Annotated in this window: 197 protein-coding genes and 3 pseudogenes (1 of these 200 cut by a window edge); 104 read left to right on the top strand and 96 right to left on the bottom strand. The window is 60.8% G+C overall.

All coding sequences use genetic code 11. The features are described 5' to 3' along the window. Positions 1–495: 495 nt before the first annotated feature. Positions 496–1,464: a LysR family transcriptional regulator gene (locus tag ACM530_RS04830; protein ID WP_122719937.1), complete on the bottom strand. Its 969-nt coding sequence runs from the start codon at positions 1,462–1,464 to the stop codon at positions 496–498. 182 nt (positions 1,465–1,646) lie between these two features. Between ACM530_RS04830 and ACM530_RS04825 the strand changes: the two genes are divergently transcribed. From ACM530_RS04825 to ACM530_RS04810, 4 genes are read left to right on the top strand one after another with little or no spacing between them, the layout of a single operon-like run. Further along, positions 1,647–3,158: an efflux transporter outer membrane subunit gene (locus ACM530_RS04825; RefSeq protein WP_416364365.1), complete on the top strand. Its 1,512-nt coding sequence runs from the start codon at positions 1,647–1,649 to the stop codon at positions 3,156–3,158. 10 nt (positions 3,159–3,168) lie between these two features. After that, a complete protein-coding gene (locus ACM530_RS04820; RefSeq protein ID WP_416364364.1) occupies positions 3,169–5,346 on the top strand; it encodes an FUSC family protein in 2,178 nt (725 codons plus the stop codon). Further along, a complete protein-coding gene (locus ACM530_RS04815) occupies positions 5,336–5,536 on the top strand; it encodes a DUF1656 domain-containing protein (protein ID WP_119738415.1) in 201 nt (66 codons plus the stop codon). The genes ACM530_RS04820 and ACM530_RS04815 overlap by 11 nt, the downstream gene beginning before the upstream one ends. 9 nt (positions 5,537–5,545) lie before the next feature. Beyond that, a complete protein-coding gene (locus ACM530_RS04810; RefSeq protein WP_145161251.1) occupies positions 5,546–6,406 on the top strand; it encodes an HlyD family secretion protein in 861 nt (286 codons plus the stop codon). Between the two features lie 118 nt (positions 6,407–6,524). Here the strand turns inward: ACM530_RS04810 and ACM530_RS04805 are convergent, their stop codons facing one another. Next, positions 6,525–6,926 (bottom strand): DUF4440 domain-containing protein, encoded by a 402-nt coding sequence (locus ACM530_RS04805; protein ID WP_145161253.1) that lies wholly within the window; start codon positions 6,924–6,926, stop codon positions 6,525–6,527. Continuing rightward, positions 6,919–8,106, bottom strand: a complete 1,188-nt coding sequence (locus ACM530_RS04800; protein WP_416364363.1) for an MFS transporter — start codon at positions 8,104–8,106, stop codon at positions 6,919–6,921. The genes ACM530_RS04805 and ACM530_RS04800 overlap by 8 nt, the downstream gene beginning before the upstream one ends. Before the next feature lie 111 nt (positions 8,107–8,217). Here ACM530_RS04800 and ACM530_RS04795 point away from each other — a divergent pair, with 111 nt between their 5' ends. After that, positions 8,218–9,075: a LysR family transcriptional regulator gene (locus ACM530_RS04795; protein WP_416364362.1), complete on the top strand. Its 858-nt coding sequence runs from the start codon at positions 8,218–8,220 to the stop codon at positions 9,073–9,075. Here ACM530_RS04795 and ACM530_RS04790 read toward each other — a convergent pair. The 15 genes from ACM530_RS04790 to yaaA form a co-directional block, all read right to left on the bottom strand. Then, positions 9,072–9,884 (bottom strand): SDR family oxidoreductase, encoded by an 813-nt coding sequence (locus ACM530_RS04790; RefSeq protein ID WP_145161259.1) that lies wholly within the window; start codon positions 9,882–9,884, stop codon positions 9,072–9,074. The genes ACM530_RS04795 and ACM530_RS04790 overlap by 4 nt on opposite strands. A 14-nt stretch (positions 9,885–9,898) precedes the next feature. Further along, positions 9,899–10,363, bottom strand: coding sequence for a multidrug transporter (locus ACM530_RS04785; RefSeq protein ID WP_106579538.1), 465 nt, complete (start codon positions 10,361–10,363; stop codon positions 9,899–9,901). A 577-nt stretch (positions 10,364–10,940) separates the two neighbouring features. Then, on the bottom strand, positions 10,941–12,392 hold the full coding sequence (locus ACM530_RS04780) for a mannose-1-phosphate guanylyltransferase/mannose-6-phosphate isomerase (protein ID WP_119738428.1): 1,452 nt from the start codon (positions 12,390–12,392) through the stop codon (positions 10,941–10,943). A 207-nt stretch (positions 12,393–12,599) separates the two neighbouring features. Then, complete coding sequence (locus ACM530_RS04775) at positions 12,600–13,256, bottom strand: alginate O-acetyltransferase AlgF (protein ID WP_053254501.1); 657 nt, start codon at positions 13,254–13,256, stop codon at positions 12,600–12,602. Between the two features lie 16 nt (positions 13,257–13,272). Next, the gene (locus tag ACM530_RS04770) at positions 13,273–14,457 is read right to left on the bottom strand and encodes an alginate O-acetyltransferase (protein WP_262206499.1); all 1,185 of its coding nucleotides are present in this window, start codon (positions 14,455–14,457) and stop codon (positions 13,273–13,275) included. 12 nt (positions 14,458–14,469) lie between these two features. Beyond that, entirely contained in the window at positions 14,470–16,002 is a 1,533-nt protein-coding gene (locus ACM530_RS04765) for an MBOAT family O-acyltransferase (protein ID WP_262206501.1), read from the bottom strand. Between the two features lie 154 nt (positions 16,003–16,156). After that, on the bottom strand, positions 16,157–17,266 hold the full coding sequence (locus tag ACM530_RS04760) for a mannuronate-specific alginate lyase (RefSeq protein ID WP_416364361.1): 1,110 nt from the start codon (positions 17,264–17,266) through the stop codon (positions 16,157–16,159). A gap of 24 nt (positions 17,267–17,290) precedes the next feature. Continuing rightward, a complete protein-coding gene (locus tag ACM530_RS04755) occupies positions 17,291–18,736 on the bottom strand; it encodes an alginate O-acetyltransferase (protein WP_262206506.1) in 1,446 nt (481 codons plus the stop codon). A gap of 11 nt (positions 18,737–18,747) precedes the next feature. Continuing rightward, a complete protein-coding gene (gene algG / locus ACM530_RS04750) occupies positions 18,748–20,322 on the bottom strand; it encodes a mannuronan 5-epimerase AlgG (RefSeq protein ID WP_242194603.1) in 1,575 nt (524 codons plus the stop codon). Continuing rightward, entirely contained in the window at positions 20,322–21,809 is a 1,488-nt protein-coding gene (locus ACM530_RS04745; protein ID WP_145161268.1) for an alginate export family protein, read from the bottom strand. The genes algG and ACM530_RS04745 overlap by 1 nt, the downstream gene beginning before the upstream one ends. Further along, positions 21,806–23,245 carry an alginate biosynthesis TPR repeat lipoprotein AlgK gene (gene algK / locus ACM530_RS04740; protein ID WP_369300953.1) on the bottom strand — a complete coding sequence of 480 codons (1,440 nt, stop codon included), beginning with the start codon at positions 23,243–23,245 and terminating at the stop codon, positions 21,806–21,808. The genes ACM530_RS04745 and algK overlap by 4 nt, the downstream gene beginning before the upstream one ends. A gap of 92 nt (positions 23,246–23,337) precedes the next feature. After that, positions 23,338–24,504 (bottom strand): alginate biosynthesis protein Alg44, encoded by a 1,167-nt coding sequence (locus ACM530_RS04735; protein WP_145161270.1) that lies wholly within the window; start codon positions 24,502–24,504, stop codon positions 23,338–23,340. Positions 24,505–24,540: 36 nt separating this feature from the next. Then, positions 24,541–26,022, bottom strand: coding sequence for a mannuronan synthase (gene alg8, locus ACM530_RS04730; protein WP_178119688.1), 1,482 nt, complete (start codon positions 26,020–26,022; stop codon positions 24,541–24,543). An 83-nt stretch (positions 26,023–26,105) separates the two neighbouring features. Next, entirely contained in the window at positions 26,106–27,422 is a 1,317-nt protein-coding gene (locus tag ACM530_RS04725; protein WP_106579580.1) for a nucleotide sugar dehydrogenase, read from the bottom strand. 901 nt (positions 27,423–28,323) lie between these two features. Beyond that, positions 28,324–29,103: a peroxide stress protein YaaA gene (gene yaaA, locus ACM530_RS04720; protein WP_145161274.1), complete on the bottom strand. Its 780-nt coding sequence runs from the start codon at positions 29,101–29,103 to the stop codon at positions 28,324–28,326. A 474-nt stretch (positions 29,104–29,577) separates the two neighbouring features. On the opposite strand from yaaA, the gene ACM530_RS04715 reads away from it, so the two are divergent. The 6 genes from ACM530_RS04715 (at position 29,578) to moaE (ending at position 37,773) form a co-directional block, all read left to right on the top strand. Next, positions 29,578–30,702 (top strand): polysaccharide deacetylase family protein, encoded by a 1,125-nt coding sequence (locus tag ACM530_RS04715; protein WP_416364360.1) that lies wholly within the window; start codon positions 29,578–29,580, stop codon positions 30,700–30,702. A gap of 348 nt (positions 30,703–31,050) precedes the next feature. Then, positions 31,051–32,445 carry a PhoH family protein gene (locus ACM530_RS04710; protein WP_053254513.1) on the top strand — a complete coding sequence of 465 codons (1,395 nt, stop codon included), beginning with the start codon at positions 31,051–31,053 and terminating at the stop codon, positions 32,443–32,445. Between the two features lie 315 nt (positions 32,446–32,760). Then, positions 32,761–36,492 carry an autotransporter domain-containing protein gene (locus ACM530_RS04705; RefSeq protein ID WP_416364359.1) on the top strand — a complete coding sequence of 1,244 codons (3,732 nt, stop codon included), beginning with the start codon at positions 32,761–32,763 and terminating at the stop codon, positions 36,490–36,492. Between the two features lie 116 nt (positions 36,493–36,608). Continuing rightward, the gene (gene moaC, locus ACM530_RS04700; protein WP_056858942.1) at positions 36,609–37,082 is read left to right on the top strand and encodes a cyclic pyranopterin monophosphate synthase MoaC; all 474 of its coding nucleotides are present in this window, start codon (positions 36,609–36,611) and stop codon (positions 37,080–37,082) included. After that, entirely contained in the window at positions 37,079–37,321 is a 243-nt protein-coding gene (moaD, locus tag ACM530_RS04695) for a molybdopterin converting factor subunit 1 (RefSeq protein ID WP_416364358.1), read from the top strand. Before moaC ends, moaD begins: the two co-directional genes overlap by 4 nt. Positions 37,322–37,323: 2 nt before the next feature. After that, positions 37,324–37,773 (top strand): molybdopterin synthase catalytic subunit MoaE, encoded by a 450-nt coding sequence (gene moaE, locus ACM530_RS04690; RefSeq protein WP_416364357.1) that lies wholly within the window; start codon positions 37,324–37,326, stop codon positions 37,771–37,773. A 153-nt stretch (positions 37,774–37,926) separates the two neighbouring features. Here moaE and rhlB read toward each other — a convergent pair whose 3' ends face one another. Continuing rightward, positions 37,927–39,396 carry an ATP-dependent RNA helicase RhlB gene (gene rhlB, locus ACM530_RS04685; protein WP_416364356.1) on the bottom strand — a complete coding sequence of 490 codons (1,470 nt, stop codon included), beginning with the start codon at positions 39,394–39,396 and terminating at the stop codon, positions 37,927–37,929. 96 nt (positions 39,397–39,492) lie between these two features. Then, positions 39,493–40,149, bottom strand: a complete 657-nt coding sequence (locus ACM530_RS04680) for an alpha/beta hydrolase (RefSeq protein WP_416364355.1) — start codon at positions 40,147–40,149, stop codon at positions 39,493–39,495. Between the two features lie 347 nt (positions 40,150–40,496). On the opposite strand from ACM530_RS04680, the gene ACM530_RS04675 reads away from it, so the two are divergent. From ACM530_RS04675 to ACM530_RS04660, 4 genes are all read left to right on the top strand, one after another. Next, complete coding sequence (locus tag ACM530_RS04675; RefSeq protein ID WP_106579519.1) at positions 40,497–41,528, top strand: amino acid ABC transporter substrate-binding protein; 1,032 nt, start codon at positions 40,497–40,499, stop codon at positions 41,526–41,528. Between the two features lie 72 nt (positions 41,529–41,600). After that, positions 41,601–42,782 carry an amino acid ABC transporter permease gene (locus tag ACM530_RS04670; protein WP_145161289.1) on the top strand — a complete coding sequence of 394 codons (1,182 nt, stop codon included), beginning with the start codon at positions 41,601–41,603 and terminating at the stop codon, positions 42,780–42,782. Positions 42,783–42,792: 10 nt separating this feature from the next. Beyond that, positions 42,793–43,890, top strand: coding sequence for an amino acid ABC transporter permease (locus tag ACM530_RS04665; RefSeq protein WP_145161290.1), 1,098 nt, complete (start codon positions 42,793–42,795; stop codon positions 43,888–43,890). A gap of 11 nt (positions 43,891–43,901) precedes the next feature. Then, complete coding sequence (locus ACM530_RS04660; RefSeq protein WP_003171943.1) at positions 43,902–44,666, top strand: amino acid ABC transporter ATP-binding protein; 765 nt, start codon at positions 43,902–43,904, stop codon at positions 44,664–44,666. Between the two features lie 52 nt (positions 44,667–44,718). Here the strand turns inward: ACM530_RS04660 and ACM530_RS04655 are convergent, their stop codons facing one another. Together ACM530_RS04655 and ACM530_RS04650 are read right to left on the bottom strand one after the other, a co-directional pair. Next, complete coding sequence (locus ACM530_RS04655) at positions 44,719–45,207, bottom strand: type II toxin-antitoxin system MqsA family antitoxin (RefSeq protein WP_416364354.1); 489 nt, start codon at positions 45,205–45,207, stop codon at positions 44,719–44,721. After that, complete coding sequence (locus ACM530_RS04650) at positions 45,204–45,515, bottom strand: type II toxin-antitoxin system MqsR family toxin (protein ID WP_145161294.1); 312 nt, start codon at positions 45,513–45,515, stop codon at positions 45,204–45,206. The genes ACM530_RS04655 and ACM530_RS04650 overlap by 4 nt, the downstream gene beginning before the upstream one ends. Before the next feature lie 159 nt (positions 45,516–45,674). Between ACM530_RS04650 and ACM530_RS04645 the strand changes: the two genes are divergently transcribed. Both ACM530_RS04645 and ACM530_RS04640 read left to right on the top strand, forming a co-directional pair. Beyond that, positions 45,675–46,334 (top strand): FadR/GntR family transcriptional regulator, encoded by a 660-nt coding sequence (locus tag ACM530_RS04645; RefSeq protein WP_145161296.1) that lies wholly within the window; start codon positions 45,675–45,677, stop codon positions 46,332–46,334. Further along, complete coding sequence (locus tag ACM530_RS04640; protein WP_416364353.1) at positions 46,324–47,589, top strand: CynX/NimT family MFS transporter; 1,266 nt, start codon at positions 46,324–46,326, stop codon at positions 47,587–47,589. Before ACM530_RS04645 ends, ACM530_RS04640 begins: the two co-directional genes overlap by 11 nt. Positions 47,590–47,672: 83 nt before the next feature. On the opposite strand, the gene ACM530_RS04635 is transcribed toward ACM530_RS04640, so the two are convergent. The 8 genes from ACM530_RS04635 to ACM530_RS04600 form a co-directional block, all read right to left on the bottom strand. Continuing rightward, the gene (locus tag ACM530_RS04635; RefSeq protein ID WP_416364352.1) at positions 47,673–48,293 is read right to left on the bottom strand and encodes a DUF1120 domain-containing protein; all 621 of its coding nucleotides are present in this window, start codon (positions 48,291–48,293) and stop codon (positions 47,673–47,675) included. A gap of 34 nt (positions 48,294–48,327) precedes the next feature. Next, positions 48,328–48,972: a DUF1120 domain-containing protein gene (locus tag ACM530_RS04630; protein ID WP_416364351.1), complete on the bottom strand. Its 645-nt coding sequence runs from the start codon at positions 48,970–48,972 to the stop codon at positions 48,328–48,330. Positions 48,973–48,989: 17 nt separating this feature from the next. Continuing rightward, the gene (locus ACM530_RS04625) at positions 48,990–50,111 is read right to left on the bottom strand and encodes a DUF1120 domain-containing protein (RefSeq protein WP_416364350.1); all 1,122 of its coding nucleotides are present in this window, start codon (positions 50,109–50,111) and stop codon (positions 48,990–48,992) included. Positions 50,112–50,119: 8 nt separating this feature from the next. After that, positions 50,120–52,567: a fimbria/pilus outer membrane usher protein gene (locus ACM530_RS04620; RefSeq protein ID WP_416364349.1), complete on the bottom strand. Its 2,448-nt coding sequence runs from the start codon at positions 52,565–52,567 to the stop codon at positions 50,120–50,122. A gap of 126 nt (positions 52,568–52,693) precedes the next feature. Next, entirely contained in the window at positions 52,694–53,392 is a 699-nt protein-coding gene (locus ACM530_RS04615) for a fimbria/pilus chaperone family protein (protein ID WP_372241471.1), read from the bottom strand. Positions 53,393–53,420: 28 nt separating this feature from the next. Continuing rightward, positions 53,421–54,047, bottom strand: coding sequence for a DUF1120 domain-containing protein (locus ACM530_RS04610; protein ID WP_416364348.1), 627 nt, complete (start codon positions 54,045–54,047; stop codon positions 53,421–53,423). Positions 54,048–54,187: 140 nt separating this feature from the next. Then, complete coding sequence (locus tag ACM530_RS04605; RefSeq protein WP_369300933.1) at positions 54,188–54,811, bottom strand: DUF1120 domain-containing protein; 624 nt, start codon at positions 54,809–54,811, stop codon at positions 54,188–54,190. Positions 54,812–54,884: 73 nt separating this feature from the next. Beyond that, positions 54,885–55,514, bottom strand: a complete 630-nt coding sequence (locus ACM530_RS04600) for a DUF1120 domain-containing protein (RefSeq protein ID WP_145161312.1) — start codon at positions 55,512–55,514, stop codon at positions 54,885–54,887. 399 nt (positions 55,515–55,913) lie between these two features. Between ACM530_RS04600 and ACM530_RS04595 the strand changes: the two genes are divergently transcribed. From ACM530_RS04595 to dacB, 7 genes are all read left to right on the top strand, one after another. Next, entirely contained in the window at positions 55,914–56,744 is an 831-nt protein-coding gene (locus ACM530_RS04595; protein WP_262210610.1) for a response regulator, read from the top strand. A gap of 205 nt (positions 56,745–56,949) precedes the next feature. Continuing rightward, positions 56,950–57,585: a response regulator transcription factor gene (locus tag ACM530_RS04590; protein ID WP_145161315.1), complete on the top strand. Its 636-nt coding sequence runs from the start codon at positions 56,950–56,952 to the stop codon at positions 57,583–57,585. A 91-nt stretch (positions 57,586–57,676) separates the two neighbouring features. Beyond that, entirely contained in the window at positions 57,677–58,147 is a 471-nt protein-coding gene (locus tag ACM530_RS04585) for a nuclear transport factor 2 family protein (protein ID WP_416364347.1), read from the top strand. 36 nt (positions 58,148–58,183) lie between these two features. After that, positions 58,184–58,459, top strand: coding sequence for a GIY-YIG nuclease family protein (locus tag ACM530_RS04580; RefSeq protein WP_025855645.1), 276 nt, complete (start codon positions 58,184–58,186; stop codon positions 58,457–58,459). 76 nt (positions 58,460–58,535) lie between these two features. Beyond that, positions 58,536–59,471: a glutathione S-transferase family protein gene (locus ACM530_RS04575; RefSeq protein ID WP_145161319.1), complete on the top strand. Its 936-nt coding sequence runs from the start codon at positions 58,536–58,538 to the stop codon at positions 59,469–59,471. Between the two features lie 109 nt (positions 59,472–59,580). Next, positions 59,581–62,001 (top strand): TonB-dependent siderophore receptor, encoded by a 2,421-nt coding sequence (locus ACM530_RS04570; protein WP_262210605.1) that lies wholly within the window; start codon positions 59,581–59,583, stop codon positions 61,999–62,001. Positions 62,002–62,100: 99 nt separating this feature from the next. Next, positions 62,101–63,552 (top strand): D-alanyl-D-alanine carboxypeptidase/D-alanyl-D-alanine-endopeptidase, encoded by a 1,452-nt coding sequence (dacB, locus tag ACM530_RS04565; RefSeq protein WP_262210604.1) that lies wholly within the window; start codon positions 62,101–62,103, stop codon positions 63,550–63,552. A 1-nt stretch (position 63,553) separates the two neighbouring features. Here dacB and ACM530_RS04560 read toward each other — a convergent pair whose 3' ends face one another. Further along, on the bottom strand, positions 63,554–64,333 hold the full coding sequence (locus ACM530_RS04560) for an IclR family transcriptional regulator (protein WP_416364346.1): 780 nt from the start codon (positions 64,331–64,333) through the stop codon (positions 63,554–63,556). A gap of 121 nt (positions 64,334–64,454) precedes the next feature. Here ACM530_RS04560 and hmgA point away from each other — a divergent pair, with 121 nt between their 5' ends. The 4 genes from hmgA to ACM530_RS04540 all read left to right on the top strand — a co-directional run bounded on the left by hmgA (position 64,455) and on the right by ACM530_RS04540 (position 69,192). Further along, the gene (hmgA, locus tag ACM530_RS04555; RefSeq protein WP_416364345.1) at positions 64,455–65,738 is read left to right on the top strand and encodes a homogentisate 1,2-dioxygenase; all 1,284 of its coding nucleotides are present in this window, start codon (positions 64,455–64,457) and stop codon (positions 65,736–65,738) included. A 3-nt stretch (positions 65,739–65,741) separates the two neighbouring features. After that, complete coding sequence (gene fahA, locus ACM530_RS04550) at positions 65,742–67,028, top strand: fumarylacetoacetase (protein WP_416364344.1); 1,287 nt, start codon at positions 65,742–65,744, stop codon at positions 67,026–67,028. 12 nt (positions 67,029–67,040) lie between these two features. Next, entirely contained in the window at positions 67,041–67,685 is a 645-nt protein-coding gene (maiA, locus tag ACM530_RS04545) for a maleylacetoacetate isomerase (protein ID WP_145161330.1), read from the top strand. A gap of 136 nt (positions 67,686–67,821) precedes the next feature. Beyond that, on the top strand, positions 67,822–69,192 hold the full coding sequence (locus tag ACM530_RS04540) for an MFS transporter (protein ID WP_416364343.1): 1,371 nt from the start codon (positions 67,822–67,824) through the stop codon (positions 69,190–69,192). A 220-nt stretch (positions 69,193–69,412) separates the two neighbouring features. On the opposite strand, the gene ACM530_RS04535 is transcribed toward ACM530_RS04540, so the two are convergent. Next, positions 69,413–70,216, bottom strand: coding sequence for a SirB1 family protein (locus ACM530_RS04535; protein WP_262210595.1), 804 nt, complete (start codon positions 70,214–70,216; stop codon positions 69,413–69,415). Between the two features lie 187 nt (positions 70,217–70,403). On the opposite strand from ACM530_RS04535, the gene ACM530_RS04530 reads away from it, so the two are divergent. Further along, on the top strand, positions 70,404–71,423 hold the full coding sequence (locus ACM530_RS04530; protein ID WP_145161336.1) for a Glu/Leu/Phe/Val dehydrogenase family protein: 1,020 nt from the start codon (positions 70,404–70,406) through the stop codon (positions 71,421–71,423). Positions 71,424–71,477: 54 nt separating this feature from the next. Here ACM530_RS04530 and ACM530_RS04525 read toward each other — a convergent pair whose 3' ends face one another. After that, positions 71,478–71,738, bottom strand: a complete 261-nt coding sequence (locus ACM530_RS04525) for a YebG family protein (protein WP_016974596.1) — start codon at positions 71,736–71,738, stop codon at positions 71,478–71,480. A 302-nt stretch (positions 71,739–72,040) separates the two neighbouring features. Between ACM530_RS04525 and ACM530_RS04520 the strand changes: the two are divergent. Both ACM530_RS04520 and ACM530_RS04515 read left to right on the top strand, forming a co-directional pair. Continuing rightward, a pseudogene (locus tag ACM530_RS04520) lies at positions 72,041–72,283 on the top strand (phosphate-starvation-inducible PsiE family protein); the annotation flags it as partial. 144 nt (positions 72,284–72,427) lie between these two features. Beyond that, on the top strand, positions 72,428–72,880 hold the full coding sequence (locus ACM530_RS04515) for a phosphate-starvation-inducible protein PsiE (protein ID WP_262210593.1): 453 nt from the start codon (positions 72,428–72,430) through the stop codon (positions 72,878–72,880). 187 nt (positions 72,881–73,067) lie between these two features. Here the strand turns inward: ACM530_RS04515 and ACM530_RS04510 are convergent, their stop codons facing one another. From ACM530_RS04510 to ACM530_RS04500, 3 genes are all read right to left on the bottom strand, one after another. Beyond that, complete coding sequence (locus ACM530_RS04510) at positions 73,068–73,970, bottom strand: hypothetical protein (protein WP_416364342.1); 903 nt, start codon at positions 73,968–73,970, stop codon at positions 73,068–73,070. Positions 73,971–73,990: 20 nt separating this feature from the next. Next, a protein-coding gene (locus ACM530_RS04505) for an IS3 family transposase (protein WP_104502081.1) occupies positions 73,991–75,141 on the bottom strand; the annotation gives its coding sequence in 2 pieces (ribosomal slippage) (positions 73,991–74,907 and positions 74,907–75,141; 1,152 coding nt in all). A gap of 40 nt (positions 75,142–75,181) precedes the next feature. Next, positions 75,182–75,703, bottom strand: a complete 522-nt coding sequence (locus tag ACM530_RS04500; protein ID WP_416364341.1) for an AAA family ATPase — start codon at positions 75,701–75,703, stop codon at positions 75,182–75,184. Between the two features lie 121 nt (positions 75,704–75,824). Between ACM530_RS04500 and ACM530_RS04495 the strand changes: the two are divergent. After that, a pseudogene (locus ACM530_RS04495) lies at positions 75,825–76,076 on the top strand (phosphate-starvation-inducible PsiE family protein); the annotation flags it as partial. Here ACM530_RS04495 and ACM530_RS04490 read toward each other — a convergent pair. From ACM530_RS04490 to ACM530_RS04480, 3 genes are all read right to left on the bottom strand, one after another. Continuing rightward, positions 76,073–76,387 (bottom strand): DUF3509 domain-containing protein, encoded by a 315-nt coding sequence (locus ACM530_RS04490; protein ID WP_416364340.1) that lies wholly within the window; start codon positions 76,385–76,387, stop codon positions 76,073–76,075. The pseudogene ACM530_RS04495 and the gene ACM530_RS04490 overlap by 4 nt on opposite strands. Positions 76,388–76,687: 300 nt before the next feature. Continuing rightward, positions 76,688–77,974, bottom strand: a complete 1,287-nt coding sequence (locus tag ACM530_RS04485; RefSeq protein WP_145161340.1) for a serine/threonine transporter — start codon at positions 77,972–77,974, stop codon at positions 76,688–76,690. Positions 77,975–78,036: 62 nt separating this feature from the next. After that, a complete protein-coding gene (locus tag ACM530_RS04480; RefSeq protein ID WP_416364339.1) occupies positions 78,037–79,413 on the bottom strand; it encodes an L-serine ammonia-lyase in 1,377 nt (458 codons plus the stop codon). Between the two features lie 137 nt (positions 79,414–79,550). Here ACM530_RS04480 and ACM530_RS04475 point away from each other — a divergent pair, with 137 nt between their 5' ends. Beyond that, the gene (locus ACM530_RS04475) at positions 79,551–80,498 is read left to right on the top strand and encodes a LysR substrate-binding domain-containing protein (RefSeq protein WP_145161345.1); all 948 of its coding nucleotides are present in this window, start codon (positions 79,551–79,553) and stop codon (positions 80,496–80,498) included. A 213-nt stretch (positions 80,499–80,711) separates the two neighbouring features. After that, positions 80,712–81,122 carry an HPF/RaiA family ribosome-associated protein gene (locus ACM530_RS04470; protein ID WP_106579487.1) on the top strand — a complete coding sequence of 137 codons (411 nt, stop codon included), beginning with the start codon at positions 80,712–80,714 and terminating at the stop codon, positions 81,120–81,122. A 58-nt stretch (positions 81,123–81,180) separates the two neighbouring features. On the opposite strand, the gene ACM530_RS04465 is transcribed toward ACM530_RS04470, so the two are convergent. Then, positions 81,181–82,692, bottom strand: a complete 1,512-nt coding sequence (locus ACM530_RS04465; RefSeq protein WP_416364338.1) for an MFS transporter — start codon at positions 82,690–82,692, stop codon at positions 81,181–81,183. Positions 82,693–82,798: 106 nt separating this feature from the next. On the opposite strand from ACM530_RS04465, the gene ACM530_RS04460 reads away from it, so the two are divergent. Then, positions 82,799–83,671, top strand: coding sequence for a LysR family transcriptional regulator (locus ACM530_RS04460; RefSeq protein ID WP_416364337.1), 873 nt, complete (start codon positions 82,799–82,801; stop codon positions 83,669–83,671). A gap of 389 nt (positions 83,672–84,060) precedes the next feature. Here ACM530_RS04460 and fecA read toward each other — a convergent pair whose 3' ends face one another. The 3 genes from fecA to ACM530_RS04445 form a co-directional block, all read right to left on the bottom strand. After that, positions 84,061–86,397 carry a TonB-dependent Fe(3+) dicitrate receptor FecA gene (gene fecA / locus ACM530_RS04455; protein WP_416364336.1) on the bottom strand — a complete coding sequence of 779 codons (2,337 nt, stop codon included), beginning with the start codon at positions 86,395–86,397 and terminating at the stop codon, positions 84,061–84,063. Positions 86,398–86,487: 90 nt separating this feature from the next. After that, the gene (locus ACM530_RS04450; protein ID WP_404487025.1) at positions 86,488–87,429 is read right to left on the bottom strand and encodes a FecR domain-containing protein; all 942 of its coding nucleotides are present in this window, start codon (positions 87,427–87,429) and stop codon (positions 86,488–86,490) included. Next, on the bottom strand, positions 87,426–87,914 hold the full coding sequence (locus ACM530_RS04445; protein WP_145161355.1) for a sigma-70 family RNA polymerase sigma factor: 489 nt from the start codon (positions 87,912–87,914) through the stop codon (positions 87,426–87,428). Before ACM530_RS04445 ends, ACM530_RS04450 begins: the two co-directional genes overlap by 4 nt. Before the next feature lie 170 nt (positions 87,915–88,084). Between ACM530_RS04445 and ACM530_RS04440 the strand changes: the two genes are divergently transcribed. From ACM530_RS04440 to ACM530_RS04415, 6 genes are all read left to right on the top strand, one after another. Then, the gene (locus tag ACM530_RS04440; protein WP_145161357.1) at positions 88,085–88,387 is read left to right on the top strand and encodes a DUF3649 domain-containing protein; all 303 of its coding nucleotides are present in this window, start codon (positions 88,085–88,087) and stop codon (positions 88,385–88,387) included. Further along, on the top strand, positions 88,384–89,958 hold the full coding sequence (locus ACM530_RS04435) for a PepSY-associated TM helix domain-containing protein (RefSeq protein WP_416364335.1): 1,575 nt from the start codon (positions 88,384–88,386) through the stop codon (positions 89,956–89,958). Before ACM530_RS04440 ends, ACM530_RS04435 begins: the two co-directional genes overlap by 4 nt. Further along, entirely contained in the window at positions 89,959–90,285 is a 327-nt protein-coding gene (locus tag ACM530_RS04430) for a DUF3325 domain-containing protein (protein ID WP_416364334.1), read from the top strand. A gap of 7 nt (positions 90,286–90,292) precedes the next feature. Continuing rightward, positions 90,293–90,871, top strand: a complete 579-nt coding sequence (locus ACM530_RS04425) for an RNA polymerase sigma factor (RefSeq protein WP_145161363.1) — start codon at positions 90,293–90,295, stop codon at positions 90,869–90,871. Beyond that, positions 90,868–91,845, top strand: a complete 978-nt coding sequence (locus ACM530_RS04420; RefSeq protein ID WP_242194524.1) for a FecR family protein — start codon at positions 90,868–90,870, stop codon at positions 91,843–91,845. Before ACM530_RS04425 ends, ACM530_RS04420 begins: the two co-directional genes overlap by 4 nt. Before the next feature lie 285 nt (positions 91,846–92,130). After that, positions 92,131–94,371, top strand: a complete 2,241-nt coding sequence (locus tag ACM530_RS04415; protein ID WP_416364333.1) for a TonB-dependent receptor — start codon at positions 92,131–92,133, stop codon at positions 94,369–94,371. A 139-nt stretch (positions 94,372–94,510) separates the two neighbouring features. Here ACM530_RS04415 and ACM530_RS04410 read toward each other — a convergent pair whose 3' ends face one another. Together ACM530_RS04410 and yejK are read right to left on the bottom strand one after the other, a co-directional pair. Continuing rightward, on the bottom strand, positions 94,511–94,861 hold the full coding sequence (locus ACM530_RS04410) for a glutaredoxin family protein (RefSeq protein WP_416364332.1): 351 nt from the start codon (positions 94,859–94,861) through the stop codon (positions 94,511–94,513). Further along, complete coding sequence (yejK, locus tag ACM530_RS04405; RefSeq protein WP_106579474.1) at positions 94,861–95,865, bottom strand: nucleoid-associated protein YejK; 1,005 nt, start codon at positions 95,863–95,865, stop codon at positions 94,861–94,863. The genes ACM530_RS04410 and yejK overlap by 1 nt, the downstream gene beginning before the upstream one ends. Positions 95,866–96,259: 394 nt before the next feature. Here yejK and ACM530_RS04400 point away from each other — a divergent pair, with 394 nt between their 5' ends. After that, positions 96,260–96,541, top strand: a complete 282-nt coding sequence (locus ACM530_RS04400) for an HU family DNA-binding protein (RefSeq protein WP_003188840.1) — start codon at positions 96,260–96,262, stop codon at positions 96,539–96,541. Between the two features lie 116 nt (positions 96,542–96,657). Here ACM530_RS04400 and rlmF read toward each other — a convergent pair whose 3' ends face one another. The 5 genes from rlmF to ACM530_RS04375 all read right to left on the bottom strand — a co-directional run bounded on the left by rlmF (position 96,658) and on the right by ACM530_RS04375 (position 103,337). Then, positions 96,658–97,677, bottom strand: a complete 1,020-nt coding sequence (gene rlmF, locus ACM530_RS04395) for a 23S rRNA (adenine(1618)-N(6))-methyltransferase RlmF (RefSeq protein WP_416364331.1) — start codon at positions 97,675–97,677, stop codon at positions 96,658–96,660. 236 nt (positions 97,678–97,913) lie between these two features. After that, positions 97,914–100,760 carry a valine--tRNA ligase gene (locus ACM530_RS04390; RefSeq protein ID WP_416364330.1) on the bottom strand — a complete coding sequence of 949 codons (2,847 nt, stop codon included), beginning with the start codon at positions 100,758–100,760 and terminating at the stop codon, positions 97,914–97,916. A 212-nt stretch (positions 100,761–100,972) separates the two neighbouring features. Further along, entirely contained in the window at positions 100,973–101,359 is a 387-nt protein-coding gene (locus ACM530_RS04385) for a DNA polymerase III subunit chi (RefSeq protein WP_145161375.1), read from the bottom strand. 7 nt (positions 101,360–101,366) lie between these two features. After that, positions 101,367–101,795, bottom strand: a complete 429-nt coding sequence (locus ACM530_RS04380) for a DNA polymerase III subunit chi (protein WP_242194515.1) — start codon at positions 101,793–101,795, stop codon at positions 101,367–101,369. 51 nt (positions 101,796–101,846) lie between these two features. Further along, complete coding sequence (locus ACM530_RS04375) at positions 101,847–103,337, bottom strand: leucyl aminopeptidase (RefSeq protein ID WP_416364329.1); 1,491 nt, start codon at positions 103,335–103,337, stop codon at positions 101,847–101,849. Between the two features lie 282 nt (positions 103,338–103,619). Between ACM530_RS04375 and lptF the strand changes: the two genes are divergently transcribed. The 10 genes from lptF (at position 103,620) to tadA (ending at position 114,148) form a co-directional block, all read left to right on the top strand. Continuing rightward, complete coding sequence (gene lptF, locus ACM530_RS04370) at positions 103,620–104,738, top strand: LPS export ABC transporter permease LptF (RefSeq protein ID WP_145161384.1); 1,119 nt, start codon at positions 103,620–103,622, stop codon at positions 104,736–104,738. After that, a complete protein-coding gene (gene lptG / locus ACM530_RS04365; protein ID WP_106579467.1) occupies positions 104,731–105,810 on the top strand; it encodes an LPS export ABC transporter permease LptG in 1,080 nt (359 codons plus the stop codon). Before lptF ends, lptG begins: the two co-directional genes overlap by 8 nt. 151 nt (positions 105,811–105,961) lie before the next feature. Further along, the gene (gene lepA, locus ACM530_RS04360) at positions 105,962–107,761 is read left to right on the top strand and encodes a translation elongation factor 4 (RefSeq protein ID WP_003210439.1); all 1,800 of its coding nucleotides are present in this window, start codon (positions 105,962–105,964) and stop codon (positions 107,759–107,761) included. Positions 107,762–107,766: 5 nt separating this feature from the next. After that, complete coding sequence (lepB, locus tag ACM530_RS04355) at positions 107,767–108,621, top strand: signal peptidase I (protein ID WP_106579465.1); 855 nt, start codon at positions 107,767–107,769, stop codon at positions 108,619–108,621. 152 nt (positions 108,622–108,773) lie between these two features. Beyond that, positions 108,774–109,463: a ribonuclease III gene (gene rnc, locus ACM530_RS04350; RefSeq protein ID WP_094951369.1), complete on the top strand. Its 690-nt coding sequence runs from the start codon at positions 108,774–108,776 to the stop codon at positions 109,461–109,463. Continuing rightward, a complete protein-coding gene (gene era, locus ACM530_RS04345; RefSeq protein ID WP_003234112.1) occupies positions 109,456–110,358 on the top strand; it encodes a GTPase Era in 903 nt (300 codons plus the stop codon). Before rnc ends, era begins: the two co-directional genes overlap by 8 nt. Positions 110,359–110,521: 163 nt before the next feature. Beyond that, positions 110,522–111,205, top strand: a complete 684-nt coding sequence (gene recO, locus ACM530_RS04340) for a DNA repair protein RecO (RefSeq protein ID WP_416364328.1) — start codon at positions 110,522–110,524, stop codon at positions 111,203–111,205. 51 nt (positions 111,206–111,256) lie between these two features. Continuing rightward, positions 111,257–112,003 carry a pyridoxine 5'-phosphate synthase gene (gene pdxJ / locus ACM530_RS04335; RefSeq protein WP_242194509.1) on the top strand — a complete coding sequence of 249 codons (747 nt, stop codon included), beginning with the start codon at positions 111,257–111,259 and terminating at the stop codon, positions 112,001–112,003. Between the two features lie 271 nt (positions 112,004–112,274). Continuing rightward, a complete protein-coding gene (locus ACM530_RS04330) occupies positions 112,275–113,651 on the top strand; it encodes a multicopper oxidase family protein (RefSeq protein WP_145161395.1) in 1,377 nt (458 codons plus the stop codon). Then, on the top strand, positions 113,651–114,148 hold the full coding sequence (tadA, locus tag ACM530_RS04325; protein ID WP_416364327.1) for a tRNA adenosine(34) deaminase TadA: 498 nt from the start codon (positions 113,651–113,653) through the stop codon (positions 114,146–114,148). Before ACM530_RS04330 ends, tadA begins: the two co-directional genes overlap by 1 nt. 139 nt (positions 114,149–114,287) lie before the next feature. Here tadA and cmoB read toward each other — a convergent pair whose 3' ends face one another. The 6 genes from cmoB to ACM530_RS04295 all read right to left on the bottom strand — a co-directional run bounded on the left by cmoB (position 114,288) and on the right by ACM530_RS04295 (position 120,902). After that, positions 114,288–115,244 carry a tRNA 5-methoxyuridine(34)/uridine 5-oxyacetic acid(34) synthase CmoB gene (cmoB, locus tag ACM530_RS04320; RefSeq protein WP_416364326.1) on the bottom strand — a complete coding sequence of 319 codons (957 nt, stop codon included), beginning with the start codon at positions 115,242–115,244 and terminating at the stop codon, positions 114,288–114,290. After that, positions 115,241–115,984 (bottom strand): carboxy-S-adenosyl-L-methionine synthase CmoA, encoded by a 744-nt coding sequence (gene cmoA, locus ACM530_RS04315; protein ID WP_242194499.1) that lies wholly within the window; start codon positions 115,982–115,984, stop codon positions 115,241–115,243. Before cmoA ends, cmoB begins: the two co-directional genes overlap by 4 nt. A gap of 36 nt (positions 115,985–116,020) precedes the next feature. Next, on the bottom strand, positions 116,021–116,677 hold the full coding sequence (locus ACM530_RS04310; protein ID WP_416364325.1) for a lysoplasmalogenase: 657 nt from the start codon (positions 116,675–116,677) through the stop codon (positions 116,021–116,023). 1 nt (position 116,678) lies between these two features. After that, positions 116,679–117,068: a protease inhibitor I42 family protein gene (locus ACM530_RS04305; protein WP_106579457.1), complete on the bottom strand. Its 390-nt coding sequence runs from the start codon at positions 117,066–117,068 to the stop codon at positions 116,679–116,681. Between the two features lie 204 nt (positions 117,069–117,272). Continuing rightward, complete coding sequence (gene lon / locus ACM530_RS04300; RefSeq protein ID WP_145161411.1) at positions 117,273–119,696, bottom strand: endopeptidase La; 2,424 nt, start codon at positions 119,694–119,696, stop codon at positions 117,273–117,275. Between the two features lie 216 nt (positions 119,697–119,912). Next, positions 119,913–120,902, bottom strand: coding sequence for a GntR family transcriptional regulator (locus ACM530_RS04295; RefSeq protein ID WP_145161414.1), 990 nt, complete (start codon positions 120,900–120,902; stop codon positions 119,913–119,915). Positions 120,903–121,250: 348 nt separating this feature from the next. Between ACM530_RS04295 and ACM530_RS04290 the strand changes: the two genes are divergently transcribed. The 9 genes from ACM530_RS04290 to ACM530_RS04250 all read left to right on the top strand — a co-directional run bounded on the left by ACM530_RS04290 (position 121,251) and on the right by ACM530_RS04250 (position 131,457). Then, positions 121,251–122,582: an amidase gene (locus ACM530_RS04290; protein ID WP_416364324.1), complete on the top strand. Its 1,332-nt coding sequence runs from the start codon at positions 121,251–121,253 to the stop codon at positions 122,580–122,582. 11 nt (positions 122,583–122,593) lie between these two features. Beyond that, positions 122,594–123,472 carry a polysaccharide deacetylase family protein gene (locus ACM530_RS04285; RefSeq protein ID WP_053254585.1) on the top strand — a complete coding sequence of 293 codons (879 nt, stop codon included), beginning with the start codon at positions 122,594–122,596 and terminating at the stop codon, positions 123,470–123,472. A 30-nt stretch (positions 123,473–123,502) separates the two neighbouring features. Continuing rightward, positions 123,503–124,843 (top strand): MFS transporter, encoded by a 1,341-nt coding sequence (locus ACM530_RS04280; RefSeq protein WP_145161421.1) that lies wholly within the window; start codon positions 123,503–123,505, stop codon positions 124,841–124,843. A 10-nt stretch (positions 124,844–124,853) separates the two neighbouring features. Further along, the gene (locus ACM530_RS04275; protein WP_416364323.1) at positions 124,854–125,615 is read left to right on the top strand and encodes an SDR family NAD(P)-dependent oxidoreductase; all 762 of its coding nucleotides are present in this window, start codon (positions 124,854–124,856) and stop codon (positions 125,613–125,615) included. A 50-nt stretch (positions 125,616–125,665) separates the two neighbouring features. Beyond that, entirely contained in the window at positions 125,666–126,415 is a 750-nt protein-coding gene (locus tag ACM530_RS04270) for an SDR family NAD(P)-dependent oxidoreductase (protein WP_242194485.1), read from the top strand. Positions 126,416–126,428: 13 nt separating this feature from the next. Beyond that, entirely contained in the window at positions 126,429–126,725 is a 297-nt protein-coding gene (locus ACM530_RS04265; protein ID WP_145161429.1) for a hypothetical protein, read from the top strand. Further along, the gene (locus ACM530_RS04260; RefSeq protein WP_416364322.1) at positions 126,722–127,696 is read left to right on the top strand and encodes a CobW family GTP-binding protein; all 975 of its coding nucleotides are present in this window, start codon (positions 126,722–126,724) and stop codon (positions 127,694–127,696) included. The genes ACM530_RS04265 and ACM530_RS04260 overlap by 4 nt, the downstream gene beginning before the upstream one ends. Further along, the gene (locus ACM530_RS04255) at positions 127,693–128,865 is read left to right on the top strand and encodes an ABC transporter substrate-binding protein (protein WP_416364321.1); all 1,173 of its coding nucleotides are present in this window, start codon (positions 127,693–127,695) and stop codon (positions 128,863–128,865) included. The genes ACM530_RS04260 and ACM530_RS04255 overlap by 4 nt, the downstream gene beginning before the upstream one ends. Positions 128,866–129,120: 255 nt before the next feature. Beyond that, positions 129,121–131,457, top strand: coding sequence for a putative bifunctional diguanylate cyclase/phosphodiesterase (locus ACM530_RS04250; RefSeq protein WP_416365074.1), 2,337 nt, complete (start codon positions 129,121–129,123; stop codon positions 131,455–131,457). A 190-nt stretch (positions 131,458–131,647) separates the two neighbouring features. Here ACM530_RS04250 and ACM530_RS04245 read toward each other — a convergent pair whose 3' ends face one another. Together ACM530_RS04245 and ACM530_RS04240 are read right to left on the bottom strand one after the other, a co-directional pair. Further along, a complete protein-coding gene (locus ACM530_RS04245) occupies positions 131,648–134,065 on the bottom strand; it encodes a glucose/quinate/shikimate family membrane-bound PQQ-dependent dehydrogenase (protein WP_416364320.1) in 2,418 nt (805 codons plus the stop codon). Between the two features lie 561 nt (positions 134,066–134,626). Then, on the bottom strand, positions 134,627–136,645 hold the full coding sequence (locus ACM530_RS04240) for a TonB-dependent receptor (RefSeq protein ID WP_416364319.1): 2,019 nt from the start codon (positions 136,643–136,645) through the stop codon (positions 134,627–134,629). 213 nt (positions 136,646–136,858) lie between these two features. Here ACM530_RS04240 and ACM530_RS04235 point away from each other — a divergent pair, with 213 nt between their 5' ends. Continuing rightward, on the top strand, positions 136,859–137,092 hold the full coding sequence (locus ACM530_RS04235; RefSeq protein ID WP_048720273.1) for a VF530 family DNA-binding protein: 234 nt from the start codon (positions 136,859–136,861) through the stop codon (positions 137,090–137,092). A 4-nt stretch (positions 137,093–137,096) separates the two neighbouring features. Then, the gene (locus ACM530_RS04230; protein ID WP_145161446.1) at positions 137,097–137,723 is read left to right on the top strand and encodes a Pr6Pr family membrane protein; all 627 of its coding nucleotides are present in this window, start codon (positions 137,097–137,099) and stop codon (positions 137,721–137,723) included. A gap of 46 nt (positions 137,724–137,769) precedes the next feature. Here the strand turns inward: ACM530_RS04230 and ACM530_RS04225 are convergent, their stop codons facing one another. Together ACM530_RS04225 and ACM530_RS04220 are read right to left on the bottom strand one after the other, a co-directional pair. After that, a complete protein-coding gene (locus ACM530_RS04225; protein WP_416364318.1) occupies positions 137,770–138,537 on the bottom strand; it encodes a siderophore-interacting protein in 768 nt (255 codons plus the stop codon). Beyond that, a complete protein-coding gene (locus ACM530_RS04220) occupies positions 138,534–139,106 on the bottom strand; it encodes a PadR family transcriptional regulator (protein WP_145161452.1) in 573 nt (190 codons plus the stop codon). The genes ACM530_RS04225 and ACM530_RS04220 overlap by 4 nt, the downstream gene beginning before the upstream one ends. A gap of 478 nt (positions 139,107–139,584) precedes the next feature. Here ACM530_RS04220 and ACM530_RS04215 point away from each other — a divergent pair, with 478 nt between their 5' ends. The 5 genes from ACM530_RS04215 to ACM530_RS04195 all read left to right on the top strand — a co-directional run bounded on the left by ACM530_RS04215 (position 139,585) and on the right by ACM530_RS04195 (position 145,308). Beyond that, a complete protein-coding gene (locus tag ACM530_RS04215; RefSeq protein ID WP_106579440.1) occupies positions 139,585–140,076 on the top strand; it encodes a CS1 type fimbrial major subunit in 492 nt (163 codons plus the stop codon). Between the two features lie 120 nt (positions 140,077–140,196). Next, the gene (locus ACM530_RS04210) at positions 140,197–142,716 is read left to right on the top strand and encodes a TcfC E-set like domain-containing protein (protein WP_416364317.1); all 2,520 of its coding nucleotides are present in this window, start codon (positions 140,197–140,199) and stop codon (positions 142,714–142,716) included. Between the two features lie 31 nt (positions 142,717–142,747). Continuing rightward, positions 142,748–143,992, top strand: a complete 1,245-nt coding sequence (locus ACM530_RS04205) for a hypothetical protein (RefSeq protein ID WP_145161458.1) — start codon at positions 142,748–142,750, stop codon at positions 143,990–143,992. Between the two features lie 69 nt (positions 143,993–144,061). Then, positions 144,062–144,820: a molecular chaperone gene (locus ACM530_RS04200; RefSeq protein ID WP_416364316.1), complete on the top strand. Its 759-nt coding sequence runs from the start codon at positions 144,062–144,064 to the stop codon at positions 144,818–144,820. Between the two features lie 5 nt (positions 144,821–144,825). Beyond that, positions 144,826–145,308: a CS1 type fimbrial major subunit gene (locus ACM530_RS04195; RefSeq protein ID WP_416364315.1), complete on the top strand. Its 483-nt coding sequence runs from the start codon at positions 144,826–144,828 to the stop codon at positions 145,306–145,308. A 138-nt stretch (positions 145,309–145,446) separates the two neighbouring features. On the opposite strand, the gene ACM530_RS04190 is transcribed toward ACM530_RS04195, so the two are convergent. The 3 genes and pseudogenes from ACM530_RS04190 to ACM530_RS04180 form a co-directional block, all read right to left on the bottom strand. Then, entirely contained in the window at positions 145,447–150,462 is a 5,016-nt protein-coding gene (locus tag ACM530_RS04190; RefSeq protein WP_416364314.1) for a dermonecrotic toxin domain-containing protein, read from the bottom strand. Between the two features lie 150 nt (positions 150,463–150,612). Continuing rightward, positions 150,613–153,701, bottom strand: a pseudogene (locus ACM530_RS04185) (transglycosylase domain-containing protein). 89 nt (positions 153,702–153,790) lie between these two features. Further along, positions 153,791–159,124: a hypothetical protein gene (locus ACM530_RS04180; RefSeq protein WP_416364313.1), complete on the bottom strand. Its 5,334-nt coding sequence runs from the start codon at positions 159,122–159,124 to the stop codon at positions 153,791–153,793. 454 nt (positions 159,125–159,578) lie between these two features. Between ACM530_RS04180 and ACM530_RS04175 the strand changes: the two genes are divergently transcribed. Next, positions 159,579–160,991 carry an amino acid permease gene (locus ACM530_RS04175; protein ID WP_145161475.1) on the top strand — a complete coding sequence of 471 codons (1,413 nt, stop codon included), beginning with the start codon at positions 159,579–159,581 and terminating at the stop codon, positions 160,989–160,991. 47 nt (positions 160,992–161,038) lie between these two features. On the opposite strand, the gene ACM530_RS04170 is transcribed toward ACM530_RS04175, so the two are convergent. From ACM530_RS04170 to ACM530_RS04150, 5 genes are all read right to left on the bottom strand, one after another. Next, on the bottom strand, positions 161,039–162,163 hold the full coding sequence (locus ACM530_RS04170; RefSeq protein ID WP_416364312.1) for an OpgC family protein: 1,125 nt from the start codon (positions 162,161–162,163) through the stop codon (positions 161,039–161,041). Between the two features lie 132 nt (positions 162,164–162,295). Then, a complete protein-coding gene (locus tag ACM530_RS04165) occupies positions 162,296–162,592 on the bottom strand; it encodes a cupin domain-containing protein (RefSeq protein WP_242194452.1) in 297 nt (98 codons plus the stop codon). 58 nt (positions 162,593–162,650) lie between these two features. Then, positions 162,651–162,935, bottom strand: coding sequence for a putative quinol monooxygenase (locus ACM530_RS04160; RefSeq protein WP_145161484.1), 285 nt, complete (start codon positions 162,933–162,935; stop codon positions 162,651–162,653). An 11-nt stretch (positions 162,936–162,946) separates the two neighbouring features. After that, the gene (locus ACM530_RS04155; protein ID WP_262210537.1) at positions 162,947–164,566 is read right to left on the bottom strand and encodes an FMN-binding glutamate synthase family protein; all 1,620 of its coding nucleotides are present in this window, start codon (positions 164,564–164,566) and stop codon (positions 162,947–162,949) included. 27 nt (positions 164,567–164,593) lie between these two features. After that, positions 164,594–165,358, bottom strand: a complete 765-nt coding sequence (locus ACM530_RS04150; protein WP_145161489.1) for a helix-turn-helix transcriptional regulator — start codon at positions 165,356–165,358, stop codon at positions 164,594–164,596. A gap of 93 nt (positions 165,359–165,451) precedes the next feature. On the opposite strand from ACM530_RS04150, the gene ACM530_RS04145 reads away from it, so the two are divergent. The 6 genes from ACM530_RS04145 (at position 165,452) to ACM530_RS04120 (ending at position 170,706) form a co-directional block, all read left to right on the top strand. Next, positions 165,452–166,273 (top strand): carbon-nitrogen hydrolase family protein, encoded by an 822-nt coding sequence (locus tag ACM530_RS04145; protein WP_416364311.1) that lies wholly within the window; start codon positions 165,452–165,454, stop codon positions 166,271–166,273. A gap of 254 nt (positions 166,274–166,527) precedes the next feature. Continuing rightward, complete coding sequence (locus ACM530_RS04140; protein ID WP_416364310.1) at positions 166,528–167,853, top strand: APC family permease; 1,326 nt, start codon at positions 166,528–166,530, stop codon at positions 167,851–167,853. Positions 167,854–167,954: 101 nt separating this feature from the next. Then, complete coding sequence (locus ACM530_RS04135; RefSeq protein WP_145161497.1) at positions 167,955–168,227, top strand: type B 50S ribosomal protein L31; 273 nt, start codon at positions 167,955–167,957, stop codon at positions 168,225–168,227. Between the two features lie 168 nt (positions 168,228–168,395). Then, entirely contained in the window at positions 168,396–169,742 is a 1,347-nt protein-coding gene (locus ACM530_RS04130) for an HD domain-containing phosphohydrolase (protein ID WP_145161500.1), read from the top strand. 47 nt (positions 169,743–169,789) lie between these two features. After that, positions 169,790–170,203: an NUDIX hydrolase gene (locus tag ACM530_RS04125; protein WP_242194438.1), complete on the top strand. Its 414-nt coding sequence runs from the start codon at positions 169,790–169,792 to the stop codon at positions 170,201–170,203. Beyond that, positions 170,200–170,706, top strand: a complete 507-nt coding sequence (locus tag ACM530_RS04120; RefSeq protein WP_416364309.1) for a GNAT family N-acetyltransferase — start codon at positions 170,200–170,202, stop codon at positions 170,704–170,706. The genes ACM530_RS04125 and ACM530_RS04120 overlap by 4 nt, the downstream gene beginning before the upstream one ends. A 113-nt stretch (positions 170,707–170,819) precedes the next feature. Here the strand turns inward: ACM530_RS04120 and metR are convergent, their stop codons facing one another. Continuing rightward, positions 170,820–171,737 carry a transcriptional regulator MetR gene (gene metR / locus ACM530_RS04115; protein ID WP_057012200.1) on the bottom strand — a complete coding sequence of 306 codons (918 nt, stop codon included), beginning with the start codon at positions 171,735–171,737 and terminating at the stop codon, positions 170,820–170,822. A gap of 182 nt (positions 171,738–171,919) precedes the next feature. Here metR and ACM530_RS04110 point away from each other — a divergent pair, with 182 nt between their 5' ends. Beyond that, positions 171,920–172,939: an alpha/beta fold hydrolase gene (locus tag ACM530_RS04110; RefSeq protein WP_145161506.1), complete on the top strand. Its 1,020-nt coding sequence runs from the start codon at positions 171,920–171,922 to the stop codon at positions 172,937–172,939. A 55-nt stretch (positions 172,940–172,994) separates the two neighbouring features. Then, entirely contained in the window at positions 172,995–173,648 is a 654-nt protein-coding gene (locus ACM530_RS04105) for a DsbA family oxidoreductase (RefSeq protein WP_106579421.1), read from the top strand. Between the two features lie 246 nt (positions 173,649–173,894). On the opposite strand, the gene ACM530_RS04100 is transcribed toward ACM530_RS04105, so the two are convergent. Next, positions 173,895–174,665 carry a MipA/OmpV family protein gene (locus ACM530_RS04100; protein WP_262210526.1) on the bottom strand — a complete coding sequence of 257 codons (771 nt, stop codon included), beginning with the start codon at positions 174,663–174,665 and terminating at the stop codon, positions 173,895–173,897. A 241-nt stretch (positions 174,666–174,906) separates the two neighbouring features. Here ACM530_RS04100 and ACM530_RS04095 point away from each other — a divergent pair, with 241 nt between their 5' ends. The 6 genes from ACM530_RS04095 to ACM530_RS04070 are packed head-to-tail and all read left to right on the top strand — an operon-like array spanning position 174,907 to position 182,160. Continuing rightward, the gene (locus ACM530_RS04095; protein ID WP_416364308.1) at positions 174,907–175,605 is read left to right on the top strand and encodes an MtnX-like HAD-IB family phosphatase; all 699 of its coding nucleotides are present in this window, start codon (positions 174,907–174,909) and stop codon (positions 175,603–175,605) included. Continuing rightward, positions 175,598–176,992 (top strand): aspartate aminotransferase family protein, encoded by a 1,395-nt coding sequence (locus ACM530_RS04090; RefSeq protein WP_106579418.1) that lies wholly within the window; start codon positions 175,598–175,600, stop codon positions 176,990–176,992. The genes ACM530_RS04095 and ACM530_RS04090 overlap by 8 nt, the downstream gene beginning before the upstream one ends. After that, positions 176,989–177,855, top strand: a complete 867-nt coding sequence (locus ACM530_RS04085; RefSeq protein WP_145161515.1) for an alpha/beta hydrolase — start codon at positions 176,989–176,991, stop codon at positions 177,853–177,855. The genes ACM530_RS04090 and ACM530_RS04085 overlap by 4 nt, the downstream gene beginning before the upstream one ends. Before the next feature lie 15 nt (positions 177,856–177,870). Continuing rightward, positions 177,871–178,995 carry a GNAT family N-acetyltransferase gene (locus tag ACM530_RS04080; RefSeq protein ID WP_416364307.1) on the top strand — a complete coding sequence of 375 codons (1,125 nt, stop codon included), beginning with the start codon at positions 177,871–177,873 and terminating at the stop codon, positions 178,993–178,995. Beyond that, a complete protein-coding gene (locus ACM530_RS04075; protein WP_145161518.1) occupies positions 178,995–180,773 on the top strand; it encodes a sensor histidine kinase in 1,779 nt (592 codons plus the stop codon). Before ACM530_RS04080 ends, ACM530_RS04075 begins: the two co-directional genes overlap by 1 nt. Further along, complete coding sequence (locus ACM530_RS04070; RefSeq protein ID WP_145161521.1) at positions 180,763–182,160, top strand: sigma-54-dependent transcriptional regulator; 1,398 nt, start codon at positions 180,763–180,765, stop codon at positions 182,158–182,160. Before ACM530_RS04075 ends, ACM530_RS04070 begins: the two co-directional genes overlap by 11 nt. Before the next feature lie 132 nt (positions 182,161–182,292). On the opposite strand, the gene ACM530_RS04065 is transcribed toward ACM530_RS04070, so the two are convergent. The 8 genes from ACM530_RS04065 to ACM530_RS04030 form a co-directional block, all read right to left on the bottom strand. Then, positions 182,293–182,622 (bottom strand): GlpM family protein, encoded by a 330-nt coding sequence (locus tag ACM530_RS04065; protein WP_416365073.1) that lies wholly within the window; start codon positions 182,620–182,622, stop codon positions 182,293–182,295. An 8-nt stretch (positions 182,623–182,630) separates the two neighbouring features. Then, entirely contained in the window at positions 182,631–183,980 is a 1,350-nt protein-coding gene (locus ACM530_RS04060; RefSeq protein ID WP_145161527.1) for a sigma-54-dependent transcriptional regulator, read from the bottom strand. Further along, positions 183,977–185,878 (bottom strand): sensor histidine kinase, encoded by a 1,902-nt coding sequence (locus tag ACM530_RS04055; protein ID WP_262210520.1) that lies wholly within the window; start codon positions 185,876–185,878, stop codon positions 183,977–183,979. The genes ACM530_RS04060 and ACM530_RS04055 overlap by 4 nt, the downstream gene beginning before the upstream one ends. Before the next feature lie 175 nt (positions 185,879–186,053). Further along, positions 186,054–186,788: an amino acid ABC transporter ATP-binding protein gene (locus ACM530_RS04050; RefSeq protein WP_012722475.1), complete on the bottom strand. Its 735-nt coding sequence runs from the start codon at positions 186,786–186,788 to the stop codon at positions 186,054–186,056. Further along, positions 186,785–187,456, bottom strand: coding sequence for an amino acid ABC transporter permease (locus ACM530_RS04045; protein WP_106579410.1), 672 nt, complete (start codon positions 187,454–187,456; stop codon positions 186,785–186,787). The genes ACM530_RS04050 and ACM530_RS04045 overlap by 4 nt, the downstream gene beginning before the upstream one ends. Then, a complete protein-coding gene (locus ACM530_RS04040; protein WP_003208731.1) occupies positions 187,456–188,202 on the bottom strand; it encodes an amino acid ABC transporter permease in 747 nt (248 codons plus the stop codon). The genes ACM530_RS04045 and ACM530_RS04040 overlap by 1 nt, the downstream gene beginning before the upstream one ends. A gap of 194 nt (positions 188,203–188,396) precedes the next feature. Beyond that, on the bottom strand, positions 188,397–189,323 hold the full coding sequence (locus ACM530_RS04035) for a glutamate/aspartate ABC transporter substrate-binding protein (protein WP_145161533.1): 927 nt from the start codon (positions 189,321–189,323) through the stop codon (positions 188,397–188,399). An 862-nt stretch (positions 189,324–190,185) separates the two neighbouring features. Beyond that, on the bottom strand, positions 190,186–192,507 hold the full coding sequence (locus ACM530_RS04030; protein ID WP_416364306.1) for a TonB-dependent receptor: 2,322 nt from the start codon (positions 192,505–192,507) through the stop codon (positions 190,186–190,188). Between the two features lie 121 nt (positions 192,508–192,628). Here ACM530_RS04030 and ACM530_RS04025 point away from each other — a divergent pair, with 121 nt between their 5' ends. Further along, positions 192,629–193,354: a tetratricopeptide repeat protein gene (locus tag ACM530_RS04025; protein ID WP_416364305.1), complete on the top strand. Its 726-nt coding sequence runs from the start codon at positions 192,629–192,631 to the stop codon at positions 193,352–193,354. Positions 193,355–193,402: 48 nt separating this feature from the next. Here ACM530_RS04025 and glpD read toward each other — a convergent pair whose 3' ends face one another. The 4 genes from glpD to ACM530_RS04005 form a co-directional block, all read right to left on the bottom strand. Further along, a complete protein-coding gene (glpD, locus tag ACM530_RS04020; protein ID WP_242194419.1) occupies positions 193,403–194,941 on the bottom strand; it encodes a glycerol-3-phosphate dehydrogenase in 1,539 nt (512 codons plus the stop codon). Between the two features lie 245 nt (positions 194,942–195,186). Next, positions 195,187–195,942: a DeoR/GlpR family transcriptional regulator gene (locus ACM530_RS04015; RefSeq protein ID WP_010212755.1), complete on the bottom strand. Its 756-nt coding sequence runs from the start codon at positions 195,940–195,942 to the stop codon at positions 195,187–195,189. A gap of 95 nt (positions 195,943–196,037) precedes the next feature. Then, positions 196,038–197,543 (bottom strand): glycerol kinase GlpK, encoded by a 1,506-nt coding sequence (glpK, locus tag ACM530_RS04010; protein WP_145161552.1) that lies wholly within the window; start codon positions 197,541–197,543, stop codon positions 196,038–196,040. Between the two features lie 80 nt (positions 197,544–197,623). Further along, entirely contained in the window at positions 197,624–198,478 is an 855-nt protein-coding gene (locus tag ACM530_RS04005; RefSeq protein WP_416364304.1) for an MIP/aquaporin family protein, read from the bottom strand. A gap of 327 nt (positions 198,479–198,805) precedes the next feature. On the opposite strand from ACM530_RS04005, the gene ybaK reads away from it, so the two are divergent. Further along, entirely contained in the window at positions 198,806–199,276 is a 471-nt protein-coding gene (gene ybaK, locus ACM530_RS04000; protein ID WP_416364303.1) for a Cys-tRNA(Pro) deacylase, read from the top strand. 147 nt (positions 199,277–199,423) lie between these two features. On the opposite strand, the gene ACM530_RS03995 is transcribed toward ybaK, so the two are convergent. Next, complete coding sequence (locus ACM530_RS03995) at positions 199,424–200,533, bottom strand: ABC transporter ATP-binding protein (protein WP_416364302.1); 1,110 nt, start codon at positions 200,531–200,533, stop codon at positions 199,424–199,426. Beyond that, entirely contained in the window at positions 200,530–201,450 is a 921-nt protein-coding gene (argF, locus tag ACM530_RS03990; protein WP_416364301.1) for an ornithine carbamoyltransferase, read from the bottom strand. Before argF ends, ACM530_RS03995 begins: the two co-directional genes overlap by 4 nt. A 423-nt stretch (positions 201,451–201,873) precedes the next feature. On the opposite strand from argF, the gene ACM530_RS03985 reads away from it, so the two are divergent. Further along, on the top strand, positions 201,874–203,982 hold the full coding sequence (locus ACM530_RS03985; RefSeq protein ID WP_416364300.1) for a molybdopterin oxidoreductase family protein: 2,109 nt from the start codon (positions 201,874–201,876) through the stop codon (positions 203,980–203,982). 86 nt (positions 203,983–204,068) lie between these two features. After that, positions 204,069–204,407 carry a Grx4 family monothiol glutaredoxin gene (grxD, locus tag ACM530_RS03980; protein WP_106577269.1) on the top strand — a complete coding sequence of 113 codons (339 nt, stop codon included), beginning with the start codon at positions 204,069–204,071 and terminating at the stop codon, positions 204,405–204,407. Between the two features lie 102 nt (positions 204,408–204,509). Here grxD and bfr read toward each other — a convergent pair whose 3' ends face one another. Together bfr and ACM530_RS03970 are read right to left on the bottom strand one after the other, a co-directional pair. After that, complete coding sequence (gene bfr / locus ACM530_RS03975; RefSeq protein WP_106577268.1) at positions 204,510–204,980, bottom strand: bacterioferritin; 471 nt, start codon at positions 204,978–204,980, stop codon at positions 204,510–204,512. Between the two features lie 200 nt (positions 204,981–205,180). Beyond that, a complete protein-coding gene (locus ACM530_RS03970) occupies positions 205,181–205,399 on the bottom strand; it encodes a bacterioferritin-associated ferredoxin (protein WP_078047118.1) in 219 nt (72 codons plus the stop codon). A gap of 242 nt (positions 205,400–205,641) precedes the next feature. On the opposite strand from ACM530_RS03970, the gene ACM530_RS03965 reads away from it, so the two are divergent. Then, on the top strand, positions 205,642–206,244 hold the full coding sequence (locus ACM530_RS03965; RefSeq protein ID WP_057724790.1) for a peroxiredoxin: 603 nt from the start codon (positions 205,642–205,644) through the stop codon (positions 206,242–206,244). 341 nt (positions 206,245–206,585) lie between these two features. Here ACM530_RS03965 and rnt read toward each other — a convergent pair whose 3' ends face one another. Beyond that, positions 206,586–207,257, bottom strand: a complete 672-nt coding sequence (gene rnt, locus ACM530_RS03960; RefSeq protein ID WP_017137041.1) for a ribonuclease T — start codon at positions 207,255–207,257, stop codon at positions 206,586–206,588. After that, positions 207,254–208,300, bottom strand: coding sequence for a dihydroorotase (gene pyrC, locus ACM530_RS03955; RefSeq protein ID WP_242194408.1), 1,047 nt, complete (start codon positions 208,298–208,300; stop codon positions 207,254–207,256). Before pyrC ends, rnt begins: the two co-directional genes overlap by 4 nt. Before the next feature lie 156 nt (positions 208,301–208,456). Between pyrC and ACM530_RS03950 the strand changes: the two genes are divergently transcribed. From ACM530_RS03950 to ACM530_RS03935, 4 genes are all read left to right on the top strand, one after another. Next, complete coding sequence (locus tag ACM530_RS03950) at positions 208,457–209,365, top strand: flagellar protein MotY (protein WP_242194407.1); 909 nt, start codon at positions 208,457–208,459, stop codon at positions 209,363–209,365. 129 nt (positions 209,366–209,494) lie between these two features. Then, positions 209,495–210,712, top strand: a complete 1,218-nt coding sequence (locus tag ACM530_RS03945; RefSeq protein WP_017738284.1) for an argininosuccinate synthase — start codon at positions 209,495–209,497, stop codon at positions 210,710–210,712. Positions 210,713–210,998: 286 nt separating this feature from the next. Further along, positions 210,999–211,352, top strand: a complete 354-nt coding sequence (locus tag ACM530_RS03940) for a hypothetical protein (protein ID WP_369300864.1) — start codon at positions 210,999–211,001, stop codon at positions 211,350–211,352. After that, positions 211,345–211,977: a response regulator transcription factor gene (locus ACM530_RS03935; protein WP_106577265.1), complete on the top strand. Its 633-nt coding sequence runs from the start codon at positions 211,345–211,347 to the stop codon at positions 211,975–211,977. The genes ACM530_RS03940 and ACM530_RS03935 overlap by 8 nt, the downstream gene beginning before the upstream one ends. Positions 211,978–212,046: 69 nt before the next feature. Here ACM530_RS03935 and ACM530_RS03930 read toward each other — a convergent pair whose 3' ends face one another. The 4 genes from ACM530_RS03930 to metG form a co-directional block, all read right to left on the bottom strand. Next, positions 212,047–212,229: a PA3496 family putative envelope integrity protein gene (locus ACM530_RS03930; RefSeq protein WP_145161575.1), complete on the bottom strand. Its 183-nt coding sequence runs from the start codon at positions 212,227–212,229 to the stop codon at positions 212,047–212,049. A 107-nt stretch (positions 212,230–212,336) separates the two neighbouring features. After that, the gene (nth, locus tag ACM530_RS03925) at positions 212,337–212,975 is read right to left on the bottom strand and encodes an endonuclease III (RefSeq protein WP_106577263.1); all 639 of its coding nucleotides are present in this window, start codon (positions 212,973–212,975) and stop codon (positions 212,337–212,339) included. Between the two features lie 98 nt (positions 212,976–213,073). Continuing rightward, positions 213,074–214,237, bottom strand: coding sequence for an electron transport complex subunit RsxB (gene rsxB / locus ACM530_RS03920; protein WP_416364299.1), 1,164 nt, complete (start codon positions 214,235–214,237; stop codon positions 213,074–213,076). 234 nt (positions 214,238–214,471) lie between these two features. After that, positions 214,472–216,523, bottom strand: a complete 2,052-nt coding sequence (gene metG, locus ACM530_RS03915) for a methionine--tRNA ligase (RefSeq protein ID WP_145161581.1) — start codon at positions 216,521–216,523, stop codon at positions 214,472–214,474. Positions 216,524–216,695: 172 nt separating this feature from the next. On the opposite strand from metG, the gene apbC reads away from it, so the two are divergent. Beyond that, complete coding sequence (gene apbC, locus ACM530_RS03910; protein ID WP_416364298.1) at positions 216,696–217,790, top strand: iron-sulfur cluster carrier protein ApbC; 1,095 nt, start codon at positions 216,696–216,698, stop codon at positions 217,788–217,790. Positions 217,791–218,288: 498 nt separating this feature from the next. Here the strand turns inward: apbC and fdxA are convergent, their stop codons facing one another. The 4 genes from fdxA to ACM530_RS03890 all read right to left on the bottom strand — a co-directional run bounded on the left by fdxA (position 218,289) and on the right by ACM530_RS03890 (position 224,242). Beyond that, entirely contained in the window at positions 218,289–218,612 is a 324-nt protein-coding gene (gene fdxA, locus ACM530_RS03905; RefSeq protein WP_003208688.1) for a ferredoxin FdxA, read from the bottom strand. A 142-nt stretch (positions 218,613–218,754) separates the two neighbouring features. Beyond that, positions 218,755–221,346 carry a DNA mismatch repair protein MutS gene (mutS, locus tag ACM530_RS03900; protein WP_242194395.1) on the bottom strand — a complete coding sequence of 864 codons (2,592 nt, stop codon included), beginning with the start codon at positions 221,344–221,346 and terminating at the stop codon, positions 218,755–218,757. Between the two features lie 320 nt (positions 221,347–221,666). Then, on the bottom strand, positions 221,667–221,948 hold the full coding sequence (locus tag ACM530_RS03895; protein ID WP_416364297.1) for a DUF3077 domain-containing protein: 282 nt from the start codon (positions 221,946–221,948) through the stop codon (positions 221,667–221,669). Positions 221,949–222,619: 671 nt separating this feature from the next. Then, positions 222,620–224,242 (bottom strand): methyl-accepting chemotaxis protein, encoded by a 1,623-nt coding sequence (locus ACM530_RS03890; protein WP_416364296.1) that lies wholly within the window; start codon positions 224,240–224,242, stop codon positions 222,620–222,622. Between the two features lie 369 nt (positions 224,243–224,611). On the opposite strand from ACM530_RS03890, the gene ACM530_RS03885 reads away from it, so the two are divergent. The 11 genes from ACM530_RS03885 to ACM530_RS03835 form a co-directional block, all read left to right on the top strand. Then, positions 224,612–225,355 (top strand): LexA family transcriptional regulator, encoded by a 744-nt coding sequence (locus ACM530_RS03885; RefSeq protein WP_262210630.1) that lies wholly within the window; start codon positions 224,612–224,614, stop codon positions 225,353–225,355. Beyond that, the gene (locus tag ACM530_RS03880) at positions 225,334–225,660 is read left to right on the top strand and encodes a hypothetical protein (RefSeq protein WP_416365144.1); all 327 of its coding nucleotides are present in this window, start codon (positions 225,334–225,336) and stop codon (positions 225,658–225,660) included. Before ACM530_RS03885 ends, ACM530_RS03880 begins: the two co-directional genes overlap by 22 nt. Positions 225,661–225,954: 294 nt before the next feature. After that, a complete protein-coding gene (locus ACM530_RS03875) occupies positions 225,955–226,299 on the top strand; it encodes a phage holin family protein (protein ID WP_416364295.1) in 345 nt (114 codons plus the stop codon). Positions 226,300–226,394: 95 nt separating this feature from the next. Next, positions 226,395–226,580: a Com family DNA-binding transcriptional regulator gene (locus tag ACM530_RS03870; protein ID WP_416364294.1), complete on the top strand. Its 186-nt coding sequence runs from the start codon at positions 226,395–226,397 to the stop codon at positions 226,578–226,580. Positions 226,581–226,585: 5 nt separating this feature from the next. Further along, positions 226,586–227,101: a hypothetical protein gene (locus tag ACM530_RS03865; RefSeq protein WP_416364293.1), complete on the top strand. Its 516-nt coding sequence runs from the start codon at positions 226,586–226,588 to the stop codon at positions 227,099–227,101. Positions 227,102–227,255: 154 nt separating this feature from the next. Beyond that, positions 227,256–227,771, top strand: a complete 516-nt coding sequence (locus ACM530_RS03860) for a hypothetical protein (RefSeq protein WP_416364292.1) — start codon at positions 227,256–227,258, stop codon at positions 227,769–227,771. Positions 227,772–227,774: 3 nt separating this feature from the next. Next, positions 227,775–228,386, top strand: coding sequence for a phage baseplate assembly protein V (locus ACM530_RS03855; protein WP_106577250.1), 612 nt, complete (start codon positions 227,775–227,777; stop codon positions 228,384–228,386). Positions 228,387–228,395: 9 nt separating this feature from the next. Beyond that, positions 228,396–228,728 (top strand): phage baseplate protein, encoded by a 333-nt coding sequence (locus tag ACM530_RS03850; RefSeq protein ID WP_416364291.1) that lies wholly within the window; start codon positions 228,396–228,398, stop codon positions 228,726–228,728. Continuing rightward, positions 228,725–229,720: a baseplate J/gp47 family protein gene (locus ACM530_RS03845; RefSeq protein ID WP_416364290.1), complete on the top strand. Its 996-nt coding sequence runs from the start codon at positions 228,725–228,727 to the stop codon at positions 229,718–229,720. Before ACM530_RS03850 ends, ACM530_RS03845 begins: the two co-directional genes overlap by 4 nt. Next, entirely contained in the window at positions 229,717–230,445 is a 729-nt protein-coding gene (locus ACM530_RS03840) for a phage tail protein I (RefSeq protein ID WP_369300852.1), read from the top strand. The genes ACM530_RS03845 and ACM530_RS03840 overlap by 4 nt, the downstream gene beginning before the upstream one ends. Continuing rightward, positions 230,442–230,686: the beginning of a hypothetical protein gene (locus ACM530_RS03835; protein WP_369300851.1), read on the top strand. It continues 295 nt past the right edge of the window; 245 of the gene's 540 nt are visible here — the first part of the coding sequence; its start codon is at positions 230,442–230,444; its stop codon lies off the right edge, out of view. The genes ACM530_RS03840 and ACM530_RS03835 overlap by 4 nt, the downstream gene beginning before the upstream one ends.

Genomic DNA, 230,686 nt, shown 5'->3' with positions numbered 1-230,686 from the left:
GAGCTGGCTTGCCTGCGATGCAGGCACCTCGGTCTGTCAGTGAAACCCAGTAGATTCCATCGCAGGCAAGCCAGCTCCCACATTTGATTGAGTTCAGGTTCCAGAATCAGGTCGGCTGTCAGGCCGCCTCGGTTTTGCTTCTACCACTCAGGTCGGCTACTAGGCCGCCGTGCTGTAGATTTTGATCTTGATCTTAGGCGCCCCGTTAAACCACGCTGGCCGAACGCAGGCTTGAATCCGTGGGTAACCCGGCAGGACGCCGGGTTAGCCGTGTTGGGCCATGGATGGCCCGTCACGGCGGCCCACGGATTCAAGCCGGAGTGAGGGCACACCGAGCCTAAGCGAGGTGCCGAGTGGTGGGGCAAGAGCCTTTTGGTTACTTTTGGGCTCTTTTCAAAAGTGACCCGCTGTAAGAGCGGAACCCATACCCGCCATCACCCAAATAACGGATATGCCCCCAAAGCCCAAAGCCCAAAGCCCAACCCCAAAGCCCAGTCAGTTAGCCAACCGCGCCCCGCTAAGGCTCCCACTCAACTCATACGCCACCAATTCCGCCTGATGCGCCGCCAGAATCTCGGGCAACGACCCGCGCAGATATTCAACCCACGTCTTGATCTTCGCATCCAGGTACTGGCGCGACGGGTAGATGGCATACAAGTTCAGCTCTTGCGAACGGTAGTTAGGCATCACCCGCACCAGCGTGCCGTTACGCAACCCCTCGATAGCCGCATACACCGGCAACAGACCCACGCCCATGCCACTGGTGATCGCCGTTTTCATCGCATCCGCCGAATTGACCAGAAACGGCGACGTATTGATCGCCACACTTTCCTGGCCTTCAGGCCCGTTGAAGGTCCACTTATCCAGCTGGATCACCGGGCTCACCAACCGCAGGCACGCATGGTTGAGCAAATCCTGCGGCCGTTGCGCGCAGCCCTTGGTCTTGACGTAATCCGGCGACGCACACGCGATGCTGTAGGTAATGCCCAGCCGCTGGGACACAAACCCCGAGTCCGGCAATTCACTGGCCAGCACGATCGACACGTCGTAGCCCTCATCGAGCAAATCCGGCACGCGGTTGGCCAGGGTCAGGTCGAAGGTCACGTCGGGATGCGTACGGCGGTAGCGGGCAATGGCGTCAATCACGAAATGCTGGCCGATCCCGGTCATGGTGTGCACTTTCAACTGCCCGGCAGGCCGCGCGTGCGCGTCGCTGGCTTCGGCTTCGGCTTCTTCCACGTAGGCGAGGATCTGCTCGCAACGCAGCAAATAGCGTTTACCGGCTTCGGTCAGTGCGATGCGGCGGGTGGTGCGGTTGAGCAAGCGGGTTTGCAGATGGGCTTCCAGGTTGGAGACCGCGCGCGAGACGTTGGCCGTGGTGGTGTCCAGTTGCACGGCGGCGGCGGTGAAGCTGCCAGCTTCGGCCACGCAACTGAAAGCGCGCATGTTTTGCAAAGTGTCCATGGAGTGTTCTCAGGGGAGATAGCAAATTGTGACAGAAAGTTACGCCGTCCAGTGATCCCTACCAACGGATTATCGCTTGAACGGTAACAAAGATTCACAGGAATGCCAGCTTATCGTTCCCCATGGCGCCCCCTAGAATTGCGCCACCTCTTGCGCAACACCACCTCAGGAATACGCTTGCCGTGCCGCGTCGCATCATCAGAGAGCTGAAGACTCTCAGTGTTTGGGCCTTATCGTTAGCAATCAGCAGCTGCATCGGAACCGGAGGAATCGCCCCCCAAGGCCAGGCCCTCAACGCCAATAACCTGGCCACCGACGAAGCCATCCAGAGCGCCGCCCACGACGCCCACTGGCCCACCACGCAATGGTGGCAAGCCTATGGCGATCCGCAACTCAATCATTGGGTGCAACTTGCCACGCAAAACAGCCCGAGCCTGGCCATGGCCGCCGCGCGGGTGCGTGAGGCGCGGGCCATGGCCGGCATCGTCGAGTCGGCCGAGTCGTTGCAGATCAACAGTGACACCACCCTCAAACGCCACAACTGGCCGAAGGATCAGTTCTACGGCCCCGGCGAGTTGAGCGGAACAACCACCTGGGACAGCAATTCGTCCCTGGGCCTGAGCTATGCCCTCGACCTGTGGGGCCGCGAAAGCAACGCCAGCGAACGCGCTGTCGACCTGGCGCATATGAGCGCCGCCGAAGCGCGCCAGGCCCAGCTCGAATTGCAGAACAACGTGGTGCGCGCCTACATCCAGTTGTCCTTGCAGTACGCCAACCGCGACATCGTCGCCGCCACCCTGGCCCAGCAGCAGCAGATTCTCGACCTGGCCAATAAACGCCTGAACGCCGGGATCGGCACGCACTTCGACGTCAGCCAGGCCGAAACGCCGTTGCCGGAGACCCATCGCCAGCTCGACGCGCTCGACGAGGACATCGCCCTGAGCCGCAACCAACTGGCTGCTTTGGCGGGCAAAGGTCCGGGCGAGGGTGCACAACTGCAACGCCCGAGTTTATCCCTCGCCGCGCCGCTGAAATTGCCGTCGAGCCTGCCGGCGCAATTGCTTGGCCAGCGCCCGGACGTGGTCGCCGTTCGGTGGCAGGTCGCCGCGCAAGCCCGTGGCATCGACGTCGCGCACGCCGGCTTCTACCCCAACGTCGACCTGGTCGGCAGCTTCGGCTACATGGCCACCGGCGGCGGCCTGCTGGAGTTTCTGGCGGGCAAGAAATTCAACTACAACGTCGGCCCGGCGATCACCTTGCCGATCTTCGACGGCGGTCGTTTGCGTGGGCAACTGGGCGAAGCCAGCGCCGGTTATGACCTGGCCGTGGCCAAGTACAACCAGACGCTGGTCAACGCGCTCAAGGGCATCAGCGACCAGTTGATCCGCCGCGAATCGATGGACAAGCAGGCGTCCTTCGCCGCGCAGTCCGTGGCCTCTGCGCAGAAAACCTACGACATCGCGATGATCGCCTACCAGCGCGGCCTCACCGATTACCTCAACGTGCTGAACGCCCAGACCTTGCTGTTCCACCAGCAGCAAATCGAACAACAGGTGCAAGCCGCACGCCTGAGTGCCCACGCCGAACTGGTCACCGCCCTGGGCGGCGGGCTCGGCGCCGGCAACGATGTGCCGCCAGACACCAAGACCCTTCCGAGCAAGACCCCGGCGGCGCTTGCCGTGTTTGATCACTGAGTAGGATTTGATGACACCCTTGCCTGCACCGCTGCGCTGGTTGCACTCCCTGGAGTGGCGCCGTGGTTTTTTCGACTGGGCACGCAGCGATGGCGTGACCTGGGTCTATATCTTCAAGGTGCTGATCGCCGCGTTCCTCACGTTGTGGCTGGCGATGCGCCTGGAACTGCCGCAACCGCGCACCGCGATGATCACCGTGTTTATCGTGATGCAACCGCAGAGCGGCCAGGTCTTCGCCAAGAGTTTTTACCGCTTCCTGGGCACCCTGACGGGGTCGGCGGTGATGGTCTTGTTGATCGCCTTGTTTGCGCAGAACACCGAATTGTTCCTCGGCGCGTTGGCTATCTGGGTGGGTATTTGCACGGCCGGTGCGACGCGTAATCGCAACTTTCGCGCCTATGGGTTTGTGCTGGCGGGCTACACCGCGGCGATGGTGGGTTTGCCCGCGCTGGCCCACCCGGACGGGGCCTTTATGGCGGCGGTGTGGCGGGTGCTGGAAATCTCTTTGGGGATACTGTGCTCGACGTTGGTCAGCGCCGCGATCCTGCCACAAACCAGCAGCGCCGCGATGCGCAACGCCTTGTACCAGCGCTTTGGCGTGTTCGCGCTGTTTGTCACCGACGGCCTGCGTGGGCGCAGCCAGCGTGAAGGGTTCGAGGCCAGCAATGTGCGCTTTATCGCCGAGGCCGTGGGCCTGGAAGGGCTGCGCAGCGTCACCGTATTTGAAGACCCGCACATGCGGCGGCGCAATGGCCGGTTGAGTCGCCTCAACAGCGAATTCATGAGCATCACCACGCGCTTCAACGCCTTGCACCAGTTGCTTGAGCGGCTGCGCACGGATGCAGCCGATCACGTCGCTGCGGCAATCAAGCCGGGCCTGCAAGACCTGGCCGAAGTCCTTGACGGTTTCTCCGGCCGTGCGCTCACCAGCCCCGATGCGGCGCGTCTGGTCAATCAATTGAGCGCCTACAAGGATGGACTGCCCGCCAAGGTGCGCAGCCTGCGTGCGAACTTTCAGCAAGGCAATCCGAGTGAAGCCGAGCAGCTGGATTTTCATACTGCCTACGAGCTGCTTTACCGCTTTGTCGATGACCTGCACAACTACGCGCAGACCCACGCATCACTGGCCGATCACAGCCATGAGCGCGAGCAGTGGAGCGAAGCCTACACGCCGAAAACCAACTGGCTGGCCTGCGCCGCTTCGGGGATTCGCGCGTCCTTTATCCTGATCGTGCTGGGCAGTTACTGGGTAGCCACCGCCTGGCCCAGCGGCGCGACCATGACCCTGATCGCCGCCGCCACCGTCGGCCTGTCCGCCGCCACGCCCAACCCGAAACGCATGGCCTTCCAGATGGCTTGCGGCACCCTGATCGGCGCGTTGGTGGGCTTTGTCGAAATGTTCTTTGTGTTCCCGTGGATCGACGGCTTCCCGCTGCTGTGCGTGATGCTTGCGCCGGTGATTATCTTCGGCTCGTTCCTCGCCTCCCGCCCGCGATACGCCGGCGTCGGCGTGGGCTTGCTGATCTTTTTCAGCACCGGCTCGGTGCCGGACAACCTGACGGTCTACAACCCTTACAGCTTTATCAATGACTACATCGCCATGGTCATTGGCATGCTGGTGTGCGCGGCGGCTGGCGCGATTATCCTGCCGCCGAACAGCCGCTGGTTGTGGCGCCGTCTGGAGCAGGACCTGCGCGAGCAGGTGGTGTACGCGATCAGCGGCAAGCTCAAGGGCCTGGCGTCGAGTTTTGAAAGCCGCACCCGCGACCTGCTGCACCAGGCCTACGGCCTCGCCGTCGGCCAGCCGCACGTGCAACGCGACTTGCTGCGCTGGATGTTTGTGGTGCTGGAAGTCGGCCACGCGATCATCGAGTTGCGCAAGGAGCAGGCGATATTGCCGGTGCACCCGGCGTATGCCGAGTCGCAACCCTGGCGCCAGGCGATCCGCGTGATGGGCCGCTCGCTGGTGCGGCTGTTCCTGCAACCGAGTGCCAGCAACCTGGAGCGCGGGTTGATTGCCGTCGACCATGCGATCAGCCGCGTGCAGGCCACCGATGAACCCTTCGCCCCGCACTTCGACACCTCGGCGTTGCGCCGGGTGAAAAGCTACCTGCACTTTATCCGCACGTCGTTGCTGGACCCGCAATCGCCCCTGGCTGCCCTCAAAGGATCCCCGAATGCCTCGTGAAATCGCATTCCACGGCGTCTACATGCCGACCATGACCCTGATGTTTTTTATCGCCGCAGGGCTGGCCTGGGCCTTGGACCGCTTCCTGGCCGGGTTCGACCTGTACCGTTTTTTCTGGCACCCGGCGTTGCTGCGCCTGAGCCTGTTCGTTTGCTTGTTCGGCGCCCTGGCGCTGACCGTCTACCGTTGAGATGCCCCGATGAAAAAGTTTTTCAGCCTGCTCGCGACCTTGCTGGTACTGGCTTTGGCGATCTGGATTGGCCGCACGCTGTGGGTGCACTACATGGAAACGCCGTGGACCCGCGACGGTCGCGTGCGCGCCGACATCATCAACGTGGCGGCCGACGTCACCGGCGAAGTGGTAGACGTACCGGTGCGTGACAACCAGTTGGTGAAAAAGGGCGACCTGCTGATGCAGATCGACCCCGAGCACTACCGCATCGCGGTCAAGCAGGCGCAATCGCTGGTGGCCTCGCGCAAGGCCACCTGGGAGATGCGCAAGGTCAACGCCCACCGCCGCGCCGACCTCGACGCCCTGGTGATCTCCAAGGAAAACCGCGACGACGCGAGCAACATCGCCGACTCGGCCCTGGCCGATTACCAACACGCGCTGGCGCAGTTGGAAGCGGCTGAGCTGAATTTGAAACGCACTCAAGTGGTGGCGGCGGTGGACGGCTACGTCACCAACCTTAATGTGCACCGGGGCGACTACGCGCGCATCGGCGAGGCGAAGATGGCGGTGGTCGATATGAATTCGTTCTGGGTGTATGGCTTCTTTGAAGAAACCAAGCTGCCCCACGTCAAAGTCGGTGACGAGGCCGATATGCAATTGATGAGTGGCGAGACGCTCAAGGGCCATGTGGAAAGCATCTCGCGCGGCATCTACGACCGTGACAACCCCGAGAGCCGCGAACTGATCGCCGATGTGAACCCGACCTTCAATTGGGTGCGCCTGGCCCAGCGCGTGCCGGTGCGCATTCACATTGATGAAGTGCCCGAAGGCGTGCTGTTGGCGGCGGGCATCACTTGCACCGTCATCGTCAACCCAACACAACACTAACTGTGGCAACTGGCTTGTGTGGGAGCTGGCTTGCCTGCGATGGCGGACAGTCAGTTGAAGTATGTATGGCTGACCCACCGCTATCGCAGGCAAGCCAGCGCCCACAGTTTGGACGGTGTTAAGCCTTGATAAAGGTTTCGTGCAAATGGCGCCACAGCAACGCCCCGCTGGCCTGCTTCTCGAACACCACGGTGGCGCGTCGATCAGTCTGTGTGCCGCTGTCATCAACCTGATGTTCGCGGTAAGTCACCGTGGCGCCGCGTGCATGGCGGTCGATCCCGGTCATCTCGCTCAAGGTGATTTTCAAGCCCGGGCGCATACCGCCAAGGCGCGTGAACAGTGCTTTCACCCCGGCCGCATTTACCCGCGTACCGGTGGCGGGTGCGACCATGCTGAACTCGGGTGAGAAGCGCGCCAGCAAGGTTTCCAGCGTGCCTTCAGGCGCAACGCCGGCAAACCATTGCTCGATCTCGACGTGGGTCTGGATCACTTCCTCAAAAAAATCGCTGTAATCAATCATGGCTGGGCTCGTTGGCTGGGTGAAGCAGTGTCCGTACTCTGGAAGCGTCCAGGCGCAGCACTGCAAAAAGGGGGAGCAGTGTCAGGGCTGCCGCTATCGTGAAGGTTATGGCGAAGGAATCCAAGGCCGACAACAGCGCACTGAGTGCCGCCGCGCCGAGGCAAAAGCTCACTTGCCGATTGATATTCCACAGCGCGCTGGCATGGCCCATGCGTTGAGCGGGTATATCGAGAAACGCCAGCGTCTGCGCGGTGCTGCTGCACAAGCTGCCCCCCAGGCCCATTAAGGCATAGGCCGCAATCACCCAAGCGGGTTGGTTGAGCAACAGGATGCCGCTGCATTGCAACGCCATGCCCGCCAGCAGCAAGGGTTTGGGGCCGCAGCGGTTAAACAGTTTTTTGCTCAGGAAAATCGCCAGCGCGGAGGCCAGTGCCCACGGCAGCATCAGCGCGCCGGTCTGCGTGGCGTCATAGCCGAGGCCGCGCAGGTAGAGGATGGCGATCAGGCTGGTGCCGATAAAGACGCCAGGGATGAACAGATAGACCAACATCGCCACGCGCAGCATCGGGCTACGGATCTGCGTGAAGATGCTGCCCACGTCCAGGGCCGGGCGCACCGTGGCGGGCGCGTCAGGTTTTATCCACAGCAGTGCCAGCAGCAACGTGATCAACGCCAGCGGCAGGTTGACATAGAAGATCCAGCGCCACGACAGGCTGTCGACGATCAACCCACCCAGGGCCGGCGACAGCGCCGGCACCAGCAGCGCCACCGACATCACCCGCGCCGTCAACTGACTGCGTTCTGCCGCTGGAAAATACCGGTAGGCCAGGGCCTGGCCCACGGGAATCAGCAGTCCGCCGCCCAAGCCTTGCAGCGCCCGCCAGCCAATCAGGGTTTCGATAGAACTCGCCTGGCCGACCATCAGCGAGGCCCCCGCGAATAACAGCAGGCTCGCCGCGATCAGCGTTCGCTCGCCCATCAGTGCCGCCAGCCACACGCTCAGGGGAATGATCACGGTCAGCCCAAGCATGTAGGCATTGCTGATCCAGGCCAATTGTGTGACCGAGGCGTGCAGCTCGCGAGCGATGTCCGGGTAGGCGACCGTGGCGACAAACATGTTCACCAGGTCCAGGGCAAAGCCGAATAAAAAGATCCAGGCGACTTTCGAGCGGTAGGTCATGGACGCGATCCTGCGAATGAAGCGCGCAGGGTAGGCCGCCAGCAGGGTTTGGGCTACGCCGGTTTGCCTGTTAGTTTGTCAAAAATATTTTGACAAAGGAGGGCGTGGCCGATGGTCAGCCTGGACCGATTCGACACCTTCAAGGCTGTGGTAGAAGCCGGTTCGCTTACCGCTGCGGCCGATTTGCTGGGCCAGACCCGCGCCGTGGTCAGCTTCAACCTCAAGCGCCTGGAAGCAGAGCTGGGCGTGACCCTGCTGACCCGCAATACCCGCCAACTGGCGCTGACCGATGCCGGCGAGCGTTTTTATCTGCGCTGCACACGCATGCTTGAAGAAGCGCGCCTGGCGGTGGAAGAGGCGCGCTCCGAACATGCCCAGCTCAAAGGCACGTTGCGCATCACCACCACAGTCGAATACGCGCTGGCGGTGGTTGCCCCTGCAATCGAGGCCTTTCGGCGCTTGCACCCGGACCTGAACATTCACTTATCCACCTCCTCGACCCACGCCGATTTGATCTCCGAACGCTTTGATGTGGCGATTCGACTGGGACGTCTGCTCGACTCCAATCACCGTGCGGTGCAGTTGTCGACCTTTGAGGTGTTTGCAGTGGCAGCGCCCGAGTTTGCCGAGGTTCAAACCCTGGATGCGTTGGAGCAGGTGCCCAAGCTGGGCCATGGCCGTTTGACGGAACTGAGCCTGACCGACCCGGCCGGTGGTGAGCATCAATACCGTGCCGGCCCGACTGCGCTGGTGGCCGACAGTGCGGCCGTGCTTCAGGCGTTTGCCGTGCGCGGCCTCGGCGTGGCGGTGCTGCCGCAATGGTTGGTGCAGGATGACCTGGCGGCGGGGCGCTTGGTGCGCTTGTTGGCGGACCATCGTTTTGCGCCACAGGGGATCTATGCGATGTACCCGGGCACGCGGCATTTGCCGCTCAAGGTGCGGGCGTTTATTGATTTCATGAAAGGCTAGAGCGAGCCCGACAGGCCGAAGCGCTTCTTCAAGACTTTTTCCAACAGGGCCTTGGGTACCAAGGCCGCCATCAGTGGCAGCGCCCGGCAGCCATTGCCCGCGCGCAGCAGCCGTGGCGGCGTTGGCTGTTGCACGGCCTTTAATACCTGCGCCGCGAATTGCTCGGCTGAGGTCGGGTTGTTCTGCGAGGCCTGGGAGCGCGCACGAATGCCTTCGCGCAACGGCCACCATGGTGACTTTTCGTTGATCAACAGCTCGGCCTGGGCGCCGGCGTTTTTCGCAAAATGCGTGTCGATAGCGCCCGGCTGCACTTCCATCACGCGCACACCAAATGGCGCCAGCTCCATGCGCAGTGCGTCGCTCAACGCGTGCACCGCCGCCTTCGAGGCGCAGTAGGCGCCGGCAAACGGTGTCACCAATACGCCGGAGACGCTGCCGATGTTCACCACCAGGCCTTTGGCTCGACGCAGGGCAGGAAACAGCGCCTGGGTCACGCCGACGATGGAAAACACATTGGTTTCGAACTGGCGTTGCATGGCCTCGGTGCCGCCGTCGAGCAGCGGGCCCATGGCGCCGTAGCCGGCATTGTTGATCAGCACGTCCAGCCCGCCGATCTGTTCGGCGAGCGCCTTGAGCGCCATGGCGTCGTTGACGTCCAGTTGCACGGCCTTGAAACCGGCGGCAGCCAGGGCGCTCACATCATCAGGCTGGCGGGCGCTGGCCCACACTTCATGGCCTGCGGTTTTGAAGGCATCGGCCAGGGCGCGGCCGATGCCGCTGGAGCAGCCGGTGATCAGTACAGTGGGCATGAATCAATCCTTTGTCAGTCCGAGAAACTGCCTTGCAGGTGCTCGGCGCGAAATTCCAGGGTTTGCGGGCGGTAGCCGGGGCGCAGCGGTGGTGTGGGGAGGCAGTCGTCCCAGGTGGCGCCGGCCTGCAACTCGCCGGGGCCGCGATAGCGTGGAGCGGCGTAGACATTGTCGGCCAGGTTGACGGAGTCGCCCGGTGCATAGGCTGCAACGCGCCAGCGCAGTTCGGTCAGCGGTACGTCGTTGCCGTTGCTCAGGACCAGTTTCAGCGGTCGGTCTGGCGGGCATTCCTGCGGCGCATAGCTGATGCGCAGTTCCAGGCGCGACAGTTGCGAGGCTTCGCGGCTGTCCAGCCACACCACCCAAATCGCCACACAGCCCAGGCCGACAGCGGCCGCGAGCGACACCGGCAACGCCTTGGCCGGGTAGCGCAGCAGCAGGATCAGCCAGGTGATGATCAGGAGAACGCCGAAGAACATGGAGACCACCTCGAATAGGGAACGAGCATCCTAACTTAAGCGTAGGTGGGATTGGCGAGCTTGAGATAAGTGTTGATTGGGCCGCCGCCATCGCAGGCAAGCCAGCTCCCACCTTCGACGGCATTCACAAGTCAAAAGGTGGGAGGGGGCTTGCCCCCGATGACTGACTTACTGAGCAGAAGAATCCGCCTGCAACCCTTCGGTGCAAGCCTCTCGACCAGGACCAAACTGGTCTCGGCCCATCGCAGGCAAGCCAGCTCCCACCTTTGACTGCATTCACAAATCAAAAGGTGGGAGGGGCTTGCCCCCGATGACTGACTTACTGAGCAGAAGAATCCGCCTGCAACCCTTCGATGCAAGCCTCTCGACCAAGACCAAACCGGTCTCGGCCCATCGCAGGCAAGCCAGCTCCCACAGTTGACCGGGTACATCCGTTGGAATGCGGTCAACTGTGGGAGCTGGCTTGCCTGCGAAGAGGCCTTCAGCAACACCCAAAACCCCACAAAAAAGCCCCCACCCAACCCACTGCGGATAGGGGACGCAATGGGCTGGGTGAGGGCTTCTTTCTACGACTGTATTACTGCGCGATAGTTTTCACCGACACGCCACGTTCAACCGGCGTGGAGCGTCCGTAGATATCTTCGAAGCGCTCGATATCGTCTTCGCCCAGGTAGCTGCCCGATTGCACTTCGATGATTTCCAACGGGATCTTGCCCGGGTTGCGCAGGCGGTGCACCGAGGCGATCGGGATGTAGGTGGACTGGTTCTCGCAGAGCAGGAACACGTTCTCGTCACAGGTGACTTCGGCCGTGCCGCTGACCACGATCCAGTGTTCGGCGCGGTGGTGGTGCATTTGCAGGGACAGGCACGCGCCCGGCTTGACCGAGATGTGCTTGACCTGGAAGCGACCGCCCATGTCCACCGAGTCGTAAGAGCCCCACGGACGATAGACTTCGCAGTGGTTCTGGGTTTCGCTGCGGCCCTGGTCGTTGAGGGTGCTGACCATCTGCTTGACGCCCTGGACCTTGTCCTTGTGGGCAATCATCATCGCGTCCTTGGTTTCTACCACCACGATGTTGTCCAGGCCAATCACCGACACCAGCTTGCCGTTGCCGTGAATCATGCAATTACGGCTGTCCTGGATCACCACGTCGCCTTTGCTGACGTTACCGTGGATGTCTTTGTCGTTGACCGCCCACAGCGAGGCCCAGCAACCCACGTCGCTCCAGCCGGCACTCAGCGGTACCACGCAGGCACGCTGGGTTTTTTCCATCACGGCGTAGTCGATGGAATTGTCCGGGCAGCAGGCGAAGGTGGCTTCGTCGAAGGTCACGGTGTCGGCGGTCTGCTCGCTGCGTTCCAGGGTCAACAGGCAGGTGTCGTAGATGTCCGGATCGTGTTTTTTCAGCTCTTCGAGGAAGCGGCTGGCGCGGAACAGGAACATGCCGCTGTTCCAGAAGTAACCGCCGCTTTTGACGAACTCGACCGCGCGTTTTTCATTGGGTTTTTCGACGAACTGTTCAACGCGGCTTACGCCTTCGGGCAGCAGTGAATCGTTGGTGGACTTGATGTAGCCATAACCGGTTTCCGGACGGGTGGCCGGTACGCCGAACAGCACCATCTCGCCACGCTCGGCCGCCACGGTGGCCAGGGCCAGGGCGCGTTGCAGGGCTTTCTGGTCGTCGATCACGTGGTCGGCCGGCAGCACCAGCATCAGCTCGTCGCGGCCTTCATTGACCAGCATCATCGCCGTCAGGGCCACGGCCGGCGCAGTGTTGCGACCGAACGGCTCCATCAGGATGCGCTGGCATTCGAGCTTACGCGTGCTCAGTTGCTCGTTGACGATAAAACGGTGGTCCTTGTTGCAGACCACGATCGGTGAGTCCATGCCTTCGAACACCAGACGCTCCAGGGTTTGCTGGAACAGCGTGTGCTCGCCGGTCAGGGCCAGGAATTGTTTCGGGAACTGTTTACGGGAAAGCGGCCAAAGACGTGAGCCGCTACCACCGGAAAGGATTACTGGGATCATGTGTTTCTCCTTGAATCAATTTGGGTCAGAGCTACGAAGGTTTGTCGTTTCACTCTTGTTTTTATCTCGGTCTGAACTGACACCTTGGCCTTGTGGGAGCTGGCTTGACTGCGATGCAGACGACTCGGTGTTTCAGTTACACCGCAGTGATGCCATCGCGGGCAAGCCCGGCTCCCACAGGGGGCATGGGTCAGTTCAAGAATCTAATCAGCGGGTCGATACCGGGCGTTTTACCCAGACTGGCGAAATGCTCGAACCGGAACCGGTCACATACAGCACCGCCGCTTCACCGCGCTCCAGGGCCACTGGTTTCACGTCGCCGACCTTTTTGTCGCCGTCATACAGGGCCAGGCTCACCTTCACCGGGTTGATTTCACGCTCGCCACGGCCTTTGGCGGCCACCGACTTGACCACGTCGGTCTTGCCGTCGGCGGTTTTCAGGGTCAGGGCCTTGTCGCTGAGGTTCTGCACGCGCACCAGGGATTTCTGCTTGTTCTTGAACGGCGGTTCTTCGATCAGCTGGGGCTGGCCGCTGCCGCTGTTGACCAGGGTGTAGTAGTGGTCGGCGGCGAGTTTGACCGGCACGGTCTGGCTGCCGACCTTGGCGCTGTAGTCGCCGCCCGGCATGAAGCTGAAGTCACTGCTGGCCAGTGGCGCAACGTCGCTCAGGTTGGTGGCGCCGACGGTGGCGCTGACTTCCTGGTTGCTGGCGTTGTACACACGTACAAAGCTTGAGCCTTTCGGCGCAGTTGGGCCGTAAAGGGCGGCGTCGCCCCCGGCGAAGGCGGACATCGATACGAAGCTCAAGCCGGCAGCAATGGCCAGGGTCTTGGCGAGACGACGCGGAGTAGTAGTGAAAGTCATGTGAGTTACCTCTCTTTCAGTTTTGCGCCCGGTCGGGCGTCTCGGATTTTTGGGTTTTAGCTGGGGTGTTCAGTGCCATGTTCTGTTGGCGCGAACCGGCTTGTTTAAGCTGCGCAACCCACTGCGGGTCGGCATCACCGATTTCGTTGTTGACGGGCAGATAACGTTCAGGGAACTCCCAGATCAGCACCTGTGGCGGGCTGTTCTTGAAGTCGTCGCTTTTGAGGTAGCTGAGCATCGGCAGAATCGGGCCGTGGCCGTCTTCGGAGTAGTTGATGACGTCGCTGTGCAAGGCTTGCTTGAGGGCGCCGACGAAGTTCCAGTTGGGGTTGGCGCTGTAGCTGGTGCCGACCAGTGCCACTGGGGTTTCGCTGTCGCTGAACAGGCCATCGTCGCCTTTGTTTTCAGCCAGGTGCGTGACGCGTTTTTGCAGCGGCTCTTTGGGCGGCATCAGGTTTTCGAACAGCGGGTCCAGCGGCAGGAACAGACGCAGGTCGCCTTTGTGCGGCTCGGTTTTTTCCGCTTCGGTGACAAAGCGCTGCGGTTCACCACTGAGCGGGGCCTTTTCGCTGATCACCTTGGCCAGTTGCTTGGCGGCAATTTCGGCGCCGTCCGGGGTCCAGTGGGTGTCGGTGCGCAGGAACACTTGCGTGCCGCCCAGCTTGGCCTGTTGCAGCGGGCCTAGCAGGTCGGGCGCGATGATCTTGTCGGCGGCGACACGGGCGTGGAAGTCCTGATACAGGTTGGCGTGGATGCTCGCCGGTTTCACTTCGCCCAGGTGTTCCGGGTACAGGCGCACCTTGGCCGGCACAATCGCCATGACCAATTGAATGCCCTGAGCCTTGAGCTTCTGGCGCACGCCTTCGACCAGCGCGTAGTTGCCCTCAAGGTTCTGGTCTTCGTTGACGATGGGGTTGAACTCCTCGTCGCTGTACAACCAGTGATCACGGCCCAGCACTACGCCAGGGCGGCCTTCGTTGAACAGCTTGTAGTCCAGCGCGGCCCACAGGTTGGTGCCGATGCGCTTGATCGGAAACTGGTCGTCGTAGTGCGTCTCGACGGCCTTGGTCCAGCGACCGTTGAGCACGGTCGCGTCGGCGTTGGTGCTGAAGCCGAAGAAGCTGCGCATCGACCAGGCGCCCAGGGCCAGCAGCACCAGCAGGAACAGCGCGATATAGAGGACGCGGAATGAACGGGTCATGGTCGGCTCCCCTCAGAATTGGAAGTAAAGGAACGGCGAGAAACTCTGCGCCGACAGTTTCAGAATCGACGCCACGAACAGCAGCAGTACAGCGCCGCGCATGGCGTAGCGTGGCCAGTCAGCGGTCCAGTAGGCCGGCTGCACGGCGGCGTCCTGGCCGACGGTGAAACCTGGCTGGTGGATGCTGCCTGGGTTGTCGCCCGGCACGGCCTTGATCAGGCTCGGGTCGGCCGGCTTGGCTTTCTCGGCAGGGCGGTTGGTGTAGAAATCGCGCAGGCCGAAGAACGCCAACGTTGCGTACGCCACCACCAGGGTTGCCACTTGCAGGCCGGTGAGGCTGGCGCGGTTGAGTTCCGACAGCGACCATTCGCCAAAGCTGAACATTGCGCCGTACATACGGCCGGCGACGTGCAGGTTCTCTGAGCGGAAGATCACCCAGCCCATCACCACCAGCAGGAAGGTGAAGGCCCAGCGCACCACGTTGAAGCTGCGCGGCGCGGTGTTGAGGCCGATGGCTTTTTCAATCGCCAGCCACATGCCGTGCCAGGCACCCCACACGATGTAGGTGATGTTCGCGCCGTGCCACAGGCCACCGAGCAGCATGGTCAGGAACAGGTTGCGGTAGGTGATCAGCGTGCCTTTACGGTTGCCGCCCAGGGTGATGTACAGGTAGTCACGCAGCCAGGTGGACAGGCTGATGTGCCAGCGACGCCAGAACTCGGTGATCGACTGGCTGATGTACGGCTGCTTGAAGTTTTCCATGAAGCGAAAACCCATCATCAAGCCCAGGCCGATGGCCATGTCGCTGTAGCCGGAGAAGTCGAAGTACAGCTGCGCGGTGTACGCCAGCGCACCCAGCCAGGCGTCGCCCGTGGTGGGGTTTTGCAGGGCGAAGCAATGGTCGGCGACCACCGCGAGGGTGTCGGCGATAAAGACCTTCTTGATAAAGCCCTGCATGAACCGCGTGCAGCCCTCGGAGAACTTGTCGAGGGTGTGCGTGCGGTTGTTGAACTGGTCGGCCAGGTCGCGAAAGCGCAACACCGGGCCGGCAATCAGGTGCGGGAAGATCGCCACGAACGCCGCAAAGTCGATGAGGTTGCGGGTGGCCGGGGTGTCGCCGCGGTACACGTCGATGATGTAGCTGATGGACTCGAAGATGTAGAACGAGATGCCGATCGGCAACAACACGTGGGTAAGGATGAACGGCTCCAGACCCACCGACTTCATCATCACGTTGATGCTGTCGACACCGAAGTTGGCGTACTTGAAGTAGCCGAGGATGCACAGGTCGACCGCCACGCCCAACAGCAGCCAGCGCTGGGCCGGCTTGGTGCGCACGCCTGCTGCACCGACCTTGAGGCCGATCCAGTAATTCCACAGCGTTACAGCGGCAAACAGCGCCAGGAAGTCCACTCGCCACCAGGCGTAGAACACGTAGCTGGCAATCAGCAGCAGCAGGTTGCGATAGCGTTGCCCGCTCAAGTAGTACAAGCCGAGAAAGATCGGCAAGAACAGAAACAGGAACACATTGGACGAGAAAACCATCCCGATCTCTCCATGTTTAACAGACAGTCAAGGGCCAGAGCCCCCCCAAACCCCCCCACGATTTCGGGGGGAGGCCGTACAACATTCCTACTGATGAAACCGGCTCAAACTGTGGGAGGGGGCTTGCCCCTCCCACCTTTCCAACCGCGTTGCGTCAGATTCCTTTGTTGCCCTTTTCATGCGTCGGGTCGTAGACCTTGGTCAGGTCACCGCCGAGCCGGAAGGTCTTGAACGGCTGCAAGCCATGCTTGCGTTCGAGCACATCCGGGGCGCAGGTGTAGAGGGTGCAGAAGGGTTCAAGCCAGGCAAATTTCATGTCTTCCTTGAGGTCCTTCATGTCCTGCTCTTTGCCGTTCTTCTTCTCGAAGATCTCCGGGTCTTTGACCCCGGCCAGCACTTTGTCGCCCAGGCGTTTGAGCGCGCCGTTGTTTTCCTGGCGCAGATCCACGCCGTTGACCAGGGCAAAGCTGGCGATCATCGACAGCGGCGGCAACGCGTAGTTGTGGTACGACAGAGCCCGCTGCTGACGCTTCAATTCGTTGGGCAAAAAGCCCTGGTCATCGACCTGGTTGGCGCCGACTTTGTATTCCTTCACGGCCCAATCAAACAGGTCGCGGCGGTTGGTGGCGACGGAGGTTGCCATCACCGACCAGGCGGCCCAGTAGGAGTGGTTGTTAGTTTTTTCCAGCGGCAGGTTGTCCCAATCGCTCACCACCTGATCGGCCAGCTTGTTGAACCAGGCTTCGATCACCTGCGACTCCTGCTGGTGGTTGGCCAACGGGTGGGAGTCGGAGAACTTCAGGCGCACATAGGCCGAGGCCATGCTGCCCAGCGCCCATTTGCGCATGGACTTGCCGGTGTGGTTGAAGTCCTTGGACATCAACGCATCTGCCTTGGCCCAGCTGGTCAGCCAGTTGAGCGTGCATTCGAGCTGCTGCGGACGACCGTCGCGCATGAACTGCATCACGCGCTTGCTGGTGTCTTTTTCCAGCTTGGTGATGTCGGCCGTGCTGTCGCGAAAGGCTTTTTCGGATTGCACATTCAGGGTGGAACGGGCTTTGTCCGAACCTTCGTACTTGCTGCGAAATTGCAGCGAGCCGGTGTACGGCGCCGGCATGGCGTCGCAGTCATTCTTGAAGTCGCCGGTCTTGAACGCTTCCACCGGGGCGAAATAGCCCTGGGGCGGGCGCAGTGGCGCGGCGGCGTTGACTGAACCGGCGAACATCGCCAGGCCCAGCAGCGTTGGAATCAATAACTTCTGCATAGGTAACCTCATTGCGCACTTACTTCACGGCAGCGAAGCAGTCTTCTGACCGCCGCTAGGGAATACGTTGCGTGTGCAAATTTTCGCTTCGACTTTCTGCGCAGCAGCGCCCGCTTCGGGACCCTGCACTTCCACGGCCAGCAAGTTCTGCGAGGCCCAGTCTTCATCGGTGCGCAGTTCAAAGGCGAAACGCCCGTCTGTATCGGATGTTTCGGGTTTCTCGATCTTGATGTCCTCGTGGCGCCCGTTCATGTACCAGAGGGTGGCTTGCAGGGTTTTCACCGACGGGTCGGCGAAGCGGATGTCGACCTGGTGACTGCTGTTACGCAGGTCTTTGTTCGAACTGTTGACCAGCAATTCGTTCTTGCCGGGTTTGAGCGTGGTGCTGGCGCTCATCTGCGCGGTCTTGCCTTCACAGCCGTTGTCGAGCAGCGACATCATCTGGCGGTAGATGGTCTCCTGGTCGAGGCGGTACAGCGGCGAGAATTCCCAGATCAGAATTTTCGGCGGGGTTTTCTGGAATTCATCGCTGCCCAGGTACTGGATCATCGAGCCTTCGAGGCCACCGCCGGGGAAAGCGACGTTGAGGATGTCGGCGCCGATTTCCTGCTCGAGGAAGCCGGCGAAGTTGTAGTTCTTGCCGCTGTGGCTGGTGCCGACCAGGGTGATCTGCGGGTTGCCCGAATCGCCGAACAGGTCGCCGTCACCGGCTTCGCCTTTGGGCTCGGTGGTGAACTGGTCCATGTACTGGATCGCGTAGCTGGTGCCGCACAGTTGCCCGGCCATGTTGTGCAGGGTGCCGGTCTTGCCCATGCGCCCGGAGCGCTTGGTTTCGAATTCGCGCTTGGGAATATCCGCAAACTCAGGCATCGCACGCACTTTGGCACCGACGATTTTCGCGGTGCGCTGGGCACCGTAGGGCGTCCAGTGTTGGTCGCCGCGGAAATAGAAATCGTGGGCCGGCAGTTCATCCGGCAGTTGCTCGTTGGTCAGCGGCGACAAGTCCGGCACCACGTAGCCCATCTTGGCAAAACGGCCGAGCATGGTTTTGTAGTTGCCCAGTGCCTTGTCGAAATCGAACTTGGCTTTCTCTTCGGGGTTGAGCTTGTTGCGATTCACCAGGCCACGGGTCGGCTGGTAGACCACCACCAATTCCACACCCTTGGCCTTGAACGCATCGTGCAGCTGTTGCATGCGTTTGTAGCCGGCGGGGCTGGTGTCGAATTCGGTGCGCAGGTCTTCCTGGGTACGGAACAGCCAGTCGCCCTGGGCTTGCACCAGGGTGGTGAAGTTCTGCTGATAACGCGTGGTGTAGTTCTTCGCGTCATGGGCCGCGGGGCACAGGCTGCAGCACGGTTCGGCGGTAAAGGTCGGCGCCTTGACGTCATCGGCGCGTACGCCTTGGCTGGCCGCCAGCAGGCCGAGGGTCAGACCCGAGAGGCTCAGCAGTTTGATCATGTGTGGGTGCATAAGGGTCATCCTCAGTCCTGCATTTCGGTCTGGCGTTCGACAGGGTCGATCAGCACGGCTTTCTGTTGGCGCACCAACAGGTCGAGAATTTCTTCCTGCCGATCACCCAGCACGCCGTTGAAGCTGATGCCGCTGGATTTGGTCGGCGCCAGCATCGACACGCGGTACAGCTCGACACTCAAGGGCGAGTCGATCGACAGCGGCCCGCTGCCGTTACCCGCCAATTCACCGCCGACCACGATCAGCGAGACCTTGGCGTCGAACGGGTCGAGGGCGATGTCGCGGTCGGTGTCGGTCAAATCCTTGATGTGGCCGTACACGCCGGTCAGCCCGTTGGCCATCGAGGTGTTCTCGTACAGGCGGATGTTCACGCTGTTACGGATGCGAATGCCGTGGCGACGGTTGCTGATCACCTTGTTGCCCCACAGCAAGTTGTCAGCGCTCTCATAGAGCGTGATGCCGTCGGTGTGGTTGCGGTAGATCTCGTTGTCGGCGATCAGGTTGTTGACGCTGTTACGGTCGATCACCAGGCCCGACAGCTTGTTGTCGTAGCTGCGGTTGTTGAAGATGAAGCTGTCGTTCACTTCCCGGGAAATGATGATGCCGTGCTTCTTCTTGGTGCCGTAGACGGTGTTGTCCGCAATGATCAGGCCGTGGGAACGGTCGTGCGGGTCAATGCCGTAGACGATGTTGTCTTTGTAGGTATTGCCCTTGAGCACAAAGCCGGTGGTTTCGTAGCAGTAGAAGCCGTACCACATGTCCGAGAACTCGGAATCGACGATCCAGCCGGTCGGCTCAGGGCGCTTGAGCACCTTGGCCATGTTCGGCGTGTACTGGGAAATACTCACCCCGTACGACTTACTGTTGGCGTAGCCGAAGCTGGCCATCTTGCTGTTGGCGACGTAAGTCTCGGTGCCGCCCCAGGCCAGCAGGAACGGGCGAAACTCCTTGGGCGACTGAAACAGCGCCGGGCCATTGGTCTTTTCATTCCAGCCGGTGATCTTGGTGTCACGCACAAACAGCTGACCGTCGTTGATCAGGAACGAACCGGCTTGCTGGGACAGGCGCAGTTCCTGGGTCTTCTTGTCGATTTCCAGAATGCCCTTGCGCCCGACCACGATTGGCAGCTTGGCCAAAAACACGCCCGGCGAGGTTTCGCTGAAGTACTGCTTGGGCACTTTGCCGAGCAGGTCCTTGAGGTTCAGGTAGCCGTCGTCGACAAAGATCGCCTGGGGAATGCCGTGCTGGCGCACCACCCATTCGGCCATCTTGTTATCGCCGCCGATAAAGTCCTTGAGCGCGTCTTCCTGCATCATGCGGCGGATGCTGATTTTGCCGGGCTTGCTTCTGACGATCTTCTTTTCCATCGCCGCGGCGGTGTAGCCCGACAGGTCCGGCAGGGCAGGCTTGGCCATTTCCAGCGGCGCGGTCGGCGGGCTGGAGATGGTGTAGGTCTTGGCCTGTTGCAGTTCTTTGGCGATGGTCGGCGCCTTGCCCTGCTGCGGGGTGTCGGCGAAGGCTGTGGCACTGGCCATCAGCATCGCGGCAACCAGCAATTTTTGAGGAATCATTGCGCAGGCTCCCATCAGAACTTCCAGATCACGTCGACAAAGGCGCGATGCATGTACGAGTCGACCTGGCTGCCATAGGCATCACCCGGCTTGAACACGCCGGCACGCAAGCGCACCAGCGCCGACGGTTCGTCGATCGACTGGCTGAGCGCGGCCGGCAGCAGGCCTTTCTTGAAGTACTTGGTGACCACCAGGTCCATCTCCTGGCCCAGGTCTTTCTTGCCGTCTTCAAGCGGCAGGGAAGTGCTGGACAGGATCGCGCCGGTCACGTCATCGGTGTTGTTCTGCACGGCATCGATGCCGTTGCTGCCCACCGGCTTGTTACCGTCCACGCGCCAGAATTTGTGATAGACCAGGCTGGCGTCATAGTCCTCGCGCAGCTGCCAGGAACCGAACAGGCTCATGGACTGCATGTTGTTCATCTCGCCACGAAACGCCTCGCCGAAGCGGTGCACGCGGGACTGGGTGCCGGTCCAGTTCGAACGGTTGCTTTGCAGGCCGTTCTGCTCGTAGTTGGCACTCGCGCGGGAGTAGGCCGCGCCGACTTGCCATTGCGGGTCCAGACGCAGGCGCACACCCAGGTCGGTGGCCCAGCCACTCACGTCATCGCTGCGCTTGGCTTCGGTTGGGCGGGTGCCGTCTTTGTTCAGGGCGTTGACCGTGTCGCGGTCGCCTTTCATGCCGGTGACGCTGGCCCAGTAGTTGACGGTGTTGGTGTTGCGCCAGTTATAGGCGTCGCTGTTGGCTTCGATGCCGAGCCAGGTCAGGTCGCCATTCTCGCGTTTGTCCAACGGGTCGGTGGCCACGCCCGGTTCGGCGTAGTCGAGCTTGCCGTCGTCATGGGTGTGGTGACCGCGCAGGCCGATCCACTGCCCCGGCGTCCACTGGTAGGCGGCGTCAGCGTAGAAGTGCTGGCGGTCCTTGTCCTTGGGCGACAGTTCCTTGAGGTCGGTGCGGTATTCGCTGAAGCGTTCGGCAGCGCCGACGTTGGCCTTGAGCAACGTGGTGTCGAAGGTCCAGTTCAGCGCTTCGATGTTGGTGTCGCGCCATTGGCCGTCGTCATTGCGCAGGCGCTGGCGGCCGAACTTGAGGATCTCGCCGGGGTAGGGCGTAAAGCCGCTGTATCCGACCCAGAACTCGCGCAGGGCCAGGTAGTTTTTCTTGGCTTTGCGGTCGTCGTTGCTTGATTGTTCGGTCGTGTCATCGGAGGACTGTTGCAGCGTGTCGGTCTCGATGATGTCGCTCGACACGACCGCCTGGCCCATGGCGTAGGCGCTCCACGCGCCGCTTTCGCCGTAGATCCACGGGCGCAGGTCAAGGCCGATGCCGTTGACGTCGCCGCCTTTCTGCGTGCCGAGGTCGCGGTCATCTTCCGATTGCGCGGTGGCTTTGACTTCCAGGCCGAAGTTCTTGGCTTCGGTCAGCGCGGCCAGGGTCGGGCACGACCACAGCAGGGCGAAGGTCAGGCCGATGCCGGCCTTGACGAATGGGTTGAGCTTCATAGGGATTCCTCGCCGTCTTCTTCTTGCAGGGCGTGCAGTTGCAGCGTGCTCTGGGCCAGGGTGCCGCGCGCGGCCAGTTCCTGTTGCACCAGGCGTTGGCCTTCGGCGCGTTGCTCTGGCGTGAGCGGGGCTTCGAGCTGCGTGGCCAAGTCATTGGCCTCTGGCGTGTCCTGGGCTTTAGCCAACTGGCTGAAGACGTAGGCGTTCAATGGGTCGGGCTTGGTGCCCTTGCCTTGGGAAAACAATTGCGCGATGGCGAAGTCGGCGCTGTTCTGGCCGTTGCGCGCAGCGGTCAGCAAATGGTCGAGGGCTTTTTGCGAATAGACCTTGCCCAGGTAGCCGCGACGGTAGATCTGGCCGAGGTAGTAATCGGCGGCCACTTCCTTGCCCACGGCTTTTTCGAAATGCGCTTCGGCGGCCTTGGCATCTGCCGGGACCCACTTGCCTTCGTAATAGAGCTTGCCCAGCAACAGCTCGGCGCGCGGCTGGTCGGCGGCGCGGCCGTTGTCCAGGTACTTCATCATCTGGTCGACGTCGCCCAGTTCGGGGAAGTCGTAGAGCAGTTGCGCCAGGCTGACCCAGGACGCCGGGTAGCCGGGGGCGATTTTTTCCAGCAGGGCCTGCGCGGTTTTCTCGTCGGTCTTGCCCAAAGTCGCATCGCCCAACACGCGGGCCACGCTGTCGACACGCTGCGCGGTGACGGTGCCACGGCTGTAGCCGGCTTCCATCTGCTTGAGCAGTTCGGCCTGTTTTTCCGGCTCGGCTTTTTTCTGGTAGACCGTGGCCAGCTCGACATAGCAGATGTCGGTGGTGTTCAGCGCGGCTTTGCAGATGCGCTCCACGTCATCCAGATGCTGGTCGTAAGTGTCCTGGGTGCGATACAGCAGCACTTGGGCCAGACCTGCTTCCGGGTAACCCGCGGCTTGCCATTTGCTGATCTGCTGTTGGGCATTCACGTTGGGGAAACTGTGCGGGTACTGCAGGTACAGCATCGCCAGCGGAATCAGGGTATTGCCTTCGCCATTGGCAAAGGCTTTTTTCAGCAGGCCTTCGGCCTCGTGTTGCTCGGCCTCTGTGGCACCGGGCTTGGCCACCAGCAGGCGACCCAGGCGGGCCTGGGCGCGTGGCGAGGTATCGGCCGCCGCGCGGTAGGTGGCTTCGGCCTGGCGGATTTGCTCGGGGTCACGGGTGGTCACCTGGATATCGGCCAGGCCCACTTGGGCCTCGCTGTAACCCAGGTCTGCCAGCTGCTGATAGTTCTGCTGGGCGGTCACCGTGTCGCCACGTTTCAAGGCTTCGTTGGCCAGGCGCTGGTCGGGCAGGCCGGCGCAACCGGCCAGGCTCACCGCCAATGCCAGCGCGCAGAACGCAGAGGCTGAGTGAAATCGGCTCTGTGTGGGAGCTGGCTTGCCTGCGATGGCGTCACCTCGGTGCATCTGAAAAACCGAGTCGCCTGCATCGCGGGCAAGCCCGGCTCCCACATGGGTCAATGCTGTTTTTGAAATAGGGTTCACAGGCATGTCCTCGCTTACAGACCGTGAGCCATGGCTTTATCGATCAGCCAGTTCAGCGATGGGCCGCGGTCGCTGGTCACTTCGACCGGGCGACCGGCGTAGGTGCTGTCCAGCGGCGCATCCGGCTTGATCTGCACGCGGATGTCGGAGGACAAGTCGGCGCTGTTCAGGCTGGTGCTGCTGACGATGGTGCCGGTGCGGATCTGTTCTTCGTCGGCAACCTGGAAGCTCACCGGTGTGCCTGGGCGAACGTCGGCGAACTGGCGGTAGGTGAAGCGCGCTTCCACATTGGCCAGGCTGCCGCGTGGCACCAGTTGGAAGATCACATCGCCTTTGCTGGCGTACTGACCGTCGGCGACCAGTTGCTGGGCCACCACGCAATCGCAAGGCGAGGTCAGGGTGCCGGTCATTTGCTTGCCGAATAGCTCTTCGACCTTGGCCGGTTGCAGTTGGTCTTCGTCCAGATGGCCCTTGAGCACATCGAGCATGCTGGTGCTGAAGGTCGCCAGTGGCGCGCCTTTGGCGGCGACCGCGTCACCTTTGAGCAGGCTTTGCACGGTGCCGTCGCGCGGCATGGTCACGTTCATGCCTGGCACGCTGACGAGGCCAGCCTGAGCGTGGCTGACGAAGTACATGCCGTAAATGGATTTGAGGACGAAACCGAACGCTGCCAGGCCGACGATGAAGATACCTGCGCTGAACACCACGGCGCGCAGGCGGCCCGCGGCGCTCATGTTGCTGCCGCCGTCCTTGACCTTGCGCGCCTTGGTGAAGTTGTCGCGCTGCAGGGTCGCCAGCACGTCGCCCATGGTCACGATGTCGCCGGACAAGTGCGAGGTGATCAGGTGGCGCAGGGTGGAAATATCCTGGGCGTCCAGGTTCTGGAACTGGCAACCGGTGCGGCCGGTCTGGCGGTCGTAGGAGCGAATCTGCAGCTCTACGTCCATCGCCAGGCCGAGGTTATCGATGACAAATTGCAGGCGGCCCTTGTGCACTTCACCGACGGTCAACGGCTGGGTGGCGGTGAACGCCAGGCCGCCGGCGGACAGGTCGATCACCCGTGCTTCGGTCTGGGTGCGGTCGGTGTTGAAAAAGCGCAGCTTGGCCGGGATTTTCACCCGGGCATGTTGGCGCTGGGCTTCGGATTCGTGGACAACGTTGGCGTTTACTTGGCTATTCATGGTGTGTAGTTCCTAGTTAATTCAGGCTTGGCAGGGTCAGACCATCATCAGCAACACGGCGACGAAAATGCTGCCGGCGGAGAAGGTCATGGTCCGAGACGACCAGGTGTTGAACCAACGTTGAAAGCTGGCCAAATCGCGGGTCAGTTTGGTGTCCTGGCGGGTCCAGGACTGTTGATCAAGGCGGAAGAACACGTAGATCTTCACCAGCGCGCCCATGATCTGGTTGTAATAGAGAATCACCGGGTAGGCCGGGCCGATCTTGTGACCGGAGCACGACAGCAGCAGGGTCAGAATCAGGCGGGTGATGCCGATCCACAGCAGGTACGCGAGGATGAATGCGCCGCCGTATTTGAAGGTGGCGATGATTGCCACGGTCAGGCCGAGCAGGGAGGTCCACATCGACACACGCTGGTCGAACAGCACCACGCTGGTGAACAGGCCGAGCCGGCGTACGCCCAGGCCCAGGGCACGGGAGTTCTGGCGCAGGTTGTTGCCGTACCAGCGGAACATCAGTTTGCGGCTGGCTTTGATGAAGCTCTTTTCCGGCGGGTGTTCCACGGTGTTGATCGCAGCGTCCGGCACGTAGAACGTGTCGTAGCCCAGGCGCATCAGGCTGAACCAGCTGGACTTGTCATCGCCGGTCAAAAACTTGAAGCGGCCCAGGCGCCAGTGTTGCAGCGAGTCGCTTTCCACGTCGGCGATAAAGCCCGGGTCGGTGACCACGCTGGCACGGAACACCGACATGCGCCCGGTCATGGTCAGCACGCGCTTGGACAGGGCCATGGAGCACATGTTGATGTGGCGTTGGGCGAAGCGCAGCTTGTGCCATTCGCTCATGATGTAGCCGCCGCGCACTTCGCAGAACTCGTTGGTGGTCAGGCCGCCGACATTGCCGAACAGCTGGAACCACGGCACGGTCTTGCGAACCACGCCTTCGGCGAGCACGGTGTCGCCATCGATCACCGCAACCACGGCACGGTCATCCGGCAGGTGGCGGGAGATGGCGCGAAAGCCGAAGGCCAGACCGTCGCGCTTGCCGGTGCCGGCGATGCGCACAAAATCAAGCTTCACATGGTCCGGCGGGTTCATGCGTTCCCACAGGCTTTTCACCAGCAGCTCATCGCTCATTTCCACCAGCGAGCAGACCACGGTGGTCGGGAAGCCGCATTCGATGGCCTCGCGAATCACCGAGCTGTACACCTGGGCGGTGGTCAGCGCGTCGATACGAAAGCTTGTGACCATCAGGAATACATGGGATGGGTCGGCGGCTTTGCCCAGCTTGCGCACTTTGCGGCGCAGGTGTGGGTAGACCACGTACAGGAACAGCATGCCGCGAAAGAAATGCGTAGCACCCATCGAGTAGCGCCAGATACCGACGGCGCCAATCAGGAAAATAAAATTCTTCGACTCGGAGTCGAACGTACTCGCCGGTAACAGCAGGGCGAGTCCCATCAGCAGGCTCAAAAACAACAGCCAGCCGGCGGATTGGAGCAGTACGTGTTTTAACTTGGACATAAGCGTCATCCGAAGGTGAAGAAGGCTCCAGGCTGCAAGCGCTGGGGATTGGTACGCTTGCAGCCCGGAACTTGCTGTTGCTGTTACCAGCAAATGCCTTCGGTGCGGCCGCTCACGCTGGTGGCCTTGGACATGAAGCCCACCAGGTCGACCACTTGCTTGCCGTGTGGTGCGTTATGCGCCAGCGCACGGAATTTCTCGTCACGGTTGCCGAGGATGATCACGTCGGAGTTGTTAATCACCGCGTCAAAGTCCGAGTTGAGCAGGGACGACACGTGCGGGATCTTGCCTTCGATGTAGTCTTTGTTCGCACCGTGAACACGGGCGTATTCGACGTTGCTGTCGTAGATGCTCAGGTCGTAGCCCTTGCCGATCAGCATTTCCGCCAGTTCCACCAGCGGGCTTTCACGCAGGTCATCGGTGCCGGCCTTGAAGCTCAGACCCAGCAGGGCGACTTTGCGCTTGTCGTGGCTTTCGACGATGTCGAAGGCGTTCTGCACCTGGGATTCGTTGCTGCGCATCAGCGAGTTGAGCAGCGGCGCTTCCACGTCCAGGGAGCCTGCGCGGTAGGTCAGGGCGCGCACGTCTTTGGGCAGGCACGAACCGCCGAAGGCGAAGCCTGGGCGCATGTAGTACTGGGACAGGTTGAGGGTTTTGTCCTGGCAGACCACTTCCATCACTTCGCGACCATCGACGCCGACCGCTTTGGCGATGTTGCCGATTTCGTTGGCGAAGGTGACTTTGGTGGCGTGCCACACGTTGCAGGTGTACTTGATCATTTCGGCAACGGCGATGTCCTTGCGGATGATCGGCGCGTCGAGTTCTTCGTACAGCGACTGCAGGACATCGCCGGAGGCTTTGTCGAACTCGCCGATGACGGTCATCGGTGGCAGGTCGTAGTCGGCGATGGCGGTGGATTCACGCAGGAATTCCGGGTTGACCGCGACACCGAAGTCGACGCCGGCCTTCTTGCCGGAGCAGTCTTCGAGGATCGGGATCACCACATTGGCCACGGTGCCCGGCAATACGGTGCTGCGTACCACGATGGTGTGGCGGGTGGTTTTGTCACGCAGGACAAAACCGATCTCGCGGCATACCGATTCGATGTAGTTGAGTTCCAGGTCGCCGTTTTTCTTGCTGGGCGTGCCCACGCAGATCATCGACAAGTCGGTATCGCGGATGGCCTCGGCGAAATTGGTCGTGCCGCGCAGCCGCCCGGTCTCGATACCCTGGCTCAGCAGTTCGCCCAGACCCGGTTCAACGATTGGCGATTTGCCCGCATTGATCAGGTCAATCTTTTCCTTGGAGATGTCCACGCCGACCACTTCGTGGCCACGGGCAGACAGGCAACCGGCACACACGGCGCCAACGTAACCCAAACCAAATATGCTGATGCGCATCGCATTTACCTCTTTGTCATTGAAGACGATATTAATCATGCCAATTAGATGGCCGGAGTTCATGTTTGCAAGCGTCACTGATGCCGCGAAAGTTGGGCGAATAGACGCCGACTTGCCGCGTGCAGGCATGTTGAATAACGAGTGACTAACTATTGCACTCAAGTTGTGCGAAACGTGGCCTTGTTATTGGTGCTTGCCCTGTAATGCAGCCGGCCTTCCTGGGAGAAGGGCCTGGCGCCAGTGCCGCAGAGCCTTGATAGAGGCTTTAAGCCTTTAAATATCAATGCCTTGGGTTATCTCACTGACCCATTAAGGGAAGCTGAGCCTTGGCCTTATAGTGGGTGGCAATGCATCCTTATCGCCGCTCTCAACTAATCGGTTTGTAATATGACCCCTGAGTCAAAGTTAAATGTGACAACTTTGCTACTTCCGTTGGTCGCCATGTAAGTCATCTCTTACAGCAACAGAGAATTTCGTTACCGGTGGTATGAGCGGTGCTTTAGGGTGAAGTTCCTGGCCACTCATCCTGTTTTCGGAAATTTCTTGAAATATTAGAAAAGATGGCACTGGTACTATATTGATAGCACTTGCTATTTGGGCCAGTAGTTACAGGTAGTTGGCGCGAAGGGATAGTTTTGTGCCACTAGTGTTTTAAAAAAGTGGTGCCACTACGAAAAAAATTCAGAAATGTCGAGTGAAAGATTCGTTAGGAATGCGACAGGATGTTTTTTGGCGCCAAATAAATGGCGATCTTTGGCTTGGAATGCAGATAAAAAGGTGGGAGCTGGCTTGCCTGCGATGGCGGAGTATCAGTCGACTTTTCTCTGACTGAAATACCGCTATCGCAGGCAAGCCAGCTCCCACATTGGTTTTTTAGCGATTGTGAGGGCAGTGCAGGGCCTTATTCCGGTGCGTGATCGCGCAGGAACACCAGGTTGTCCGGCTTGGACTGCTCGGCATTGAAGCGATAGCCCTGCAGATCGAACTGCTTGAGCTTGGCCGGATCGTTGATGCGCTCTTGGATCACAAAACGGCTCATCAGGCCCCGGGCTTTTTTGGCATAGAAGCTGATGATCTTGTACTGGCCGTTTTTCAGGTCCTTGAACTCAGTGTTGATGATCCGCGCGTTCAGGGCCGTGCGCTTGACCGCCGAGAAGTACTCGTTGGAGGCCAGGTTGAGCAGCACGTCATCGCCTTGTTCGGCAAGGGCTTCGTTGAGCCACTCGCTGATGCGGGTGCCCCAGAAGGCGTAGAGGTCCTTGCCGCGGGCGTTGGCCAGTTTGGTGCCCATCTCGAGGCGGTACGGCATCATCAGGTCCAGCGGGCGCAGCAGACCGTACAGGCCCGAGAGCATGCGCAGGTGGTCCTGGGCGTAGCTGAAGTCGGCGTCGCTGAAGGTTTCGGCGTTGAGGCCGGTGTAGACGTCGCCCTTGAAGGCCAGCAGGGCCTGCTTGGCGTTTTCCGGCGTGAAGGCTGGGGTCCAGCTGCCGAAGCGCGCGGCGTTGAGGCCGCCGATCTTGTCGGAGACGTGCATCAGGTCGCTGATTTGGGCTGGGCTCAGTTCACGCAGTTGTTCGATCAGCGCCTGGGAGTGGTCCAGGTATTGCGGCTGGGTGAAGCGCGGGGTGACCGGCTTGGACTCGAAGTCGAGGGTTTTGGCGGGGGAAATCACCATCAGCATGAAGTTGGCTCCTGTAATCGTGGGGGGATTCTAGGGGGTCGCGGGGTTTGACTCCACCTATGATGGTGATAGAGGGGGCTGCGGGTGGGTGTGTATCCGTTGCTGCGGTAACGGCGGCTGGCGGTTGCGCTCTTACAGCGGGACACTGTTGGCAATCGCCCGGAATGCCGGCCCAGCCAAAAGTAACCAAAAGGTCTGTGCCCCACCACTCGGTGCCTCGGCCGGCAGATCTACACACCTCTGACTGATGCACAGAGATCCAAATGTGGGAGCGGGCTTGCCCGCGAAGGCGGTGGTTCAGTCAGCTCATGTGTCACTGACCCACCGCCTTCGCGAGCAAGCCAGCCCCCACATTTGATTGAGTTCGGCTTCCATCTCAGCCATCACCCAAATAACGGATATCCCCACCAACCCAATAACCCAGCCCGGACGATCGGCTATAGTGCCCGACAACTATGGAAAGGGAGACCCCGTGTGCGAATTGCGTTTTTACTGTCAGCTTGTTTGCTGTGCCTGGGCGCCCAGGCGGCGCCGGTTGACGTAGCCAGTCTGGATCGCACCACCTGGCCCGAAAAACTCAGCAGCCCCGCGCTGTTCGATGTCGCCTCACGCGCCGAAATCCTGATGTTCGCCCACAGCTTAATCGCCAGCGAAGCTCAGGACGAAGCCGCGCTCAAACAACGCCTGGGCCTGAAGATCATCAACCTGGCCGCCATCGACGACCTGCGCCGCCAGCTCTGGCAGCGCCTGCTGGAAAACTACACCTTCGCCCAACAAAGCTGCGAAGAAGACGCCTCATTCTGCTACCTGGTCGAAAGCATGGACGACCTGCGCGAGCAAGCCGGCAAATTCCAGGTCAGCGACAACTCCTTCTATATAGGCTGGGCCAACCCCAGCCACAATTTCCACGAACGCTACCTCGACGAACTGCTGCGCAAATCCGCACTGTTCCCACAAATCAGCAGTGAAGTCCTGCGTTTCGGCGACCACGAACGCAATGGCGATGAACTCAACGACCGCCTGTTCCTGCTGACTTTCGACGGCGGGCCTGCGCCGGTCAGCGGCAATACCGACTGGCTCACCGACTACCTGCGCAAGCAAAAGATGAACGCCACCTTCTTCGCCCTCGGCAGCAGCCTGCAAACCCGCGTGGAGCGCAGTTCCGCCGCCGATGTGCAGGCGCTGTACCAAGGCCAGTGCGTAGGCACCCAGGGTTGGCAGTACCGGTCCCACAGCCATTGGGTCGACTGGCAAAGCTCGATCACCCGCAGTGCCGCGTTGGCGCAGAACCTGATGCCGGAAAACTACGTGCCGCTGTTTCGCCCGCCCTATGGCCAGCGTCGCGCCGACAGCCAGGGCTTCTTCCAGGCGCAAGGTTTACAGGTGGCGTTGTGGGACATCGATTCCCAGGACGAGCCGGGCAAACTCAAGGCTGACGAGTCCGCGCAGCGGGTGCTGACATTGATGTTGCTGTGGCGCAAAGGCGTGATTGTGTTTCATGACACCCAGGACAAGGCACGGGTCGCTTTGCCGATGTTGCTGCAGGCAACGGCGCAAAGTGGGCTGGGTTGGCAGGACTGCCGGGAGGCGTTTCGCTGAAAAAGCGCAAGTGCCCGGCCCTGTTGGGGATGAGGCATTTTCGGGGTGATTTTGTGCGACATTTCGATGCAGGCGGACTTCCGACTTTAACGGGGTGGCTGGCACTCGGCTAGTGCTATTCGTCATCCTGAAAAATAAACTTCAAAAAAGCGTCAAAGTGCTTTTTCCTGTCATCGTTTTTGCGGTATTACGAAGTCAGATCGCCGAAACCTGCAACACAGGTGGCGTCTTCCAAGACTCCTCATGTGGGCACTGCACTTGACGTCACTGCGGTGCAGTCGGTGGTCGAATCGAGGCGCAGCACTGTTGTGGTATTGCGTCGACTGGCTCCCACAAAGGTGACCGAGTATGGATGATCATGGACGTAACCCTTCTTCCGACCAGCCAATCCTTTATGTGCTTGATACCAACGTATTGATTCACGATCCAAACGCACTGCTCAACTTCGAAGAACACCACGTCGCCATTCCCATGATCGTGCTTGAGGAGCTCGACAAACTCAAAAGTGGCCACCACAGCGTTGCCGCTGAATGCCGCCAGGCCATTCGCCTGATCGACAAGACCCTGGGCGAAGCCTCGCCTGAGGACGTTGAAGTCGGCGTGCCGATCCAGCGTGGCAAAAGCGGGCCCAAGGGCTTGTTGTCGATTCTGATGAACAAGCGCAGCGAGCCCAACAGCCTGCTGCCGGAAAACTTGAACGACAATAAAATCATCAACCAATTGATCGACCTGCACGCGCGTGACAAGGACTTGCGCCTGGTGCTGGTGACCAAAGACATCAATATGCGCCTCAAGGCACGAGCGTGTGGGATCGCTGCCGAGGACTACAGTACCGACCAGCTCGTCGACGACGTGTCGATGCTGTCGCGCGGTTATCACACCATGACCGGCTCGTTCTGGGACCGCGTCAGCAAAGTTGAAACCCGTCAGGACCACGGCCGCACCTGGCACCAGGTACAGCTGACCGATAACCTGCCGGCCGTGCACATCAATGAATTCATCATCGACGAACAGGGGTTTGTGGGCTGGATCAAAGAAATCCAGGTCGACAAACTGCTGATCCTCGACCTGCATCAGGAACCCCTGTTGCACCAGGAAGCCTGGGGCCTGAAACCGCGTGACATCTACCAGAGCCTGGCGCTGTATGCGCTGCTCGACCCGGACATCCACCTGGTCAACCTGACCGGCGCCGCAGGTTCGGGGAAAACCATCCTCGCCCTGGCCGCCGCCATCGAGCAGACCATGGTGACCAAGCGCTATCGCCGTATCATCGCCACCCGCAGTGTGCAGGGCCTGGACCAGGAAATTGGTTTCTTGCCCGGCACCGAAGCCGAAAAAATGGAGCCGTGGCTGGGCGCGATCACCGACAACCTCGAAGCCTTGCACATGGATGACGAAAACACCCATGGCAGCGTCGATTACATCCTCAGCAAAGTGCCGTTGCAGTTCAAATCCCTCAACTACATCCGAGGTCGCAGCTTCCAGCAAAGCCTGATTTTGATCGATGAATGCCAGAACCTCACGCCGCACCAGATGAAAACCATCATCACCCGTGCCGGCGCCGGTTCCAAAGTGGTGTGCCTGGGCAACCTGGCACAGATCGACACCCCTTACCTGTCCGCGACCAGCTCCGGGCTGACTTACCTGACGGAACGCTTCAAGGACTTCCCGAACGGCGTGCATATCGCGCTGCAAGGGGTGCCTCGTTCGATCCTGGCCGAGTACGCCGAGTCCCACCTGTAAAAACATAATCCTGTCGCAGTTGGTGGCTAAATGCCACGAACCGCCCCGGATTTCTCACGAAGTCCGGGGTTTTTGTTATGTGCGACATTTGCCTGCGATTTAGCGCCGTGGGTGCTTGTGGACTTTGTAATTATTTTGTTACATTTTTTCTCGCCGCAAAAACCATAAGAACACTGCGTGACCCCCGTCGGAAATCCACCTCATTGATTCGACGACGTTTTGAAGACCCGTGTGGGTTTTCTGCGTGACCCTGCCTATTACAAAAAGCCCGATACATCGCTCATTGACGACGCACATATCCAAAGGGAAAGGAACATGGAAGTAGCAGGTAATGGCTCCACTTTGTTTCAACGTAAACGCGCCTCAGGTTTCAGGTCGATACCTCTCACGCCCATCGCACTCGGCCTGGCCTTGTGGCTGGGGCAGGGCCCAATGGCCTGGGCAGATGACAGCAACCCTTACACCGCCCAGGTGTTGGAGTCGGCCTTCAGGAAAGCCGTGGCATCGTTTGGCCCCAACACCGATGTCTACAAGAACCTGCGCTTTGCTTACGCAGACATCGTCGATCTGGCCGCCAAGGACTTTGCCGCACAGTCCGGTAAGTTCGATTCAGCCCTCAAGCAAAACTACGAACTGCAACCCGAAAACCTGACCATCAGCGCCATGCTCGGCGACACCAAGCGCCCGCTGGATTACGCCTCGCGGTTGGATTACTACCGCAGCCGGCTCTTCAGCAACAGCGGACGTTACACCACCAATATTCTCGATTTTTCCAAGGCCATCCTCGCCAACCTGCCGGCTGCCAAGCCCTACACCTACGTAGAGCCGGGCGTCAGCAGCAACCTCAACGCGCAACTGAACGCCGGCCAGTCCTGGGCCGCCGCTACCCGTGACTGGAGCGCCAACGCGCAAACCTGGAAAACTCCCGAAGCCCAGGTCAACTCCGGCCTGGACCGCACCAACGCGTACTACGCCTATGCCTTGGGCATGACCGGCAAAGGCGTGAATGTGGGCGTGTTGGACTCGGGCATTCTCACCGAGCACTTCGAGTTCCAGGGCAAAAATGCCCAAGGCCAGGATCGCGTGCAGGCGGTGACGTCCACCGGCGAGTACTACGCCACGCACCCGCGCTACCTCCACGACACCCCGGACGGCGAGTTTCAAAAAGGCGAGCACTTCAGTATTTCCGGTGAGTACGACCCGACCATCAACGACGGCCACGGTACGGAAATGTCCGGTGTACTCGGCGCCAGCCGCAACGGCACCGGCATGCATGGCATCGCGTTTGACGCGAACATTTTTGTCGCCAATACCGGCGGCACCGACGACAACCGCTTCCAGGGCTCCAACGATCTGGACTACAACGCGTTCATGGCCAGCTACAACGCGCTGGCCGCGAAGAATGTGTCGATCGTCAACCAGAGCTGGGGGCAAAACTCGCGCAACGACGTTGAAAACCACTTCGGCAATGTCGGCGACAGTGCGGCGGACAACTTGCGCGACATGAAGGCGGCCTATCGCCCGTTCTGGGACAAGGCCCACGCCGGGCAGAAAACCTGGATGGACGCCATGGCCGACGCGGCGCGGCAAAACACCTTTATCCAGATCATCTCGGCAGGTAACGACAGCCACGGCGCCAACCCGGACACCAACGCCAACCTGCCGTTTTTCAAGCCGGACATCGAAGGCAAATTCCTCTCGATCACCGGTTACGACGAGACCAGCGCACAGGTCTACAACCGTTGCGGCACCTCCAAGTGGTGGTGCGTGATGGGCGTCTCGGGGATTCCGTCCACCGGGCCAGAAGGGGAAATCATCCCGAATGCCAACGGCACCTCGGCCGCTGCGCCGAGCGTGTCCGGGGCCTTGGCGTTGGTGATTCAGCGCTTTCCCTACATGACCGCCAGCCAGGCCCGCGATGTGCTGCTGACCACCTCCAGCCTGCAAGCGCCGGACGGCCCGGACACCCCGGTGGGTGACCTGACGGGTGGCCGCACCTACGACAATCTGCAGCCGGTGCACGATGCCGCGCCAGGCACCCCGCAAGTACCGGGCGTCGTCAGCGGTTGGGGCCTGCCCAACCTGCAAAAGGCCATGCAAGGGCCTGGGCAGTTCCTGGGTTCGGTGGCGGTGGCATTGCCCACCGGTACTCGCGATATCTGGGCCAACCCGATTTCCGATGAAGCCATTCGTGCCCGCCGTGTGGAAGACGCCACCGAGCAGGCGACCTGGAAGGCCACCCAGCAACAAAAGGGTTGGCTCAACGGTTTGCCGGCGAATGCCTCTGACGATGATCAGTTTGAATACGAAATCGGCCATGCGCGCGAACAGGCAACGCTGGCACGCGGCAAAGACTTGCTCACTGGCAATACCTATGTCGGCAGTCTGGCCAAGTCCGGCGACGGCGAACTGGTGCTGGAAGGCCAGAACACCTACTCCGGCAGCACTTGGGTGCGCGGCGGCAAGCTGTCGGTGGACGGCGCGTTGACCTCGGCCGTGACGGTGGACGGCAGCGCCGTGGGCACAGTCAACGCCGATAACGGCGTGATGACCACGCTGGGCGGCACACTGGCCGGTAACGGTACGGTGGGTGCCTTGACCGTCAACAGCGGTGGCCGTGTGGCACCGGGCCACTCGATTGGCACGCTGCACACGGGCGACGTGACCTTCAACCCAGGCTCGGTGTATGCGGTCGAAGTCGGCCCCAACGGGCGAAGCGACCAGATCCAGAGCAGCGGCGTCGCCACCCTCAATGGCGGTGTGGTGACCGTGTCTTTGGAGAACAGCCCTAACCTGTTGTCCGCCACCGAGGCGCGCAGCCTGTTGGGCCAGCCGTTCAACATCCTCACCGCCACCCAGGGTATCAACGGACAGTTTGCGGCGATCTCGCCTAATTATCTGTTCATCGGGACTCAGCTGAATTACCAGCCTAACGCGCTGACCCTGGCCGTAGAACGCAACCAGACGACCTTTGCCAGCGTTGCGCAAACCCGTAACGAGCGCGCCGTGGCGACGGCGGCCGATGCATTGGGCGCGGATAGCCCAGTATATGAAAGCCTGCTCGCTTCAGACTCGGCCGCCCAGGCGCAGGCCGCGTTCAAGCAGCTGTCGGGGCAACTGCACTCGGATGTGGCGGCAGCGCACATGGCTGACAGCCGCTACCTTCGTGAGGCGGTCAACGGCCGTCTGCAACAGGCTCAGTCACTCGACTCCAGCGCGCAGATCGACGCCCGCGACAACGGCGGCTGGGTGCAACTGCTGGGCGGTCGCAATAACGTCAGCGGCGACAACAATGCCAGTGGCTACTCTTCGTCCACCAGCGGCGTGCTGCTGGGGCTGGACACCGAGGTCGGCGACGGCTGGCGTGTGGGCGCAGCGACCGGCTACACCCAGAGCCACCTCAATGGCGAGTCGGCTTCGGCGGACAGCGACAACTATCACCTGTCGGTGTACGGCGGCAAACGCTTCGACGCGATAGCGTTGCGCTTGGGCGGCGCCACCACCTGGCATCGTCTGGACACTTCGCGCCGCGTGGCTTACGCCAACCAGTCGGACTACGGCAAGGCCGACTACAACGCGCGGACCGACCAGGTGTTTGCCGAGATCGGCTACACCCAATGGAACCTGTTCGAACCCTTCGCCAACCTGACGTACCTGAACTACCAGAGTGATTCGTTCAAGGAGAAGGGCGGCGCCGCCGCTTTGCATGCCAGCAAGCAAAGCCAGGACGCCACGCTGTCGACCCTGGGCCTGCGCGCGCATACCCAATTGCCGATCAGCTCGACCTCGGCCGTCACCTTGCGCGGCGAGCTGGGTTGGGAGCATCAGTTTGGCGATACCGATCGTGACGCCTCGCTGAAGTTTGCCGGCAGCGACGCCGCCTTCGCCGTCAACAGCGTGCCCGTGGCGCGTGATGGCGCGGTGATCAAGGCCAGCGCGGAAATGGCCTTGACCAAGGACACGCTGGTGTCCTTGAACTACAGCGGTTTGCTGTCCAACCGCGGTAACAACAACGGGATCAATGCCGGATTCACCTTCCGCTTCTAACCTGGTGTTGTCATGCATAGAGGGGCGCACTGCGCCCCTCTATTCATGGGATAAACAGCCCTGCGCAAATTTGACTCACGGGTTTACAATTGCCGCTCCTGATCAGGAGTATCCCTGTGCTGACTCATCTCGATTCCCAAGGTCGCGCCCACATGGTCGACGTCACCGACAAAGCCGTGACGTTCCGCGAGGCCGTGGCCGAAGCGCGGGTGCGCATGCTGCCCGACACCCTGAAAATGATTGTCGACGGCGCCCACCCCAAGGGCGACGTGTTTGCCGTGGCCCGTATTGCCGGGATCCAGGCGGCGAAAAAAACCAGTGATCTGATTCCGCTGTGCCACCCGCTGATGCTGACCGGTGTAAAGGTTGAGCTGCGCGCCGACGGCGTGGACGCCGTGCATATCCTTGCGCGCTGCAAGCTCAGCGGCCAGACCGGCGTAGAGATGGAGGCGCTGACCGCCGCCAGCGTCGCGGCGCTGACGATCTACGACATGTGCAAGGCAGTGGACCGCGGCATGACCATCGAAAGTATTCGCCTGCTGGAAAAGCTTGGCGGCAAAAGCGGGCATTTCAAGGCGGACCAGGCATGAGCATCAACGTATTGTTTTTTGCCCGCTACGCCGAGGCGGTGGGCTTTGATTCGCTGGAGATGGAGGGCGATTTCGCCACCGTCGATGACGTGCGCCTCGCGTTGGTCAATGACCCGGCGTTTGCCGTGCTCAATGAGTCCAGCCTGATGTGTGCGCGTAACGAAGAGCTGTGTTCGCTGGATGAGCCGCTCGTCGAGGGTGACGAAGTGGCGTTTTTCCCGCCCGTGACCGGAGGCTGAGCATGGCCATTCGCGTACAGGCCGAGCCGTTTGATCCGGGCTTGGAAGTCAATGCGATGCACGCGGCCAATGTCGGCGTCGGCGCGGTGGTGAGTTTTGTCGGCTATGTGCGCGACTTCAATGAGGGGCGCGAGGTGTCGGGGATGTTCCTTGAGCACTATCCGGGCATGACCGAAAAAGCCTTGGCCAAGATCGCGGTCGAAGCCGAACAGCGCTGGCCGTTGCTCAAACTTGAGATATTACACCGGATTGGCGTACTTGAACCGGGCGAGCCGATTGTGTTCGTGGCAGCCGCCAGCGCGCATCGCCAGGCCGCGTTTGATGCCTGTGCGTTTGTGATGGACTACCTGAAGACCCGAGCGCCGTTCTGGAAGAAGGAAAACACCCCTGAAGGGCCGCGCTGGGTGGAAGGGCGGGGCAGCGATCACGCGGCGGCGGATCGCTGGAAGTAAACACCTGACATAAAGGTGTAGGGAGATCTGAATGTGGCAGCGGGCTTGTGTGGGAGCTGGCTTGCCTGCGAAAGCATCACCGCGGTGTGACTGACTCACCGAGGTGTCTGCATCGCAGGCAAGCCAGCTCCCACATGTTTAATCGCATTCGGCTTATGGGCGTTTGCGTTCTACAGCGCGCAGCAAATGCGTCGGCGGCGTCTCGCAGCTGATCTTGCGGCCCAGCAACGTCTCGATCGAAGGCAGCTGATACGAGTCATCCTCGCCCGCAAAACTGATCGATACACCCGCAGCGCCGGCACGCCCGGTACGGCCGATACGGTGCACGTAGTCGTCCGGCACTTCCGGCAGGGTGAAGTTGATCACATGGCTGATGCCGTCGATGTGAATCCCGCGCCCGGCCACGTCGGTGGCCACCAGCACGCGAATCTTGCCTTCGCGAAAGCCTTCCAGGGTCTTGATGCGCTTGTGCTGCGGCACGTCGCCCGACAGTTGCGCGGCGTTGACGCCATCGCGTACCAGGCGTTCTTCGATGCGGCGCACTTCGTCCTTGCGGTTGGCAAACACCATCACGCGCTCCCAACCGTTGTCATTGATCAGGTTGTAAAGCAGTTTGTACTTGTCGGCGCCGGCCACGGCGTAGATGTGCTGTTCGACGTTTTCGCTGGCAACGTTCAGCGCCTCGATCTCGACGATGGACGGATCGGTGGTCCACTGCTTGGCGAGGTTCATCACGTCTTCGGTGAAGGTCGCGGAGAACAGCAGCGTCTGGCGCTCGTTTTTCGGCGGGGTCTGACGAATGATCTGACGCACTTGCGGGATGAAGCCCATGTCGAGCATGCGGTCGGCTTCGTCCAGCACCATCACTTCGACCATGTCCAGGTGCACATCGCCACGCTGGTTGAAGTCGAGCAGGCGGCCCGGGGTGGCAACCAGGATGTCGCAATGGCGGGCTTCGAGGTGCTTGAGCTGCTTGTCGAAGTCCATGCCGCCCACGAACGTCATGACGTTGAGGCCGGTGTACTTGGTCAGGTCGGCGGCGTCCTTGGCGATCTGTACCACCAGCTCGCGGGTCGGCGCGATGATGAGTGCGCGCGGTTCACCCATGTAGCGCTCTTTGGGCGGCGGCGTTTGCAGCAACTGGGTGATGATCGAGATCAGGAACGCGGCGGTCTTGCCGGTGCCGGTCTGTGCACGGCCGATGGCGTCTTTGCCGGCGAGGGTGAAACCCAGCACTTGGGCCTGGATCGGCGTGCAGTACGGGAAACCCAGGTCCTGGATGGCGTGCATCAGTTCCGGAGCCAGTTTGAAATCGTGGAAGCGGGTTTTGCCTTCCTGCGGCTCGACGACGAAGTCTTCAAGTTTCCACGGGATCACGGGCGCTTTGGGCGCGCGTTCGCGGCGGGGTGCCTTGGGCGCAGGTGCAAGCTCGGCCTCGGCGGATTTTGCCGGTTCAGGCGCGATCACCGGTGGCTTCTTCGGTGAGGCAACAGGTGCGGTCCGGTCTGGCTGTTTACCGTCATTGCGGCTGCCGGATGAGGGGACAGGAGCACTGGGAACAGGCGCGAGCGGCTCAGCCTCGCTTTTGCCGAACATCTTCTTAAGTGCTTTGAGCACGGTCATCTCATTAATTGGTTAAGGAATGTACGCCGGCCAGTGTAATGCAAGAATCGGGCGCGGCGTAGTGCGTTGGTCACACGGCTACATAATGTGCGGTTTTCAGCCCAGGCGAGCGGTCAGCCAGGTTCCGATGTCGTGTATCTCCTGGGGTAACACTTCGTGCCCCATTGGGTATTCCTGCCATGTCACGGTGACACCACGGCTCTTCAAATGCTCGTAGGCGCTACGGCCCATAGCGTTCTGCACCACATCATCGTACTGGCCGTGCAGGCACAGCACGGGAATGCGTTGTTGGCTGGCGGACAATTGCAGTTCATCGCCAAAGGTGGGGGCGTAAGTGGAGAGGGCAATGACGCCGCCCAGCGGGCCCTGCCATCTAAGGAAGGCGGTGTGGAATACCACGGCGCCACCCTGGGAAAAACCGGCGAGGAAAATACGTGAGGCGTCTATTCCGGTTCTCTTCTGCTCCTCGATCAGGTCCGTGACCATGGTGGTGGATGCTTCCAGCTCTTGCAGACTGATCGAACGGGCCGGGCTCATGGCCTTGATGTCGTACCAACTGGGCATCTCGTAGCCGCCATTGATGGTCACCGCACGCGTCGGTGCCTGAGGCAACACAAAGCGCGTGGTCAACAATGTTTCCTGCAGCGCCTCGGCCACCGGTAGGAAGTCGTAGCGATCGGCACCCAGGCCATGCAACCAGATTACGCAGGCGTCTGCGGGATTGGCGGGCTGAAGAATCAAGGGTTCGGTCATGTCTGCTCCATTAATGTGCGTGCGCTCCGATTGGGTGCGTCGGAACGGTGCGTGATGGGTTGATCTGTTAAGAGAATGTCGCAAGGTTGAATCTTTTCCTATTGACCACGGGCTGAAACGACTCAGCCATCACTCTGGTACGGGCCTTGCTATGTGTAGGTCGATGTCAGGACTAACTCGCGACGGTAAGACTATCAGTGACTGCCGCTTGTGGGATAGCAACTGGAATTACTGCGACAACTTCATGCCGCTTGACCCTAAAAAAAGCCAACACGGGTCGATATCGCCTCATAAGGGTGCGCTGAGGTTCGAGCTCCGACACAACAAGAGCAAAACTGGAGGTTTGAATGAAGGTATTGAAATCCACCCTGGCCATCGTGTGCGCGGCCGCCGTATTGGGTGTCAGTGGTTTCGCCCAAGCCGGCGCAACCCTGGACGCTGTGCAGAAGAAAGGCTTCGTGCAATGTGGCGTGAGTGACGGCCTGCCGGGTTTCTCGGTGCCGGATGCCAGCGGCAAGATCCTGGGGATCGACGCTGACGTGTGCCGCGCTGTGGCAGCTGCCGTTTTCGGTGATGCGACCAAGGTCAAATTCAGCCAGTTGAACGCCAAGGAGCGTTTCACCGCGCTTCAATCCGGCGAAGTCGACATCCTGTCGCGCAACACCACCATGACCAGCTCTCGCGATGCCGGCATGGGCCTGAAATTCCCGGGCTTCATCACCTACTACGACGGTGTTGGCTTCCTGGTTAACAACAAGCTCGGCGTGAAAAGTGCCAAGGAACTGGACGGTGCAACCATCTGCATCCAGGCCGGTACCACCACTGAGCTGAACGTGTCCGACTACTTCCGCGCCAACAACCTCAAATACACCCCGATCACCTTCGACACTTCCGATGAAAGCGCCAAGTCGCTGGAATCCGGTCGTTGCGACGTGCTGACCTCCGACAAGTCCCAGCTCTACGCACAGCGCAGCAAGCTGGCCTCGCCGAAAGACTACGTGGTGCTGCCGGAAACCATTTCCAAAGAACCACTGGGTCCGGTCGTGCGTAACGGCGACGACGAGTGGCTGGCCATCGTGCGCTGGGTTGGCTACGCCATGCTCAACGCTGAAGAAGCCGGTATCACGTCGAAAAACGTCGAAGCTGAAGCCAAGTCCACCAAGAATCCGGACGTTGCCCGTCTGCTGGGTGCTGACGGCGAATACGGCAAAGACCTGAAAGTGAAGAAAGATTGGGTTGTACAGATCGTCAAGCAGGTCGGTAACTACGGTGAAGTGTTCGAGAAAAACCTCGGCAAAAGCACACCACTGGAAATCGACCGTGGCTTGAACGCACTGTGGACCAACGGTGGCATTCAATACGCACCCCCTGTGCGCTGATCGTTGATGGTTCTATCACCCGGTGGGCCAACCACCGGGTGATGTTCTGTTCCATTATTTGCGGGGCACTTCATGCAAAATCAAATCGGCGCACCCAAGCAGAAGCTCAGCTTCAGCGACCCTAAAGTGCGTGCGTGGCTCTTCCAGATCATCACGATTGTGGCGGTCGTCGCGCTGGGCTGGTACCTCTTCAACAATACGCAGACCAACCTTCAACACCGGGGCATTACCTCGGGGTTCGACTTTCTTGAGCGCAGTGCCGGCTTCGGCATCGCTCAGCACTTGATCGACTACACCGAATCGGACAGCTATGCCCGCGTCTTTGTGATCGGCCTGCTCAACACCTTGCTGGTGACCGTGATCGGTGTGGTCCTGGCGACCCTGCTCGGCTTTATCATCGGCGTGGCGCGTTTGTCGCCCAACTGGATGATCAACAAACTGGCGACGGTGTATGTGGAAGTATTCCGCAACATCCCACCGCTGCTGCAGATCCTGTTCTGGTACTTCGCGGTGTTCCTGACCATGCCGGGGCCGCGCAACAGCCATAACTTTGGTGACACGTTCTTTGTCAGCAGCCGTGGCCTGAACATGCCGGCAGCGATCGCCGCCGACGGTTTCTGGCCGTTTGTGGTCAGTGTCGTCGTCGCCATTGTGGCTATCGTGCTGATGGCTCGCTGGGCCAACAAGCGCTTTGAAGCCACCGGCGTTCCCTTCCATAAGTTCTGGGCGGGTCTGGCGTTGTTCATTCTGATCCCGACGCTGTGCGCCCTGATCTTCGGCGCGCCACTGCACTGGGAAATGCCCAAGCTGCAAGGCTTCAACTTCGTGGGCGGCTGGGTACTGATCCCCGAACTGCTGGCATTGACCCTGGCGCTTACCGTCTACACGGCCGCGTTTATTGCCGAGATCGTGCGTTCGGGCATCAAGTCCGTCAGCCACGGCCAGACCGAAGCCGCGCGCTCCCTGGGCCTGCGCCCTGGGCCGACGCTGCGCAAGGTCATCATCCCGCAAGCCCTGCGGGTGATCATTCCGCCGCTGACCAGCCAATACCTGAACCTGGCGAAGAACTCGTCGTTGGCCGCCGGTATCGGCTACCCGGAAATGGTGTCGCTGTTTGCCGGTACGGTGCTCAACCAGACCGGCCAGGCCATCGAGGTTATTGCCATCACCATGAGCGTGTACCTGGCGATCAGCATCAGCATTTCGTTGCTGATGAACTGGTACAACAAGCGCATTGCGCTGATCGAGCGGTGAGGAAACGCACATGACTTCGCATACTTTCAAACCTGATATGCCGCCGCCGAACAAAGTCTTCGGGCCGATGGCATGGATGCGCGCCAACCTGTTTTCCAGCTGGCTGAACACCTTGCTGACCTTGTTGGCGTTTTACCTGATCTACCTGATCGTGCCGCCGATCCTGCACTGGGCCATTCTTGACGCGAACTGGGTCGGGACCACGCGCGCCGACTGCACCAAAGAGGGCGCCTGCTGGGTGTTTATCCAACAGCGCTTCGGGCAGTTCATGTACGGCTACTACCCCGGCGACCTGCGCTGGCGCGTGGACCTGACCGTGTGGCTGGCTATCGTAGGCGTGGCGCCGTTGTTCATCTCGCGTTTTCAACGCAAGGCGGTCTACGGCCTGAGCTTTCTGGTGCTGTACCCGATCATTGCGTACTTCCTGCTGCACGGCGGCGTCTTCGGCCTGACCAACGTGGCCACCAGCCAGTGGGGCGGCCTGATGCTGACCCTGGTCATCGCCACGGTCGGTATTGCCGGCGCCTTGCCGCTGGGCATTGTGCTGGCGTTGGGGCGGCGTTCGAACATGCCGGCGATTCGAGTGGTCTGCGTGACCTTCATCGAGTTCTGGCGCGGCGTGCCGTTGATCACCGTGCTGTTCATGTCCTCGGTGATGCTGCCGCTGTTCCTGCCTGAAGGCATGGGCATCGACAAACTGCTGCGAGCGCTGATCGGCGTGATCCTGTTCCAGTCGGCCTACGTGGCGGAAGTGGTGCGGGGTGGTTTGCAGGCGATTCCCAAGGGGCAGTACGAAGCCGCTGCGGCGATGGGCCTGGGCTACTGGCGCAGCATGGGCCTGGTGATTTTGCCGCAGGCCTTGAAGCTGGTGATTCCCGGCATCGTCAACACGTTTATCGCGCTGTTCAAGGACACTAGCCTTGTGATCATCATCGGCCTGTTCGACCTGCTCAACAGCGTCAAGCAAGCTGCCGCCGACCCGAAATGGTTGGGCATGGCCACTGAAGGCTACGTGTTCGCCGCCCTGGTGTTCTGGATTTTCTGTTTTGGTATGTCGCGCTATTCCATTCATTTGGAACACAAGCTCGACACAGGCCACAAGCGTTAGGAGTTGTTGTTATGAGCGAAGCGATCAAACAGCCTGTGAGCCCTGAAGGCATTATCCAGATGCAGGGCGTCAACAAGTGGTACGGCCAGTTCCATGTGTTGAAAGACATCAACCTCAACGTCAAGCAGGGCGAGCGTATCGTGTTGTGCGGCCCGTCGGGTTCGGGCAAGTCCACCACCATCCGCTGCCTCAACCGTCTGGAAGAGCATCAGCAAGGCCGCATCGTGGTCGATGGCGTGGAGCTGACCAACGACCTCAAGCAGATCGAAGCGATCCGCCGTGAAGTCGGCATGGTGTTCCAGCACTTCAACCTGTTCCCGCACCTGACCATCCTGCAGAACTGCACGCTGGCGCCGATGTGGGTGCGCAAGATGCCCAAGCGCAAGGCTGAAGAAATTGCCATGCACTACCTGGAGCGCGTGCGCATTCCGGAGCAGGCCCACAAGTTTCCGGGGCAACTGTCCGGCGGCCAGCAACAGCGCGTGGCGATTGCCCGTGCGCTGTGCATGAAGCCGAAAATCATGCTGTTCGATGAGCCAACGTCGGCACTCGATCCGGAAATGGTGAAAGAGGTACTGGATACCATGATCGGCCTGGCCGAAGACGGCATGACCATGTTGTGCGTGACCCACGAAATGGGCTTCGCCCGTACCGTGGCCAACCGCGTGATCTTCATGGACAAGGGCGAGATCGTCGAACAGGCGGCGCCGAATGACTTCTTCGACAACCCGCAGAATGATCGGACCAAGTTGTTCTTGAGCCAGATTTTGCATTGATCGATGTTTGAAACGATAAACCCGGCCTGGTGCCGGGTTTATTTTTGCCTGTCTAGGAGGCCTTGAGGGCTTCCCGCGTTTCGTTGTTGAGGCTGTAAGTGAAGGCGTTGCGCAGGTCTGCGCCTTCGGCCAGTTCGGTGGCGTCGGTGAGCAAGTGGGGGTAACGATCCAGCAGGCGCATCAGCACCATCAACGGTTTTGGCGGCGTAATTTCGCCGCGTTCGTAGCGTGAGAGTGCGTTGTGCCCGCCACCGGAAAACACTGCTACGGTTTGTTTTTGCGTGAGGTGCAGCTTGCGGCGGATACGCTTCAATTCGGCGCCCATCATGCGCCGTGCTGCGTGGAGCAGATCATCACCGGCCTTGGCATGGCGTTCGCAACTATCGGGGTCATACATGCCGTCTTCGCACACCTGGCATTCCCAGCCCGAGAGATCATCAATGCGCCGCTCCATACCTTTTATGCACAGGGTTTCGCTGCGGCCTTCAAAGCGTGTCATGGCGTCGGGGGCGCCACAGATATAGCAATGTTGGGTGTTCATGGGTTCATCCCTTTGAAGGAGATCACCGGTGGGTTACTGCCGGAGCAGTAAGTGACCTTGATGTAAATCTCCAGACCATGTGAATGGATGTGGTAGACGTCATGCCAGACGCGGTGATCGGCATAGGTGGTCATCGATTTGTACAACATCCTGTTGTGCAGTTTGAAAACGATCGCTTGCATCTCAGTGAGATCAAGGTCGAGAGCCTCTGCGGTTCTCTTTGCCGCCCGTGTGAAAGCCTTGGCACCAAGCCGCCTCACATCCGCCTTTATCACCGCCAGATCGTAATGAGGTGTGTACTTTTCCATAAGACACCTGAGTCCAATAATTACCCTATATGGGTAATTTTACTAATCGAAAATTCAGTTCTTTTTGCCGCCTACGAACCCTAGTGCGTTGCCTTTGTAGGCAAGTCTGAATAGGCTGTAGGAAAATTCATCCTATGATTGGACGAAAGCGCAAAATCCATGACAGACATCGCCCCTCTGATCAAACGTTCCCTGGTTGACCAAGCCCTGGAGCAACTGCGTCGACGCATCACTGAAGGCAAATGGGCCATCGGCGAGCGCCTGCCCACCGAGCCTGAGCTGTCCGCCGAGCTGGGCATCAGCCGCAATACCGTGCGCGAGGCCATGCGTGTATTGGCGTTTTGCGGCTTGATCGAAATTCGCCAGGGCGACGGCAGTTATTTGCGCTCGATGACCGACCCGCTGGGCGCAATGCGGGCGTTGTCCCATTGCACCCTGGAGCAGGCGCAGGAGACCCGGCAGATTCTCGAAGTGGAGGCCATCGGGCTTGCGGCGTTGCGCCGTACCGAGGCCGATCTGAGTGCGTTGCGCGACGCACTCAAGGCCAGCGCCGAGCTGTACCACGGCGACCTGGAGGCTTATATCAGCGCCGATCTGGTGTTCCATAAACACTTGGTGGACGCGGCGCACAACCCGGCACTGAGCGAGCTGTACCAGTACTTCTCTGCCATCGTCGCCGCCCAGTTGCGCCAGACCCTGAACATCTCACCGCGTCGCCAGGCCGTGTTTGACCTGCATATCGCCTTGCTCGACGCCGTGGAGCAGCAAGATCCGGAACGCGCCAAATCCCTCTGCCGGCAGTTGATCAATGAACCTTGAAACCAAACGCCCGACTGAACTCGAAGAATTATTAATCGACGCCGAAGCCGATGACGACGTGGTGCAGCACACCCCGCCGGTCGTCGCGCGGCCGTGGCTGTTACTGCTGGGCCTGATTCTGGTGGCACTGAACCTGCGCCCGGCATTGTCGAGCATGTCGCCGCTGCTGGCTGAAGTCTCCCAGAGCCTGGGGTTGTCGGCAGCCAAGGCGGGTTTGCTGACCACCTTGCCGGTGCTGTGCCTGGGCCTGTTCGCACCGATGGCGCCGATCCTGGCGCGGCGCTTCGGCGCTGAGCGCGTGGTGCTGGGGATTCTGTTGACGTTGGCTGCCGGGATCATTTTGCGCAGTGCCTTCGGCGAGGTCGGGCTGTTCGCCGGTAGCCTGATTGCCGGAGCAAGTATCGGCATCATCGGCGTGTTGCTGCCGGGCATCGTCAAGCGTGACTTTGCCAAACAGGCCGGCACCATGACCGGCGTGTACACCATGGCGCTGTGCCTGGGCGCCGCATTGGCTGCCGGCTCGACGGTGCCGCTGAGCAAGCATTTCGGTGACAGCTGGAGCATCGGCCTGGGCTTCTGGATTCTGCCAGCGCTGGTGGCGGCGGCGTTCTGGTTGCCACAGGTCGGGCAAAAACACGGTGCCCATCAAGTTGCGTATCGCGTGAAGGGGCTGCTGCGGGATCCGCTGGCCTGGCAGGTAACGGTGTACATGGGCCTGCAATCGTCGCTGGCCTATATCGTGTTCGGTTGGTTGCCATCGATTCTGATCGGTCGCGGCCTAAGCGCGACCCAGGCGGGCCTGGTGCTGTCCGGCTCGGTCATCGTGCAGTTGGCCAGTTCCCTCGCCGCACCTTGGCTGGCCACGCGCGGCAAGGACCAGCGGCTGGCGATTGTGGTGGTGATGCTGTTGACCCTCGGCGGCTTGTTCGGCTGCCTGTACGCGCCCCTTGATGGCCTGTGGGGCTGGGCGATCCTGCTGGGCCTCGGCCAGGGAGGCACTTTCAGCCTGGCGCTGACCTTGATCGTGCTGCGCTCGCGCGACTCACATGTCGCGGCCAACCTGTCGAGCATGGCCCAGGGTTTTGGCTACACCCTGGCATCCCTCGGGCCGTTCGCGGTCGGGCTGGTGCATGACTGGACGGGCGGCTGGACGGCCGTAGGCTGGATCTTTGCCGTGATCGGCGTGGGCGCCATCGTCGCCGGGTTGGGCGCGGGCCGTGCGGTGTACGTGGGCGTGCGCAGCGAGAAGGTATAGCGAGATAGCCTGTGAGGAGCAGTAAACCTGCTCCCGTGCCAGGCAAGCTTGGGCGCCACCCCAAGCCCTGCGCTTTTCAGGCGTTACAGGTACCGCATTTCCAGGGTGGCCGAACCGTCGATGAGCACTTCGTTACTCAGGTCCATCCCGTCGGTGCGGTTGATGAGGGTTTGCACCTCCAGGTCGGCGACCAGGTCTTTGGTCGGCAGCGGTTGGCTGGCGTCGTTCATGGCGGCGATGGACATGTACAGGCCCGGATCGAGGAACCTTTCCTTGTTCCACGAACTTCCCTGGTCAGTGGAGCCAATGGTCTGCACCGGCACATTGTCGGCGAGCGGGTTACTCAGCATCAAAACGTAATGCCCAAGCTTCTGATCGCCATTGATCAAGCCCAGGCCGTAGTCGCTGGGGTTGTCGGTTGAGCCGACGCGGTTATCCACGCCATACAGGGCGAATGCCGTTGCGGCCTCACAGGTGACGGTCAAGCTCAGCGTATGGTTGCCGATGATGGTGTATTTGGCCGGGTTCAGGTCCTTGGCGGAAATCTTGCCGTGGTCGATCACCCCACCATTGGACAGGCTCGGCGTGCACGCGCTGGGCGTGATCAGGCCCTTGACGGTCAGTTCGGCAGTGGATGCCGCCGAAGCACCTGTGGAGGTGACCAGTAATAGCGCAGTGGTCAAGACAGGGAAAAGCTTGTTCATTTAGCGGGTACTCCTAGGGTTGAAAAAGGTGGTGTCACAGATAAGTCACTTCCAGGGTGGCGGAGCCATCCATGGGAATGTCGGTGCTCAAGTCCAGGTTCTGCTTGGCGTTGATCACTGCTTCCAGGGTCAGTGTGCTGTTCAGGGTCTGGATGCCGGAGGGGCCCGCGGTGCTGCCTTCCAGATCGGTAAAACCCAGCAGGCTTTTGGCGCCGATGTCGATTGGATTGCGGTTTGAGGTGCGCCAGGCCACGCCGCCGGTGGTGGACTCGGTGCCGTAGATGTGCGGCACGGCATCGGCCACGGTCTGCTTGGGGTCGAACTTGACCGAATACACACCGACCTTGTTGCCGCTGCCGTCCAGGCCCAACCCGTAGTAAATCTCACTGTTGACGTGCGCCGTGCCGTCGCGGTTGTCGCGCATGCGCAAGGCGTAGCGGGCGGCGCCGTTGCACGTGACGGTCAGGTTCAGGGACTTGAGCGGCAGCCGTGTGCCGGTTGTGAGGTTAAGGTCTTGCTGGGAGATTTTGCCGAAGTCGACCAGTCCTGCGGCTGACAGGGTTGGCGTGCAGGCCATCGGCGTAATCAGCCCATCGACCCTCAGCTCTACGCTGGAAGCGGCGAGGCTCAGCGGGTTGAAGAAGATAAAGGGCGCGAGAATCAGATATCGAAGGGTCATGAGGGCTCCGGGAGCGCTTACAGGTAGGTGATTTCGAGCGTGGCCGAACCGTCGAGCCGAACCTCAGTGCTCAGGTCCAGGCTGTCGAGTGGTGCAATAAATGCCTGCAGGCTCAGTAAAGCGCTGAGGTTTTGCAGGGCCTCGGGGCCCTGGGTGCTGCCGGCCGCCGAGGTAAACCCCAGAAGGCTGCGCGCGCCAACGTCGATGGGACTGCTGTTGGCAATGCTCCACGCCGAGCCGCCCGTGGTGGAGTCGGTGCGATACACCTGGGAGAAGTTGTCGGCGCTGACCTGGGCAGGGTCGACCGTCAGGTAGTAGCGCCCGATTTTCTGCCCGCGTGTATCCACGCCCAAGCCATAGGCGGTTTCATCCAGGCCGCCGGTGGCGGAGCCGTCGCGGTTGTCCTTCATGACCAGGGCAAACGGGGTCGGCCCGTCACAGGCCACCGTGAGCGTCAGCGGCCGGGTCGGCAGGCGTGTGTCCTGATCGTGGCTCAAGTCATTGATCGACAGCTTGCCAAAGCTCACCGTCCCCCCGTTGGACAGCCCGGGTGTGCAGGCCGCCGGCGCAAAGTGCGCTTGCAGGCGCAGCGCCCGCGAGCGCCCGGAGCCGGTAGCCTCGATCCGCCCGGTGGTGTCCCAGGTGACGGCATCGCGCACAGGCGTCGCGCGCTCCTCGGCATAGGCACTGACTGCCAGTTGCAGGGAGAAACTGCGGCCATGCGCGGGCAGGCCGTTGAGCATCGGTACCATGCCATGCTCGGGGCGCCAGTCCAGGGACTGGGCGCTGGCAATCGGCGGCTGGCCGCTGGCCGCCAGCAAACCCAGCGCTACAGCGCGGCCGTCCAGCAGGCCACCGTGTACGTGCACGCGGTAGCTGCCGCCCTGGGTGAAGCGCAAACGCTCGGCGCTGGCGGCCAGGCCGCGGTAGAACACGCTTAGGTCGCTGGTCTGCGGGCAGTCCAGGGTCATGCTCAGGCGCCGTTCACCCAGCAGTCGTTCAGGGCCGTGTACCGGGTCGATGGTGCGACGAATCGAGCCAAAATCCAGCAGCGACTCACTCACGTCCAGTCGGCAATCGTCCTGGGCCTGGGCGGTGCCCGTCAGTAGCAGGGCGGCGAGGCAGTAATGACGTTTCACGAGAGTCCTCACAGGGTCAGGCAACGGGCGGGTGCGGTTTCGAAATACACGTCGGGGTCGGCCTTTTGCGGCAGCTCAAAACGCAGGGCGCAACGCGGCTGCCCAGGGCCCTTGATCCATAACGGCCGAGGGTCGAGCACATTGGGCAGGAATACCTGGTTGCCCTCCTGCACCAGCGTGACGAACTCGCCGCCGTCGGTGGTGACCGTCGCGCCACGCGGCACCGGCCGGTCAAGGGTCAGCAAGGCCCGACGTGTCAGGGCGACGCCGAACTCAAGCCGGTCGACGGCACCGCGCCCTGCCGACACCACGGCCAGGCCATTGCTGATGTCGGCATTGCGCGGCAACGAGCGCGTCTGCACTTCCACCGGGCTACGGCCATAGGCGCTGATCTGCGGCACCACGGCCTGGCCTTGCCAGTCGGTCCACACCGGGCCGCTTGGCGTACTGACTTTGACGCCGGACATCTGGCCCACCGACAGCAGCGCAAACGTGTCGCGCACCGGGTAGGGCGACAAGGTCACGCCGTCGCCATGCACCACCACGCCGCCGCGAGCGCCGCCCTGGTAGCTGGAACGCGCGTCGCTGGAGCGGCTGTAGTTGAAGTCCAGCTGGCTGTAGAACGGCAGGGCGGAAACCCCGAGGGATGACTCGACCTCACGGTCGCGGCTGTCATGTTCAACGCCCACCCGATAGGCCAGTTGGTCGTTGAGCGGTTCGTTGACGCCGATGCCGATGCGGTGCTCGCCCCCGGAGTTACGCACCCAGGTGCGGCCTCGACGGTTCTCGCCCAAGGGCAGGCTGAGGTTCAGGTACAGGCTGTCATCGTTGTAACGGCGGCCGCCCATCTGCCATTCGGCGGTGGCGGACAGCGATACGCCGCCCACTTGCGTGCCCCACGACGCCAGTGCCCGGCTGCTGCTGTCGCCGGCAAACGAGGCGGCGCGCGACACGCCGAGGCTGAATGCTCCCAGCCATGGATGCGCCCAGGAGACCGTGGCGCTTTGCTGGTCGCGGTAGCGTGAGCGCTGCTGCTCGCGGGTATGGGCGGCGTAGGTCGATTCGGTGAGGTCGCGATAGCCCTCGCTGCGCCAGGCATTAGCGGCGCTGATGGCCCAGCGTTCACCCACTTGCTGAGACCACGAGAGGTCCACCTGCACGCCGCGCGCTTGCGCCTGGCGAGTTGCCTCGGCGACCACCACAGCCCCTTGCAACTGGCTGTTCTGCCAAGGCAGCACACCCAGGTTGGCCCCGGCCGAGCGATAGTCTTCGGCCGCCAGCAGGCCGCTGCCAAGAGTGATCAGTGGGTGGACTGCAGCCGTCCACCCGGCGCTGACCACCCAGGGTTCGGCGCCATTGCTGTCGCCGATGTTGCGCACCGTGCCTGCGGCCACGGCGTAACCCGGTGCCGGCAGACCCAGGCCCAGCATCGCCGCCGGCACGCTGAAGCGCCGTTCTTCGCCGGAGGCTTCCTTGACCGTCACTTCCACATCGGAGCGCCCGTTCAGGCGCGGCACATGGCTCAGGGAAAACGGCCCCGCGGGAACCACTGTGGAGTGAACCAACGCACCGTTTTGCCGCACCTCCACCTGGGCCGGGCCGTTGGCGATGCCATCGATCGTCGCGCCCTGATCCTGGTCTTGCAGCGCCTGCTCGGTGAGCACTTGCACGCCAGTGATCGGGGCTCCCGCCAGCACCGGGTTGTAGAGGTTGATCTGCCCGGCCTGCAACACCGCCTGCTGGCGGGCAAAGGTCCGTTGGGCGTAGGCGTCCAGGTGGTTGCTGCGCGAGACGCCGTCCTGCCAGGTCTGTACCTGGCGGCTGCGCACGATCCAGTCGCCGGCGTTAAAGCCGACTTCGGTGTTGGCCGAGCCGAACCGGCTGCTGCTGTCGCCGTACTCGTTGTGCAGGCCGGTCACATCGTAATTGAGCAAGGCTGCGAAACCGCCGGTGCTGTAGCCGGAAACGTCCTGTGGCGCAACGCGCAACGCTTGCGTGGGCACTACCAGTGACAGAGCCAGGCTGGCCGGGTCGGATTCGATCACCGTCTGGGGGTAGTGCTCGACAAAGGCGTGGCAGGCGTCAACGCGGCGTGGCGGCGCGACCAACTGACCGGCTTGCAACAAGGCGGCGTCAAAGCACAATGCGCCGTGGTCATCGAAGCTGACGTCGACCCGACCGCGCCGTTGGCCGTTGACCTCCAGGTTGACGGCGTGGCGGCCGCGGGTAAAGCGCGGCGTGTCCAGCAGCAGGCTGGCCAGTTGCGGGTCGATGCCACGCTGGTGCAGGGTCTGGTGGTCGAACGAACCGGTTGACGGCGCGTCGTCTGCCCAGGCCTGTTCGGCCAGCAGCAGATGGCTGAGCGCCCATGCGATGCCGCCCAGTTGTACGAGTGACGGGCGCGGCATAACGCCGGACAGGGCTTCGCCGTCACGGTAATTCATGACTGTGTTCACACAATTACACTCGTTTGATGGAAGCCCGAGGCGAGGGTTTCGGACGCGCCAGGCGGTCTTCCCGGTGACCTTCGCAGGAGGTCACTTCGTTTTATAGAGGCGTCGCCGCGGGTCGACGCGGTGGGATCAAGGCGTGATGGGGGCCTCGTAGGGCGCGACAGCAAAGCCATACACCGTGGCCGGCTGCAGGCGCACTGACGTCGCCCCCGTACCCTGGGCCGCGACCGTCAGGGTTTCTCCCGGCAGCACATACGTGCGCGGCAGCAAGGTCGAGCCGCTGCCGGGCAACAGCCGCACCGCCTGCGCAAGGCGCACCACGTACGGTGTGGGGTTGCGCACGCTGAGCCGGTCGCCGTCCAGGTGCCAGGTCAGGCCCAGCCACGGCTCACGGTTGGGTGCCAGCCCCTTGGGATGCAGGATCACCGGCAGGTTCTGGCGCACCGTGACGCCCACTTGGGCGCGCGCGGCCTCGGTGCCGATACGTTGCTGGGGCATGCCTTCGAAGACCACCCGTTTGAGCCGTTGGGTTTTAAGCGGCTCGTCCGCTTGCAGGATGAACCGCACCAGCTGACGCTTGCCGGGCTCCACCCGCGACAGCGGCGGAGTGACGAACAGCAAGGTGGCCTGGTCTTCGGGGATGTCTTCGAGGGTCACGTGCAACAGGGCCAGTTTGCTGTCGGTATTGGTCACGGACACGGCCGCTTCGCCGTCCGCCTCGTGCACGATGACCACCGAGGTGTCCGGCACCATACCGTCGGCCAGCGCCGCGGCAGAGCACCATAAAGCGAGGCCGGCACAACCGGCGCGTATCCAGGAAACATGCATCGTCATCTGAGGACTCATTCACTAAGGGTTACAGGTACTTGAGGTCCAGGGTGATCGAACCTTGCAAAGGCACTTCTTGCTTCAGCGTCAGGCTATTGGCCGGGCTGATGGCGGTGTCCACCCGCAGGCTGGCGACCAGTTGCCTGATGGGGATGGGCACCAGCGTGTCGAGGTGGGCAAAACCCATGGCGTGCCTGGGATGTGCATTGGGCTCGGGGTGCCAGGTGCTCCCGCCGTCCGCGGAGCTGATCACCTGCAGGGCGCCGCCGTCGCCCACCGGCCCGCGCAATGACAAACCCACCGACCCCAGGCGTTCGCTCGGTGCATGAATGTTCATGCCCAAGCCGTACAGAACGTCGGGCTTCACAGAGGAGTCCGGCTGATTGTCGATACCCACCATTGCAAACAGCGTCGGCCCTTCACAGTTGATGCTCAGGCCCATTTGCCGGCTGGGCAGTGAGGTGAATTCACTCGGTCTCAAGGTGCGCGCCGGGATCTTGCCGTAATCGATCAGGCCGCTGTCGGACAGCGACACGGTGCAGGCCTGGGGTGTGATCCGGCCGGTAACGCTCAGGTCCACGGTTGAGGCGGCGGAGGCCGGCGTCAGGTGCAAGGCGAACAGCGTGAGCGCCCGGGTGATGGTCGATGGGTTCATTGCGTCGTTATCACAGTGGGGGGTGGGTGCCGCCAGTTACAGGTACAGCACTTCAACGGTGGCATCGCCATCGATGGCCACTTCGTGGGTAACGTCATCCTGCTGGTGGGGGCAATCACGCCGCCCACGCAAGGTCGGGCTTACCAGTACTTCACTTGCAGCGTGGCATGACCATCGATGGGCATTTCATCCACCAGGTTCAGGTCGGTGCCTTTTACCAGGGTGGTGAAGGCGCTGAGTCGGGCGGTCAACACCTTCACGGCGATCGGGGCGTTGAGGTTGTCGGCGGCGGCGAAAGCGGTCAGCCCGGCATGGCCCAGGTACGTCGAAGGGCGCCAGTCGGCACCGCCGTTGCTGGATAAGAGGGTGCGTACCGGCACGTTGTCGGCGACCGCATCCAGTACGCTGAACGCCACACTGCCCAGCATCTGGTCGTCATTGACGCTGCCCAGGCCATGGCTCGCCGGGTGGATGGCCGATGTGCCGGAGCGGTTGTCGACGGTGGTCAGGGTGAACAGGGTTTCTGCCTCGCAGGTGACCTCCAATTGCAGGTTGACGGTCTCCAGGCGGGTAGGCAGTTGGGGATCGAGGTCCTTCACCGTCAACCTGCCATGATCGACGACGCCACCACTGGACAGGTTGGGCAAGCAGGCGCTGGGCGTGATCAGGCCGGTGATCCTAAGGTCAGTGGCGCTGGAGGCAAATGCCTGGGGAATGACGGCCATCAGCGCCGTGAACACTGGGGCGAGGGTGCGATGGTTCATGTAAAACCTCCAAGTAGGGCGATGCGCGCGAGGCTGATCCGATGCGTTATGGCATCGGGTCAGCGAGCCTTGTTTACAGGTACTTCACTTCGATCGTGGCGGAGCCGTCGAGGGGCACTTCATTGCTGAGGTTCAGGTCTTGTGCGGGCACGATCTGGGTCATGACGGCCAAGTCAGTGATCAGGTCCTGAATAGGCACGGGGACATACAGGCCACCGGAAACACCGCCGAAACCGGCCAGGTTGCCGCTGTACCAATATTCACCATCAATCGCGCTCCAGGTTTGCCCGCCGTTGTTGGACTCCAGGGGTATGACGCCGACGTTGTCCGCAACCGGGTTCACCAGCTCAAGGTGGTAGGTGCCGATTTTCTGCGTGTTATCGATCAAGCCCAGCCCATAGCCCGTCGCAACGACGGCTGAGGACGCTCGGTTGTCGTTGCCGTTCAAGCCAAACAAGGTCTGTGCATCGCAGTTCACACGCATCTGCAAGGTCACGGCTGGCAGATCAGTGGGGGTGCCTTGATTGAGGTCCTTGGCGGAAATCTTGCCGTGATCGACGATGCCGTTGGCGGACAAGGTTGGCGTGCAGGCACTCGGGGTGATCAGGCCTTTGACGATCAACTCCACCGAGCTTGCGGCAACAGCCGGGCCTTGATGAGCGGCCACTAAAAAGAGGGCGAGTGCTGCTAGGGACTTATTCATGTCGTGAGGTTCCGGTGCAAGGATTGCTGACTGTGCCTCAGGGCAAACAGCCATGTGTGTTGCGACCGTGGGGAGGACAGGCCGCGCCCCTTGTTGGGGTGCGGCGAATTTATAGAGGGGGGCGAGGCGGGGAAATACAACAAATACGAGAGTAGGCGGATAGCGCAAAGGCGCATTCGCTTATGTCAGAACCGGCTGTTGTTTACGTAGGAATTGTGAGGTTTCGTAGTTTTTGTATCGTCCAGGCGCAGTCATTCGAATACGTTTTGCGCCGCTGAAGCGTCATAAAAAAATCAAAAAGATGGTTCAGAATGCCGCGCCCGATCGGCCAGAGCGCGGCCGTTTCCTGCACGCATGGCGTGCCATCATCGTCCGTCGATACGGTAAGTTGAGGTAGTCATGTCATCAGGCATTCCCCCAGGCAGCAGGGGTGGGGATGACTCGCGGGCGTTGATCACCGTGCCTGCCTGTTGGCAACGGCTCAAGGTGTTGGTTGTTGACGACCATCCAGCCTACTGCCTGCTGATGAGCGGAACCCTTGACCGCCTCGGCCTGGGTCACCAAGCGTGCAGGGACGGGCGAGCTGCGCTGGCCGCCCTGGACGTGCAGCACTTTGATCTGATTCTGACCGACTGCCAGATGCCGCTCATGGACGGCTATGCCATGACGCGCGAAATCCGCCGCCGCGAACGTGAGGCGCTGTCGACGCGACTGCCCATCATCGGCCTGACCTCAAACCTGGGCCCTGACGAAGTCCGCCTGTGCCTGGAAGCCGGCATGGACGCGTGGCTGATCAAACCGCTGACTTTTTTGCAGCTGCACCACGTCTTGGTCTATTGGCTGGACCAAGCCCACGTGGGCGCATTCGAGCAGGGCACAAAGGCACAGGCATTGGTCGGGCAAAAAGGCTGGCCAACCCGTACGACGCTGGTGCAAATGTTTGGCCGCAGCGAAGTGGTGGACAGCATGCTTGGCAGCCTGATCCATGAAGCTCGCCAAGACCTGCGCGCGCTGTCGGGCGCGGTGATGCGCCTTGATGGCGCCGAAACCGTTCAACACCTGCACCGCTTGATTGGCAGCGTGGCCTTTCTGGGCGTCACCTCGCTGGAAAAACGCGGCCTGCAACTGATGACGCGGGTAAGTGGCGACGGTGTGGCCACGCATGCCCGCGACTTGATCCGGTTGCGCCAGGACCTGGTGCGTTACCTGGCGTACTTGTCGGCGCTTTGAAGACGCAGGCTTTCATCGGGGGTGAAGGAAGATTTCGCCCTGAGCTGTAGCTTCTTTCTGACGGCCTGCTCTGTTTGTTTTGTAGGTATAACTCTCGACAGCCACGAATGCTGCACGGGCTGCCCTGGCTGGTTTTCTTGGCGGTTGTTGCCGGCCACATCCGGCGCTATTTTGCGTAGGTCAAGTTGCCATCATGGTGGGTCTCATGCTTCGCGTAATAATTGCTGACGATCATCCGATTGTGCGTATCGGCCAAAAAGTCGTGATCGAGGCCAGTGGAAAGTGCAAGGTGGTCGGCGAGGCCGACGGCCCCGATCAACTGCTGGCGGTGCTCGACAGCACGCCTTGTGACCTGCTGGTGACCGACTTTGCCATGCCGGGCAATCAGCAGGCTGATGGGTACGGCCTGTTGAGCCTGATGCAACGCCAATACCCGCGATTGCCAGTGATTCTGGTGACCATGTTCGCCAACATCGCCACGCTGCGCGCTTCCTTCGCACAAGGCGCGCGGGCCATCGTGGCCAAGAGTGCCTCAGCCAGGGAGTTGCCGCAGGCCATCAAGGCCGTGAGCGAAGGCCATACCTTTGTCAGCGAAAGCCTGCGGGTGCAGTTGGTGGAAGCTGGCACCGGCGACCAGCAAGCCGTGCCGCAGTTGTCCGGCAAAGAGCGTGAAGTGGTGCGCATGCTCGCCAGCGGTATGACCGTCAGCCAGATTGCCGCCCGGGTCAATCGCAGCATCTCGACCATCAGCAAGCAAAAAAGCACGGCCATGAGCCGGTTGTGCATCTCCACCGACGTGGATTTGTTCGCCTACGCTCGCAGCAGTGGCATGGTGCCGTAAGCGTGGTCATTTGCGCGGCGAATGTCGGTAGCCTTACCGGCGCTGGCGGCTTATCGTGCGCCTACCTTTTCGATGCCTGCGGAGCCTGCCCATGAGTGATGCCCACAACGCCCTGATCACCGAGTTCTACAGTGCCTTCCAGCGCCTGGATGCCGAAGCCATGGCCGCCTGCTACACCGACGATGTGGTGTTCAGCGACCCCGCGTTCGGCGAGCTGCGTGGCCGTGACGCAGGTGACATGTGGCGCATGCTCACCACCCGCGCCAAGGATTTTTCCCTGACCTTCGACCACGTGCGCAGCGATGAAACCACCGGCAGCGCGCATTGGGTAGCGACGTACCTGTTCAGCGCCACCGGCAACACGGTGGTCAACGATATCGGCGCGCGGTTTGTGTTTCGCGATGGCAAAATCTGCGAGCACCACGATCACTTCGACCTGTGGCGCTGGTCGCGCCAGGCCCTGGGCCTCAAGGGGTTGTTGTTGGGTTGGTCGCCTGCGTTGAAAAACGCCGTGCGCGCCCAGGCGCTTAAAGGCCTGAGGGCATTTCAGGCCGGTCGTTGATAAGATTGGCGCTCCTCTGGTTTGCCGAAACGACCTGTGACTGATCTTCCTGAACCCAAACCCTGGTTTGTCTACCTGGTGCGCGCGGCCAATGGCTCGCTGTATTGCGGCATCAGCAATGACCCGGTGCGCCGCTTTGCTTCTCACCAAAGCGGCAAGGGCGCGCGGTTCTTTTTGTCCAGCCCCGCGGTGGCATTGGTGTACACCGAGCAATGTGCGAGCAAGGGCGAGGCGCTGCGCCAGGAGCGGCTGATCAAAAAGCTCAAGAAGAGCGCCAAGGAGTGCCTGGCGGCGAGCGGTTCATTGATTTGACTGATGGGTTCCCATCGCCCGCACGTGGGGCGTTGCAGGCTAAGCTAGCGGCTCACTTACTTGAGCGGAGCCTGGCATGTCTGAGTTGATCCTGCACCACTACCCGCAATCCCCCTTTGCTGAAAAAGCCCGCCTGATGCTGGGCTTCAAGGGCTTGTCCTGGCGCTCGGTGTTTATCTCGCCGGTGATGCCCAAGCCTGACCTCACGGCCCTCACCGGCGGTTACCGCAAGACGCCGGTGCTGCAAGTCGGCGCCGATATCTACTGCGACACCGCCTTGATCGCCCACCGCCTCGAGCAGGAAAAGTCCGCGCCGGCGCTGTTTCCCCAAGGCCTGGAGCTGGTCACGCAAAGCTTCGCCGCGTGGGCCGATTCGTTGGTGTTCTCGCATGCCGTTGCGCTGGTGTTCCAGCCCGAATCCCTGGCCGTCAAGTTCGCCAAGGTGCCGCCGCAGATGCTTGACGTGCTGGTGGCGGACCGCGCCAAACTGTTCAGCGGCGGCACCGCCACCCGCGTGCAATTGGACCGGGCCAAGCACCAATGGCCGACGATCATCAGCCGCATCGATCAGCAATTGCAGCACCAGGCAGGTGACTTCCTGTTTGGCGAGCCGTCGATTGCCGACTTTGCCCTGGCGCATCCGTTGTGGTTCCTCAAAGGCTCGTCGGTGACGGCGCCGCTGGTGGATGCCTATCCCGCTGTCGCTGCCTGGCTGGACCGTGTGTTGAGCTTCGGCCATGGCACTGCCAGTGAGATGAGCGCCGAACAGGCCTTGGAAGTGGCGCGTAACGCGACGCCTGCGGCCTTGCCGGATGAACTGTTCGAGGACTTGAACGGCTTCAAGCCGGGCCAGCAGGTGAGTATTTGCGCTACCGACTACGGCACCGATCTGGTGGCCGGCGAGTTGCTGTTCGCCGGGCGTGAGGAGTTGATCCTGCGGCGTACCGATGAACGCGGCGGCACCGTGCATGTGCATTTCCCACGGTTGGGGTTCCGCATTCAGGCGCAGTAAATAAAATTATTTTCAAAACAATGTGAGGTAAATCCACCGCCCATCCGTGTAGTGCTTGAAACTGCGATCTATTCGCATTAACAGCGTTTTCTACACGGGTTCTCACAGCATGAAATCGACGGCGGGCGGTTGGGTAAAACAGTGGCTGGGAGCCTCGGTACTGGCGGTGTCGGGGCTGGCGTTGCTGCCCCTGGCCGTGGCGCAGGCGCAGGAGCAGCAAAGCGCCCAGTTCAATTTTGCGCTGGCAGCCAAGCCGCTGCCCCAGGCCCTGAGTGATTTCAGCCGCGTCACCGGGATCAGCGTGATCTATACCGATGAAGCGCCCTACGGTCTCAGTGCTCCTGCCGTCAGCGGGCAAATGAGCGCGACCCAGGCCCTGCAACGCCTGCTCGGCCACTCAGGCTTTACCTTCCGCCAGATCGACGCCCACACCTTGGCCCTTGAACCTGTGCCCACCGACGGCGCGGTCAACCTCGGCGCCACCACCATCAGCGGCGCCGGCCAGGCCCAGGACAGCACCAGTTACCAGCCGCCGCCCACCAGCTCGGTGATGCGCTCCCATGGCCTGTTGCTGGAAACCCCGCAAACCGTCAACGTGGTGCCCGCCCAAGTGCTGCGCGACCAGACCCCGCGTAACCTGGATGACGCCCTCGCCAATATCAGCGGCATCACCCAGGCCAACACCTTGGCCAGTACCCAGGATGCGGTGATGCTGCGCGGGTTTGGTGATAACCGTAATGGCTCGATCATGCAAGACGGCATGCCCGTGGTGCAGGGGCGTGCGTTGAACTCCACCGCCGAGCGCGTTGAAGTGCTCAAGGGCCCGTCGTCATTGTTGTACGGTATTCAAGACCCGGGCGGCGTGGTCAATATCGTCAGCAAAAAGCCGGAACTGACTCAATCCACCTCCCTGACCGCACGTGGCTCGACCTTCGGCGACGGCAAGAACGGCAGTGGCGGTAACCTCGATACCACCGGCCCGATTGGCGACAGCGGCCTGGCGTACCGACTGATCGTCGACCATGAAGACGAAGATTACTGGCGCAATTTCGGCACCCACCGCGAGACGCTGGTAGCGCCGTCCCTGGCCTGGTACGGCGACACCACCAAAGTGGTCTTTGCCTACGAGCACCGCGAATTCCTCTCGCCGTTTGACCGGGGCACCGCCATCGATCCCAAGACCAATCACCCGCTGAACATCCCCGCGACCCGGCGCCTGGATGAGCCGTTCAACAACATGGAAGGCCGCTCCGACCTGTATCGCCTGGAAGTCGACCACGACTTGAACGACGACTGGAAGGCGCACTTGGGCTACAGCTGGAACCGCGAGACCTATGATGCCAGCCAGGTGCGCACGGTTTCGGTCAATTCCAACGGCACCCTGACCCGCAGCATGGACGGCACACGGGGGGCGCTGACCACCGATCGTTTTGCCACAATGAGCCTGGAAGGCAGCGTCAACGTCGGTGGCATGCAGCATGACCTGGTGTTTGGCCTGGACGATGAGTACCGCAAGATCTACCGCGCCGACTTGATCCGCCAGGCGCAACGCAGCGCCTTCAGCTACCTCGATCCGGTCTATGGCAGGGACGTGCAAGGCACCACCGTCAGTGCCAAGGACAGCGCCCAGACGGACCTGCTGCGCAGCGACTCACTGTTTTTCCAGGACGCCATTCACCTGACCGATCAGTGGATCCTGGTGGGAGGTGTGCGCTATCAGATGTATGACCAGTACGCCGGCAAGGGTGTGCCGTTCACGGCCAACACCAACGGCAATGGCCAGGCGTGGGTGCCGCGCGCCGGCCTGGTGTACCGCTACACGGATGAGTTGTCGTTCTACGGCAGCTATACCGAGTCGTTCAAACCCAACTCCACCATCGCCGCCTTGGCCGATGGCAGCACCTTGACCGGCGACCTCACGCCTGAGGAGTCCAAGTCGTGGGAGCTGGGCGCCAAGCTCGACATCCCGGGGCGTATTACCGCCAGCGCGGCGTTGTTCAATATCGATAAGCGCAACGTGCTGGTCTCGGTGGGATCAGGGGCCAACACCGTTTACAGCATTGCCGGCCAGGTGCGCTCCCGTGGCCTGGAGCTGGACGCCACCGGCCAGTTGACCGACCAATGGAGCGTGATCGGCAGCTACGCGTACACCGATGCTCTCGACACCAAGGACAAAGACCCGACGCTTGAGGGCAACCGCCTGCAAAACGTGGCCAAGCACACGGGCTCGCTGTCGGCGGTCTACGATTTCGGCACTATTTTTGGTGGTGATCAATTGCGGTTGGGCGCAGGCGCCCGTTATGTCGGCGAGCGCGCAGGCGATGCCGCCAACGATTTCAACCTGCCGGGCTACACCGTCGCCGACGCGTTTGCCACCTATGACACCAAGATCGAAGGCCAGAAGGTCAAGTTCCAGCTCAACGTGAAGAACCTGTTCGACCGCACGTACTACACCTCGGCCGCGAGCCGGGTGTTTGTGTCGCTAGGCGATGCGCGGCAGGTGTCGGTGTCCAGTACGCTTCAGTTTTAATGCGTCAGACGGGCTGCTGTTGTGGCAAGCCCGCTCGCCACAACGGCATTGAGCTGGTAGCGTTGCCGCCACTGAAGACTTCGCGGGAAAACGCTACTGATGCACTTGGGCAGATGGATACACACCAGCGCGATGCTGGTCGGCTTGAGCTTTTTACTGGGCGGCTGCGCGAGTGTTTCGCAGACTTCCAACTCCCTTGATCAACTGCTGGCCGACCCGACGCTGCACGGCGCCACGGTTTCGCTGACGGTGCGTGACGCGCGCAGTGGCGCCACGCTTTATCAGCACAACCCGCGCACGCGCCTGGTCCCCGCGTCCAATCTCAAGCTGCTGACCACGGCGGCGGCGATGGACGTGCTGGGCCCGCAATACCGGTTCTCCACGCAACTGCTGAGCAATGGCATACGCCAGGGCGATCGCCTGACGGGCAACTTGTACCTGCGTGGCCTCGGCGACCCGACGATTCAGTTCGCCGACTACCAGGCCCTGGCAGCGCAACTGGCCAGCCAGGGTGTTCGCCAAGTGCAGGGCGACATCGTGTTCGACGACACCTGGTTTGACGCCGAGCGGCTCGGTGTCGACTGGTCCCACGATGATGAAACCACCTACTATGGCGCGCAGATTTCGGCGCTGACCGTGTCACCCAATGCGGATTTTGATGCGGGCAGCGTGCTGGTCACAGCCAAGGCGCCAGCGCGTGTCGGCCAGCCAGTGAGCGTCGAGATCTTCCCGCCCACCGATTACCTGCAATTGAGCAACCGCGCGGTCAGTGGGCCGGGCAACACCTACGGGATCAACCGCCGCCATGGCACCAACCTGTTGCAGCTCAGCGGTGCGGTGGCGCCGGGCAGGCAGAGCCCGCAGCTGGTGAGCGTGTGGGAACCGACGCAGCTGGTGGCCAATCTGTTTGAACAGGCCCTCAAACAGCAGGGCATCACGGTACTCGGGCGTCGAATGGTGGGGGCTGCAACCCCTGCCGGCGTGACCGTGCTGGCCGAGCATCAATCGGCGCCGTTGCAGGAATTGATCACGCCGCTGCTCAAACTCTCGAACAACAACATGTCTGAAGCCTTGCTCAAGGCCATGGGCCGTCAGACCGCCAACAGCGGCACGGCGGCGGCGGGTGTGGTGGCAGTCGCCGGTTTCCTCAAGCGTCAGGGCCTGGATACCGCGGCGCTGCACCAAGTCGACGGCTCCGGGCTGTCGCGGCAGAACCTGGTGTCGTCGCAAACCCTCACCGACCTGCTGCTGGCCGCGCGCAAACAGCCGTGGTTCAACGCCTGGTACAACGCGCTGCCGATTGCCGGCAACACTGACCGCATGACCGGCGGCAGCCTGAGCTATCGCTTGCGCGGCACGCCGGCTGAAAACAACCTGCATGCCAAAACCGGCTCCATGGGCGGCGTCTCGTCATTAAGCGGCTACATCACCGACGCCCATGGGCGCACGTTGGTGTTCTCGATGCTGAGCAATAACTACGTGGTGGCCGGCGCGCAGGTCAAGGCGCTGGAGAACCGCGTGGCCGTGGCCCTGTCACGCTGGGACGATTGATTCAGGGCTGATAGCCCATCCGCCAACTCACGGCCTGGGTCGCCGCCAGCAAGCGTTGCGCCGCCGGGCCATCTTCATCGGCGTGGAACAGTGAGGTCGGGCCGACCACGGTCATCACGGCCGCCACCTGGCCGACCGCGTTGAATACCGGCGCCGACAACGCGTCGACGCCGGGCATCAGCAAGCCGTGCACAAAGTGCAGGCCACGGCTGCGGATCTGCTCGCAGGCGGTGGCGTAAGCCTGATCGTCCGCCAAGGCATGGGCGACACCGGCCTGAATCTCGCGCTCGCGCAATTCCACGGTTTCCCGCGACGGCAGATAAGCGCTGAACACCAGCCCGGTGGACGAGCTGAGCAGCGGCAACACCGAACCCAGCTGCGTCACCACCGTGATCGCGCGCACTGCCGGCTCGATGTGCACGACGGTCGCGCCCTGGTTGCCCCACACCGCCAGAAAGCAGGTTTCATTCAATTCATCGCGCAGTTCCGCCAGGGGCAGGGCGCCGACTTTCAGCACATCCATGCTGCCCAGCGCGGCCAGCCCCACGCGCAACGCCTCGCGACCCAGGCCGTAATGGTTGGTGGCGGTGTTCTGTTCAGCAAAGCCCGAGGCGATCAACGCCTGTAAATAGCGGTGGACCTTGCTCGCCGGCATCTGCACATGCTCGGCCAGGCGCGACAGCGACGTGGCCGGCGACAGTTCGGCGAGGGCCTTGAGGATATCGGTGCCCACTTCGGCCGAGCGGACTTTCTGTTTACCGGTGTCGCGGGGCTTTTCCATGGAGGAGCGAGAATCCGAGAGGGGGAATGGGCGTCTTTATAGCTTGACGGTCGACAGTGATCAAATTACGTTATGCGTAACTGGATTACGATAAAAACAACTTCCGCTCAGAGGATGATCCATGAACCTCGAATACCAATCGGGCTTTGGCAATCAATTCGCCAGCGAAGCCCTGCCTGGCGCGCTGCCCGTCGGCCAGAACTCCCCGCAAAAAGCCCCGTACGGCCTGTACACCGAACTGTTCTCCGGCACGGCCTTTACCATGGCGCGCAGCGAAGCCCGTCGCACCTGGCTGTACCGCATTCAGCCGTCGGCCAATCACCCGGCGTTCGTCAAGCTTGAGCGGCAACTGGCCGGTGGGCCGTTGGGCGCAGTGACGCCCAACCGCTTGCGCTGGAACCCTCTGGATATTCCGAGTGAGCCCACCGATTTCATCGACGGCCTGGTGGGCATGGTTGCCAACGCCGGGTCGCAACAACCGTCTGGCATCAGCATCTACACGTACCGCGCCAATCGCTCGATGGAGCGCGTGTTCTTCAACGCCGACGGTGAACTGTTGATCGTCCCCGAGCAGGGCCGCCTGCGCATCGCCACCGAATTGGGCGTGCTGGACGTGGAGCCGCTGGAAATTGTCGTACTGCCGCGTGGCCTGAAATTTCGCGTCGAACTGCTGGATGCCCAAGCACGCGGCTACATCGCAGAAAACCACGGCGCGCCGCTGCGCCTGCCGGACCTTGGCCCGATCGGCAGCAACGGCCTGGCCAACCCGCGTGACTTCCTCGCGCCGGTTGCCCACTACGAAGACCTCAAAAAGCCGACAACGCTGGTGCAGAAATTTCTCGGCGAACTGTGGGCCTGCGAACTCGATCACTCACCGCTCAACGTGGTCGCCTGGCACGGTAATAACGTGCCGTACAAATACGACCTGCGCCGGTTCAACACTATCGGCACGGTGAGTTTCGATCACCCTGACCCGTCGATTTTCACCGTATTGACCTCGCCCACCAGCGTGCACGGCCTGGCCAACCTCGACTTCGTCATCTTCCCGCCGCGCTGGATGGTGGCCGAGAATACCTTCCGGCCGCCGTGGTTCCACCGCAACCTGATGAACGAATACATGGGCCTGATCCAGGGCGCCTACGACGCCAAGGCCGAAGGCTTCCTGCCCGGCGGCGCCTCGCTGCACAGCTGCATGAGTGCCCACGGCCCGGACGGTGAAACCTGCACCAGGGCGATCAATGTCGAGCTGGCGCCGCACAAGATCGATAACACCATGGCCTTCATGTTCGAGACCAGCCAAGTGCTGCGCCCCACACAGTTCGCCCTCGAATGCCCGCAACTGCAACCCGCTTACGACGCGTGCTGGGCCTCCCTGCCTGCCACCTTCAACCCGAACCGGAGATAACCCATGACTCAACCAACGCTAGCCCGCAGCTGGGTGGCCTCCGCCAACGGTCACCAGGACTTTCCCCTGCAGAACCTGCCGCTGGGCGTGTTCAATATCAACGGCTCGGCACCGCGCAGCGGCGTGGCGATTGGCGACTGCATTCTCGACCTGCACGCGGCCCTGGATGAGTTTGACGGCGAAGCCCGCCGCGCGGTGGAGGCGACTGTCGGCGGCCAGTTGAATGCGTTGTTCGAGCTTGGCCGTGGCCCGCGTTTGGCCTTGCGCGAACGCCTGCTGGAACTGCTTGCCGAAGGCAGCAAATTGCAAACCCGTGAGGCGCAAGTGCTGCACTTGGCCGCTGATTGTCAGATGCACTTGCCGGCAAAAATCAGTGACTACACCGACTTCTATGTCGGCATCGAACACGCGCAGAACGTCGGCAAGCTGTTCCGTCCCGACAATCCTCTGCTGCCCAACTACAAATACGTGCCGATCGGTTATCACGGCCGTGCCTCGACCATTCGCCCGTCCGGCACCGAGGTGCGCCGCCCTAAAGGCCAAACGCTGCCGGCCGGCCAGACCGAGCCAACGTTTGGCCCTTGCGCGCGCCTGGATTACGAACTGGAACTGGGCATCTGGATCGGCCAGGGCAATGCCATGGGCGACGCGATCGCGATTGGCGATGCGGCCGAGCATATCGCCGGTTTCTGCCTGCTCAATGACTGGTCGGCGCGCGACATCCAGGCCTGGGAATACCAGCCACTGGGCCCGTTCCTGTCGAAAAGTTTCATCACCAGCATTTCGCCCTGGGTGGTGACGGCCGAAGCATTGGAGCCGTTCCGCAAAGCCCAGCCGGCACGCCCCGAGGGCGATCCGCAACCGCTGCCGTACCTGCTGGATAAGCGTGACCAGGCCGCAGGCGGTTTTGATATCGAACTGGAAGTGCTGCTGACCACCGCCGCGATGCGCGAGCAAAACCTGCCGGCCCATCGCCTGACCCTGAGCAACACCCAGCACATGTACTGGACCGTGGCGCAGATGGTTGCGCACCACAGCGTTAATGGTTGCCAATTGCAGGCCGGTGATCTGTTTGGTTCGGGCACGTTGTCTGGCCCGCAGCCGGGGCAGTTCGGCAGCCTGCTGGAGATTACCGAAGGCGGTAAAAAGCCGATTGAACTGGCCTCGGGCGAGGTCCGTAAGTTTCTCGAAGACGGCGACGAAATCATCCTGCGCGCGCGTTGCAGCCGCGAAGGGTTTGCCTCCATCGGGTTCGGCGAATGCCGTGGCACCGTCGTCGCGGCGCGTTAAGAGGGCAGGGCGATGGAACTCTACACTTACTACCGCTCCACTTCGTCATACCGCGTGCGTATCGCCCTGGCGCTCAAGGGGCTGGACGTCACCGCAGTGCCGGTCAACTTGCTGGTGCCGCCGGGCGGTGCCAATCGCCAGCCGGACTACCTGGCGATCAACCCGCAGGGCCGCGTGCCGGCGTTGCGTACGGACGAAGGTGATCTGTTGATTCAGTCACCGGCAATCATCGAGTACCTGGAGGAACGTTATCCACAGGCACCGCTGCTTTCCAAAGACCTGGCCACGCGGGCCCATGAGCGCGCAGTGGCGTCCATCATCGGCTGCGATATTCACCCGCTGCACAACTCCAGTACCCAGAACCTGTTGCGCAAGTGGGGGCACGATGAGGCGCAATTGCTGGAGTGGATCGGGCATTGGATCAGCCAGGGCCTGGGCGCGGTGGAGCAGCTGATTGGCGATAAAGGCTTTTGCTTTGGCGAACAGCCGGGGATGGCGGATGCGTTTTTGATTCCGCAGTTGTATGCGGCGGAGCGTTTCAAAGTGCCATTGGGCGCTTATCCGCGCATAGGACGCGTGGCGGCTCTAGCGGCGCAGCATCCGGCATTTGTGCAGGCACACCCGGCTAACCAACCCGACACCCCGGACACACCCTAAATCAATGTGGGAGCGGACTTGCCTGCGATAGCGCAGTGTCAGCCAGTGATGGCGCACATGACAGGCCGTCATCGCCGGCAAGCCAGGTCCCACAGTTGATCAGCGTCACCCTTATAAAAATAATAGGTACCTTGCGATGCACAATCAGATTGCCAGCTTCCGTGCGGCACTCGACGCCCGTCCGGTGTCGCGCTATCAGTGGTTGATCCTCGTGTTGCTGGCGTTGCTGCTGGTCACCGATGGCTACGATGCCCAGGTGCTGGGCTATGTGGTGCCGGCATTGGCCAAGGATTGGGGCCTGGAAAAAGCCGCGTTCGGCCCGGTGTTCAGCGCCAACCTGCTGGGCCTGACGCTCGGCTCGCTGTTGGTGACGCCATTGGCGGACCGCTTCGGCGTGCGCCGCATCCTGCTCGGCTGTGTGCTGATCTACGCCAGTCTCACGGTGCTGATGGTGTTTGCCAATTCCCTGACCACGTTGATGGCCGCGCGGTTTATCTGCGGCATCGGCATGGGCGGCGCGATGCCGAGTGCCATGGCGCTGATGTCAGACTACTCACCCCCGCGGATGCGCACCTTGATGGTGACGCTGGCCGCGTGTGGCTTTTCGTTTGGCGGCGCAGCCGGTGGTTTTGTCGCCGCCGGGTTTATCGAAGGCTACGGCTGGCAGGCGGTGTTCCTGGCGGGCGGCGTGACGCCGTTGCTGCTGTTTCCTTTCCTGATGTGGCTGTTGCCGGAATCCCTGCCGCGCCTGTTACGCGATGCACCGCCGTATGCGCGCTTGCGTAAAGTCACCGCGCGCATGCTGCCGGGGTGGCAACCGCCGCTGGCGAGTGAAGCGCAGAACCTTCAGGAGCAGGGCAGCAAACTGACGGTGGTGGAGCTGTTTCGCAACGGTTACGCGCGCCCGACCGTGCTGATCTGGGCAACCTTTTTCGTCAGCCTGATCCTGCTGTATTTCATGATCAGTTGGCTGCCGTCGTTGTTGCTGGAAAGCGGCCTGCAATTGAAGCAAGCCAATCTGGTGACCTCGATGTTCCTGTTTGCCGGCACCTTGGGCGCCATCGGCATGGCCTGGTTTGCCGATCGCTTGAAGAGCAAAGTGCGGCTATTGTCCGGCGTGTTGGCCGCCGCTGCGGTGTGCACCATCCTGCTCGGCCTGAATCACGATAACCCGCGTTATCTGGTGGCCTGTGTGTTTGCGGCCGGGTTCTGCATCATCGGTGGGCAACTGACCCTCAATGCCTTCGCCAGCAATTTCTACCCGGCACACGTGCGCGCCACGGGCACCGGCTGGGCATTGGGCGTGGGGCGATTCGGGTCAATCCTGGGGCCGCTGTTTGGCAGCATGCTGTTGGCCATGCATATTCCGGTGCAGCAGATTTTCTTCTTCTGCGCGATTCCGGCGGTGATTGCGGCGTTGTTGATCATTCAGGTGCGTTCGCCTGGATCAGCTGCGGCGAAGGGGCCACTCCACAGCGATATTCTCAAAGCACCGGCCAAGCACTGATCTTGTTGGCTTGGCAGACTTTGTAGCGAGCTGGCGTGTTGTTGCGAGCGGGCTTGGCGTGGCGAGCGGGCTTGCCCCGCGTTGGGCTGCGAAGCGGCCCCAAAAACCTGCCACCGCGGTTTGTCTGGAGAGATGCGGTGACTGTATTGGGGCTGCTGCGCAGCCCAACGCGGGGCAAGCCCGCTCGCCACGACAAGCCATACGAACCGGAATAACCCGTTCAATGCACCACTGAATTGGGCGGCAAGTGCCCCAGCCGCTCGGTCAGGCGCAGGCGCTGGATCGGGTCTTCACTGAGCAACAACGCGTGCTCCAGGTCGAAGCGTTCGGCGCTGGGGCAATCCAGGCGCTGGTACAGGCTGGCCCGGGCCAGGTAATCGGCGGCACTGGCATTGCCCAATTCCAGCACGCGCTCGGCGTCGATCAACGCGGCCAGCGGGTTGTCGTTGGAGAGATGCAGTTGGCGCAGGTTGCGTGACAACCGTTGCAGGATCGAGCGCGGCTCGGCGGTGAGCAAGTGGTCGGCCTGTAACTTGAGGTTCGGGCCGTACTGGCGGTGCAGCAACTCACGGCAATCATTGGGGTACAGACGCCGCCCGCCGCATGGGTCCAGCAGGTGATCGGCGCCGGGCACGCGCAGCAGGAAATGCCCCGGAAAATTCACACCGACCATCGGAATGTCCAGGCGCCGGGCCATCTCCAGTGCGATCAAGCCCATCGCCAACGGCTGCCCGCGTTTACGCTGCAGCACCTTGTCGAGAAGGGCCGCGGCGGGGCGCAGTGGGGTGAAGTCATCCTGAGCGAACCCCAAGTCATTCATGCGCCGCAGCAGCGGCTGGCCGAGTTCATCCGCCGGCAACAAGGGCATGCCCACGCTGACCTGTTGTTGCAGCAGGGTCAGCGCTTGCAGGATCAGCAACGGCTGTACGGCCGGGTCGTGTTCGGCAGCAATCCACAGCGCGGCTTCAAACAGCGCTGGGGGTGAACGGTCCAGGCAGGCGAAAAAGGCTGTGCGGGGATTCATTGCGTTCTCCGGCGGATGCCCCCGTTTTAGCCTTGCTGCGAATTTTCGTCCAGTGACTTAAGAAATATCCGGCCTGCTTATGTCGCGGGATCTGTGAATTGGGTCGGCTTATTCCAGCGCACTTCGGCAGTTTCCTACCGTCAGCCTATACTTGGGCCTCTACCAGAAGTGATCCGGGAGCTTGACGATGTTTGCTCTCATGCACAGCACCCGCCTTGAATCGCTGCACCTGAGCGTCGATCCGGTGACCGGGCTGAAGGCGATCATAGCCATTCACAACAGCCGCCTGGGCCCTGCCTTGGGCGGTTGTCGCTACCTGTCTTACCCCGACGATGAAAGTGCCGTGGCCGATGCCGCGCGCCTGGCCCAAGGCATGAGCTACAAGGCCGCCCTGGCCGGTTTGCCGGTGGGCGGCGGCACGGCAGTCATCATCCGGCCCGTACACGTGGAAAGCCGCGCAGCGTTGTTCGAAGCGTTTGGCCGTTGCATCGAAAAGCTCGACGGCCGCTTTATCACCTCCATCGACAGCGGCACTTCGGTGGCGGACATGGATTGCATCGCCCAGCACACCCGCTTCGTCACCAGCACCACTGCCGCGGGCGACCCGGCGCCGCATGCGGCCATGGGCGTGTTCACCGGCATCCGCGCCGCCGCCATGGCCCGGCTGGGCAGTGACAACCTGGAAGGTTTGCGCGTGGCCGTCCAGGGCCTGGGCAATGTCGGTTACGCCCTGGCCGAGCAACTGCACGCGGCCGGCGCCGAACTGCTGGTCAGCGATATCGATAACGGCAAGGTGCAACTGGCGATGGAGCAGCTCGGTGCGCACCCCATCGCCAATGACGCCTTGCTCAGCACGCCGTGCGACATTCTCGCGCCTTGCGGCGTCGGCGCCGTGTTCAATCGACACAGTGTTGGCCAGCTTCGCTGCGCCGCCGTGGCGGGTTCGGCCAGCGCGCAGCTGACCACCCTGGACATCGCCGACCAGTTGGAAGGGCGCGGCATCCTTTACGCGCCGGACTACGTGATCAATTCCGGCGGCCTGATCTATGTTGCCCTCAAACATAGCGGCGCCGAGTTGCCGGGCATCACTGCGCACCTGGCGAACATCGGCACGCGCCTGACGGAAATCTTCGCCCACGCCCAAGCCGAGAAACGCTCGCCTGCCCGGGTGGCAGATGAGCTGGCCGAACGCTTGCTGTACCCATAATCGGGCATTAAAAAGGCCCTGAATCAATGATTCAGGGCCTGTTCAATTCGGGCTTTATTCTGCCGTTGGGTTCAGCAACTCGGACAATGCGTCCGGTTGGCTCTTGAACGCCTTGGCAAATACATCGCGGTTCTTCGCCATGTAGATCCCAGCTTCTTCCACCTGCTGCTCGCTCAGGGACGGCACGGCTTTTTGCAACACTTCTGCCAGCAACTCAGCGAGTTCAAGCATTTTGTCATGACGGTCAGCTTCGGCTTTATCCATGAACAAACGCTCCAGATCTCGGCTGCTGCGGTATACCACTTCGACGGCCATTCACCACCTCACATGCCTTCACGATAGTTGTCTTTTGCGACTACTGTATTTATATACAGCGAAAAGAGTAAGCCAAACCACAGGGTTTGGGTAGCAGTTTTTTAATGTAGCCGGGAAATAGGCATAGAGCACTGCCGCGAGGCGCTCGTGTTTGAGGTTATCACCTTACCTGTGACGACCTTGTGCCTCATATCACGCGGCCACCATCTCAACTTCTAGTGTCTGGCCTTTTTTCTGCATGCAGAACAACCGTCACGTCCAACCCGCATTATCCGGTCGAGCCGACCTAAGGAAGCATCATCGTGAAAATCAACTGGGCCGAAAAACTGCGCCAGAACGTCCATGGGCTGGCTGAGTCGCTGGGTAATTTGTTTGTCGAGACATTCCACTACCTGGCGCTGTTCGCCATTGGTGCGGTGACCGCCTGGGCGGCGGTGATGGAATTTCTGGGGATGCTGGAAACCGGGCACATCAAGATCGATGACATTTTGCTGCTGTTCATCTACCTGGAATTGGGTGCGATGGTCGGGATTTATTTTAAGACGAAGGTATACGTTACTAACATTTCTCGTAGTGGTCGCCAGATTCTTACAAGCCCTGATAACGTTGGGGCTTGGTGTGCATGACCTGCCGCTGATTCGCCGTGTGGTTGGCTTGATTCGCTCAATTTCTGAACAGTGGTGGTTACGATGACGCAAGAAGTGAAATGGGCTGAAAGCCTGCGCAAAAAGCTGCATGGCGGTGCTGATTCGATTGGCAATTTATTCGTAGAAACCTTCCACTACCTAGCGCTTTTCGCAATTGGATTAATTACAGTTTGGGCTGGAGTGTCTACATTTATAGGTATGCTTCAACAGCCGAAAATAACAATTGATGATATTTTACTGTTGTTTATCTATCTTGAGCTTTTGGCTATGGCGGGTATATATTTTAAAACAAATCATATGCCCTTACGTTTTCTTTTATATATTGGTGTTACGGCACTGATTCGATTATTGATAAGTGATGTTTCTCATCATAATGCACCCGATACCGGGATTCTTTATGTGTGCGGTGGTGTGTTGCTGCTGGCAATTTCGATTTTGGTGGTTAGGTATTCATCTTCGAAGTATCCCTCTGTAAAAGAAAAACAGATTGAATGAGTTGTTTTGAATGGTATGCGAGATTCGCCGTTTTGAATATTGGAGCCGGTTGATATTTGGCAAATAAAAGCCACTTGCACGATTTGCTTCGTCAAACTCTCATCTGTCAAAGATAAATTTGACTCCTAAAGCTAGAGTTGTCCGGGGGTAGTTAATGCGCAACCAGTTAAGTAGTTGCGCATCATTTTTATAGCGCGCCGAAAATGGAATGTTCTAGCTCTAAGAACGAGGTTGAGTTTGTTGGGAAAACTTTTGCTACTTCAAGTTTGAATTTTTCAGGGTTGATGCTGGTGTTGATACCGCAAATGGCTTTAATTCGATTCCAGAGGTCCTTAACGCTTTGGTCTTGTATGTTGGATACAAGCTTGTCATACGAGTCTTCATCAAATAGGAGGCTGTTTTTTTCGCAATAGTGTGTTAGCACGTCTTTGCTGAAAATATAATTCTCGATCTCCCAGCGATTTAGCATTCGGTGGTGGTCACCGTTGGTGCTTAAATATATTTCCCTTTGCTCGGCTGATACGCCTCTTCCAGAGCCGGAATCTCTATCTTTAAGTAATAATATTTCCAGGTCTGGAAGTGCTTTCGACAGAATTGCAATAGCTATATCACTTCGTTGATCTAATTCAGTGTTGCCGCCGCTCGAAATGAACAATGTATCCGGATATTTTTCGTTAAAAATACTGTTGTAAGCTTGGGCATCCATTCCGCGTTCTATGCCGCCGGATCCTGGGCTGTCTCGACCCTCGCAATAAATGATACGTTTGGGGCTTAAAAGGTGGGTAAGATCATCTAGCGCTACTCCAAAAATTTTCCGCCACATCGCCGAAGTTTTAGGTGCCGGGGTGAGAGTTTTTGGTTGAGATGCGAGATTGTCGTTTTCATCAAAATAGATTATTTGACACTCACTTTTGATCTCTTCCTGAAGGGCTCGCATAAAACCTATGCTATGAGTCGTGATCCAGATTTGACAGTTTTTTCCCACCAGACGGTTTATCTCAATGAGAAGATTTCTCTGTATTGCTGTATTTATGTGAAGCTCTGGTTCATCAAGTAGAAAGATAGTATCGTTGTAGTCGTCTTGCCTCAAATTGAATCGCCCCGGGTTTTCTAGACACTCTCAAGGCTCGCTGCGTAACGCTTTTCAAACTCTACCGGTGACAGCTGATTGTTGAAACTGTGGCGTCGTTTTGGGTTGTAAAACATCTCGATGTAATCGAACACATCATCTCGAGCATCCTGGCGTGTAGTGTAGATTTTACGCTTGATCCGTTCCCGCTTCAGCAACTGGAAAAAGCTCTCCGCCACAGCGTTGTCGTGGCAATTACCTCGACGACTCATGCTGGCTACCAGGTTGTTAGCTTTCAAGAAGCTTCGCCAGTCTGAGCTGCTGTACTGACTGCCTTGATCCGAGTGGATCATCACCTCTTGCTTCGGCTTACGTCTCCAAACCGCCATCAGCAGTGCATCAATGGCTACGTCGCTGGTCATCTGCGACTTCATTGACCAACCAATGATCTGGCGTGAAAACAGATCGAGCACCACGGCCAAATACAGCCAGCCTTCATATGTTCGGATGTAGGTAATGTCTGTGACCCAAACTTTGTTGGGTTCTCTGACATCGAATTGGCGCTTCAGTAAGTTCGGTGAGGCAACGGCTGGCTTACCGCCGTATTTTCCAGGCCTCCGTCGATACCCAGTCTGAGAACGTAAACCTTCAAGGCGCATCAACCTAGCCACCCGGTGACGGCCACAGCTCTCACCAACCTCTCGCAGGTCATCATGGATCTTTCGATAGCCATAAACGCCACCGCTTTCCAGCCAGGAGTGTTTGATCAATCCAAGCAGTCGCTGATCGTCCTTGGCTCGCGCAGATTTTGGTTCTGATAGCCACGCGTAGTAGCCGCTGGGATGAACCTTGAGCGTCAGGCAAAGCCGTCGAATCGCGTAATGACCCGCTTGCTGCTTAATAAAGGCGTACTTCAGCCGCACTCCTTGGCAAAGTACGCGGCGGCCTTTTTTAAGATGTCTCGCTCCTCCGTCACCCGTTTCAGCTCGGCACGTAGACGACGAACCTCAGCGCTCTGATCATCCTCCTCAACGCGCTGTTCCTGAGGCTTGGTGTAGCGCTTAACCCAGGCATAGAGGCTGTGCACAGACACACCCAATCGTGCAGCCACCTCCGAGACAGGAAGCTGCTTTTCGGTCACTTGCTTGACCGCCTGGATTTTGAATTCTTCGGGATAACGCTGGTTGCTCATGGCACCTCCTAATGGGCCTCATTTTAAGGCTTGGAGGTGTCTACGAAACTAGGGGCGATTCAGGTCGGCAGTTTTTTTCGTTCAGATATTTATTGTATCTGATATTCAATCTGCGATAGTTTTCTTCCATCTTATCATCGAGATCTGATGCAGAAGTGGCGCCGTAGTTGTTAAGGCGTATCTCAGAAACTGCTCTTGTCTCAGTTATATTTAGACTGCTGTTGTACCTGTACGGACTTCTAAATGAAAAAATAGTATTTTCTGCGCCGGGTCGCTTTCCGCGGATGGTAGGGTAGTCACCGTCAGTGAAGTCAATTGCAATGCTTTGATAGTTGAAGGAGGGATCGGAATTCATAGAGTGATATAAATGGTTTTTGGCGGATTTGTTACCAAGTTGGCCGTATGCATTGTTTAGGAAAAGCATGCCATCGAGAACGCTACTTTTACCACTACCGTTAGCCCCTACTAGAGCAATAATTCGGGAGGGCGACTCTCCAAGGTCTATAGTTAAGTCATAGAAGCGTTTGTAACCGTTAAACAGACGTAGTTTTTTTATTCGCATTTTTTATCTGAATCCATTCCATTATTTACGAGTTCGTAAGATGGAAAATAACACGAATGAAGATGGTGGCGATATGCCTATAGACGCTCGCTAAAGCACTTGCTGTGCGGTGGTAGCGGTCAAGACAAACCACATGCCGGTGCGCTTTCTGATCTACGTGGCAATCACCGCGCTGACGCGCCTGCTGATCTCCAACGTCTCCCACCACAACCCGCCGGACATCGGCATCATCTACCTGTGCGGAGGCATTCTGCTGTTGGCGTTCTCGATCCTGGTGGTGCGCTACGCCTCGTCGGCATTTCCTTCGGTGAAGGTTGAAGGCCCGCGTCGCAAAGGCGAGGCGAGCCTGGAAACCGAGAAGGGCGAGCTTTAAAGCCCGACGCTGAAGGGCAGGGCGCGAGCGGGCGGTTGCTGCAGCACTTTATGGTCGCCGTCCGTCATCACCGTCAGAATCTCCATGGCACTGTGGCCCTGCTCGATGGCGATGCCGAACTGAATGCTTTGCACCAGCCGTTTGAGCCGTTGCGGGTCGTTGCGCTGTTCGGCGCTGATCATGCGTTTGGCGACCACGCCATCCTCGTTCGAGAGGGTGAGCATGATGCTGCCATCCAGCCGTTGGATGCTCAGGTTGACGCGGTATTTGGGCGTAAAGGTGTCGGTGATGATCCGAAAAGGATTGTCCATGGTGCGTTACCGCCTGATAAGAACATGCAGTCATTGACGACCGGCGTCTGGATTAGTTCGCGTTGCCTGACTACCGGCCACTCCGTCGCTGAGGTTTTCACAAGGTCCGTTTTCCTCAAGAGCTGTACAGCAAGGGGCGTGCCGTACAGCGATCTTCGCGCCAGTGAAGTCTGAATGTGCGAGCGGGCTTGCTCGCGAAAGCGGTGTATCAGCCAATAGATACTCGGCTGAAAGACTGCATTCGCGGGCAAGCCCGCTCCCACATTTGTTTTGTGCTGTGCTTGAGGTCAGTGGGCTATTTCAGGGCAATACCGAGAAAACGATCGCAGACAGCGCAATCAGACCGATCACCGCCACAAACACATTCGACAGCTGGCCCGAATACTGACGCAGAGACGGCACGCGTCGGATCGCGTACATCGGCATCAGGAACAGCAGGCACGCGATGATTGGCCCGCCCAGGGTTTCGATCATGCCCAAAATGCTTGGGTTGAACGTGGCCACGGCCCAGCAGGTGAGCACCATGAACAGCGCGGTGCAGCGTTCCAGCCCTTTGGACGACATCGCGCGGTTACGCCCACGCAGGGATTTGACGATCAAGCCCTGGAAACCTTCGCTGGCACCGATGTAATGGCCCAGGAAAGATTTGGTAATAGCCACCAACGCGATCAACGGCGCGGCGTAGGCGATTACCGGGGTCTGGAAGTGGTTGGCCAGGTACGACAGGATCGAAATGTTCTGCGCCTTGGCAGCCGCCAAGTCAGCCGGCGACAGGGCCAGCACGCAGCTGAAGCAGAAGAACATTACGGTCAGCACCATCATGCCGTGCGCAGTGGCGAGGATGCCGCTGCTCTTGCGCTCGGCCTGGGCGCCGTACACGCGCTTTTGGTCGACGGCGAACGCGGAGATGATCGGCGAGTGGTTGAAGGAAAACACCATCACCGGGATTGCCAGCCACAGCGTTTTGAAGAAAACCGGCAGCGGCATGCCTTCGCTGGCGGAGGCGAAAAACGCGTCGTTCCAGTTGGGGATCAGGCTCACGGCCAGCAACAGCAGGGCAGCGACGAAGGGGTACACCAGCACGCTCATGGCCTTGACGATCACGCCTTGGCCGCAGCGCACAATGGCCATCAGGCCGAGGATCAGCACCAGCGAGAGGATCGCCCGAGGCGGCGGGGCCATGTGCAGTTGGTGTTCCATGAAGCTGCTCAGCGTGTTGGTCAGCGCCACGCTGTACACCAGCAAAATCGGGAAGATGGCGAAGAAGTACAGCAAGGTGATCAGCTTGCCGGCACCGACGCCGAAGTGTTCTTCGACTACGTCAGTGATGTCGCCGGATTTGCCTGACAGCACAAAGCGCGTCAGCCCACGGTGAGCGAAGAAGGTCATCGGAAAAGCCAGCAGCGCCAGCACGATCAGCGGCCAGAAGCCGCCGACGCCTGCATTGATCGGCAGAAACAAGGTGCCCGCGCCGATGGCCGTGCCGTAGAGGCCGAGCATCCAGGTGGTGTCGTGTTTGGTCCAGCCGGTGGTCACGGTTTTTTCTGAAACAGGGTTTTCAGCAGCAGGTGTACGTACATCGGTCATCGATATTGCCTCGTTATTATTTTTGCGCGGGCTCACGTTCAGGACGGGTTGCAGTGCTCCGGTCAGCACTCCACCCAGCTGACCGCCAGGCCGCCCCGTGAAGTTTCTTTGTATTTGTCATGCATGTCGGCGCCGGTGTCGCGCATGGTGCGGATCACCCGGTCGAGGGAAATGAAGTGTTTGCCGTCACCGCGCAGGGCCATTTGCGTGGCGTTGATCGCCTTGACCGCGGCGATGGCATTGCGCTCGATGCACGGCACTTGCACCAGGCCGCCGACCGGGTCGCAGGTCAGGCCGAGATTGTGTTCCAGGCCGATTTCGGCGGCGTTTTCCAACTGCTCCGGGGTGGCACCGAGGATATCGGCCAGGCCTGCAGCGGCCATTGCGCAGGCGGAACCCACTTCACCCTGGCAGCCGACTTCGGCGCCGGAGATCGAGGCGTTTTTCTTGCAGAGGATGCCGACGGCGGCGGCAGCCAGGAAGAAATTGACTACATCGTCATCAGAAGCGTCAGCGTTGAACTTCATGTAGTAATGCAGCACCGCCGGGATGATCCCCGCCGAGCCATTGGTTGGCGCAGTGACCATGCGCCCGCCGGCAGCGTTTTCTTCGTTGACGGCGAGGGCAAACAGGTTGACCCATTCCATCGCCGACAATGTTGAGGTGATGACATTCGGCTTGCCGATTTCCAGCAGGCTGCGGTGCAATTTCGCCGCGCGGCGTGGCACGTCCAGGCCACCTGGCAAGATGCCTTCATCGCGCAGGCCTTGCTCCACGCATTCGCGCATGACCGACCAGATGTGCAGCAGGCCGCTGCGGATGTCTTCATCGCTGCGCCACGCGCGTTCGTTGGCCATCATCAGCTCGGAAACCCGCAGACCGTGCTTGTTGCACAAGGCCAGCAGTTCAACGGCGCTGGAAAAGTCGTAGGGCAGTTCAACATTGCTGGTCGGCGCAATGCCGGAAGCGGCTTCGGCCGCTTCGATGATGAAACCACCGCCGACCGAGTAATAGGTCTGTTCGCTCAGTAGGCCGTTGTCGCCATAGGCGTGCAGGGACATGGCATTGGGGTGGTAGGGCAGGCTTTCGTCCAGCAGCAGGAGGTCGGTGTGCCAGTTGAAGGCAATTTCCTGCGTGCCTGCGAGCAGCAGTTGGCCGCTTTCGCGCAACTGTTGGATACGCGCGTTGATCGACGTCGGGTCGACCTTGTCCGGCCATTCGCCCATCAGGCCCATTACGCAGGCGCGGTCCGTGGCGTGGCCGACGCCGGTGGCGGACAGCGAACCATACAGGCGCACCTCGACACGGCGCGTTTCGCTCAGCAATTGTTGGTCGGTGAGGGTCTGGGCAAAGGTCGCCGCCGCCCGCATCGGGCCCACCGTATGGGAGCTGGAAGGGCCGATGCCCACCTTGAATAGATCGAAAACGCTGATAGCCATGCTAAAGCCTTACAAGTAATGGAGTAGGAATCGCTGCCATGTTTTGTAGGACGAGCGGAATTGGCGCGATACTGAGCCCCTGGAACGGCACTGACCAACGAATTATCCTAAGACACCCTTTAGCAGGACTAAACCCTATGACCCGGCCCCTTCATGGCCAGACTTACGTCTGGCTGCACGTTTTTTCCTGTGCCGCGCGGCATTTGTCGTTCACCCGCTGCGCCGAAGAACTGCACATCACGCCGGGGGCGGTGAGTCAGCAAATCCGCCAGCTGGAGGAGCGTTTGGGTTTTCGCCTGTTTCATCGACGCGCGCGCGGCGTAGAACTGAGCGCCGAGGGGCAGCGGCTGGCGGCGACGGTGGGCGAGGCCTACGGCAGCATCGATGCCGAGTTGCAGCGGCTGGACGCGGGAATGATCAGCGGCACCTTGCGCTTGCGCTCCATTCCGTCGTTTCTCGGTAAGTGGCTGACCCCGCGTTTGCCGCGTCTGCAGCAACGGTTTCCGGATATTCAGCTGCGCTTGGTCGCGGAAGACAGCAGCGTCGCCCTGCATGAGGGCGATTTCGACTTGGCCATCGACTTGAACGACGGCAGCTATCCCGGGCTGTTATCCACAGCCTTGCTCGATGAGCAGATTTTCCCGGTGTGCGCACCCAGCTTGTTGCGCGGGCGTCCGCCGTTGCATGGCCCGGCCGACCTGGTGCATTTTCCGCTGTTGCACGACATCACCGCCTGGCGTGGGAGTTATGAATACGCTGAGTGGGAGTTTTACCTGAATGCCATCGGCTACCACCACGCCGACGTACGGCGCGGGCACACCTTCAACCGCAATCACTTGACCATCGAGGCCGCCATTGCCGGCATGGGCGTGGCGATTGCGCGGCGCACCTTGCTCAACGACGAGCTGGAGCGTGGCACCTTGATCGTGCCGTTCGGCCTCGCGGTGCCGAACCACAAACGCTACGTGCTGCTGTATGCGCCGGGCGCGCTGAGCCATCCGGGCGTACGCGCGGTGCATGACTGGCTGGTGGAGGAAGCGGGGATTTTTCGCGGATTGCACCCGTTGGGAGAGGGGCAATTGTAGGGTTGGCTAAGCGTAAGAAGATGTAACTAACTCCCCACCCTAACAGCGTTTTTGCTTGTCGTCAGGCTTAATTTGTAATGTGGAATTTATCTTTGCAAAGGGGTTGAATTGTTCTTCTGAGTGCTCAATTGTGTAAACAAGAGGTCATGGTTTCACCACCCCGGTGTTGCAGTTTGTGACCTCCTGCGAGCTAGCTGAAATAAGGGAAGAACTATGCAAATCCAAGTCAATAGCGATAACCATATTGAAAGCAGCATCCGACTGGAGGAGTGGGTACGTACTACCATTGAGAGCACGCTCGAACGTTACGAAGAAGACCTGACCCGCGTCGAGGTCTACCTCAAAGACGAAAATGGCGACAAGCCCGGTCCCCACGATTTGAGTTGCCGCCTGGAAGCACGGCCAAAGGGCCATCAACCACTGTCGGTATTGCACAAGGCCGACACCCTGGAACAGGCAATCGATGGCGCAGCCACCAAGCTTGAGCACGCGCTGGAGCATCTGTACGGAAAATTACGCGGCAAACCACGCGCCGCTGGGCAAGCTCTGCCTGATACCAAGGCCGATGAGGCCGAACTCGAAGAGGAATTTCTGGAAAACGAACAGGCTGCGCTTAACGGCTGATAGCTGAGTGTTTTTTCAATCCAATCAAACGGGCCTGCATCTGCAGGCCCGTTTTCGTTTAGCTGCCGCGTCGAAAGAAATACCTGCTCAACAGCGCCAACCCACAAGCACCAAAGCCGGCAAAAAGCATCGCCCAACCGGCGCCATGGCGCAGGGCCGCCTGGGCATCTGCGGGTGCGAGCATCGGCGTGTCCAACCTGCCTGCGGCGATGTTCTGGCTGATCGCGGGCCAATCCATGGCCGTGGTATCGGGCAATAGCCCAGAGAGGTGATGACCGATGCCGAGCAACAGCACCAGGCCCATCAGCGCGATGTTAAGTGCCAGCGTGATCAGCCGCGCACTCAGGTCAATGCCCGAGGCCATGCCCGCGCGGTCGGCCGAGACGGAGCCGGTGGTGGTGTTGGTGGTTGGTGAGTTGGTCAGTGCCAGCCCCACGCCTGCCGTCACGCAGCTGAAAAGCACGAGTACGACGCTCGGATGTTCGGCGCCATTGGCCGCCGCCATACCCATAAAGCCTGTACCCATCAGGCCCAGGCCCAACGGAATGATGCGGTCGGCGCCATAGCGCAGGGCCAGGCGTTCAGCCAGCGGCGGCACCAGCAAGGTGGGCAAGGTGTAGGCGAGCAGGGCGCCGCCGGTGGTCATGGTGTCGTAGCCCAGGCCCGCCTGGAAGTAGAGCGGCAGGTAGATCATGAACGGCCAGAAGCTGAAGTTCATGCCAATCGAACCCATCAAGGCGCCGTTGAAGCGCTGAATACGAAACACCGAGAAATCGAACATCGGGTGAGCGCTGCGGCGCTCGACAGCGATGAACAGCAGCAGCGCCATCAGCGACAAGCCCGCCCAGCCCAGCATGGCCGCTGAGCCGAAGCCGTGCTCGCTGCCCTGAGTGATGAAGTAGACCAGGGCGAACACCGACAGGGTCAGGGTCAGCATGCCCGCGATATCCAGACGATGGCCGGCCGGGTCGCGCGACTCCTGCACGCTGATGCGCAGCAGTACCAAGGTCAACAAGGTCAGCGGCGCATGGACCAGGAACACCCAGCGCCAGTCCGCGACTGCCAGAATCAACGCCCCCACCATCGGCCCGAAGCCAAGGCCCACGCCCGCGATCACGCCCCAAATCGCGAAGGCACGCGCCCGCGTCGTTGGTTCACGGAACTGGTGCGAAAGAATCGCGAACTGGCAGATCATCATCGCGCCCGCGCCCACGCCCTGAACAAAACGCGCTGCGATCAGCGTAGGCGCATCGTTCGCCAGGCCACATGCCAGCGAGGCCAAGCCAAACAGCCATAAGCACAGCACCAGCATGCGCCGCCGGCCAAAGCGATCAGCCAGTGTGCCGGCTGCCATCAACACGCTGGTGCAGGCCAGGGTGTAAGCATTCATGATCCATTGGGCATCCTGAAAACCTGTGCCCAGTTGCTGTTCCAGGGTCGGGAGGATCACCGGCACGCTGGAGATTTCCAGGCCGAACATCAGGGCGACGAGGCAGACGGCGGTGAGGGCAAGGCTATCTCTGGCGGTGCGCGGAGCGCTGACGGCCGATACGGCGGCGGCGGGCGGCATGGGGTTTTCCTTACAGTTGAGTGGAAACGCTATTCTCGCGGGAACAGGTTTCCTTATTCGTGATAAGTTTTCATTTGATAAGGGAATCAGGAGCGACAATAGAATCATGGCCACTCCGCGTTTTGATGGCGTTGAACTTTTTTTGCAAATCGTCGAGAGCGGCAACCTGACCGAGGCCGCCGAGCGGCTGAATCTCACTCGCTCGGCGGTGGGTAAAGGTTTGGCGCGACTGGAAGCGCGCCTGGGCACTTGCCTGTTGCAGCGTTCCACCCGCCGCCAGCGTCTGACCGAGGATGGGCAGGCGTATTACGAGCATTGCTTGCGCGCACTGGCCGAGTTGGAGGCCGCTGAGTCGGTGTTGGAGAGTGGCCGGCAGCAGCCGCGCGGGCGGTTAAGGGCGAGCCTGCCGCTGGCGTTCGGTCACCACTACGCGGCGCCTGCTTTGTGGGGCTTGATGGACCGTTATCCGCAATTGGAGATCGAGATCTCCTTCTCTGACCGGCTGATAGACCTGGCACAGGAAGGCTTCGACGTGGCCGTGCGCATTGGCCCGCTGCCGGACACCGACCGCCTGAGCGCACGCCGTTTGGGCGAGCAGTCCGTGGGGTTGGCCGCGTCACCTGCGTACGTGCAACGTGTCGGGCCAATTGAGTGTATTGATGACCTCGCCAGCCACCGAGGCATTGCCTACCGTTGCAACAATTCGTATCGCTCGGGGATGACCTCGCCTTTGGTGCTGGACGACCTCCAGGCCGTGGCCGATGCCGCCATTGCGGGCGTGGGCCTGGCGTGGTTGCCGAGCTGGTTGATTGCGCACTATGTGCTGCGCGGCCAACTGGAAGCGGTACTGCCGACATACCGCGACCAGCCTGCGCCGATCCACGTGATTTGGCCCACGGCCGCACACATGCCGGCCAAGACACGCTGCGCAATCGATGCCTTGGTCGCCGGCACCCCAAGTTGCCTGGCGGGTAGCTGACCCTGACCAACAAAGCCGATCCCCTGTGGGAGCTGTCGAGCTTCAGCGAGGCTGCGAAAGCGGTGAGTCAGGCACCTTGGATAGCGCCTGTGCCGCCGCCTTCGCAGCCTCGCTGGGGCTCGACAGCTCCCACAGTTGATCTTCATAGCGGGTGAGATTTGTGCTCGTCCCGATGCTTTTGCGAACCGTGATCTGACTGACAAACCCGATCCCTTGTAGGAGCTGTCGAGCTTTAGCGAGGCTGCGAAAGCGGTGGGCCAGGCAACTTGGACAGCGCCTGTGCCGCCGCCTCCGCCTTCGCAGCCTCGCCGGGGCTCGACAGCTCCCACAGGGTTTTGCATCGTTTGTAAGACCCCAGTTCTTGGCTGGAGCTTTTATGACTCAGGCAATCAGAACGCGATGGACGTCTGCACATACACCGTGCGTGGCTCACCGACGTATTTGCCTTTGTTGTTATCGTCGAACGAGCGGGTGTAGTACTGCTTGTTGAGGATATTTTTCACACCGACTGCCACGTTCAAATCCGACAGTTGTGGGCCGAAGTCATACGCCGCGCGGCTGCTGAACAGCATGTAGCCTGGGATGCGTCCGGTACTGCCGTCGACACTTTCCGCCTGGGTGTTGGCGTTGTCGGCGAACTGGCTGCTCTGGTAGCTGCTGTCCAGGTTGAGCTTCCAGCGGCCTTCGGTGTAACCGACGCCCACGGTGCCTTTGTGCTTGGAGGAGAAGGGCACGCGATTACCCTTGTTCGGGCCGTCTTCGCGGATGGTCGCGTCGACGTAGGCGTAGGTGGCGTACACATCAAAACCGGCCAGCGCCGGGCTCAGCCCGTCGAGGGCGTAGTTGAGGCTCGACTCGATGCCTTGGTGGCGTGTTTCGCCGCGGGCGATCACCGAATCGTTGGTCTGGTTGCTGTCGTACTGGTTGTCGAAGTTGATCAGGAACGCGCCGATTTCCGCACGCAGGGTGCCGTTGTCATACCGCGTGCCGAGTTCCCAGGTGCGGGCTTTTTCCGGCTTCACTTCGCCGCTGGTCACGCGGTTGGGCATCTGGCTGTACTGCACGCTGCCGAACGAGCCTTCGGTGTTGGCGTAAAGATTCCAGTCTTCGGTCAGGTGGTAAAGCACGTTCAACGCCGGCAGCGCGGTGTTGTAGTCGCCCTTGTATTTGACGTTGGTCAGGTTGTTGCTCTGCTGGGACTCGATCATCTCGTAGCGGATGCCTGGGGTGATGGTCCACTTGCCGATATCGATGCGGTCATCGACAAAAAACGCGTTGGCCTCGGTGGCGCCACGCGTGTCGCGGTCGTTGCGGCTGTTGGTGTCGGGCAGTTGCTGGTTGGCGCTGATCGGCGTGCGGTAGCGCAACTCGTGCCCGGCTTCGTTGATGTAGCGGTAGCCGACGCCCACTTCGTGGCTGGTGGGGCCAAGGTCGAAGCCTTGGGCGAAGCGGGTTTCGAGGCCGCGTACCCAATACTCGCGCGGCGACAGCGAGAGGAAGTTGCCCTGATCCAGGTAGCCATTACGCAACGTGGTGGTGAAGAAGGTGTTGGCGGTGAATTCGCGGCGGTCTTCCTGGTAGCGGTAACCGGCGTTGAACATCGTACGGCGACCCCAGAATTTGTCGTAGGGGCGGGTGGACTGATACGGATCAGCCTTGTAGTCCTTGACGTTCAAGCCACCGGGCATATCGGCCTGACCTTCGTAGTACTGCGCCATGGCGTTGAAGCTGTTGGCGTCGTCCAACTGGTATTTGCCTTTGAGGATCAAGTCGTCAATGCGCGTGTTGCTGTTTTCGCGCCAGTCGCCGCCACGGGTGCCGGAATACAAAATGGCGCCGCCCAGGCCGTTATCGGCCGTGCCGCCCGCCAGCAGGTTGCCGGTGGTCTTGAAGCCATCATGGCTGGAGGACGGGCTGGTCTCGGTCTGCAAGCCGCCTTTGACGGTGGGGGCGTCCGGGATTGCGCGGGTCACGAAGTTGACGATGCCACCGACGTTTTGCGGGCCGTAACGCACCGCGCCGCCGCCGCGTACCACGTCCACGGCGTCCATGTTGCCCATGCTGATCGGGGCGAAGGACAGCTGCGGTTGGCCATACGGCGCGAAGGGCACCGGGATGCCATCCATCAAGACGGTGGAACGCGAGGCGAGGCGTGGGTTGAGCCCACGAATGCCGAAGTTCAGCGCCATGTCGTGGCTGCCGGTGCCGTTGTTTTCCGGGGCGTTGACGCCGGGAATGCGGTTGAGCACGTCACGCGCCTGGGTCGCGCCCTGGCGCTCGAACTCTTCGCGGCGGATCACATCACGCGCGCCGGGGTGTTCGAACACGTTGGTTTGCGCCGCATCGCCGAGCCAGTCGCCGACCACGTTTGAGGTTTGCAATTGGAGAGTGGCCGGGGCGCTGGCCGGTTGCAGGCTGTAGGCGTTATCGCCCTCGGCGCGGGCTTGCAGGCCGGTGCCTTCCAGGAGTTTTTGCAAGCCTTCGTCAGCGCTGTAGTTGCCCGACAAACCCCGACTCTGCATACCCGCTGTGACCTCGGAGCCGAACGAAATCAGCACGCCAGCCTCGCGACCAAATTGGTTCAGCGCGGCTTCCAGGGTCGCTGGGGCGATGTGGTACGGCTTGGCATCGGCGGCCATTACAGAGGGCAGCGCGGTAAGACTCAGGCTCGCGCCGAGTAGGAATTGGCGCAAGGTGCGGGCAAGAAGCGTCGGTTGCTGGGGCATGAAGGGCGGTCCTGAGAAGGTAGGATCAAGGTGGCTTTCCTTCTCTGTCACGCGAGGTGTGGAAAACGGCTCATGTTTTTTAAAAATAATTTACGCGCGTGCCTCAACGGTCACCCAGTAGCGGGTAAAACGCCGTACTTTCACCGGCAGGCTGACTTCCAACAGGTCGAGAATGCGTTCGCTGTCGTCCAGCGGGTAGCTGCCGGACAGCAGCAGGTTGGCCACTTGCGGGTCGCAATTGACCTGGCCTCGGCGATAGCGGCCCAACTCGGCAAGGAAATCGCCCAGGCGCATGTGGGCGGCCACCAGCATGCCGTCGGCCCAGGCGCCGCTGTTGGCGTCGGTCGGGCGCGGGGTGTCCCAGCCTTTGCGGGTGAAATTGACTTGGCGCGAGGCCTCGACGGTCAGCGGCAGGCCGCTGTAGTGGTTGGGCATTACCTCGACATGGCCATCGAAAACTGCCAGTTGCGTGTGGTCGTTGAACTGACGCACGTTCAGCCGCGCCGCCTGGCTGCTGAGCAGGCCTTGGCCGGTCAGCACGTGCAGCGGCGTATCGCCGGGGCGGGCGGTCAGCAAAATCTCGCCTTCGAGCAAGCGGACCAAGCGTTGGCTGCCGTCAAAGTGCACATCCACTGCGCTGCCGGTGTTGAGCTGCAACTGGCTGCCATCGGCCAGCTGCACCTTGCGTCGTTGGCCCACGGGGCTGCGGTAGTCGGCGCTCAGCGGCGGCAGAATATGTTGCTGGCGCAGGCTCCAGGCCGCGGCCGAACCGGCGCCGAGAATCAGCAGCAGCTTGAGGGCCTGGCGCCGGCTGCTGGATTTGGGCGCGTTCAAGGCGGCGTGCGCCAAGGGCGAGGGCATGCCGCGCAGGCGTTGGTTGACGCGCTGGATATGGTCCCACGCGCGCTGATGTTCGCTGTGGGCGTCCAGCCATTGCTGCCAGGCCGCTTGCTGGCGCGGGTTGAGTGCGCCTTGCTGCATTTCCATCAGCCAGTGCACGGCTTGTTCGGCGACTTGCGTGGAAAAGTTCATAGGGCGAAGTAGCAGCGCATGGCGGCTTTATTCAGATGGCGTTTGACGGTGGCGATGGAGATACCTAGCTCGGCGCCGATTTGCGCGTAGGTCAGGCCGTCGAGCTGGGCCAGCAGGAAGGCGCGTTTGACCTGAACGGGCAGGCCGTCGAGCAGTTGGTCGAGCTCCAGCAAGGTCTGCAGGATGATTGCGCGTTCTTCTTCCGACGGCGCCACGTGTTCGGGCATTTGCGCCAGTGCGTCGAGGTAGGCGCGTTCCAGGTCCTGACGACGGTAGAAGTTGAACAGCACGCGCTTGGCCACGGTGGTGAGGAACGCGCGGGGTTCGATCAGCGTTGGGGCTTCCCGCGCGGTGAGCACACGGATGAAGGTGTCCTGGGCCAGGTCGGCCGCGCTTTCCGGGCAGCCGAGCTTGCGTCGCAACCAGCCGGTGAGCCAGTGGTGATGGTCGTTGTACAGAACTTCAACGGGGGTGGACGGCTGCAACGCAATCACTCCATAAGCATCGGCATGCTTTAGAGAACAAGAATTGTTCGCATTGTAGGGCGCGTGACGGGGTTCGGCAATCCGCCAGGACCGGTGATTCATCCGTTCTCTTTTGCTTATGAGAATATTTATCATTAATATTGCGCGCTGATGACCCTGGCGCCTCCCGTATGAAAAGCAAACCCTCACTTCCCGTTGCCTATCGCCTCGCCGTAACCTCGCGCGTGCTGGCTGCCGTGGTCGGCGGTTACCTGATGGCGTCCCTGGCGGCCGTCTGCCTGGCGTTGTGGATGCCCGTGTCCCGGGCCGACGCGGTGATCACCGGGATGATGAGTTCGTTTGTGTTCTACCTGTTGGCGGTAATCTGGTGTTTTGCCTGCCGCACGGCAGGGCGAGCCTGGTTTGGCGTGATGCTGCCGAGTGCGATGTTTGCCACGCTGGCGGGCATCGGTTTGTGGATGACGCGCACATGAAAGAGGGCTTTCGCCAGGCGATGGCCTGGTTGCACACCTGGGCTGGACTGATCTTTGGCTGGCTGCTGTTTGCGATTTTCCTGACAGGGACCTTGTCCTATTTCAAGGACGAAATTACCCACTGGATGCAGCCCGAAGTGCAGGCTTATCCGTTGGATGACGCGCGTAGCCTCGCCGCCGCCCAAACCTATCTGCAGCAACAGGCGCCCAACGCCGCGCGCTGGTTTATCACCCTGCCGGACAGCCGTGATCCCGGCCTGTCGGTGATGTGGCAAGACAAAGTCGACCCCGGCAAACGCGGCAACTTCATCCAGAAAGTCCTCGATCCCGTCACCCGCCAGCCCGTGCAGGCGCGTGAAAGCATGGGCGGCGAGTTCTTCTATCGCTTCCACTTTCAGCTGCAGATGCCTTACCCGTGGGGGCGCTGGCTGTCGACCATCGCCGCGATGGTGATGTTTGTGGCACTGATCACCGGCATCATCACCCACAAGAAAATCTTCAAGGACTTCTTTACCTTCCGCCCACGCAAAGGCCAGCGCTCCTGGCTCGACGGGCATAACGCGGTGGGCGTGCTGGTGTTGCCGTTTCACTTGATGATCACCTACAGCAGTCTGGTGATCTTCATGAGCATGGTGATGCCCGCGCCGATCGTGGCTTCCTACGGCGACGACAGCCGTGCGTTTTTCAATGAAGTGTTCCCCAATACCAATAACGCGCCGGCGCTCGGCCAGCCGGGTGCATTGCTGCCGTTAGGGCCGATGTACGAGCAAGCGCGCCAGCAATGGGCGGGTGGGCATGTTGGCCGTCTGGTGGTCAACAACCCTGGCGATGTGAACGCCTCGGTCAATGTGGTCCGCGCAGGTGCCGACCGCGTGGTGCACGATTTCGGCAGCAGTGTGTCGTTCAACGGCACCACCGGCGAGTTGTTGCGGGTCAGCGGTGAACAGTCGTTGCCGGCGGCGATTGGCGGCAGTTTCTACGGCTTGCACATGGGCCATTTCGCCGGCCCGGTGCTGCGGTGGTTGTACTTTATCTGCGGCCTGGCGGGCACGGCGATGATCGGCACGGGCCTTGTGATTTGGCTCGGCAAGCGTCAGCTCAAGCACGCCAAAACCGCTGTGATGCCGTTTGAATTGCGGCTGGTTGAAGTGCTGAACATGGCCAGTATGGCCGGGCTGATGATCGCCATCGCGGCGTTTTTCTGGGCCAACCGGTTGTTGCCGGTGAGCTTCGCCGAGCGGTCCGACTGGGAAGTGCAAACCTTCTTCATTGCCTGGGGCCTGAGCCTGTTGCATGCCGTGCTGCGTCGAGGCCGCCAGGGCTGGGTTGAGCAACTGAGCCTCGGCGCCTTGCTGTTTGTGGCCATTCCACTGCTCAACGCATTGACCACCTCGCAGCACTTGGGCGTGTCACTGGCCAGCGGTGATTGGGCCATGGCTGGTTTTGACCTGACGTGCCTGGCCAGCGGCCTGTTCCTGACCTGGGCGGCCTGGAAGATGCAGCGCCGCGCGGCGCCGCAGCCCAAGGCCGAACGCGCACGTGGACTGACGCTCAAGCAGGAGGCGAACTGAATGCTGCTCGCCCTGTTGATGTGCTACGCCGGGTTTACCGCGCTGTGCCTGTCCACCGACCGCCATCACGGTGAACTGCTGCACAGCAAACCCTCACCACCGCGACGCCTCACATTGCGTGTGGCCGGTTGGCTGCTGCTGGTGCTGTCGATGTGGCCGGCCGTGACGGCCTCGAATTGGGCGCAGGGGTTGGTGGAGTGGTGCGCCGTATTGATGCTCAGCGCACTGCTGCTGGTGTTGCTGTTGCCGTATCGGCCAAGGCTGGCCTTGATTCTGGCGGGCGTCGGCCTGCTGGCCAGTCCTGTTGCGGCGTTCGCCTTACTCTGAGCTTCCCATGATGATCAGCACCCCACCCGAATCCCAGGACAGCCAGCACACCGATGCGGCCGGTGGGCGTGCGCATTTCCTGCAGGTGTTTTTGTCGCAGCGCTCGCAGATGGAAGCGCTGGTCAGCCGGCGCGTAGGCTGCCGGGCGACGGCGGCCGACCTGGTGCAGGACCTGTTCCTGCGCTTCTGGCGCCGGCCGCTGGTGCAGGTCGAAGAACTCAGCACCTACTTGTTGCGCTGCGCCGGCAACATCGCCATTGATCACTTGCGCAGCGAAGGCGCCCGGGTGCGCAGCAGTGAGGGCTGGTTGCCGGAGCAGCAAGACAACCAGGGTTCCGAGCCCCAGGCGGCGTTTGAAGCAGGCAATGACCTGCGCCATGTCGAAGCCGCCCTGCGCAGCCTGCCGGAGCGCACCCGGCAGATTTTCCTGCTCAACCGCATCCACGGCCGCAAATATGCGCAAATTGCCCAGGCCATGGGGCTGTCCCAAAGTGCCGTGGAAAAACATATGATGCGTGCCCTCGAAGCTTGCAAAGCCAGCCTTCGCGAACCCTCGTCCCCACGCACGCCAGGGAAAGCACCGTGAACGTCACCCCCACGCCCGCCCAGGAGCAGGCCGCACTCGAATGGTTGAGCTTGTTGCATGACCAGCCCAGCAGCGGTGACCAGGCCACGTTCAGCCGTTGGTTGCGTGCCGACCCCGCGCACGTCGAGGCCTATGCTCAGGCCCAGGTGTTGTGGGAATTGAGCGAGGTGCCGGCACGCAAACTGGCGGACGAAGACGCCTTGGCCTTGCAGGGCTACCTCAACGCGATGAACACCTCGAAGCGCTCGCGTGCGGTGCGCTGGTCCGGCGCCCTGGCCGTGGCCGCGTGCCTGCTGGTGATGGTGTCGATGGGCGCCGGCTGGCAGCCGTCGCGCTGGGTCGATGACTTCGGTGCTGATTACGTGACGGCGCCGGGGCAAGTGCAGACCGTGACCCTGGCCGATCAATCCCAAGTCACGCTGGATGCCGACAGCGCCATTGCCGTGGACTTCAGCCACGGCGAGCGCCACATTCAGTTGCGCCGCGGGGCGGGTTTTTTCAGCGTGACCCACACCGGCCAGCCCTTTGTGGTGGCGGCTGGCAGTGGCGAAGCGCGAGTGCTCGGTACGCAGTTTGAAGTGCGCCTGCAACCGGCCGGCGCTCAGGTGACGGTGCTGTCCGGCCGCGTGGGTGTCACGCCGTCAGGCCAGGGCCAACAGCAAATTCTTACGGCAGGCCAGCAAGTGGCCTACGCCGACGGTGTGGCCGATACTCTGCACGCGGTCGACAGCGAATCACGTCTGGCATGGCGCGATGGCTGGCTCAACTACTACAAGGTGCCGTTGGCGGATGTAGTCAGGGACCTTGGCCGTTACTACCCGGGCCGGATCCTGCTGATCAACGACGAGATGGGCGCCAAGCGCGTCAGTGGCAGTTTTCCAAGCAAGGATCCCTTGGCAGTTTTGAGTGCCTTGCAGGCCGTTCTGGGTTTTGAACAACACGCTGTGCTGGGTCGCATGATTGTATTGCGCTAGACACGAATGCTTCGATCGTCACTTTCAGCGTGGCGATTCTTTCAAAAATTTCCCCTTGCCGGTTTTTTACATGGCGCTGTAGGCCAGGTATCCCGGTGCCTGTAGAGCGTTCATTTAACCTTCATCCCAATTGCCAAAACCTGTCACCAAACCGTTACACGGGCCAAGGATGATCCCCGGATTCCTGAGCAGGTGGTCAGGAAGATTGGCGTCGCCGTTCACCCGGTTTTGACAGCCAGTACCTCCCTCCATAACAACAGATAGATGCACGTAAGGGATCTACTCGTGAAGATCAACACACTCTCTGCCCTGCTTTTAGCATCGGGCCTAGGTAGCTTTGCGCCGCTGGTTTTGGCAGACACCACCCAGGATGTCGGTTCGGTAAATGTTGCCGGCAAACAAACCCTGGGCAACGGGCACATGATTCGCGAAGAAAGTGCCAAGGCGCGTTCGACGGTGACCAAGGAAGCCATGGACGAAATGTCCGCGACCGCCAACGCCATCGACAAGCTTAAATACACGCCGGGCATCAACGTATCCAGCGACGACGCCAGCGGCACCAGCGGCACCAACTTCACCATGCGGGGCATGAGTTCGGACCAGGTCGGGGTGTCTGTCGACGGCGTGCCGATCAACGACTCGGGCAACTACAGCGTGTATTCAAACCAGCTCGGCGACCCGGAAAACCTCGCCGAAGTGTTTGCCACCCAGGGCTCCTCCGAGGCGGACGGCCCGCACATCGGCTCCAGCGGCGGCAACATCGGCATGATCACGATTCGCCCGACCAAAGAGTCCGGGCTGTTCGCCAAACAGATCGTCGGTGCCAATGACCTGCGCAAGACGTTCGTGCGGGTGAACACGGGCGATTTTGGCGGCCTCAAGAGCTGGGTGTCGGCCTCTCACCTTGAGGGTGACAAGTGGCGCGGCAAAGGCACGCTGCGCAGTGACAAAGTCGAGTGGAGCAGCCTGTTTGAAGACGGCAACGGCAACTCCACCCTGGCCACGGTGAAATACAACAACCAGGAAAATTACAACTACAACACCCTGAGCAAGTCGCAGTTCGGGACCGATGGGCGCCGCAAGGACTACTCGGAAACGCCGGTGTACAAGTCGGGTTTGCTGTCGTCGTCCTATAAGCTCAATCGCAACCCGTTCGAAAGCGTCAACGCCACGCTCACCCAGCGCTGGCAGTTGCAGGACAACCTGGCGCTGACGGTCACGCCCTATTACTACTGGGCCAACGGTGGCAGCTTCAGCGGCCAGACCGCATCCAACCTGGGGCCAAAGTCTGATAAAGCCGGCAACTACAACCTGAGCAACCTGCAATCGGCCAACTATTACCGGCCATCGTGGACCGAAACCTGGCGCCCTGGCGTCACCGCGAAAATGAAATGGGACATCAACGAAGAACACAGCCTGGACTACGGCTACTGGTATGAACGCGCGCGCCAGCGCCAGACCCAGCCGTTTATCGGCATCAACGGCGAAGGCGCGCCCGATGATGTGTGGGGCGATTACAACAGCGGCGGGCAGGTCGTCGACAAGAACGGCGCGACTGTCCAGGGCCGCCACTACTACACCGTCACCCCGTCGCAGAAACTCTGGGTGCAGGACAGCTGGCAGGCCACGCCGGACCTGAGTTTTGTCGGCGGCGTGGCGTACCAATACGTCGAGCGTGACGGCAACAACCTCGGCAGCCTGTACGACAAACCAGAAAAACGTAACACCCGTTATCACCAGTTCCTGCCGAGTTTCAGCGCCAAGTACCAGGTCGACGAAAGCAACCAGACCTTCTACAACGTCACCCGCAACATGCGCACGCCGCCCAACTATGTGCTGTACAACAAGGGCGACTCGGTCAGCCTGAAGTCTGAGTTGAGCTGGAACCAGGAGCTGGGCTGGCGCTACACCGAAGACGACATGGCGTTGAGCGCGACCCTGTTCTACATCAGCTTCAAGGATCGCCAGGTGTCGACCACCGATTCTGCCGGCGACTACATGGTGCTCAACGTCGGCAGCGTTGATAACAAAGGCCTGGAACTGGAGTGGAGCGGTTTGTTGCCGCATCACTTCAACTACTACGCCTCGTACACCTACACAAAGTCCGAGCAGCAAGACGATTTGCTCAGCAAGAATGTGCTGTTGCCGACGGCGGGCAAGCAACTGGCCAACGTGCCGGAAAACATGTTCAACCTGGTGTTCGGGTATGACGACGCGCGCTTCTACGGCAACATCGCGGGCAAGTACGTCGGCAGCTTCTATGGCGATTTGACCAACAAGGAAAAAATCGAAGGCCGCACGGTATTCGACCTGAACGCTGGTATTTACTTGCCGGTGGACAAGAAAGTCATCAAGTCGGCAGCGTTGCGCTTCTCGATGCTTAACGTGTTCGACAAGCAATACCTGAGCTCGACCCGCACCGTGGCGTTCAACTCGGTACCGGTGAATGGCCTGGCGCCGAGTACGGCGTATTACAACGTGGGGGAAGAGCGCACGGCGATGGTGTCGCTGGAAGCCAACTTCTAACTAAGGCTGGCGCAGAGCAAAATGTGGGAGCGGGCTTGCTCGCGAAGGCGGTGGATCAGTCAATACCTGTAGCAACTGACACTGCGCTTTCGCGAGCAAGCCCGCTCCCACATCAGTTCTGCAGTGTTTTGCAGATTAGCTATTTCAACGCGGCCATGATCGCATCCGGGTTGTAATCGCGAATCAGCGTGCCGTTCACGTCCACAAACGGAATCCCGCCGCCGCCCAATGCCTCATAGGCTTTGCGCGCCTTGGCATCCTTCTCAATGTCCAGCGCCTGGTACGGAATGCCTTTCTGGTCCAGAAAACGTCGGATCTGCTTGCAGTAGCCACACCACTCGGTGGCATAGAGCACCACGCGCGCCGATGTGCGTACTTGCTCCGAAACCACCTGCGAGGGGTTGAACAGCCGCTCGATCTTGCCCCAGTTCTGGATCACCACCACGACCAGCAACACCAACAGGACTTTCTTGAAGACCCCGCCGAGCATCAGTTGCGGCGCTTGAGCTGGTCAGTCAGTTGGGTCGGCAGGCCTTTGATGATCAAAGTGCCAGCGGCTTCGTCGTACTCGATCTTGTCGCCCAACAGGTGCGCTTCAAAACTGATGGACAAGCCTTCGGCGCGACCGGTGAAGCGGCGGAACTGGTTGAGGGTGCGTTTGTCGGCCGGGATTTCCGGCGACAGGCCGTAATCCTTGTTGCGGATATGGTCGTAGAACGCTTTTGGCCGGTCTTCATCGATCAACCCCGACAACTCTTCCAGGCCCATGGGCTCGCCGAGTTTGGCCTGGCTGCTGGCGTAGTCCACCAGGGTTTTGGTCTTTTCGCGGGCAGATTCGTCGGGCAGGTCTTCGCTCTCGACAAAGTCGCTGAACGCCTTGAGCAGGGTACGGGTTTCGCCCGGGCCGTCGACGCCTTCCTGGCAGCCGATAAAGTCGCGGAAGTATTCCGAGACCTTCTTGCCGTTCTTGCCTTTGATAAACGAGATGTACTGCTTGGATTGCTTGTTGTTCTGCCACTCGGACACGTTGATCCGCGCCGCCAGGTGCAGTTGGCCCAGGTCCAGGTGACGCGAGGGCGTCACGTCCAGCTCATCGGTCACTGCCACGCCTTCGCTGTGGTGCAGCAGGGCGATCGCCAGGTAGTCGGTCATGCCTTGCTGGTAGTGGGCAAACAACACGTGGCCGCCGGTGGACAGGTTGGACTCCTCCATCAGCTTTTGCAGGTGCTCGACCGCCGTGCGGCTGAAACGGGTGAAATCCTGACTGCCGTCGAAATATTCCTTCAACCAGCCGCTGAACGGGTGCGCGCCGGACTCGGCGTGGAAGAAACCCCAGGCCTTGCCTTGTTTGGCGTTGTAGCTCTCGTTGAGGTCGGCAAGCATGTTCTCGATGGCGGCCGACTCGGCAAGCTCCGAATCGCGGGCATGTAGAACTGCGGGTGTGCCGTCGGGTTTTTTGTCGATCAGGTGGACGATGCAGTGACGGATCGGCATAGGCTTCTCGGCTGGTTGAAGGGGAGCGGTAAGCCTCCCCAAAAAGTCGCCAGTGTACCGCACCCATTGGCCATGACGCGCTTGGAAGGCTGTTTTGGGCGACCTCCCACGGGCTATATGCCTTTTTTTCACGGTTTAGAGCGATAAAGCTGACCAAATGGGTATGTTGAGGCGGATATTTCCCCGTCTCTGTGCTAGTTTTGCCCCGTCTTACGCCAAGACTCGGCGTTAAGCGTGCATTCAGCATCTGTCAGGTCGAACCAATCCCCGTTTCAAGCATCTATAACCCCGATCCCGTGGTTATGGCCGGGGGTGCCAGGCCTTGACGGTCAGGCTCGACGGCTGACACTGCACTCTGCAATCCATATGAATTTGATAGGGAAGGAACACCACAATGGCTATTACTAAAGACCAACTGATCGCTGACCTGGCTGAAGCAGTAGACGCACCGAAAACTACCGTGCGCGCTCTGCTGGACCAACTGAGCCAAGTTGTTGCTGATCAGCTGGAAAACGGCGGCGAAATCACTCTGCCAGGCGTTGGCAAACTGAAAGTGACTGAGCGTCCAGCCCGTACTGGCCGTAACCCTTCGACTGGCGCTGCCATCGAAATCGCTGCCAAGAAAGTTATCAAGCTGGTTGTGGCCAAAGGCCTGACCGACGCTGTTAACAAGTAAGACGCAGCAAAAAAAACCGTGCTCCGGAGCAATCCGGGCACGGTTTTTTGTTGCCTGCGATTTGACTGCAGTGGCGGCTCAACCGTGGCGAGGGAGCAAACGCCCTCGCCACCGTTTCAGTCGCGCACCCAGCGCTGACGCCAGATCTGCTGCTCGTTCTTGGTCTGGAAGGTCCAGGCCACGAAGCGGCTTTGCTTCTGACCCTGGGACATTTCCACCACTTGGCTTTCGAGTACGCCGGCTTTTTTGAGGGCTGTCTGGATCGCGGGCAAGTTCGACGCTTTTGACACCAGGGTGCTGAACCACAGCACCTTGTGGGCAAAGTGCGCACTCTCGGCGATAAGCTGCGTGACGAAGCGCGCTTCACCGCCCTCACACCACAGCTCCGCCGACTGGCCACCGAAGTTCAGGACCGGCAACTTGCGCTTGGGATCGGCCTTGCCCAGGGCGCGCCACTTACGCTCGCTGCCCTTGGTGGCTTCTTCCATGGACGCGTGGAACGGCGGGTTGCACATGGTCAGGTCAAAGCGTTCGCCCGGCTCCAGCAGGCCCAGCAGGATCTGCTTGGGGTTGGGTTGCTGACGCAGTTGGATAACTTTGCTCAGGTCGTTGGACTGTACGATGGCCTTGGCGGCGGACACCGCGATAGGGTCGACCTCCGAGCCGAGGAAGTTCCAGCGGTACTCCATGTAGCCAATCAGCGGGTAGACGCAGTTGGCGCCCATGCCGATGTCCAGCACCTTGACGATTGAACCGCGCGGGATCTTGCCGTCGTTGACGCTGGCCAGCAGGTCGGCAAGAAAATGCACGTAATCGGCACGCCCCGGCACCGGCGGGCACAGGTAGTCCGCCGGAATGTCCCAATGCTGGATGCCATAGAACGCCTTCAACAGCGCCCGGTTGAACACCCGCACTGCGTCCGGGCTGGCAAAGTCGATGCTCTCTTTACCGTACGGGTTGATGATCACAAATTGCGCCAGTTCCGGCGTGGTCTTGATCAGCGCCGGGAAGTCGTAACGGCCTGTGTGGCGGTTGCGCGGGTGCAGGGTTGCCTCTTTGCGCGGTGCCACGGGCTTGGCCGGGGCGGCGGGTTTAGGCTTCTTGCGCGGAGGTTTAGGTGTGCTGGGGGCGGTCATGTTGATTCTGGTGTTGGCTCAAAGTGGTGGGCATTGTCACACATCCTGAGACCCTCTCGGGCAAATGTGGGAGGTGGCTTGCCCCCGATTGCGGTGTGAGGGGCAAAATATGCAGACTGATACACCGCCATCGGGGGCAAGCCCCCTCCCACATTGACTGGATTGCCAGCAAGGATTGGAAAATTCCAGGGCAAAAAAAAGAGGCCCGAAGGCCTCTTTCTTACACGGGGTTCACCTTACAGGCTGGAAATCCGTGCATGTTGCTCTGCCAGCTTGCCCAAGGCCTGTTCAGCCTCGGCCAGCTTGGCGCGTTCTTTGTCGATCACTTCAGCCGGCGCCTTGTCGACGAACGCCGCGTTGGACAGCTTGCCGCCCACTCGCTGCACTTCGCCTTGCAGGCGGGCAATTTCCTTGTCGAGACGGGCCAGTTCCGCGCCCTTGTCGATCAGGCCAGCCATCGGCACCAGCACTTCCATGTCGCCGACCAACGCAGTCGCGGACAGCGGTGCTTCGGCGCCGTCAGCCAACACGGTGATCGACTCCAGTTTTGCCAGCTTCTTGAGCAGCGCGTCGTTCTCGGTGAGGCGACGTTGATCTTCGGCGCTGGCATTCTTCACGAATACCGCCAATGGCTTGCCCGGCCCGATGTTCATTTCGGCGCGGATGTTGCGCGTGCCGAGCATCAAGGTCTTGAGCCATTCGATATCGCTTTCGGCCGCCTCATCAATGCGCGCTTCGTTGGCCACCGGCCAAGGCTGCAACATGATGGTCTTGCCTTCGATACCGGCCAGCGGCGCGAGGCGCTGCCAGATTTCTTCGGTGATGAACGGCATGAACGGGTGCGCCAGGCGCAGGGCCACTTCCAGCACGCGCACCAGGGTGCGGCGGGTGCCACGCTGACGTTCGACCGGCGCGTTTTCGTCCCACAGCACAGGCTTGGACAGTTCCAGGTACCAGTCGCAATACTGGTTCCAGATGAACTCGTACAAGGCTTGTGCGGCCAGGTCGAAACGGAACTGGTCGAGTTGGCGGGTCACTTCGGCTTCAGTGCGCTGCAACTGCGAGATGATCCAGCGATCAGCCAGGCTCAGCTCATAGGCTTCGCCGTTCTGGCCGCAGTCTTCGCCTTTATCCAGCACGTAGCGCGCGGCGTTCCAGATCTTGTTGCAGAAGTTGCGATAGCCTTCGACGCGGCCCATGTCGAACTTGATGTCGCGACCGGTGGATGCCAGCGAGCAGAAGGTGAAGCGCAGGGCGTCAGTGCCATAGCTGGCAATGCCGTCGGCGAACTCGTCGCGGGTCTGCTTCTCGATCTTCTTCGCCAGTTTCGGCTGCATCAGGCCCGAGGTGCGTTTGTGCACCAGGGTTTCCAGGTCGATGCCGTCGATGATGTCCAGCGGGTCCAGGACGTTGCCCTTGGACTTGGACATCTTCTGGCCCTGGCCATCACGCACCAGACCGTGCACGTACACGGTCTTGAACGGCACTTGCGGCGTACCGTCTTCGTTCTTCACCAAATGCATGGTGAGCATGATCATCCGGGCAACCCAGAAGAAAATGATGTCGAAGCCGGTGACCAGCACGTCGGTGGAGTGGAATTTTTTCAGGAACTCAGTCTGTTGCGGCCAGCCGAGCGTGGAGAATGTCCACAGGCCCGAGCTGAACCAGGTGTCCAGTACGTCGTTGTCCTGTTGCAGCGCCACGTCCGGGCCGAGGTTGTGCTTGGCGCGTACTTCGGCTTCATCGCGGCCAACGTAGACCTTGCCCGACTCGTCGTACCAGGCCGGAATCCGGTGGCCCCACCACAGCTGACGGCTGATGCACCAATCCTGAATGTCACGCATCCACGAGAAGTACATGTTTTCGTACTGTTTAGGCACGAACTGGATACGGCCGTCTTCCACGGCGGCAATCGCAGGTTCAGCCAACGGCTTGGTGGACACGTACCACTGGTCGGTCAGCCACGGCTCGATGACGGTGCCGGAGCGGTCGCCTTTCGGCACTTTCAGTGCGTGGTCGTCAACGCTCACCAGCAAACCGGCAGCGTCGAACGCCGCCACGATCTGCTTGCGCGCTTCAAAACGGTCGAGGCCGGCGTATTCGGCCGGGATCTTGCCGTCGATGCTCTCGTTCAGCGTACCGTCGAGGTTGAACACCTGGCACGCCGGCAGCACGGCGGCATTCTTGTCGAAGATGTTCAGCAGCGGCAGATTGTGGCGCTTGCCGACTTCGTAGTCGTTGAAATCGTGAGCCGGGGTGATTTTCACGCAGCCGGTGCCGAATTCAGGGTCGCAGTAGTCGTCAGCGATGATCGGAATACGACGGCCAACCAACGGCAGCTCAACGAACTTGCCGATCAGCGCCTGGTAGCGTTCATCGTTCGGGTTAACGGCCACGGCGGCATCGCCGAGCATGGTTTCCGGACGTGTCGTGGCGACGATCAGGTAGTCGTTGCCCTCAGCGGTCTTGGCGCCGTCGGCCAGCGGGTACTTGAGGTTCCACAGGAAGCCTTTCTCGTCGTGGTTTTCCACTTCGAGGTCGGAAATCGCCGTGTGCAGCTTGGTATCCCAGTTGACCAGACGCTTGCCGCGGTAGATCAGGCCGTCTTCGTGCAGGCGCACGAAGGCTTCTTTCACGGCTTCCGACAGGCCGTCGTCCATGGTGAAGCGCTCACGGCTCCAGTCTACGGACGAGCCCAGGCGACGGATCTGACGGCTGATGTTGCCGCCGGACTGGTCTTTCCATTCCCAGATCTTCTCCAGGAATTTCTCGCGACCCAGGTCATGACGGTTCTGGCCGGTGGCTTCGAGTTGGCGTTCCACCAGCATCTGGGTGGCGATACCGGCGTGGTCGGTGCCCGGTTGCCACAGGGTGTTGCGGCCCTGCATGCGGCGGAAACGGATCAACGCATCCATGATCGCATTGTTGAAGCCATGGCCCATGTGCAGGCTGCCAGTGACGTTCGGTGGCGGAATCATGATGGTGTAGGCATCACCCGCGCCTTGCGGAGCGAAATAATTCTCGGACTCCCAGGTCTCGTACCAGGAAGTTTCAATAGCGTGCGGCTGGTAGGTCTTATCCATGCGCGGCGGGACCCTAGTTGGCATTAATTCAGGAAAGCCGGCAAGTATAACGGGGGATAGGGCGCAGGGCGAGGCGAAGACAGGCTAGAGACGTACGCAGTGCAAATGTGGCAGGGGGCTTGCCCCCGATGGCAGTAGGTCAGTGACTGATAAGCTGACTGACCCAGCGCTATCGGGGGCAAGCCCCCTCCCACAGTAGATCCAGGTGTGGCTCAGGACTGATATTGGCTGAGCAACCGCTCCATGCGCGCATCCATTCGCCGTTTGATTTCGGCTTCGATATGCGGAGCAAAGTCGTCGATCACGTCTTGCATGATCAACTGCGCAGCGGCGCGCAACTCGTTGTCCAGATGCAGCAGCAGGGCGTCGGGCGCTTTTTCTGCGGCGGGTTTGGCTTCTGCCACGGGAGCGGCAGCGACAGGCTCGGGTGCAACAGGCTTGCCACTGACCATGTCGAACAGCAGCGGAATCTGTACCTCGGCGTCGACCGTTTCGGTCAGCAGCGGCGGTTGCAAGCCATCATCACCGAGCAACTGACGGATCGACTCGAGGTCGTCCAGCAGGTGGTCGTCTTTTTTTATAGGGTTTGGCGTGTCCATCATGTACTCAAAGTCGTTGTAGCCGGTGATCCTGCAGAGAATAGCCCTGTTCGCGGTAGAAACGGAAACTCTCCCGCGCGGCCTGACGAATAGCCGGATCTTCCACCACCACTTCTGCCACACGGGCAAATGCCTTGGCGAAGGCGGGTACTTTCAGGTCCAGGTTGACCAACAGGTCGTTGTGATCGCCGCAGCTGTCACCCAGGCCCAGCACAACCAGGCCTTCGGGTTCGGACTCGGCAGGGCCGTGCGGCACGAAGCTTTCGCCCTTGAAGCGCCATAAGCGCGCGTCGAGGTCGTCACGTTGGGCAGCATCGCTGCAATGCAGGTAGATGCGGTGGCCCATGCGCCAGGCTTTTTCGGTGAGCTTGCAGGCAAAGTCCAGGCGCGCGGAAGGATCGGCGCTGGGCAATATATAGAAGTCGACTTGGGTCATTGCGGTTCCTGAGACCAGGGCGGCAAGAGGGCCGCCCCGGAATCTTCAGTTTCAGGCTTTGGCGCGATCCAGCAGGTACTGGGTCAGCAGTGGCACCGGACGGCCAGTGGCGCCCTTGTCCTTGCCGCCGCTGGTCCAGGCCGTGCCGGCGATGTCCAAGTGAGCCCAGTTGAAGTTCTTGGCAAAGCGCGACAGGAAGCAGGCCGCGGTGATGGTGCCGGCTTTCGGGCCGCCGATATTGGCGATGTCGGCGAACGGGCTGTCCAGCTGCTCTTGATATTCATCGAACAGCGGCAGTTGCCAGGCGCGGTCGTCGGCAGCCTTGCCGGCGCTGAGCAGTTGCTCGATCAACTCGTCGTTGTTGCCCAGCAGGCCCGACGTGTGGGCGCCCAGGGCAACCACACAGGCACCGGTCAGGGTGGCGATGTCGATCACGGCCTGTGGCTTGAAGCGTTCGGCGTAGGTCAGCGCATCGCACAGCACCAGACGGCCTTCGGCGTCGGTGTTGAGGATTTCGACGGTCTGGCCGCTCAGGGTAGTGACGATATCGCCCGGACGGGTCGCGCCGCCGCTCGGCATGTTCTCGGCACACGCCAGGATGCACACCAGGTTGATCGGCAGCTTGAGTTCCAGCACGGCACGCAGGGTGCCGAACACGCTGGCGGCGCCGCCCATGTCGTACTTCATCTCATCCATGCCTGCGCCCGGCTTGAGGCTGATGCCGCCGGTGTCGAAGGTGATGCCTTTGCCGACCAGCGCGTAAGGCTTCTCGGACTTCTTGCCGCCGTTGTATTGCATCACGATCAGGCGTGGCGGCTGGTCGCTGCCCTGGCCCACGGCATAGAAGGAGCCCATGCCCAGGTCCTTGATTTTTTTCTCGTCCAGCACCTCAACCTTCAGGCCCTTGAATTCTTTGCCCAGCGCCTTGGCCTGTTCGCCCAGGTAAGTCGGGTGGCAGATGTTCGGCGGCAGGTTGCCCAGGTCGCGGGTGAACGACATGCCGGCGGCGATGGCCTGGGCGTGGGTTACGGCGCGCTCGACTTCAGCCTGGGCGGCCTTGATGGTCAGCAGGGTGATTTTTTTCAGAGCGCGCGGTTCGGCTTTCTGGCTCTTGAACTGGTCGAAGACGTAGGTGCCATCCACCAGGCTTTCGGCCAGCAGGCGGGTCTTGCCGTAGCTGTCACGGCCTTTTACGACGATTTCATCCAAGGCCAGTGCTGCATCGCTGCCGCCCAGGCCCTTGAGGGTGTTGAGAATGCCGCTGATGATCTTGCGGAAGGGACGGTCGCCCAGTTCGGCGTCCTTGCCCACGCCCACCAGCAATACGCGGTCGGCTTTAAGGTTGGGCAGGCTCTGCAGCAACAGGCTTTGGCCGACTTTGCCGGCCAGGTCGCCGCGCTTGAGCACGGCGCTGATGGCGCCACCGCTGAGTTCATCCAATTGCTTGGCGGCGACGCCGAGCTTGCGGCCTTCGCCGACAGCGACCACGAGGGTGGCGGTTTTCAACGTTTCGGGGCTAACGCTTTTTACAACCAATTCCATTTTCGGGTCCCTTATAAAGGTCTGTGAGCCTGAGTCTGTACCCAGGCTTTAAAGCGTGGCAGCTCTGTAAACCGCCAGCGACAAAGGCCGCAGTTTGAACCTCGCCAGCGGAGCCTGACAACCCTTGCCGCATGCTTTGTGCACGCGTATGAGCAAGCACCGTGACAGGCGCGGTCAATCACAGGATAATGCGCCATCTTTTTAGCCGGCCCGTGCAAACGGGTCGACTCGGTATGCTTGCTTGTTTGGCCGCCTTAGCCTGACAACCCTGGAGTGTCTGGTTTGATCGTCTTCCGTTATCTGTCCCGCGAAGTCCTGTTGACCCTGAGTGCCGTGAGTGCGGTATTGCTGGTCATCACCATGAGTGGTCGTTTCGTCAAATTCCTGGCTCAGGCCGCTTCGGGCGCTCTGGATCCGGGCTCGCTGTTCCTGATCATGGGCTTTCGCCTGCCAGGCTTTTTGCAACTGATCCTGCCACTTGGCCTGTTTCTCGGGATTTTGCTGGCCTATGGCCGGCTGTACCTCGAAAGTGAAATGACCGTGCTGTCGGCCACCGGCATGAGCCAGCAGCGTCTGCTGGCCATGACCATGGTGCCGGCCACCGGCGTTGCCCTGGTGGTGGCATGGTTGAGCATGAGCCTGGCGCCTCAGGGCGCCATGCAGTTCCAGCTGCTGCTGAACAAGCAGGATGCGATGACTGAGTTCGACACCCTCGAGCCTGGGCGCTTTCAAGCGCTGAACGATGGCACGCGGGTGACTTACACCGAGACCATGACGGATGACCGTGCCAACCTGGGCGGCGTGTTTATTTCGCAGAAAAATCTCGGGCAGAACCAGAAAGACCGTGGCATCTCGATTCTGGTGGCCAACAGTGGTCGCCAGGAAGTGCGTCCGGATGGCAGCCGTTACCTGATCCTGGAAAATGGCTACCGTTACGACGGCAGCCCTGGCCTCGCCGATTATCGGGCGATCAAGTACGACACTTATGGCGTAATGCTGGCCAAGCCGGACATCAGCGAAGAGGTCACTGACCGCGATGCGCTGCCGACATCGTCGCTGTTCAACAATAAGGAACTGCGCTCCGTCGCCGAGCTGCAATGGCGGCTGTCGCTGCCGCTGCTGGTATTTATCGTGACGTTGATGGCCGTGCCGCTGTCGCGCGTCAACCCGCGTCAGGGTCGCTTCCTCAAGCTGTTGCCGGCAATTCTGTTGTACATGGCCTACCTGACCCTGCTGATTTCCGCCCGTGGTTCCATGGAGAAAGGCAAGTTGTCGCCGGTCCTCGGCCTGTGGGGCGTGCACGGGATCTTCCTGTTGATCGGCCTGGGGCTGCTCTACTGGGAACCTATCCGTTTGAAAATGAAGAGCCGTCGTGGCCTGAAGGAGTTGGCTCGTGGCTAAGCTCGATCGCTACATTGGTAGCAGCGTACTGATCGCCATTCTGGCGGTATTGGGCATTATTCTTGGCCTGGCCTCGTTGTTCGCCTTTATTGACGAAGTGGGCAACGTCACCGACACCTACACCGTCATGGATGTGTTGAGTTACGTGGCGCTGACCGCACCGCGCCGGCTCTACGACATGATGCCGATGGCCGCGCTGATCGGTTGCCTGATCGGGCTGGGCAGCCTGGCCAGCAGCAGCGAACTGACCATCATGCGCGCCGCCGGTGTATCCATCGGGCGCATTGTCTGGGCGGTAATGAAGCCCATGCTCCTGCTGATGGCGTGCAGCGTGCTGATCGGCGAATACGTGGCGCCACCGGCCGAGGCCACTGCTCAGGCCAATCGCGCCCTGGCCCAGGGCTCGGGGGATGCACAAAGCGCCAAGCACGGCCTGTGGCACCGTCAGGGTGATGAGTTCATCCACATCAACGCCGTCCAGCCGGGCGGTTTGTTGGTGGGTGTGACGCGTTATACGTTCGACAAGGAACGGCACATGCTGACCTCCAGTTTCGCCAGGCGCGCGCAATACGATGCCGAGAAATGGACGCTCAGTGACGTCACCACTACGTACTTCCGCAATGTTGGCCAGGGCACCAAGGCCAGCACCGAAGTGATCAATGTGCCGAGCGAACAGTGGGATATCGCCCTGAAGCCGGAACTGCTCAACACGGTGGTGATGATCCCGGAGAGCCTGCCGATTACCGGTTTGTGGAGCTATATCCACTACCTCAAGGATCAGGGCCTGAATAATGGCCGCTACTGGCTGGCGTTCTGGGTCAAGGTGCTGCAGCCGGTGGTCACCGCCGCGCTGGTATTGATGGCGATCTCGTTCATCTTCGGCCCGTTGCGTTCCGTGACCCTCGGTCAGCGGGTGTTCACCGGCGTACTGGTGGGCTTTACCTTCCGTATCGCCCAGGACTTGCTCGGTCCGTCGAGCCTGGTGTTCGGTTTCTCGCCGCTGTTTGCGGTGCTGGTGCCGACAGCGATTTGCGCCCTGGCCGGGTTCTGGCTGTTGCGCCGCGCGGGTTGATACTGCGCTTATGAACAAAAAATGCCCCGTTCGAGAGATCGGGGCATTTTTGTTCTGGTCAGCAAAGATGACGTCTGGCCTGAGCATCAGGTACAATTCCCGGCTATTTTTCAGCGGGCAATCTGCCTGCAGCCTTTTTGAGTGTTGATCCGTGAGTGATTTGAGTCATATCCGCAATTTCTCCATCATCGCCCACATTGACCATGGTAAGTCGACGCTGGCCGATCGATTCATCCAGATGTGCGGCGGCCTTGCCGAGCGTGAAATGGAGGCCCAGGTACTGGACTCCATGGACCTCGAGCGCGAGCGCGGGATCACCATCAAGGCCCACAGCGTTACCCTGTACTACACCGCCAAAGACGGTATCAAGTACCAGCTCAACTTCATTGACACCCCGGGCCACGTTGACTTCACCTATGAAGTCAGCCGTTCCCTGGCGGCCTGTGAAGGTGCGTTGCTGGTCGTGGACGCGGGCCAGGGCGTCGAAGCCCAGTCCGTGGCCAACTGCTACACCGCCATCGAGCAAGGCCTTGAGGTCATGCCGGTGTTGAACAAGATCGACCTGCCTCAGGCCGATCCGGACCGTGTCAAAGAAGAGATCGAGAAGATCATCGGCATTGACGCCACCGACGCCGTCGAGTGCAGCGCCAAGACCGGCCTGGGCGTCGACGAAGTGCTCGAGCGCCTGGTCAAGACCATCCCCGCACCTACCGGCAACTACGAAGATCCGCTGCAAGCGTTGATCATCGACTCCTGGTTCGACAACTACCTGGGCGTTGTTTCCCTGGTACGTGTACGCCACGGCCGTGTGAAGAAGGGCGACAAGATCCTGGTCAAGTCCACCGGCAAGATCCACCTGGTAGACAGCGTCGGCGTGTTCAACCCGAAACACACCGCCACCACCGACCTGAAAGCCGGTGAAGTGGGCTTCATCATCGCCGGCATCAAAGACATTCACGGTGCACCGGTCGGTGACACCCTGACCTTGAGCTCCACCCCTGATGTAGACGTGCTGCCGGGTTTCAAACGCATCCAGCCGCAGGTTTACGCCGGCCTGTTCCCGGTCAGCTCCGACGACTTCGAAGACTTCCGCGAAGCCTTGCAGAAGCTGACCCTCAACGACTCGTCGTTGCAGTACACCCCGGAAAGCTCCGACGCGCTGGGCTTCGGCTTCCGCTGCGGGTTCCTGGGCATGCTGCACATGGAGATCATCCAGGAGCGCCTTGAGCGCGAATACGACCTGGACCTGATCACCACCGCGCCAACGGTTATTTTTGAGCTGGCGCTGAAAACCGGTGAAACGATTTACGTCGACAACCCGTCCAAGCTTCCGGATCTGTCCTCCATCGAGGACATGCGCGAGCCGATCGTGCGGGCCAATATTCTTGTGCCGCAGGAACACCTGGGCAACGTCATTACCCTGTGTATCGAAAAACGTGGCGTACAACACGACATGTTGTTCCTCGGTACCCAGGTGCAAGTGACCTACGATTTGCCGATGAACGAAGTGGTCCTGGACTTCTTCGACCGTCTCAAATCCACCAGCCGCGGCTATGCTTCGCTGGATTACCATTTCGATCGTTACCAATCGGCTAATCTGGTGAAACTGGATGTGCTGATCAACGGCGACAAGGTAGATGCACTGGCGCTGATCGTGCACAAGGACAACGCGCACTACAAAGGTCGGCAGTTGACCGAAAAGATGAAAGAACTGATTCCGCGTCAGATGTTCGACGTCGCGATCCAGGCCGCCATTGGCGGGCAGATCATTGCACGGACCTCCGTCAAGGCTCTCAGAAAGAACGTACTGGCCAAATGCTACGGCGGTGACGTAAGCCGTAAGCGCAAGCTGCTTGAGAAGCAAAAGGCCGGTAAAAAACGCATGAAGCAAGTGGGCAACGTGGAAATTCCACAAGAAGCCTTCCTTGCGGTGCTCAGGTTGGATAGTTAGGTCCTATGTCACTAAATTTCCCGCTGTTGCTGGTCATCGCCGTTGCCGTTTGCGGTCTCCTGGCGTTGCTCGATCTGGTGTTCTTCGCCCCGCGTCGGCGGGCGGCTATCGCTTCCTATCAGGGCAGCGTCAGCCAGCCCGATGCGGTGGTGGTCGAGAAGCTGAACAAAGAGCCTCTGCTGGTTGAATACGGCAAGTCGTTCTTCCCGGTGTTGTTCATCGTGCTGGTGCTGCGTTCGTTCCTGGTGGAGCCGTTTCAGATCCCTTCGGGGTCGATGAAACCGACCCTGGACGTGGGCGACTTCATCCTGGTGAACAAGTTTTCCTACGGGATCCGCCTGCCGGTGCTCGACAAGAAAGTCATCCCGGTCGGTGACCCGCAGCGCGGCGATGTGATGGTGTTTCGCTACCCAAGCGACCCGAACGTCAACTACATCAAGCGCGTAGTCGGGCTGCCGGGCGATGTGATTCGCTACACCAGCGACAAGCGTCTGTTCATCAATGGTGAGTCGGTGGCCGAGAAACTGATCGGCGCCGAACCGAACACCTTGGGCAGCGCCGAGCTGTATCAGGAAAAACTCGGCGCGGTAGAGCACGAAATCCGTAAGGAAATGAGCCGCTACCGTGCGATGCCTGATGGCGAGTGGAAAGTGCCTGCCGGGCACTACTTCATGATGGGCGACAACCGCGACAACTCCAACGACAGCCGTTACTGGGATGACCCCAATATTCCCAAGGACCTGCTGGGCATGGTTCCCGACGAGAACATTGTCGGCAAGGCCTTTGCGGTCTGGATGAGTTGGCCGGAACCCAAACTCAGCCACCTGCCGAACTTCTCGCGGGTCGGGCTGATCAAGTAATACAGGCGGCGCTGTGAACACAGCGCCGAATGCTTTTCTGGGGTTCGGACAATGCGTCGTCCGGCCTCATGCGGCACCAACCAGGATTTGAATTTGAACACTGCGTCAATCGTCGATGGCCGCCGGTGCCACCAACTAGATATGGATAAACCGTGACCGTTTCTCTAAGTCGTCTCGAGCGTCAGCTCGGCTACACCTTCAAGGACCAGGAATTGATGGTCCTTGCCCTCACACACCGCAGTTTTGCAGGGCGTAATAACGAGCGCCTGGAATTTCTCGGTGACGCCATCCTCAACTTTGCCGCCGGTGAGGCGCTGTTCGAGCGTTTCCCGCAAGCGCGCGAAGGCCAGCTGTCACGCCTGCGTGCACGGCTGGTGAAAGGCGAGACCCTGGCCGTGCTGGCCCGCGGTTTCGGCCTGGGCGAATACTTGCGCCTGGGGTCCGGTGAACTGAAAAGCGGTGGCTTTCGTCGCGAGTCGATCCTGGCTGATGCCCTCGAAGCGTTGATCGGTGCGATCTACCTGGATGCAGGCATGGAGACGGCCAAGGAGCGCGTGGTGGCCTGGCTGGCTTCGGAGATCGAGAGCCTGACGCTGGTCGACACCAACAAAGATCCCAAGACCCGCCTGCAGGAATTCCTGCAGTCGCGCGGTTGTGAACTGCCACGCTACGAAGTGGTGGATATCCAGGGTGAGCCGCATTGCCGCGTGTTCTTCGTGGAATGTGAAATCACCTTATTGAATGAAAAAAGCCGAGGTCAGGGTGTGAGCCGTCGTATTGCCGAACAGGTAGCGGCCGCTGCAGCACTGATTGCCCTGGGCGTGGAGAATGGCCATGACTGATTCAACCGCAACACGCTGTGGCTATGTTGCCATCGTCGGCCGCCCGAACGTGGGCAAGTCCACGCTGCTCAACCACATCCTGGGCCAGAAGCTCGCGATCACCTCGCGCAAGCCGCAGACCACCCGCCACAACATGCTGGGCATCAAGACCGAAGGCAGCGTCCAAGCCGTTTACGTCGACACCCCGGGCATGCACAAAGGTGGCGAGAAGGCACTTAACCGCTACATGAACAAAACCGCTTCGGCGGCGTTGAAAGACGTCGACGTGGTGATCTTCGTGGTTGACCGCACCAAGTGGACCGACGAAGACCAGATGGTTCTCGAGCGCGTGCAGTACGTCACCGGCCCGTTGATCGTCGCGCTGAACAAGACCGATCGCATCGAAGACAAAGCCGAGCTGATGCCGCACCTGACCTGGCTGCAGGAGCAACTGCCGAACGCCCAGATCATGCCGATCTCGGCCCAGCACGGTCACAACCTTGAGGCCCTGGAGCGCGTGATCGCGGGTTACTTGCCCGAGAACGAGCACTTCTTCCCGGAAGATCAGATCACCGACCGCAGCAGCCGCTTCCTCGCCGCTGAACTGGTGCGCGAGAAAATCATGCGCCAGATGGGCGCCGAGCTGCCTTACCAGATCACCGTCGAAATCGAAGAGTTCAAGCAGCAGGGCAAAACCCTGCATATTCATGCGCTGATTCTCGTCGAGCGTGACGGCCAGAAGAAAATCATCATTGGCGACAAGGGCGAGCGCATCAAGCGCATCGGCACCGAAGCGCGCAAGGACATGGAATTGCTGTTTGATTCCAAGATCATGCTCAACCTGTGGGTGAAGGTTAAGGGTGGTTGGTCCGATGACGAGCGCGCACTGCGCTCCCTGGGCTACGGCGACCTGTAGGGTCTTGAATACACCACAGGGCTGAAAATGTGGAAGGGGGCTCGCCCCCGATAGCGGTGGGTCAGTTAACAGATAAGTGACTGACACACTGCCATCGGGGGCCAGCCCCCTCCCACGTTAGGTTTGTGCAGTTTTCAAAAATGCATTCCAGCAGTGAGCATCCATGTCCCAACCCGCCAGCCAACTCGCCTACGTCCTGCACAGCCGCGCTTACCGCGAGACCAGCGCCCTGGTGGACTTCCTCACGCCCCAAGGCCGCCTGCGTGCGGTCTTGCGCAGCGCCCGAGGCAAGGCCGGCACGTTGGCCCGGCCGTTCGTGGCCCTGGACGTGGAGTTTCGTGGCAAGGGCGAGCTGAAAAACGTCGGCCGCCTGGAAAGCGTCGGCAACTCCGCCTGGCTCAACGGTGAAGCCCTGTTCAGCGGCCTGTACCTCAACGAGCTGCTGATCCGCCTGCTGCCCGCCGAAGACCCGCACCCTGCGGTCTTCGATCACTACGCCGCGACGCTCATTGCACTGGCTGAAGGCCGCCCGCTGGAACCGCTGCTGCGCGCCTTTGAATGGCGACTGCTCGACGACCTGGGCTACGGCTTTGAACTGAGCAACGACCTGCACGGCGACCCTATCGCCGCAGACGGCATGTACCGCCTGCAAGTCGACGCCGGCCTGGAACGCGTTTACCTGCTGCAACCCGGCCTGTTCCAGGGCACCGAGTTGCTGGCCATGAGCGAAGCCGACTGGACTGCCCCAGGCGCCTTGTCTGCGGCCAAGCGCTTGATGCGCCAGGCGCTCGCCGTGCACTTGGGCGGGCGGCCGCTGGTCAGTCGCGAGTTGTTTCGAAAGCCCTGACAACCCCGTGTATGCTGTGCGGCGTTTCTTTCCCTTTTCAGGAGCGCTTCCGTGAGCACCAGCAATCGCATTCTTCTTGGCGTCAACATCGACCACGTCGCTACCCTGCGCCAGGCCCGGGGCACCCGTTACCCTGATCCGGTCAAGGCCGCGCTGGACGCCGAAGAAGCGGGCGCCGACGGCATCACCGTGCACCTGCGCGAAGACCGCCGCCACATCCAGGAGCGCGACGTGTTGCTGCTCAAGGACGTGCTGCAAACCCGCATGAACTTCGAAATGGGCGTCACCGAAGAAATGATGGCGTTCGCCGAACGCATTCGCCCGGCGCACATCTGCCTGGTGCCTGAAACGCGCCAGGAGCTCACCACAGAAGGCGGCCTCGACGTTGCCGGCCAGGAAGCGCGGATCAAGGCTGCGGTCGAGCGTCTGTCGAAGATCGGCAGCGAAGTCTCCCTGTTCATCGACGCCGACGAGCGTCAGATCGAAGCCTCGCGCCGTGTCGGCGCGCCGGCCATCGAACTGCACACTGGCCGCTATGCCGATGCCACCACGCCCACCGAAGTCGCTGACGAACTGCAGCGCATTATCGACGGCGTACAGTGCGGCCTCAGTGAAGGCCTGATCGTCAACGCCGGCCATGGTTTGCACTACCACAACGTCGAAGCCGTGGCTGCGATCAAGGGCATCAACGAACTCAACATCGGCCACGCGCTGGTGGCGCACGCGCTGTTCGTCGGTTTCAAAGGCGCAGTGGCCGAGATGAAAGCCCTGATCCTGGCGGCTGCCAGCTCCAAGTGAGCACAGTCTAAAAATCACTGAAGATCAAAATGTGGGAGGGGGTTTGCCCCCGATAGCGGTGTGTCAGTCAGCCTATCTGTAGCTGACCCACTGCAATCGGGGGCACGCCCCCTCCCACAGTGATTTTCGGTGTATCCAGAGTTGTAGTTACCCAGCCAAGCCCATTGAATTCAGCCATGCGGCAATGCGAAGCCTTACTGTTTAGCCGGGTCAGGTGTATCGTATCCGCCCTTTGCGGGCCTCTGGCCTGTGGCAGATACGTGAGGTTGTTGTGTCCCGATCCTTTTCCCGTCGACAAATCCTGGGTGGTCTCGCAGGCCTGGCCGTAGTGGGCGTCGGTGCCGGTGGCGGCTATCGCTACTGGCTGGGGAAAGTTGCCGAGGCCGAAGCCGGGCACGATTACCAACTGATCGCCGCACCGCTGGACGTGGAACTGGTGCCGGGCCACAAAACCGAAGCCTGGGCATTTGGCCCCTCGGCGCCGGGCACCGAGTTGCGTGTGCGCCAGGGTGAGTGGCTGCGGGTGCGCTTTATCAACCACTTGCCGGTCGCCACCACCATTCATTGGCACGGCATCCGCCTGCCGCTGGAAATGGACGGCGTCCCTTACGTCTCGCAGTTGCCGGTATTGCCCGGCGAATACTTCGATTACAAATTCCGCGTGCCGGACGCCGGCAGCTACTGGTATCACCCGCACGTGAACAGCAGCGAAGAACTCGGCCGTGGCCTGGTGGGCCCGCTGATCATCGAAGAGCGCGAGCCCACCGGTTTCAAACACGAGCGCACCCTGAGCCTGAAAAGCTGGCACGTGGACGAAGAGGGCGCCTTCGTGGCCTTCAGCGTACCCCGTGAAGCCGCGCGTGGTGGCACGGCCGGGCGATTGTCGACGATCAATGGCGTGTCCCAGGCGGTCATCGATTTGCCCGCCGGGCAAATCACCCGCGTGCGCTTGCTGAACCTCGACAACACGCTGACCTATCGCATCAACATCCCCGACGTCGACGCGCAAATCTACGCGCTGGACGGCAACCCCGTGGAGCCGCGCCCCTTGGGCAAGGAATACTGGCTGGGCCCGGGCATGCGTATTTGTCTGGCGATCAAGGCGCCGCCTGCCGGTGAAGAACTCTCCATCCGCAACGGCCCGGTGCGCCTGGGTACCTTTCGCTCCGTCGCCAATACCGATGCGCCCACCGAATGGCCTCCGGCGCTGCCCGCCAACCCGATCGCCGAGCCGGACCTGGCGAATGCCGAGAAACTCAACTTCAATTTCGAATGGGTCGGTACGGTGTCGGTCGATGACGGCAAACCGCCGAGCCTGTGGCAAATCAACGGCAAGGCCTGGGACATCACCGACAAGACCTGTGCCGATCGCCCGATTGCCAAGCTTGAGAAAGGCAAAAGCTACATTTTCGAATTGAAGAACATGACCCAGTACCAGCACCCTATCCACCTGCATGGCATGAGTTTCAAGGTGATCGCCTCGAACCGCCACAAGGTGATCCCGTACTTCACCGACACTTACTTGCTGGGCAAGAACGAGCGCGCGCGCGTGGCGTTGGTGGCGGATAACCCGGGGGTGTGGATGTTCCATTGCCACGTGATAGATCACATGGAAACCGGCCTGATGGCCGCCATCGAGGTGGCGTGATGCGCCAGATTCGCCCCACGGCGATTATCGACCGCAGCCGCGACCAGGACTTCATGCGCGAAGCCTTGGCCCTCGCCGCCCAAGGCGCCGCCCTTGGCGAAGTGCCCGTTGGCGCGGTGCTGGTGCAGGACGGCGAAATCATCGGTCGGGGTTTCAATTGCCCGATCAGCGGCAACGACCCCAGCGCCCATGCCGAAATGGTCGCCATCCGCGCCGCCGCGCAGGCGATCAGCAACTACCGTCTGCTCGGCAGCACGCTGTATGTAACGCTGGAGCCCTGCAGCATGTGCGCGGGCCTGATTGTGCATTCGCGCATCGCGCGGGTGGTGTACGGCGCGCTGGAGCCCAAGGCGGGGATCGTGCACAGCCAGGGGCAGTTTTTTACCCAAGGGTTTCTCAACCATCGGGTGCTGTTTGAAGGCGGGGTGTTGGCTGAGGAATGCGGGACAGTGTTGAGTGAGTTCTTTAAGGCCAGAAGAGCCAAGCCCACACTCTAAAGAACACTGAAAACCAATGTGGGAGCTGGCTTGCCTGCGATAGCGGTACATCAGTCACTGATCAATTGACTGACAGATCGCTATCGCAGGCAAGCCAGCTCCCACAGTTTGATCTCCATTTATTCAGGGAGATTGCAGGTTATTTCTTGGCGATGATCACCGCGCGCATCGGCGCCGGCAGCCCTTCAAGGGTCTTGCTGTGATCATCCGGGTCCAGGAAGTCGCTCAGCGACTGGTACTTCATCCACTCCGTGCCGCGCTGTTCCTCGACCGTGGTCACGCTCACATCCACGCAGCGCACGTCGCTGAACCCGGCGCGCCGTAGCCACAGCATCAAGGCCGACACCGAGGGCAGGAACCACACATTACGCATCTGCGCATAGCGGTCTTCCGGCACTAGCACTTGCTGCTGATCGCCTTCGACCACCAGCGTTTCCAGCACCAACTCGCCGCCTTTGACCAGGCAGTCTTTCAGTGCCAGCAAGTGCTCGATCGGCGAACGGCGGTGATAGAACACGCCCATGGAAAACACCGTGTCGAAGCCTTCCAGGTTCGGCGGCAGGTCTTCAAACGGGAACGGCAAGTGCCAGGCCTTCGGCTCGTTCAGGTAGCGCTGCACCGCCTGGAACTGGCAGAAAAACAGCCAGTTCGGGTCCACGCCAATCACGCTGTCGGCACCCGCGCCGAGCATGCGCCACATGTAGTAGCCGTTGCCGCAACCCACATCGAGGATGCGCTTGCCGTTCAAATTCAGGTGCGGGGCAACGCGTGACCACTTCCAGTCCGAACGCCATTCGGTGTCCACATGCACGCCAAACAGGTTGAACGGGCCTTTGCGCCACGGGCTCAGGCCCATCAGCGCGGTGCGCATCTGTGCGCGGGTGGCGTCGTCGCAATCGGTATCAAGGGTCAGGCCATTGAGCAAATCGACTTCGCTGGGCTGGATCTGCGGCAGCGCATCCAGCGCACTCTGCCAACGCTCCAGGTCGCCATGACCCTTTTCCATCTTGCTATCGAGTTGCGCCTGCAGGCCTTGGGCCCATACGGCCAACGGAGTACCGACCAGGTGGCGGGCGAGGGGAGAGAGATCAATCATGGCAAGGCAATCAACGAGGCAAAGTTAAGACACTGGAACCACGGCACGACTTTCGAGAACCCGGCCGCCAACAGGCGTTCGCGGTGTTCTTCGAGGCTGTCGGGCTTCATGACGTTTTCGATGGCGCTGCGCTTCTGGGCGATTTCCAGTTCGCTGTAGCCGTTGGCGCGTTTGAACGCGATGTGCAGGTCGGTGAGCAAAGCGTGTTCTTCGGGGTCGTTGAACCGCAGCTTTTCCGAGAGGATCAACGCGCCGCCCGGCAGCAGCGACTGGCGGATGCGCGCGAGCAACGCCAGGCGTTGATCGGGGGCGATAAATTGCAAGGTGAAATTCAGCGCCACCACCGAGGCCGGTTGGAATTGCAGCGCGAGGATATCGCCCTCGATCACCTCAACCGGCAGCAACTCCTGGAACATCGAGTCCTGGCCATTGAGGTATTCGCGGCAGCGCTCGACCATCGCCGCCGAGTTATCCACGGCGATTACCCGGCAACCGTCGGTGCGCACATGGCGGCGCAGCGCCTGGGTGACCGCGCCGAGGGACGAGCCCAGGTCGTAGAGCACGCTGTTGGGTTGCGCAAACTGCGCGGCCAGCACGCCGAGGTTCTCGACGATGGTCGGGTAACCGGGCACCGAGCGCTTGATCATGTCCGGGAACACCCGCACCACGTCCTCGTTAAAGGCGAAGTCCGGCACCTGGGGCAGGGGCTGGGCGAATAGGCGATCGGGTTCTTTGCTCACGGTTGTTCCGGCGACGAGGGGGGAAAGGCCGGCATTTTAGCCAAATTGGCCCTCGTGTGCGCGGGTAGTCTGATGGAAAGCCGAGGCGGTGATGCCCCACTGACCCAGCCAATACGTGCTGATCAATAAATACGGCGCCGCCTCAAAGGCGACCACGAACCGATTGATACCAATCAGCGTGTCGGAAAACACAAACGACACCGCGCCCGCCGCCGCCAGCAGGGCCGAGCGCTTGGGCACCTCACTGCCCAGTCGCGCCAATGCACGCCAGAGCATCGCGCTGATCACCAGCGCATACACCACCACCGGAATCAGCAACTCGCCCAGGCCATGGGCAATCAGAATGCTCAGCAGAATCGCGCCCACGCCCAGTGCCAATATCAGCGGCAACAACGCCAGGCGCCGGCAATCGCTGAAATAGGCTTTCAGATACGCCAAATGCGCAAACAGGAAGGCGCCCAGGCCGAAGATAAACAGGTCGCCTGGCCACGCGAGCAAGACGTCGCCCACCAGGGAAAAAATCAGCCCCAGGCTGATCCAGCGTCGATAGTCGGTGGGCGGCGCGTCATGCAGCCAACCCAGCAACGCCAGCACCGGCAACGGCTTGACCAGCAGGCACAACAACGCCGCGTGGGTGCTCAAACCGTAGAAAAAGGTGCCGGCGCCCATCAACGCAAGAATCAGCCAAGGCATATCAGTTCACCGTGATGGCGCAGTCGAAAGTTTCGGCAGGCTCGGCTTCCGGTTCCCAAGGTTGCTGGGAGGTCAGGCGCAAACGGCCCTGGCCGGCCGCGAAGGCCTGGAAGCGCCAAGTGGATTGGCCGCCACCGCCGATCACACCGGACTCGGTGCTGCTGTAAACCTCAGGGCTGAGTGCACGCAGCACGCCACCGGCAGAATCCTGGATGGCCCAGCGATAGCCGGTGGTGGGGTTGCTCGGCAAGGTGAGGATCAGGTTTTGCCCTGTTTTAAGCTGGAGCGGGCAGGCGCTCTGGTTTTCCACGGTGACGTTTTGCTTGGGGGCACTGGCGCAGGCGGCCAGCAGGGCAAGGCTCAAGGGGAGAAGCAGGCGGGCAGCGGTCATGGGGGCTCCGTTGTTTGACGACGAAGGGCGAGCATAACCGAAGATGAGACAAGGTGTGACAAGGCGGGCTTTTGTGTTGGCAGGTCTGGCCTGATCGGGGGCAAGCCCCCCTCCTACAGTTGACCGAGTACATCCTTTGGAATGCAGTCAAATGGTGGGAGGGGGCTTGCCCCCGATGAGGCCAGTTCAGGCACTACACAATGGTCAGAACAACACCTTCGCCACATCGGCAAAGCGCTTGGCAAAGTGCACCGTCATGCCTTCTTTCAGGTACTCCGGCAGCTCTTCAAAGCTGCCACGGTTGGGCTCCGGCAGGATCAACTCGTGAATCTTCTGGCGTCGCGCCGCAATCACTTTCTCACGCACCCCGCCAATCGGCAGTACATGCCCGGTCAGCGTCAGCTCGCCGGTCATCGCCACGCCTTTTTTCGGTGGCTGGTTGCGCGCCAGCGACAGCAACGCACTGGCCATGGTCACGCCGGCGCTTGGGCCATCTTTGGGCGTAGCACCTTCTGGCACGTGCAAGTGCACGAAGGCTTCGTCGAAGAACTTCGGATCGCCGCCAAACGACTTCAGGTTCGAGCTGATGTAGCTGTAGGCAATCTCGGCGGACTCTTTCATCACCTCACCCAACTGCCCGGTGAGCTTGAAGCCGCGATTGAGCGTGTGGATGCGCGTCGCCTCGATTGGCAGGGTCGCGCCGCCCATGCTGGTCCAGGCCAGGCCTGTGATCACGCCGGTACCGGACAGCACTTGCTCATTGCGAAACACCGGCATGCCCAAGGAGCTTTCCAAATCCTTGTTGCCGATCTTGATCACCGAGTCCGGCTCGTCCAGCAGCTTGACCACGGCCTTGCGCACCAGTTTGCCCAGCTGTTTTTCCAACTGGCGCACCCCGGCTTCGCGTGCGTAGCCGTCGATCAGCGCGCGCAGGGCGCCGTCGCTGATGGTCAGGGTGTTTTTCGACACCCCGGCCTTTTCCAACTGTTTTGGCCACAGGTGGCGCTTGGCGATGGCAACCTTTTCTTCGGTGATATAGCCCGACAGGCGAATCACTTCCATCCGGTCCAGCAATGGGCCTGGGATCGAATCAAGCGTGTTCGCCGTGCAGACGAACAACACCTTGGACAGGTCCAGGCGCAGGTCCAGGTAGTGATCGAGGAATTCGACGTTCTGTTCCGGGTCGAGGGTTTCCAGCAAGGCCGACGCCGGGTCGCCCTGGAAGCTCTGGCCCATCTTGTCGATCTCATCGAGCATGATCACCGGGTTCATCACCTCCACATCTTTGAGCGCCTGCACCAGCTTGCCCGGCAGGGCGCCGATGTAGGTACGGCGATGGCCTTTGATCTCGGCCTCGTCGCGCATGCCGCCGACACTGAAGCGATAGAACGGCCGGCCCAGGGACTCGGCGATGGATTTACCCACGCTGGTCTTGCCCACGCCCGGCGGGCCGACCAGCAGCACGATGGAACCGGCGACTTCACCTTTATAGGCGCCCACCGCGAGAAACTCGAGGATGCGGCTCTTGATGTCATCCAGGCCCGCATGGTGCTTGTCCAGCACCTTGCGGGCGTGTTTCAGGTCGAGCTTGTCTTCGCCGTACACGCCCCACGGCACCGAGGTGGCCCAGTCCAGGTAATTGCGCGTAACGGCGTATTCCGGCGAACCCGTTTCCAGGATCGACAGTTTGTTCATTTCTTCGCTGATGCGTTTTTGCGCCTGGGTCGGCAGTACTTTGCCCACCAGGCGTTGTTCGAACTGCTCGACGTCCGCGCTGCGGTCGTCCTTGGTCAGGCCCAGCTCCTGCTGGATGACCTTGAGCTGTTCCTTGAGGAAGAACTCGCGCTGGTGCTCGCCGATCTTGCGGTTCACCTCGGCGGAGATTTCCTTTTGCAGGCGCGCAACTTCAACTTCCTTGCGCAGCATCGGCAGGACTTTTTCCATGCGCTTGAGCATGGGCACACAGTCCAGCACTTCCTGCAGCTCGTTGCCGGTGGCCGAGGTCAACGCAGCGGCGAAGTCGGTGAGCGGCGACGGGTCGTTGGGGCTGAAGCGGTTGAGGTAGTTCTTCAACTCTTCGCTGTACAGCGGGTTGAGCGGCAGCAGTTCCTTGATCGCATTGATCAGCGCCATGCCGTAGGCCTTGACCTCGTCGGTCGGCTCGGTCGGCTGGTGCGGGTATTCGACTTCCACCAAGTACGGCGGGCGGTGGTGCTTGAGCCAGGTTTTGATGCGCACGCGGGTCAGGCCCTGGGCGACAAATTGCAGCTTGCCGTTTTCGCGGCTGGCGTGGTGCACCTTCACCAGCGTGCCGTACAGCGGCAGGCTGGAGGTATCGAAATGGCGCGGATCTTCTGGCGGGGTGTCCATGAAAAACAGCGCAAGGGAGTGGTGGTCGGATTTGCTCACCAGCTCCAGGGTCTCGGCCCACGGTTCTTCGTTGACGATGACCGGCAGCACTTGTGCCGGGAAGAACGGCCGATTGTGGATCGGGATGATGTAGACCTTGTCCGGCAGGTTTTGCCCAGGCAGGGCCAGGCCGGTGTTGGACGAAGCTTGGTGTTCAGCGTTTTCGGGGTCGGCGTAATCGTTCAGGTCGATGTCCGGGAATTCTTGCTGGTCGCTCATGGGGCACCTGCATAAGGAAGTATGCAGCTTAGATGGGGCGGGGCAGCGGTGGTTTCAATGGCGGGGCGCAGTTAGCAACAAATTGCATAATATTTTCGAAACACCGCTTTCCCCCTGTGGGAGCTGGCTTGCCTGCGATAGCGGTGGCCCAGCTGCCTGATGTATCAACTGACACAACGCTATCGCAGGCAAGCCAGCATTGTGTACCGAGCGCCGTCAGCTGATTTTGTGAAGATAAGCCGGCAATGGCTGTTCCGGCAGCACCGACAACACCTTCAAGCGTTGCAGCATCCGCTGGCGTGCCCGCTGCAAATGCTCACGCAAATTCAGCGCCGCCGCGTCATATGCACCGTGCAGCAACAGCTCCAGAATCAAGCGGTGTTCGGCGAGCATGGCGGGATCGGCGCCGATCCCCAGTAAACGGTAGAAAATTCGGCTGATGATCATCGGGCTCTGGCCCTGGCGAATCAGCGCGGCGATCTTGCGGTTTTGCAGGCCGGCGAGGCAGCGCTGGTGCAAGTCTTCTTCGATCTGCTCAATGGCTTGCAGGCTGCACTGTGGGCTTTCTTGAGCCGCCAGCACGCGCTGCAACATGGCTTCGAGCATGTCGCGGTCGAGGTTCGGCGCGCTCTGGCGCAGGGCTTCGGGTTCCAGGCAGGCCCGCAGTTCGTAGTCTTCGGTCACCTCGCGCGCGGTCAGCGGCCCGGCCAGCCATTGGGAGTAGGGCTCTTTTTCCACCAGGCCACGGTCGCGCAAGCGCATCAGTGCTTCACGCACCACGGCGCGGCTGACGCCGTAATGGTCGGCGGCGGCTTGCTCATCCAGGCGGTAATGGCCGAAGGCAATGCAGGTGGACAACGCCGCGCCGATTTCCTCGACGATCCGTTCGCCGAGCGGGCGGGTGTCTACCAACTCGTCATCGCCGTTGAGGCCCAGGTGCGCAGGGCTCAAGGGCAGGCGCAGCGGCTCCATGGCCAGGCCTTCGGGGTTGATCAGGTACCCGCGGCCATTGAAGCGGCAGATCAGGCCTTCGTCGTGCAGCAGGTCCAGCGCCTTGCGCACCGGCACGCGGCTGGTGCCGAACAACTCGGCAAGCGGCGCTTCCAGCAAGACCAGCCCATGGCGGGCGGTGCCGTTGACGATCGCATCACGCAACAGCGTGTGAATCATCGCGTAACGGGAGGCCGAGGCGGACACTGCTTTCATCTGCTTCTCTAGGTAAAGAGTTGAAGGGCTTGTAGGAAAGTGGTCGGGGATTCTCTCATAGTTACCCTGTCACTCTGCGCCACGCTGCTGGCACTTTTTTGGGGCCTTGGCCGTCACCCTGTTACTTTTCTGCACCAAAATGTACTTATTAATAAAAGATACATTATTTCATTCAAGGCCCGTGCCCACACCTTTGCCAATCTTTTTGTTTCCTACAAAACCATCTAGCCCGTAGCTCAAGGGCAGAAACGCGCTCGTGCAAAAATGGCGATACCAGAGACTGGCACGAAAGCTGCCTTTATAAAATGTACATTTTATTAATATGTACGTTTTATGAGGTGGATCTTGATGTCAGACGCCACATCAATGGCCGAAGCGTTCGCCAGCGGTCGCAGCGACCCGGTGCAAGTCCTCGAACAGGCGCTGCTGCATGCGAGCATGGCGCCCACCGTGTTTATTTCCCTGACGGCCGAGCGCGCCCGTCGCGAAGCCGAAGCCGCCGCAGCCCGTTGGCGTGCCGGGCAACCGTTGAGCGTGTTCGATGGTGTGCCGCTGGGCTGGAAGGACCTGTTTGATGTCGCCGGCAGCATCACGACCGCCGGCGCCGCTTACCGTCGCGAGGCGCCAGCGGCGTTGCTCGATGCGCCGAGCGTGGGCCTGTTGTGCCGCGCCGGGATGGTCAGTCTCGGCAAGACCAACCTCAGCGAACTGGCTTATTCCGGCTTGGGCCTGAACCCGCATTTCGGCACGCCGTATAACCCGAACGGCAGCGATCAACCGCGTATTCCCGGCGGCTCGTCATCCGGCTCGGCCGTCGCCGTGGCCGGCGGCATTGTGCCAATCGCCATGGGCACCGACACCGCCGGCTCGATCCGTATTCCGGCCGCGCTCAACGGCGTGGTGGGCTACCGCAGCAGCAGCCGACGCTACAGCCGCGACGGGGTATTCCCGCTGGCGCGCACCCTCGACAGCCTCGGCCCGCTGACCCGCAGCGTGCGCGATGCCCTGGTGATCGACGACCTGCTCAATGGCCGCACGCAAACCCATGTCGCCCGCAACCTCAAAGGGCAACGCTTTGTGCTCGAGCAAGGCGCGCTGGAAGACATCGAACCGGCCGTACGCAATAACCTGCTGCGCGCCACGGACCTCATCAAGGCCGCAGGCGCGCTGATCGAGGTGCGCCCGTCAGCCACCTTCCAGGCCACGCTCAACCTGATCAAGCAGGACGGCTGGCTCGGCTCATTCGAAGCCTTCGCGCTGCACGAGGCCTTGCTCGACAGCCGCGACGCCGACCTGCTCGACCCGCGCGTACGCCGCCGCCTGGAAGCTGCACGTTCGTTGCCCGCCAGTCAGTTGCTGCACCTGATCGACGCACGCCGTCGCCTGCAGTGCCAACTGGTCGACGAGCTCGACGGCGCCGTGCTGATTACCCCGACCGTTGCCCATGTTGCACCCCCGTTGGCCCCGTTGGAGGCCGACGACGAGCTGTTCGTGAAAACCAACCTCGCCACCTTGCGCCTGACCATGCCCGGCAGTCTGCTCGACATGCCAGGCGTCAGCCTGCCCAGCGGCCGCGACGCCCTGGGCCTGCCCACCGGGCTGCTGCTCAGCGCCCCGTCGGGAGAAGACGCACGCCTGTTGCGCGTGGCGTTGTCCGTCGAATCCGTAATGACTATTTAAGGAGACACATCATGGCTAAAGACATTCTCTGTGCATTTGGCGTCGACGTTGACGCCGTCGCCGGCTGGCTCGGTTCCTACGGCGGTGAAGACTCGCCGGACGACATCTCGCGCGGCCTGTTCGCCGGTGAAATCGGCGCGCCGCGCTTGCTCAAATTGTTCGAACGCTATGGCCTGCGCACCACCTGGTTTATTCCCGGCCACTCGATGGAAACCTTCCCCGAGCAGATGAAGGCGGTGGCCGACGCCGGTCACGAAATCGGCGTGCACGGCTACAGCCATGAAAACCCGATTGCGATGACGGCCGAACAGGAAGAAATCGTCCTGGATAAATCCATCGAGCTGATCACCCAGGTCACCGGCAAACGTCCGACCGGCTACGTCGCGCCGTGGTGGGAATTCAGCAAGGTCACCAACGAGCTGCTGCTGAAAAAAGGCATCAAGTATGACCACAGCCTGATGCACAACGACTTCCACCCCTACTACGTGCGCAAGGGCGACAGCTGGACCAAGATCGACTACAGCCAGCACCCCGACACCTGGATGAAACCGCTGGTGCGCGGCGAAGAAACCGACCTGGTGGAGATCCCGGCTAACTGGTACCTCGACGACCTGCCGCCAATGATGTTCATCAAGAAAGCCCCCAACAGCCACGGCTTCGTCAACCCGCGCCACCTGGAAGAAATGTGGCGCGACCAGTTCGACTGGGTTTACCGCGAACACGAACACGCGGTGTTCACCATGACCATTCACCCCGACGTGTCCGGTCGCCCGCAAGTGCTGCTGATGCTTGAGCGCCTGATCGAACACATCCAGAGCCATGCGGGCGTGCGCTTCGTCACCTTCGACGAAATCGCCGACGACTTTATCCGCCGCCAACCGCGTTCCTGACCCTTAGCCCACACCCCCGAGGCGCGATTTATGTCCATCTACAACAAGCTTGACCTGACTGGCTGGAAACCCCGGCAACTGACGTCCCAGGAAGTGCGGTTCGCCACCTGGATCGCGTTTTTCGCCTGGGTGTTTGCGGTGTATGACTTCATCCTCTTCGGCACCTTGCTGCCGGAGATCGGCCGGCACTTTGGCTGGGGAGAAGTGGAGCAAGCTGAAATCGCGACCTGGGTGGCGGTGGGCACGGCAGTGGTTGCCTTTGCCATTGGCCCGGTCGTGGATAAATTGGGACGGCGCAAAGGCATTATTTTTACCGTGGCCGGCTCCGCGCTGTGCTCGGCACTCACCGCGATTGGCGGGGCGTGGGGCAAGTCGCCGCTGATTCTGATCCGCTCGTTGGGTGGCCTGGGTTATGCCGAGGAAACCGTCAACGCCACGTATCTGAGCGAGCTGTATGGCGCCTCTGAAGACCCGCGCCTGACCAAGCGGCGCGGGTTTATCTACAGCCTGGTGCAGGGCGGCTGGCCGGTCGGTGCGTTGATCGCCGCCGGGTTGACCGCGCTGCTGTTGCCGGTCATCGGCTGGCAGGGTTGCTTCATCTTTGCCGCGATTCCGGCCATCGTGATTGCGATCATGGCGCGCAAGCTCAAGGAGAGCCCGCAGTTCCAGATTCACCAGCGCATCAGCGAACTGCGTAAAAGTGGCGCGGTGAAAGAGGCGCAGAACGTCGCCGTGACCTACGGCGTGGACTATGACGAACACAGCAAGGCCGGCCTCAAAGCCGCCTTCCGTGGCCCGGCCCGCCGCGCCACGCTGGTGATCGGCGCCGCGCTGTTGCTCAACTGGGCGGCCATCCAGGTGTTCAGCGTGCTGGGGACTTCGGTGATCGTCAGCGTGCACCATATCTCGTTCGAGAATTCGCTGATCATCCTCGTGCTGTCGAACCTGGTGGGGTACTGCGGTTACCTGACTCATGGCTGGATGGGCGACAAAATCGGCCGTCGCAATGTCATCGGTCTGGGCTGGATGCTCGGCGGCCTGGCGTTTGCCGGGATGCTGTTTGGGCCAAGCAATATGGCGATGGTGGTGGGGCTCTACAGCCTGGGCCTGTTCTTCCTGATCGGGCCGTACTCGGCGGCGCTGTTTTTTATCAGCGAGAGTTTCCCCACCAGCATCCGCGCCACCGGTGGCGCGATCATTCATGCCATGGGCCCGATTGGGGCGGTGGTGGCCGGTTTTGGCGCCACCCAAGTGTTGTCCGCCGGCAGCGACTGGCAGACCGCCGCGCTGTGGTTCGGCGCGCTGCCATGCTTTTTGTCCGGTGCGCTGATGTTTGCCGCTCGCCATGTGCGCCCGGAAACCGTTCAGTGAGGAGTGTGAGATGAGCCGTAAAGTTGCCCTGATTACCGGTGCCGCCAGCGGCATCGGCCAAGCCCTGGCCGTGGCCTATGCGCGCAATGGCGTGGCGGTGGTGGGCGGGTATTACCCGGCCGATCCGCACGACCCGCACACCACCGTGGCGCTGGTGGAAGAAGCCGGTGGTGAGTGCCTGATGCTACCGCTGGACGTGGGCGACACCGCCTCGGTGGACGCGCTGGCCACGCAGGCCGTGCAGTATTTCGGCCGCCTGGATTACGCAGTGGCCAATGCCGGTTTGCTGCGTCGCGCACCGTTGTTGGACATGACCGATACGTTGTGGAACGAGATGCTCAATGTCGACCTGACGGGGGTGATGCGCACCTTCCGCGCGGCCACCCGGCATATGGGCGAGGGCGGCGCGCTGGTAGCGATTTCGTCGATTGCCGGCGGCGTGTATGGCTGGCAGGAGCACAGCCATTACGCGGCGGCCAAGGCCGGCGTGCCGGGGTTGTGCCGGTCGCTGGCGGTGGAGTTGGCGCCCTTGGGCATCCGTTGCAACGCAGTGATTCCGGGCTTGATCGAGACGCCGCAGTCGCTGGATGCGAAGAACTCGTTGGGGCCTGAAGGGTTGGCGAAGGCGGCGCGGGCGATTCCATTGGGCCGGGTAGGGCGGGCGGATGAGGTGGCCTCGTTGGTGCAGTTTTTGACCAGTGAGGCGTCGAGTTATCTGACTGGGCAGAGCATCGTCATCGACGGCGGCTTGACCGTGCGCTGGCCTGACTGACTGTACGCGGTGCAAAAAATGGGGACCGTGTTTGTTTTAGGAGATTTTGTATGCCTCAACTGAATAACCGCCGCGCCGTCATCACCGGCGCCGGAAGCGGCATCGGTGCCGCCATTGCCCGCGCCTACGCCGCCGAGGGCGCTCGGCTGCTGCTGGCTGACCGCAATGCTGCCAGCCTTGCCGAAACCGCCATCACCTGCCGCAACCTCGGCGCCGAAGTGTTCGAATGCCTGGCTGACGTCGGCACTGTCGAAGGCGCCCAGGCCAGTGTCGACCGCTGCGTCGAGCACTTCGGCGGCATCGACATTCTGGTCAACAATGCCGGCATGCTCACCCAGGCGCGCTGCGTCGACCTCTCCATCGACATGTGGAACGACATGTTACGCGTCGACCTCACCAGCGTGTTTGTCGCCAGCCAGCGCGCTTTGCCGCACATGCTGGCGCAACGTTGGGGGCGCATCATCAATGTGGCCTCGCAATTGGGCATCAAGGGCGGCGCCGAGCTGACCCATTACGCCGCCGCCAAGGCTGGCGTGATCGGTTTCACCAAATCCCTGGCGCTGGAAGTGGCCAAGGACAATGTGCTGGTCAACGCTATCGCGCCGGGCCCTATCGAAACGCCGCTGGTGGGCGGCATCAGCGACGACTGGAAGCGCGCCAAGGCCGCCGAATTGCCCCTGGGCCGTTTCGGCCTGGCCGATGAAGTCGCGCCCACCGCCGTGCTGCTGGCCAGTGAGCCGGGTGGCAACCTGTTTGTCGGCCAGACCCTGGGCCCGAACTCCGGCGATGTCATGCCATGAGTGAGGTGTAGCCATGTGCGGACTCTGTGGTTTGCTCGGCGAAGACCTGCACTGGAGCGACCCCTTGGGCGATGAGCTGCCCCGGCGCCGCGAACGCCTGCGCCGGATCGCCGCGATCAACCAGGTGCTGGCGGTGTTCCGGCTCAAGGTCGAAGACTTCCAGGGCGCGTCCTACCTGTTGTTGGGCGCCACCGGCAAGCAGGCATTGGCCAGTGGCCTGGATCAACTCTGGCAAGCGGCTGAAAACATGCTCGGTCGCCCGCTGGATCCGCTGGACCCCCGCTTGCTTGATCACCTGGAGTCATCATGAGCATTGCCCTCAACGTCATCACCGGTTTCCTCGGCAGCGGCAAGACCACCTTGCTCAAGCGCCTGCTGCAAGGTGAAAGCCTGGGTGACACGGCGTTGCTGATCAATGAGTTCGGCGATGTCGGCATCGATCATCTGCTGGTCGAAGAAGTTGCGCCGGACACCGTGCTGCTGCCCAGCGGTTGCGTGTGCTGTTCGATTCGCGGCGAGCTCAAGGAGGCGTTGCTCGCCCTGTTGCAACGGCGCGAGCGCGGTGAAATTCCGGCGTTCAAGCGGGTGATCCTGGAGACCACCGGGTTGGCCGATCCGGCGCCGATCCTGGCCACGCTGAACAACGATGTGCAACTGCGCGGACGTTTTCATATCGGCCTGGTGATCACGCTGGTCGATGCCAGTCACGCCACGTTGCAAGAGCGCCTGCACCCGGAATGGCTGGCCCAGGTTGCGGCGGCCGACCGCTTGCTGCTGAGCAAGACCGACTTGGCCGGCGACTGTGAAGCGCTGCGCGCGCACTTGCGGGCACTCAATGCGGGGACGCCGATTCTCGACACCCATGAGGTTCACAGCGGCGATCAGTTGCTGCTTGGCGAAGGCGTGCGCAGCGCCGAACCGGCTGTTGAAGTCAGCCGCTGGCAACTGCATCAGACCACCACCGCCACCCACGGCGCCGCGCAAGTGTGCTGCCTGAGCTTCGACCAACCGCTGGACTGGGTCGGCTTCGGGGTCTGGTTGTCGATGCTGTTAAGATGCCACGGCGAACGAATCCTTCGCGTCAAAGGACTGCTCAACGTGAACGCAAGCTCGGCCCCCATCGTCATTCATGGCGTGCAGCACTGCCTGCACGCCCCGGTGCATTTGCCCGCGTGGCCCGGCACCGACCGCCAGTCGCGCCTGGTGTTTATCCTGCGCGGCCTCGATCCGGCGCTGTTGCGGCGCTCCTTCGAGGTGTTCTCACGGCGCTTCGCAGCATGATCACATTACGTGTGCTCGGTACGTCCGTGACCCTGCTGGAATGCTTGCGCGTTCGCGCCGAAAAAGAGCTGGGTATTCGCCTGGTCTATCAGGTGCACGACGTGGCGCACGCCCAACGCATCGCCGTGATGCAGCCCGACAGCTACGACCTCTACGACCAATGGTTTCACAACGTTGATTTCGTCTGGCCGGCGCGGGCGATCCAGCCCATCGACACACGGCGCATCGCCTTGTGGCACGAGATCAATGATTTGCCCAAGCGTGGTCGCTTGTCGGCCAACGACCGGTTGGGCGGCGGCAGCGTACCCAGTGAGCGCCTGTTCGTGCAGCACGACGGCAGCCTTGGCAGCAGCGTCACCGAGCGCATCAGCATGCTGCCGTTGACCCATAACGCCGACAGTTTTGCCTACCGCCCGGAGCGTTTGCCCGAAGGCTTCAGCCACGGCAATGAAAGCTGGGGCTGGCTGCTCGACCCGGCCTGGAGCGCGCGCACTGCGCTGCAAAGCGATGCCGCGATTGGCGCGCTGGATGCCGCGTTGGCGGTGCAGGGCGCGGGGCTGGCGCAGTTCAAAGACATTGGCAATATGAGCATCGAAGAGATCGATGTACTGGCTGACATCCTGGTGCGCAAGCAGAAGGAGGGGCACTTTGCGGCGTTCTGGTCGGATGATGAAGAGGCCGCGCAGTTGATGCTGAGCCCCAGCATCGATATCCAGAGTCTGTGGTCGCCGACGCTGATGCGCTTGCACCGGGCAGGCGTGAAGTATCGGCTGGCGGTGCCCCGTGAAGGGTACCGCGGATGGTTTGGTGGGTTGTCGCTGTCGCGCCATGCCCATGGGCCGGTGCTGGATGCGGCTTATGCTTATCTGAATTGGTGGTTATCCGGCTGGCCGGGGGCGGTGATGGCGCGTCAGGGCTATTACATCGGTAACCCGGCGCGCACCCGCGATCATTTGAGCAGCGCCGAGTGGGATTACTGGTATGCCGGCAAGCCCGCGCGTGAAGAGCTGCTCGGCAGTGATGGCTTGCCGTTGATCGACGTCGGCGAGGTGCGTGATGGTGGCTCCTATGAGCAGCGCATGGGCCACATTGCGGTGTGGAACTCGGTGATGGATGAGCACAATTACCTGGTGCGGCGGTGGGGGGATTTCATGCGCGCGCGCGTGTGATTGCGTACGTCCCCGTTACCCAGCTTGGGGCTATGCCCCACCAGCCCTCCGAGCCAAGCGTTTGCCGCCAATAAACTGACAGACACATCCCCGTCCCTATTGGGTGTACATATCCCAGCCCCCAGCTAATCTGGTTGAACCAACCATTCGTTAAAAACGAATGTTTTTTTGACGCCAGGTCAGCAGCCGCCAGGAATGCGTATGACAAAGGGACGGATCGGCACAGAGAGGCGCGTGCTGCCAGAGGCCACGGCAATGAAGTGGCGCCACACATTTCAGACCCGCATTGCCGGGGTGTTGGCGCTATTGCTGCTGGTGGTTGTGGCCGCGACCTACTTCGCCGTCAAGGCCGCCACCACCCGCGCCGTGGAGAAACAGGCCCAGGTTCAGCTCAGCACCGGCAGCCAAGTGTTCGAACGTTTGCTCGACCTGCGCGGGCGTCGGCTGCAATACGGGTTGGATTGGCTCACCGCCGACGGCCCCTTCAAACAGGCGGTGGCCGAGGGCAACCCCGAAACGGTAATGGCCGCGCTGCGACGGCATGGCACCGGCCTGCATTCCAGTGAAGTGTTCGTGCTGGGCCTGGATGGCAAGGTGATGGTCAGTACCTTGCCGGTGCTGACACACGGCCAGCCCTTCCCGTACGACGAGGCCTTGCGGCATGCGCGACGCAGCGGCTTACAGATGCTTATCGTCGCGATGGACAGCCAGCCCTATCTGCTTGTGCAGGATGTCGTCCTCGACCCGCAGCCCATTGCCCGCGTGGTGATGGGCTTTCCCATGGACAAGCAGTTCGCCAACGAACTGCGTTCCATGAGCAACCTTGAAGTGTCGTTCCTCAGCGTGCAGAACGGCCAGGTCGGCGAGTTGTTCAGCACCCAGCCTGAAGCCTATCGGGCCACCATCATCGATACGCTGCACCAGGCGCAACTCAACCCTGATGCGCAGATCAACCTGTTCTACGGGCAACGCGTGCTCAGCCAGGTGCTGCCGCTGGCCAACACCGGCGAAGGTGATGAGGTGCGCGTGTTGCTGCAAAGCCCGCTGGACCATGCGCTTGAGTCTTTTGCGCCGCTGGACCGGCAGTTTCTCGGGATCGCCCTGGCGGTGTTGTTGGTGTCGCTGGCCGCCGCGTTGTTGCTGGCGCGCCGCGTGTCACGCCCGCTCAACGCCCTGGTGGAGGCGGCCGAGCGGATCGGTGCCGGTGATTATCTAACCCCGGTGCGGGTGCGCAGCCACGATGAATTCGGCTTGCTGGCCCGGGCCTTTAATGCAATGCAAAGCGGCATCGCCGTGCGCGAGCGGCAACTGGCCCATAACGCGTTGCATGATCCGCTCACCGGCTTGCCCAATCGCGCGTTGGCCATGGAACGCCTGGGCAGTGCGATCAGTGCGCAGCGCCCGGTGGTGTTGCTGTACCTGGGGATCGAAAACTACCGGGTGATCAACGAAGGCTTCGGGCCACAGGGCGTCGAAGAAATGTTGCGTGAAGCCAGCCGGTGCCTGTCCATGTGCCTGTTGGCCAGTGACACCGCTGCGCGTATCGCCGGCAGCGAGTTTTTGCTGTTGCTGGAAAACACCGAGATCGACCGCGCGGTAGCCCGCGCCGACCGCCTGTATGGGCTGCTCACCGAGCCCCAGCGCATCGGCAACGACGAAGTGCGGCATGAAGTCAGCATCGGCATTGCCGCCTACCCGGCCGACGGCCAGCAGGTCGAAGAACTGATCAGCCGCGCCGCCATCGCCCGGCATGATGCGGCGAGCCTGCCCGGGCACCTGCAGATCTATCAGCAAGACCGTGACCTCGCGCACCAGCGCCAGATCACGCTGATTCGCGACCTGCGCCGCGCGGTCGTCGAAGGCGAATTGTTCCTGTGCTACCAGCCCAAACTCGACCTCATGCATGGCCACGTACGCCAGGCGGAAGCCTTGCTGCGCTGGCAGCATCCGACGCTGGGCCAGGTGTCGCCCGCCGAATTCATTCCCTTGGCCGAGCGCACCGGCAGCATGCGCAGCATGACGCTGTGGGTGATCGAGGAGGCGATCCGGCAGATCGCCGAGTGGGCAGGGCGCGGTTTGCACATTCAACTGTCGGTCAACATTTCGGTGGACGACCTGGCCGATGACGACCTGGCCATTCGCGTCACCGCCTTGCTGATGCAATACGCTGTCGCGGCGCAGCAACTGACCTTCGAGATCACCGAGAGCGCGATCATGCACAACCCGCAACAGGCGCTCAGCGTGCTGGAGCAATTGCGCGGCTGTGGCATCAGCCTGTCGGTGGACGACTTCGGCACCGGCTATTCATCCCTGGCGCAGTTGCAGCGTTTGCCGGTGCAGGAATTGAAGATCGACCAGTCGTTCATTCGCAACCTCGACAGCGCCAGTGGAGACGGCGTGATTGTGCGTTCGACCATCGAAATGAGCCACAACCTGGGGCTCAAGGTGGTGGCTGAGGGTGTGGAGTTCGAGCCCAGCCTGAAGTTGCTCAGGCAATGGAAGTGCGACACGGCGCAGGGTCACCTGATCAGCCGGCCGTTGAACGCCATGGCGTTTGAGATGTGGATGCGCCGCGCGCGGGTTGCCCTGTAAATCCACTCGCCTGAACACCGCTAAACCCTGTGGGAGCGGGCTTGCTCGCGATGGCGGTGTGGCCGTCAAAGAATCTGTTTCTGTTGCACCGCCCTCTCAGGCAAGCCAGCTCCCACATTGAGTAAATGTTGGGCACAAAAAAGGCGGCTACCCATCAGGTAGCCGCCTTTGTTTTACCGCCGGTTAACACTTAGTCCGGCAGTTTGAACGCCATCACATAGTCACCCTGCTTGGTGCCCAGCGAGCCGTGACCGCCAGCCATGACCAGCACGTACTGCTTGCCGTCCTTGCCGGTGTAGGTCATCGGTGTGGTTTGCGCGCCTGCTGGCAGGCGGCCTTCCCACAGCTGCTTGCCGTTTTTCACGTCATAGGCACGCAGGTACTGGTCGAGGGTGCCGCTGAGGAAGGACACGCCACCGGCGGTGGTGAATGTCCCGCCCAGGCTAGGCACGCCCATGGTCAGCGGGACCGGAACCGGCGAGCTGTCGCGCACGGTGCCGTTTTTGTGCATCCAGATGGTCTGGTGGTTGGTCAGGTCGACCGCCGCCACATAACCCCACGCCGGCGCCTGGCACGGCAGGCCCAGAGGCGACAGCAGCGCTTCAAGGATCACGCCGTACGGCGCGCCTTTGTTTGGCTGTACGCCTTCGGTTTCGCTGACGCGCGGACCTTGCTTGGCAATGTCGGCAGCCGGGATCAGTTTCGATTTGAACGCCATGTAGCTCGGGTTCACGAAGGCAATCTGGCGAACCGGGTCGACGGAAATGCCGCCCCAGTCGAACACGCCGAAGTTACCTGGGTAAACGATCGAACCTTGCAGCGATGGCGGGGTGAACGGGCCGTCGTAGCGCATGGATTTGAAATCGATCCGGCACAGCATCTGGTCAAACGGTGTCACGCCCCACATGTCGCGTTCTTTCAACGGCGGCGGCATGAAGTTCAGGTCGGATTTGGGTTGGGTCGGGGAGGTGTGATCACCGGCCACTGCGCCTTGCGGTACAGGGATTTCGTTGATCGGCACCACAGGCTGACCGTTGGTGCGGTCCAGCACGTAGATGCTGCCTTGCTTGGTCGAAGCCATCACCGCTTGCTTGACGCCCTGTGCGGTCTTGATGTCGATCAGGCTAGGCTGGCCGCCCACGTCCATGTCCCACAGGTCGTGGTGAGTGAACTGGAAGGTCCACTTCACGTGGCCGCTGTCGATGTCCAGAGCAGTCAGGCCGGCGCTGTATTTTTCCGAATCTTCGGTACGGTCGCCGCCGTATTGGTCAGGCATCTGGTTGCCCATCGGCAGGTAGAGCATGCCGAGTTTTTCATCGACGCTGAACATGGACCACATGTTCGGCGAGTTGCGGGTGTAGGTCTTGCCCTCGGCCAACGGGGTGGTGTCGTCCGGGTTGCCGCTGTCCCAGTTCCATACCAGCTTGCCGGTGTGCACGTCGAACGCGCGGATCACGCCGCTAGGCTCGTCGGTGGAAACGTTGTCGGTCACGTGACCGCCGATCACGACCAGGTTCTTGGTCACGGCCGGTGGCGAGGTGGAGTAGTAGCCGCCTGGGGCGAAGCTGCCGATATTGGCACGCAGGTCGACCTGGCCTTTGTCACCGAAGTCTTCACACATTTTGCCGGTGTCGGCATCCAGGGCGATCAGACGGGTGTCGGCAGTCGGTACGAAAATGCGTTTCGGGCAGACGGTGCTGACCGGAGCAGCGCTGGCACTGCCGGTAGGGCTTTGCTCGGAAGCGTACACCGCGTCATCGTGATACGAGACGCCGCGGCAGGTCATGTGCGCCCAACCTTTGAAGTTCGCCGCACCTTCGGTGCTGATCTTCGGGTCGAAACGCCAGATTTCCTTGCCGGTGTCCGGGTCCAGGGCAATTACTTGGCTGTGCGGGGTGCACACGTAGAGCATGCCGTTGACTTTCAGCGGGGTGTTTTCCGCGGTGGTTTCACCGGGATCGCCTGGGCCAGGAATGTCGCCGGTGCGGAAGGTCCACGCCGGTACCAGCTTGTGGGCGTTTTCCGGGGTGATCTGCGCCAGTGGCGAGTAACGATCACCGAAGGCCGAACGACCGTAGGCGTTCCAGTCGCCATCGGCCTGGGCCGGTGCAGCGCTGGCCATGCCAGGCACGGCGTCGCGGTCGAGCTGACCGGTCTTGACCATTTCACCCGGGTTGGTGAATTGGCTGGCCAGGGCGGCAGCGCCCGCCAGCACCACGGCCACGCTCAGCGCGCCAGTGCCCAGCGGCGCAGGCTGGCCGCGCAACAACGGACGGCGAAACCACGGCAGCAGCAAGACGATGCCCAAGGCGAACAGCAGGGCCAGGCGCGGCACCAGCTGCCACCAATCCAGGCCGACTTCCCACAGTGCCCACACGGTGCTGGCGAACAGCACCAGTGCGTACAAGCCCAGCGCGGCGCGGCGGGTGGCCAGCAGCAAAACGCCGGTGAGGGCGATGCCAATACCGGCCAGCAGGTAGTACAGCGACCCGCCGAGCATGCTCAGCTTGACGCCGCCGGCCAGCAAGGCCAGCCCCATGATCAGCAGCAAGATCCCCAGCAACCTGGGCAGCAGGCGGCTTGGGCTTGAAGCACCATCAGTGCTCATAGTGTGTTTCTCCGTGACGTTGGAATTATGTAACCCCGTGCTTCACTGTAGATGACGATTCGGCGCGGGCTTGGTTCAGCGTTAATTCGGTTTTTCTGGGGATAAGAGGGTTATCCACAGGCGGGCGATTTATTCCCGTGCGCAGGTCGGTAGAAGACAGCGCTGTCTCTGAAGAGGGGTAAGTTTGGCAAGGTGGGATCGACCGCAGGCATGAAACGTTTCAGTTTGTTGCGGCAAGGATAAAGCGCCTGCTCGTATTGAGAAAGACTAAATCGAGAGATGCATCATTTCAGTTCTGGTAACAGTGACAGAACGTCGCTGCAAAAATGTCTGTGGAAACCCGATTACAGGTTGGATTGAGGGTGTGGTGGCGAGCGGGTTTGTTGGGGGAGCGGGCTTGCCCCGCGTTGGGGCGCGAAGCGGCCCTGATCAATGAGAAACGCGGTGTATCAGGTACAGCTCATTGACTGGTTTCAGGGCCGCTTCGCGGCCCAACGCGGGGCAAGCCCGCTCGCCACAGGAAGTACTTTTGCTACAAAAAACTGATTCCAAAGGCGGGCGTTAGAAGGTGGTACGTACACCCAATTGCACACTGCGCTCCGGTGCCGGCGCGATATCGCGCAGGATCGAGCTGGCATACCGCACGGTCTGGTTGGTCAGGTTTTCGCCATTGACGAACGCCAGCCACTGGCTGGTGCCGACGTTGAAGTGATAACCCGCACTCGCGCCCAGGGTGGTGTAGCCATCGGTGCCGCGCTCGTTACTCGGCACACGCCCCTGGCCCGCCGCATGCTCGACGTCGATCCGCGCCTGCCAGCGGTCCAGTTCCCACAGCAAACCGCTGTTCACGCGCAGCGGCGCGATGCGCGGCAAGGCTTCGCCGGTGTCCAGGTTGGTTGCGCGGGTGTAATCGCCCGACAGCTCCAGCGTAAACTTGCCGTAGGCACCTTCGCCGAGTTTCCAGTGATCCTGGGCTTCGAAGCCGGCGAAACGTGCACGCACACCCGAGTACCTGTACTCAGGGATGCCGCCCGCGTCCTCGTCGCCGTCATCGTTCAGCGTACGACCGGTGCCCAGCAGCCCGATGTAATTGGAGAAGCGGCTGTAGAACACCCCGAAGCTGCCCTTGTGGGCGCCATTGTCGAAACGCAGCGCCAAGTCGCTGGACACGGCTTTTTCTTTTTTCAGGTTGGCATCGCCCAACTCATAAGTGCCGGTGGCGACGTGGGCACCGTTGGCGTACAGCTCGTAGAAGGTCGGCGCGCGCTCGGTGTAGCCCAGGGTCGCGGCCAGGGACCAGACCGGCGTGAGGCTGTACACCGCGCCGGACGACAGGCTGCCGGCGGTGAAGTCATTGGTTTGGTCGGCATTGGCGAAGCGCGCATTGCCCTTGGCGTCCGGGTCGACGCTGGTGTGTTCCAGGCGAGCGCCGAGGCTGAGTTTGAGGCGCTCGGTGGCCTGCATTTCTTCGAGGATAAACAGGGCGCCGGCGTTGGTATCGGTCTGCGGCACGAAGGCTTCTTCACCCAGGGCCGAGAATTCGTTGCGGGTCACCTGCGCGCCGACCACGCCATCGAATGGGCCAATCGGCTGATGGCGAGCTTCTACGCGCGCCTCGTAACCCTTGTTCTTGAACACCGTGCCGGTTTCGCCGCCTTCGATTTCGCGGTGTTGGTAGTCGGTGTAGCCCGCGTCGAGTTTCACCGAGGTGAACGGGCCCTGCAGGTTACGGATCTCGGAGGCAAAGGCGTAGTGATCCTGCTTCATGCGGATGCGCACGTCCTGCTCGGCAGGTGAGCCGTAGTTTGCATCGTAGTTGCTGTAGGACAGGCCGGCGTAACCATCGTCCCAGGTGTAGGAACCGCCCACCGCGCCGCCGTCCTGGCGCCCGTCGCTGTTGCCCAGGCGGCCGTTTTTGCCGGGGCCATCTTCGGTGTCCGGGGCGTGGCGGCTGCGCGCAAAACCGGGGATTTTCAGGTCGTTGAACTCCCGCGCGTTCGCGTCTATGTGCAAGGCGAAGGTGCCGTTGCCGGCCTCCAGTTTGCCGGCGCTGCTGCGGGTGGTGTCGGCGCCGCCGTAGCGCAATTCACCGGCACCGTGGATGCCTTCGATGGCTTCGGTGGGGATGCGGTTGTCGAAGGTGTTGACCACGCCGCCAATGGCGCTGCCGCCGTACAGCAAGGCGGCCGGGCCGCGTACGATTTCAATGCGCTCGACGTTGACCGGGTCCAGCGGCACGGCGTGGTCGTAAGACAGCGACGATGCATCCAACGCGCCCACGCCGTTGCGCAGGAGGCGAATGCGGTCGCCATCCTGGCCACGAATGATCGGCCGGCTGGCACCCGGACCGAAGTAGGACGAGGACACGCCCGGCTGCTTGTTCAGGGTTTCGCCGAGGCTGCCTTTTTGTTGCAGGGTCAGGTCATCACCTTCCAGCACGGTGGTCGGTGAGGCGAGCTGTTCGCTGCCCAATGGATTGCCGGTGATGACTTGGGGTTGCAGTTCCAGAGCGTGGGCTTCGGAGCAGATCAGCAGAGCGGCGGCAAGCGGGGTCAAGCGCCAGAGAGAAGAGAGGGACATCGAACATTCCTTGGCAAAACGGCACAAAAAAGAGAAGGCTGAAACGGTATCGGGCCAGTTACTTTTGATATTTATCGTTACAATATAACATCTCTTTTTTCGCTGAAAAGGGGAACTTTTCTCCGACGTCTATATTCAATGCAGTGCTTCCACCTGTACGCCCCGTCGGCTAAGGTGCGCGGCTGTGTTTCCTCTTATTGCAAAAGGCCCGGCATGACCGCGACAAGCAACGACCCGCTCCACGGTGTGACCCTGCAACACGTCCTCACCACCCTGGTGGAACACTACGAATGGGCAGGCCTGGCCGAACGCATTGATGTGCGCTGCTTCAAGAGCGATCCGAGCATCAAGTCGAGCCTGACGTTCCTGCGCAAAACCCCATGGGCGCGGGAAAAAGTCGAAGGGTTGTACGTGAAGCTGATGCGTACCAAACGCCCACTGGACTGAGCCCATGAAGCGTTTCATCGCGGCTGCGGCACTGGCCGGCTGGGCAGGGTTGGCGATTCAGCAATACCTGATTTTCGATTCGCGCTGGACGGCGGGCGCCAGCCTGCTGGGCGGGTTGATCAACTTTTTCAGTTTCTTCACGGTGCTGACCAACACCCTGGTGGTGGTGGTGCTCAGCTACGCGCTGATCAGTCGGGATTCAGCCGCCAAGCGGTTTTTCCTGGCGCCCAGGGTCAGTAGCGCGATAGCTGCGAGCATCGTCGTGGTGAGCCTGGCGTACAACCTGCTGTTGCGGCATTTGTGGAGCCCCACGGGCTTTCAGTTCGTCGCCGATGAATTGCTGCACGACGTCATGCCGGTGCTGTTTGTGATTTATTGGTGGCGGTGTGTGCCCAAGGGCACGTTGCGTTTCAACCACATCGGCGCCTGGGTGATCTACCCGTTGGTGTACTTCGGCTATGTACTGCTGCGCGGGCATTTGCTCGGGCAGTATCAGTACCCGTTCATTGATGTGGACACGCTTGGTTATCCACAAGTGTTTGTGAATGCCGGGGGAATTCTGGCGGGGTTTATCGGGATCGCGTTGGCAGTGGTGGGCCTGGATAAGTGCTTAAAGCCACCGCGAAACTAAATGTGGCAGCGGCGAGCCCGCTGCCACATTGTCGACCTCGATCGGCTTACTCTTCTTCGCTGCCTTCTGCACGCCAGTAACCCACAGCCTTTAGGAACGCTTCATTGACCTCATGGGTGTCCAGCAGCACGCGGCGCACTTGGCGCGACAGCTTGGTTTCTGTCGCCACGAAGCAGTACAGCGAGCCGCTCGGCAGCGTCAGTGTGCGAACGGTCTCAAGCAGGTCGTCCTGACCGCGTATCACCCAGATCACCTGCACATCCGCGGCACTGTTCAGCGCCTGCTGTTCTGCGGCATTGGCGATTTCAAGCACCGCCAGCACCTTGCGACCCGCCGGTAATTCTTCCAGGCGCCGGCCAATGGCGGGCAGGGCGGTTTCATCGCCGATCAGCAGGTAACTGTCGAACATATCCGGCACGATCATCGAACCGCGTGGCCCACCGATATACAGGTGTTGGCCGACCTGCACCTGCTCGGCCCAGGTGGAGGCAGGGCCATCGCCGTGCAGCACGAAGTCGATGTCCAGTTCACCGATGTTCAGGTCGAAACGCCGTGGCGTGTAGTCGCGCATGGCCGGCTGTGGGCCCTCGCCCTTGATGCTGAAGTTCGGGCTTTCCAGCGCGGCCTGTTCGGCGGCGTTCTGCGGGAACAGCAGCTTGATGTGGTCGTCGCTGCCCAGGCTGATAAAACCTGCCAGCTCGGGCCCACCCAGGGTGATGCGGCGCATGCGCGGGGTGATGTCGGTCACGCGCAGCACTTCCAGGCGGCGGCGCTTGATCTCGTGGGTGACGCGGTGGATGGCTTGCGTATTCATTGAGCTTTCCCATGGACTGGTTGAACGGCGGGGCCGTCGACAATGGCTTGGGCGGTGCTGTTGAGCAGGGCCGCGACACGCGCGATTTCTTCCGGGCTCCAGCGCCCGTGGTGCAGCTGCAAGGCATGGCGCAGGTTGTGCACCGCCTCATGGATTTCGGGCGGGCGATCATGGCCGCGCAGCGAGCGTTTGCTGACGTCGATGCGCATGCGCACGCCTTCCAGGGCAATCGCCTGCTCGCTTAAGGAAAGACGACCGGCGTCGGTGATTGTGTAGCGTTTTTTTCCGCCTTCGGTATCGCCGGTCACCAGTTCGCTTTCTTCCAGAAAGGTCAGGGTCGGGTAGATCACCCCGGGGCTGGGGCTGTAGGCGCCGTCGAACAGGCCTTCGATCTGGCGGATAAGGTCGTAGCCGTGGCAGGGCTGTTCGCCGATCAACGCCAGCAGCAGTAATTTCAGGTCGCCGGGGGCAAACACGCGTGGACCACGGCCACCGCGTTCACGGCCGGGGCGTTTTTCAAAACCATCACGGCCATCACCGTGGTTGCGTTGGTGGGGATGCTCTCTCATTTTGGCTTTCTCCGTTTGGGTTAAGATAGAACTTAAGATATATCTTTATGCGGCGAAAGGCCGAGGCGACCAACGGTCGGTGAACAGCCGTTTGGTCTTTTCAAGAGAGCGTTCAGATGTGTGAATTATATTTAGAGTTGATGCTCAACTTTTTTTGCACCGATGTTTATCCGGAAAGTTACTGTTGTGGTACTGTTCCGACGGACTTTATTCCACAGCAAAGTTTCGAATGTAGATGTGTAGTCCTGTTCTTACAGATCAATTAAAAGTTTTGGCAATGTGCCATCTTTTTCCCTCAAGCCTTACTAATTAAAGCCACAGCTCTATAAGAAATAGCGGGCATCCTGGTTATTTGAATTGCTTGATCATTACCGTGCTTTTCAAACATTGATGAGCGCGTAATGCCCTTCGCACGTTGTGCAGTGTCTTGTGTTCAACGTTCAGCGATATAACTCAATGCAAATAACAGGTGTCGACTATGTTCAAGAAGTTCGCAATTGCTGCCCCTTTGGCTGCCATGGCGCTGTCCTCCATGGCGTTCGCGGCCGGTGAGGCCAATCACACTGTCAATATCAAGGCGAGCATCCCGACCACCGTGTTCCACGTGCAGCCGCGCGACCCTAACTGGGGCCGTGACGAGGCCATGTCGTATAACCTGGCCAATGGCGAGTTGGCGTCGTTGTCCGCGGTCTACGACATGCGCAACACCAACGGGTCTATTCACGCCTATATCGACGGCGGCCCGGCAGTGCTGTTCAACGGTGATGCCACGCAAAACATTCCGCTGACCGCCACCTTGAATGGTGTAGTGCTCAGCGGCACGCCTCAGGAAGTTGTCAACGAAGCTGATTCCACACCGGGCCTGGGCGCCGTACTGCGTATCGACGCCGCCAAACCTTCGGCGAATCAGCGTGGCAATTACACCAGCGTTATGCCGCTGGTATTTGACGCGGTGCTGCCAGCTCTTTGACGTCAATGAGTGCCCCTTGAGCCTCGCGCTCGTGGGCATCGCGTCAGCAGGCCGGCCGGTTGTTCAGGGGCCGCCGGCCTGATTTTCATTCTTGTCATTTGGCATTCAGAGTATGTGTTCATGTTCCCGATGACTCCCATCGCGGCGGCGCTTGCGCTTTTTTTTTGTATGGGTGCCCTGGCGGCGCCGAATTCCGGTGTTGAAAATCCTGGCAGTCTGATCGCTCAGGCCCAAGGCTTGCCCACCGGGTTCAGTGATCACTTCTTCGATGTACCGCTGGCCGTGCGGGTCGACCTTGACCAGCAGTTACTCGGCGAGGCGTTAATCGTGTTGTCCCGGGATGACCGCGTAACCCTGCTCGAATTTACCGACGTGGGCGACAGCAAAGTCCCACTGGCGACCCGCGACACCTGGCAGGCCATCCTTGAAAAGGGTGTGGCGCTGGGCGCGTGCAGCCAGGCGTGCCCCGCGCAGATGCTGTCTACCCACTACAGCCTCGAGAGCTCGCAGCTTTCGATCATCACGCAAAACGTCGAACACGCCGATGACGCCCCGCGCTACTACGCGCAGCCGGAAGGCGGCAGCCGTGGCTTGATCGTCAACAATCAACTGAACCTCAACGGCGGCCAGGACGAAGACCTGGGCGGGCGTTACGGTTTGCAGGCGAGCGCCAGCCTGGGCAATTGGAGCCAGGTGTTCAACCTGCAGCTGGCCCGCCAGAGCGGCGACGAAGAGCACCTGCGCCACGCGATCCACGAGCTGTATACCCAGCGCGAGCTCGAAGGGCGTTTTCTGCGCCTGGGCCATTTCACGCCCAATTCCGATGGCCTGACCCGACAGCTGCGCAGTTTTGGCGCCAGCCCCGACACGGCCCTGGGCGTGATGTACGGCAGCTCCGACACGTTGGCGATCAACAACGCCAAGGCCAGCGTCTATCCGATCTACGTCACGGCCAACCGTCAGGCGTCCGTGGAGATCTACCGCAATGGCCTGCTGCTCAACAGCCAGTCAGTGGCGGCCGGCCTGCAGACGCTCGACACCCGCCCACTGCCCGGCGGTATCTATGAGGTGGAAGTGCGCCTGGTGGAAGACGGCATGACGGTCAGTACCTCTCAGGAGCTGGTGTACAAACCGAGCAACTGGCGCAACGCCGACGACCGCTGGCGCTACAACGTGTTTGCCGGCAGGGAAACCAAATTATTCAGCAACTGGGACGACCAGGCCTCAGGCGCCATCACCACCGGCGCTTCCGTCAACTACCTGTTGCACCCGCGGGTGATTCTCGGGTTGTCGGCACGCGAAGTACGTGAGCAATTGCAATACGGCGGTTCGGTGGACTGGACCGTGGCCAACAACGCCAGCGTCTACGCCAACGTGTATGAGACACAGGAACACGGCACCGGGATGGACCTGCAGGCGCTTTACACGCTGGGCACCACCAACCTGGTGTTCAGTCACAACCGCAGTTGGCTCGACACCCGCGACACCTATGACACGCTGCCCGACGGCACGCGGTTGCGGCGCAATACCTTCGTCGGCGAAACCAGCAACACCGCGTTGTCGGTCAACCACCGTGTCGATGCGCTCAACTCCTGGAACGTGCGCCTGTCCCACAGCCAGGGCAATGTCGTGGGCGCCGGCCTGGACCTGGGCTGGAACCGGCGCAGCACCTTGATGGGCAGCGACGCCAACTGGCGCTTCTCGGCGTTCGACCGGCCGGGCACCAACGGCACTGACGATCAGCGCAACCGTGGCATCGACGTCACCTTGAGCCTGGCGCTGGGCACCGACGGCCGCCAAGTGTCCGGCAGTGTCGGCACTCGCACGGCGCGTGATGGCGGCCGTGACAACAATGCCTCGGTCACCTTTCGCCAGGACCTCACCGACCACCTGCTGCAAAGCGTTTCGGCCACTGCCATCACCGACACTTATGGCGTTGGCCTGTCGGGCACGGCCAGCTTCAGTACCGACACGGTCAGCGGCGATGGCTTCCTGCAGCGCAGCTCGTTCAACAATAAATTCACCGGCGGCCTGAACCTCAACAGCACGTTCGTGGCCGGCGCCGACAAGGCGTTGCTCACCAGCCAGTACCACGGCACGGGCGCGGGCATGATCATCGATGTCGAGACTGACCTCGACGCCATCACCCTGCGCGCCGATGACTTCAGTGGCGGTGGCGCGGTCTTGCGCCCCGGTCGCAATTTTGTGCCGCTGGCCGCCTACAAAAGCAGCAGCGTCAACTTCGATTTCGACGGCAATCACCCGCCCGCCGCCAACATCCAGCCGGCGCGCACTACGTATCACTTGAACAAGGGCGGGGTGGACTACCGCAAGGTCACCGTGCTGAAAACCGTGTCGGTGCTGGGGCGTCTGCTCGATGCCCAGGGTCGGCCGCTCAAGGGGCATCACGTGATCAACCACGCCAGCCGTGGGGTCAGCGAGGTAGACGGGTTCTTCTCGATGGAAATGAGCGCCAGCTCACCCACCCTGCAAGTGCGCTACCAGAACCAGTTGCTCTGCCAGTTCCGCCTCGACCCGGCCAACGCCCCGAATGAAAACGATGTGCTGATGATCGGCGACCTGCGTTGCACCCCCGACACGCTGGCCGAAGCCAACTTCAACGTGGAAACCGCCGGCTGATGGCTGCCCGCACTTTTGAACCGGAGAATGTATGAAGTCAGTCGCTGCAACCAGAAGCGCCTTGGGGCCGTGCCGTGTGCTGGCCCTGATCATGGGTTTGTTTAGCACACCGGCGCAGGCGTTTGTCGAGGAGATTACCGCCGTGTTCCGTCCCGACCCGGGCAACCCGATGGTCAACAAATTCGAGAACACCACGCCGGAAAGCGGGATTTGCCCCGGGCATATTCCCGCGCGGTGCAAGGAGATGAATATTTTCACCATTCGCAGGCCCTTCTCGGCGGCGTCAAGCGGGCCCGTCCTGGCTTATGCCGAGCCGCGCAAAGGCGCTTATTTCAAAGTGCCCTCGGCCTGGCGAGACCTGCAGGTCACCCACCAGGCGACCGGTGAAACCGAGACGGTCCAGATGCGTATTGCCGGTGTGGGCGCGCGCTGGGATGTCACCTACCCACCGGGAGTCAGTGGCTGGGCGACGACAGGCATGCCTCAGTGGTCTTACTACTGGCAGCATGCGCCAGCGCCTTGCCAGGGCGTGAATTACCTGGCGGCCTCGCCGTCCTTTGCGTTGTTTTTCTGGATCGTTCCCGAGAATGCCGGTGCCTGCAGTGTGACGGCCGGCACTGACATACCCTGGATGTACTACAGCAATTTTGAATACGCCTACGAGCTCAGGACCCCGAACCCGCTCAACATGAGGTCCGGTGATTACGCCGGCAGCCTCACCTACACCTTCGGGCCAGGCGGGGATTTCGACATCGGCGATGTGATGCAAACCAGCGAAACCGTCGCCACCTTCAATTTTCGGCTGAGCGTGGAACACGCGCTCAAGGTCGATATCCCGCCCGGTGGCAACCGTGTCGAATTGATCCCCCAGGGCGGCTGGCAAGCCTGGCTCAACCAGGGGCGGGCACCGGCGCGTTTGTACCGCGACCAGACGTTCCGCATCGCCAGCAGCTCGCGTTTCAAGATGCAGCTCGAATGCTCGATCGTCATGGGCAACACCTGCGGGCTGCGCAATGCCGAGGGTGATGAAGTGCCGCTGCAGGTCGCGGTGACCTTGCCCAGCGGCCTGGTCGATCAGTACGCCCAAACCGTGAACAAACTCGCGCTGCGCCTGGATGGCGTGGGCAGCGAGCTGTTTCAGCCGTTGCATTACATCAATGACCGGCCCGGCACCCTGCACTTCGAAGTGCAGCGAGACGACATGAGCGAAATGCTCAAACGGCCCGGGAGTACCTATTCGGGCGTGGTGACCGTGGTCTGGGATTCGCAGGTCTAGACGGCCATCCGCATTCCCGGCTCGTGGGTATCGCGCGGGCCGTGTTCAATTAACGAGGCGTAATCAAACATGAAACAGGCAGTGTTATCGATCGGGTTGTTGCTTTGTGCTCTCGGCGCCCAGGCGGCCCCGGCGATCAACGTCGGGGTGGTGTATGACTACCTCGAGCAGGATCGCAGTTCCTATCTCAAGCGCGTGTCCAACACCGGCACGAGCACGGCGTTCATCCGCGTCGATGTGCTGGAGATCGTCTACAACGCCGATGGCACCCATCGCGAGGTGCCGGTTGCATCGCTCACCGACAGCGATGGCAATACCACCCGGCGCGACGGCCTGATGGCGAGCCCGGCGCGGCTGATCGTGCCGGCCAACGGGCGCCAGGGCACGCGCCTGTTGTACATGGGGCCGAGGGACAAGGAGCGTTATTTCCGCGTGCGCTTTATTCCCGTAGTGCCGGAGAAGGACGATAACTTCGCGATCACCGACGAAGAACGGGCCGAATACAAGGACAGCCTCGCGGCCGGAATCAACGTCATGGCGGGTTACGGCACGGTGTTTTTCGTGCGGCCCAAGGCCACGCGTTTCGATACGCAGATCAACCAGACAGGCAACCAATACCAGTTGCGTAACAACGGCAACAGCGTGGTGGTGCTGGATGAGTTTCGTGACTGTTCGCTCACCGCAAAAAGCGACTGCCTGCCGACCACCAAGCATCACATCCTGCCCGGGCGCCAGTTGGTGTTCGAGAAAAAAACCGACCGCACCTACGGCTTTCAGCTGATTGAAGGGCAGAACAAAAAACCGGTCACGGTCAACAGCAACGGGTGATGACGATGTTCAAGCAACTCACAAGGCTGACGCTGTTTGCAGTGCTGCTATTGGTGGCCGCCCAGGCTTGGGCGATTGAGTCCCGTCACGCGTTCGATGTCTCGGTGACAATTCCGGTGCACGAGGCCTACGTGCTGCCTTCCGAGCCCGATTGGATGGGGCATGATCAAGTGCTTGCCTGGAACCTGGTGACCTCTGAGCTGAACCGCCTGCGCAAGAATTTTGATGTTAAAAACCTCACCGGCGCGGTTGCCGCGCGGCTGGGGGCCGAGCCCTATCTGCAAAGCGGCCACCAGCGGATTGATCTGCAGGTGCTGTTCAACCAGGTGCCGCTGACCCTTGAGAGTACCGAAGTCGTCAACGCCGCCGAGGCGCGCGTGGGCCGGCGCGCGGAGTTGGAAATCGCCGCGATCAAGCCCGTCGGCGGGTACGTGGCCGGGGAGTATTACGGCACGGTGCACATCGTGTTCGACTTCCTTGCGCCTTGAGTTGACCGTGCACCGGTAACGGTTGAGCGCCACTTGCCCAGAGGCACGCATTCGCTGGCTGGTTTTATCGAGTCACCGACCCGTTTCAAGCGTCGAGACGGTGGCGAGAACAACCTCCCCGCGCCACCGCCACCTTCTTCAACGGGAACGGTTGCTGCGCCCCGTCGCGTCGTTGAGCGCCCGGCGGGTCAGGCGGCGCATCCATTCCTGTTCGTTGTAGCCCAGGTCGTTGAGCAACCGGTTGTACTGCGCGTCGTCCATCGGCTCGGCGGTGAACACCACACTTTCGGGCACTTGCACCGCCTCGGCCAAGTGCTTGAGGGCTGCGCGAAGGCGCTCGCGTTCGGGCTCCGGCAACGCCTGGGCATTGGCCCATTGCGCCTGCGCCGTTTGCAGATCATCCAGCGCCAGGAAGCGCTCGCCGAACTCACGCTCGTTGTCACGGTACTGGCTGTCGTAAGCGTCACGCAGGTGCTGTTCCCACCAGGGTTCGAGCAGCATCTGGTTGACCAGGCCGTCGCCCTCATCCAGCTCCAGCACCACGCTGTAGGCTTGCTCGATCTGGGCAGCGCTGACAGCCGCGTTGACCCGGTAAAGCATGTGATCACTCAGCCAGGGCAGGTCGAGACGGCGGGCGAGGGCGGTTTGATAGGCCAGGTGAATATCCACCTCATCAACCTCGCCGGGCACCCCGTCGCGCACTTGCGATCTGAAGCGCTGCCCAAGGCCCCCTTCGGCCACCGGGCGCAGGCGTCGGGCGATTTCCTGGCCCACGGCCTTCGCCAGTTGTTTGAGGTGGGCGCTGCCTTTGGCCAGCGTGACGAGACGGCTTTCCAGCTCAGCAGCGGTTGCGGTATCACGGCGGATCTCGCTGACCATGACCTCGATACCCATTTCATTGAAAATCTGTGCCCCGGCATCTGGGCACAGGCCGGGAAAGCTCGCCATCTTGAACAGGCGCTCACGCAGTTCGGTGTCTTCATGGGCTGCCCACAGCAGGCGCCATACCTGCTGGGTCAGCAGTGGGCGGTTGACGGCGTAGCGTTGGCGGTCGGCGTCAGTCTCAAAAACGCCCTCAATCTCCAGCGCTTCAATGACTTCGAAAAAGCCCTGGGAACCCTGTTCCTGCTCCACTGCCTGCCACAGGGCTTGAGCGTCCTGAAGATCGGCGCCTTGCAGGCCCTGCGTCCAGAATGCGTTGTGACCGAGCGGCTCATACGTACGGTTGGGATCAAGGCCTGCGGCCACGCGCAAAGTTTCATAGCGCAGGCGTTGCTCGTCCGGCAGGGTGCGCCGATCCAGGCGTGCGCGGGCCACCACTCTGCCTTGCGCGGAACCGGCTGCGACCTCGGGCAGGCGGTTGATCCGGGTGCCGCGCAGGTCGAGTACAAAGGCGTCATTGCGCGGGTGTGCGAACAACCCTTGGGGCCAGGTAGCCAGGCGCGTGCCGCGGAGGTAAAGCAGGTGCAACCCGGGCATATGGCTGATGTCGGGCGCCAGGGTCAAAGGGTTGTTGCTCAGGTCGAGGCTCTTCAGGCGCCGCAGTTTTTTTAACCGCGTCACGTCCTCCGCCGTCAGTGCAAGTCTGTTGCCTGCCAGTTTCAACGCCTTGAGAAAACGCATCTGTTCCAGCGCCTTGGGCACCTGCGTGAGGCGATTGTCAGCCAGGTTGAGGCCGCGCAAGGAGGGGAAGTGCTTGAGGAAATCACTGTGGCGTTCGCCGAAGCCGCACTGGCTGGCGTCCAGAAATGTCACGTGCTCGAAACTGGCGCTCAGCGTCGGGAGCCTGGGCGGCAGGCGCAAGCCTTTGAAGTTGAGTGTGGCACCTTGCTGGACAGCACCGCGGCCGTCCGTGAATTCAGCAAACCGGTCAACCCAGCAACGCATGATCCGATGGGCCAGGTGCTTTCTGGACACCCTCGCTTCGTGGTCATCGGCGGCGTCCGCGACGCCGAGGATGAGCGAGTTCTGCCAGTTCATCAGGTCCACATGCAGTTGCTGTTTTTCCACCACCAGCGTGTTCAGGGTATGGCGCAGTTGTGCCTGGGGAATGTCCTCCAGAAATCGGTTCAAGCGTGCTTCGCTCAAGTGTGGAAACAACAGTTGCAGGGTTTGCCGGGCGTGCTCGGTATGGGTTTGGGCGGGTAACGCCGAGCAGCGGCTGGCTGCCGGGCCACCCAGCAGGCGGCTAGTTTCGCGGCCCTGGACCATCGGCACGGGCGGTTGCGCGAGGACTTTGCGACGCTCGGCCAGGGACGTCATGCGCTGTTTGAGCCAATGCTTGAGCGCTTGACCTTCGCCCGTTTGCATACCCAATGCGTCGCGCCGGTCAGCGGGCAGGGCTTGCAGGATCGCCTCGTAAAGGTCGATGAGCGATGACGGCCGTGAAGTCAAAGGGTCGAGCACTTCATAGCCGCGCGCCTTGCGAATCAGCACGCGTGTGATGTCGGCAGTCGCCGGCCCGGCTTCACACAGCACGCGACCTGTCACCGCCTGTTCGCGGATTTCAATGCGCAACCGAGCAAAGGTGTCGCTGTGAAACTTCAAGGTGTTGAGCACCAGTCTTTCGGTCGGGGTCGGCAACGGCGAAGGCCAGTCAAACCCCTGGAAGGCCAGCACCGACTGGTTGGCAAAGCCTAATTCACGCGCCTGGTTATGCAGGCGCAGCGGCAGTTGTCGTTGGGCAAGCGCCTGGTGCTCCTCGCCGGTGGCGCTGCCGAGCAGGGCAAGGGCTGCGTTGGAGTCCAAGTACTCGAAGGGCTTGCGCAGGGTCGCAAGGCTGGGCTTGTCGGTGATTTCGCGGGTTTTGTAGACCTTGTCGGCAATCTCGGGGGCGTAGCTGAGCACCCGGTCGGCCAATTGATCGCGCAGGGCGGTGAGCCGAAGGTCCTTGGGGACATCGCCGTTGAGCAAGTTGCGTATCGCGGCGTCGTCGAGAAAAGCCAGCACTCGTTCAGGCAGGGTCCCGGACAGCGTCTGAGACAGGCTGAGGGTCAGGGTGCCGGCCTGGGTTGCGTTGACGTTGCCGAAGGTGAGGGCCGGTCCCGACAGATCATCATTGAGGCAGACCTTCAGGGCGTTGTCCTGCGGCCAGCCGGGCAACTCGGTGATGAGCTGCGGGAACCAATCCGATGATGGTCCGTTTGGCAGTGGCGTGCCTGCACGAACCTTGCGGCTGATGGCTTCGGGATAGCGCTGGGCTTCAAGGCGGCCAAGGCTGGCGGCGAGCAAGGGGGGCAGGGGCTCGTTGTAGAGGTGCATCGCGCGCAGCACGCCTTCATCGGTGCCACTGGCAATGCGCAAGTCGGCCAGTTGCTGGTCGCTGAAGTCTTTTACACGCGGGCCAATACGGCGCATCAGGGTCTGGCTGTCCCAGCGTTGCGGCTGTTCGCCTTCGTGCAAAAACGCGCCGTCGGCATTGAACCTTACCCAGGGCTGATACGCCTGTTCACGTGTCGGGTGCACCACGCGATGCTCGTCGGCCTGGGCATCGTGGCGCACGTGATAGTGCCGGTCCTCCAGCGGCAACAGGGTTTTGTCCGTGGGCCCCTGCGGGCTGGATTGAGCGTAGGGCGCAAGGTCCGGGTTCCACAATTTGAGCGTGCCGTCGGCCTGTTGCACCGGATGCAGGTCTTCGACAAACGCCGACAGTTTAAGGCGCGCGACCTCGCCGATTTTTCCCGCACCGGCAAACAAGGCGAGCTGAATCAGGTTTTCAGCTACGCCCAATACATGCTCGCCAGCTTCCTGCACATTGCCCTGGGCCCAATCGAGGAGGCCTTCGAAAACGTCGTCGCACAGTTGATAGGCGCTGTAGGCCAGCATCAATTGGCCCACCACCGGCACGAACGGTGTGACCACCAGCAAGGCCGCATTGAGGACGTCCGAGAGTATCTGCTCGAGGTTGTCCCACCAGGCCCAGCGTGCCAGCCGGTCGACGTAGGCAGTGGATACCGCCAGCTCCCGGGCGTCGTTGACGATCTTGTTGAGCTTGACCCGGTGCAGGTAGTTCCACGGGTCGTCTCGCGCCGGGTCAGCGGCGCGGTTGGGGTGATCCCGGTCAATGTCCACCAGGCGCAATGGCAGATGTGCACGCGACTGCAACCGCGAGAAAAACACGCCGCGCTCGGCGTGCGCCACAAATTGACTGAAAAACGCCTGATACGCCGGGCCGCTGTGCAACTGACGCGTCAGCTCTTCGACGAAGGCAATCGGCGACGGGTACTGCTTGAGCGGATGCTCGGGGTCCTGGGGCACCCAGGCAATCAGCCGCCCACGGGCGGAGCCGTGCTCTTCTGGCGTGGCGAACAGCATAATCCCGCTCAGTTCGCACTCAGCCAGGCTCAGCGTATGACACCTCAGGGTGTGGCCATCGAGTGACAGGCCCAGCGGTGTGTCGATGAACCTCAGCAACGCGTGATGGGCGTCGTTTGCCAGATGACCGCTGTGCAGGCCCAGGTGCGCACTGCTGCGCAAATCCGCCTTGAGCTGGCTGACCACTTCGTCGCGCACGGTGCGGGCCAGCGCCGGCTGATCGAACCCCAGCGCGCGTTGGAGCCGGGCCTGGTAAAGGCCGCCGATGTCCAGGGATCGACACACGGCCTTGAAGCGCTGCGCCGTCAGTATCGGCCCACCGGGCCGGCCACGTATCGTCAGGCTGTCGCGCTGACCACGGGCGTCTTCCGGGCCCAAAAAGGCGTGGTCGACGAAGGTGTCGCCGGCGGCGAAGTTATGCAGGGCCATGTCCAGCAACGACAGGGTTTTGCTTTGTACGCCTCGTTTGACGTTGATCACCCACCAGGCATTGGAGGCGTCTACGTACACCCGCAGCCAGGTGTTGCGTACATCGACCTCGCCGTAGTGCGTGAACAGCGCTCGTTTGAGCAGCGGCTCGGCAAAGGCGCGCAAGTCGTTGAGCGGGCCGAGGCGTTTGTCCAGCGGTGCCTGGGCGTGCCAATGGTCAGCGACGGCGCGCTTGAGTGACACGTGCTGCGCCGGCGAGGTCTCGAAGTAAGGCGCCGCAGATGCAAGACCCTGGCGTTTGAGCGCGCCAATTCGCGCCGCTGTGGTGCCCTTTACCCAGTCGGGCAACGCGTTCTGGATCAACTCGAAATGACGGCCCTGGAACGGCAGGGCGGAGGAATCGGTAGGCATGGTGTGAACCTGAACAGAGAGTGGGGACTCCCTGAGTCTATTCACGCGCCGAGGCTAAAATAAGCTTTAAAAATAGCGGCTTACGCGGGTTTTAACGCGCGTAACAGTCAACAATTCGAGGGTGAAAAATACATAACTGACACCCTGGATTCAGCGCGCCACACACAGCGTCTGCGTGCCCGGCTGCAGGTACGGCGTCAGGATCGGCGCCATGCCTTTGAGCACTTGCACCGGCAATGCCGACGTGAAGGTGAAATGCTCGGCCGAGGCCCCGGGGACGAAGGCGGTCAGCGTGCCGAAGTGATGCTCGCCGATGTAGAACACGAACGTTGCAGTACGGTTGATCGATTTGGAACTGAGGATGCGCCCACCCGCGCCCATGGCTTCGATGCGGTTGTCGCCGGTGCCGGTCTTGCCGCCCATGGCCAGCGGCGCGCCGTCGGCCAGTTTGAAACTGCCGGCCACGCGTTTCGCCGTGCCTGCGTCCACCACCTGCGACAGCGCACCGCGCAGCGCCGTGGCGACTTCGCTGGGCATCACGCGCTTGCCACGGTTGGGGTCGTTGATCACGAGCGTTTCATACGGCGTGCCGGCGGCAAAATGCAGGCTGTCGATGCGCAGCACTGGAATGCGCACGCCATCGTTGAGGATGATCCCCATCAGTTCGGCGAGGGCGGCGGGGCGGTCGCCGGAGCTGCCGATGGCGGTCGCCAGCGACGGTACCAGGTGGTCGAACGGGTAGCCGACAGCCTGCCAGCGTTGATGGATTTCCAGGAACGCTTCGATCTCCAGCATGGTGCGGATGCGGCTGTCGCGCGCGCTCTGGTGCCGGCTCTTGAACAGCCAGCTGTAGACTTCCTGGCGTTCGAATTCGCTGGCCTTGACGATCTCGCCGAAGGTCGCGTCGGGGTGGTTGAGCAGATAGCCCAGCAGCCACAGGTCGAGCGGGTGCACCTTGGCGATGTAGCCTTGGTCCGGCAGGTCGTAGGCGCCGGGGCCGTAGCTTTGGTAGAGCTTTTCGAGGCGCTCGTCCGTGAGCTTTTCGGGGGGCTTGGGGTTCTTCAGATGCGAGCGCACAAAACGGTTGAAGCTCTCCTGGCTGGCCTGGGGCAGCAGGTAGCGGTGCACGGCAGCCAGGCGAATCGCGGTGGGGTGCAGGCCGTCCATGAAGGTGTCGAGGCGTGTCTGAGTGTCTTTGTTGCGGTACTTTTTCCAGAACTTGAGCAGGAACGCAGTGCCTCGTGGTCGGCGAACTTGGCCAGGTATTCCTGACGGCGCGGATCGTTGTCATCTTTGAGCAAGCGCGCGCTGTTGTCTTCGCCGGAGTAGGTGGTGTAGCGCACCAGGTCGCGCATCAGGCGAATGAACGGCAGGTTGATCGACTCGCGCAGCGCATCGCGCAGGGTCGGGCTGCGGCCATTGTCTTCATTGCGAAAATTGTGAAAGTGATGCAAGCCGCCGCCGGTGAAAAACGCTTCGCCGGGGCTGGCCGAATAGGTGCGGTTGAGGGCCGCGTCGAGCATCTTCGACAGGTCGCGGTCGGGGTTCTGGATCAGGTAGTCCAGTGCCCAGCGTGACAGTGGGTCTTGTTCGGGGACCTCGACTTTTTTCAACTCGGCGGGTGTTTGCGCGCGATAGCGATCATGCAGCTCGGTGATGATTTGCAGGTAGGTGGTCAGCACCCGCAACTTGGCGGTGGAGCCCAGTTCCAGCTTGCTGCCTTCGTTGATATCAAAAGGTTGGTCGGTGTTGTCGGTTTGCACCCGTACCCGTGCGCCATCCGGCGTCAGTTCGAACAGGGTAAAGCTGTAACGCACTTGAGGTGTGCTTTGCGGGGTGAGCAAGCGCGGGCCGAGCAGGCCCATTTGCCCTGCGAAGGCGGGGTCGGCCAGGTGCTTGAGATACTCGGTGGCCTGGGTTTGCAGGTCGTATTGCAGCGTGCTCGTGGCTGACAGGTCGAGGCGATCGAGGTCATACAGCGGACGGTTGAGCAGGCTGGCAAGGCGACTGCGCGCAACGTTAATCGCCTTGTTGGTTTCCACCGGCTGGAGCGTCGGTTGTTGCTGCCAGTCGCGGTAAGTGACATGGCTGGCGAGGGCGGCCTTGGCCAGCGCCGGATCGATCACGTTGTTCTGTGCCAGCAGGCGGATATGGCTGTCGGTCAATTGCGCCAGCTCATCGCGGCCCTTGGTCAGGTAATGCGAAGGGCGGCGCTGGGCGATCATCAGCGACAGCACTTCGCGCAGCGCCAGGCCTTTTGCTGGAAGGTCCTTGGGCGCGTTGCCGCTCAACAGCGCATTGCTCTGGTTGAAGTCGGCGCCGTACCACACGCGTAAACCTTCGGCCATGCCGTGCACTTCACCATGGCCCGGTACCGCCGATAGCGGCACGCTGTTGAGGTAGTCGCGCACGATGTTCTGGCGGCTGTCCAGGGTCTGCGGCCCCGGTTGGTAGGCGCGGACGCTGGCAGACATCATCTGGCGGATTTTTTCGCCACCGGACAGCGTCAGGCCGTCGGGCGAATGGCGATACTTTTCAAGCTGGGTGGCCAGGGTGCTGCCGCCGGCGGTTTGCCCTGGCAGATGCAGCAGTTTGGCCACCTGCGACCAGGCGGCCTTGGCAAAGCGCGGCCAATCCACCGCCGGGTTGGCCATTGGACGCTTGGGGTCCAGCAGGTCGCGGTCTTCAATAAACAACAGGCTGTGCACCACCAACGGTGGAATGGCAGCAAAGCTTGTATAGAGTTGCTGTGGGTAACTGAAAGCGTACAGCGGCGCCGCGCGACAGTCGGTGATGGTCAGGCCGGCCTGGACCTTTTCGGCGTAGGGCACGAACAGGCCGTGCTCGGCGTAGCTCATCAGCGCCGGGGAAAACCGCGACTGTGCCTGAATCACGTAATTGCGTTTGAGCAGGCGTGGCAAAAATTCATTCAGCGCGCTGTAGCCCAGGCGCCGGTCAAAAGGACCCTCGCCGGGATACACCATCGCATCACTCGCGCCAGGTTCCACCCGGTAGCTCAGTGACGCGGCAAAAGGGCTCAGGTGTTCAGCCTGCAGGCGCGAGGTGCGTATTTCCCGGCTGGCGGCCCACCCCAGGGCCACCAACGCGAGCACCAGCACCAGCCCGATCAGCCGCCACCACAAGCGTCGAGAGCGGGGGCTTTGTGGCAATGGCGGTGGATCCGCACTGTCGGTCTGGACCACAGCGGGTTTCGAATCGGTCTGCCATAAAGCGCCCATAGTCGATTGATCCATTCACGCAGATTGATCGGACTTGGTTCAAGCTTAGTCGCTGGTGATGCGCTGTGAAGATTTTGTGTGCGGGCTTGCTAGCTCCATGAAAGTTTCAGGCCGCGGTTCCAGTCCGCCAGCCAGCTGGAGTTTTCGATTCGCTCCCACTGGCCCTTGTAGTAAACCGACATGTGCTGGCCGGACCAGTCACGCACCCGCTCGTTAAACGCGTTCGGGTACTGATTGGCCGGGCAGGCAATCCGGGCCCAGGGGTCGCAGATCCACAGGCCTTGCCAGTCGTCCTCCTTGAAGTCCTGGGTCTCGACCAGGCTTGACGGCGTTTTGCCGACCACCACAAAGGCATGGGTAGGCGGACGCGAGCCCCATATCTGCGAGACACCACCGTTGGTGCGGATCAGTTCATGGGCGACATGGGCCATCTGGTCGCAATTGCCGGCGCCGGTCTTGAGGATGATCTCGGTGTAGTCGGGCTGCCCGACCAGGGAGTATTGCCACAACACCACGGGGGCCGCGATCCGCAACCGCGCCAGGTCGTCAACGGCATCGGTAACGAGGTTGGCGGCGCCGACTCCGGTTCTTTCGACCAGTGCCAGCGTGCTGGCGTGGGCTTTCTGCGCGAGGTACTCGTTGATCTGCGCGGCGCTGGGGCCGCCGGCTACTAGCGGGCGTGGCGGCCATATATCCAGCTGCAAGGGTTTGGCGGCGACATGCACATCCAGACGCTGTCCCTGGCTGGACGCGTTCAACAATAATTCCCGTTGTTTGAGGGGGGTCAGGGTACTGGCGGTATGGCGCAGCCTTGCCAAGGTGCCGTCAGAAAAACCGCGGGCCGCCAGTTGCCGGTACAACACCTCCAGCGTCGGCAGCGCCACCAGTGGTTGCGTGGGCATGAGTTCGGCGATGTCCAGGTAATCGCGCTTGTAATCGCAGAAGGCGTGGATCAGCCGCGCGTGCTCGCCGCCCTGGCTGAAGTCCAGGTAATCGAAGACCAGTTCTGGCGGGTTGGCGGTCTGGATAACTTCATAGAACACACCGGTGTCGGCCTCGACAACCCAGCGTGGGCCGGGGATCGGTCCAGGCCGGGAGAGTTCGAACACCATGGCCCGCAGCACGCGCGTGTCATCAATACCTTCGGCGATGCCTTGCAGTTCCACCACCCGGGTTTCATGGCCCAGCAGGTTGTCCAGTTGGTCGTCGGGCAGCCCGAATTGCGGTTCATCGACAAGCGTGCCCAGCGTGCGGCGGCGATAGATCAACGGCGGTGCCGCGACCTGGGTCAGCTCAAAGGCGACGTCGTCACGGCTGACTTCGTAAACGGTGTGGTGATACGCCAGTCGCTGTTTTGCACCGCCCTGGCCGGGCGCGGGAATGATCCGGATATGTTCCAGCGCTTGCACGCGGCGTTGATGAATGGAGTTGGCAAACGCAGACAGCCGTTTGGTGAAGCAGATGAAGGGGGGCGCGTTGCGTTTTCTTCGGGTGGGCGTGCAGCGGGTGTCGAAATGGTGCTCTACGCGAAAATGGGCGGGCGATGCCAGGTCGTCCAAGTGGGTCGGGGCACTGTGTTCAAGGCGCATGACCTTGCCGTCAACCAGTAAATCCGTGGCGGTGGCGCGGGGAATCAGCAATGGCGGAGTGTCAAACAGGCGCTCGGTGACGCGCGCCTGGTAACCGTTGACGCAGTGCACCGGTGTCACGCTCAGGGCGCTGTCCAGACGAAAGCTCGCCAGCGGTGGCCCATAGGGCCTCGCGCTGAAAGGGTCGAAGGCGAACCACTGCTTTTCGCGCATCACCGCGACAATGCGCGAAAAGTCGCTCCCGCCCAGCACGGCACCGATGCCGATGTCGGCCCTGGACAGCCAGCGCACGTACTCGCGCAACGACGTGTTGGCGGTCCAGCGTTGGGTTTGCTCGATGGCTTGCCTCAGGGTGTGCCACGCGTCGTTGCCCAGCCTGACCAGGCCGTTGCGGGCCACTCTGGCAAGTCGGGGAATGTGGTCGAGGGGGTTGAGGGTTACGTGCAGCAGGTGCGTACTCGCTTTGCCCAGTTGCAGCAGTTTTATTGGCAGCGGGGCAGTGCTTTTCAATACCGCCAGGCCGGCCGACGAGTAGGCGCGGGCGGGCATCAGCAGGCTGAACAGGTCGAGCAGGCACTGGTAGCTGCCATAGGTCATGCGGTGTGGATCGCCCGAAGCGATGTCCTGGCCGCACGACCACAACGGCACGAGGATTTTGAGGCGCTGCGTCAATGCTTCGTGGTGGCGTTCAAACTCATCTTCGGCGGACGCGCCATGCGCCTGTTGTCGTGCGGCTTCGACGTCGAGAAAAAAATGCCGCTCGACAATGGCCTGGGTGATGCTGCGCAGGATCGCCGAACCGAACCGCGGGGCGCCGCTTTCATCGGGTGTGGGGCCCTGCTGCCACAGCTGCTCGACGACCACGGTGGAGAACACGTTCGGCCGCGGTGCGCTGCCGGTTTCGTAGGCTTGCCAGTCGACGGCCAGTTGATTGCCGGTGTGCAAGCGGCTGACGGGTTGAACCGAGCCTGGTCGGCCGGTGGTGACCGACAGGGGCTTGCCGCCCAGGTCAAACACCAGGGCGGGCCCGCTGCGTTTATGCAGGCGGTTGAGCAGTGGGAACAACTCGTAATCGTGGGTCGCGTGGGGCAGGGTGCAGCGCAGCAGGATGCCGAAGCGCCCGACGCGGGCACTTTTTTCCTCGCGGGTTTCCAGGGCTTCTGGCTTGGTGGCCGCCTTGCTCAGCACCAGCAGTTGCAGCTCGCCGATGGGCAGCCGGGCACGCTCGGCCAGCGGTAATTGTGCCAACAGGTCCTGGATGGTGGTGGCGTACGCCTGTTTAAGGCGATCAATGTGGGCGTCGAAGGCGGCCTCGAACAGCGTATTCACATGCCCCAGACGGCTGAACGCGCTGCGCATCAGGTTCAGGTTCAGGTGTGGGTGAACCGATGCCCAGTGGCGCGAAAAAGGCTGCAGCCAGCCCTGGCTGTGCAAGTCCACCAGGGAGTGCTCGCTGAGGTAAGGCACGTTATGCCAACGGGGTGGGCCGTTGGACGCCAGGCCGAGGTTCAGTTGCAGGCGCGACCCCAACGCCCAGCGCAGGTCGGGCGTATTGATGCGAGGGTGGCCCGGGAAGACTTTTCGCAGGTCGTCGAGCGCCACCGACCGGCGCGTCGGAAGGTCGCTGGCGAACGTCATGAACGCGCTTTTCAGTGCCTCCAGGCGCGCTTGCAGTCGGGCTTTCGCCGCGTCGATCTCGCTGATCGGGTAGCGGCCGTCGGCCTGTTGCGTCAGCTCACCCTGGGCGACAGCCCAATCGAGCAGGCCTTGGGTTGCGGTGTATTCGCGCCATTGTTGCTGCTCGGGCGAGGTGTCCTCCCGTGACGCCAGGGCGATGACAACGTTGTAGCTCAGGTGCTGCGGTGAGCCCGGCGCGACCCTGTGCGCCATCGCCACGCCTTGGCTGAACACCAGCCAGTGGGTGGAGGTCATGAAGCGCAACGTGGCCGGCAGTTCTCGCACCAAAAACTCCGGCGCTGCCCCCGCGAGCAGCAGGTGGGCGGCCAGCGGCGTGGCCTCAGCCGAGACGGCGCCGCTGCGTATCAAGTGCAGTTCCAGGTCTTCACGCAGGGCCGCATGGGAGCGGCCCCATTGGCTGCTTTCGGCGAGGTCGAACCCCGCGACAACGTAACGCTGTTCATCCTGCAGCGGGTCGAGTTCGATCATCAGCGCGGCCAGCACCAGGTTTTCAAGGCTGGCACTGTTGGTGTGTTCGTGCGGGTGTTGACCGTATCCGCCCAGTGCCTCCAGCAACCGTCGGCCCAGTTGCCGGGCAGGAGGGCGCCTGAGCATGAGCTTGAGCAACCGGTCGGCCTGGGTGCGAATCGCGCTTCGCGACAGCTCGGCCAACAAGGGCCCCGCCAGATATTCCAACAGCCTGCTGCTCGTGCGCGGCAGCCAGGCGTTGACCGCATTTCGCACGGTCTCACGCTGGTCAGGCGTTAAGGGCAAGCCCTGTCGATAGTCAGCGTGTTCAGTGCTGCGCGGCAGGGTCATTTCGAGGATTTGCAGCGTACCGAGGGCGTCGCCGGCGGTACGCGGAACGGCAAGACCGTGCCCTTGCAGAAGCTGGGCGAGGCTGCGCGCTTCGGTGCGCGGCGCAGGTGCGAGCGCCGGATGCAAATGGGCGTCGCCGGCCGAGGCCTGCAGCAATGGCGCGTGCGTGGCAATCACGGCGTCAGCGGCTTTGCCCTCGAGCAGCGTGCGCAAAGCCGCCGCGGCATGGTCGCGGTCATGGTCCAGACGCTGCCAGTGCCGTTGCTGCATCAGCGCAATATCGGCACCGGCGAAGTCGCAGACCGGCAGCACGTGCAGGGGCTGCGACGCGCGCAGGCGCAGGCTCAGCGCCCTGGCCGCGTCTGGCGTGGTGGGCACTGCCAGGTTATGGCACTGCAGCAACTGCGCCACGCTGAACTGGCCGCTTTGGTGAATAGAGGTGCCGAGCTGTTGCGCCACACTGACCAGTTGTTCGAGACGGCCTGCCAATGGCAGCGGCAACAGCCATTCGATGCCGAGTGCTACCTGTGCGCCATTGGCGCGCTGGCCGGTGAGCTGGCGGGTATCGGGATCGAATGTGTAATGGCCGGGCTGCAGGCCGTGAACCGGCTCCAGCGCCAGGAAGTCCTGATGACGGGTGATGTAATCCAACAGCGCTGCGCCGGTTTGTTGGGCGTTGGCTGCAAAAGAGCCGGAGTCGAGGGTCAGCCTGTGGCGGTGAGCGGTTTGCGGGTTGAAACCCGCCTCGCTCGCAGCAGCCTCCAGGCTGTCGGCCAGCCGCAGCAGGTCTTGGTTCAGCCGCTCGAAATCATCCGCCAGCGTTGGGCTGGCGCTGGCGAAAGGATTGAGTTGATCGAGGGCCTGGATGACGATCATTCGCTGCCCCCGGGTCTGCGGCTGAGGGTAACCGTAAAACCGCAGCACCTGGCTGGCGGGCAATTGCAGCGTGTTCTCGCCCACAGTCATCGGCCCGTACGGCAGGCCGGTGGCCGCGGGGTCGAGTATGTCGGCGATGGTCAGCAGGGGAAGGGCCAGAGCGCGCCCTGGCGCGTCGTCCCACAGGGTCCAGGTGTGTCGCGTCCGGTCTGTCAGGGTGCCATTGGCCAGGGTCAGGCTGGCGAGGTCGATGTTCCGTTGCCGGGCCCAGGCGATGAAGCGCGGGCGGTTAATGGCCTGGCGCCAGAGTTGCAGCCAGCAACCTGGCGACGAATGGGGCGGTATCAGCAGCGGCTCGGCGCTGGTGGAATTCAAATGATTGATCAGGATAGTGACCATGTGCTGGTCACCCTCCTGGCGTCGGGTGCGGCCCTGCTCGAGGCGCTCGGTAGGCGTGTCCATTGATTTTCCCTGTGCATGGATGCAATTGCATCATCCTGAGGGAGTGCCGTTGGCGGGGGGATCATGACGTTTCCGATTTGCCTGTGGCCGAGCTCGAAGCCTTGGGCCAGAGCCTTCGTTGCCAGCCAGAGGGCGTCGGCCCAGGCATGACGCTGCACCATCACTGTGCAATACTCGCGGCCCTCGCGATGACCTGATAAATGCGTAAAGGCAGGTAATGCTTGCTTGTAAAAGGCGTATTTACCCAGATTTATCGCTGAATTTAGTCATTTTTAGAGTGAAAGACCCTAGTGTCGGCTTTTTATACTGCACCCCCGCCGATCCCGCAGGCTGTGCGCTGCCGGACGCGCCTGTCCACGAAACAGGCCTGGTTGAAGTTCGCCCCCGGCTTACCGGCCTGGCGTGCGCAACGCTCGGTGGTTCATATCCAATAACAAGACGAGGTTGTACCCCTATGCCAGTTGGCAATCAGCTGCCCCATGGCGAGACCGCTCAGGGCGGCCCGCTGAAACGTGAACTGGGCGAACGGCATATTCGCCTGATGGCCCTCGGCGCCTGTATCGGTGTCGGCCTGTTCCTGGGTTCCGCCAAGGCCATCGAAATGGCCGGCCCGGCGATCATGCTCTCCTACATCATTGGCGGCCTGGCGATCCTGGTGATCATGCGCGCGCTCGGCGAAATGGCGGTGCATAACCCCGTCGCCGGTTCGTTCAGCCGTTATGCCCAGGACTACCTCGGCCCGTTGGCGGGCTTTCTGACCGGCTGGAACTACTGGTTCCTGTGGCTGGTGACCTGCGTGGCAGAAATCACCGCCGTTGCCGTCTACATGGGCGTCTGGTTTCCCGATGTGCCGCGCTGGATCTGGGCGCTGGCGGCCCTGGTCAGCATGGGCACGATCAACCTGATTGCGGTCAAGGCATTCGGTGAGTTCGAGTTCTGGTTCGCGCTGATCAAGATCGTCACGATCATTGCCATGGTGATCGGCGGCGTCGGCATCATCGCGTTCGGCTTCGGCAACGACGGTGTGGCGCTGGGGATTTCCAACCTGTGGGCCCACGGCGGCTTCATGCCCAATGGTGTGACCGGTGTGTTGATGTCCCTGCAAATGGTGATGTTCGCGTACCTGGGCGTCGAGATGATCGGCCTTACTGCCGGTGAAGCGAAGAACCCGCAGAAGACTATCCCGAGCGCCATCGGCTCGGTGTTCTGGCGCATCCTGCTGTTCTACGTGGGGGCGTTGTTCGTGATTCTGTCGATTTACCCATGGAATGAAATCGGCACCCAGGGCAGCCCGTTCGTGATGACCTTCGAGCGACTGGGCATCAAGACCGCCGCCGGCATCATCAACTTTGTGGTGATCACGGCTGCGTTGTCCTCCTGCAACGGCGGCATCTTCAGCACCGGCCGTATGCTCTACAGCCTGGCGCAGAACGGTCAGGCCCCGGCCGCATTCGGCACCACCTCAAGCAACGGCGTACCGCGCAAGGCGTTGCTGCTGTCGATTTTCGTGCTGCTGCTGGGCGTGTTGCTCAACTACATGGTCCCCGAGAAAGTCTTTGTCTGGGTGACGTCCATCGCCACCTTCGGCGCGATCTGGACCTGGCTGATGATCCTGCTGGCTCAGCTTAAATTCCGCAAAAGCCTGAGCCCGGCCGAGGCAGCCGGCCTCAAGTACCGTATGTGGCTGTACCCGGTCAGTTCGTACCTGGCGCTGGCGTTCCTGGTGCTGGTGGTTGGGCTGATGGCGTACTTCCCGGACACGCGCGTGGCGCTGTATGTCGGCCCGGTGTTCCTGGTGCTGCTGACCGTGCTGTTCTACGTGTTCAAGTTGCAGCCCATCAATGCTGCGGCGCGTGCTCAAGCCTGACGTTCAGGCGCACAACAAAAAGCCCCGGGATCGGGGCTTTTTGTTGTTCAGGCGGTGGCCACGCGCGGCGATTGGCTCAGGCGTTGGTTGAATTCCAGCCAGGCCCCCAGCGCGGCCATCAGGGCGGCGCCAACCAGTGCGGTGACGATTTGCATAGTGAAGGCATCGCCAGCCAGGGCGTTGAGCATATCCGCCAGCGGCGCCAGTAAGACGCCCAGGCAGAATACTTCCAACGAATAACGCCCCATCCGGCAGGTCTGTTGGGCCAGCCAATTTTGTGTCCAGGCACGCCCGGGCAACAGTTTGGCGGTGACGTAGGCCAGCGCCAGGAAGTGCAGCAGTCGCACCGGTGACAAGTCGGTCTTGCTGATCGGGTAGAGCAGTTCGCTCAAGGCCGCTGGCATCAACGCGTCGTGCACCTCAGGCCAACGCCAGGCGAGGGTGAGCACACCCGCCGCCAGTGCGTAGACCGCCGCCGTGACGAACAACGGCTGGCGCAGCAGTGGCCGATTATCCTGCGCGCGGGGTTGTTGCCCGTGAATGGCCGCTGCGCCACCCAGGATAAACAGAAACTGCCAGGTGACCGGGTTGAAGTACCACACGCCGTCAGCAATGGCGGCCAGGTTCCAGCCCAGGTGCGGCGCCAGCAGGTACACCGCCATCGACACCGCGACCACTAGCCAGGTCTTGCGCAGCAGCAGCGGCAGAACCAGCGGCAAGCCCGCCAGCAGCACGATATACAGGGGCAACGGGTCCATCAGGTTCGGCTTGAAGCGCAACAGCAATTCATCCACCAGCGCTTGCTGCGGGTGGGTGACGAAATGCGTCAGGCCCATCTCTTCGACCAGGTCGCGGGTTTCCACATGGCTGTTGGCGAAAAACACGATGCCCATCAGCATTGCCAGCAGGAAGATGTGCACCACGTACAACACCCAGGTGCGCCGCAGGATCTTCAAGCAGGCCATCCAGTAGCCTTCGCGCTGCAGGACCTTGCCGTAGGCCAGCACCGAGGCGTAGCCGGCAAGGAACACGAAGACTTCAGCCGCGTCGCTGAACCCGATATTGCGCAGGGTGATCTGGCCGAGGGGGTTGTGGGGGACGTGATCCCAGAAAATGAAGATCAACGCCAGGCCCCGAAAAAAATCGATGCGCGGGTCGCGTCCGTTCAGCATGGCAGCGGGCTCTTGAACAAATAGTTTAGTAATGACAGGTGCACGGCGGCGTTGTCGCACGCCGCACGTCGGGCGGGCGCAGGTTGGCGGTATTTGTAAGCAATTGCAAAGGCTGGGTATTACTGAATGTCTCTAGACATCAATGATCACCAATGTGCCTTGGCTACCGGCAAGGACGGCGTGGGCGATACCGGCTTCGACGAGGTACATCTGGCCGGCTTGCACGCGGATTTCCTCGTCGCCGATGCTCAGGCGCAACTGGCCGCTGATCACCAGCAGGCCTTCGTTGTAAGCGTGGGTTTCTTCCTCGTAGGCCTGCTCATCCATGCGCAACACCTTGATCCGCGCCGGGCCTACCTGGCCCAGGCGCGTGGATTTCCAGCTGTCGGGCAGTTGCCCGGCGAGGGCGGCGAAGTCGAGTAACGGCATGTGAATCTCCTGGTTTCAACGATGCCGTCGGTGGTCCGGTTCAGCAGCAATAAGGAATTTAGAACGCATCCATCAACACGAACCGGCAGGGCTTGGCCTGATGTGCATTGATCTGCGGCACCAGTCGGGTGAAGTGTTCGGTCTGGCAGTGAGCATCCAGCGCGGCCTGATCGGGCCATAGCTCGATGAACACGAAGTGCCCGGGGTCTTTCTGATCGACAAACAGCTCGTAGGCAATACACAGCGGTTCCAGGCGGGTTTTTTCCACCAGTTCGGCATACCACGGGCGCACGGTTTCCACGTGTTCGGGCTTGATGAAATCTTCAGCGATAACTTTGAGCATGGCCGGTCTCCTCACGCAGCTTCGACGTCATTCGGCTCAAAACTGTCCGCGCGTGCCATCTGCCACATGCGCGAATAGAACTGGCCATTTACTTCACCGGTGAGCAATTCACCGGGCTTGAGGAACACATGCAGTTGCGAGAACAGTTTGATTTCAGTCGCCGACATGCGTCGCACCAGGTGCTTGGCCGACAGCTGCGAGGGATGATCCAGACCGGCTGCGGCGAGCATTTCTGCCAGGGCCTTGAGGGTGTTGCGGTGGAAGTTGAACACGCGCTGGGCTTTGTCCGGGACCACCAGCGCACGTTGGCGCAGCGGGTCCTGGGTGGCGACGCCGGTCGGGCACTTGTTGGTGTGGCAGCTCTGCGACTGGATGCAGCCGATGGCAAACATGAAGCCGCGCGCGGCGTTGGCCCAGTCGGCGCCAATGGCCAGAACGCTGGCGATATCGAATGCGCTGACGATCTTGCCGCTGGCGCCGAGCTTGATCTTGTCACGCAGGTTCAGGCCCACCAGCGTGTTGTGCACAAACAGCAGACCTTCACGCAGCGGCACGCCGATGTGGTCGGTAAACTCCACCGGCGCGGCGCCGGTGCCGCCTTCCTTGCCGTCGACCACGATAAAGTCCGGGAGGATGCCGGTTTCGAGCATGGCCTTAGCGATGCCCATGAACTCCCACGGGTGGCCCAGGCAAAACTTGAAGCCCACCGGTTTGCCGCCGGACAGTTCGCGCAGTTGGGCGATGAACTGCATCATTTCAATCGGCGTGGAAAACGCGCTGTGGCGCGACGGCGAGATGCAGTCTTCGCCCATCATGATGCCGCGCGTCTCGGCAATTTCCTGGGTGACCTTGTGCTTGGGCAGGATCCCGCCATGGCCGGGTTTTGCGCCCTGGCTCATCTTGATTTCGATCATGCGCACTTGCGGGTTCTGCGCCTGCGCGGCGAAGCGTTCCGGGTCGAAGCGGCCGTCGCTGGTGCGGCAGCCGAAGTAGCCGCTGCCCAGTTCCCAGGTCAGGTCGCCGCCGTTTTCGCGGTGGTACGGGCTGATGCTGCCTTCGCCGGTGTCGTGGGCAAAGTTGCCGAGCTTGGCGCCCTGGTTCAACGCGCGAATGGCGTTGGCGCTCAACGAGCCGAAGCTCATGGCCGAGATATTGAACACCGACGCCGAGTACGGCTGCTTGCACTGCGGGCCGCCGACCATCACGCGAAACGCGCTCGGGTCACTCAACGGCGCTGGGCGCATGGAGTGGCTGATGAATTCGAAGCCGGATTGATACACGTCGATCAGGGTGCCGAAGGGTTTGTCGGCGGTTTCGTTCTTGGCGCGCGAATAAACCAGTGAGCGTTGCGCGCGTGAGAAGGGCAGCGCATCGCTGTCGGATTCAAGCAGGTACTGGCGGATTTCCGGGCGGATGGCCTCCACCAGGTAACGGATATTGCCCAGGATCGGGTAGTTGCGGCGCACCGCGTGGGGGCTTTGCAGCAGGTCGAGCAGACCGATCAGGCTGAGCACGCCGGTGACCACGGTGATCGGCCACAGCCATTCATGTTCGATAAAGGGGAGGCTGGCGAGGGTGAAAATGACGCACACGGCAAAGAAGGCGTAACGGCTTAGTAACGACAGGCTCATACGGTTTTCCTTGGGTTCACTCATCGGCTAGGCGTTTTGCGCCTGTAGAAAGATCGAGAACAGCTCCGACTGGGATTTGATCCCTAGCTTGCTGTACATGTGTTTCTTATGGACTTTCACGGTTTCAACAGAGATTTCCAGCTTACGAGCGATTTCCTTGCTGGAGCAACCGCTGAGCATCAAGCGGCCCACATCCAGCTCGCGGGCGGTGAGTTGCGCGCCCCAGTCATCCGTTTGCACCGGCGGCTGCGGGGCGCTGACCTGATTGAGTTCATAGGGCAGGCGCTGGCGCAGCAAACTCAAGACCCAGGGTTGGATCAGCGACAGCAGGGCGATCTGCTGCGGGTCAAACCGCTGTTTGGAGCCCAGGGACAGGCACAGGGTACGCCCATCCGGCAGCTGGCAATTGAATTGGATTTCATCGGCCACCACGTTCAGGCGGAAGTAGCGCTGGTAGTACTCGGTGAGTTCAAAGTGCTCCGGCGCGACTTCGGCCAGGCGAAACAGCCCGGTGCGTGAGTGTTCGCGGCTGGCGATGTAGAAGGGGTCGAGCAGGTACAGGCCGTTGAGGTAGTCCTGGAACAACTGGTCCGGCGTGCCGTCGGCGCCCGGGCATTCGGCGAATACCAGCGGGCGGTGCGCGTTGCTGAACAGCAATACCACCCAGCTGTCGAACGGCACGTAGTTGTCCAGCAAGCGCACGAGCTGGGTCCAGAAGTTGGCCTGGTCGAGGGCGTCTATCATTTGCCCCACCGAACGGTGCCAGGCGATGTCTTGCAGCGAGACTGTCATTCGTCTACCCCCATAGGGTTACCCCGGCGGCGTGATTTCCCCGACGGGTGCGGCTGCGCATACTGCGCCACAGATAAAACAACAGGACTTCCCATGAAGGTCGAATTTGCCCAGTTGGCAGGTCGTGATAACGGCACAGCTTACAACCTTGAGCGCGCCTTGGCGGCAATTGCTGCCTGCGCCGCCGACACGCAACTGATCGTATTTCCGGAAACCCACCTGATGGGCTTCCCGTCAGCCGAGACCGTCGCCGACATCGCCGAGCCGGTGGATGGCCCGACCGTGCAGGCCGTTATCGAGGCGGCCCGCGCAGGCAATATCGCCGTGGTGATCGGCATGGCCGAGAGCGACGCCGGCCAATTCTATAACACCACGTTGCTGATCACCCCCGAGGGCATTGCCCTGCGGTATCGCAAGACCCACCTGTGGGCCTCGGATCGCGGCGTGTTCACGCCCGGTGATCGCTATGCCACTTGCCTGTGGAACGGTGTGCGCGTCGGCCTGTTGATTTGCTACGACATCGAGTTCCCGGAAACCGCCCGCGCCAACGCGCAACTGGGCGCCGAACTGCTGATCGTCACCAACGGCAACATGGATCCTTACGGCCCCACGCACCGCACCGCGATCATGGCGCGCGCCCAGGAAAACCAGGCGTTTGCGCTGATGGTCAATCGCGTGGAAGAGGGCGATGGCGGCCTGTTGTTCGCCGGCGGCAGTGCCCTGGTCGACCCGATTGGCACGCTGCTGTTCGAAGCCGGGCGCGAGGAAGGGCAATTTACCGTCGAGCTGGATCTTGACCAACTGGTGGCGGCTCGCAAGGACTACCGCTACCTCGACGATCAGCGCTTGAAATTGCCGGGTGAGGTGATTGAGCGCACGGACGGGACGCGTGAACTGCTGATTCCACACAATTAAGGCTGACCCTTTTTGTGGCGAGCGGGCTTGCCCCGCGTTGGGGCGCGAAGCGGCCCTAAAACCTGCAACCGCGGTTTGCCTGGAGAAATGCAGTGAATGTAATGGGGCCGCTGCGCAACCCAACGCGGGGCAAGCCCGCTCGCCACATCAAGCCGCGCTCGCCACAGTAAACACGCTTGATCATAAGAAAAATGACATCTGCTTCACCGACTTCAGTTCTGCCATAAATCTAATAAATCAGCGGAGAATCGCTCATGGCTCGTTTGCAACGCACCCTGTCGTTAGGGTCGGTGGTGCTGTTTGGCATCGCCTATATGACGCCGATCATTGTGCTCGGCACCTTCGGCATCCTCGCGCAATCCACCGGCGGCATGGTGCCGGCCGCTTACCTGGCCGCCCTGATGGCGATGTTCTTTACCGCCATGAGTTACGGGCGCATGGCATCAGCCTTTCCGGTGGCCGGTTCCGCCTACAGCTATGTGCGCAAGGCCATCAGCCCGAAACTGGGCTTTATCGCCGGTTGGGCGGTGTTGCTCGACTACCTGTTCTTGCCCATGGCCATCTGGTTGATCGGGGCGGCGTACCTGCATTCGGCATTCCCTGCGGTGCCGCAATGGATCTGGGTGCTGGCGTTTATCGGCGTCACCACGGCGATCAATATCATCGGTCTGAAACTGGCCAATGGCATTAATGCGCTGCTGATGTTGGTGCAGTTCCTGGTGCTGATCGCGTTTGTCGCGCTGTGCATCCATTACATCGGGGGCGATGCGAGCAAGCCGCTGTGGACTGTCGCGCCGTTCTTCAACGGCCAGATGCACATGCCGCTGATCATGAGCGGGGCGGCGATTGCCTGCTATTCGTTCCTGGGCTTTGACGCGGTCAGCACGCTGACCGAGGAAACCCGCGACCCACGCCGTACCATTCCGCGTGCGATCATGCTGATCACCTTGATCGGCGGATTGATCTTTGTTGGCGTGTCGTATTTCGTGCAGATCGCGCATCCGTCGTTCGAGTTTGCCGATGTGGATTCGGCGGCTTACGAAATCGCGCGCAATGTCGGCGGTGACCTGTTTGTGTCGATCTTCCTGATTGGCTTGATCGTCGGCCAGTTCGCCTCGGGGCTGTCTGCCCAGGCCAGCGGTTCGCGCTTGTTGTTCGCGATGGGGCGCGACGGCGTGTTGCCTAAGTCGTTCTTTGGCACCTTGCATGCGCGCTTCGGCACGCCGGTCAACAGCATCCTGTTGTGTGGGGTTGTGGCGTTACTGGCATTGAAGCTGGATGTGACCACCTCCACCTCGTTCATCAACTTTGGGGCGTTCCTGGCGTTCAGCCTGGTGAACCTGTCGGTGATCTTTCACTACTGGATCGGCGCGAAAGCGCGTGGCGTGCGTGAGTTGATGCTGTTCCTGCTGTTCCCGGCCATCGGCCTCGCGGCGGACTTGTGGCTGATGGTCAGCCTCGATCATCTGGCGATTTACCTGGGCGTGGTGTGGTTGGCGATCGGCCTGGTTTACCTAGGTTTCCTGACGCGCGGCTTCTCGCAACAGCCGCCGGAAATGGACTTCCAGGAAGCTGCATAGAAGCGACAGGTCTATTCTTATTGCAATCGGTTCTCGTTTGGGTGCATGATTTTGTGTTACTGTGTAACACATTAATTGCACTCAAACGCCCCGGAGGCACTATGAAAACTGGTATCCATCCCGACTACCGCACCGTGCTGTTCCACGACACCGCCGCCGACGTGTTCTTCCTGATCGGCTCCACGGCCGACAGTGAGCGCACCCACACACACAGCGACGGTAACACGTACCCTTACATCCCGCTGGACGTCTCCAGCGCCTCGCACCCGATCTACACCGGCCAGCAGCGCAAGACTCAGGCCGAAGGCCGGATTGCCGGGTTCAACAAGCGCTTTGCTTCGTTTGGCACCAGCCCGAAAAACGCCGAGGCGTGAGGGCTTCACGTTTCACCTCAAAGGCCGCTCCAGCATTTGGAGCGGCTTTTTTTATGCGTTGATATCGCAAGGCCATCACCTTGTAAAAACCAACTAAACTACCTGGTAATCGCCAGGAGGCATTGTCCCAGACCGTAAGGAACGCAGATCGACGATCCGAGGTGTCCCATGGGAGAGTCAGTGACCTTTATCGATGCCAACCGTCCAGTGCTGCTGTTGATCGACGCCCACCCGGATGTTTTGCACAGCCTCAAGCGATTGCTCAGCCTGGAGCCCTTCGAACTGCACAGCGCCACCTGCGCTGCTGATGCCCTGGGCATTCTCGCCACTCAACCCATTGACCTGGTGATGAGCGCCGCGCGTCTGCCGGACATGGATGGTGCGTCGTTGCTGGCACACATCCACCAACACCACCCGCACACGGTGCGCATCCTGCTGACCGGCGAGACCGACCTGACGCTGATTGTCAAAGCCATTAACGAAGGCCAGATCTATCGTTACCTGAGCAAACCCTGGAACGATGAAGAGCTGCTGCTGGCCCTGCGTCAGTCCTTGGCCCATCAGCATTCGGAGCGCGAACGTGGGCGCCTGGAGCTGCTGATCCAGGCGCAGAACGATGAACTCAAGCAGCTCAACGCCACCCTCGAAAAACGTGTTGCCTCTCGCACCAGTGAATTGCAGCAAACCGCCGATATGCTCGACCTGGCCTACGAAGAGCTCAAACACAGCTACGCCACGGGCACCGAGGTGTTCTCGTTGCTGGCCAACCTGCGCTTACCGCGGGCCAAGCAAACCAACCGGCAAATCATCGAATTGGTGCGCACCTGGTGTGTGGCCCATGGCGTAGATGAGGCCAGTAACCGCGACCTGACCATGGCTGCCGCGCTCTACAACATTGGCAAGTTGAGCTGGAGCGACAGCATGATGGCCTCGCCTTCAGACCTGTTGCACAGCAGCGACCGTGAGCGTTATCGCGCTTACGCCACCCAGAGCGAATCGTTGCTGATGACCCTGGAACCGATGAAAGACGCAGCGCGGCTTATCCGCCATCATCAGGAACGCTGGGACGGCAGCGGTTTTCCCGATCACCTCAAGGGTGACGCGATTCCCGCAGGTTCGCGCCTGTTGAAACTGGCGGTGGACTTTATCGAGCTGCAAAAAGGCCTGATCCTTGAACGCCAGATGAACAGCGACGAAGCGCTGCTCTACATCCGCAAATACGCCGGTCGCCTTTACGACCCTGACATGGTCGAAGATTTTGTTTCAGTCTGCGCCACGTACCTCAATGACGTGACCCTGGGCGACCCCAGCGTCAGGGTGCTGGGCACCCGCGAGCTGGAGGAGGGCATGGTGCTCGCGCGCAACCTCAACGCCGATAACGGCATGCTGCTGCTCAACGCCGGCAAGGTGCTGAACCTGCCGCTGGTGGACAAGCTGATTGCCTTTGAGACGATGGAAGGCGCCAGGTACAGCGTGTTTATCAAAGCAGGGCATGAAGGATTGCTTTGCGAATAACGCACTTTCTGTGATCCTTGCGCCTTTGCATTCAAGGCGGTTTTTACATGACATCGACTATCCGCATCGCCGCCGCGCTGTTGATTGGCAGCGACGGCCAAACCCTGCTGGTGCGCAAGCGCGGCACCCAGGCGTTCATGCAACCGGGCGGCAAGATTGACGCCGGCGAACAACCGGCCCAAGCCCTGGCCCGTGAGCTGTTTGAGGAACTCAACCTGCGCATCGAGCCAAGCCAAGCCGTCTACCTTGGTCACTTCTCGGCCCCTGCCGCCAATGAGCCTGGGTTCACCGTGAACGCCGAGCTGTTCCAGGTGCACATCGACGTGGCGGTGACGCCCGCGGCCGAAATCGAAGAAGTGCGCTGGATCGACCCAGCCGGTGACGGCGGTTTGCAACTGGCGCCGTTGACGCGCGACGTGATTCTGCCGTTTTACCGCGCATCGCTGACCTGCGACGCATGATGGTACGCACGCTTGGCGCCAACGACGCCGAGGCTTATCGGGCGTTGATGCTTGAGGCGTATGGCGCTTATCCGCAGGCGTTCACCTCCAGCGTGGCGGAGCGCGCGCTGATGCCCTTGAGCTGGTGGGAAAAGCGCGTCGACAGTCCGCTGGATCGGCTGCTCGGGGCTTTTGAGGGGGACGCATTGGTCGGCATTGTCGGCCTGGCGTTCGAGCCCCGTGAGAAAGCGCGGCACAAGGTGACCTTGTTCGGCATGTATGTGAACCAGGATTATCAGCAGAAGGGCGTGGGCCGCCAGTTGGTAGAAGCGGCGCTCAGCGAGGCGCGCCGCCACTCACGCCTCAAGTTGATTCAGCTGACGGTCACCGCCGGCAACGACGCCGCCTTCGCGTTGTACCAGCGCTGCGGCTTCATCCAGTACGGCCTGGAGCCACTGGCGGTGCGGGTGGGCGAGGATTATTTCGACAAGATCCACATGTGGCGTGAGCTGAACGACGGATGATGGCCAATGTGGGAGCGGGCTTGCCCGCGAAGGCGGCGGACCCGTTAAAGATAAGTTGACTGACACACCGCTTTCGCGGGCAAGCCAGCTCCCACATTTTTAATCTGTGTCGGCTAGCGCACTGCGCTGACGCCATCCAACGTGGAAAACGACGTGTCCTTGGCCGTCAGCAAAAAGTCGCGCATGTACGGCGCGTCCAGCATGTCTGCACGAATCCCCGCATACAACGTCGCGAACAGCCCTTTCTCGCCCAACCGCTTGGCCTTCACGTAACCGCGCGAGCTGTACTCATGCAGCGCCCAATGCGGCATGCCGCACACACCACGGCCGCTGGCCACCAGCTGCATCATCATGACGGTGAGTTCCGAGGTGCGCACCTGGGCCGGTTCCACGTCGGCCGGCTCTAAAAAGCGCGTGAAAATGTCCAGCCGATCGCGCTCCACCGGGTAGGTGATCAGGGTCTCGGTGAGCAAATCTTCGGGCACGATGTACGATTTATTCGCCAGTGCGTGCTGGTTGGCCACGGCCAGCATGGCTTCGTAAGTGAACAGCGGCACGTAGGTGATGCCCGGCAATTCCAGCGGGTCGGAAGTCACCACCAGGTCCAGGTCGCCCCGCGCCAGCGCCGGCAGTGGCGCGAAGGCGAAGCCGGACGCCAGGTCCAGCTCGACTTCTGGCCAGGCATCGCGGAACTGGTCGATGGTCGGCATCAGCCACTGGAAGCAGCTGTGGCACTCGATGGCCATGTGCAAACGCCCGGCGGTGCCGCCGGCGAGCCGCGCAATATCGCGCTCGGCGCCGCGCAACAAGGGCAGGGTGGCGTCGGCCAGTTGCAGCAGGCGCAGGCCGGCGCTGGTAAAGCGCAGTGGCTTGGTCTTGCGCACGAACAGCTGCATGCCCAGGCGCTCTTCCAGCTCCTTGAACTGATGGGACAGCGCCGACTGCGTCAGGTGCAGGCGCTCGGCGGCTTCGACCAGGCTGTCGGCTTCGCGCAAGGCGTGCAGGGTCTTGAGGTGACGGATTTCGAGCACGGGCTCTCCATGAAGACGATTTGTGAAAAACAGCAATGGCGTGAGTTTGTCTCATGTTGCAAGGCGTGTCGATCATGACCGCTGGGCGCCGTTCATCAAACTGTCACGCAACTGTGGCAGCGCGCTTGAACAAACTTCATCAGACTCGCGCTCTACTGGGGTTCTGTGTTTCGGTGTTTTTCATGCGCGTGTTGTGTTTACTGGCCGCTTTATTGTTCGGCCTGCCGTCTTTTGCGGCTTCTCGATGTGACGTCAATGTCCCGACGCAAACGGTCGACCTGGCTCAGGTGAGCATCGCCTACCAGAGCATCGGCCGTGCGTCCGACCCTGCATTGCTGCTGGTGATGGGCCTGGGCGGGCAGTTGATCCACTGGCCGGACGAAGTCGTCGTGGCGCTGTGCGAACAAGGGTTTCGGGTGATTCGCTACGACAACCGTGACGTCGGTTTGTCCACGTGGCGCCAGGCGCCGGCCAGTGCCAACCTGACCTTCGAAGTGCTGCGCTACAAACTCGGCCTGCCGGTGGCGGCGCCCTACACGCTGACCGACATGGCCGACGACGCCCTGGGCTTGATGGACGCGTTGCAGATCCGCCAATTCCACGTGCTGGGTGCGAGCATGGGCGGCATGATCGCCCAGCACCTGGCGGCCATGGCGCCGCAACGGGTCGAGAGCCTGACGCTGATCATGACCAGCTCCGGCGCCGAAGGCCTGCCGGCGCCGAGTGCGGCGTTGGTGCAGTTGCTGTCGCGGCGCAGCGCGCCCAACCGGGAAGTGGCGCTGGAGCAACAGGCCGACTTGCTGGCGGCGTTGGGCAGCCCGTTGGTGAAGGACGATCGCCAGGTGTTGCTGCATCAGGCCGCGCTGTCCTACGACCGCGCCTTCAACCCGGACGGGGTCAAGCGCCAGATCATGGCGATCCTCGCCGAGCCCAGTCGTGTGCCGCTGCTCAATCAATTGCGTGTGCCAACGCTGGTGGTGCATGGCACTGCCGACCCGTTGCTGCCGGTGATGCACGGTGTGCATTTGGCCGCGCATATCCAGGGCAGCCAATTGAAATTGATTCCCGGCCTGGCGCATCGTTTTCAGGAGGCGTTCAAGGCGCCGTTGCTGGCGGCGGTGTTGCCGTACCTGCAAGCCCATCGCGAAGATGCCGCGCACTGGGCGCAGATTGATGTGGGGCAGCCTTCGAAGGTGTTGTGAAGTTGGTGTATCGTGCAACGTTTACGGCGCATCAATGCCAGCGAGGTTGCCCACCATGAGTACTCCCCTGAAAATCGATTTCGTCAGCGACGTGTCTTGCCCCTGGTGCATTATCGGCCTGCGCGGGCTGACTGAGGCGTTGGACCAGCTGGGCGCCGAGGTGCAGGCCGAGATTCATTTTCAGCCGTTTGAGCTGAACCCGAATATGCCGGCTATCGGGCAGAACATCGTTGAGCACATCACTGAAAAATACGGCTCCACCGCAGAGGAATCGCAGGCTAACCGTGCGCGTATTCGTGACTTGGGTGCGGCGTTGGGCTTTGCGTTTCGCACTGACGGGCAAAGTCGTATCTACAACACGTTTGATGCGCATCGCTTGCTGCATTGGGCCGGGTTGGAAGGGTTGCAGTACAACCTGAAGGAAGCGCTGTTCAAGGCTTATTTCAGCGATGGGCAAGACCCGTCCGACCCTGCGACCTTGGCGATTATTGCTGAAAGTGTTGGGTTGGATGTCACGCGTGCTGCGCAGATTCTGGCCTCCGATGAGTACGCCGCAGAGGTGCGCGAGCAAGAGCAGCTGTGGATTTCCCGAGGGGTGACTTCGGTGCCAACGATCGTGTTCAACGATCAGTATGCGGTCAGTGGGGGGCAGCCGGCTGAGGCCTTTGTTGGGGCGATTCGTCAGATCATCAGTGAGGCCAAGGGCTGATGGGTCTTCGCGGCCTTGTGTACCTGTCCTGAGTGATTGAAGCAAAAGCAGATCTGCTTTTCTGTAGGAGCTGGCTTGCCTGCGATAGCATCAACTCGGTGTGCCTGATGTACCGAGGTGCCTGCATCGCAGGCAAGCCAGCTCCCACATTTGACCGAGTACACCTGATGCACTGAGCTTCAAGTGTGGGAGCGGGCTTGCTCGCGAAGGCGGTGGGCCGGCCGCCAGCCACCCACATCCAGCCCATCACTCAAACTTGTAACTGATCGCCGTCTGCACCTGCCCCTGGTTCACATCACCCGTCTGCTTGACGATGGTGCTGTTGGCCGCCGACCCCACCAGGTGCGTCCAACTGGCGCTGGTCAACAATGACCAGTGCGTATCCAGCGGGAATTCAAAACTCTGGGTCAACGTCAGGTTCTGGAAACCCGCACTGGCGTTATAGGCCCGAATGCCCGAAGCCGCAGACTCCTTGTCGTCAACGCCAAAAAAGGTCTGCGTCTGGCGCGCATCGGCAAAGTGCGCCATCAGGCCGGTGCTGCCGATGATGCCGCCACCCAACGGGTAACCCAGCTCGCCGCCGAGTTTGCCCAGCACGCCACTCTGATCACGCCCGCCGCCCACGGCCTGGCCGACCTGCGCGTACACGCGCCAGAACTCGGCCGGGGCGTATTGGATGAAGCCGCCGACTTCCGCCATGTCCGACACATCGCGCAAGCCGCGCAGCGAACCATTGGCCGTGCGGCCCGGCAGGTAATTGATGTAAGGGCCGGCAGTAATGCCGTTGGTGTTCAGCGCGCTCCAGGTCAGGCCGTCGTCGGTGCCCAGGCTGACACTGCCCCAGTCCAGATCGAAGTAGGGAATCGGCCGGGTTTCGTAGCGGCTGCCGGTAGGGTCGTGGGGTTGATAGCTGACACCCGCGCCCACTTCGCCGGTAATGCCGTCGGCCAATACCGTGCTGGAAAAACCCCACAGCCCGAGCAAACCGGCGAATACAGCAGAAGTAACCTTGAACATGGAGCCATTTCCTTATCTGAACATGCGCGCATTCACGCGCGAAGGGCGTCCCTGACGCAAGCACTCATCTTGTTTGTAGCAAGCTACAAAAATTGTAGCTCCTGCGACACAAAACACTCGGGCCATCGGCCAAAACCCCAGCCCTGCGGGCTTTTAGCCAGTTGGCACAATCCCTGCTCTACCCCTCCTGCAAGCGCAAAGAGCGCGATTTTCTTCAAGCCCTCCAACTCAAGGAAAGGCAATGATCCACTGGCATATCGTGTGTGACTTCGACGGGACCATCACCCCAACCGACGTCATCGACAACGTCCTCCAACGCTTCGCCGGCCCCGAGTGGGAAACCATCGAACAGGAATGGCTGGATGGGCATATCGGTTCCCGCGAATGCCTGAGCCGCCAACTGGCGCTGATCAAAGCAACCCCGGCGGAACTGCTGTCGTACTTCGACAGCGTCGAGATCGACCCGGACTTCCCGGACTTCGTCGATCACGTCATGGGCCTGGGCGCGACCATCGAAGTGGTCAGCGACGGCATCGAACAAGGCATCGCGCGCATCCTGTCGCGCAACTACGTGACCTTGCTGCCGATCCTCGCCAACCGCCTGCGCCAGGTCGACCAGAACAGCTGGCGCATCGACTTCCCGTACTCCAGCGATGCCTGCCGTGCCGCCTCCGGCAACTGCAAGTGCAAATCCACCCCGCGCAACAAGCGCGTGCTGGTGATCGGCGACGGCAAGTCCGACATGTGCGTGGCTTCCACCGCCGACTTCGTCTTTGCCAAAGGCAGCCTGGCCGACTATTGCCAGGCCAACGACATTCCTCACGCGCGCTTCGACACCTTCGCCGAAGTGACCGCATTGCTGGCCAAGCTGCCTCAGGGCATCGCGGCCAACGCCACCACCTTTACTGCTGACAACCAGGAACTCTTCCACCATGTCTGATATCCGTATCGCCACTGCCGAAGACCAGATCCTTCTGGATAAAGAAGCCAAGTACTGCTCCTACGGCGACACTGTTCACTACATCGAGCCGCCGCGTATTTTCAGTCGTTGTGAAGGCTCCTACGTGTGGGACACCGAAGACCAGGCCTACCTCGACCTGCAAATGTGGTACTCGGCCGTCAACTTCGGCTACGCCAACCCGCGCCTGAACAATGCGCTGAAACAGCAGATCGACACCCTGCCGCAAATCGCCAGCCAGTACCTGCACAAAGGCAAGATCGAGCTGTCGGAAATGATCGCGGTCGACGCCAAGAAGAAGTTCGGCCTCGACGGTCGCGTGCACTTCAACGTCGGCGGTTCGCAGTCCATCGAAGACTCCCTGAAGGTGGTGCGTAACGCCACCAACGGCAAGAGCCTGATGTTCGCCTTCGAGGGCGGCTACCACGGCCGTACCCTCGGCGCGTCGTCGATCACCTCCAGCTACCGCTACCGTCGCCGTTACGGCCACTTCGGCGAGCGCGCGCAGTTCATCCCGTTCCCGTACCACTTCCGCGGCCCCAAAGGCATGACCAAGGAAGAATACGGCAGCCACTGCGTGCAGCAATTCGCCCGTCTGTTCGAGACCGAATACAACGGCGTGTGGGACCCGAAAGTCGGCCAGAGCGAATACGCAGCGTTTTACGTCGAGCCGATCCAGGGCACCGGCGGCTACGTGATCCCGCCGATGAACTTCTACCGCGAACTCAAGCATGTACTGGACCAGCACGGCATCCTGATGGTGTCCGACGAAATCCAGATGGGCTTCTACCGTACCGGCAAACTGTGGTCGATCGAGCACTTCGACGTGCAGCCGGACGTGATCGTCTTCGGCAAGGCGCTGACCAACGGCCTGAACCCGCTGGGCGGCATCTGGGCCCGTGAAGAGTTGATCAACCCGAAGATCTTCCCACCAGGTTCGACCCACTCCACCTTTGCCTCCAACCCATTGGGCACGGCGGTAGGTTTGGAAATGTTCAAGATGACCAGCGAAGTCGACTACGGCGCGATGGTCATGGCCAAGGGCAAATACTTCCTGGAAGGCCTGCAAGACCTGCAAAAACGTTTCCCGATCATCGGCGACGTCGATGGCCTGGGGCTGGCCCTGCGCTGCGAAATCTGTGGCCCGGATGGCTTCACGCCAGACAAGGCGACCCTGGATTACATGGTTGAAGAAGGCATGAAGGGCGACATGGTCGTCGATGGCCAGAAACTCGGCTTGATCCTCGACGTGGGCGGCTACTACAAAAACGTGATCACCCTGGCGCCGTCGCTGGAAATCAGCTACCCGGAAATCGACCTGGGCTTGAAGCTGCTCGAGCAACTGCTGGTACGGGCGACCAAACGGTGAATGCCTCCGGGATCGACCTCGGTGAAGGTGATGCCGGCTTCGTTCTCGGTGAAGGTCCGGTCGGGATCCTGTTGATCCACGGCCTGACCGGCACCCCGACGGAATTGCGTCAGGTCGCCAAAGGCTTGGCCAAGGCGGGTAACTGCACGGTGTACGTGCCCACCCTGGCCGGGCATTGCGGCGACAACAGCGACCTGCAAGCTACCGGCTGGCTGGACTGGTACGAAGGCGTGCGCAACACCTTCGTGCAGGTCAAGCAACGTCACGAGCAAGTGTTTGTCGGTGGTTTGTCCATGGGCGCGGTGATGTCGATGTACGTGGCCGCCGAACACCCTGGGCAAGTCGCCGGGCTGTTGATGTATTCCACCACCTTGAAGTACGACGGCTGGAGCATTAACAAACTGGCATTCCTGACGCCGTTGTTAATGAAGATTCCTTTCGGCGTACACATCTGCCGCTTCGAAGAGAAGCCGCCTTACGGCATCAAGAACGAGCGCCTGCGGGCCATCGTCGAGCGTCAGATGAAGGAAGGGGAGAGCAGTGAAGCCGGTTTGCTGACCATGGAAGGCATTACGGTGCGCGAGTTGCACCGCATGAACGCCGTGGTCAAGAAACGCATGCCCGAGGTCAAGGTGCCGGCGCTGGTTTTGCACTCCATCGAGGACGACATCACCAGCCGCTGGAACGCCGACTACGTGGAGCGCCATTTGGGCGGCCCCGTGACCAAGATTCTGTTGGACAACTGCTACCACATGATCACCGTCGACCTGCAATACCGACGCGTGATCGAGTTGAGCGCCGAGTTTGTCGAGCAACATGCCGAGGCTATCCAGGCGCCCGTAGACTATCGACAGCGGGCTTAAGCCTAAGGACGCGACGTGATCACCGCTCAAGCCTTCTCGACTATCCGGGCCATCCAGCGCAGTGCCTGGAACGACTGTTTTCCCGGTGCTCTGGAGGATTGGGATTTTTACGTCGCCGTGGAAAACGCGGCCATTGATGACTTCAAATGGCGCTACCTGGCGGTTTACGAAGATGAAACGCTGGTGGCAGTGGCCGCCGCGTTCATCACCCATTATCGCCTCGACACCACGGTGTCGGGCGCCGGCAAGCGTTTTACCGAACGCCTGGAGCGACTGTGGCCGGGTGTTTTACGCTTGCCGCTGTATGCCATCGGCTCGCCGATAGCCGAGCGTTGCGATGCAGGTATTGCAAGCGGCATACCCCAGACGCGACGCCCTGTGTTGCTCAAGCAGTTGCTGCAAGCCGCGCGACAGGATGCCAGTGCCTTCGGGATTGGCCTGGTGGCGGTCAAAGATGTACCGACCGACGACTCGCACTGGGCGACCAGTTGCCGCAGCGCAGGTTTCCAGAGCATGCCGAGCTTGCCCAGCGGTGTGCTCTCGGTGCCATACGGTTCGGTAGACGCCTACCTTAGCTCGTTGTGCAAATCGACGCGCAAGGACCTGCGCCGTAAACTGCGTGCGCCGGGCCCGCGCGTGGAGTGGCGGCGCAATATTGATGATGTGTTGCCGGATGTCATGCGCTTGTACGAGGCCACGCTCGAACGCTCGCAGCTGCAGTTCGAACGTTTGCCGGCGCGTTACTTCACCGGCATCCTCGAACGGCTTGAAGGGCGTGCGGTCTGTGTTCTTTATTGGGTGGACGAGCACCTGGTGGCGTTCAATTTGATCCTGCTGGACCAGCACCGCCTGATCGAGAAGTTTTTTGGGCATGACATGGCATTCAGCCGCGAATACAACCTGTACTTTCGCAGTTGGCTGACCAACGTCGACTACTGTATTCAGCACAATATCCCTGTGTACGAGTGCGGTCAGGAAGGGTATGCCAGTAAGCTGCGCCTGGGGTGCGAGTTCCAAGGCAACAGCATGTTCTTCCGTCACCGTAACCGGCTGGTCAACAGCCTGCTCAAGCTCGTGAAAATGTACCTGAGACCGGACCGTTCCGACCCTGCCATGGCTGCTGCGATAAGCGAAACCTGATGATCACCAAAACCCGCCAGAAAGCCCGCCCCTTTGCCATTTCGCGCTGGAGCGTCCAGCGCAAGCTGGTGCTGGCGTTCTGGCTGGTCAGCGTTATTCCCACCATGATCGCCGCCGAGCTGGCGGCGACCACGCTGTCGCAGATTTTCGACAGTAACGTGCGTATCTGGCTGCAAGAGTCGACCAAGATCGTCAAGGACGAAATCGGCGACATCCTTCATGACAACGCGCGCATGGCCAAGCTGTTCCTGCGCTACACCAGCCCGCCTTCGAACAAGCAGGCCGCCAAGCACGACCGGCTGACCGCCGACATTGCCGACGCCACGGACATCGACGTGGTCGCGCTGATTCGCGTGAGTGATCACAAGGTCGTGTTCAGCACGGCCTCCGACGATGTGGTCAAGCAGATCGACCTGACCAGCAACGCCGTGCTGCAAACCGTGCAGGTGGCGGGCGTGAGTACGGGCCTGGTGGTCTCGACCTTCGAAACCACCCAGGAAGGCGTCGACTACCTGCTCTTGGTGGCCACTTACCTGGACAGCAGTTTCCTCACCAGCGTGGCCGATGTGCATTCCCTCGACCTGCGCCTGTACCTGGCCAACCCGTCGGGCTTTAACGAAATCTTCTCGACCCAGCGTTTCGAAAACCACCCCTCGCGCATTCCCAAGGACGTCGAAACGGCCATGCGCGCCACCAAGCAGCCGAGCGAGCAGTTCACCAACAACTACAGCGGTCTGTATTGGCCCATCTTCAATGATGCCGGCGACCTGCAAGGGGTGATCTTCAGCGGCCTGCTACGCCATACCAGCCTGGTCGGGCTGGTGAATCAGAGCAACCTGTTCGTGCTGATTTTCCTGCTCAGCTCGGCGTTGTCCCTGGGCGCCGGCGTGCTGGTGTCGCGGCGCCTGACCAAACCGCTGCGTGATTTGTCCCAAGGCGTGGACGCGGTGATCTCGGGGCATTACGAACACCGCGTATTGGTGAGTGGCGGCGATGAGCTGGCGCAGTTGAGCAGCACCTTCAACCACATGACCGAGCGCCTGGGCGAGCTGCATCACCTTGAAGCCCAGTTGCGCCGTCGCGATCGGCTGCACGCCCTGGGCGAAGTCGCCATGGGCCTGGCTCACGAGATCCGTAACCCGCTGGGCATCATCAAGACCGCGACCCAACTGTTGCACCGTCGCGCCGACCTGGCGGAAACCGACAAGCGCCACCTGGAATACGTGATCAGCGAGGTCAGCCGCATCAACGACCTGATCACCGAATTCCTCGATTTTGCCAAACCCAACCCGCCGTTGCGTGTGCTGCAGCCGGCGCGAGCGTTGGTGGAAGAGATTCTCGGTTTCTGCAGCCCGGAACTGTCCACGCATAACATTGACGCGCAGATTGACGACCAGGCACCCGGTGCGACGATCTATGCCGATGCCAAACAGCTCAAGCAGGCGTGCCTCAACCTGATTCTCAACGCCATCGACGCGATGCCCGAAGGCGGACGCCTGACCCTGGGCATTCGCAGTGTCGACGGCAACACGGTGATCAGCATCGCCGACACCGGCCAGGGCATCCCGGCGGATATGATCGAGCGGATCTTCACACCGTTCGTCACTACCAAGGCCTCGGGCACGGGCCTGGGCCTGGCAAAAGTCTATTCGATCATGGAAAGTCACGACGGCAGCATTGAATGTGCCAGTGAGAAAGATGCCGGCGCCACCTTCAGCCTGTACATTCCGGCCCAGGGTGATGACGACGGCGATGATGAGGATGGTCATGACGCATAACGTATTGGTAGTCGACGACGAGCCCAAGCTCTGCGACTTGCTGTCGTCGGCCTTGAGCCAGAACGGCATTCAGGTATTCACCGCAAGCAACGGCCTGCACGCGCTCAAGGTGCTGGAGCAGGAAGACATCGACCTGGTGATCAGTGACTGGCGCATGCCAGGCATGGACGGCCCGGCGCTGCTGGCCGAGATCAAGGTGCGTTTCCCGGATTTGCCGGTGATCGTGATGACCGCCTACAGCACGGTGAAAAACGCCGTGCAATCGATGCGCAACGGCGCCTATGACTACATTGCCAAGCCGTTCGACATCGACGAACTGGACATCACCGTCGCCAAGGCCTTGCAGTTTCGCGACATCATGCGCGACAACGCGCGGCTGCGCGCCGAACTCGATCACCATGCGCAGTTCGACAGCCTGGTGGGTGACAGCCCGGCGTTTCGCCAAGTGCTGCATGCAATCGATTCGGTGCGTGACAGCAACGCCACCATCCTGCTGACTGGCGAAAGCGGCACCGGCAAGGAAATGGTCGCGCGCGCGATCCACAAACACGGCAGCCGTGCCGACAAGCCATTTGTAGCGGTCAACTGCGCGGCGATTCCGGAAGGCTTGCTGGAAAGTGAAATGTTTGGCCATCGCAAGGGCGCCTTCACCGGCGCCGTGGCGGATCGGGTCGGGCGCTTTATGCAGGCCGACAAGGGCACGTTGTTTCTGGATGAAGTGGGCGACATGCCCCTGGCGTTGCAGGCCAAGATCCTGCGCGCGTTGCAGGAGCGCGTGATCGAGCCGGTGGGCGACCCGCGCGAGCGCAAGGTGGACGTGCGGGTGATCGCCGCCACCAACAAGAACCTGCTGGACGCGGTGGCCAATAAAGAGTTTCGCGAAGACCTGTATTACCGTCTGAATGTGTTCCCGATCCCGCTGCCGGCCCTGCGCGAACGCGCCGAGGACATCGTGCCCCTGGCCCGGCACTTCGCCCAGACCCTGAGCGCCACCGCCGGCAAACGCATCACCGGGTTCAGCCCGGAGGCCTTGCAGGCCATGGCGGCTTACAACTGGCCGGGGAATATCCGCGAGCTGCAAAACTGCGTGGAGCGCGCAACCATCGTTGCGGCCAAACCGGTGATCGAAGACATCGACCTGCCGGCCTACCTGTTTGCTTCAAAACCGGCAGAGGACGGCGTCACGGCGCTGCTCGGTGACAACCCTGGCGTGCCTGCGGACCTGGACGCGGCGCTGGCGGACGTCGAGAAAACCTACATCCTGGCGGCGTTGCACGAAAGCAACGGCGTGCAGGCTGCGGCGGCGGCGAAGATCGGGATTTCAGAGAGGAGTTTTTGGTATCGGTTGAAGAAGCTGGGGATTCAGGTCGACAAGATCGTGCGTTGATCTATCAGGCTCACCACTGATCCAAATGTGGGAGCTGGCTTGCCTGCGATAGCGGTGTATCAGCCAACTCAGCTGGCACAGACAGACCGCTATCGCAGGCAAGCCAGCTCCCACATTTTTTACCCCGGTGTGTCAGGTATGGAGGCGCACCCACACACTCACCAGCACCGTCGCCGCCATCAGCCACGCCACCGCCGCCACGGCGAGTGACGCCTCCAGGCGCAGGCAGTCGACCATCACATACAGCGTCGCCAAATACACAAAATACGGAATGATCGACCACATCCCAAACACGATGGTGGTCTTCAGGTCCTCCACCGAGCGGCCCTTGCCGACGATGTAGTGCGCAATCAACGCAAAGGTCGGAAACAGCGGCACCAGCCCCGCGATGTAATAGTTTTTGGTCTTGGCCAGCGCCGCCAGGATCAACACCACCGCCGCGCCAATGGCGGCCTTCAGCAATAGATCCATCAGTGGCTCAACCCGTATTTCTTGACCTTGTCGAACAGGGTGGTCTTGGCCATTCCCAGCTCCAGGCTGGCCTGGGTCAGGTTGCCGCCGCTGCGCTGCAGGGCATCGTTGAGCAGGTTGCGCTCGAAGGCTTCCACCGCTTCGGTGAAGGCCAGGCCGTGGTTGCTGTTGCCGCTGCCGCTTTTCTTGAAGGCGGGCAAGCCCAGGGCAAAGCGCTCGGCGACGTTGCGCAGTTCGCGCACGTTGCCTGGCCAGTCGTGGCTCATCAGCGTCGACACGGTCTGGTTGTCCAGCTCCGGCGCGGTGCGATCAAAGCGCAAGGAGGATTGCTGCAGGAAGTGCTCGAACAACTGCAGGATGTCTTCGCGACGTTCGCGCAACGGCGGCAGTTCCAGGGTCACCACGTTGAGGCGGTAGTAAAGGTCGCTGCGAAATTGGCTGGCGCGGCTCAGCTCATCGAGGTCGGATTTGGTGGCGGCGATCACCCGGCAATCCACGGCCACGCTCTGGTTCGAGCCCAGCCGTTCAAGGGTGCGCTCCTGCAACACCCGCAGCAGTTTGATCTGCAGGTTGATCGGCATGCTTTCCACTTCATCGAGAAACAGCGTGCCTTCGTGGGCGTGCTCGATCTTGCCGATGCGCCGTTTGCCGGCGCCAGTAAAGGCGTTGGCTTCGTGGCCGAAAATCTCGCTTTCGAACAGGTTTTCCGGCAGGCCGCCGCAGTTCAAGGCAACGAACTGGTGGGCATGGCGCCGGCTGAAATCATGCAGGCAGCGCGCGACCAGTTCCTTGCCAGTGCCGGTCTCGCCTTCGATCAGCACGTTGGCCGAGGTGTCAGCGACGTTGGCGATCAGTTCGCGCAGGTTCTGCATCGCCGGCGAGCGGCCGATGATGCGGCCCTCCAGCGAGTCACGCTCGGCCAGTTGGCGGCGCAGCGACCACACTTCTCGCGCCAGCCCGCGTTGCTCCAGGGCGCGGCGCGCCACGTCGACCAGGCGTTCGGGGGAGAAGGGTTTTTCCATGAAGTCGTAGGCGCCATTGCGCATGGCCCCGACGGCCATCGAAATATCACCGTGCCCGGTAATCAGCACCACCGGCAGGCTTTTATCCAGCGCTTTGAGGCGGGTCAGCAGCTCGAGGCCGTCGATGCCTGGCAGGCGAATGTCGCTGATGACGATGCCGGCAAAGTTCTCGCCAATGCGCTTGAGGGCTTCTTCAGCACTGCCCACGCCCACGCTGGGAATGTCTTCCAGCGCCAGGGCCTGTTGGCAGCCGAGCAGCACATGGGGATCGTCCTCGACGATCAGAACGGTGAGGTCGTCTTTTGCGGCTGGGGTGTCTGTATTCATGTCGACTCAGCTTTTTGAGTGCCCACCAGCGGCAGGCACAAGACAAAGGCAGTACCACCGCTGGCCGGGTGTTCCACGGCAAGGTTGCCGCCAGTGGCCGCCGCGAGGCTGGCGGAAAGGGTCAGGCCCAAGCCCAGGCCTTGTTCGCCGGGTTTGGTGGTGAAGAACGGTTCGAATAAATGCTTGCGCGTTTCGGGGTCGATGCCATGCCCGTTGTCGCGTACGTGCAGGCGGTACCTGCCCTCAAGCACCTGGCCATCCAACCACAGTTCGGGCGCAGGTTGCGCCTGCATCGCGTCCAGGGCGTTGCCAATCAGGTTGACCAGGATCTGCTCCAGGCGTGTCTGGTCGATCTGCAATTGAGCGTTGGCGAAGTCGCGGTGCACGGTCAGCGGCAGGCCGTCGAGACGAGCGCCGAGCACCTGGAACGCGGCGTCCACAGCTTTACCGAGGTTGGCTTCGCCCTGGTCATCACCGCGCCGTGCAAACGAGCGCAGGCTGGCCGTGATGCGGCCCATGCGGTCGATCAGTTCATTGATGGTCTTGAGGTTGGCACTGGCGGTGTCGAGCGCGCCACGTTCGAGGAAGCGCACGGTATTGCCCGACAGTGTGCGCAGCGCCGCCAGCGGCTGATTCAACTCATGGGCGATGCTGGTGGACATCTGGCCGATGGCGGCGAGTTTGCCGGCCTGCACCAGTTCGTCCTGGGCGCGGCGCAAGGTTTCTTCGGCCTGGCGCCGTTCGCGAATCTGGCCCTTGAGCCGTTCGTTGCTGGCACGCAGGTCGGCGGTGCGTTCGGCAATCCGCCGCTCCAGCTGGCTGTTGGCTTCCTGCAAGGCTTCCCGCGCGGCGAGGCGGGTGGCGATCACCTTGCGGCGCTCGTTCCAGGCGATCAGCAAAAACGCCACCAGGCCGAATGCGACAGCGACCAGAATGCCCTGGTTGATCGCCGCGCGGCGCAGCTCATTGAGCGGCGTCAGCAGGGTGAAATTCCACGGCGTGTCGTTGAGCGGGCGGGTTTGCGCGAGGTAGCTGACTTCGTGCTCGTCGTTGACCACTTCGCTGTTGGCCGGGAAGGTCAGCTTTTCGGTGCCCTCATTGAGTCGCTCACGGGCCAGCGGCTCCAGCTCGTTAAGCGTCGCCCAGTAATATTGCAGGCTGTGGGCCAGGCGTTCTTTGGTGTCGTCGCTCAGCGGGCGCACGGCCTTGAGCCGGCGGGCCGGGTCGCTGGAGAGGATGATGATGCCGTTCTCGTCGCTCACGAACGCTTCGAGGCGCGCACGCTGCCAGCGCTCTTCGAGGGCTTCGAGGCGCACTTTGACCACGGCGACGCCGATGATCTTGCCGTGTTCTTCCAGGCCGTGGGCCAGGTAGTAGCCGGGCTCGCCGTTGGTGCTGCCGATGCCATAGAAGCGGCCCGGCTGGCCGCGCACGGCATTCTGGAAATAGGCGCGAAAGGACAGGTCTTCACCCTGGTAACTGTCGGCATCGCGCCAGTTACTGGTGGCCAGCACGCGGCCGGTGGTGTCCATCACGTAGATGGCCCGACTGCGACTGCGTCGGTTCAGGCCTTCGAGGTAATCATTGACCGTCTGCCGGGTTTCCTGGTTCGGGTCGGCCAGCAGCGTGGACACGCTGGATTCGAGCTCCAGCAGGCTGGGCAGGTAGGTGTATTTGCTCAGTTCGCTTTCGACGGTGCGCGCGTGCAGCTCCAACTGGCGTTCGCCGTTGTCGCTGAGTGTGCTGATGCCGTAATACTCACTGACCCAGAAGCCGATATAACCCAAGCCGATCATCAGGGCGATGATCAACGGCGGCAGGAACAGTTGGCGAATCAGACGAGGTTTCACGGCAAGTGATGGCGGTGCGGCGCGAAATTGGTTGGGGTCGCATTTCATCACAGTTGCCTTGGGTCAACCAGAGCTGTCAGCCCTGCCGTGAACCGGTTTATGTGGGAGCTGGCTTGCCTGCGACAGGATCTCCTCGGTGTCACTGATAGACCGAGGTGTCTGCATCGCAGGCAAGCCAGCTCCCACACAAAACGGTTCCCACAGGGAGAACGAAAAGCCGGTTTTAGTGCTGCAGGATTTTCTCAAGGAAGTGCTGCGCGCGTTCGGAGCGGGCGCTGATGTCGCCGAAAAACTCCTCCTTCGGGCAGTCTTCGATGATCTTGCCGGCGTCCATGAAGATCACGCGGTCGGCCACTTTGCGCGCAAACCCCATTTCGTGGGTGACGCACATCATGGTCATGCCTTCGTGGGCCAGTTGCACCATCACGTCGAGCACTTCGTTGACCATTTCAGGGTCCAGTGCCGAGGTCGGTTCGTCGAACAGCATGACGATCGGGTCCATGGCCAGGGCGCGGGCAATCGCCACACGTTGTTGCTGGCCGCCGGAAAGCTGGCCCGGGTGCTTGTGGGCGTGTGCCGAAAGGCCGACGCGCTCAAGCAGTTGCAGGCCCTTTTTGGTGGCTTCTTCCTTGCTGCGGCCGAGCACCTTGATCTGCGCGATGGTCAGGTTTTCAGTGATGGTCAGGTGCGGGAACAGTTCGAAGTGCTGGAACACCATGCCCACGCGCGAGCGCAGTTGCGGCAGGTTGGTCTTCGGGTCGGCGATGGAGGTGCCATCCACCACCACGTCGCCTTTCTGGAACGGTTCCAGTGCGTTGACGCACTTGATCAGGGTGGATTTACCCGAGCCGGACGGCCCGCACACCACGATCACTTCGCCTTTTTTAACCTCGGTGCTGCAATCGGTCAGCACCTGGAAGTCGCCATACCACTTGTTGATGTTCTTGATAGAGATCATACGGCAAACCTTTTTTGCAGACGCTTGACCAGCAGCGAGGCGGAAAAGCTGATGATGAAGTAGACGACACCGGCGAAGATCAGGAACTCATTGGAACGGCCAATGATGTCGCCGTTGGAGCGGGCGGAGTTGAGGAAGTCCACCAGGCCCACGGTGTAAACCAGCGAGGTGTCCTGGAACAGGATGATCGACTGTTGCAGCAGCAACGGGGTCATCTTGCGGAACGCCTGGGGCAGGATGATCAGACGCATGGTCTGGCCATAGGTCATGCCCATCGCCTGTGCGGCGGCCATCTGGCCCTTGGGGATCGACTGCACGCCGGCCCGCACGATTTCACAGAAGTACGCGGCTTCGAACATCATGAAGGCCACGACGCAGGAGGTGAACGCACCGATCGGGGTGTCTTCGCCGGTTATCCAGCGCAACACGAACGGCACCGCCAGGTAGAACCAGGTGATCACCAACAGCAGCGGGATCGAGCGGAAGTAGTTCACGTAGGCGCCGGCCAGACGCGACAGCAGTTTGCTGGACGACAGGCGCATCAGCGCCAGCATCGTCCCCAGCGCGATACCGCCGATCACACCCATGACCATCAACTGCAAGGTCATGACCATGCCGTTCCACAGGCCGGGAATGGCGGGGATGATGCCGCTGAAATCGAAGTCCATTATTTACCCCCCACGGAGATCAGGCCGGGCACCGCGACTTTCTTCTCGACCACGCGCATCAGCAACATCAGGCTCATGTTCAGGGTGAAGTAGATCAGCGTGGCCAGGGTGAAGGCTTCAAACAGGTTGGCCGAGAACTCGGCAGTCTGTTTGGTTTGTGCCAACAGCTCCATCAACCCGATCAAGGACGCCACGGAGGAGTTCTTGAACACGTTGAGGAATTCCGAGGTAAGCGGCGGAATGATGATGCGGTACGCCTGAGGCAGCAGCACGTTCCAGTAGATCTGCGGCAGCTTGAAGCCCATGGCGCGTGCGGCAGATTCCTGGCCGCGTGGCAGCGCCTGGATGCCGGTGCGCACTTGTTCACACACACGGGCGGCGGTGAACAGGCCCAGGCACACGACGACGCTCAGGTAGGCCGAGGTAGTCGGGTTGAGGTCTTGTTTGTACCAGTCCTGCAGGTTTTGCGGCAGCAGATCGGGTATCAGGAAGTACCAGATAAACAGCTGAACCAGCAGCGGCACGTTACGAAACAGCTCCACGTAGCAGGTTGCGATGCCCGATACGATGCGGTTTGGCACGGTGCGCATGACGCCCAGAATGGACCCCAGCAACAAGGCGATAATCCATGCCACGACAGCGATGGCGATGGTCCAGCCCAAGCCGGCGATGTACCAGTCGAGATAAGTCTCGCTGCCCACGCCAGTGGACTTGAAGAACACGCCCCAGTCCCAGTTGTAATTCATTAGGGTCTCCCCTCGAAATCGATCGATGTACAAGCACCCGCTTGGGGAAGATCCTTTCCCGCCCGACGTTGAACGCCAGGCACACGCGATCGGCTCGAAAACCGCCAGGTCGAGTGTTCCAAATTAAAGCCAGCAGGTAGTAACAGACGCCTGAGGGAGGGTTGGCTCCCTCAGGAGATAAGCTTAGTCAGGTATCAGATTTTTACGTCAGGGGCTGGTTTGTCGCTTGGGTTAGCGATCAGCTCCTTAACCTTGTCGCTCATCGGGAAGTTCAGGTTCAGGCCTTTTGGAGGAATCGGGCTCTCGAACCACTTGCTGTAGATCTTGTTGATTTCGCCGGATTTGTACAGGCCGACGATGGCGTCATCGACAGCCTTTTTGAAGGCCGGGTCGTCTTTACGCACCATGCACGCATAGGCTTCGAAGGACTGTGGCGTACCGGTGATGACCCAATCGTCCGGCTTCTTGGCCTTGGCTTCTTCGCCTGCGAGCAGGGCGTCGTCCATCATGAAGGCGACGGCGCGGCCGCTTTCCAGCATCTGGAAGGATTCGCCGTGGTCTTTGGCGGAGATGACGTTCATGCCCATTTGCTTGTCGGCGTTCATCGCTTTGATGATGCGCTCGGACGTGGTGCCAGCGGTGGTCACGACGTTTTTGCCTTTCAGGTCGGCAAAGTCAGCGTAGGACGGCTTGCCATCCTTGTCTTTCTTGACCAGCAGGCGGGTGCCGATTTCGAACATGTTGACGGTGAAATCAACTTGTTGAGCGCGTTCGGCGTTGTTGGTGGTGGAGCCGCACTCGATATCCGCGGTGCCGTTCTGGATCAGCGGGATACGGGTTTGCGAGGTGACCAGGTTGTACTTGACCTTCAGATCGGGTTTGTTCAGGTCTTTTTTCAGGGCTTCAACGATGGCCAGTTGAATGTCGTGGGAGTAGCCCACGGGTTTGCCCGAGCCATCCGCGATGTAGGAGAACGGAATGGAGCTGTCGCGGTGAGCGAGAGTGATAGTGCCGGAGTCGTTGATTTTCTTCAGTGTGCCGGTGAGTTCGGCGGCGAAAACTGGAGTGCTGATCAGAGCAGCAGCGATAGCTGCGCCCAGGATATGGGGAACGATGCGCATCAATACTTCCTCGACATTTGTTTTTTTTATGAAGCCGGCTAAACGGCTCTCTTTTGTACAGCGAATGCCCGTGACGGCTCCTGAAGCGTCGCAGGCAATCGTCAAGGAGTGTAGAGCATGAGTCGTGCCATACCAGGGATAAAAGGTTATCTGGTTGATTTATATGGGGATTAAGTTTGCGTGACGGGAGGGGTTTGGTGGTTTGGTCCGGCAAACCGAATGGTTCGGGGTGTGGTGTTCGGAAAACCGAATGGCTTTGGGGGAGGCGGTGTATATGCGTTGCTGCGGTAACGGCGGCTGGCGGTTCCGCTCTTACAGCGGGTCACTTTTGGCAAACGCAGAGCACGGCGGCCTGGTAGCCGACCTGAGTGGTAGAAGCAGCACAGCAACACACTTCTGTCTGAAGCACAGAGATCCAAATGTGGGAGCGGGCTTGCCCGCGAATGCGGTTTGTCAGTCAGCTCATGTGTCGCTGACCCACCGCCTTCGCGAGCAAGCCCGCTCCCACAATTTGACCGAGTTCAGCCTCCACCACCGCACTGCTTTGCTTTTCTGTGGGAGCTGGCTTGCCTGCGATGCAGGCACCTCGGTCCATCAGGTACACCGGGTTGATGCCATCGCAGGCAAGCCTGCTCCCACATTTGATTGAGTTCAGGTTCCAGAATCAGGTCGGCTGTCAGGCCGCCGTGCTTTGCTTTTGATTTTGATCTTAGGCACACCGAGCCTAAGCGAGGTGCCGAGTGGTGGGGCAAGAGCCTTTGGGTTACTTTTGGGCTCTTTTCAAAAGTGACCCGCTGTAAGGGCGGAACCCGTATCAGCCATCACCCAAACAACGGATATACCCCCCAAAACAACCCCCCAATCAGAACGTATAGTCAGCCGAAACAACCGCCGCACGCCCATCGCCCGGCACCGCCCAGCCGTTGTTACGGATGCGCGTCAGGTATTCCTTGTCGAACAGGTTGTTGACGTTCAACTGCAGGTTCAACTGTTTGTTGACCTTGTAGCCGAGCATCGCGCGCTGCACGGCGTAGCCCGGCGCAGTCGGTGCCCCGGCGGCGCTGACCAGGTACTGCTTGGATTGCGCCGTGATGCCGTAGCCCACCTGAAAGTCGTAGGGCAGGTCGTACACCGTCCAAAGACTGGCCGCATGTTTGGGCGTGAACGGCAGCGGTTCGCCTTTCTGCGCGTCGAAACCGGTGGTGGCCAGGGTGAAGTCGCTGGCGCTGCGCAATACGCGGGTATCCAGGTAGGTGTAGTTGGCGAAGACCTTCCACTTGTCCGTGATCGCACCGCTCAAGCCGAGTGCCACGCCGTCTGCACGTGCTTTCCCGTCGAGCGATTGCGTGCCGCTCAGGTTGGTTGGGTCGGGATCGGCGACTTTGTAGTTGGTGCGGTCATTGCGAAAGATCGCGCCGGTGACCGACAAGGCATTGTCGAGGAAGTCCCATTTGGTGCCGATCTCATAGCTGACGGCGGTTTCCGGGGCGACGTTGCAGTTGTTGGTGGGCGCGCTGGACGTTTTGGCCGGCGTGAAGCAGCCACCATTGACGCTGGCTTGCGACGGCGTCTTGCTGTTGCCATAGGCGATATAGAAACTGCCGTTTTCCACCGGTTTGTACACCAGTGCCAGGCGATAGGACGTCAGGTCGTCCGCTTGGCCGTAGCGAACGCCGGGCGTTTCCACGCCGGTGCTGGAGTAGGCATTGGTGACCGAGCTGCCGGCGTTGTGCTCGTAACGCAAACCGCCGTTGATTTCCCATTGCGGGTTGAGTTTGAGCGTGTCGAAGGCGTAGGCGGCGCGGTTGTTCAGCGCACCGTCGACGTGGGCCGCACGGGTGAAGTTGACGGGGCCGGTCCAGTCCGAGTTGGGGTCGCTGAAGCTGACCGGCGGCGGAACGATCGTGCTGCCGTTGCTGTTGGTCAGCCATTTGCCGGTATCCGCCTCGTATTCCTCGCGGCTGATGGCGATGCCGGTCACCAGTGTGTGGTCGATGAAGCCCGTGCTGAAGTGACTGGTTACGTCAGTCTGGTTGGTGAACATTTTGTTCTGGGTGTTGCGCTCGTTGCCCAGCGAACCGCCGCTTGGCTGGAAATAGCCAGGCTTGAGGCCGGCGGCGCAGGGCGCGCCCGTTATCTGGGTGCCGCTGGCCAGGCAGCCGGCCTGGGCACCTTCGGGGCCGGAAGCGCGCAAGTCCTGGCGCACGCGCTCGACGCGGGTGAAGTTGCGCACTGACACGGCGTCGTTGAAGTCGTGTTCAAGTTTCAGGCTGAACGCGTCCGAGGTGATCTGCTGGTCATTGATGTTGTGATAACCGTAATAGTCGCTCCAGCCCACACCCGGCATCGGTTTGCCGTTGTAGATGGGGATGCCGTACTGCGGCGTGTTGTCATCTTTCTGGTGTTCATAACTGACGGTAACGCGCGTCGGCGTGCCCAGGCCAAAGGCGATGGAGGGTGCAATGCCCCAGCGCGAGTAATCTTCATAATCGCGGCCCGGCACATCGTTACCATGCGCCATCAAGTTGAGCCGGAACGCGGTGGTGTCGTTGAGTTGCTGATTGGTGTCCAGCGTGGTGCGCTTGTAGTTATCGGTGCCGATGCCGGCGCTGATCGTGGTTTTGTCGCGTAATTCCGGCTGCTTGGACACCAGGTTGATGGTGCCGCCGACTGCGCCGGAACCTGAATACACCGAACTTGCGCCGCTGACGACTTCGACCTGTTCCAGGTTGAACGGGTCGGTGCGGCTGTATTGCGCGCTGTCGCGCACGCCGTCGACGTAGATGTCGCCGCTGGCCGAGAAACCGCGCAGGTTGATGCTGTCGCCGTAACCGCTGCCGCCTTCGCCGGCACCGAAGGTAATGCCCGGCACGGTGCTGAGCACGTCGCGCAGGGTCAGCAGGTTTTGATCATGAATGACTTCCTTGGGCACCACGGTAATCGTCTGCGGTGTATCACGCAGCGCCTCGGTGTACTTGGGGGAGGAAGGCGCTACGGGGTTGTAAGCGCTCTGGCTTGGGGCCTGACCTTCGATACTGGTCGCGCCGAGCTCAATTACACCTGTGCCGTCATCTGCAGTCTGCGCTGCATAGCTGAATCCTCCTTGCGCAGCCACTGCCAAGCCCACCGCCGACGCGAGCAAATGCCGCGATGAATGGGGGGCAGAACTGATCCCGGTAGCCATTGAATAGTCTCGTGTTGTTGGAATTGAGAGGTGATCGTAATTGATAAACGATCTCAAATGTAATACTTTGTAACAGGATGATTCATGAAGTTTTTGTCAGTTTGAGAGAGTGCAGACGAGCATGCAGAGCACGCGGCCAGGCAATGAATCGGGTGAAATCGGTGATAACCCGCGCGCGTATGCGCGTTGGGTGATGCAGGCTGCGCGACTGGGTGATGCCGATGCGCAGGCGACCTTGGGTCAGTTGTTGCTGGATGGTCGGGGCATACAAAAGGACGAAGCTTTGGCGCTGAGCTGGTTTCGCATCGGCGCACGTCAGGGCCACCCGATGGCGATCAACATGATCGGGCGCTGCCTGGAAAATGGCTGGGGTTGCGAAATCGACCTGCCGGACGCCGCCGTGCATTACCGCAAAGCTGGCGACCTTGGGCTGGATTGGGGGCTGTATAACTACGGCCAGTTGCTGACGCGCGGTCGCGGTGTCGAGCGCGACCTTGTCGCCGCGTATGAGTTGTTCGTGCAGGCGGCGGCCAAAGGGCACGCCAAATCGATGAACCTGCTGGGGCGGTTCCACCATGAGGGCGTCGTGGTGCCCAAGGATGTGCAACTGGCGCGGCAGTGGTATCAGCGCTCAGCCGAGGCGGGAGATTTTCGCGGGCAATACAACCATGCTGCCGAGCTGGCCGAAACCGGCGATGAGCGCCAGGCCTGCCTTTGGCTGGAGCGCGCGCTGGCAACGGCAACACCGGGTTTTTTGCAGGCGGCTTATCCGGTGTTGCTGGGCTCCGCTCTCAGCAGGATTCGTGACATGGGCCTGCGGTATCAGCGCCAGGCGCTGCAGGCATAAAAAAAGCCCCTGGACCTTTCGGCGCAGGGGCTTTTCACAACGGCCTGATCAGGCTGCTTCGATCTTCGCGCGGTTCTGCTCGACCTTGGACAGGTAACGCTGCACGTTGGCCTGTTCCTCTGGGGTGGTGAACAGCCCGAGCTTGGTACGGCGCCACAGCACGTCCTGCGCTTGCGTGGCCCATTCCTCGGCGCACAGGTAATCGATTTCGCGGGTGTACAGGCCGCCACCCAAGTGGTCGCCCAGGTCAGCCAGCGACTGCACACCTTCGAGCAAGCGCCAGGTGCGGCTGCCATAAGTGGTGGACCAACGACGCGCGATCTCGGCCGGCACCCAGTTGAACTTGGCGCGAATGGCCTCGGCCAGCGCTTCTGGCGTGGTCATGTTCTCGCCACCCGGCAGGCTGGCCGTGGCCGTCCAGCTTGGACGCATCTGTGTGAAGAACGGCGCCAGCTGCGCCATCGCCGACTCGGCGAGTTTGCGGTAGGTGGTGAGCTTGCCGCCGAACACCGACAGGATTGGCGCCTCGCCAGTGCCGCCAGACAGCGACAAGGTGTAATCACGGGTGATGGCCGACGGGTTATCCGACTCGTCGTTGCACAGCGGGCGCACGCCAGAGTAGGTGTGGACGATGTCGTCGCGGCTCAACTGCTTCTTGAAGTGGGCATTCACCACCTTAAGCATGTAGTCGGTTTCACCTTCGGTAATAGCTACTTTCGCCGGGTCGCCGGTGTATTCACGGTCGGTGGTGCCGATGATGGTCAGGTGGTTGAGGTACGGAATCGTGAAGACAATGCGCTGGTCCTCGTTCTGCAGAATGTGCGCGTGGGCGCCTTCGTACAGTTTCGGCACGATCAGGTGGCTGCCCTGGATCAAGCGGATGCCGTAAGGCGAATCCAGCTTCAGGTCTTCCTTGATGAACTTGGCGACCCATGGGCCGGCGGCGTTCACGAGGGCGCGGGCACGGATCGAGAACAGGCTGCCATCGGCGCGTTCCATGTTCATTTCCCACATGCCGTTGTTGCGGTGCGCGCTGATGCAACGGGTCTGGGTGTGGATATGCGCGCCTTTTTCGCGGGCGGCCATGGCGTTCAATACCACCAGGCGGGCGTCATCGACCCAGCAGTCGGAGTATTCGAAGCCTTTGGTGATTTCGCTTTTCAGCGGGCTGTCAGGGCCGAACTTGAGGCTCTTGGAACCGGCGAGTTTTTCACGCTTGCCCAAGTGGTCATACAGGAACAGGCCAGCACGGATCATCCACGCCGGGCGCAGGTGAGGGCGGTGCGGCAACACGAAACGCATTTGCTTGACGATATGCGGGGCCTTGGCCAGCAGCACTTCGCGTTCGGCCAGGGCTTCGCGCACCAGGCGGAATTCGTAATGTTCGAGATAACGCAGGCCACCGTGGATCAGCTTGCTGCTGGCCGATGACGTGTGGCTGGCCAAGTCGTCTTTTTCGCAAAGGAATACCGACAAACCGCGACCGGCTGCGTCTGCTGCGATGCCGACGCCATTGATCCCGCCACCAATTACGGCAACATCATAGACTTCGGCAAGCGGTGGAGCAGGCAAGGTGGAAGGGTTCATCGGCTAGCCTCGCGATCTTTTCGTCTTGGAATTCGAACATTAATGTTCATTTGCGAAAATGGTAGCTGATAAACGCGCGCACAGCCAGCCGACTTCGATTGAAAAAACTCATCGAAGGGCTGGAAAAGGAAAATTTGTGAACATGAGGGTGTCAGATAGATCGCCATCGGGGGCGAGCCCCCTCCCACAGGTTGATCGCATTCCAATGTGGGAGGGGGCTTGCCCCGATGGCGCCGGCAACGGCGCTAAACGACTTCCAGCCGAACCTTGTGCTGGTTCAACAACTGCACCAACGCTGGCACCGGCTGTTGATCGGTTACCAAACAGTCCACCAGGCTGATCGGCCCCAAACGAATCATGGCATTGCGCCCGAACTTGCTGGAGTCGGCGGCCAAAATCACCTGGCGTGCATTGGCAATGATCGCCTGGGAAACCCGCACTTCCTGATAATCAAAGTCGAGCAAGCTGCCGTCTTCATCGATGCCGCTGATGCCTACCAGTGCAAAGTCGACCTTGAACTGGTTGATGAAATCGACGCTCGCCTGACCGACCACACCGCCGTCACGGCGCACATTGCCGCCGGTCAACAGCACGTCGAAGTCGTCCTTGGCACTGAGCATGGTGGCGACGTTGAGGTTGTTGGTGATGATTTTCAGGTGATTGTGATTGAGCAGCGCGCGCGCGATCGATTCGGTGGTGGTGCCGATATTGATGAACAGCGAGGCATGATCAGGAATTTGTGCGGCAATGGCTTCACCGATGCGTTGTTTCTCATCGCGCATCTGGTCGGCACGCATGGCGTACGCGGTGTTCTCGACACTGGAGTCATAGGCCGCGCCGCCGTGGTAGCGGCGCAGCAGATTGGCGTCCGCCAGCTGGTTGATATCGCGGCGGATGGTTTGCGGGGTGACAACAAATAGCTGCGCCATCTCCTCGATACTGACATAGCCGCGTTCGCGGACCAGTTCGAGGATTTGTTGCTGGCGGGGAGGCAGATTCATGGGGCGTCCTTTGGGCTGCCATACAAAAGTGGCCCATGATGACGCAGCACGCCGCTCCCCGCCAGTTACAACCCTATGTGGGTCCGGCGCTTGGCTTATTCAGCGCCTTCGTGCGGTTCCCAATCGCGGGTACGGCTCACCGCTTTCTGCCAGCCGGCGTAGAGTTTCTCTTTGGCGGTTTCGTCCAGCGTGGGTTCGAACTCGCGCTCGATCACGGCCTTGCCGCGCAACTCGTCCAGGCTGCCCCAGAAACCACAGGCCAGGCCGGCCAGGTAAGCGGCGCCGAGGGCGGTGGTCTCACGCATTTGCGGGCGCTCGACCCGCGTGCCGAGAATGTCGGCCTGGAACTGCATCAGGAAGTTGTTGGCGACTGCGCCGCCGTCCACACGCAGGGCTTTGAGGCGTTCGCCGGAGTCCTGTTGCATGGCGTCCAATACGTCGCGGGTCTGGTAGGCAATCGACTCCAGGGCTGCACGAATAATGTGATCAACCCGTACGCCACGGGTCAGGCCGAACAGCGCGCCACGCGCATACGGGTCCCAGTACGGAGCGCCCAGGCCGGTGAAGGCCGGGACCAGGTACACGCCGTTGCTGTCTTTGACCTTGCCGGCGAAGTATTCGGTGTCGGTAGCATCGGCGATGATTTTCAGCTCGTCACGCAGCCACTGTACGGTGGAACCGCCGTTGAATACCGCGCCTTCCAGGGCGTAGGCCACTTCGCCGCGGGGGCCGCAGGCGATGGTGGTGAGCATGCCGTGTTGGGATTTGACGGCTTTGTCGCCGGTGTTCATCAGCAGGAAGCAGCCGGTGCCGTAGGTGTTCTTGGCCTGACCCGCTTCTACGCACATCTGGCCGAACAGGGCCGCTTGCTGGTCACCGGCGATGCCGCCGATGGCGATGCCGCTTTTGGTGCGGCCGTAGATTTCCGACGAGGATTTCACTTCCGGCAGCATTTCGCGCGGCACGTCGAGAATCTCCAGCATCTTCGCATCCCACTCCAGGGTGTGGATGTTGAAGAGCATGGTGCGCGAGGCGTTGGTGTAATCGGTAACGTGGGTTTTGCCGCCGGTAAATTTCCAGATCAGCCAGCTGTCGATGGTGCCGAACAGCAGCTCGCCATTGCGCGCACGCTCACGGCTGCCTTCGACGTTGTCGAGGATCCACTTGAGCTTGGTGCCGGAGAAGTACGGGTCGGTGACCAGGCCGGTGGTGTCGTTGATGTATTGCTCGTGGCCGTCGCGCTTGAGCTGCTGGCAGATCTCGGTGCTGCGCCGGCATTGCCAGACGATCGCGTTGTAGATCGGGCGGCCGGTGATCTTGTCCCAGACCACGGTGGTTTCGCGCTGGTTGGTGATACCGATGGCAGCGACCTGGTCATGGTGCAGGCCGGCTTGTGCCAGGGCCTCGACCATCACCGCGCTTTGGGTGGCGAAAATTTCCATCGGGTCATGTTCGACCCAGCCGGCTTGCGGGTAATGCTGAGTGAATTCGCGCTGGGCGGTGCAGACCACGTTGGCGTCACGGTCAAAGATGATCGCCCGTGAACTGGTGGTGCCCTGATCAAGGGCAATGATGTAGTTCTTATTCTGAATGTCGGTCATGTCGATTGCCTTGGACGGAAAATAAGAGAGTAAGGAATCAGCCTGGGCCGCAAAAGGGCAGTGGGACCAGGCTGGCGCTATCAGGAAATACGCGTCTTGCCGTTGACAGCCGTGTCAGGTGTTTCATCTATAGCAGGTGCGGCGCTCGGCAGATGGCGGGCAATCAGCCCGCGATAGGCCGCAGCGCCGAGGCAGGCGCCGGCAATTGGCGCGAAAATCGGAACCAGGAAGTAAGGGATATCGCGGCCGCCGGTAAAGGCGATTTCACCCCAGCCGGCGAAAAAGGTCATCAGCTTGGGCCCGAAATCCCGCGCCGGGTTCATCGCAAAGCCGGTCAGTGGGCCCATGGCACTGCCAATCACGGCGATCAACAGGCCGATCAGCAGCGGGGCCAACGGGCCGCGTGGCAAGCCGTTGTTGTCGTCGGTAAGGGCCATGATCACGCCCATCAGGATGGCGGTGATGACCATTTCCACCAGAAATGCCTGGGCTGTGCTCAGCAGGGCATGCGGGTAGGTGGAGAACACCGACGCCAGCTCCAGGCTGGCCTGGGAGCCGCGAACCATGTGGTGGGTTTGTTCGTAATCGAAAAAGAGATTGCTGTACAGCGTGTACACCAGCGCGGCGGAGCAAAAGGCGCCGGCGACCTGGGCGAGGATATAGAAGGGCAGTTTGCGCTTTTCGAAATCGGCAAAAATGCACAGGGCGATACTCACCGCCGGATTGAGGTGAGCCCCGGAAATACCGGCGCTCAGGTAGATCGCCATGCTGACGCCGACCCCCCAGATGATACTGATTTCCCACAACCCAAAGCTGGCACCCGCGACCTTGAGCGCAGCGACACATCCTGTACCGAAGAAGATCAGAAGCGCAGTCCCCAGGAATTCGGCCATGCATTGGCTCGAAAGTGAAGGCTGTTGAAGAGCAGTTGTCATGGCAAACCTCGATTGTTGTTCTTGTTTGGCGCGCGGCCTCAACGGGCTGTTGCGCGATTTTCACCGTGGCGAGGATCCCCATCCAGGCCATGGCTTATTGCTGGAGTACCGCAGGTGCTATTCCTACAGTATTCGGAAACGAAAAAATATAGACAAGAATGACGGCTGTCAAAGGTCGAAAGTGAACCATTGGTCATTTTCGAACTATTGGTCTGATGAATGATCACGCTTGCGTCTACCAGTACGACTCGCGGGAGTGGCGCACTAGAGCGTTTTGCTCAGGCTTGGCCTAGAATTGGCCCTCTGTTTTCCACGCCCGGAGTAGCCATGACCCCCGCACTGGACCTGTTGAAAAAAGTTCGTGCCGAACATCATATCCACAGTTACGAACATGATCCCAAGGCAGCCTCCTATGGGCTGGAGGCTGCGGAAAAGTTGGGGCTCGACCCCGCGCAGGTGTTCAAGACCTTGCTGGCCAGCAGTGAGAAAGGGGAATTGTTGGTGGCGGTGGTGCCGGTCGTCGGAAGTCTGGATTTAAAGGCGCTCGCCCATGCGGCCGGGGTGAAAAAGGTCGAAATGGCCGACCCTGCAGCGGCGCAACGCTCCACCGGTTACCTGTTGGGCGGCATCAGCCCGTTGGGACAGAAAAAGCGTTTGCGCACATTTATCGACGTGACGGCGCAGCCGTTCGCAACGATTTTTGTCAGTGCCGGGAGGCGGGGATTGGAAGTTGAACTGCCGGCGACGGTGTTGGCTGAGCATACCCAGGCCACATTTGCGCCGATTGGCCGGGTCTGAATTTCACTGTTGAAGAGCAGACGCCACTGTGGGCGTCGGGCTTGCCCGCGATGCAAGCGCCTCGGTCTTTCAGTCAGACCGAGGTGATGCTATCGCAGGCAAGCCAGCTCCCACAGAAGCCAGCTTCTACCTGTTGAGTCAGTTTCGTCAGTTAACGGGGCTGTAACGCCTTACTCCGGATTCGGACTGCGCAACCTGCGCCGCAACGCTGCCTGACGCCTGGAACAACACCAGATGTTCAGCCGCCACACGAATCCCTACATCCGCACCCACTTGATGATCCGCATGGCTTGGGAAAATCGACTCCAACTGTGCACCGGTCGGCAATTGCAGGCGGTACAAGGTCGAGGCACCAAGGAACGTCTTGCCGACAATCCGCGCTTTCAACGCGCTGTCCGGTGCATAAACGATGTCATCCGGGCGCAGCAATACATCCACCGCGCCGCCCGTGGGCCACGTGTAGGCACGGTTACCGCGCAGGTCGCCGAGTTCGGTGCTGACCGATTCCGGCGAACTCAACTGGCCACGGATGAAATAACCCTGGCCGATAAAGCTCGCGACATAGGGCGTCTGCGGTTCGTGATAGAGGTTGTAGGGCGTGTCCCACTGCTCAAGGCGGCCTTCTTTGAACACGCCGACCTGATCGCTCACGGCGAAGGCTTCTTCCTGATCATGGGTGACCAGAATCGCACTGGTGCCGCGCGCCTTGAGAATGTCGCGCACCTCGTGGCTGAGCTTGCGCCGCAGTTCGCCGTCGAGGTTGGAGAACGGCTCATCGAGCAGCAACAGTTGCGGCTCCGGCGCCAGGGCGCGGGCGAGGGCGACGCGTTGTTGCTGACCGCCGGAAAGCTCGTGGGGAAAACGCTTGCCCAGGTTCTTCAGGTTGACCAGTTCGAGCAACTCGGCAACCACGCGGTCTTTTTGTGGGTGTTTGCGAATACCGAAGGCGATGTTGTCGGCCACGCTCAAGTGCGGGAACAGTGCGTAGTCCTGGAACACCATGCCGATCCGGCGTTTCTCCGGCGCGAGGGTGAAGCCGGCATTGGAGATCACGTCGCCGGCCAGGCTGATTTCACCTTCGTGCACCGGTTCAAACCCGGCAATCGCGCGCAAGGTCGTGGTTTTGCCGCAACCGGATGAGCCGAGCAGGCAGCCGATGTCGCCGGCATTGAGGTGCAGGTTGAGGTTCTGCACCACGCGTTGGTCTTGATAGCCGCATGCCAGATTGCGCAGGTTCAGCAGTAATGGCTGGCTCATGCGTGGTGGTACGACGGCGGGACAAGAAATTCAAGCAACGCTTTCTGGGCGTGCAAGCGGTTTTCGGCCTGGTCCCACGCGACCGAACGCTCATCGTCGAGCAGGTCAAGGCTGATTTCTTCGCCACGGTGGGCGGGCAGGCAGTGCATGAACAGCACGTCCGGTGCGGCCAGGTCGAGCAGGGCGCGGGTCACTTGGTACGGTGCGAACAGGGCCAGGCGCTTGGCGGTTTCCTCTTCCTGGCCCATGGAGGTCCACACGTCGGTGCTCACCAGGTGCGCGCCGATCACCGCGTCACGCGGGTCGCGCACGACGGTGACACGGTCGCCGGCTTGAGCCAGGAAACGTGCATCAGGCTCGTAGCCTTCCGGGCAGGCAACACGCAGCTGGAAGTCGAACTGGATCGCCGCTTCTATATAGCTGTTGCACATGTTGTTGCCGTCGCCGATCCAGGCCACGGTCTTGCCCTGGATCGAACCGCGGTGCTCAAGGAAGGTTTGCATGTCGGCCAGCAACTGGCAGGGGTGCAGGTCATCGGACAGGCCGTTGATCACCGGCACCCGGGAGTTGGCGGAAAATTCGGTCACGGTGCTGTGCGCGAAGGTACGGATCATCACCGCATCAAGCATGCGCGACATTACGCGGGCAGCGTCGGCAATCGGCTCGCCGCGGCCCAGTTGGGTATCGCGCGAAGACAGAAAGATGGCTTGGCCACCCAGCTGGATCATGCCGGCTTCGAACGACACGCGGGTGCGGGTCGACGACTTCTCGAAAATCATCCCGAGCACACGGTTTTTCAAAGGCTCAAACAATACGCCGCGGTTACGCAGGTCTTTAAGCTCAATGCCTCGACGGATCACGCTGACCAGCTCATCGGGCGTGCAATCCATCAGGGAGAGAAAGTGCCTTGCGCTCATCATTAACTACCTTTTTGCAACAGACCGCAGATACTCAAAGCCTTGTTTATTGTGACAACGGGCGAGACCTGCGGCGAAAGCCGCACGGGGCGACGAAATGGGGGAAGGCGCGATCTTATAATTAAATGTCGCGTCTTACCAATAGGGCTACGGTTTTTAAGGGTGTTCAAGAAGGGCGCTGAAGCGCTTTTGAAGACTGATTCCTGACAGCAGCGGGCCATTTGTACACTGGCGCTGAGACCTTTTGCAATGCGTGGGAGCGGGCGCAGGCCAGGCTGAGTCGGTTTCGGTGGCTCTTCGCAAGGTTTTGAAACATTTGCTCATGGTCTGGCCTGATGCCTCTCGATTCACGGGGCGAACCTTACTGGTGCGCGCTCAGGTGAGGGGCCATAGTTGGGCCAAAGCCCAATAAAGAGACTGGCCATGACCAAGACTCTCCACCACCGTGCCTGCCATCTGTGTGAAGCCATCTGCGGCCTGACCCTGGAAACCACCCAGGCCGACGACGGCAGCCTGGCGATCACCTCGATCAAGGGTGACCCGCTGGACACCTTCAGCCGTGGGCACATCTGCCCCAAGGCCGTGGCGTTGCAGGACATCCAGAACGACCCGGACCGCCTGCACCAGCCCATGTTACGTGTGGGCAGCGAATGGCGGCCGATCCCATGGGACGAGGCGTTCACGCTGGTCGCTGAGCGCCTGGCGGGCATCCAGGCCCGGCACGGGCAGAATGCAGTGGCGGTGTATCAGGGCAACCCCAGCGTGCACAACTATGGGTTGATGACCCACAGCAACTACTTCCTTGGGCAGCTCAAGACGCGCAATCGGTTTTCCGCGACCTCGGTGGACCAGCTGCCACATCACCTCACCAGTCATCTCATGTACGGCCACGGCCTGCTGCTGCCGATTCCGGATATCGATCACACCGATTTCATGCTGATCCTGGGCGGCAACCCGCTGGCGTCCAACGGCAGCATCATGACCGTGCCTGACGTAGAGAAGCGCCTCAAGGCCATCCAGGCGCGGGGCGGCAGTGTGGTGGTGGTTGATCCACGCCGCAGCGAGACGGCGGCGATCGCCGATCAGCATCTGTTCGTGCGCCCTGGAGGCGATGCGGCGCTGTTGTTCGGCTTACTCAACACCTTGTTTACCGAGAACCTGACGCGTGAAAGCCACTTGCCGGTCGAAGGCCTTGAAGACGTGCGCCGCGCGATTGCCGGGTTCACCGCTGAAGCCATGAGCCGCCAATGCGCAGTGCCTGCCGAACAGATCCGCCAGCTGGCGCGGGACTTTGCCGCAGCGGACAAGGCGGTGTGTTACGGGCGCATGGGCGTGTCCACCCAGGCCTTCGGTACGCTGTGCCATTGGCTGGTGCAATTGATCAATCTGGTGACCGGCAATCTGGACCGTGTCGGCGGCGCCTTGTGCACCTCGCCGGCCGTGGACCTGGTGGCGTCAACCGGTGGCGGGCATTTCAATCGATGGCAGAGTCGCGTGTCCGGACGCCCGGAATATGGCGGTGAGTTGCCGGTGTCCGCCTTGGCGGAAGAAATGCTCACCGAAGGCGAAGGTCAGATCCGCGCCTTGGTGACCGTGGCCGGCAACCCGGTGTTGTCGACGCCAAACGGTCGCCAGTTGGAGCAGGCGCTGGACGGACTTGAGTTTATGGTCAGCATCGACCTCTATATCAACGAGACCACGCGATACGCCGACCTGATCCTGCCGTCCACGTCGGCGCTGGAAAACGATCACTACGACACCACCTTCAATATGTTCGCCGTGCGCAACGTCACTCGGTTCAATCGCGCGATCCTGCCCAAGCCTGCAGGCGCGCTGCACGACTGGGAAATCTTTGTCGGCCTGGCCAAGGCCTTTGCGGCGCAGACAGGCGTGGCGCTCAAACCGACCATGGCGCCGGCGCAGATGATTGACTTTGGTTTGCGTGCCGGGGCTTACGGTGACGCCTCTGATCACAAACTATCGGTGTCGATGCTGGCGGACCATCCGCACGGCGTGGATCTGGGGCCGCTCAAGCCCAATCTCGCCACGCGCTTGAAGACTGCCAACGGCCAGGTGCAGGCGGCGCCGGCGGTGATCCTTGCTGATTTGGTGCGGTTCGCGGCGCACCCTGTGCCGGTGGTGGACGAACTCCTGCTGATTGGCCGTCGTCATGTGCGCAGCAATAACTCGTGGATGCATAACTATCACCGTCTGGTGAAGGGCAAGCCTCGGCACCAGTTGCATATGCACCCTGATGACTTGGCCAGTCGGCAATTGCGCGATGGTCAGCGGGTGCGCGTCAGTTCGCGCATCGGCATGATCGAAGTGGAAGTGGTGGCCAGCCTGGACATGATGCCCGGCGTGGTCAGCTTGCCCCATGGCTGGGGGCATGGACGCCCAGGCGTGCAGATGAGCATCGCCAGCGGGCAGCCGGGGGCGAGTGCGAATGACCTCACCGACGAGCGGCAGTTGGACGAGTTATCCGGCAACGCCGCGCTCAACGGTGTGCCGGTGCAGGTAGCGGCTGCCTGAGGCGCCCGACCACCGGGCTGGAATTTTGCGTTACAATGCGCCACCGTGCCGACCTGTGAGTCGCAAAGTTCCAGCCGAGGTGTTCCATGGATATCATCGAAACGATCAAAGAGCAGATTGCCAACAACACCATTCTGCTTTACATGAAGGGCGCGCCAAACGCTCCTCAGTGCGGTTTCTCCGCGAAGGCTTCCCAGGCCATCATGCAATGCGGCGAGAAATTCGCCTACGTGGATATCCTGCAAAACCCTGAAATCCGCGCCAACCTGCCGAAGTACGCCAACTGGCCAACGTTCCCACAACTGTGGGTAGCCGGTGAGCTGGTCGGCGGCAGCGACATCATCACTGAGATGGCTGCGGATGGTTCGCTGCAAGCGCTGATCAAAGAAGCCGCGGCAAACGCCGCCGCCAAGACTGACGCGTAATCCTGCAGGCGCCGGCGAGCCGGCGTCTGCAATGCGTTAGTCAATAAAAAGCCCCGCTTCTCGAAAGAGAGCGGGGCTTTTTTATGGCCTGTTGGCTACGGGTTATTCACCCATCTGCGATTGCAGGTAGTTTTCCAGGCTGACTTTGTCGATCAGGCCCAGCTGGGTTTCCAGCCAGTCGATATGTTCTTCCTGGTCTTCCAGAATGTCTTCGAGCAGTTCACGGCTGCCGAAGTCGCCCTTGGTTTCGCAGTGTGCAATGGCGGCCTTGAGGTCGCTGTGGCTTTTCTGTTCGAACTTCAAGTCGCTGATGATCATTTCCTGGGTGTGCTCGCCGATGTTCAGCTTGCCCAGGTCCTGCACGTTCGGCAGGCCTTCCAGGAACAGGATGCGCTTGATCAGCGCGTCCGCGTCTTTCATGGCCTTGATGGATTCTTTGTATTCACGCTTGCCGAGCTTTTCCAGGCCCCAATCGTCATACATGCGTGCATGCAGAAAGTACTGATTAATCGCGACCAGTTCATTGGCAAGGATTTTATTGAGTTGCTGGATGACTGAGATGTCGCCTTTCATGACTGGGGTCCTGCCCTGTAATAGCTGTATATAAGGCGGAGTTTGAGCGGCGAAATCCCTAGTGTCAAACCTAAGTTATTGAATAATAAATGAAAATTAATCGGAATAAGAATGTTTGTGTTCCGCGTCTTGACGCTAACTAATTGAATTACGGGCATAAAAAAACCGGACACTAAGTCCGGTTCTTCAAAACACGCTATTTAAGCGTGTGTAAATTCTGCTGAGTAGGGCAGCGCCGACTGAGCGGTTTGCAGCTGCGTCAGGGTTTCCCGTACCACTTGCTTGGCGAGGCAAGCACATTTACCGCACTGGCTGGCAACGCCGGTGGTTTCACGTACTTCCTTGTAGCTGCAGCAACCTTCGTAGATTGCTTCGCGGATTTGTCCGTCGGTGACGCCAGTGCAGAGGCAGACATACATAAGGGAGAACCATCGCGGGTTTAAGGCTTAAGTACGATGGATCTTAATGTTAACGAGAATGATTGTCAAAGTAGTTTCATAGGGTATTGCCCTGGCCTGGCTACCCACTGACGAACGGTTTTTTCAGTGTATGATGGTCGGTCTTCACGAAGCGTGACCGCGTCACAGGGCTGTCGCTTATGCGCGTCAGACTGGGCCGGTCCTTTTACTTCAATCGTCACCCCTGCATCAGGAGATAACCAATGAGCGTACTCGTCGGCAAACAAGCCCCGGATTTCGACGTACCTGCCGTCCTCGGCAATGGCGAAATCGTAGACAGCTTCAAACTGTCTGAAGCCATCAAAGGCAAATACGGCCTGGTGTTCTTCTACCCGCTGGACTTCACCTTCGTCTGCCCGTCGGAGCTGATCGCTCTGGACCACCGCATGGACGATTTCAAGGCGCGCAACGTTGAAGTGGTAGCCGTTTCCATCGACTCCCATTTCACTCACAACGCCTGGCGCAACACCGCCATCAATGATGGCGGCATCGGCAAAGTCAAATACACCATGGCTGCCGACATGAAGCACGACATCGCCAAGGCCTACGACGTTGAATCCGAAGGCGGCGTGGCTTTCCGTGGCGCGTTCCTGATCGACGACAAGGGTGTTGTGCGCTCGCAGATCATCAACGACCTGCCGCTGGGCCGTAACATGGAAGAACTGATCCGTCTGGTCGACGCGCTGCAATTCCACGAAGAGCACGGCGAAGTTTGCCCTGCCAACTGGAAAAAAGGCGACAAAGGCATGACCGCTTCCACCGAAGGTGTTGCGGCTTACCTGACCGAGAACGCCGGCAAGCTGTAAGCCACGTTCGAAGCAAAAAAAACCGGCCTGAGAAGGCCGGTTTTTTTATGCGCGGGAAATGACCCTGTGGCCACTGGTGTTCAGTGGCTGGAGGGCTGTTGTGGCGAGTGGGTATGTTGTGGTGAGTGAGTATGTTGTAGCGAGCAGGCTTGTCGTGGCGAGCGGGCTTGCCCCGCGTTGGGCTGCGAAGCAGCCCCAATTAGACCGCCGCGATTCATCTGGCGAACCGCGTTGCCTGGTTCTGGGGCCGCTGCGCAGCCCAACGCGGGGCGAGCCCGCTCGCCACAGTAAGCCGGCTCGCCACGACGAGCCAGCTCGCCACAACAGCGCTCGGGCAAACCTCAGTCGTTGAAGTCTTCCCAGCCGCCCATCTGCTTCCAGCGGTTGACGATGCCGCAGAACAGCTCGGCCGTCTTCTCGGTGTCGTAGCGAGCCGAGTGGGCTTCACGCCCGTCAAAGTCGATACCGGCTGCCTGACAGGCTTTCGCCAGTACAGTCTGGCCATACGCCAGGCCCGCGAGGGTAGCAGTGTCGAAGCTGGAGAACGGGTGAAACGGGTTGCGCTTCATGTCCAACCGCGTCACGGCAGCATTCAGGAAGCCCAAGTCGAAGCTGCTGTTGTGGCCGACCAGGATCGCGCGTTTGCAGCCATTGGCCTTCAACGCCTTGCGCACACCACGGAAGATATCGGTCAGCGCCGCTTCTTCACTCACCGCCATGCGCAACGGGTGGTCGAGCTTGATGCCGGTGAACTCCAAAGCGGCTGCTTCAATGTTCGCGCCTTCGAACGGCTCGACACGAAAGAAGTGGGTGTGCTCCGGAAACACGAAACCCTGCTCATCCATGCCGATGGTGGTCGCGGCAATTTCCAGCAAGGCGTCGGTAGCGCAGTTGAAGCCGCCGGTTTCTACGTCGATGACCACCGGCAGATAGCCGCGAAACCGCTCGGCCATCGGGTGACGGGAACCGCCACCACTGTGCTCGTGTTCGTCATCGTAATGGTCTTCACTCACTTGCTTTCCTCCAGCAGGCGCCAGCGCAGTGTTTCACCGGCGCGCAGCGGGATAACAGTCAGCTCGCCAAACGGCAGGCTGACAGGGGCGGTCCAGTCTTCACGAACCAGGGTAATGCGGTCGGTATTCGCCGGCAGGCCGTAGAAACGCGGGCCATTGAGGCTGGCGAAGCCTTCAAGTTTGTCCAGGGCATTGCGCTGTTCGAACGCTTCGGCGTACAGCTCGATCGCCGCATACGCGGTGTAGCAACCGGCGCAGCCACACGCGGCTTCTTTGGCGTGTTGGGCATGCGGCGCGGAGTCGGTGCCGAGGAAGAACTTCGGGCTGCCGCTGGTGGCGGCGTCCAGCAAGGCCACTTGGTGAGTGTTGCGCTTGAGGATCGGCAGGCAATAGAAGTGCGGCCGAATCCCGCCCACCAGCATGTGGTTGCGGTTGTAGAGCAGGTGATGCGCGGTGATGGTCGCACCGACATTGGCCGAAGCCTCGGTCACAAACTGCACGGCGTCGGCGGTGGTGATGTGTTCAAACACCACTTTCAGCGTCGGGAACAGCTCGACCACACGGCGCATATGCTCGTCGATGAAGATCTTTTCGCGATCAAACACGTCGACATCGCCACGGGTGACTTCACCGTGAATCAGCAGCGGCATACCGACCTCAGCCATGGCTTCGATGGCCGGCAGGATCTTGTCGATACTGGTCACGCCGGAGTCGGAGTTGGTGGTCGCGCCGGCCGGGTACAGCTTGGCGGCGTGCACGAAACCAGTCGCTTTGGCGGCGCGAATTTCGTCAGGCTGGGTACGGTCAGTGAGGTAAAGCACCATCAGCGGTTCGAAGCGGCTGCCGGCCGGCCGTGCAGCGAGGATGCGCTGGCGATAGGCGTCGGCTTCAGCGGCATTACGCACCGGAGGTACCAGGTTAGGCATGATGATGGCGCGGCCAAACGTGCGCGCTACATCGGCCACAGTTTGGGGTAACGCAGCACCATCGCGAAGATGAATATGCCAGTCGTCGGGACGCAGCAGGGTCAGGCGGTCGGACATTGGGGATTCCAGGCGGGTCAATCTGGTGGGAATGCTACCGGAAAAGACTCTTGCAGGCACTCGCTATCAAGTTTTGCAGGACGCTACCGATATCCCTGGGTATGCCTTAACGACGTATGACGCTTTGAAGTGTTGTAGAAACCAGTGGAGCCTCCCGTGCGCCAGCATTATCTAGCCCTGCTCAGTGTGTTCGCCAGCCTGCCTGCGATGGCCCTCACGTTCCAGACACGTCTGGAGAATATTGAGTGGAAGGTGGAAGGCGATCAGTTCGAGTGCCGACTCACCCAACCGATCACCGATTTCGGCTCGGGTGAGTTCGTGCGCCGGGCCGGCGAGCAAGCGACGTTTCGCCTGAAAGCCTACAACGGCGCGCTGGGTGCGGGCTCGGCGACCTTGTTGGCCGCCGCTGCGCCCTGGCAGCCGGGCCGTGGTGACATCAACCTTGGTGCCGTGCGTGTCGGCAGTGGCGACGTATTGTTCAACAGCTCCCAGGCCCAGGCCGGGCGGCTGTTCACCGGTTTGCTGGAAGGGCGTAGCCCGACCGTGCGGCATTACGGGCGCGAGGGCGGCTACTCGGAAATTCGTCTGTTGCCGGTCAAGTTCAACAAGGCCTACAACGACTACCAACTGTGCACCACCAAGCTGTTGCCGATGAATTACGACCAAGTCAAACAGACCGAAGTCGGCTTCCCCGGTGGCGGTATTGAACTGGACGCGGCCGCGAAGAAGAAGCTGGACGTGATTCTGGCGTTCATGAAAGCCGACCCTACCGTCAACCATATCGAGTTGAATGGCCATTCGGACAACAGCGGCAATCGCCTGACCAACCGTGACGTCTCGCGCCGTCGAGCCCTGGCAGTCACAGACTACTTCAAGGCCAATGGCATCCCCGAATCACAGATCACCATGCGTTTTCACGGTGAAAGCTACCCACTGGCGCCCAACACCAATGCCGCCAACCGGGCGCGCAATCGCCGCGTGAATATCCAGCTGGAACGCGTGGCAGCCCCCGAGAAACCGGCGCCGCAGGCCACTGCACCGAGCAACCCGGCACACACGTCTTAAGGTGCGACCCTTGGTCGCCCGTTCGACATAATCTGTCGCTTTATCTTCATTTGCTGTCGCGCCTCTGTAAATTCACGGTTTTGGTCGGTAGAATCGACGCCTTTCCGTACAACCCCGTGGAGTGATGGCATGGCCGACGTAAACAAGGTCGTTCTCGCGTATTCCGGCGGCCTGGACACTTCGGTGATCCTCAAGTGGCTGCAGGATACTTATAACTGTGAAGTGGTGACCTTCACCGCTGACCTGGGTCAGGGCGAAGAGGTCGAACCTGCACGTGCCAAGGCGCAAGCCATGGGCGTGAAAGAGATCTACATTGACGACCTGCGCGAAGAATTCGTCCGCGATTTCGTCTTCCCGATGTTTCGCGCCAACACTGTCTACGAAGGCGAGTACCTGCTGGGTACTTCCATCGCACGTCCGCTGATCGCCAAACGCCTGATCGAAATTGCCAACGAAACCGGCGCCGACGCCATTTCCCATGGCGCGACCGGCAAGGGCAACGATCAGGTGCGCTTCGAACTGGGCGCCTACGCGCTCAAACCAGGCGTGAAAGTGATTGCTCCGTGGCGTGAGTGGGACCTTTTGTCCCGTGAAAAGCTGATGGATTACGCTGAAAAGCACGCGATCCCGATCGAGCGTCATGGCAAGAAGAAGTCCCCGTACTCGATGGACGCCAACCTGCTGCACATCTCCTATGAAGGCGGCGTGCTGGAAGACACCTGGACCGAGCACGAAGAAGACATGTGGAAATGGACCGTCTCCCCGGAGAACGCTCCTGACAAGCCGCAATACCTGGAACTGACCTACCGCAACGGCGACATCGTCGCGCTGGACGGCGTCGAAATGACCCCGGCCACCGTGCTGGCGACCCTGAACCGTATCGGTGGCGAACACGGTATCGGCCGTCTCGACATCGTCGAGAACCGTTACGTGGGCATGAAGTCCCGTGGCTGCTACGAAACCCCAGGCGGCACCATCATGCTGCGCGCTCACCGCGCCATCGAGTCCATCACCCTGGACCGTGAAGTGGCTCACCTCAAAGACGAGCTGATGCCCAAGTACGCCAGCCTGATCTACACCGGCTACTGGTGGAGCCCTGAGCGTCTGATGCTGCAACAGATGATCGACGCCTCCCAGGCCCACGTGAATGGCGTTGTGCGCCTGAAGCTGTACAAGGGCAATGTGATCGTCACCGGCCGCAAGTCCGATGAATCGCTGTTCGACGCCAACATTGCTACCTTCGAAGAAGACGGCGGCGCCTACAACCAGGCGGATGCTGCGGGCTTCATCAAGTTGAACGCACTGCGCATGCGCATTGCTGCCAACAAGGGTCGCAAGCTGTTCTGAGTGATCTGCGCTGTTAAAAATGGCCCCTGTTAAGGGGCCATTTTTTTTGCCTGCCCATTAAGTCGCGAGCCTTGAACCGAACACAATGTTTAAAAACACAGGGGAATGTTTAAGTTTTGTCGGATATGAAAGTTGATGGGTTTATTTTTTCAGGTTGAATTTAACTTTTGCGTTGTTGAATGAATTTTTAACACCTGCCTAGGAACTATGTCTTACAGAAAATTCACTACACAAGTAAGAAAAGTATGTAAGACGCGGAAAGTTCTGTAGGAAACAGGGGGTGTAAATGAATATGTTCAAAGGAACTAATGCAGGCGGTTTTTTTGCGTCTGCTCATTCGCTTGTGGGTGATGAGCAATGGGTATTTCCTGAAAGTCCTGTGCGGCACGTTTACCTTGAAGCCCTTGTGCGGCGGTTATTTCACTCAAAACATGTCAGCCCCCGGAAAGGTCTGAAAGGCTCCATAAAGCCCAAACTGTCCGAGTTAATGTTTTTTTGTAGGTTAATTCCTATATCGCTGTGGGGTGGGTCTCTGCTTGCTGTTGCTTGGGGGGTAATGCTATGCCAACTAGGAAACGACTACGCTATTGTGCTTGCTCTAAATAATTCGAACAGCGAAATTGGACTTTCTCATGAATAAAGTGCTGATCGTGGATGATCATCCCGTCATTCGTCTTGCTGTGCGCATGCTAATGGAGCGTCATGGTTATGAAGTCGTTGCCGAGACTGATAACGGTGTCGATGCGTTGCAACTTGCACGGGAACATGTACCGGACATTGTCATACTGGATATCGGGATTCCCAAACTCGATGGGCTGGAAGTTATTTGCCGTCTGGCGTCTGCCAAGCAGCCCGCGCCTTTCAAGGTGTTGGTGCTGACGTCCCAGGCGCCCGGGCATTTTTCCATGCGCTGCATGCAGGCGGGAGCGGCGGGCTACGTGTGCAAGCAGCAGGACCTGACCGAGTTGCTGAGCGCGATAAAGGCCGTGCTCTCCGGCTACAGCTATTTCCCCAACCAGGCGCTCAACTCCGTGCGTTCAACCATGGGCAACGCCAGCGAAGCGGACATGGTCGAGCGCTTGTCGGGGCGCGAAATGATGGTGCTGCAGCAGTTGGCCCGTGGCAAAACCAACAAGGAAATCGCCGACGGCATGTTCCTGAGCAACAAGACCGTCAGTACCTACAAGACTCGCCTGTTGCTCAAGCTCAATGCCCGGTCCCTGGTGGACCTGATCGAGTTGGCTCAACGCAACGGCCTAGTCTAGCGCGGGGCGCAGAAATAGTCGGCAAAAAAAAGCCTCCATCAGGGAGGCTTCCGGTCGTGAACGGGCTGATCAGAGGTCGAAATCGTAATCGGCCAGTTGTTTTTGCAAGCGTCGCTCTTCCAGAAGGTTATCGATAGTGCGGCGTTTGCTCAAATTGGTCTTGGCCACCTCTACAACAGGTGCGTCCCCATCGTCATCCGACTCTGCAACAAGGTCGTCTTCTACATCCAGTTGTTCTTTGCCAGTGCTCATAAGGTTCACTCCAGGCTAAGACTGCCATTGGCGCTCCTTATAACGATAATCCATGAACGGGTAAAAAAGATTTTTTCAATCGACTGATCGAGAAAACCAATGATCGCTCAATCGTCGGACGTCTTGTCCTTGTATTCGCACAGGTCTTCGATACGGCAGCTCCCGCAGCGAGGCTTGCGGGCCTGGCAGACGTAACGTCCATGAAGGATCAACCAGTGGTGGGAATCGAGAAGGTAGGGCTTGGGCACGAACTTCATCAGCTGTTTTTCCACCTCAACGACGTTTTTGCCGCGAGCGATACCGGTTCGGTTGCTGACGCGAAAAATATGCGTGTCCACCGCCATGGTCAGTTGTCGGAACGCCGTGTTGAGCACCACGTTGGCCGTCTTGCGACCCACGCCCGGCAGCGCTTCCAGGGCTTCGCGAGTCTGCGGCACTTCGCTGCCATGCAGCTCGACGAGCAGGCGGCAGGTCTCGATGACATTCTTGGCCTTGCTGTTGTACAAGCCGATGGTCTTGATGTACTCCGACAACCCGTCCACACCCAGTGCGTAAATAGCCTCCGGCGTATTGGCCACCGGGTACAGCTTGGCTGTGGCCTTGTTCACGCCAACGTCCGTGGATTGGGCCGACAGAATCACCGCAATCAGCAACTCGAATGGCGACGAGTAGGCCAGTTCGGTTTTGGGCTCAGGATTGTCTTCGTGAAACCTGCGGAAAATTTCCAGGCGTTTTGCGGCGTTCATGGGGCGGGTGTTTCCTTGCAGGCTGTCGTCGTAGTTTCAAAAGTGCAGGCGTTGCAGGATAAACCATCGCCACCTTGCCCGGCAGCGCCTGTCGCGGATCAATCGCCGGTATGCGCGTCCACTTGGCGCTGCGCTTGCTCCAGCGTGTGTTGTGCGGCTTTCAGCTCATCCGCGGTGGTATGCGGTTGGCGTTGTAACCTGCTGACGTCTGCGCGCGCGTAAGCCAAGGCAGTTTTAAGCTGGCGCAGTTGAGTGTCGATGGGGCGTTTTTCCACACGCTGCAACTCAGGTCTTGGCTGTTCACTGACGGCCTCTGCGTCATGCAGGGTTTGCTCTGCGGTGGCCAGCGCGGCACTCAAGGTTGCCAATTGCTGCTCGTCAGCATTACGGTCCTGGGCCTTCTTCAATTCGGCGCGGTGCATCGCCAGCTGGATTTTCGCGCGCTTGAGTTCAGGGTCTTTGGCGGTCGGCGGTGGAGGCGGACTGTTCGCCTCCAGTGCGCTGAGCGCCTGCTCTGCTGCTTCGAACTGCTGCTGCAGGACTATCAGTTGCGACTGTTGCTCAAACGTCGGCGGATGACCAAATGCCTTCAAGGATTTATGCAACTGGGCGCGACTCATCGCCACGGTGATTTTGGCTTTCTTGACCGCTGCATCCTGGGCTGCCTGAGCACTGTCGGTGTGCACAGGCACACTCGGCGTCGGACGTTTGGCTCGCGCCAGGCGTTCGGCGAGTTTATGTGCATCCTTACGTTGCAGCCGCGCGTTGCGTTGCTCATAGCGCCGCCGCGCCCGGTCGCGCTTGAGGGCACGCGCATGGCGCTGCTGATCATTGGCAGCCAGGCCGCCAACAATCGGCAGCACGCTCGTGGCTGGACGCATCTCAATGCAATCGACAGGGCAGGGCGCCACACACAGGTCGCACCCTGTGCACTCATCAATGATCACGGTGTGCATCAACTTGGCGGCGCCGACAATCGCATCCACCGGGCAAGCCTGGATGCATTTGGTGCAGCCGATGCACTCGGCCTCGCGAATATAAGCGACCTGGGCGGGAGCCTCGCCTCGGCTGGTGTCCAGTTCCAGCACCTGCACGCGCAGCAACTGCGCAAGGCCGGCGATGGTTTCCTGCCCACCGGGCGGGCACTTGTTGATTGCCTCGCCCTGAGCGATGCCCTCGGCGTAAGGCTTGCAGCCCGGGTGCCCGCATTTGCCGCATTGGGTCTGCGGCAGCAGCGCGTCGATACGTTGGATCAAAGTCATGGGGTGATCATTGGCATGCCGGTTAGACAAACAGGGCGTGTAGGGGTGAGCCCGCTGGTTGTGGGTGTCGGCTTTTTTGTGGCGAGCGGGCTTGCCCCGCGTTGGGCTGCGAAGCGGCCCCACCAAGGCCACCGGGTTTCCACAGGTAGAACCGGGTGTTTGGTTTAGGGGCCGCTACGCGCCCCAACGCGGGGCAAGCCCGCTTGCCACAACAAGGCTGCGCGCCACATCGTTTTACTTGATCCGTTGCCCCGGTTTGGCACCGCTATCAGGGCTCAACAGGTAGATCTCTTCACCGCCAGGGCCCGCCGCCATCACCATGCCTTCGGAAATACCGAACTTCATTTTCCGTGGCTTGAGGTTGGCAATCATCATGGTCAGGCGACCATCGAGCTTGGACGGGTCCGGGTAAGCGCTTTTGATCCCGGAGAACACGTTGCGTTGCTCATCACCGATGTCCAGGGTCAGGCGCAGCAGCTTGTCGGCACCTTCCACGGCTTCGGCCTTGATGATCAGCGCAACGCGCAGGTCGACGGCGGCAAAAGCGTCGAAGTCGATTTCCGGGGAGAGCGGGTCTTTGGCCAACTCGCCATTGCCGGCCGGTGCCGATTCGCCGGTGTCGGTCTGGCTGGCGACCAGGTCTTCTTTCGAAGCATCGGTCATCGCCTGCACCTTGACGGGGTCGATACGGGTCATCAGCGGCTTGAACTCGTTCAACTGATGGTTGCTGAGCAAGGTGGCGTGGTCATTCCAGGTCAGTGGCGCGACATTCAGGAACGCCTCGGCGTCAGCGGCCAGCAATGGCAACACCGGCTTGAGGAAGATCACCAGCTGGCGGAACAGGTTGACGCCCGTGGCGCAGATCGCCTGAACTTCAGCTTGCTTGCCTTCCTGCTTGTTCAGCGACCACGGCGCCTTATCGGCGATCCAGGCATTGGCACGGTCGGCCAGGCCCATGATTTCACGCATGGCGCGGGCAAAGTCACGCGCTTCATAGGCGTCGGCAATGCTTGGCGCGGCGGCCAGGAAGGCCTCAGTCAGTTCCGGTGCGGCGTTCTCGGCCACCAACAAACCGCCATTACCCTTATGGATAAACCCGGCGCAACGGCTGGCGATGTTGACGACTTTGCCCACCAGGTCAGAGTTGACCTTCTGTACGAAGTCTTCCAGGTTCAGGTCGAGGTCGTCGACGCCACGGCCCAGCTTGGAGGCGTAGTAGTAGCGCAGGTATTCCGGCGACAAGTGGTCCAGGTAAGTGCGCGCCTTGATAAAGGTGCCACGGGACTTGGACATCTTCTGGCCGTTGACCGTCAGGTAACCGTGCACGGCGATGCCGGTTGGTTTGCGGTAGCCCGACCCTTCAAGCATCGCCGGCCAGAACAGGGCGTGGAAGTTGACGATGTCCTTGCCGATGAAGTGATACAGCTCGGCGGTGGAATCCTTGGCCCAGAACGCATCGAAGTCCAGCTCCGGCGTGCGGTCGCACAGGTTCTTGAAGCTGGCCATGTAACCGATCGGCGCGTCCAGCCACACGTAGAAATACTTGCCCGGCTCGTCCGGAATCTCGAAGCCGAAGTACGGCGCATCGCGGGAGATGTCCCACTGCTGCAGGCCGGCATCCAGCCATTCGGCGATCTTGTTGGCCACGGCGTCTTGCAGGGTGCCGCTGCGCGTCCAGGTTTGCAGCATCTGCTGGAAGTCCGGGAGCTTGAAGAAGAAGTGCTGGGAATCCTTGAGCACCGGAATGGCGCCAGAGATGGCCGAGCGCGGGTTCTTCAGGTCAGTCGGTGCATAAGTGGCACCGCACTTCTCGCAGTTGTCGCCGTACTGGTCTTCAGTGCCGCATTTCGGGCAGGTGCCCTTGATGAAGCGGTCGGCCAGGAACATTTTCTTTTCCGGGTCGAAATATTGCGTGATCGAACGCGTGGCAATGTGCCCGGCGTCGCGCAAGCGCGTGTAGATCAGGCTCGACAGCTCGCGGTTTTCGTCGGAGTGGGTCGAGTGGAAATTGTCGAAGTCAACCAGGAACTCGGCAAAGTCGGCGCTGTGTTCAGCCTGCACATTGGCGATCAGTTGTTCCGGGGTGATCCCTTCCTTTTCGGCGCGCAACATGATGGCCGATCCGTGGGCGTCGTCTGCGCAGACATAAATGCATTGATTGCCGCGATGCTTCTGGAAGCGCACCCACATATCGGTCTGGATGTACTCAAGCATATGGCCAAGATGGATAGAACCATTGGCATAGGGCAGGGCGCTGGTGACGAGGATCTTGCGTGGCTCGGACATGGGGCTCGGCTACTTGATGAAACGGAGGTCGGCCACTATAAAGCGCCGGGAAATATATTTCACCCCGTGGCGCTGTTTCTGAATCTTCCCGGGGCGCGAAAGCATGCCGCTTGGCGGCTGGAACGGTTAGGATAGCCGCCTGTTTCAGTCAGTCTTTTTTCGGGAGTAGCCCATGAGCGCCGTCAATCGCGCAGCGGTGGAAGCCGTTCTTCGCCAATACACCGACCCCTATTTGAACCAGGACCCGGTCAGCGCCGGCTGTGTACGCGCCATCGACGTGCAGGGCGACCAGGTTTCGGTCCAGATGGAGTTGGGTTATGCCGCCGGCCTGTTCAAGAGCGGTTGGGCGCAGATGCTGCAAATGGCCATCGAGGGTCTCGACGGTGTGCGTTCGGCCAAGGTCGACATCCAGTGCGTGATCGCCGCGCACAAGGCCCAGGCGCAGATTCCGGGTTTGGCCAACGTCAAGAACGTGGTCGCCGTGGCATCCGGCAAGGGCGGCGTGGGCAAATCCACCACGGCCGCCAACCTCGCCCTGGCGCTGGCCCGCGAGGGAGCCCGCGTTGGCATTCTTGACGCCGACATTTATGGCCCAAGCCAAGGCGTGATGTTCGGTATCGCCGAAGGCATCCGGCCCAAGGTCAAGGATCAGAAGTGGTTCGTGCCGATTGAATCGATGGGCGTCGAGGTCATGTCCATGGCCTTCCTCACCGATGACAACACGCCGATGGTGTGGCGCGGGCCGATGGTGTCCGGCGCCTTGCTGCAGTTGGTCACCCAGACCGCCTGGGGCGACCTGGATTACCTGGTGATCGACATGCCGCCAGGCACCGGCGACATTCAGCTGACCCTGGCGCAGAAAGTCCCGGTGGCCGGCTCGGTGATCGTGACCACGCCCCAGGATCTGGCGCTGCTGGATGCGAGAAAAGGCGTCGAGATGTTCCGCAAGGTCAACATCCCGGTGCTGGGCGTCGTGGAAAACATGGCGGTGCACATCTGCTCCAATTGCGGGCATGCCGAGCACCTGTTTGGCGAAGGCGGCGGCGAGAAGCTGGCCACGCAATACGGCGTTGAAGTGCTGGCTTCATTGCCGCTGGCGATGGAGATTCGTGAGCAGGCTGATGGCGGCAAGCCTACCGTGGCGGCTGAGCCCGATGGGCAGATCGCTATGATCTACCAGGAGTTGGCCCGTCATGTAGGCGCGCGCATCGTCCTGCAGGAAGCGGCTGCGCCGGCAATACCGACGATTACGGTCAGCGACGACTGATCAGCCTGAAGGAAAAGAAGCCTCGACAGTGTCGGGGCTTTTTCTTGTCCGCAGGAAGGTCAACCGGGCGCTGTTGCGCTTTTACGCATTGGCGCGTGTAAGCATTCACTTACTTTTTCGTAAGTTTTTGGGTTTTTTACCGGACGTGGACATCTGGAAATGGCGAGAGACTTTTCTATCTTGTTGAAATATAACAATTATTTATTGTCGTTTTAGCGATGAAGCTCTTCAGCCCAACCGTTGGATCCCGTTGAACTTCCCTTGGAACTCTCTAACATCAGCCCTGTGTCCACGGATTGACACAGCCATCAAGGAACGATGGTTGAAGGAACGTCGCAGGATGCGATTCATCAGGATGATGAAAAAGGAATACAGGGACTAGGGAAAAAATGTGGGCGGGTCATACCGCCCCTTTTTTTTGCCTGTAGAAAAGTAAAACCCGCCCCGCAGAAACGCAAAAAGGCCCGCAAGGGGCCTTTTTTATTGGGCGACGGCGCTTCAGCGCTCGAGGTCTGCAATCTTGCCCTTTTTGCCATCCCACTCCGCGGCATCCGGCATCGGATCCTTGCGTTCGGTGATATTCGGCCAGATTTCCGCCAATTCGACGTTCAACTGAATGAATTCCTGCATCTCTGCCGGGACTTCGTCCTCGGAGAAAATAGCGACGGCCGGGCATTCTGGTTCACACAGGGCGCAGTCGATGCACTCATCCGGATGGATAACCAGGAAGTTCGGGCCTTCGTAGAAGCAGTCCACCGGACACACTTCGACGCAGTCGGTGTACTTGCACTTGATGCAGTTGTCGGTAACGACGAAGGTCATTTCTAATTCTCTCCTCAGGCGGCGGCAGCGAAACCCCTTGTGGTGGGGCTCGCGAGGTTCGGGAGCGATAGTCTGCAGGCCAGGCTAAAAGCCCGCAGCATCCCAAACCGCGCGAGATTCTATCAGCTTGCAAGCGTCTGCGTTATATCCGAACTTGCAGTGCATATAACATTTCTAGCGCTTTACGCGGGGTCAGGCCGTCCAGGTCAAGCTTGGCCAGTTCATCCAGCACCGGGTGAGGCAGGCTGGCGAACATGTCGCTCTGGTGCGGCGCGGCCGGTTTGCTGCTGGCTTTTTTAGGGCTTGCCACCACGGTTTCATGGGGCAAGGCCGTGGTTTCCAGGCGGCTGAGGTGCTCGCGAGCGCGGGTGATCACGTCGCCCGGCACACCGGCCAATTGCGCCACGGCCAGGCCGTAACTCTGGCTCGCCGGCCCTGGCAGCACGTGGTGCAGAAACACGATACGTTCGTTGTGCTCAGTGGCATTGAGATGCACGTTGGCCACCAGCGGCTCGCTTTCCGGCAGCACGGTCAGCTCGAAATAGTGCGTGGCGAACAATGTATAGGCGCGCAAATGCGCCAATCGCTCGGCCGCCGCCCAGGCCAGCGACAGCCCGTCGAAGGTGCTGGTGCCGCGGCCGACTTCGTCCATCAGCACCAGGCTGCGTTCGGTCGCGTTGTGGAGGATGTTGGCGGTTTCGCTCATTTCCACCATAAAGGTCGAACGGCCACCGGCCAGGTCATCGCTGGAACCGATCCGCGTGAAAATACGGTCGACCAGCGACAACTCGCAACTGGCCGCTGGCACAAAGCTGCCGATATGCGCCAGCAGCACGATCAACGCGGTCTGGCGCATGTAGGTGGATTTACCGCCCATGTTCGGACCGGTGATCACCAGCATGCGGGTGTCGTCATCCAGCGACAGGTCGTTGGCGACGAACGGCGTGGTCAACACCTGCTCCACCACCGGGTGACGCCCCTGCACGATGCGCATGCACGGCTCGCTGACAAACCGCGGGCAGTTCAGGTCAAGGTTCAGCGCGCGCTCGGCGAGGTTGCTCAACACATCCAGTTCCGCCAGGGCCGCGGCGGTGTCCTGCAGCGGCGCCAGACGGCTGATCAAGTCTTCGAGCAGGGCTTCATAGAGCATTTTCTCGCGCGCCAGGGCGCGGCTCTTGGCCGACAGCGCCTTGTCTTCAAATTCTTTGAGCTCCGGCGTGATGAAACGCTCGGCACCTTTGAGCGTTTGGCGACGCTGATAGTCGATTGGTGCCGACTCGGCCTGCTTGCTCGGCAACTCAATAAAGTAGCCATGCACGCGGTTGTAACCGACCTTCAAATTGGCCAGGCCAGTGCGGGCCTTTTCGCGAGCTTCCAGGTCGATCAGGAATTGCCCGGCGTTTTCGCTCAGCGATTGCAGTTCATCCAGCTCGGTGTCGTAACCGGTTTTCAGCACACCGCCGTCACGGATGATGGCCGGCGGGTTGTCGATGATGGCTTTTTCCAGCAGCGCTGCGAGGTCCGGGTAAGTGCCGGCGGTCACGGCCAACTGTTGCAGGTGCGGCGTGTCGAGATGGGCCATCGCCGCTTGCAACTGCGGCAGCGCGCTCAAGGCATCGCGCAGACGCGCCAAGTCACGCGGCCGCGCGTTACGCAGGCCGATCCGCGCCAGGATGCGCTCGATATCGCCGATTTCCTTCAACTGCGGCTGCAGCGTTTCAAAGCGATAGCCATCCAGCAGGCAGGTAATAGAGGTTTGGCGCGCTTGCAGCACGCTCAGGTCGCGCAGCGGCCGGTTCAGCCAGCGGGTCAGCAAGCGGCTGCCCATGGCGGTCTGGCAACGGTCCACCACCGATTGCAGCGTGTTGTCGCGGCCACCGGCCAGGTTGGTGTCCAACTCGAGGTTGCGACGGCTGGCGCCATCAAGCACCACGGTGTCGTCCAGGCGCTCATGGCGCAGGCTGCGCAAATGCGGCAGGGCGGTGCGCTGGGTTTCCTTGGCATAACCGAGCAGGCAACCGGCGGCGCCGATGGCCAGGGTCAGGGTTTCGCAGCCGAAGCCTTTGAGGTCTTGCACCGAGAACTGCTGGCACAAACTTTTCAGCGCCGAATCACGCTCAAAATCCCACGGCGCACGACGCTTGGTCCCACGACGCTTTTCTGCCGGCAAGTCCTTCGGCCAATCATCCGGAATCAACAACTCCACCGGGTTGATACGCTCCAGCTCCGCCAGCAGGTTCTCCCAGCCCTTGATCTCCAACACGCTGAAATTGCCGCTGGTGATATCCAGCACCGACAGGCCGAACAAACGCTCATCGCCCAACACCGCTGCGATCAAGTTATCGCGACGCTCATCCAGCAACGCCTCATCACTCACCGTACCCGGCGTAATAATGCGCACCACCTGACGTTCAACCGGCCCCTTGCTGGTCGCCGGGTCGCCGATCTGCTCACAGATCACCACCGACTCGCCCAGCTTCACCAGCTTAACCAGGTAGCCTTCCAACGAATGGTAAGGAATCCCACACATCGGAATCGACTGCCCCGCCGACTGCCCGCGCGCGGTCAAGGTGATGTCCAGCAACTTGGCAGCCTTCTTCGCGTCTTCGTAGAAGATCTCGTAGAAGTCGCCCATGCGATAGAACATCAACTGATCAGGGTGCTGGTTTTTCAGACGCCAGTACTGCTGCATCATCGGCGTGTGGGAGGACAGATCGGAGGTGTTTTTACTCATTGGATAGTAGGCAAATTCGTTGAAAGTGATGGGGCAAAGGGGGCGCGTGGTCCAGTGTCGATCAGTTAAAAGTGCGGACGTCCAAACACAGCAGGTCAAAGGTGGGAGCTGTAGCTCGACAGCTCCCACATTTATCTTCGGTGTCTGCCCAATCGTGGTCGCACAACTGATCGGCATCGGGCGCTTGGCCCAGCATTTGTTGCGATGGGCGCAAGGTTAACACGTGAAGTCGGCCCTTCGCAGGTCGCAAACGGCCAGGTAAAACACAAAAAAGGGCGGCGCCTTTATATAAGCGCCGCCCTTTTTTACGGTTGCCCGATTTACTGAATGTTACCGGGCGAATCCAACACCTTCACCACATCATCCACCACCGCTTTCGCCATCTCCTGCAAGTAATGCGACGCCCAGGCGTAACGATCCGTCTCCTTGGTCATCGCCGCATCTTCTGCGAGCTGCTTGGCAACGTGGAGGAGGTCGGAGGCGTGGTGCAAGGCTTCGTGCAGGGCAACACCGCTGTTGACGCGCAATAGAGGTTGGTCGGAGTGGAAGGAGAAGGGGGTGACGCCCAGGGTGGTTAATGCAGACGGATTTGTAGCGGTCATCGGTAAAACTCCCATATCAATTGAGAGCTACCACGTTCGTTATCAGGCGAATTGGGTGGCAGCTGTGCGCAGGCTGATAAACCGGAGATACAGGAACCCGGCAGACCCGAAGGTCTCCCACGCACAGCCGCCATTGCACGAATTGTGAGGCGAAAAAAAACGCCTGCAAATCGAGTTTTGGGGGCGCTTGGTGCGCCTGCATCTTGCCGGGTTATCAGGCCCGATCGCTGAATTGGCAGCGACGGAGGGGAGGGTAGCGTGGTGGTGGGGTGGGCGCAACTGGGAAAAAGGGGAGCCTCTTTGCTTTGCCAGTTGCCAGCGGACCCATGCGGGAGGATACGCCCCGCAAATGATCACCTAACGATAAGAGCCCTGACCTGCGGCCACTTGAAAAGGTTTGGCTGCGCTACTCAATCACCGCGCTCGAAAAAGCGGAGACCCAATTATTGGATCTAACGCAGTTGCTGCCAAAAGTGCCTGGCCAAAAAGCTGTCCAGCATGGCAGCAAAAAAGCATACGTTTCGTCGATTAAGTATCACCGCCGCAAGGTTACACATGCTGAGAGTCTTTGGTCTGAGCATTTGCCCCGTGTAAGGCTATGACCAAATACGGGGCTCGGTCTTCCAACATGGCTGCTCAGCCTGAAGCCGATCTAAACGCTAACGGTCCGACTAAGCACTCAGGCGTGCCGTCACTTCGTTCAACTGCCCTGACAACCCGTGAAGGTTGCGGCTTGCCGCTTCGGTGCGCTGCATGTTGTCCAGGTTGGTACTGGCAATCGTGGTGATTTCGGTGAGGTTGCGCGAGATGTCTTCCGCCACCGAGGTTTGCTCTTCGGCGGCGGTGGCAATCTGGCGGTTCATGTCGCGAATGGCTTCTACGGCATGGGTGATGCGCTCCAGCATGGCGCCGGCCTCATTCACTTGCGCGACACTTTCTTCACTGCGCGACTGGCCACTTTCAATCGCCTGAGCCGCGTCCACCGCGCCGGTTTGCACCGTTTGGATGATCTGGTTGATTTCGATGATCGACGCCGCCGTACGCTGGGCCAGGCTTCGTACTTCGTCGGCCACGACCGCAAAACCGCGTCCGGCTTCACCGGCACGGGCCGCTTCGATCGCCGCGTTCAGCGCCAGCAAATTAGTCTGTTCGGCGATGCCGCGAATCACTTCCAGCACCTTGCCGATGCGGCCGCTGTCGGTTTCCAGGCGACGGATGACCGTCGCTGTGTTGGCGATCTCGCCACGCATTTGAGTGATGGTGTGAATGGTGCCCCGCATGACTTTTTCGCCCTGCTGTGCGGATTGGTCGGCATCATCGGCTGCGCGTGCGGCATCGGCTGCGTGACGGGCCACTTCCTGGGCGGTGGCGGACATTTCGTTCATCGCCGTGGCCACCTGATCGGTACGGTCGAACTGCTCGTTGGTGCCGCTGGCCATGAGACCCGCGATGGTACTTAACTCGCTACTTGCGCTGTCCAGATCCTTGGCGCTGCGCTGCAAGCGGTTGAAAGTTTCGGCGAGAAAGTCGCGCAAAGTGTTGGCGGCCATGGCCAGTTTGCCCAACTCGTCTTCACGGCTACTGGCCACGCGTTCGGCAAATTTGCCTTGGCTCAGTTGCGCCACGTAGTCGATCAGCTTGCGGATGGGGTCAACCAAGTTGCGGTTGATGAGCCACAGGCTCAACAGGCCGATCAACAGACCCGAGGCGAGCATTACGATAATCCCCAACATCACCGTGCGCTTTGCACCCGCGCTGATCTGCGTCGATTGCTCGGTGCCCTGCTTGCGCAGTTCGCCGACAAGTTCGCTCATCTGGTCGCTGGTAGCACGGTCGACGCCTTTAACGGCGGCGTCGCCTGCGCTGGGGTCTGCACCCGCGGCGATATAGGCATCGCGACCTTTCTGGTAAGCGCTGCCCAGCTGACGGTGTTCGTCACGCAGGCGTTCGATGCGGGCCTTGAGTGGGCCGTCCAGGCCTTTCTGGTTAGCCAGTTCGCCGAGAATCCCTTGTACATCGCGCTGACGTTCTTCGAATTGCTTCCAATATTTATCCAGGTCTGCCGGCTGCTTGCCCCTTAGTAATACGTTTTTCCATTCCTGCACCTGCACCTTGAATTGCAGGTTGGCCTCGTCGATCAATTGCGACGTGTGCAGCGGACCTTCGATTAGGTTGGCGTAGTTTTGCACGCCGTTGGACAGGAAATGAAAGCATGCCAAAGCAATCAGCAACATCGCCAACAGGCTGCCGCTCAGCAGCGCGAGGATTTGAGTTCTTAGGGATCTTTGCAGCATCGGATGATACTCATGACAGGAATTAGGTACGCCTGGTTGGGCGTAAAAGACGTCCAAACATCCCTGTCTGCGGTTCCGGTTTGTAGCCGGAGCCGCGCAAACTAACACCTGTGGTATCGGCCTTCCAGGGCGGTGCTTGAGACGAGTCCGACCGTCGGTGCCTCATGAATTCTCGGTTATCGTCCTCCCATAAATAACCTCTTGTTTGAAGATGAGATGAATGACTGCTCTTGGCTGATAGCAGTCTCTCAGACTTTGAAATTGACGAGTGCTTAGGCCCCATTACTTACCGACGTGTTGGATTACGTTTTCTGACTTTGCATAAATTATGCAAATTAGCATTTGCCAACCCCCAAAACACCCGGCACTATCCGCGTTATGCAAAAACGCAACGTTTCTACCGTCTTAAGAGAACTGCTGGACCGCGACCGGATCTCCCCCACGGAGCTTCACCGGCGTACCGGCGTGCCTCAATCCACACTCTCGCGGATCCTCAGCGGCAAGATCGTTGATCCGTCGGACAAGCACATCTCGCGCATCGCCGAGTACTTTCGCGTCAGCACCGACCACCTGCGCGGGCGCGCGGCGGCGGGGGCTTTGCGCGATGACGGGCGCGACCCGATGCATTCGGAACTCAAGGACATAAGCCTGTGGGATGACGACACGCCCGTTAATGATGACGAGGTGTCGATCCCCTTTCTGCGCGAGGTTGAATTGGCTGCTGGATCAGGAAGATTCGTCATCGAGGAAAGCGAGAAGGCCAGCCTGCGGTTCGGCAAGCGCAGCCTGCGGCATAACGGTGTGCAGTTCGACCAGGCCAAGTGCGTGACGGTGCGCGGCAACAGTATGTTGCCGGTGCTGCGCGACGGCGCCACGGTCGGGGTGAACGCAGGCAAGAGTGGCATTGGCGACATCGTCGATGGCGACTTGTATGCCATCAACCATAATGGCCAGTTGCGGGTGAAACAGCTCTACCGCCTGCCTTCCGGGATTCGTCTGCGCAGTTTCAATCGCGATGAGCACCCGGATGAGGACTACAGTTTCCAGGATATCCAGGATGAGCAGATCAGCATCCTCGGCCATGTATTCTGGTGGGGCATGTACGCCCGTTAACCTCCTTACGTAAGACAAAGCCCGCCAGTGCGCGGGCTTTTTTTCGTCTGCAAAAAACCGGCAAACCCTTCACCCGCAAGGCTGAAAATGCATCCGTGCATTTATCGCAGAAAAATAAATGCATTTGTGCATTGACTGTATATGCATACATGCATATTCTTCATCTCAAGCCAGCCAACAAGGTGGTGGAGGCGGCAAGGATGCTGCCAAGGAAGACAAGGACGACACGCAACATCGGCAAGGACGCCATCGAAGCGATGGCAGGGATGCCAGGCAACACCGGCAAGGATGCCGACGCTCTTTAGTTTCAACGCTTCAAAAACAGGCAGCGATGAACCGGCCTAATAACGGTTCAGAGGGTTGGCAACTGACCCGGGTGTGCAGCGTAAAGCACCAGAAGCAGTTATCCGGCAGACAGGGATCGTGGTCGGAAAAACATCTTAGGAAAGGTCCGTACCGCGCCAGTAGCGCCGAAAGACCGAATCTGGACCGCATTACTGAAAAGCCCGGGCGACCGGGCTTTTTGGAATGCCTACCTATAAATGGATTTACCCAACAAGCCGGCCCTTTGCCGGTAATGCTCAGCCAGGAGGCGTGACATGACAAACGAGCAGCAAGCGTTAGCGGAAATGCCTATCTGGCTGGTGATCGCACTGGCCCTGATCGGTGGTGTATCCGGCGAAATGTGGCGCGCCGACAAGGAGGGCGCACGCGGTTGGTCGCTGATCCGGCGCCTGGCCCTGAGGTCCGGAGCGTGCATGGTCTGTGGGGTGTCAGCCTTGATGCTGTGTTACGCCGCGGGCATGTCGATCTGGACCGCTGGCGCCATTGGTTGCCTGACCGCGATGGCGGGTGCCGATGTGGCCATCGGCCTGTATGAACGCTGGGCCGCCAGGCGTATCGGCGTCAATGACCCTCCCGTTCCACGCCAGGATCAACCGTGATGGGGTGCGATGACCGCGTATCCGCCGCGGTGAATGAGTCAAGCCCGTAGCTTCACGGTACGACCGGGCCATAAATTCGCGAAAGGAGTCCCTCAATGCTCAAGGACCTCAGATGCGGCAGCTGCAAAAAATTACTTGCCCGAACGGGTGAGTGCAATGAGCTCCAGATCAAGTGCCCCCGGTGTGGGACGTTGAATCATGTGAAGGCCGCGAGCCTCGAGCAATCGCCTTTGAGCGACGTAAAAGCGGAATCCTCCGCGATAAATCGACCAAAAAGGTGATCAACATGTCCAGTAGTGGATTTCATATTATTCCGTTTACCGAAAACGGAAGCTCGGTACTTCCTCCCCGCAACTTCATGCTGGTCGGGCAGTACCTCGAGTCTCCCAGCAAGCAGTACAAGCTGATCCTGGAGGCTGACGCAAACCTGGTGCTTTACGATAACGGCGTCAAAATCTGGGTAGCCGATAGCGCTGTACCTTACACCTATGTAGACGACCGTCCTAACTCGGATCTGGTCAACTGCTTCTACATGCAAGGTGGAGCCTTTCTCGTTGACCACGTGCATAGCCGCACATGGGTCGCCCTGACCAGCTGGATTCCAGTGAGTGACCAGGCTGGCCGACCAGACCGTACCTACCTGCAGTTGCAGGACGACGGCAATATCGTCTTGATTGATGGCGTGCCGATGTGGGCGCGTTTTGGCTTTACCCCCACTGCGGCGCCTACGCCTCACGTGTTCTATCCAGATCACGGTACCGGTCCTCTGCCTTCCTTTCCGGCATGGAGCTGGACCTTCTAACGCCGTTTCCCACTAGCAGGAAGTCCCCGCCGCCGTGCGGGGCACCCCCACTTGCCTGGATTACTCATCCATGACGGGTAGCCAGGCGGGTTGCCGTGAACAACGCCCCGCCTTCCCGCCCGGATCAGCAATCAACCCTGCAAGGACGCGACAGATGACACTTATCGAAAAACCTTCCCAGCTTCCCACTGCCATCGGCGAGGCCCTCAAAAGTGCTTTCCCACAGCTGCATGTAGGCAATCATCGGGATTTTCAGAACGCAGCGGATGAAACCGGCGTGTTGATCACCGTTGAGCGCAACGGCCCCGGCATCCGCTCACTGGAAGGGCGTAAAGCCCATGCGCTGTCTGTTTCACTCAAGGCGATGATCGGCAAAGGCTCCGCGCCGTTCGATGCCTGCGACCTGGCGAGCCAATTGATGGACCTGGCCCTGGATAACCGCTGGGGCTTGCCGCCGGGCCAATGCGACCTGCCGACCGGCATCGTCGCCGCGCCTGTCGTAAAAGACGGTGCGCAAATGGACTACGACACTTGGACGGTGTCCTTTACCCAGAACCTCTACCTTGGCCCGTCTTTGCTCGACGATCCCACAGGCCAACCGCTGTTCGCCCGCACCTGGGAAGTCTCGAACATCAACGACCCCGATCAATACAAACCACTGGCGGAGTAGCCCATGTTCGACGCGCTGTTACGCATGCAACTGGGGCCGATCGTCGAGCGCCTGGTGGAAATGGAAACCCAGCTTGAAGACCTTTACCGACGTGCCGAAAGCTTCTGCCGCATTGGCGTGTGTCAGGAGGTCGACGCCGCCAGCAGTACCTGCAAGGTCAGCCACGGTGAGTTGCTCACGCCGGCCATCCGCTTTTTCAACCCCAGCGCCGGTGCACAGACTGAAACACGCATTCCGTCCGTGGGCGAACAATGCCTATTGCTCAACTACGGCGGCGGCGAAGGCGGCGGCCAGTCTGTGGCCTTGTTCGGCCTGAACAGTAGTCAGTTTCCGCCGGTCTCCAGCGTTGCCAGCTTGACCCGGCGCCGCCATCGGGACGGCACTCAAAGCGACTACGACGACGCCAGCCACACGTTCAACTGGGTCAACGGCCCCACCACATTTACCGGCTCCCGCGAACAGGTCGACATCAAGGTCGGCGCCGCCAGCCTGACCATGAGCGCCCAGGGCATCACCCTGCAAATCGGCGGCACCAGCCTGTTGCTCGATGCTGGCGGCGCACACTTCAGCGGCCCCGTAGTGGACCACCAAGGACGCGTCATCAGCCCCCGATAAGGACACCGCATGATCGGAATTGACAGGAACACCGGGGCAGCCGTCGATGACTGGCTGCAATTCGTGCAGCGCGCCACCCGAGCGCTGACCACCCCCGTGGGCACTCGCCAAAAACGCCCGCTGTACGGCTCGCAGATGCCGCAACTGCTCGGCCAGAACCTCGGCGACGACCTGCTGATCCTCGCCCAAAGCCACGCCGCCCAAGCGTTCTATAACGCGCAGAACGGCATCGGCGACTTCCAACCCCAGGTCATCGTCGCAACCCGCCAAGGCGCGGGCCTGCTGCTGCGCTTTGCCGGCACCTGGAAAAATCGCCAACAATCCTTTGAGGTCGTGACATGAGCATGCTGATCCCCGGCCAGAACCAACTGGCGGAACCGGCCATCATCGCGGTGGATGAGTTCGAACCGTTGCTGGCCGAATTCAAGGCGTTTGTTGTCGATTACGTCGCCACCCGAGCGCCGCAAAGTGCGGCCAAACTCAGGGCCAGCCTCGACAATGAAAGCGAGCTGCTGACCTTGGCGCTGGAAGCGTTTTGTGTGCGGCTGCAAACCCACGAGCGCAAATACAACGCGCGCATCAAACAGATGCTGGCGTGGTGGGCCACCGGCAGCAATTTGGATGCGCGCCTGGCCGATATGGGCCTGGAACGCCAGGTACTCGATCCCGGCGACCCGGCGGCGTTCCCGCCGGAGCCGCCGATCTTGGAGAGCGACGACGACGCTCGCCTGCGCTATTACCTGGCGCCACATGCCCCGGCGGCGGGCTCGCGCATGCAATATCGTCGCGAGGTGTTCACCCTTGGCGAGCGGCCGTCGGTCAAGGTGCAAAGCGCCACGCCGGGCGTGGTGACTGTCAGCTATACCTTTGATCCGGACGGCTATGCGGCTCAGGTCAAGGACGGTAACGGCCGACGTACCGCCCCCGGCGAAGTGATGGTCACTGTGCTTTCAAGGGAGCGCGATGGCACCGCGTCTGCCGATTTGCTGGACGGCGTACGGCGACATTTCGCACGACCAGATGTAAGGCCGGAAACGGACCTAGTCACTGTTCAAGGGGCGCAGGTTCAGCACTACAAGATTCGCGTAGTGGCCTGGATCAACGCCGGCCCGGATTCGGGGTTGACCCAGGTTGCCGCGCAGCAGCTGCTGCAGACCTACGCCGACTCCTGTCATCGTCTGGAAGGGCGAGTCGACCCAAGTTGGATCGACTACGCCATCCACAGCGCCGGCGCCGCCCAACTGCAGATCCTCGAACCGCTGGAGCCGATTGTCAGCACTGCGTTCCAGGCCCCGTACTGTACGGGCGTCGAGGTGGAGGTGCGCACGCTATGAGTGAACCCAAAGCGAGCCTCTTGCCGGCTAACAGCTCACCGTTGGAGAAAGCGCTGGACCTGGGCTTCGGGCAGTTGCTGGAGCGGGTTGTACCGCCGTTTCCGGCCTTGATGAACCCGCTGCAGACACCAGCCGAATTTCTTCCTTACCTAGCCGCCGACCGTGGTGTCAGTGAGTGGGATGCGCACGCCAGCGAGACCGAAAAGCGCCTCACCACAGCCTTGTCCTGGCAGATCCAGCGCCAGGCGGGTACGCCCAAGGCGTTGAGCTACGCAGTGGAGTCGCTGGGGTTCACCCCCAACATCAGCGCCTGGTATCAGCAGCGGCCATTGGGTGTCCCCTACACCTTTGATGTGCAGGCGATCATCGGGCGCAGTTGGTCCAGCGGCGATCATAACCGGCTTATTCGCCGGATCAATGCGGCGCAGAGTGAGCGGGACCTGGCGACGATCACCATCGTGCATGAAACCTCCCAGGGTCTGCGGCTCACCGGTGCCGTTGACCCCGGTTTGAGCATCGGCGAGGACAACCCTCCTGGCGCACTGCCCGAAGCGAAGCTTCACGGTGCCGTCTCCTTCAACAGCGCAGCCCACACCCCATTGAGCGATGGCGAGTTGCAGCTTGAAGGTGCGCTACCGGAATTCGGGCTTGCCGCCCGGCTAACCAGTGCCGGGCTGGCCCGGCACTACACCATTAACGACTACGACCTCAGGGCGCAGCCATGACAGATGACATTACGCGCCTGGTGCGCTTCACCTCCAAGGGTTTGGATGAAGTGCTGCAGGCAAAGAACCAGGGCCTGAAAGGCGAAATCACGCACATCGGCGCCGGCACCGGTCGCTACAACCCGGACGGCACGGAGGTGGCGCTGCGCGATGAGCGCCAACGGGTCGCGATTGTGGATTACGAGGACCTGGGCGACCGGCAACTCAGGATGGCCGCGCTGTTTGATGGCGAGGCCGAATA

This window comes from Pseudomonas sp. NFX183 (genome assembly GCF_047943075.1).
Classification (GTDB): Bacteria; Pseudomonadota; Gammaproteobacteria; order Pseudomonadales; family Pseudomonadaceae; genus Aquipseudomonas.
Note: the sequence above shows the minus strand (reverse complement) of the source record. Positions and strands in the feature narration are given on the sequence as shown.

Bases quoted from the DNA above. Each gene is read 5' to 3' on its own strand.
- ACM530_RS04830 (WP_122719937.1), bottom strand. From the start codon at position 1,464: ATGGACACTTTGCAAAACATGCGCGCTTTCAGTTGCGTGGCCGAAGCT.
- ACM530_RS04820 (WP_416364364.1), top strand. From the start codon at position 3,169: ATGACACCCTTGCCTGCACCGCTGCGCTGGTTGCACTCCCTGGAGTGG.
- ACM530_RS04815 (WP_119738415.1), top strand. From the start codon at position 5,336: ATGCCTCGTGAAATCGCATTCCACGGCGTCTACATGCCGACCATGACC.
- ACM530_RS04810 (WP_145161251.1), top strand. From the start codon at position 5,546: ATGAAAAAGTTTTTCAGCCTGCTCGCGACCTTGCTGGTACTGGCTTTG.
- ACM530_RS04805 (WP_145161253.1), bottom strand. From the start codon at position 6,926: ATGATTGATTACAGCGATTTTTTTGAGGAAGTGATCCAGACCCACGTC.
- ACM530_RS04800 (WP_416364363.1), bottom strand. From the start codon at position 8,106: ATGACCTACCGCTCGAAAGTCGCCTGGATCTTTTTATTCGGCTTTGCC.
- ACM530_RS04795 (WP_416364362.1), top strand. From the start codon at position 8,218: ATGGTCAGCCTGGACCGATTCGACACCTTCAAGGCTGTGGTAGAAGCC.
- ACM530_RS04790 (WP_145161259.1), bottom strand. From the start codon at position 9,884: ATGCCCACTGTACTGATCACCGGCTGCTCCAGCGGCATCGGCCGCGCC.
- ACM530_RS04785 (WP_106579538.1), bottom strand. From the start codon at position 10,363: ATGTTCTTCGGCGTTCTCCTGATCATCACCTGGCTGATCCTGCTGCTG.
- ACM530_RS04780 (WP_119738428.1), bottom strand. From the start codon at position 12,392: ATGATCCCAGTAATCCTTTCCGGTGGTAGCGGCTCACGTCTTTGGCCG.
- ACM530_RS04775 (WP_053254501.1), bottom strand. From the start codon at position 13,256: ATGACTTTCACTACTACTCCGCGTCGTCTCGCCAAGACCCTGGCCATT.
- ACM530_RS04770 (WP_262206499.1), bottom strand. From the start codon at position 14,457: ATGACCCGTTCATTCCGCGTCCTCTATATCGCGCTGTTCCTGCTGGTG.
- ACM530_RS04765 (WP_262206501.1), bottom strand. From the start codon at position 16,002: ATGGTTTTCTCGTCCAATGTGTTCCTGTTTCTGTTCTTGCCGATCTTT.
- ACM530_RS04760 (WP_416364361.1), bottom strand. From the start codon at position 17,266: ATGCAGAAGTTATTGATTCCAACGCTGCTGGGCCTGGCGATGTTCGCC.
- ACM530_RS04755 (WP_262206506.1), bottom strand. From the start codon at position 18,736: ATGCACCCACACATGATCAAACTGCTGAGCCTCTCGGGTCTGACCCTC.
- algG (WP_242194603.1), bottom strand. From the start codon at position 20,322: ATGGGAGCCTGCGCAATGATTCCTCAAAAATTGCTGGTTGCCGCGATG.
- ACM530_RS04745 (WP_145161268.1), bottom strand. From the start codon at position 21,809: ATGAAGCTCAACCCATTCGTCAAGGCCGGCATCGGCCTGACCTTCGCC.
- algK (WP_369300953.1), bottom strand. From the start codon at position 23,245: ATGCACCGAGGTGACGCCATCGCAGGCAAGCCAGCTCCCACACAGAGC.
- ACM530_RS04735 (WP_145161270.1), bottom strand. From the start codon at position 24,504: ATGAATAGCCAAGTAAACGCCAACGTTGTCCACGAATCCGAAGCCCAG.
- alg8 (WP_178119688.1), bottom strand. From the start codon at position 26,022: ATGTCCAAGTTAAAACACGTACTGCTCCAATCCGCCGGCTGGCTGTTG.
- ACM530_RS04725 (WP_106579580.1), bottom strand. From the start codon at position 27,422: ATGCGCATCAGCATATTTGGTTTGGGTTACGTTGGCGCCGTGTGTGCC.
- yaaA (WP_145161274.1), bottom strand. From the start codon at position 29,103: ATGCTGATGGTGATTTCCCCCGCCAAAACCCTCGACTTCGAGTCCAAG.
- ACM530_RS04710 (WP_053254513.1), top strand. From the start codon at position 31,051: ATGGATGATCATGGACGTAACCCTTCTTCCGACCAGCCAATCCTTTAT.
- ACM530_RS04705 (WP_416364359.1), top strand. From the start codon at position 32,761: ATGGAAGTAGCAGGTAATGGCTCCACTTTGTTTCAACGTAAACGCGCC.
- moaD (WP_416364358.1), top strand. From the start codon at position 37,079: ATGAGCATCAACGTATTGTTTTTTGCCCGCTACGCCGAGGCGGTGGGC.
- moaE (WP_416364357.1), top strand. From the start codon at position 37,324: ATGGCCATTCGCGTACAGGCCGAGCCGTTTGATCCGGGCTTGGAAGTC.
- rhlB (WP_416364356.1), bottom strand. From the start codon at position 39,396: ATGACCGTGCTCAAAGCACTTAAGAAGATGTTCGGCAAAAGCGAGGCT.
- ACM530_RS04680 (WP_416364355.1), bottom strand. From the start codon at position 40,149: ATGACCGAACCCTTGATTCTTCAGCCCGCCAATCCCGCAGACGCCTGC.
- ACM530_RS04675 (WP_106579519.1), top strand. From the start codon at position 40,497: ATGAAGGTATTGAAATCCACCCTGGCCATCGTGTGCGCGGCCGCCGTA.
- ACM530_RS04670 (WP_145161289.1), top strand. From the start codon at position 41,601: ATGCAAAATCAAATCGGCGCACCCAAGCAGAAGCTCAGCTTCAGCGAC.
- ACM530_RS04665 (WP_145161290.1), top strand. From the start codon at position 42,793: ATGACTTCGCATACTTTCAAACCTGATATGCCGCCGCCGAACAAAGTC.
- ACM530_RS04660 (WP_003171943.1), top strand. From the start codon at position 43,902: ATGAGCGAAGCGATCAAACAGCCTGTGAGCCCTGAAGGCATTATCCAG.
- ACM530_RS04655 (WP_416364354.1), bottom strand. From the start codon at position 45,207: ATGAACACCCAACATTGCTATATCTGTGGCGCCCCCGACGCCATGACA.
- ACM530_RS04650 (WP_145161294.1), bottom strand. From the start codon at position 45,515: ATGGAAAAGTACACACCTCATTACGATCTGGCGGTGATAAAGGCGGAT.
- ACM530_RS04645 (WP_145161296.1), top strand. From the start codon at position 45,675: ATGACAGACATCGCCCCTCTGATCAAACGTTCCCTGGTTGACCAAGCC.
- ACM530_RS04640 (WP_416364353.1), top strand. From the start codon at position 46,324: ATGAACCTTGAAACCAAACGCCCGACTGAACTCGAAGAATTATTAATC.
- ACM530_RS04635 (WP_416364352.1), bottom strand. From the start codon at position 48,293: ATGAACAAGCTTTTCCCTGTCTTGACCACTGCGCTATTACTGGTCACC.
- ACM530_RS04630 (WP_416364351.1), bottom strand. From the start codon at position 48,972: ATGACCCTTCGATATCTGATTCTCGCGCCCTTTATCTTCTTCAACCCG.
- ACM530_RS04615 (WP_372241471.1), bottom strand. From the start codon at position 53,392: ATGCATGTTTCCTGGATACGCGCCGGTTGTGCCGGCCTCGCTTTATGG.
- ACM530_RS04610 (WP_416364348.1), bottom strand. From the start codon at position 54,047: ATGAACCCATCGACCATCACCCGGGCGCTCACGCTGTTCGCCTTGCAC.
- ACM530_RS04605 (WP_369300933.1), bottom strand. From the start codon at position 54,811: ATGAACCATCGCACCCTCGCCCCAGTGTTCACGGCGCTGATGGCCGTC.
- ACM530_RS04600 (WP_145161312.1), bottom strand. From the start codon at position 55,514: ATGAATAAGTCCCTAGCAGCACTCGCCCTCTTTTTAGTGGCCGCTCAT.
- ACM530_RS04595 (WP_262210610.1), top strand. From the start codon at position 55,914: ATGTCATCAGGCATTCCCCCAGGCAGCAGGGGTGGGGATGACTCGCGG.
- ACM530_RS04590 (WP_145161315.1), top strand. From the start codon at position 56,950: ATGCTTCGCGTAATAATTGCTGACGATCATCCGATTGTGCGTATCGGC.
- ACM530_RS04585 (WP_416364347.1), top strand. From the start codon at position 57,677: ATGAGTGATGCCCACAACGCCCTGATCACCGAGTTCTACAGTGCCTTC.
- ACM530_RS04575 (WP_145161319.1), top strand. From the start codon at position 58,536: ATGTCTGAGTTGATCCTGCACCACTACCCGCAATCCCCCTTTGCTGAA.
- ACM530_RS04570 (WP_262210605.1), top strand. From the start codon at position 59,581: ATGAAATCGACGGCGGGCGGTTGGGTAAAACAGTGGCTGGGAGCCTCG.
- dacB (WP_262210604.1), top strand. From the start codon at position 62,101: ATGCACTTGGGCAGATGGATACACACCAGCGCGATGCTGGTCGGCTTG.
- ACM530_RS04560 (WP_416364346.1), bottom strand. From the start codon at position 64,333: ATGGAAAAGCCCCGCGACACCGGTAAACAGAAAGTCCGCTCGGCCGAA.
- hmgA (WP_416364345.1), top strand. From the start codon at position 64,455: ATGAACCTCGAATACCAATCGGGCTTTGGCAATCAATTCGCCAGCGAA.
- fahA (WP_416364344.1), top strand. From the start codon at position 65,742: ATGACTCAACCAACGCTAGCCCGCAGCTGGGTGGCCTCCGCCAACGGT.
- maiA (WP_145161330.1), top strand. From the start codon at position 67,041: ATGGAACTCTACACTTACTACCGCTCCACTTCGTCATACCGCGTGCGT.
- ACM530_RS04540 (WP_416364343.1), top strand. From the start codon at position 67,822: ATGCACAATCAGATTGCCAGCTTCCGTGCGGCACTCGACGCCCGTCCG.
- ACM530_RS04535 (WP_262210595.1), bottom strand. From the start codon at position 70,216: ATGAATCCCCGCACAGCCTTTTTCGCCTGCCTGGACCGTTCACCCCCA.
- ACM530_RS04530 (WP_145161336.1), top strand. From the start codon at position 70,404: ATGTTTGCTCTCATGCACAGCACCCGCCTTGAATCGCTGCACCTGAGC.
- ACM530_RS04525 (WP_016974596.1), bottom strand. From the start codon at position 71,738: ATGGCCGTCGAAGTGGTATACCGCAGCAGCCGAGATCTGGAGCGTTTG.
- ACM530_RS04515 (WP_262210593.1), top strand. From the start codon at position 72,428: ATGACGCAAGAAGTGAAATGGGCTGAAAGCCTGCGCAAAAAGCTGCAT.
- ACM530_RS04500 (WP_416364341.1), bottom strand. From the start codon at position 75,703: ATGCGAATAAAAAAACTACGTCTGTTTAACGGTTACAAACGCTTCTAT.
- ACM530_RS04490 (WP_416364340.1), bottom strand. From the start codon at position 76,387: ATGGACAATCCTTTTCGGATCATCACCGACACCTTTACGCCCAAATAC.
- ACM530_RS04485 (WP_145161340.1), bottom strand. From the start codon at position 77,974: ATGACCGATGTACGTACACCTGCTGCTGAAAACCCTGTTTCAGAAAAA.
- ACM530_RS04480 (WP_416364339.1), bottom strand. From the start codon at position 79,413: ATGGCTATCAGCGTTTTCGATCTATTCAAGGTGGGCATCGGCCCTTCC.
- ACM530_RS04475 (WP_145161345.1), top strand. From the start codon at position 79,551: ATGACCCGGCCCCTTCATGGCCAGACTTACGTCTGGCTGCACGTTTTT.
- ACM530_RS04470 (WP_106579487.1), top strand. From the start codon at position 80,712: ATGCAAATCCAAGTCAATAGCGATAACCATATTGAAAGCAGCATCCGA.
- ACM530_RS04465 (WP_416364338.1), bottom strand. From the start codon at position 82,692: ATGCCGCCCGCCGCCGCCGTATCGGCCGTCAGCGCTCCGCGCACCGCC.
- ACM530_RS04460 (WP_416364337.1), top strand. From the start codon at position 82,799: ATGGCCACTCCGCGTTTTGATGGCGTTGAACTTTTTTTGCAAATCGTC.
- fecA (WP_416364336.1), bottom strand. From the start codon at position 86,397: ATGCCCCAGCAACCGACGCTTCTTGCCCGCACCTTGCGCCAATTCCTA.
- ACM530_RS04450 (WP_404487025.1), bottom strand. From the start codon at position 87,429: ATGAACTTTTCCACGCAAGTCGCCGAACAAGCCGTGCACTGGCTGATG.
- ACM530_RS04440 (WP_145161357.1), top strand. From the start codon at position 88,085: ATGAAAAGCAAACCCTCACTTCCCGTTGCCTATCGCCTCGCCGTAACC.
- ACM530_RS04435 (WP_416364335.1), top strand. From the start codon at position 88,384: ATGAAAGAGGGCTTTCGCCAGGCGATGGCCTGGTTGCACACCTGGGCT.
- ACM530_RS04430 (WP_416364334.1), top strand. From the start codon at position 89,959: ATGCTGCTCGCCCTGTTGATGTGCTACGCCGGGTTTACCGCGCTGTGC.
- ACM530_RS04425 (WP_145161363.1), top strand. From the start codon at position 90,293: ATGATGATCAGCACCCCACCCGAATCCCAGGACAGCCAGCACACCGAT.
- ACM530_RS04410 (WP_416364332.1), bottom strand. From the start codon at position 94,861: ATGCTCGGCGGGGTCTTCAAGAAAGTCCTGTTGGTGTTGCTGGTCGTG.
- yejK (WP_106579474.1), bottom strand. From the start codon at position 95,865: ATGCCGATCCGTCACTGCATCGTCCACCTGATCGACAAAAAACCCGAC.
- ACM530_RS04400 (WP_003188840.1), top strand. From the start codon at position 96,260: ATGGCTATTACTAAAGACCAACTGATCGCTGACCTGGCTGAAGCAGTA.
- rlmF (WP_416364331.1), bottom strand. From the start codon at position 97,677: ATGACCGCCCCCAGCACACCTAAACCTCCGCGCAAGAAGCCTAAACCC.
- ACM530_RS04390 (WP_416364330.1), bottom strand. From the start codon at position 100,760: ATGGATAAGACCTACCAGCCGCACGCTATTGAAACTTCCTGGTACGAG.
- ACM530_RS04385 (WP_145161375.1), bottom strand. From the start codon at position 101,359: ATGGACACGCCAAACCCTATAAAAAAAGACGACCACCTGCTGGACGAC.
- ACM530_RS04380 (WP_242194515.1), bottom strand. From the start codon at position 101,795: ATGACCCAAGTCGACTTCTATATATTGCCCAGCGCCGATCCTTCCGCG.
- ACM530_RS04375 (WP_416364329.1), bottom strand. From the start codon at position 103,337: ATGGAATTGGTTGTAAAAAGCGTTAGCCCCGAAACGTTGAAAACCGCC.
- lepB (WP_106579465.1), top strand. From the start codon at position 107,767: ATGTCACTAAATTTCCCGCTGTTGCTGGTCATCGCCGTTGCCGTTTGC.
- era (WP_003234112.1), top strand. From the start codon at position 109,456: ATGACTGATTCAACCGCAACACGCTGTGGCTATGTTGCCATCGTCGGC.
- recO (WP_416364328.1), top strand. From the start codon at position 110,522: ATGTCCCAACCCGCCAGCCAACTCGCCTACGTCCTGCACAGCCGCGCT.
- tadA (WP_416364327.1), top strand. From the start codon at position 113,651: ATGCGCCAGATTCGCCCCACGGCGATTATCGACCGCAGCCGCGACCAG.
- cmoB (WP_416364326.1), bottom strand. From the start codon at position 115,244: ATGATTGATCTCTCTCCCCTCGCCCGCCACCTGGTCGGTACTCCGTTG.
- ACM530_RS04310 (WP_416364325.1), bottom strand. From the start codon at position 116,677: ATGCCTTGGCTGATTCTTGCGTTGATGGGCGCCGGCACCTTTTTCTAC.
- ACM530_RS04305 (WP_106579457.1), bottom strand. From the start codon at position 117,068: ATGACCGCTGCCCGCCTGCTTCTCCCCTTGAGCCTTGCCCTGCTGGCC.
- lon (WP_145161411.1), bottom strand. From the start codon at position 119,696: ATGAGCGACCAGCAAGAATTCCCGGACATCGACCTGAACGATTACGCC.
- ACM530_RS04295 (WP_145161414.1), bottom strand. From the start codon at position 120,902: ATGAAAGCAGTGTCCGCCTCGGCCTCCCGTTACGCGATGATTCACACG.
- ACM530_RS04290 (WP_416364324.1), top strand. From the start codon at position 121,251: ATGTCAGACGCCACATCAATGGCCGAAGCGTTCGCCAGCGGTCGCAGC.
- ACM530_RS04285 (WP_053254585.1), top strand. From the start codon at position 122,594: ATGGCTAAAGACATTCTCTGTGCATTTGGCGTCGACGTTGACGCCGTC.
- ACM530_RS04280 (WP_145161421.1), top strand. From the start codon at position 123,503: ATGTCCATCTACAACAAGCTTGACCTGACTGGCTGGAAACCCCGGCAA.
- ACM530_RS04275 (WP_416364323.1), top strand. From the start codon at position 124,854: ATGAGCCGTAAAGTTGCCCTGATTACCGGTGCCGCCAGCGGCATCGGC.
- ACM530_RS04270 (WP_242194485.1), top strand. From the start codon at position 125,666: ATGCCTCAACTGAATAACCGCCGCGCCGTCATCACCGGCGCCGGAAGC.
- ACM530_RS04265 (WP_145161429.1), top strand. From the start codon at position 126,429: ATGTGCGGACTCTGTGGTTTGCTCGGCGAAGACCTGCACTGGAGCGAC.
- ACM530_RS04260 (WP_416364322.1), top strand. From the start codon at position 126,722: ATGAGCATTGCCCTCAACGTCATCACCGGTTTCCTCGGCAGCGGCAAG.
- ACM530_RS04255 (WP_416364321.1), top strand. From the start codon at position 127,693: ATGATCACATTACGTGTGCTCGGTACGTCCGTGACCCTGCTGGAATGC.
- ACM530_RS04250 (WP_416365074.1), top strand. From the start codon at position 129,121: ATGAAGTGGCGCCACACATTTCAGACCCGCATTGCCGGGGTGTTGGCG.
- ACM530_RS04245 (WP_416364320.1), bottom strand. From the start codon at position 134,065: ATGAGCACTGATGGTGCTTCAAGCCCAAGCCGCCTGCTGCCCAGGTTG.
- ACM530_RS04240 (WP_416364319.1), bottom strand. From the start codon at position 136,645: ATGTCCCTCTCTTCTCTCTGGCGCTTGACCCCGCTTGCCGCCGCTCTG.
- ACM530_RS04235 (WP_048720273.1), top strand. From the start codon at position 136,859: ATGACCGCGACAAGCAACGACCCGCTCCACGGTGTGACCCTGCAACAC.
- ACM530_RS04230 (WP_145161446.1), top strand. From the start codon at position 137,097: ATGAAGCGTTTCATCGCGGCTGCGGCACTGGCCGGCTGGGCAGGGTTG.
- ACM530_RS04225 (WP_416364318.1), bottom strand. From the start codon at position 138,537: ATGAATACGCAAGCCATCCACCGCGTCACCCACGAGATCAAGCGCCGC.
- ACM530_RS04220 (WP_145161452.1), bottom strand. From the start codon at position 139,106: ATGAGAGAGCATCCCCACCAACGCAACCACGGTGATGGCCGTGATGGT.
- ACM530_RS04215 (WP_106579440.1), top strand. From the start codon at position 139,585: ATGTTCAAGAAGTTCGCAATTGCTGCCCCTTTGGCTGCCATGGCGCTG.
- ACM530_RS04210 (WP_416364317.1), top strand. From the start codon at position 140,197: ATGTTCCCGATGACTCCCATCGCGGCGGCGCTTGCGCTTTTTTTTTGT.
- ACM530_RS04205 (WP_145161458.1), top strand. From the start codon at position 142,748: ATGAAGTCAGTCGCTGCAACCAGAAGCGCCTTGGGGCCGTGCCGTGTG.
- ACM530_RS04200 (WP_416364316.1), top strand. From the start codon at position 144,062: ATGAAACAGGCAGTGTTATCGATCGGGTTGTTGCTTTGTGCTCTCGGC.
- ACM530_RS04195 (WP_416364315.1), top strand. From the start codon at position 144,826: ATGTTCAAGCAACTCACAAGGCTGACGCTGTTTGCAGTGCTGCTATTG.
- ACM530_RS04190 (WP_416364314.1), bottom strand. From the start codon at position 150,462: ATGCCTACCGATTCCTCCGCCCTGCCGTTCCAGGGCCGTCATTTCGAG.
- ACM530_RS04180 (WP_416364313.1), bottom strand. From the start codon at position 159,124: ATGGACACGCCTACCGAGCGCCTCGAGCAGGGCCGCACCCGACGCCAG.
- ACM530_RS04175 (WP_145161475.1), top strand. From the start codon at position 159,579: ATGCCAGTTGGCAATCAGCTGCCCCATGGCGAGACCGCTCAGGGCGGC.
- ACM530_RS04170 (WP_416364312.1), bottom strand. From the start codon at position 162,163: ATGCTGAACGGACGCGACCCGCGCATCGATTTTTTTCGGGGCCTGGCG.
- ACM530_RS04165 (WP_242194452.1), bottom strand. From the start codon at position 162,592: ATGCCGTTACTCGACTTCGCCGCCCTCGCCGGGCAACTGCCCGACAGC.
- ACM530_RS04160 (WP_145161484.1), bottom strand. From the start codon at position 162,935: ATGCTCAAAGTTATCGCTGAAGATTTCATCAAGCCCGAACACGTGGAA.
- ACM530_RS04155 (WP_262210537.1), bottom strand. From the start codon at position 164,566: ATGAGCCTGTCGTTACTAAGCCGTTACGCCTTCTTTGCCGTGTGCGTC.
- ACM530_RS04150 (WP_145161489.1), bottom strand. From the start codon at position 165,358: ATGACAGTCTCGCTGCAAGACATCGCCTGGCACCGTTCGGTGGGGCAA.
- ACM530_RS04145 (WP_416364311.1), top strand. From the start codon at position 165,452: ATGAAGGTCGAATTTGCCCAGTTGGCAGGTCGTGATAACGGCACAGCT.
- ACM530_RS04140 (WP_416364310.1), top strand. From the start codon at position 166,528: ATGGCTCGTTTGCAACGCACCCTGTCGTTAGGGTCGGTGGTGCTGTTT.
- ACM530_RS04135 (WP_145161497.1), top strand. From the start codon at position 167,955: ATGAAAACTGGTATCCATCCCGACTACCGCACCGTGCTGTTCCACGAC.
- ACM530_RS04130 (WP_145161500.1), top strand. From the start codon at position 168,396: ATGGGAGAGTCAGTGACCTTTATCGATGCCAACCGTCCAGTGCTGCTG.
- ACM530_RS04125 (WP_242194438.1), top strand. From the start codon at position 169,790: ATGACATCGACTATCCGCATCGCCGCCGCGCTGTTGATTGGCAGCGAC.
- ACM530_RS04120 (WP_416364309.1), top strand. From the start codon at position 170,200: ATGATGGTACGCACGCTTGGCGCCAACGACGCCGAGGCTTATCGGGCG.
- ACM530_RS04110 (WP_145161506.1), top strand. From the start codon at position 171,920: ATGCGCGTGTTGTGTTTACTGGCCGCTTTATTGTTCGGCCTGCCGTCT.
- ACM530_RS04105 (WP_106579421.1), top strand. From the start codon at position 172,995: ATGAGTACTCCCCTGAAAATCGATTTCGTCAGCGACGTGTCTTGCCCC.
- ACM530_RS04100 (WP_262210526.1), bottom strand. From the start codon at position 174,665: ATGTTCAAGGTTACTTCTGCTGTATTCGCCGGTTTGCTCGGGCTGTGG.
- ACM530_RS04095 (WP_416364308.1), top strand. From the start codon at position 174,907: ATGATCCACTGGCATATCGTGTGTGACTTCGACGGGACCATCACCCCA.
- ACM530_RS04090 (WP_106579418.1), top strand. From the start codon at position 175,598: ATGTCTGATATCCGTATCGCCACTGCCGAAGACCAGATCCTTCTGGAT.
- ACM530_RS04075 (WP_145161518.1), top strand. From the start codon at position 178,995: ATGATCACCAAAACCCGCCAGAAAGCCCGCCCCTTTGCCATTTCGCGC.
- ACM530_RS04070 (WP_145161521.1), top strand. From the start codon at position 180,763: ATGACGCATAACGTATTGGTAGTCGACGACGAGCCCAAGCTCTGCGAC.
- ACM530_RS04060 (WP_145161527.1), bottom strand. From the start codon at position 183,980: ATGAATACAGACACCCCAGCCGCAAAAGACGACCTCACCGTTCTGATC.
- ACM530_RS04055 (WP_262210520.1), bottom strand. From the start codon at position 185,878: ATGAAATGCGACCCCAACCAATTTCGCGCCGCACCGCCATCACTTGCC.
- ACM530_RS04050 (WP_012722475.1), bottom strand. From the start codon at position 186,788: ATGATCTCTATCAAGAACATCAACAAGTGGTATGGCGACTTCCAGGTG.
- ACM530_RS04045 (WP_106579410.1), bottom strand. From the start codon at position 187,456: ATGGACTTCGATTTCAGCGGCATCATCCCCGCCATTCCCGGCCTGTGG.
- ACM530_RS04040 (WP_003208731.1), bottom strand. From the start codon at position 188,202: ATGAATTACAACTGGGACTGGGGCGTGTTCTTCAAGTCCACTGGCGTG.
- ACM530_RS04035 (WP_145161533.1), bottom strand. From the start codon at position 189,323: ATGCGCATCGTTCCCCATATCCTGGGCGCAGCTATCGCTGCTGCTCTG.
- ACM530_RS04030 (WP_416364306.1), bottom strand. From the start codon at position 192,507: ATGGCTACCGGGATCAGTTCTGCCCCCCATTCATCGCGGCATTTGCTC.
- ACM530_RS04025 (WP_416364305.1), top strand. From the start codon at position 192,629: ATGCAGAGCACGCGGCCAGGCAATGAATCGGGTGAAATCGGTGATAAC.
- glpD (WP_242194419.1), bottom strand. From the start codon at position 194,941: ATGAACCCTTCCACCTTGCCTGCTCCACCGCTTGCCGAAGTCTATGAT.
- ACM530_RS04015 (WP_010212755.1), bottom strand. From the start codon at position 195,942: ATGAATCTGCCTCCCCGCCAGCAACAAATCCTCGAACTGGTCCGCGAA.
- glpK (WP_145161552.1), bottom strand. From the start codon at position 197,543: ATGACCGACATTCAGAATAAGAACTACATCATTGCCCTTGATCAGGGC.
- ACM530_RS04005 (WP_416364304.1), bottom strand. From the start codon at position 198,478: ATGACAACTGCTCTTCAACAGCCTTCACTTTCGAGCCAATGCATGGCC.
- ybaK (WP_416364303.1), top strand. From the start codon at position 198,806: ATGACCCCCGCACTGGACCTGTTGAAAAAAGTTCGTGCCGAACATCAT.
- ACM530_RS03995 (WP_416364302.1), bottom strand. From the start codon at position 200,533: ATGAGCCAGCCATTACTGCTGAACCTGCGCAATCTGGCATGCGGCTAT.
- argF (WP_416364301.1), bottom strand. From the start codon at position 201,450: ATGAGCGCAAGGCACTTTCTCTCCCTGATGGATTGCACGCCCGATGAG.
- ACM530_RS03985 (WP_416364300.1), top strand. From the start codon at position 201,874: ATGACCAAGACTCTCCACCACCGTGCCTGCCATCTGTGTGAAGCCATC.
- grxD (WP_106577269.1), top strand. From the start codon at position 204,069: ATGGATATCATCGAAACGATCAAAGAGCAGATTGCCAACAACACCATT.
- bfr (WP_106577268.1), bottom strand. From the start codon at position 204,980: ATGAAAGGCGACATCTCAGTCATCCAGCAACTCAATAAAATCCTTGCC.
- ACM530_RS03970 (WP_078047118.1), bottom strand. From the start codon at position 205,399: ATGTATGTCTGCCTCTGCACTGGCGTCACCGACGGACAAATCCGCGAA.
- ACM530_RS03965 (WP_057724790.1), top strand. From the start codon at position 205,642: ATGAGCGTACTCGTCGGCAAACAAGCCCCGGATTTCGACGTACCTGCC.
- pyrC (WP_242194408.1), bottom strand. From the start codon at position 208,300: ATGTCCGACCGCCTGACCCTGCTGCGTCCCGACGACTGGCATATTCAT.
- ACM530_RS03945 (WP_017738284.1), top strand. From the start codon at position 209,495: ATGGCCGACGTAAACAAGGTCGTTCTCGCGTATTCCGGCGGCCTGGAC.
- ACM530_RS03940 (WP_369300864.1), top strand. From the start codon at position 210,999: ATGAATATGTTCAAAGGAACTAATGCAGGCGGTTTTTTTGCGTCTGCT.
- ACM530_RS03935 (WP_106577265.1), top strand. From the start codon at position 211,345: ATGAATAAAGTGCTGATCGTGGATGATCATCCCGTCATTCGTCTTGCT.
- ACM530_RS03930 (WP_145161575.1), bottom strand. From the start codon at position 212,229: ATGAGCACTGGCAAAGAACAACTGGATGTAGAAGACGACCTTGTTGCA.
- nth (WP_106577263.1), bottom strand. From the start codon at position 212,975: ATGAACGCCGCAAAACGCCTGGAAATTTTCCGCAGGTTTCACGAAGAC.
- rsxB (WP_416364299.1), bottom strand. From the start codon at position 214,237: ATGACTTTGATCCAACGTATCGACGCGCTGCTGCCGCAGACCCAATGC.
- metG (WP_145161581.1), bottom strand. From the start codon at position 216,523: ATGTCCGAGCCACGCAAGATCCTCGTCACCAGCGCCCTGCCCTATGCC.
- apbC (WP_416364298.1), top strand. From the start codon at position 216,696: ATGAGCGCCGTCAATCGCGCAGCGGTGGAAGCCGTTCTTCGCCAATAC.
- fdxA (WP_003208688.1), bottom strand. From the start codon at position 218,612: ATGACCTTCGTCGTTACCGACAACTGCATCAAGTGCAAGTACACCGAC.
- mutS (WP_242194395.1), bottom strand. From the start codon at position 221,346: ATGAGTAAAAACACCTCCGATCTGTCCTCCCACACGCCGATGATGCAG.
- ACM530_RS03895 (WP_416364297.1), bottom strand. From the start codon at position 221,948: ATGACCGCTACAAATCCGTCTGCATTAACCACCCTGGGCGTCACCCCC.
- ACM530_RS03890 (WP_416364296.1), bottom strand. From the start codon at position 224,242: ATGCTGCAAAGATCCCTAAGAACTCAAATCCTCGCGCTGCTGAGCGGC.
- ACM530_RS03875 (WP_416364295.1), top strand. From the start codon at position 225,955: ATGACAAACGAGCAGCAAGCGTTAGCGGAAATGCCTATCTGGCTGGTG.
- ACM530_RS03870 (WP_416364294.1), top strand. From the start codon at position 226,395: ATGCTCAAGGACCTCAGATGCGGCAGCTGCAAAAAATTACTTGCCCGA.
- ACM530_RS03865 (WP_416364293.1), top strand. From the start codon at position 226,586: ATGTCCAGTAGTGGATTTCATATTATTCCGTTTACCGAAAACGGAAGC.
- ACM530_RS03860 (WP_416364292.1), top strand. From the start codon at position 227,256: ATGACACTTATCGAAAAACCTTCCCAGCTTCCCACTGCCATCGGCGAG.
- ACM530_RS03855 (WP_106577250.1), top strand. From the start codon at position 227,775: ATGTTCGACGCGCTGTTACGCATGCAACTGGGGCCGATCGTCGAGCGC.
- ACM530_RS03850 (WP_416364291.1), top strand. From the start codon at position 228,396: ATGATCGGAATTGACAGGAACACCGGGGCAGCCGTCGATGACTGGCTG.
- ACM530_RS03845 (WP_416364290.1), top strand. From the start codon at position 228,725: ATGAGCATGCTGATCCCCGGCCAGAACCAACTGGCGGAACCGGCCATC.
- ACM530_RS03840 (WP_369300852.1), top strand. From the start codon at position 229,717: ATGAGTGAACCCAAAGCGAGCCTCTTGCCGGCTAACAGCTCACCGTTG.